Here is a 196842-nt window from a genome sequence, read left to right on the forward strand (position 1 = left end):
CGTTCGCCCGAGGTGCTGTTCACCTGAGAAACCCGAGGAGGGCGCGATGTACAACCTGGTCCTGCTGGCCGCCCGGCCGCCCGAGTGGACGCACGAACGGTTCATCGGCTGGTGGCGCGGCGAACACGCCGAACTCACCCGTACCCTGCCCGGCCTGCGGTCCTGGCGGCACACCGACATCGACACGGCCCTCGAACCGCGCTCCGAAGGCTGGGACGGGGTCTCCGTCCTGGGCTTCGACACCGCCGAGGACCTGCGCAAGGCACTGGACAGCCCCGAATGGGCCGCCGCGGTCGCCCAGGTCGGGGACATGCGGGGCCGGAGGATCGCCGTCATGGGCGGCGAAACGGAGATGTACCCGGCCTGAGCACGCCCGTCGGAGCCGGGCAGCCACCACCACCTTTCGCGCGAAGAGGCGAGGAAGCAGCGGATGCGACAGACAGTGCGGGAGTTCCAGCAACGCGCGGAGAAGGCCGACTTCACAGCCGTCGTCGACGACACGGGCCGGCACGGAGCGCGCGACCTGCTGGCGCGCGCGGCCCAACTGGCCGACGCCATGGCCCCCGACGGCCCGCCAGGCGGAACCGTCCTGCTCCAGGCCGACAACTCCTGGCGCACTGTCGCCGCCACCCTCGCCGTGGGGATGACCGGTGGCGTCCTGGCCCTGGTCAACCGGCACACGACCCGGGCCGAGTTCGCGGCGGCCCTGGAGGACATCCGCCCCGACACCGTCATCTCCGAGCCGTCCGCGGCCGAGGGATGGCAGGCACGGGCGGGTGTGGTGGGTGCGCGGACCGCCGAGGTGCTCGACGGCTGGCAGGCCCTCGTCGGTCACGGCCCGCGTGACGTCTCGCGCTGGTCCGGCGGCGCGCTCATCGGCCTCACGTCCGGCTCCACCGGACGGCCCAAGGGAGTGGTCCAGTCCGAGAGCGCCCTGCGCTACGCGTGCGCCCGCACCGCGGAGATCAACGGGCTGCGCGACGGTGACGCGGTGGCCGCCATCGTGCCCCTCTCCTCGACCGCCGCCTACTGCTTCGGCGTGAGCATGGCGCTGATGCTCGGCGGCCCGCTGGTCCTGAGCGGCCGCTGGGACCGCGAGGAGGCACTGACCCGGATGTCCGCGAACGGCGTCCGGTGGACCATGTGCGTGCCGACCATGGCACTGCAGATGGGCGCGGCGGCCGCCGGATCGCGGGTCCTCGAAGGCGTCCGCTCCCTCACCGTCGGCGGTGGCCCCATGGACCGCGGCGCCCTCGCCCGTGCCGAACGCTCGCTCGGCACCCGGATCCTGCGCGTCTTCGGCATGTCCGAATGCCTGGGGCACACCTCCCCTCGGCCCGACGACCCGGAGGAGATCCGGCTGGGCCGGGACGGACGCCCCTTCCCCGGCACCGAGTTGCGCGCGGTCGCCGCCGACGGCACCGTTCTCGGCCCCGGAACCACCGGCCGGGCCGAGGTCCGCGGACCCTCCCTGTTCCTGGGGTACGCCCGCGACGGCAAGGTGGAGCCGCCCGCCCTCACCCCGGACGGCTTCTTCCCCACCGGGGACCTGATGGTGACCGGCGACGACGGCACGGTCACCATCATGGGCCGGGAGAAGGACGTCATCATCCGGGGCGGCCGCAACCTCGACATCACCGAGATCGAACGTGCCGTCGCCGCCCACCCGGGTGTCGCCCGGGCGTGTGTGGTGCCCGTGCCGGACCCGCTGCTCGGCGAACGCGCCGCCGTGCTCGTGGTCACGGAGGACGGCCATGACGGCCTCGACCTCGGCGACATCACAGCACACCTCGACCACACCGGTCTTTCCAAGGCCAAGTGGCCCGAATTCGCCTTCACCGTGGCCGAGTTGCCGCAGACCACGGTCGGCAAGCTCGACCGCTCCGGAGCCCGCAGGCTCGCACACGAACTGCACACCCGGCTCGCCCCGGAGCCGGCCCCGCACCCCCACCGGCCGTCGCACCGCCCATCGCACCGGCAAGGAGACGCATGACCTCCCCCACGACCCGCACCCCCCGCTTCGACCGCGGCCGGTGGGCGGAGGCGGGCGCCGAGACCGTACGGCCCGGCGTCCACCGCATCCCGCTCCCGCTGCCGGACGACGGACTGCGCGCGGTCAACGTGTACGCGCTGGAAGGCCTGGCGGAGGGGCTGGTCCTGATCGACGGGGGCTGGTCGGTCCCGGAGTCCCACAAGGCGCTGGAGGACGCGCTCGCCGACCTCGGCCACGACCTCGGCGAGATCAGCCACATCCTGGTCACCCACATCCACCGCGACCACTACACCCAGGCCGTCGCGCTGCGCAGGCTGCTCGGTTCCCGGGTCTACCTGGGCTCCGGCGAACGCCCGGGCCTGGAACTGCTCGGAGCACTCCGTACGACGCAGCCGGCCGGTTCGCTGGAGACGCTGACGCGGTCCGGTGCGGGCGAACTCGCCGAGCGGGTGGCCGCGATGGACCACGGCGACTTCGACCCGGGGGCGTGGGAGGCTCCCGACCGCTGGCTGGAGGCGGAGGAACTCCGCTTCGGCGACGCGAGGTTGCAGGTCGTTCCGACCCCGGGCCACACCCGGGGGCACGTCGTCTACCTCGACCACGCCCGAGGCCTGCTGTTCTCCGGGGATCACGTCCTCCCGCACATCACCCCGTCCATCGGCTTCGAACTGGGCCCGGCAGGACTGCCGTTGGCGGACTACCTCGACTCGCTGCGCATGATGACGACGCTGGCGGACGCCCGGCTGCTGCCCGCGCACGGCCCGGTGGGCGACAGCGTGCACGCCCGGGTCGGCGAGTTGCTGGCCCACCACGACGACCGGCTCGCCCAGACCCTGGCGGTCCTCGGCGACCGTACGCTCAACGCCCACGACGTGGCGGGGGAGTTGGGGTGGACGCGACGCAAGGTCGCCTTCGCCGAACTGAACGCCTTCAACCAGATGCTCGCGGTCAACGAGACCGCGGCCCACCTCGACGTACTGGCGGTCCGCGGTCACGTCCGGCGCACTCGGTCGGGCGACGGCGTCGACCACTACACCGCGCACGCCGGTTAGCGTGCCGTCCAGCCTCCGTCGACGTACAGCTCCGAGCCGGTCATGAAGCTCGCGTCGTCGGAGGCCAGGAACGCCACGGCCGCCGCGACCTCCTCGGGCGTCCCGAGCCGGCCGAGCGGTGTGCCGTCGAGCATCGCGGTCAACCGCGGGGTGTCCCGCCACAGTTCGCGGGACCTGGGCGTCTCGATGAATCCGGGATGCAGGGAGTTGACCCGGACGCCTCGCCCCGCCCAGTGCAGCGCGGCGTTCTTCGTCATCAGGCGTACGGCGCCCTTGGCCGCGTGGTAGGAGAACTGGGAGCCGAACCCGCCGACCGTGCCGAAGATCGACGCGACGTTGACGACCGAGCCGCCGCCGGACCGCCCGATGGCCGCGCCGGCGTGCTTCATGCCGAGCCAGACACCGGTCTGGGTGACCGCGATCACCTGGTCCCAGGACTCCCGGGTCTCCGTCTCGACGGTACGCATCGCGGCGATGCCGGCGTTGTTCACCAGCACGGACAGGGAGCCGAGCCGACCGGTCACCCGGTCGACGACCGCCTCCCAGGCCGACTCGTCGGTCACGTCCAGCGCCAGCCCGAGGGCACCGCCCCCGACCTCGTCGGCGAGCTTCTCGCAGCGCTCCGCGTCGACGTCGGTCACCACCACCGTGGCGCCCTCGGCCGCGAGCCGCCGTACGACGGCGTCGCCGATGCCGCCGGTCGCGCCGGTCACCAGGGCCACCCGGCCGCCCAGCCTCGCCTCCAGCACGTCTGTTCCTCCCTCAGTCCTTGACGCCGCGCCAGGCCAGCGCGCCGCCGTCGATCACATAGGCGGCGCCCGTGATGAACGCCGCGTTCTCCGAGGCCAGGAAGCAGGCGAGCCGGGCCACTTCCTCCGGTCGTCCCAGCCGGTCCACCAGCTGCGGAGCCAGCAGCGCCCGTTCCGTCGCCTCGCGGTCCTCGGCCGCGGCGAAGTGGTCCTGTGTCAGCCGGGTGTCGATGACGCCGGGACACAGGCAGTTGCAGCGCACCGGGGCCAGGTCGATCGCCGTGACCTTGGTCAGGTGGATGACCCCGGCCTTGGTGACGCCGTAGGCGGGGCAGTTGGGGAAGCCCACCAGGCCGGAGACGGAGGCGGTGTTGACGATGGCCGGGCCGCGGGTGGAACGCCGCAGATGGGGTGCCGCGAACTTGGTCGTCAGCCAGACGGCCTTGAGATTGACCTCGTAGACGACGTCCCAGACCTCCTCGGGGAGCGAGGCGACACCGTGGTCCTGGCCGGTCGTGAACGCGGTGTCGATCACTCCGGCGTTGTTGACCAGCACGTCGAGGCCGCCGAAGCGCCCAACGCACCGTCCCACCATGGCCTCGATGCCGTCGCGCACCCGCAGATCGCACCCGATCGCCTCGGCCTTCGCCCCCTCGGCCCGCACCATCGCGGCGGTCTCGCCGGCGGCCGTCTCGTCGAGGTCGGCGACGGCCACGGCCGACGCGCCCTGCCGGGCCAGCTCCACCGCGACGGCCCGGCCGATGCCCTGGCCCGCGCCGGTGACGAGGGCGACCCTGTCCAAGAGGGAACCATCCATCGTCCGCTCCCTTCCGCCCGCGGCGGATCCGGAACTGAACCAACTTCAGTTCACTACCGGAGTCTAGGTTCCTGCGGGGAAGAGCGACAAGGGGTGGGACCGCCCTCGAGGTGGCTCAGGGCCGGTAGACCATCCCGGGCTGGGGCTCGGCGGGAGCGAGCAGCTGCGACACCGTGACGATGGTGTAGCCGCGCTGCTCGAGTGCTTTGAGGATCCCGGGGACGGCGGGCACGGTCCCCTTGTGCAGGTCGTGCAGCAGGATGATCCCGTCGCGGTGGGTCTGGTCGAGCACCCGCCGGGTGATCAGGGCCGAGTCGGTCGTCTCGTAGTCCTTGGCGGTGACGCTCCACAGCACCTGCGCAAGGCCCAGCTCCCGGCAGACCTTGGCCACTTTGCGGTTGGTGCGGCCCTCCGGCGGGCGCATCAGGACGGGCCTGGTGCCGGTGATCTTCTCGATGGCGTCCTGAGTCCGGGTCAGCTCCGCACGGGCGTCGGCCTCGTCGAGGTCCGTCAGCCTCGGGTGAGTCCAGGTGTGGTTGCCGATTTCGTCCCCCTCTTCCGCGATGCGGCGCAGGATCTCGGGGTACTTCGAGATGTGCCCCCTGCCCTGCACGAAGAACGTGGCGTGCAGATGCCACTGCTTGAGGATGTCCAGCAGCCTGGGAGTCGTCGGGCTGGGGCCGCCGTCGAAGCTGAGGGCCACGCACTTCGCCTTGCGGCAGTCGACGTCGCCGCTCACCGATCCCGATGCCTTGGCCCGGGCGGCGCGCGGCGAGGTGTGATCGTAGGTCGTCACCGTCAGAGCCAGGGTGACGGCGACGGCCACGACGGCGGCGGCCGCTGTCGCGACGGCGATGAGTATGCGAGACCGTCTGGTACGTGTGTTGAAGAGCATACGAGCCCTTTCTTCGGTGGAGTCGCGGGGTTACCGCGTGCGGGTGAGGGCGGGCTGCGCGGAGAGGTCCCGCGGCCGCATGTCGAGCGTCAGGCGGCGCCTCAGACGGTGTCCGAGCCGACGCTCCACCAGCCTGTGGACCAGCAGAGCGAGTCCCAGCATGCAGATGACGGACAGCGCCGTCGCGGGCAGCGGCCCCAGCCCCGGGTACGCCCGGACCAGGCCCTTGGCCAGCGGGATTCCGAGGCTCTGGTGGACGAGGTAGAAGGGGTAGGTGAGCGCCCCCGCGGTGACCGGCCAACGCCATCCCAGTCCGGCGAGCGGGCCGATGCCGGCGAGGGCCAGCAGCCCGAGGCAGAGAGTGAGCACGACCGCGCAGACGGCCCAGGAGGGCCGGCCCTCGCCAGGGGGTACGGCGGCGTGGTCGGCCACCCGTAGTTCGAGCACGGTGAGCTGGTAGCACCAGGCGAAACCGAGCAGCAGCCAGAGCAGCAGGCTCTGCCCGAACCTGTGCATGAGGTAGAGCACGATCCCGGCGACGAACAGACCGGTGTACCGGGTCAGGACGAATTCGTCGAGCAGGGGTGAGTGGAGTTCACGGGCGATGACACCGGCCAGGAGCCAGGCTCCGCAGCAGGCGACGACCCGCCGGTAGGTCAGGCCGAGGACGAGGAGCGCGGCCATCAGCAGGTAGAAGCGTGCCTCCACCCAGAGGGTCCAGCTGACTCCGTCGACCGGATCGAGTCCCAGGGGCCCCGGGGCCATCGTCAGGTTCCCCAGCACTGTACGCGGGTCGATGCGGGTGGCGGCGGGCCACCGGCCCAGCCGTGAGACCAGGACGAGGAGGACCACCAGGAGCACCGCGCACCAGTAGGCCGGGAAGAGCCGTGAGATCCGGGAGACGGTGAACTGCGCCGGGGTCCGTCCCCAGCAGCTCATGCAGATCACGAAGCCGCTGATGAGGAAGAAGAACTCGACGCCGAGCCAGCCGTAGCCGCTGATCCCGTGCAGGAGCGGGGCGGAGTCCCGGAGCTCGGTTCTGCCCCAGAAGTGCGGGGTGGGCGTGCCCAGGAAGTGGTACGCGGCGACCATCAGCGCGGCCACCAGGCGGAGCCCGTCGATCGCTATGAGGCGCGACGGCCCGCTGTGAGGTTCGGGGGACGGCATGTCGGAACCGGGTCCGGGTCAGCAGACGGTGGGCAGCGAACGGCTGACGCACAGCGCGGTCCGGCCGTACGGCAGCAGTTTCTTCGGCGACTTGGCGTCGGTGGGCATGGCGAAGCGACCTCCGTGCAGGGGGAGTCGGGGGAATCCGGATGAGGGCTGAGTGGTGAGGGAGGCGGTACGGCGACGACTCAGACGCGGCGGCGCAGGAGCAGCACGGTGGCGACCGTGAGCAGGACGGCCAGGCCGCCGAGGACCGCGGTGTCGGTCCACTGGAAGGTCCAGTAGTCACCGGCCGGGTTGGCCTTGTAGAAGCGGGCCACGTATCCGTGTGCCGTCATGCATTCCTTGAGCTGGGAGCCTGACGGGAAGGCGCAGTTGAACACGGAGTCGTGGCGGCCGGAGGCCGTGATCAGGCCGTAGTCGCCGGTCGACCACTTCTCGCCCATCGGCGCCTTGGGGGTGCTGCCGGCGCTGACGTAGGTGTGCGGCGGCACCAGGAGCCGGGTCCAGTGCGTCCACTCCAGCAGGAGTGTCGTCATCCCCGTCACCAGCAGGGTCAGGCCCATCGCCGCCAGGACCCGGCGGGCCAGCAGGCCCAGCAGTGTGCCGGCCGCCAGGCCGAACAGGGCGGCAGCGACGACGCGGGGGCCCGAGCCGCTCAGGGCCGTGGTGTCGTACCAGAACAGGCCGTAGCTGCGGTCGGCGGCCGGTCGCCACCACCAGGCGAACACTCCCGCGAGCAGGCCGGAGAGGGCGGCCGTGGTCACCGCGGCCAGGGCGAACCGGGAGGCCAACCACTGACCTCGGCTCAGACCCTGGGCGAGGACCAGACGATGTGTGCCCAGTTCCCGGTCGCGGCCCAGCAGCGGGGCGCCCCAGAAGACGCCGATGACGACGGGCAGCACGATGTTCAGTGCCCCGAGGTACTTCAGCGGCTCGACGTCAAGCAGCAGTGGCAGGCCGGTGTCGGACCGTGTGCAGTACAGGGGCCCGGTGGCGCAGTGGTCGAACAGCCCGCTGTGCAGGGCGTCCAGCATGCCCGAGCGGTAGTACGCGGCGAGGGCCGCGGCGAGGAGCAGGACGGCCGCGGCGATAGCGGCCGTAACGCGCTGCTGGCGCCAGGCGAGCCAGAGGGAGCCTTTCACGCCGCCGCCTCCGAACGCTCGCCCGCGGCGGGCCGGCCCGGCTCCTCCTCGGCCTGGAGATAGCCGATCAGGATGTCCTCCAGCCGGGGCCGGGCCGCGTGCCAGTCGCCGCGCAGTGGTCCGCGTTGCCGTACCAGGGCGGTCAGCTGTCTGCCGGCGGTACGGCGCTGTACGACGGTGTGCTGTGCGGACAGGGCGTCGGCCCGGTCGGCGGGTCCGGTCAGGACGGCATGGCTCTCGCGCAGTGCCTCGGCGTCCTCGCTCAACTCGGCGCGGCCGTCGCGCAGCACCAGCACCCAGTCGCAGGTCTCCTCCAGTTCGGGCAGGACGTGCGAGGAGAGCACGACGCTCGTGCCGCGCTCGGCGGCCTCGGCCATCAGCTCCGCCATGATCTCGCCTCGTGCCACGGGATCGAGGTCGGCCAACGGCTCGTCGAGCAGCAGGAGTTCGGGCCGCTTGCCGAGGGCCAGGGCGAGCGCGACGCGGGTGCGCCGGCCGGGCGAGAGTTCGCCGACGCGGGCGTGGAGCGGGATGCCACCCGCGTGGACGATCCGCGCGGCGGCCGTCCGGTCCCACGACCGGTTCAGCTTCTCACCCATCAGCAGGGTGTCCGCCACGGTGAAACGGGGGTACAGCGGCTTGTCCTGGGTGAGCAGGGCGACCCGGGTGCGGGCCTCGGGGGTGCCGGGCGCGGTGCCCAGCACCCGCAGGTCCCCGGAGCCGGCTCGCAGGAGTCCGCCGGCCAGGTGCAGCAGGGTGCTCTTGCCGGCGCCGTTGCGTCCGACGAGGGCGGCTATACGACCGCCGGGTACGGTGAACTCGCAGTCCCGCAGGGCCCAGCCGCCCCGCCTTCGGTACCGGAATCCGAGTCCCGTGGCGCGCACCGCGGCCGGCGCGTCAGGCCCGGTCATGCGTCCTCCTTCGTGTGTTCCCGGTCGCCCGGGGCGTGGCTGTCGTGTTCGTTGTCATGGGCGTCCAGGGCCGCTGTGACCATGGCGAGGACATCGGCCCGCTCCAGGCCTTCGACCCGGGCGCGTGCCACCCAGTCGGTGACGTCGCGGCGCAGCGGCGAGTCGTCCTGAGCGCCGGGCCGGGCGAGTGATCGGGTCACGAAGGTTCCGAGGCCGCGGCGGAGTTCGACCAGGCCGGCCTGCTCCAGGTCGCGGTAGGCCCGGAGCACGGTGTTGGGGTTGATGGCGGTCGCCGCCACCACCTCCTTGGCCGTGGGCAGTCTGTCCCCGACCTTGAGGAAGCCCATCCGGAGCGCTCGTTCGGTCTGCTCGACGATCTGCACATAGGCCGGTACGCCGCTGCCGCGGTCGATCCGGTAGTCGATCACGTCGTCTTCCTCGGTTCCACCATGCTTGTACTAATGAATTAATGGAAGCATGATGGATGTCCGGTGGCGCTGTCAAACGCCTGTGAGCGCGGGAGCGGGGACGGGGTGCCCCTGGGCCCTGCCGCCCAGGTGGGACACGAGGGGAATCAGGCGGTGCCGGGTTCCTCGTACGGAATGCGGTTCAGGTGCAGCACCTCGCCGAGAGTGCCCCATTCGTCGCCGCCGAGCTTGGTCAGGGGGCGCAGCAACTCGCTGCTGGGGCGGCCGTCGGCGAGGTAGTTCTCGTCGACCGCGGCATGGAGCACCCGCCCGAAGACCAGGGTGCAGTTGCCCATGCGCAGGGTGGTGTGCGAACGGCACTCCAGAGCCACATGGGCGGCTGCCACCCTGGGCGGACGCACGCTTCGGCTGGCCTCCCGCTCGATTCCCGCGGTGTCGAATTCGCTCACCGCGCGCGGGAAGTCGACGGCCGTGGCGTTGATCAGTTGCAGGAGTGGTTCGGACGAGAAGTTGACGACGAACTCCCCGGTCTCCTCGACGTTCCGCAGTGAGTCCTTCCGGCCGATCGAGGTGAACTGGACGATCGGGGGGTCGGTGCTGGCGATGCTGAAGAAGGAGTGCGGGGCCAGGTTCTCGGTCCGGCCGTCGGGGGTGATCGTGGAGACCCACGCGATCGGCCGGGGAATGACGACCGATGTCAGAAACCTGTAGAAGTCCGTGCTGCTCATCGCCTCAGGGGCGTATTCCACACGCATGGACCGAGTATCGGACCGCCACTCCTGAGCCTTCCGCAGCCCGGTCGGGTGTGTCGTGCCGGCTCAAGCGCCGGGTGTCCCGCCGGGCGGCCCGGCGGCTCCGAGCGCCCGTGGGTTGAGGGTGCCGAGCATGCGCTGGAGGTAGGCGCGCACCTGTTCCTGCTCCTCGGGCAGAAAGGTCTGGAGGGCTTCCCGCTCGCACGGTTCCAGCGCGCCCTCGCCCCGCAGCGCCAGCTCCACCCAGGCGGCGGTGACGGACATCTCCACGATCTTCCCGTGGGTGGGGTGGGCCCGCCGCTGGACCAGTCCACGCTCCACCAGGTCGCGCAGCGCCGTGCCCATCGGCTGGGCGGTGACCCCGCAGCGGCGGGCGAGTTCGGCACTGGACAGGTGGCACCGCGCCTGTCCTTCGGGCAGCGCGTGTCCAGCCTGGCGCTTTTCGCGGTCGTCGGCGGGCTGGCGGCGACACTCATCGCGAGTACGGCCTTCGGCGCCATATCCGGCCCCTTCCTGGGCATCGCGGGACTCGTGACGCTGATGGCGGGGGCCGTCGCGGCAGCCACCGTGCTCCTGATCCGCATCTTCGGTCCGGTCGGAGTTCCGCTGGCGTCGATCTTCATGCTGGTCATGGGGAACGCCACCAGCGGTGGAGTGCTGCCGCCCGAGTTCCTGCCCGGCTGGCTGAAGCCGCTCGCCTCGGTCATGCCCGCAGGCGTCGGCGTCCGCGCGCTGGACGGGATCGCCTGTTTCCACCACGACGGACTGACCAGCGGCGTGGTGGTGCTGGCGACTGGATCGTTTCTCTGCGTGGCAGGGCTGGTCCTGCTGGACCGGATCGCCGCATCGGCCGGGATCGTGCGCGCCGCGAGGTCGTGAGATCGCCGTGTCACACCTTCTGGCCCTGCCTTGTCAAAGGGGTGACGAACAACGAACAGAGGGTCTGATGCGCGAGATTGTGATCGTCGGTGGCGGCTATGCGGGCTTCTACGCCGCCTGGGGCCTGGAGAAGAGGCTCAGTGCGGCAGAGGCGCGGGTCACGGTTGTCGACCCCCGCCCTTACATGACGTACCAACCGTTTCTGCCGGAGGTCACGGCCGGATCGGTCGAGGCCCGGCACGCCGCCGTGTCACTGCGGCGGCACCTGCGCCGCGCCCGGCTGATCGCGGGAACCGTGACCGCGATCCGACACGCGGACCGGACGATCACGGTACGGCCCGCGGACGGAGCGGAATACGAACTGCGTTACGACACCCTCGTCGTGACCGCCGGTGCCGTGACCCGTACCTTCCCCATTCCGGGGCTCGCCCAGCACGCGATCGGTCTCAAGCACGTCGAAGAGGCGGTGGCCATCCGTGACCGGCTGATGACCGCCTTCGACCAGGCGGCGTCCCTGCCTCCCGGCGCCGAGCGGCGACGGCTGCTGACCGTCACGTTCGTGGGTGGCGGGTTCTCCGGAGTCGAGGGCTTCGGGGAACTGCTGTCGCTCGCGACGGCGATGCTCAAGTCGTACCCGGAGCTGAGCGCTGACGAACTCTCCTTCCACCTGGTCGAGGCCCGGGGCCGTATCCTGCCCGAGGTGGGGGACAAGCCGGGCGCCTGGGTGGTGCGCTCCCTGGAGCGCCGTGGCGCGCACGTTCACCTCAACACACAGATCCGCTCCCTCGCCGGCGGCCGTGTGGTGCTCTCCGACGGGGAGGAGTTCGATTCCGAGCTGGTCGTGTGGACCGCCGGCAACGCCTCCAACCCTGTCGTGCACAACCACTCGGATCTCCCGATCGACGAGCGGGGCCTGCTCGTGGTCCGCCCCGACCTGCGCGTGGGCACCGGCAGCGAACCCGTCCCGGACGCATGGGCGGCCGGGGACGACGCGGCCGTGCCCGACCTGGCTTCCACGGTGCCGGGAGCACACACGGTGCCGAACGCCCAGCACGCCGTACGGCAGGGCAGACGCCTCGCGAAGAACATCGTGGCCGACCTGCGCGGGGGACGCATCAAGAACTACCGCCACAGCAGTCTGGGGGTGGTGGCCACGCTCGGGCTGGGACGGGGCATCTTCCAGTACAGGAGGATCGTCATCAAGGGGCTTCCCGCCTGGCTGATGCACCGGGGCTATCACGTCCTGGCCGTGCCCTCGTGGGAACGCAAGATCCGCGTCCTCACGGTCTGGCTCACGGCTGCGGTCTTCGGCCGGGATCTCGTCTCCCTCGCTTCCGTCCAGCATCCACGGGACGCGTTCGTCACGAGCGGCGATCCGCAGCGCCCCGGCGAGAGCCCGACGAGTGGCCGCACGGCCGCATGACCGTGGAGCACACCATGAACACGGGCAAGGAGGCCGCGCGCGGCCTGACCGACATCGAGTCCTTCCTGTACCGGCACGCTCATCTGGAAGCGGCACGGCAGCGCGTCACGGTCTTCACCACACGGGTGCCGGGGCTGACCCGGGAGCAGAAGGTGGACATCGAGAGCTGGTACCTCGAGGAACAGACATATGTCGCCCGCATGGTGACGGAACACATCACGGCGCACGTCAGCGAGGTGCAGCAGCTCCACCGTGCCCGCGTCACGCGCTGGCTGCGCGGCACGCTCACCGCGATGATCCTCATCAGCGTGGCCATGGCCTTGTGTTTCGCCGTGCTCCTGAAGTCGTTGAGCTGAACTGCCCGGCGCGGCAGAGACCTCGCCCGGCCCGCTGGACACGAGAGGCGCCGGCAAGGCGATCGAGAGTGCCGCGAACGGCGTTGATGCTTCCGCAGTGTGCAGCCGGGGCGAATCACCAGATCATGCGATGCGCCCCGGGAGTGCACTGAGCCGCTGCGGCTGCTCGGGCGGGCACTGACGCGGTGCCGGCGCCCTGGCGTGACCGCCGCTCGTGGTGTGTCGCGCACCTGGTCACGTTTTCCGATCCTCGCTGGTCAATGGTTCGACAAGTCGGACGGAAGGCGGTGCCGGCGGGCCGCGCCATCCACCGCCCGTCCCGGTGCCGGCCGAATCACTCGATCTTGCGATGCGTCCGGACATCGTCATGACCCAGTCTGGCCTTGTTGGCGAAGAATGCATTCACTACCTGAACAGAGTCCTGATGTGGGCCGAGGGGCGGGCCGCGAGACCACGATGTCTCTGCCCGGCCGCCGTTGCTCCGGTAACAGCCCACGGCATTCCCCCGGGTCGGTTCTGCCGGCGGAGCGGGGCCGATCCGGATCTCTGGTTCAGCTGCGATTGGACCAGTCGTGACTTTCAGTTGCCGCTTTTCCCGTACCACCCGAACGAGCCAAGGGGACCCTCATGCCCGGCAACACCCCGGCCGTGCCGAGCACGTCGCGGGACGGCTTGTCGAAGCCGTCCGCCTGCCCGCGGTAGCGATGTGATCCCGCCACGCGACTGTCGCATCCGGAGAAACGAGGACCACAGGACCATGTATCTCGAGTCGTCCCCTGCGACGAGTGACCTTGACGAGGCCGTCTCCGCCTTTGTGCAGTACCGGGCCCGACTCTTCGGGATCGCCTACCGTGTGCTCGGCAGTGTGGCCGAGGCCGAGGACGTGGTCCAGGAGGTGTGGCTGCGTTGGCAGAAGACCGACCGCTCCGTGGTGGTGAGCCCCGTGGCCTTCCTGTCCAGCGCGACGACCCGCCTGGCCATCAACGTGGCGCAGTCGGCGCGGGTGCGCCGGGAGACCTACATCGGGCCCTGGTTGCCCGAGCCCGTCGACACCGGTTGTGATCCCGAGGTGGGCGCGCAGCGGGCGGAGGCTCTGGAGCTGGCCCTGTTGCTCGTGCTGGAGAAGCTGAGCCCCACCGAGCGGGCCGCGTACGTTCTGCGCGAGGCGTTCGACTACTCCTACCCGGAGATCGCCGAGATCCTGCAGCTCAGCGTCGTCAACGTCCGCCAGATCGTGAGCCGTTCGCGCAAGCGCCTGGCGGGCGAGCCGCGCGCGAGTGTGGACGCGGTGGAGCACCGACGCCTGCTGGACGCCTTCGTCGCAGCGGCTCGCACCGGCGATGTGGCCTCGCTGGAAGCCGTCCTCGCCCCTGACGTCGTCAGCCTGTCCGACGGCAACGGCCTCCGCGGGGCCGCCCGGGTACCTGTGGTGGGCCGTGCGCGGGTCGCCAACCTGGCCACCGCCACGCGGCGGTTCTGGCAGGGGACGGAGCTGCGACCGGTCCAGGCCAACGGCCGTACGGGCGTGATGATCTGCCGCGACGGTTCCCCCACCACGATCCTGACGATCGCTGCTTCCGGGGAAGGCATCCACCAGGTGATGTGGGTGTTCAGTCCCAGCAAGATCGCCGCGTTTCTGGACTCCGGCGCACGCCACGCACCTGCTCCCGGTCTTGCGCCGGTCGGCGGCTGAGCCGCACTCCCCGGTTGCCTCAGCCGGGCTCGACCGTCGCGGTGCGGTACATCTCGGCCGCGGTGACGGAGGCGGGGACGCCGAGCTCGGCGGCGACCGCCGTGATCGCGCCGGCCGGTGTCGGCGATGTCGCGCAGGAACCGCAACGGGCGGCGACAGGCGGCGGCAAACCCGGTCGGGTCCCGAACCGGCGGCCCCGGCGGTGTCGGACCGGGACCACAGGGGCAGCAGCGCGCCCCAGGCTGTGGTGCCGGTGACGATCGGTGCCGCGGCCGCCGCGCAGTGGTAGGGAAGTGCGATCGCCGTACGCGGACAGCGCCGGGCGAACTCCTCGGGCTCGCTCAGCCAGACCAGCCGTCGCAGGCGCAGCGCCTCCGCCACCGCGACAGGGCTCGACAGGGCCACCCGGGACCAGGGCGTCAGGTACTCCGCCCGCAGCCCCGCGGTCACCTCCGGCCGCAGCGTCCGCCCGTCGCGCCGGCAGGAAGACTGCACGCGCGGACACCCCCGTGTCGTGCATGGCGAACTCCAGCAGCCGGTCCAGCTCCGCCCGGCGAGCCGAGCCGGAGGCGAGCGGTACCCGCGCCGTCTTCCCGCATGGCGCACATACCAGCACCGTACGTCCGTACCGGCCGGCCCCGCGCGGGAGAGCCGGCCGGCTCCGCCGTCGCGGCAGTGGCCCGTGTCACAGAGCAACGCGTCATCCGGTCAATGGCCTGAAAAGGGACAAGCAGGGGCGCAATCGCGCTCCTGTCCGAGACCGGAATCGAGAACGGCGCCGCAGCACGGCGTGCCGCAGGTGCCTGCCTCGCCGCCACCCATCCGAGGACGACGATTCGATGATCAGCACAGACAGAGCGGCACCCCGTAGGCAGCCGAACATCCGCGAGCCCTCGGAGTCGGCGATCGCGATGCTCGACGAGCAGGGGACGGTGGTCGGATGGACGCGGGCCGCCGAGCGGCTGGTCGGGTACTCCGCCGGCGACGTCGTGGGCCGGTCGGCCTCGGCCGTCCTGCCGCACTCCGAGGAAGCGCCGACGACGGCGGAGTTCGTCGACCGGTGCCGTGCCCAGCGAGGCTGGTCGGGCACGACGACGGTACGGCACAGAGACGGGCACGGGCTCGACGTGAGCCTGCGGGTCTCGATGCTGTCGGGGCACGGCCAGACGGTCCGGTGGCTCGTCTCCGTGACCGGCATCGGCGAGGCCTCCGGGGAAGCGACGAACGGACTGGTGCGGGAGTCGCTGCTCGCCCGCGTCCCCATGGGGATCGTCGTGCGGGACCCGCAACTGCGGTGCACCTGGGTGAACGACACGATGGAGAGCCACGACGGCATTTCCCGCGACCGGCGGCTCGGACGGCGATTCACCGACGTACGGCCGGGGGCCGACGCCGAGGCACTCGAGTCGGCGATGCGAGAGGTGATGCGGGGCGGGTCCGCGAAGGTCCAGGACCATCGCACGTGGCTGCCGTCGAGCCCGCACCGGGAGCACACGTACGCCGCCTCGGTCTTCTGCCTCCAGGACGCCGACGGGCAGGTGCTGGGTGTGTGCGTCATCAGCGTCGACCTCACCGAGAGCCGGCGGGCGCGCGATCGCCTGGCCATCCTCAGCGAGGGCAGTACCCGCCTCGGCAGCAGCCTGGACGTGATGCGGACCAGCCAGGAACTGGCCGACCTGGCCGTGCCGCTGCTCGCCGACTACGTCGCCGTCGACCTCGAACAGTCGGTCCCGTTCGGCGAAGGGCCCCCGGTCCACATCGGCTCCACGGGCGAGCGCCCCCCTGTTTTCCGGCGCGCCGGTCTGGCGTCGATCCACCACGGGGTCCCGGAGTCCCCGTGGGCGCACGGCGAGGTCGTCCCGTGGCCGCCCGCCTCACCCTTCACCGACGTCCTGCGCACCGGGATGCCCCACCTGGAGCCGGTCCTGGACACCGCCCCGGGCACCTGGATCGACCAGGACCCGGCGCGGGCGCAGACGATCCACGAGAACGGCATTCACTCCCTGATGCTCATACCCATCCGTGCGCGGCGCGTCCTGCTGGGCATGGTGCTGTTCATCCGCACCTCGGACCCGGGGCCGTTCCAGGAGGTCGACGTGCTCCTCGCCGAGGAACTCGTCAGCCGCGCCGCGCTGGCGCTGGACAACGCGCGCCAGTACGCCCGCGAGCACACCGCCGCCCTTGCCCTCCAGCGGAACCTGCTCCCGCACCGCCTGAAGGGCGGCGCGGCGGTCGAGACGGCGTCCCGTTACCTCCCCGCCGACATGGACCACGGCGTCGGGGGCGACTGGTTCGACGTGATCCCGCTGTCCGGCGCGCGGGTGGCGCTCGTCGTCGGCGATGTGGTCGGACACGGGATCAACGCCGCCGCGACCATGGGCCGGCTCCGCACCGCCGTACGCACCCTCGCCGACATGGAGCTGCCCCCTGACGAACTGCTGACCCACCTCGACGACACGGTCCAGCGGCTGGCCGAGGAGGAAGCCGACGCTCCGGAGCAGTACTCCCCGGCGGTGGGCGCCACCTGCCTGTACGCGGTGTACGACCCGGTCACCCGCCGGTGCGCCATGGCGCGGGCCGGGCACCCGCCACCCGCGATCATCGACCCGCAGGGGCGGGTCGCCTTCCCCGACCTGCCCACCGGAACCCCGCTGGGCATGGGGCTGGGCGTCCCCTTCGAGGCCGCAGAGCTGGAGCTGCCCGAGGGAAGTCTCCTCGGCCTGTACACCGACGGCCTCATCGAGACCCGCGACCACGACATCGACGTGGGGATGCACCGCCTCGGCAGCGCCCTCGCCCAACCGGACCGTCCCCTGGAAGAACTCTGCGGCCACGCGATGGAGACCGTCCCGGGGCAGGCACCCTGCGACGACGCCACGCTGCTCCTCGTCCGGACCCGTACGCTCAGCCCCACCCAGGTGGCCACCTGGATGCTGCCCAGCGACCAGACCGCTGCCCGCAGTGCCCGGCACATGGCGGCCCGTCAGCTGACCGAATGGGGCCTGGGAGGCCTCGCGGACGCCACGAAGCTGATCGTCAGTGAACTGGTCACCAACGCCGTCCGCCACGGCAGCGGCCAGATCACCCTGCGCCTGATCCGGCACCAGGTCCTGACCTGCGAGGTGTTCGACGCGAGCGCCTGCGCCCCACGTCTGCGCAGCGCATGCACCCATGACGAGAACGGCCGCGGCCTCTTCCTGGTCGCCCAGTTGTCGCGCAGATGGGGCTTCCGCACCGTGCCGGGCGGCAAAGTGGTGTGGGCCGAGGAGGATCTGGCCCCCGCATCGTCACACCCACCGGCCCCCGGGGTTCCGCCCGTGCCCGCGGAACGACCCGTCCTCGTCTCCGCGACGGCCGCGGACTCCGGTGTCGTCGCGGGATGCGGGCCCTTGCCCTGGTAGTGGGTTCGGGATGCCGCGCGCTCCTGGTTTGTGGGGGCCGCCGTCCGGATGCAGGGTGGTTCCTGGAGCAGCAGTGCCGGACCATCCGCTCCGGGCAGCCCTACGGAGGTGCAGCAGTGTCGGCAGAGGACCCGGCGGCCGAGACCGCCGGACAGGACAACGGGTCGGCGTTCGGCCCCAGGATGCTGGCGGACGTCAAACCGCCCTTCGTTCCCGAGGGCGCTTCGGGCATGACCGTTCTCGTCGAGTGGCCGCCCGGTGACCCCGGGACCCCTCCGCACCGTCACTCGGGGCCGTGTTTCGGCTACGTCCTGGAAGGTGCGGTCCGGTGGGAGCTCGAAGGCGAGCCGGAACGTGTGATCAAGGCCGGCGAGACGTTCTGGGAGCCGGGCGGTGAGGTGATCCACTACCAGAACGGCAACGCCTCGTCGGAGGTGCCGGCCAAGTACATCGTGTTCATGATGTGCGCGCCGGGCCAGCCGATGCTCACCCTGGTCGACGACGAGGAACTGGAGAAACGGGCCCACTTGCGCGCCCCACGCCCCAGCGAGTGATCCGCCGGCTCGCAAGGAGGGTCCCAGCCGACATGGCAGGGGGACCGGCGTTGAGGGCACATATGGCCTGCGGCATGCTTGCCCCATGCGCAGCACAGACCCCACGGGCCACCTGGACCCCGGGCGCGAAGACCAGGCCGGGACCGGGCTGCGCCTCCGAGGACGGGACCGTGAGATCGCGGCCGTCCGCGAGGCTCTGGTGGCGGTGCGTGGCGGACGAGGCGCCTGCGTCGTCGTGGAAGGCGCGCCCGGCGTCGGCAAGAGCCGGCTCCTCGCGGATCTGGACGGGCGCGCGCGGCGGTGCGGGTTCGACGTGGTCTCCGTACGGGCCGACGAGTTCGATCAATATGCGGCAGGAGCCGCCCTGCAGTCCGTCCTGCACGCCCACGACGGTTCCGCCCGAGCCGCCGCGGGCCTGGACGACCAGCGACTCCGGTTGCTGGACAGCATTGCGGACACGCTGGAGGACCGGGCTCAGCGCGCGCCGGTACTCGTGCTCGTGGACGACGCACAATGGTCGGATCCGGCCACGCTCTTCGCGCTGCGCACGCTGCCCGGACGACTGGCCACCTCGCGGATCCTGTGGGTGCTGGCGGTACGGTCGGAGACCGAGCGCCCGACCGTGGCCAGGGTGCGGGAGGACCTCGAACGCCTCGGCGCCCGCTGGCTGACCCTCGGCCCGCTGCCCCAGCGGGAACTGGAGCACATCGCGGCCGACGTGCTCGGGGCGGAACCCTCACCCGGTCTGGCCAGGATGCTGCGAGGCGTCGCGGGCAACCCGTTCCTGGCGATCGAACTGGTGCGCTCTTTCCCCGGCACGGAGGCCGTCGCAGCAGGGACGGGCGCGGCAGGCCGCCTGTACCGCGACATACCCGTCGGCTTCCGGCAGGGTGTCGCCGCGCGTCTGCACCAGCTCCCGGAGGACGCCGCACGTCTCCTCCAGATCGGCTCCGTCCTCGGCCGCGAATTCGACCTCGGCACGGCGGCCCGCATGCTCGGGAGGCAGGTCGGCAGCCTGCTGTCCGGCGTGGAAGCCGCCCTGAACAGCGATCTGCTCTCGGCGGACGGCCCGCGGCTCGCCTTCCGCCACGACCTCCTGCGCCAGGCCGTCCACGAGAACCTGCCGCCGGCCGTGCGGACCGCGCTGCACCGGGAGGCCGCCGAGAGCCTGCGCGCCGACGGGGCACGGTCGGCGGAGGTGGCCTGGCATGTCGTCATGGCGGGCGGCCCGCTCGACGACGACGCCGTGACCATGCTGCACACCGCCGTACGGGAACTGTCGTCGACGGCCCCCGACGCGGCCGCGGACCTGGCCCAGCGGATCGCCGGCCTGCTGCCCCTGCGTGACCGGCGCCGCGTGGGACTGCTGACCGACGCCGCCGAGTACCTCGGCCGGACCCGCCGGGTTCACGAGGCGCTCGACCTGGTCGACGCGACCCTGTCGGACGGTCTGGAGCCGCCGCAGGAGGCGAACCTGCGCCTGGTGGCCGCCGAGATTCACCAGGCCGCGGGCGACGACGACGCGGCCATGACCCATCTGCAGCAGGCCCTGGACCTCCCTGCGCTGCCGCACGACCTGCGGGTCCTGCTGCTGAAGACCCAGGGGACGGGCCACGTGTACCTCGGGAACATCACCGCCGCCGAGCAGACGGACACCGGCCTGGTCGCGGACGCCTACCGGAGCCACGATCCAGCCGTCGTCGTCAGCGTCATGGTGTTCCAGTCGCAGACGTCCTTCTACCGTGGCCGCCTCGGCCGAGCGCTGGAGCTCGCCGAGGCCGCCACCGCCCGCGCCTACGCCGAGCCCACCGTGCCCTACCTGCGGCCCCCAAGAATTCCGGCGCTGTGGCTGGCCACGGTACTGACCAGCACAGACCGGCTCGGGGACACCGAGCGGGTGCTGCGTGAGGGCCGGCGCGAAGCGGAGGCGCTGGGCCTCGGCTGGTCACTGCCGCACTGGCATGCCCGGCGTGCCTGCGCCCTGCTCGAACAGGGCGCGCTGGACCACGCGGCCGTGGAGGCCGAGGCCGGCCTGGCCGTGGCGGACGAACTCGAGATCACCCAGCCGAATCCGCAGGCCCGCGCCGTGCTGGCACTGGTGGCGACCAGGCGCGGTGACCTCGCCGGGGCGAGGGACCAGCTCCGCGCGGCCGAAGCCGGTTCCGGCACGAACGCGCGGCGGTACGCCCTGTGGGTGTCACTCGCGCGCGCCTGCCTGGCGGACGCGGAGGGCAGGCACCAGGCAGCGGCGGCGGCACTCACGGGCAGCTTCGAGGACAGCGAGCCGACGCGGCTGCTCACCCTTCCGCCGTCCCACTGGCCCTCGATCGTGCGTATCGCGCTGCGCGGCGCCGAGCCGTCGGTCGCGCAGGCCGTGTCCGGCGCACTGGGCACCCTGACCGCGCGGGACGACAGTCAGCGGATCGGCGCGGCCGTCCGTGCCCATGCGGACGGCCTGCTCAACAGCGACCCGCGTGCCCTCATGTCCGCCGTCGCCGGCTACCGGAGCACTGGCAGGCGACTGGCTCTGGCCGCGGCGTGCGAGGACCTCGGCGAGCTCATGGCCGCCTCGGCCGAGACGGCGCAGGCGATCGCGTACTTCGAAGAAGCGGGTGAGCTGGTGTCGGCCTCGGGTGCCCGGGGCGACGGCGAACGGCTGAGGCGGCGGCTACGGCAGCTGGGCGTGCGCGCGGGCGCCCCCCGGCTCGACACGGTCGGCTCCCCGGGGTGGGGGAGTCTGACCGAATCCGAGCGGAAACTGATCCCGCTCGTCGTGGCCGGGCTCACCAACCGGGCGATCGCCGACCGGCTCCACGTGTCCGTGCACACCGTCAACACCCACATGAGACACATCTTCACCAAGCTCGACATCAACATCCGTGTCGAACTGACCCGGCTGGCCGTCGAACGGGGCGATGTCGCCGACGGGACCGGATGAGCGGTGCCCCGGTTCCGGAGGCGCGGGCTGCGGCGCCGAAGGCCGCACCTCAGACGAAGGCGCTCTGCCCGGTTATGGACTTGCCGACGATGAGGGTCTGCATCTGACGGGTGCCCTCGTAGGAGTAGAGGGCCTCGGCGTCGGCGAAGAATCGTGCGACGTCGTAGTCGAGGACGATGCCGTTGCCGCCGAAGATCTCCCGGCCGGCCGCGACGACCTCGCGCATCCGGGACGTGGTGAACCCCTTGGCCAGCGCCGAGTGGTCGTCGCGGAAGATGCCCTGGTCCTGCAGCCGGGCGAGCTGCACCAGCATGCCCCAGGACGCGGTGATGTCGCCCAGGCTCTTCACCAGCAGGTCCTGCACCAACTGGAATCCGGCGATCGGACGCCCGAACTGCCGCCGCTCCTTGGCGTAGCCGAGTGCGAGCTCGTAGGCGCCGATCATGACGCCCAGAGCCTGCCAGGCGACACCGCTGCGGGTGAAGCGCAGGATCTCCGCGACGTCCCTGAAGGAGTTGATGTTCTGGAGGCGGTCGGCCTCCGGGACCCGTACGTCGGTCAGGGTGATCTCGGCGTTCTCCACGATCCGGAGCGCGATCTTGCCCTCGATCTTCACCGGCACGAACCCGGGGGTGCCCTTCTCGACGACGAAGCCCTTGACCTGGTTGTCGTCCACGTCCCGCGCCCACACCACGACGTGGTCGGCGAAGGTGGCGTTGCCGATCCACCTCTTCGTGCCGTTGAGCACCCAAGTGCCGCCCCGGCGCTCGGCGGTGGTGCGCATGCCGCCGGAGACGTCGGAGCCACCCAGCGGTTCGGTCATGGCGAAGGCGCCGATCTTCTCCATCGAGGCCATGGCGGGCAGCCATCTCTCGCGCTGCTCCTGGTCGCCACCGGTGAGGATGGAGTAGAAGCTGAGGCCGTTGTGGACACCGAAGAAGGTGGCGACCGAGGCGTCGACGCGACTCATCTCCATCGCGAGCATGCCGCCGAGCAGATGGCTGGCGGCGGGCTGGTGGTCACCGTAACCCTCGTACGACAGGGCGGTCAGGCCGCTCCCGCGGAACCTCTCGATCAGTTCCACGGGGAACTCGCCCCTGTCCCAGTACCCGTTGACCAACGGCTTCACCTCGTCACGCAGGAAGGCGCGGGCCTTGCGCAGTATCGTGCGTTCCTCGTCCGGGAGAAGCGCCTCGTAGCGGTAGAAGTCGGCGGCGAGCAGGTCGTCCGACAGCGCAGGGGGAGTGGTGGTCATGTCGTTCTCCTGGAAGGTCTTCGTTTCGGTCAATGGGGCATCAGAAGCATGACCAGCGTTCCCATGGCCGTCGCTCCGTCCCAGAAGCGGTGGCACACACCGCTCAGGCTGGTCGAGTCGGCCACCGTGCCGGTGGTTGCGCGCAGCGCGGGCATGTCGCGGGTCAGCGCCTGCAGAGCACAGGTGAGCAGGTACAGCGCCAACACTCCGGTGACGACGCTGCCGGCCCTCGACTCGCCCATGGAGTGGCTGACCTGCATGGCCTGGTATGCCGTCGGAACGCCGTCGGCCATGGTCCGGTGCCCATGCCCCGCCGCGCGGTACGACATCCAGGTCATCGCCGCCATGCCCACCGCGTAGGGCAGTCTCCGCACCGTTGCCGACAGCTGTCCCTCCTGGCCGTTCCTGACGGCGGTCAGCGGGAACCACAGTGCGGCGGCGGCGAAGAAGACCGACTGCGGCAGCGCGGGCAGGGCGCCGCCCCAGCTCCACGGCATCACTGCCATGGTCAGCGCCATGGCGGCGTGCAGCAGATGGTCGACGCGGCTGCGGCAGCCACCGGTCCGGGCCACGACACTCTGCCGGAGCGCTCGGACAGCGGCCGCCGCGAACAAGGCGGTCAGCATGTAGTGGACAACGTCAGTGGCACTCATGCCGAGTCGCACCCTCCCACGGAGCCGTCGGGATCCGTGTCGGAACTGGCTTGTGTGAGCGGGCGGGTGGTCAGCCGGTGGGACGCGGGGCGCGCAGATGGGCCCGTTCGGCCAGTTCCTTCTCACCGACGAGTTCGAGCATCGGCCTGCCCGGCGCGCACATCATGGTCACGACGAACCGGGTCCGCGCATGCGTCAGCGCGTTGCCGTCCTGGTAATGGATCACATCACCACCCGGCTCCCAGAACGTCCCACCGGCTTCGACGACGCGCTCGGGCTTGCCCTCCAGCTCGAAACGGACCGCTCCCTCGATGACGTACCCGAAGGCCGGTCCCGAGTGGCGGTGCGGCGGCGTTCCCGGGTCGCCGGGCTCCCACTCGACCTGAATGGTCATCGCCGACGCACCCTCGGGAATGGCGAGTGGTGCGGCGTCCTGAAGCACCGTCACCGCCGTCTTCCAGCCTTCCGACTTCTCCGGCATCGTGTTGCACCTCCGTAGATCCACTGCGTCCTGGGCCGGATATACCGCGCGACCGGAACATCTCCGGACAGACATGCCGCCGACCGGCCGGGTGTTCCCACGTCCTGGTCCCACGCACGTCCCGCAGTGATGACCGGACGCACGGTGAATCCGTGACACAGCAGGCTGCGCCGCGATGTCACAACACCGGCGCGAACGCCGGACCGGGCTCTGGTGCGAGGGCGACGCCCAGCAGTTCCCCGAGCCGCGTCGTGGAGTGCTCTGCGCTGCGATGCAGAACAGTGGCCATTCCCAGGGCCTCGGCGGGCGGCAGGTTCTCCGCGTTGTCGTCGACGAAGACGCAGTCCCCGCCGGGCACTTCGAGCATCGTGAGGAGCAGCCGATACGCAGCCGGGTCCGGTTTGCGCAGTCCGTGCCGCCCGGAGACGAACGCCGCGTCGAAGGCCGTGTCGATGTCGAAGCCCCGGTACATGTTCCACGGCGCCAAGCCCATGCTGTTGGACAGCAGACCCGTCTTCAGGCCGCAGGCGCGGGCCCGGGCCAGCACCGCCACCATGGAATCGTCGAGACGGGAGTCCGCGAAGATCCGGCCCAGCAGGTCGGTGCTGTCGATGCCCAGCGCCCGGCCCATGCGCAGGTTCCAGTCGGACTGAGTGGCCCTGCCGCGTTCGAGGTCGTGAGTGAGCGCGACCATCGCCGGATTCCGGTACCAGCCGTGCTCCACCGCCCCCTCGGGCAGGCCCTCGCGGGCTTCGAAGCCGCGCACCGCATCGTCGAGCGATGTCGTGAGCACACCGCCGAAGTCCACTATGAGACATGTTCTCGGCACAGTTCTCCGAACCTCTCTCCCGCACCGTCTGCCGGGACCCGGGCCGCACTGTCACGCACGGTGCTTGTCGGTGATCTCCCGGTACTCCGGCAAGGTCGGCTTGGGGATCTGCGAGCCGTCGCCGTAGAGGGCACGGCTGACCCCGATCCGCAGGCGCCGGGCGAGGCGGGCGCCGGCACCCCGGTCGCCCGTGTCGCCGCTCGCGCGGGGGGCGATCGGTGTGTACTGCTCATGCTGTGTCAGGAGGTGGAGCTCCGCCTGGCCGAGAGGCTCGTGCACCTCGACGAACTCGCCGTGCGGCAGGCGCTTGACGACGCCCGTCTCGCGACCGTGCAGCACCTTGTCGCGATCCCTGAGTTGCAGACCGAGGGCCCACCGCTTCGCCACGGCGTAGGCCGCGACGGGCACGACGAACAGGCCGATGCGGACCGCCCACGTGACTGATTCGACCGAGAGGTGGAACCGGGTGGCGATGATGTCGTTCGCGGCGCCGATGAGCGACACCAGATAGAAGCCGATCCAGGCGACACCGAGTGCCGTGCGCACGGGGCGGTTGCGCGGTCTGTCGAGAAGGTGCTGCTCACGATCGTCCCCGGTCACCCAGGACTCGACGAACGGATATGCGCCCATGGCCAGGAAGAAGCCGACGCCCGCCACCAGCGGAATCAGGTTGTCCAAGGCCAGGGTGTGGCCCCACAGGGCGATCTCCCAGCCCGGCATGACGCGCAGCAGTCCGTCCGCCACGCCCATGTACCAGTCGGGCTGCGAGCCGGCCGAGACCTGGTCGACGCGGTAGGGGCCGTACAGCCAGATGGGATTGATCTGCGCGAGGGCCGCGATCGCGAAGATGACACCGCCGACCAGGAAGAAGACACCCACGGACTTCACCGCCCGCACCTTGGGCGGCAGGCCCACCAGGTTCCTGTTGCTCCGGCCCGGGCCCGGATACTGCGTGTGCCGGTGGCGGAGCAGCAGGATCAGATGGGCCACGAGCAGTCCCACCATGAGGGCCGGGATGACCAGGACATGGATCGCGTTGAAGCGCGCCACCAGTTCACCGCCCGGGAACCCGCCTCCGAAGAGAAACATCGAAAGGTAGGTTCCGGCGACGGGTATGGAAAGGATCGTCCCGTTCACGACGGCGAGCCCGGTGCCGGAAAGAAGGTCGTCCGGCAGGTCGTATCCGGTCAGTCCTGCGAACATTCCGAGGACCAGCAGCAGGAAGCCGAACAGCCACTGGAATTCACGGGGTTTGCGGAAGGCCCCGGTGAAGAACACGCGCAGCATGTGGATGAGCATGGCCCCGATGAACACCAGGGCCGCCCAGTGATGCGCCTGCCGGATCAACAGGCCGCCCCGGACGTCGAAGGAGACGTGCAGGGTGGAGTTGTACGCCTCCGACACCGTCTGCCCCCGCAACGGCAGGTAACTGCCGTTGTACTGCACCTCTTTCATCGACGGATGGAAGTACAGGCTCAGATAGACCCCGGTCACGACAATGACGACGAAACTGTAGAGACAGATCTCCCCCAACAAGAAGGACCAGTGGTCGGGGAAAGCCTTGCGTGCTCTGGCCCGCAGCAGGCTGTACGGGCCCAGGCGTCCGTCCGCCCAGCGGGCGATGCGCTCCCCGCCGCCTCCTTCGGCCACTTCTTCCTTCTGGCTCGGATCATCCATGCCCCGGCAACCATTCCTCACCCGGCCCGAAAAGGGGCCCTCTCGATGCCATGAGCCCGTCTTGCAGCCGGACAGGGAACGGATACGGCAGGTCAGTCGCTTGTCGTGGGCAGAACCGAGTCAGCGGGCGCCCGATCTGCACTCCCTGGGCGAGCAGGCTCATGACTGCTTCCACCCATATGACCGAGCAGGACGCGTGGATGTGACACGCCAGGCCCCGAGGTGGCCGTCAGCGTCGTCGCGCAGCCTCATCAGGCGGCGCTCGCCCTCCGTCGTCCCACCCCAGATGCCCTCCACCTGCCCGACCCGCATGGCCCAGCCGAGGCACTGCTCGATGACCGGGCACCGACGGCAGACGGCCTTGGCCTCGGTGACCTGAACCTGCGTCAGGCCGCCGGTGCCTATGGGGAAGAACAGATCGGGGTCGACGCGCAGGCAGGCTCCTCGTTCACGCCAGTGCGCTGTGTGGTCGCGTTGTGCTGTAGCCATGACAGAGAAAACCTCCAGGGGTTGTCATCTGAGACGGGACACCTGGCCGGTGTGTGACAAGGCGGCGCGCACCCGCTCAGACCACGATCTTTCGGGGGTTGAAGTTGCCGCCCGGGTCGGCGGCGCCGAAGAGGCCCGACATGATCGCGACCCCCTGGGGGGAGATGTCCTCCTCCAGCCAGGGCGCGTGCTCCAGGCCCACCCCGTGGTGGTGCGAGATCGTGCCGCCGGCGTCGACGAACGCCTGCTGGATCGCGCGCTTGACGGTGTCGTACTCGCCGAGCGGGTCGTCACCGAAGACGAAGGCGAACGTGAAGTAGAGGCAGGCTCCGGAGTGATAGGAGTGCGACATGTGCGACATGGTCCAGCCGGTGCGGCCGATGTCCTCGTAGGCGAGGTCGGCCGCCTCGTAGACCGCCGCGTGGATGCCGCGGAGCTTCGACCACGGGCCGGCGGTCTCGCTCACGTCGCCGGCGGCACCGCGGTCGAGCAGGAAGTCGCGGATGTAGGGCGTGTCGAACTTCTTCTGGTCGTAGAGCGCACCGGGTCCCCTGCCGACGCCGATGCCGTGATGCCTGCGCACGATCCGGTCGACGATCGACTTCTGGCGTTTCACGTGTGCCTTGTCGCCCTCGAAGCCGATGAAGGAGAGGCACATCTCGTCCAGGTTCCAGCCACGCCGCCTGAGGTACGCCATGAGGCCGGCCTGTGCCGTCTTCCGAATGCCCCTCGACTCCTTGCTCGTCGCCAGGGAGAAGCCCGTCTCGTGCGCGTCCGAGACTCGGGTGACCGAGGGCGACACGTCGCTCTCGGCGATCTCCTGCATCGCCGCGAGGCCGTGGTCGAGATTCCTGAAGAAGTAGGCGTGGATCGCCCGCTTCGCGGGGAGCCGGTGCACCTGCACCGTGACCTCGGTGATGACGCCGAGCCGCCCCTCGGAGCCCAGCACCATCTCCCGGACGCTCGGCCCGGTCGACGCGCTCGGCACGGCACGGATCACGAGGACCCCACCGGCCCGCACGACACGCAGCCCCTTGACGATGTCCGCTATGTCGCCGTACTTGTCCGACTGCATGCCGGACGAGCGCGTGGCGACCCACCCGCCCAGCGTCGAGTGGCTGAACGAGTCGGGGAAGTGCCCCATCGTCCAGCCCTCCTGGTTGAGTCGGGCCTCGAGACCAGGCCCCTGCGCCCCGGCCTGCACCCGTGCCAGGCCGGAGTCGGGGTCGATCTCCAGCACCCGGTCGAGGCGGCCGAGGTCGAGCGAGACGACCACCCGGTCCTCGTCCACGTGCGGCTCCAGGCTGCCCGCGATATTGCTGCCGCCCCCGAAGGGAATGATCACGGCGTCCGCTTCGACGGCCGCGTCGACGACCCTCCGCACCTCCGCCTCGTCGGCCGGGTAGACGACCACATCGGGACTGCGCCCCATCTCGCCGGCCCGGATGCGGACCAGGTCACGCAGGCTCTTGCCGTAGGTGTGGACGACGCGGGACAGGTCGTCCACGACGGCGTTCCCGGCTCCGACGATGTCCGTCAGCAGCGTGACGAATCCCTCCGGCGCCGTCGAGGGCGGCACCTTCGACTGCGCGAAGTCGGGACCTTCGGTGGTGTGTTCGCCCGCCTGGAGATCGAGGCCGATGGCCCGCTGTACGAACGGCGCGAAACCAGGCTTGTCCTCGTGTCGGAAGCCGACACCTTCCACGCCCCAGCCCCACCACTTCATGTGTTTCACATCAGCGGTGCGCGTCGCGTCGGTGCGGCCGACAGGTTCGGTCACGAGCGGTCTCCTTCGGGAATACGACGTGAGGTCGCACTCACGCCGAGGATGCGTTCGGAGTTCTCCTCGGTGAGGGTGAGGATCGCCGAGCGGATACGTTCGGTGAACTCGCTCCTCAACTCCCCGGGGAAAGTGGTGAGCGGTTCGCCGAAGACGACCCCGACCGGCAGTCGGCCGGGCTTCGGCCAGTTCGATCCGCGAGGATGCGCCGCATGCGCGCCGATGACGGCGACGGGGAGCACCGGCACCTCGGCCGACGAGGCGAGTGCCGCCGCCCCCGGCTTGAACGTTCCGAGCGAACCGTCGCGCGATCGGGTCCCCTCCGGAAAGATCAGGAGCGGCACTCCCCGGTTCAGCAGTGCCTTGGCGCTCACGGCGCGGGTGCTCACTCCGCGCGCGTTCGCTCCGGTGCGGTCGACCGGGAAGGCGTTGAAGAAGAGGGCCGTCAGGCCGCGCCGCCGCCACACGTCGAAGAAGTAGTCAGCGGCGGCTCCCACCGCGAGGTAGCGCGCCAGCCGGCGCGGCAGCGCGCCCATGATGAGTGGCGTGTCCAGATGCGAGGTGTGATTGGCGACGACGACATACGAGTCCTCGACGTTCGCCAACCGCTCGCGCCCGAGCACCGTGACGCTGGTCACGCTCCAGACGAGGGGCTTCAGCAGCCCCCGCTGTGCGATGAAACGCGCCGCAGCGTGTGAGCGCGAGGTGAAACGGTCGCGTATCGCCGCAGGCATCCGCTTCCTTCCCGTGCGGGTTCGCCCGCACTGATTCCTTCAGTGAGTGAGGCTGTCGTTGCGGCTGGACGAGATCCGTCGCGAGATCCACCGCACCGTGTGGCGTGGCAGATGACGTGTGAACCAGATGAGCAACCGGTACCGGAAGCTCGGCACGGAGATCACCCGTCCGCGGCGGACGTCGCGCAGAGTCGTCTCGACGACTCGCCGGGCGTCGAGCCAGAGGAAGTCCGGAATGCTCGACGAGCGCATTCCGGCCCGCGTGTGGAATTCGGTGCGGACCCAGCCCGGGCAGAGTGCCGTCACGGTGACGCCCGTTCCGTGGAGCTCGTTAGCCAGTCCCTCCGAGAGCGAGGTCACGAAGGCCTTGACCGCCGAATAACTTCCCATCGTGACGAACCCGGCCGTGCTCGACACATTGACGACCGCACCGTGCCCGCGTTCACGCATGGCCCGCCCGGCGGCGCCGGCGAGCACCAGCACCGCACGCCCCATGACCTCGATCGCCCGGTCGTGCGGAGCGGTGTCGGCCGAGGTCATCGGTGCGTGCACGCCGAAACCGGCGTTGTTCACGAGCATGTCCACCGGACGGGCGGCGTCCGCCAGCCGGGCGGCGACACGTTCGACGTCGGCACGATCGGACAGGTCGGCGGGCAGCACCTCGACGGCACGGCCCCGGGATTCGAGCTCGGCGGCCATCCGGCCCAGCCGCTCCCTGTCGCGCGCCACCAGGACCAGGTCCCAGCCGCGGTCCGCCAGGGCGCGCGCGAACGCCGCCCCGATCCCGGAGGTGGCACCGGTGACAAGGGCGACCCGCGTACGGCTCAGCACGGTCTCACCCGCCCTCTACCCGACATCCGAGATCCCCGCTCGGCCGACGACCGGCTCCGACAGCCGCACCGGGTGACTTGCCTCGTACAACGGCAGATGGCTGAGTCCACGCGCCTGTCACACCTTTCGTTTCCGGGGTCATCGCGATAGACCGGACACGCCTGCGTCTTGTGACACGAGCTTCCGCACACGACGCAGGCGGGCGGTGTCACACATGTGTCGGTTGCCCGGTCTCAGGTGACGGTCCCCGACGGCTTCCCGCAGGCTTCGGGGCTTCCGCAGTGTTTCCCCGCTCCCGCCCAGAAAGCCCGTGCATGAACCCGAACAACGAGACGACCACCGTGCCACCCGAGACAGCGGGCTTCGACGTGCGTGAGTTCGCCCGTACGGCACATGGCAGCCACCGTGGGACGCTCGACCTCGGGTCGCTCGCCGAAGAGCCGCTCGACGCCGAATCCGTCCGGCTCGTGCGCGCGCTGCGCGACATGGAACGTACGACGCTGCACCGCGTGCGCGACCTACTCGTCACGGCGACGCACAAGGACGCCCGGGTGACCGCGTTCCTCACCACGTGGATGTTCGAGAGGTTCTGGACAGCCGACGCCCTCGACGCCGTCCTCGATGCCTCTCCCGCCGCCCGCGACCTGCCTTCGAGCGCCGGTCCGGCACGGCGGGTACCTGCGGAGCGCCGCGCACGCCGTGGCCCGATCCGTCGCTCTCTCGTCGCCGGCATCACCGGTACGCAGATCGTCGCCGAACATGTGACGACGGGCCTCGTGGACGAATGGATCACGCAGGCGGCCTACCGGCGCCTGGCCGGCGTGTCCTCCGCCACGGCGTCGATCATCAACCCCGTGGTGGAGATCAAGAACCGTCACATCCGCTTCCTCGCCGAGGAGGCCGAGCGTCGTCTACGCGACTCCGCCCGCGCCCAGCGCATCACCTGCCGTGCTCTCCGGCACGCCGCCTGGCCGCTCGGCTCGGTCGACCGCTCCGGGCACGAGCGCGCCTTCTTCGAACGTCATGTCTTCGGCGACCGGAGCGGACGGGCCGAGGCACGCCGTATCCGCGGGATGGTCGCCGCGCTCCCCGGCATCCGTCCCGGTGTCGCATCCATCGTGGAATCGAGGCTCCTTCCGTGACACCGCACCACGCGAACACCGAACTCGGCGACGCGCACGTCCTGCTGACCGGCGCCACCGGCTTCGTCGGGCAGGCCGTGCTGGAGCGGCTGCTCAGCGACCACCCCGCCACCCGAATCTCACTCCTCGTGCGCCGCAAGGGCAGTCAGACCGGGCAGGACCGGCTCCGACAGCTGCTGCGCAAACCCGTCTTCCGGCGCTGGCGGGACACCGTGGGCGCCGAAGAGGCCGAGCGCGTCGTCCGGGCTCGGATCACCGTGCTCGACGGCAGCATGACCGGCGTCCCCGAGCTGCCCGCCGACCTCGACGTCGTCATCCACTCGGCGTCGACCGTCTCCTTCGACCCGCCCATCCACGAGGCGTTCGACACGAACGTCAACGGCGCCGTGGGCCTCTACGAGGCCCTGCTCGCCTCCGGATCCGACCCGCACGTCGTCCACGTGTCGACCTGTTACGTCGGAGGGCTCCGCCGTGGTGTGGTGCCCGAGGCCAGGCTCGAACACGATGTCCTCTGGCACACCGAGTGGACCTTGGCGACCCGGACCCATGAGCAGACCGAACTCACCTCGCGGGAACCGGCGATGCTCGAGCGGTTCATGTCCCGCGCCCGTGGCGACCACGGGAAGGAGGGCCCGATCGCGGCCGCCCGCGCGAGCGAGAACGCGCGGCGCGAGTGGGTGCGTTCCCAGCTCGTCGCCGCCGGCCGGCGGCGCGCGCAGAGCCTGGGGTGGACCGACGTCTACACGCTGACGAAGGCACTCGCCGAACGTGCCGCGGAGGACCTCTGGGGTGAGGCCGGACACCGGCTCTCGGTGGTCAGGCCCGCGATCATCGAGAGCGCGCTCCGGCATCCGTTCCCCGGCTGGATCGACGGCTTCAAGGTCGCCGATCCGCTGATCTTCGCCTACGGCCGCGGCCAGCTGCCCGATTTCCCCGGGCTGCCCGACTCGATCCTCGATGTCATCCCCGTCGACTTCGTCGTCAACGCCATCCTGGCCGTGGCGGCCAACCCGGCCCCCGCCGACGAGCCGAGGTACTTCCACATCGCCTCGGGCGCGTCGAATCCGCTGCCCTTCCACCGCATGTACGAGAACGTACGCGACTACTACACGCAACACCCGATTCCGAAGGACGACGGCTTCGTCGAAGTGCCGGCCTGGAAGTTCTCGGGCGAGCGCAGGTTCAACCGCGGCCTCCGGCTGGCGAAGGCGAAGGCAGACCTGTGGGACGCCGCCCTGCGGCTGATGCCGAACGACGAGCGCAAGCGCGCACTCGCGGCCGGCAACGCCAAGCTGCGCGCCGGCATCGCCACCCTCGGCAACTTCATCGACCTCTACCGCGCGTACGCGCAGACCGAGATCGTCTTCGACGACCGCAACGCCCGCGCGCTGAACAACGCTCTCCCGGCCGAGGTGCGTGAGGACCGTGGCTTCGATGTGGAGCGGATCGACTGGGAGGAGTACCTGCAGAAGGTGCACCTTCCCGCCCTCAACGAGCTGACGGCGGCCTACCGTCGCCGGAAGGCCGCGGCCGTCCGGCCGACGGACGCCCGTCCGAAACGCGAACTGCCGCGGCGTACCGACGCACTCGCCGTCTTCGACCTCGAACGGACCGTCGTCGACTCCAACATCGTCGAGCAGTACCTCTGGGTGCGTACCGCGGGCTTCCGGAAGGCGGCCTGGCCGAAGGAGGTGGCGGACCTGCTCGTCTCGCTGCCCGGCTACCTCCGCGCCGAGCGACGCGACCGCGGCGAGTTCATCCGCGCCTTCCTGCGCCGCTACCGCGGCATGCCCGTCGCCCGCCTGGAAGAGGTGGTGCGGCGCGGCTACGCCGACACGATGCTGCGGCACACGAGCGCGGACGCCCTGGCGCGTATCCGCGAGCACCGCGCGGCAGGTCACCGCACCGTCCTGGTCACCGGCTCGGCCGGCCTTCTCGCCGCTCCGCTCGCCGACCTGTTCGACGAGGTCGTCGGGAGCTCCATGCACGTGAGGGACGGGGTGCTCACCGGCTACCTGGCGAAGCCGCCGCTGGTGGACGAGGCGCGGGCCGCGTGGCTTCTGCGGTACGCCGAGGAGGGCGGCTACGACCTCGCCGCCTCCTACGGCTACGGCGACAGCCACTCCGACCTGCCGTGGCTGTCCCTGCTGGGCAAGCCCTCGGCGATCAACCCCGACGCGGAACTGGCGCGCGAGTCGCACCGGAGGAACTGGGACATCCACCGCTGGAAGAGCGGCGGTTCGGGTGTGCGCCGCGAGGTCGTCGCGGCCCGGGCGACGAATCCGACGCGCACCGACGGGAAGAGCGACTGATGGCCTTCGACATGGACAAGTACACGAAGAACTCCAGCGGCGTGCAGTGGGCCGACCTCGACTTCGACGAGTTCGAGCGCAACCCGCTGCCCGAGGAGACGCTGCGCACACTGCGCTACATGTGTGACATCGAGTACCACACGGTGTGCTATCTGCGTGATCTGCTGACGACCCCGTCTCACGACGAGCCGGCGGTGGGCGCTTTCATGACGATGTGGAACCGCGAGGAGTTCTGGCACGGCGAAGCCCTCGCGGCCGTGCTGGAGCGCCACGGCCTCCGAGTCGACTTCGACGAGCTCAAGGCGACCCGCCTGAAGCTCGGCTGGCGGGACCGCCTGGGGACGGTGAAGCAGACGGTGATAGGTCGGCTGGTCGGAAACGACTTCGTCGCCGTGCACATGGCGTGGGGAGCGGCGAACGAGTGGTCGGCGACCGCGGCGTACCACCGACTGGCCGCGCTGGAGAGCCACCCCGTGCTGCTGCCGCTGCTCAAGCGGATCGCACAGCAGGAGACGAAGCATGTCGCGTTCTACGCGTCGCAGGCGCGCGACCGGCTCGCGGCGAGCAAGAAGGCCCGCGTGGTCGCGCGCCTGGCGCTCGAAAGGGCCTGGGGGCCGGTCGGCTCGGGCGTCATGCCCGAGACCGAGGTCACGCATGTCATGACCCACCTCTTCGGGGGCTCCGAGGGCCGCAAACTCATCCGCGACATCGACGCGCACATCGCGAAGCTGCCGGGCCTGGACGGGCTGCGCATAGTCGAGGACGCCATGGACAGCCGCGGCATCGCTGCCTGACACTGCCACGCCCGAGGGTCACCTTCTCGTACGGGACCTATGCGTCGACGAAGGTGACCGTCTGTTCGAGCGGTGCCCGGCCTGTACGGGTGTAGGGCACTGCGGTGTCCTCGAATCCGATCGACATACCGCAGAACAGGATGAGGTCCTCGGGGGGCGAGAGGACCTCCGCGACGGTCTTGCGGTAGACCGACCACGCCATCTGCGGGCAGGTGTGCAGGCCTTCGGCGCGGAGCAGCAGCATCACCGTCTGCAGGTACATGCCCAGGTCGGACCACTGGGGCCGGCCCAGACCGCGGTCGATGTAGCAGAACAGGGCGGCCGGTGCGCCGAAACACTCCCAGTTCGCGGAAGCGGCCCTCTGGCGCGCCTCCCAGTCCTCGCGCCCGATGCCCAGTGAGCTGTAGCGCTCCGCACCGAAGGCGGATCGGCGCTCGCGGTAGGGGGACCTCAGTGTCGGCGGGTACATCTCGTATTCGCGCTCGTCCCAGGGATCGCGCGCGGTCACACGCCAGCCGGCGAGCTCCTTGAGTTCGTCCAGCGGCCGACCGGTCAGCACGTAGACATGCCAGGGCTGGAGGTTCGACCCGGAGGGCGCCCAGGCCGCGGCGGAGAGCACCCGCTCGAGCACCTCCCTCGGGACGGGCCGGTCGATGAATCCACGTACGGCCCGTCGGCTCGTCACCGCCTCGTAGACGTCCAAGATCACCAGGCTCCTCGTCTGCCCTACATGCCACCCTTGCCGGTCGGCAGACTATGAAATGTAACAATATGCATGAAATACCATGGATCGTAGCCCCGCCGACTCGCGCCTTCCATGGCGGTCGCGTCTGGACGGGAAGTTGTCAGGGGCCAGTCGTGGCCGGTCGGTCGGCCGGTGAGCTGTTCGCAGGAAGGTGATCTTCCGCCCACAGGAACAGAACGGCCAGGGGGACGAGGAACGCGTTGCCGTGCGGAGAGAGTGCGTAACGGGGCCGCGACGACAGCCCGGGCCGGACATCCCGGGTGACCAGGTCGATCGCGGTCAGCTCCTGGAGCCGCTGGGTGAGCATGCGGCTGCTGATGCCGGGGACGCGCTCGCGAATCTGCGCGGAATCGGCCGGCCCTTTGGCCAAGGCCATGAGGATCAGGCCGTTCCAGTCGTTGCTGAGCAGGGCGAAGGCCCGGGCGATGGCCGGAGAGGTGTCGGCGGACCGCGGATGCTCGGTTCGGTCTGCCGGGTGAGGGTCTTGTGGGGTGGGCATGGTGCGTGTCCGTTCCGGTACGGCGCGAGCCGTCGCGGTGCGACAACTCGCGCTGTATTCGGTGGTCGTGGGTGTGGTCGTAGCCGTAGCTGTGTCGGGAGTCGGCCGGGCCGCTTCCCCGGTTGGTGGTGCGTCCCCGCCAACGGGGTTGTCGGCTCCTGCGGGCGGCCGTGCGCTCGGGGAGTTGCCGGCGCGCGTCAGCGCCTCATCGGTCTTCGGTATCGGCCTTAAGTTCCCGGCGGCCAAGTCGTGAGCGCGCACATGAAGCGCTCGGTATCAGTCCTCCCCGTCATGGCGACGGGCGTGCGCGTGCGCGTGGCGCCGCACCGTCAGGGCGGTGCCGGACCCGGGCGGTGCCGGGAGCAGCTCTCCGGAAGCCGGCGCACCGCTCTTCGTGCCGCGGCCTTCCCTGATGACCCAGTGGCCGCACATGACCGCCGTGAGCCCGCAGACGGTCCACAGGACGAGGACGGCAAGGTGACCGGCGTCGGCGTTGCCGTCGAAGTACGTGATGTCGCGCAGCAGGCCGGCACCGGCGCCTGGGGGCAGCCACTGTCCGACGTAGTCCACGCCCTTGGGAAGCATCTCCGGAGCGGAGGTGGCGCCGGAGAAGGCGTTTCCGACGAAGACCATGAGCGCGGCGCTGAGCCCGAGGCCTGCCGGCCCCAGGAGCCGGATCACACCGGCGGCGGTGGCGCTGACGGAGAGCAGGTCGAGGGTCAGGATCGCCCACGTGGCCACGTGGTTGTGGGGCAGCGCCCCGAGGAAACCCTGGGCCACGACATAGACGCCGAGGGCCGCGACGGCGCATGCGACGAGAAGCGTCAGCACCCGGTGCCGCGGGCGTGCCAGGCCGCGAGCCATCGTGACGAACGCCCCGATCAGGATGCCGCAGATCGTGAGCGGGAAGACCGATGAGCTGAACACCACACCCCGAGGGTCGTCCGCGGCGACGGGCACCACGTCGACCGACTTCGCGAGGATCCTCACCGGGGCATCAGCGCCGGCGGCTCCCTGCTGGGCGGCTGCCTGCTTGTGGGCCTTCGCCGGCGAACGCGCGCCGCCGGCCTTCTGCTCGGCAGCCTTCTGCCGGGCGGTCGCCTGCTCGGAGGCCTTGTCCGCCAGCTGCTGTCCGACATCGGTCAGGAGCTGGGCCACGGAGGGGCTTGCGGCGGTGGCCGTCAGTACGGTGATGCCGTGGCCGGAGATGGCGAAGGCTCCGTAGACATCCCGGTTCCTGATCGCCGACCGCGCCGCGCGCTGGTCGGGGTAGAGGCGGAAGTCGAAGGCGCCGGGCTTCTGCTGAGTCAGTTTCTCCACCGCGTGCTGACTGGCCGGCCCCGTGCCCACGATCCCGACCGGGACGTCGCGCGGCGAGATCCGCCCCGCCGGCCAGGCGAACGTCATCACCGCCAGAGTGATCACTATGGGCAGCACCACGGCGGCAATGGCTACTTCCCGCCATGTCTGGTGTCCTGACAAGGGGTTCCTCACGGCCCGCCCTCTCATAAAAAGGAATGATCGTTTTTCTTGAGGGTTCAGTCTGGCCTGTGGGGTCGGCAAACGTCAACACGAACGTTCGTTTTCTTTGGTATTCTTGTCTCATGCCCAAGGTCACTCAGCAGCACATGGACGCCCGCCGCAAGCAGATCCTGGACGCGGCGCGCCGTTGCTTCCTGCGTGACGGGTTCCACTCCACGTCCATGCAGGACCTGTTCGCGGAGTCGGGGCTGTCCGCGGGCGCGGTGTATCGGCACTTCACCAGCAAGGACGAGATGATCCTCGCGATCGCCGAGGAGAACATGCGCGATGTCCTGGACATCACGGTCGCCGTCGCCGCGAACCGGCGGGGCCGGTCCATGGGGGAGGTCATGGCGGAACTGCTCGACGTGATCCGGGTCAAGTCCGCCGAGGAGGACGTGGCCGGCCTCGCGGTTCTGGTCTGGGGAGAGGCCATGCGCAACCGCTCGCTGGCGCGCAAGCTCGACGACCTCATGGGCGGCATGCGCGCCAATCTCGTCACTCTGGTCCGCGACCACCAGGAGCGGGGCGGTCTGCCGACGAACGCGACCGCAGAGGGGATCGCCTCGACGATGCTCTCCGTCCTCCCCGGCTACATCCTGCAAGTGGCTCTGCTCGATCCGGCGGTGGTGGCCGAGGTGCCTGACGCGGTGCGGGCGCTGTGGCCGGGACCGGCCGGTGAGCGCTGAGCGGTTTCCGGAACAGCGGGCAGCCTCGACGGTGTCGTCGAGGGTGGTGCTTCTTCCCATCGACCAGTCCCGAGAGCTCTGTCCCGGAAGCCTCGATCGCGAGGGCCGTGTACGGATCAGCTGGTGCGGGCCGCCGTGGTGATGAGGGGGCGGCGCGAAAGGCGGTGGGTTTCACGCGGTCGGGTCCGGCCTGCCCCTGACTGCCGCCAGGGGCCGCTCGCAGGGCTTATCGCTGCTGCCCGAGCCAGTCGGTGAACCGGGTCCCGGCGATGTGCGCGTCAGGACCCGGCACGAGCGTGGTCTCCTCCAGCTCGGCACCGGAGTACGGGGCGCTCGGGTCCGTGACGACCGTGCGCGTGTCGTCCTTGTCGGCGAGCAGCTGACGGATGAGTTCGTCGAGCTGGAAGACGTCCGGGCCGGCGACCTCCACCACGCCGTTGACCGGGGCGCCCACCGCGGTGCGGCCGACGGCCGCGGCCACGTCGTCGGAGTGGACGGGCTGGAACCTGACGGGGGCCAGGCGCACGGTGTCGCCCTCCGTCGAGATGTCCGCGATCCCGCTCACGAACTCGAAGAACTGAGTGGCGTGAACGATGGAGTACGGGATGCCGGAGGCCTTGATCAGCTCTTCCTGCGCCTGCTTGGCACGGAAGTAGCCGCTCTCCTGAAGGCGGTCGGTACCGACCACGGACAACGCGACGTGGTGCGTCACACCGGCGTCCGCCTCGGCACGCAGAAGGTTGGCGGTCGAGGTGCGGAAGAAGTTCATGACGTCTTCGTCGGCCCACGAGGGGGAGTTCGACACATCGACCACGACCGACGCGCCCCGCAGTGCCTCGGGCAGCCCTTCACCGGTCAGGGTGTTGACGCCGGTGTGGGGCGAGGCCGCGAGCGCCTCGTGCCCGTACTCGTCGAGCTTGCCCACCAGCTTCGAGCCGATGAGCCCGGTTCCACCGATCACTGCGACCTTCATGGCGGTGTCCTTTCGTAGGTGTTCTTCGTGGGTATTCATTGCAAGAATCGAGAAAGTGCCGGGACCGGCTCCCGGCGTTATTCGGCGAGCTTTCCGTCGGTCGAGACCTCTGCCATCAGGGAGGAAATCTCGTCGGGGATGGCAGGAATGCTCTCCCGGGTGATACCGGTCGTGGGCGACCACACGAGGTTGACCTGCTGAGCGGGGTCCATGTGGGGGTAGTCGCTGCGGTTGTGGCAGCCGCGGGTCTCCCGGCGCTCAAGTGCCGCTTCGAGGGTGGCCCGGGCCGCCAGCGCCGCGGACCTGAGATCAAAGGCGTGTGCGAGGTCCTGGAAGCCGGCGATGTCCGGGTGGACGCCGACGTCCTCCATCCGCTTCTCGATCGCCGCGAGCTCCGCGAGCCCGGCGCGCAGGCCTTCTTCGTCGCGTACGACTCCGGCGTGCTCGGTCATGGTGTTGCGGATGGCGCGCTGCAGGGCGCGGACGTTCTCCGGTCCGTCGGCCACCAGCAGCTCGTCGATCTCCGCGCGGGCCTGTGCGACAGCCGACGCCGACCGCGGCTGGGCGGTCAGGGACCGAGAGTAGGCGGCGGCCGCCTGGCCCGTGATACGGCCGAAGACCAGCAGTTCGATGAGACTGTTCCCGCCGAGGCGGTTGGCACCGTGCAGGCCGCTCGACGCCTCACCGATGGCGTACAGGCCGCGCACGTCGGTGCTGTGGTCCTCGGGGCGTACCCACACCCCGCCCATGGAGTAGTGCGCGGTGGGCGCGATCTCGATCGGATCGCGGGTGATGTCCAGCATCTGCAGATCGAGCAGGGTCTGGTAGACGCGGGGGAGACGCGTCATGATCGTCTGCCGTGGCAGATGGGAGACGTCGAGCCACACTCCGCCCTTGGGCGTGCCCCGCCCTTCCTTGATCTCCGTGTAGGAGGCCAGGGCCACGCGGTCGCGGGTCGACAGCTCCATGCGGGCGGGGTCGTAGCGGTTCATGAACCGCTCGCCGAGCGCGTTGCGCAGGATGCCGCCCTCACCGCGCGCGGCCTCGCTGACGAGGGTGCCTGCCGCGTTCTCGGGCTCGATGATCCCGGAAGGATGGAACTGCACCAGCTCGGGGTCGCGAAGCCGGGCGCCGGCCTCCACGGCCAGGCGGAACGAGTCGCCTGTGTTCTCGTCGCGCCGGGAGGACGTCCGCCGCCAGATGCGGGTGTGACCACCCGCGGCGAGGATGACCGCGTCGGCGTGGATCAGGTACCGCGTGCCATGGGTGAGATCGAAGCCGTAGGCACCGAAGACGGCGCCGTCGTGGACCAGCAGCCGGGTGATGTAGACACCGTCGAGCACCGGAATGTTCAGCTGGTCCGCGCGCCGGATGAGCGTGCGCTGGATCTCCAGACCGGTGTAGTCGCCGGCGAACGCGGTCCGCCGGAACGTGTGAGCGCCGAAGAAGCGCTGGGAGATCCGTCCGTCCTCCTCACGGGCGAAGGCCATGCCGTAGCGCTCCAGGTCGCCGATGCCCTGGGCGGCGCCCTGGGTGACGATCTCCACGGTGCGGGGATCGGCGAGCAGGTAGCTCTCCTTGAGCGTGTCGGCCGCGTGCTGCTGCCAGCTGTCCTCGGGATCCATGGTGCCGAGCGCGGCATTGATTCCTCCGGCGGCGAGCGCCGTGTGCGCGTCCTCCTTGGGGCGCTTGCCGACCGCAAGGACGTCGACACCGGCCTCGGCCAGTTCGATCGCTGCGCGCAGCCCGGCACCTCCGGTTCCGATCACCAGCACCGTGGCGGAAATACGTTGTTCGGTGAGAGTCACGACCTACTCCGATCGCCGTGGGATTGTCACCCACTAGGACCAGGCCGTCCCGGAATCTGTGACAGCGCCCGGCTCAGGCGTCGGCCGTCACAATCTCGTGGGTTCCACGGTCATACCTCCGGTCGTACTCCCAGGTGTCCTCCGGGCGTGAGGGCGTTCCGGGCGCCCCCACCTGGTCGTGCCGAGGCCATGGGTGGCCGGTGGCGATGGCGTCCTCGGCGAGGGAATGAGGGTGTAAGCACGCATGACCGTTCGATCCGAAGGCCGGGCCTCCCGGCCGCGCTCCGCTTCCGGCGGCACTGACCGCCTCGACCTCCGTGCGCGCCACGAGCGGCTGGTGCTCGCCAGGGTGCGCACGTCGCAGGACCGGTTCGCGGACGCGATCACGGCCTTCGCGGGCACGATGGGCTTCGTCTACGTGCATGCCGTCTGGTTCGCGGTGTGGATCGCGCTCAACCTCAGGCTGTTCGGCGCCGCAGCGGTCTTCGACCCCTACCCGTTCGGGCTGCTCACCATGATCGTGAGCCTTGAGGCCATCTTCCTGTCCACCTTCGTCATGGTGAGCCAGAACCGGCAAGCCGCACGGGAGAACGTCCGGGCCGATCTGGATTTCGAGACCAATCTTCGTGCCGAGATCTGGGCGGTGCACATAGGCAAGGCGCTCGGCCTGAATCCGCAGGAGATCGAGCTGCACGTCCAGGAGATCATCAAGCAGAGCAGGAGCGCGCTGGAATCGGGCTCCGACGTTCCGCCCGTGGCCCCGGATGCGCTGTGAACGTCGCCTTCCGGCGGCCGGTATCGGTGGTGGTGGGGAGTGGTGGGCGGCACTCTTTCGACGGCTGTCGTGTGCAAGCACGAGACACACGACAGCCGTCGAAACGACATACGGCCGGGCAAGCAGCCGACGCCGTCGGCTATGAGGCCAGCCTGATGCTCGTCGGTGTTCCCCGCAGGGCCATCTTCGTGTAGGGGCAGAGCGAATCGGCCTTCTCCACGAGCGGGGCGGCGACGGCAAGGTCGATGTCCGGCCACTTGACCTCAAGGTCGACGTGCAACAGGTAGCCGCCGTCTTCCGGGTCCCGTCCAAAAGCCACGGTCGCTTCCACGGAGATCGCCGCGGGGTCCAGTGCGGCCTGCCGCGCTACCAGACTCAGCGCCCCGTGGAAACAGGCGGCAATACCGGCGGCGAACAACTGCTCGGGATTCGTCCCCTGGCCGTCTCCGCCCAGTTCCGCCGGCATGCGCAGGTCGAGATCCAGGACGCCGTCGCCCGAGCGGGCCCTTCCCGAGGCCCGCCCGTGATGCGCCATCCCCCCGTTCACCGTCACGGTGGTGGTGTAGATCGGCGCGAAAGCCTCTCCGCCGAAGTCCTTGTCGGTGGACAGATCGGGCAACCGGGTCGGCTCGTTCACGGCCTGTCTCCGTCGGCGTCGCAGTGCACGGCCGGGCGCTGGGCCGAAAACGACGCGGTAGGGCTCACGTTGGTCGGCCTGTGTGCACCCCGCGGCCTGTTTGTACCGAGCCGCCGTGCACTGCGGGATTCCGGGCGGCCATGGGCAGAACCCGACGGACCGGTGATGTCGAATGCCATAGGGGGCACCTTCGCGTATGGAGGGTTTCCAGATGCGGACAGTCAGTTGACCGACAGATCCCCGCCGTTGTGACAGTCGCCGTCGAGGCGGGTGCGGGTGGGTCGCCCCGCGGCCGGCGGAGGCTGCTGCGCACCCTGACATGTGTCCGAGCCGAACCCTTGGTGCCCACATATAGTGTCTTACGTAACATTCCGGACACGGTACCGGCGGAAGGGCATGTCATGAAGTTCGCGGTCATCGGCGGTACGGGACTGATCGGGTCGCAGGTCGTCAAGGAGTTGAACGCCGCCGGGCACGAGGCGGTGCCGCACTCGCAGTCCACAGGAGTCGACATCCTCAGCGGTCAGGGCCTGGACGAGGCGGTCATGGGAGCCGACGTCGTCATCAACCTGACGAACTCCCCGACCTTCGACGACGCCTCCCTCGCGTTCTTCCAGACCTCGATGGACAACCTCCTGGCGGCGGCCGACAAGGGCGGCGTCGGCCACTTCGTCATCCTCTCGATCGTCGGCACGGACCAGGTGCCCGAGCTGGACTACTACCGCGCCAAGGCGCTCCAGGAGAAGATCCTCGCGGACGGGCCGATCCCCTATTCGATCGTCCGGGCCACGCAGTTCATGGACTTCATGGATGCGGTGCTGTCCTGGACCGCCGACGCGGACACCGTCCGGCTTCCCGCCACGCCCATTCAGCCCATCGCCTCCAAGGACGTGGCGCACGCGGTGGCGGAGGTGGCCGCCGGCGCCCCGCTGAACGGGATCCGCAACATCGCCGGCCCCGAGATCTTCTCCCTGGACGAACTGGGCCGGATCACTCTGTCCCACAAGGGCGACCCCCGTACCGTCGTCACCGACCCCACCGCCGGTATGTTCGCCGTGGTCAAGGGCGACGTCCTCACCGACAAGAACGCGCACCTCGCGCCCACCCGCTACACCGACTGGCTTTCCTGACCAGGGCGCGGTCGGGGCGTCCGGGGGGGCGCCGTGCGGCCGTCCGGGGCGGCCGTTCATACGACGGCACCGCCATGGCGAGATCCATGGCGGTGCGCAGGGGAGAGGCTGCTCGCTGTCGCCGGCCAAGGTCCCGTGACTCCGTCGGGAACCGGCCTGCGCGCAGACGGGCGCTCAGTCGGTGGGGCGGGGGGCCCGCAGGTGGGCCCGCTTCTCCAGCTCCTCGTCGTCGACCAGCGTGAGCATCGGCTGGTTCGGCGCGCACATCATGAACACGATGTACTTGGCCGGCACCTCCGAGGAGGCGTTGCCGTTCTGGTAGTGGATCACCTCACCGCCCGGCTCCCAGAACGTCTCGCCGGCCTTGATCACGTGCTCCGGCTCGCCCTCGAGCTCCCACCGGACCGCTCCTTCGATGACGTAGCCGAAACACGGCCCCGAGTGGCGGTGCGGAGGAGTCCCGGGGTCACCGGGAGCCCACTCGACGAGGACGGTCATTCCCGAAGCGCCCTCGGGAATGAAAGGCGGCTTGATGTCCGCCAGCATCTTCGGTCCGAATCCGTCCTCTGAGTGCATTTCGTGCATGGTGCTACCTCCGTGTACCGGCCCGGAACGGACGAGCTCGCGTCAGCGGTTCCAGGCTCACAACGACTTGGTCTACAGCGAAGACAGAACGCGGCCCACTTCTGTGACAGGCCGCGAGCCTCCCGCGTCACACGCGGCGGGCCGGTGCTCGCCCGCCACCGTTCGGTCGGCTGCGGTGCCGGGAGCGGCGACGTCGGCGCAGCGGTGCCGGGCTCCGAGGAAACCGGCTCGGCCGACCACCTGCTTGAGCGCAGTCGGCCGGCGCCCGAACGTCGTTCTCCGCGCCGAAGGCATCGATGACGGGACAAGGGTTGTCCCTGCCCGGCTGCCTCCCGGCATCCGGCATCCGGCATCCGGCCGCGGCTTCCAGCTCAGCCGAACATGCCGACCTTGTAGCCGCCGGCCGGCTGCTGGGTGATGATGTTGATGCGGTTGTAGGCGTTGATGACGGCAATCAGGCTGGTCAGCGCGGCGAGTTGGTCCTCGTCGAAGTGCTTCGCGGCGTTCGCCCAGGCCTCGTCGGTGACACCACCGGCCGCGTCCGCGACGCGGGTGCCCTGCTCGGCCAGCTCCAGCGCCGCGCGCTCGGCCTCGGTGAAGACCGTAGCCTCCCGCCAGGCGGCGATCAGGTTGAGCCGCACCGAGGTCTCCCCGGCGTGGGTGGCCTCCTTGGTGTGCATGTCGGTGCAGAAGCCGCAGCCGTTGATCTGGCTGGCGCGCACCTCCACCAGATGCTGGACGGTGGCCGGCAGCGTCGAGTCCGACAGCGCCTTGCTGGCCGAGACGAGGTGCTTGAGCACCTTGCCCGCGAGCGGATTGCCGTAGTAGTTGAGACGCGCGTCCATGGATCCTCCTTGCGGAATTGCTGGTACGCACTACTGACCGGGCAACCCGCCGAGGTGTGACACCGAAGCCTGATGTGACCTGGGTCTCAGTCGTCATGTCGTCACCGCGCCCGGTTCGAGGGCTCGCGAGTTGTGCGCCCACCTTGATCGCGAGACGCCGATCACCGCACGGGGGCCGGCGGACACGTCGTCCATGTGCCGAAGACGGTCACAGGAACGGCACGACTTTCTCCGAGGCGAGCGAACTCGACCAGCTACCCGACAGGGACACCGAGGAGACGGCCGAATGGCAGGCATCCCTCGACGCCGTCGTGCGGCACGCGGGTCCGGATCGGGCGATGTACCTGCTGCGCCGCGTGCACGAGTACGCGGCCAGGTCCGGGATCGCACTGCCGGGACTCCTGTCCTCGGACTACATCAACGCGATCCCGGCGTCCGCACAGCCCGCCTTTCCCGGTGATGTCGCCCTGGAGACCAGGATCACCGCGGTGAACCGCTGGAATGCGGCAGCGATGGTGACACGCGGCTCCCGCCTGGGGCTCGGCGGTCACATAGCCACCTACGCGTCGGCGGCATGGCTCTACGAGATCGGGTTCCATCACTTCTTCAAAGGCAAGGGTGTGGACGGTTCGGGCGACCAGCTGTACGTGCAGGGACATGCGTCGCCCGGCATCTACGCCCGAGTGTTCCTCGAAGGGCGCCTGGACGAGCAGCAGTTGGACGGTTTCCGACGCGAGGCCGGCGGTCACGGCCTGCCGTCCTACCCCCACCCTCGCCGCCTGCCGTGGCTGTGGGAGTTTCCGACCGTCTCCATGGGACTCGGTCCGCTCGCCGCCATCTACCAGGCCCGGTTCAATCGCTACCTGCACGCTCGCGGTGTCAAGGACACCTCCGGGTCCCGTGTCTGGGCATTCCTCGGGGACGGGGAAACGGACGAGCCCGAGGCGATGGCCGCGCTGGCGCTCGCCGCCCGCGAGGGGCTCGACAACCTCACCTTTGTCATCAACTGCAACCTCCAGCGCCTGGACGGCCCGGTACGGTCGAATTCCAAGATCGTCCAGGAACTTGAGGGCCGGTTCCGCGGAGCGGGCTGGAACGTGGTGAAGTCCCTCTGGGGCGAGGCCTGGGACGGTGTGCTGCGACAGGACACCACCGGCGCCCTCGTCCACCGCCTCGGCGCGGTGCCCGACGCCCAGATGCACTCGTACGCCGCGCGGGACGCCGCCTACATCCGCAACCACTTCTTCACCGGCGACGCGCTCCCCGGCATCGCCGCACGGCTCAGCGACGCCCAACTCACCGATCTGTTCGGGAACTCGCGCGGTGGGCACGAACCGCTCAAGGGCCCGTCCTGGCCGTCAGCGACTGGATGCGGCAGGTGCCCGACCAGATCAGCCAGTGGGTCGAGCAGGACTACACGTCGCTGGGCACGGACGGCTTCGGGCTGTCGGACACCCGTGATGCCGTACGCCGCTATTTCCACGTCGACGCCGAGTCGATCGTCATGGCCGCCCTGGACCGGTTGGCGCGCCAGGACGCGATCGCCCCGGAGACGGTTGTCGAGGCTCGTGATCGCTACGACCGCCCGGGGCGCCCTGTCACCGCGTGAGCAGTGACCGGGGGCGCGGCCGCGCGCGCGTGGCGAGCGGCCCGGAACCGGGAGCTGGGCCGAGGTGCGCCGAAGACGGGACCGCTCTCCTTTCGTGTCAATCGCTACCGTATCGGGTGAGTGGACGGCTGATAGCGTGGGGTTGTGACAGCCGACACTCCGCACCCCTCGGCCGCCTCGCGTGCCACCGACCGCCCCGGGGACGCCTCGCCTTTCGCTCTCGGCCTGTTGTTGCGGCGGGCGCACTGGCGGGTGGCCGGGGTGATGACGGAGACGCTGCGCCCGCTGGGTATCGAGTTGCGGCATTTCGCGGTGCTGCTGGTACTGGTCGACCGGGGACCCACGGTGCAGCGGGACCTGGGTCCGGCGACGGGGTCGGACAAGGCGGGTGTCATGAGGGTCGTGGACGATCTGGAACGGATGGGACTGGCCGTCCGCAAGGCGGTTCCGGGAGACCGGCGGGTGCGGGCTGTGGAGATCACACCCCGGGGTGTCGAGCTGTTCGACGCGGCGCATGTGGCGGCGGAGCCGGTGGCCGAGCGCCTGGTGGCCGGTCTGGAGCCGGGCGAACGCGAGCAGCTGACGGGACTGCTGACCCGGTTCGCCCACCCCACCGAGCAGGACAAGGCATGAACACGCCCGGACGGGGACCGGTTCGCACACGGCCGTATGGAAACGGGTGAGGACGGTTTTCTACGGAGCGACGGAGGGGATGTCACCGGGCGCTGAGCAGTCGGACGGGGTCGTCGGCGGACCGTCCTCGCCGTCCGGCTCCTGGACACCGCCCCGCCCGGCGGCCTGGGCCACCAGCAGCGTGTCCGCGGCCGCTATGGCCTCGTCGACGGTCCGGGCTCCCATCGTGATGCACAGCGTGTAACTCACGTCCTCAAGCTCGCGTGCCCTCTCCCGCCCCTCGTTCTCGGCGAGCGCGATCCGCAGGCACGCGTACCGGGTCAGCAGTCCTCTGACGACCTTCGGATCCGGAACAACGAGCACAGCCAGGCCCTCCCTTTCGACGTTCTGGTCACACCGGCGTGAGGGAAGACCGGTTGTCCCCGGCTTGTGTGACGAGATGGGCTCCCGCCCGATGCATTCCTGAGATGCGCGGTCGCGGGAGACGGCCGGTGTCACACGACGCGTGCATGCCCGGTCAGAGGATTGAGCCGAAGAACGTACAGGTCTGTGTTGCGCTGCGCCTGGTGAGGGGGAGAAAGTCAAATGGACGACGCTGACGCCGTGCCGGTCGCGGAGTTGCTCGACGAACGGCGGCACCTGCTGGAAGTCACCTACTGGATGCTGGGCGACTCCCGCGAGGCGGAGAACGTGGTCGGTGAGAGCTACCGTCGGTGGTACGGGCTGTCCGACGTGGAGCGTGGCCGGATCACGGCTCCCCGGCACTGGCTCACGAAGACCGCGGGCGGGATCTGCCTGGGCCTGCTCGCACGCCCCCGTCGTGGGCTGACCGGTCGGCTGGACCGGACGGCGGAGCACCCCACGGAACCGGGAGACGCCGAGGGCGCTCAGGCGGGCCTGGCGGAGGAGGTCAGCCGGGTTCTGCTGAACGCGCTGGACTCCCTGTCGCCGGCCGAGCGGGCGGCGTTCGTGCTCAACGACGTCTTCGGGATGGCCTCCGACACGGTGGCCGACATCGTGGGACGTCCGGAGCCCGAGTGCGCCGAGCTCGCCGACCGGGCCCGCCGCAGCCTTCGGATGCAGCGCTCGCGCTCCACCCCTCCAGACGAACAGGATCTCCTCGCCCGCACCGTCGGCCAGGCCTGCGTGGACGAGGACGCCGAACTGCTCGAGTCGCTGCTGTGTCCGGACGCCACGGCGTTCTTCGACGGCGGCGGCAAGGTCCGCGCACTGAGCAGGCCGGTGCACGGCAGCCGTCAGGTCGCCCACAGCCTGCTGACGCTCCTGGCCCGCCACCCTCGCACCACCCTGACCACCCACTCCGTCAACGGGCGTACCGGGCTCGTCGTCCGTTACGACCGCCAGGTCGCCGCTGTCATCAGCCTCGACATCGCTGAACACCATGTCGCGCAGGTGTGGGTCGTCCTCAATCCCGACAAGCTGCGGTCCTGGAACCAGCCCCCCACCCTCCCGGACTCCGGCTCGCACGGGGGCCCGTCACGGCAGGGCGACGGCTCGCTCTGACCGCCGGCGCCGCCGGGTCAGCAGCCGCCGACGAACGTGACTGTCTCCTCAAGTGGCGCCCGGCCGATACGAGGTTGGCTTGCCGTGACGTCCTCGTGCCCGATCGACATGCCGCAGAAGAGAAGGAGTTCATCCGGCGGCGACAGGACCTCCGCGACGGTCTTGTGGTACTTCGCCCAGGCCATCTGCGTGCAGCTGTGCAGCCCTTCGACGCGGAGCAGCAGCATCACGGACTGCAGATACATCCCCAGGTCCGACCACTGGGGCCGGCCCATGCAGCGGTCGACGTAGCAGAACAGGGCGGCGGGTGCCCCGAAGCAGTCCCAGTTCGCGGCAGCGGCCCTCTGCCGCGCCTCCAGGTCCTCGCGCGGAATGCCGAGCGCGCCGTAGCGCTGCTCGCCGAACCCGGATCGGCGCTCCTGGTAAGGGCTCTTGAGGGCTGGGGGGTACTGCTCGTACTCGGGTTCGTCCCAGGGGTCGCCTGCGGCTATGCGTTCGCCGGCGCGCTTCTTTAGCTCGGCCAGCGGTCGGCCGGTCAGGACGTAGACGCGCCACGGCTGGAGGTTCGATGCGGATGGTGCCCAGGCCGCGGCGGACAGCACGCGCTCCAGCACCTCCCGCGGTACCTGCTGGTCGGTGAATGCCCGCACGGCTCGCCGACTCGCGACGGCCTCGTAGACGTTCATGATCGCCTGCACCCCTTTCTGCTTGACATCTCCACGATCGTCTCACTCGAAATAGTATCGGTCAATACCATCTCGGACGAGTGGGACGGCGGTGGAGAGGGGGTGGGCGTGTTCATGCCTTGTCCTGCTCGGTGGGGTGGGCGAACCGGGTCAGCAGTCCCGTCAGCTGCTCGCGTTCGCCCGGCTCCAGACCGGCCACCAGGCGCTCGGCCACCGGCTCCGCCGCCACATGCGCCGCGTCGAACAGCTCGACACCCCGGGGTGTGATCTCCACAGCCCGCACCCGCCGGTCTCCCGGAACCGCCTTGCGGACGGCCAGTCCCATCCGTTCCAGATCGTCCACGACCCTCATGACACCCGCCTTGTCCGACCCCGTCGCCGGACCCAGGTCCCGCTGCACCGTGGGTCCCCGGTCGACCAGTACCAGCAGCACCGCGAAATGCCGCAACTCGATACCCAGCGGGCGCAGCGCCTCCGTCATCACCCCGGCCACCCGCCAGTGCGCCCGCCGCAACAACAGGGCGAGAGCGAAAGGTGAGGCGTCCCCGGGGCGGTCGGTGGCGCGTGAGGTGGCTGACGGGGCGGCTTCGTGAGGTGCGTGGGTGGTCATGAGGTCACATTACAGCCATAGGTGCATTCGAGACGGTTTCATGTGAGCCGGTCGAGGGTGGGCTGAGGAGCCGCGATCCGGCCTGAGCCGTGCCCTCGTAGTCACTTGACTGATGCATTGCCTCTCAGCCCTCTCCAGGCTCGTAGCAGCGAGCCGGCCCATGCCCTGTGCACGGCTCCGTGGGCGCCGATCCACGGCTGTCGCGACGGGAAGACGAGAGAGGACGAATCATGAGCGGCAAGGTCTTCGACACCGATGACGAGCCAGGGTGTGCTCGCAAAGCCGGGTCGGACGGCCACGCGAGGTGGGGTGTCGAGCCGGAGCCGGTGACATGTCGAACGGTTGTGGCTCTTCTCGAAGAGGGGACGCCGCTGCCGGTCCTGACGGATCTCCGCTACGACAGCGCGGAGCCGTACTCCGTGACCATGGCGTTCAACGCGGGCAGTGATCCGGTCGTCGAGTGGGAGTTCGGCCGCGAGCTCCTGGCCTCCGGCAGGCGGCGGCTCGACGGTTTCGGTGATGTGCAGGTCTGGCCCGACGAAATCCGTGGCCATGGGTTGGTGTACCTGTCGTTCCGGTCGGGCTGGGAAACGTTCGTCGTAGCCGCGTCCGCGGTAGTGATCGATGAATTCCTGACCTCCACCTTCGAAGTCGTGCCCCTCGGGGAGGAGAGGAGCTTTCTGGGGTTGGAAAGTCCTGTCGGTCGGTGGTCGGACGAGACGTGACGTAAAAGAGTCGTTCGACTGATGGTCCACCCTCACCGACAGGCGGGCCGCACCCGACGAGTAGCATGCTGAGCGGACCACCCCCTGGCGGAGAGAAGCTTCACGTGCTGTGCCCCCTGCTTGTCGTGCCGATGAATGGACGTCCGGCGCCTGAGCATCCCGCGGGCGCACGTGTCGGGACGCGGTTGTCGCGAACCCCGCAGAAGGCGGGATCCGCACGCGGGTGATTGGGCGGGACGAGGAACTGCGCACCCTGCGGGGTCTGCTCGCGGACGCTGCGGCCGGGCACGGCGGTGCACTGCTGGTCCACGGCGCCGCCGGTGTCGGCAAGTCGGCACTGCTGCGCACGATCGGGGCCGAGGCCGCCGAAAGCGGCTTCAAGGTGCTCCGCACCTCCGGTGTGGAGCCCGAGCAGTGGCTGCCGTTCGCCGCGCTGCAGATGCTGCTGCAGCCGGTCGCCCGTGGCATGAAGGACCTGTCGGAGCCGCACCGGTTGGCGCTGAGCGCCGCGTTCAGTGCCAGGGACACCGAGCCGGAGATATACCGGGTCGGACTGGCCGTGCTCGAACTGCTCGCCGACGAGGCCAGCCTCCAGCCGCTCCTGCTGCTGGTGGACGACCTGCAGTGGATCGACTCCTCGAGCCGGGACGTGCTCAAGTTCGTCGCCCGGCGTACCCATGACCTCGCCATACAGGTGCTCGCCGGCGCCCGGGTCCAGTACTCCGAGTCGTACGGACACCTGGACCTTCCCCTGTCACCGCTCAGCCGGCCGGCCGCCGCCGAGCTGCTCGACGCCGCCGCGCCCGACCTGCCGCCGCCGTTGCGGGCGCTCATCCTGGAGCGTGCCGCGGGCAATCCGCTGGCCCTGGTGGAGCTGCCCAAGGCCGTCCAGGGCGTGACCGCGCAGCTGGACGACCTGCCGCTGACCCAGCGGCTGGAGGACGCGTTCTCCGCACGTACCGATTCCGTGAGCCGGGAGTGCCGCACGTTGCTCCTGGTCCTGGCCGCCGAGCCGGCCGCGCCCCTGAACCTCCTGCTGGATCTGGCGAGCCGCCTCTCCGGCTCGGCGGTCTCCGTGGACGCGGTGCAGGAGGCGGTCGACGCGGATCTGGTCACCCTGGCCGGTTTCACCGCCGAGTTCCGCCATCCGCTGATGCGCACGGCGATCTACACCCACGCGACACTCGCCGACCGGCTGGCCACCCACCGGGCCCTCGCAGCGGTGATGGAAGACACCCCCGAGCGCCAACTCGCTCACGAGGCAGCGGCCACCATCGGGCCGGACGAGGAGCTGGCCGCTCGGCTCGAGCGTTTCGCCGATGCCTCGCAGGCCGCAGGGAAGGCGGCCGCGGCCGTCCCGGCGCTGCGTCAGGCGGCCGACCTCGTCCTCGATGCACAGCGACGGACCGGCATCCTGGTCCGGGCGGCCGAGCTGTCCAGCGAGATCAACCACCGCATCAGCGTCCGAACACTGCTGGACCGCATGGACATGCGCGTGCTGGACCCGGTCGACCGGGCTCGCCTGATGGTGGTGTCGGACAGTTCTGCTTTCGAACCGGGCGAGCCGGAGCGACGGATCCAGGACATGGTCACCGCGGCGGCCGGAGCCTTCGACGCGGGAGCCGCAGACGTCGCGGAGAACCTGCTGTGGCGAGCCAGCGCGCGGTGCTTCTTCCAGGACGGCGACGCGCAGGTGCGGGCCCGGGCCGCAGCGGAACTCGATCGATGGAATCCCGATCCGAACGCCCCCCACGTGCTCGCGGTGCGGGCGTACACCGAGCCGTACCGGCACGGGGCCGACGTGATCGCGCGGCTCGGCGGCATCGGAACAGACCATCAGGACGGCCGGATCCTGCACTTCCTCGGCAGCGGCGCGATGGTGACGGGCGACGTCAGCCGCGCCGTCCAGTATCTCGCGGCGGCGGCCGCGGCATGGCGTTCGCAGGGCCGGCTCGGGCTGCTCGCCCGTTCACTGGCCGCCGGCTGGCCGCAGGTGTACCTCGGTCAGCTTGAGCGGGCTCGCGAGGAGTCCGCCGAAGGACTGGCCCTGGCCGAGGAGACCGGGGAGTGGATCGTCTGGCTCGGGTTGAAGGCTACGTCCGGCCTGGTGGCGGCGCTGCGCGGGGAAACCGAGCAGGCGACGCGCACGACCGGCGAACTGCGCACGCACAGCCTGTTCCTGGAAATGCCGTTCGTCACCGTGATGGCACAGCAGACCGACGGCCTGCTCGCGCTCTTCGACGGTCGCGCCACGGAGGCGTACGACGTGCTGGCGCGCGCCTTCGATCCCGCGGATCCGCACTACCACTCGGTGAGCCGCTGGCTGCTCGCGCCGGACCTGGCGGATGCCGCGGTCGCCGCGGGCACCGTGCGGCAGGCCCGGGATCTACTGGCCGGTCTTCCGGAGCTGGCCGGGCGGCTGCCCTCGGAAATGATGGTGGTGGCGCATGCCTACACCGACGCGGTGCTGGCTCCGGACGACACCACGGAGGAGCGTTACGCCGCGGCCCTGACCGCACTGCCGGCCGCCTGGACGCTGTCGCGTGCCCGGCTCCGTCTGCACCACGGCCGATGGCTGCGCCGCCAGCGCCGCAACGTCGACGCCCGGCACCCGCTTCGGCTCGCCCGCGCCGAGTTCGACCGGGTCGGCGCGCAGCCCTGGGCCGAGATGGCCCGCGAGCAGCTGCGTGCCACCGGCGAGTCGAGCGGTCGACGGCACGCGAACACGGGCGATCAGCTGTCCGCCCAGGAGATGCAGATAGCCGTGCTGGCGTCGCGGGGGCTGAGCAACCGGGAGATCGGCCAGCGCCTGTTCATCTCGCACCGCACCGTCGGAGCGCACCTCTACCGCATCTACCCACGCCTGGGCATCACCGGCCGCGGCAAGCTGGCGGCCGCACTTGCCGCGCTTCAGGATGAAGAGTCCACGTCCGGCGTCTGACGGCTTGGGCGCCGGGCCGTGCGAGGGGGCGTGGCCAGGGACCAGGTGCTGCATGATCGCTGCAGGCCGTGACTGCGGATCCGAGCCCCGCACCGCCGCGTGGTCCGGGCACCCCGAGTTCGTCTTCCTGGACGACACGGGCGAGCAGCCCGAGGAGGTACGGCTGCGCACCTCGCCGGGCCACTACATCTTCGTCCCCCCGTTCGTGCCGCACCGCGAGGGGACCCGCACCCCGCCGAGGAGGCCGTGCTCCTCATCGCCCGCAGCACCCAGGAGGCGATCGTGGTCAACCTGCCCCGCCTGTACGCACTTCCGGCCCCCGGCGCGTGACGTCCGGGGCTCGCCCGGCTCCTGCCTGGGCAGCCTCGGGGTGCCGGCCGAGCTCGGGCGCGACGAGGTGCCGTACGTCGTGCAGGATCTGCTCGTACTCCTCCCGGTGGAACTCGTACGGCAACTCCAGGCGCAGCTCGGATACTTCGGCGAGCACCGGATCGGTCGTGAGCGCTTCCAGGATCTGCTCCGCGGTCCCGACGACGTCCGGGGCGAACAGGATGCGCCTCGGGCCCTGCGGCGCGAGGGTCCGCTCGTGACGGCTCGCCGCGTAGGCCCGGTAGCGGGCGCGGGTGGCGGCGTCGGCGCTGTCGAGGGGGACGATCACCCGGCCCACGGCCACGCGCGGCGTTCGGTCCGGCGGCAGTGCGCGCCGGTACTCCGACAGCAGGTTCAGCTGGGCCGTGGTGAAGTCGTCGGTGCCCTCGCCGGTGACGATGTTCCCGGACAGCAGGCCAAGGCCCTGCTCGCCGGCCCAGCGGACCGAGCGCAGGCTGCCGCCGCCGTACCAGATGCGGCGTGCCAGGCCGGGGTTGTGCGGTTGCAGCCGGGGGCGCTGGACGTTGCCCGGTGAGTGGATGACGGTGTCCGGGCCGCCGAGGTAGTCGCCGCGCAGGTTCTCCACGAGCCGGGCGATCCTGCCGTACGACAGGTCGAAGCCGCGCCAGTCGCCGTCGTACACGAGGTCGCCGAGCAGGTCCGCGTGCGGCATGCCGGTGCTGAAACCGATCTGGAGCCGGCCCCGGGACAGGACGTCGGCGAGTGCCAGGTCCTCCGCGAGCCGGAACGGGCTCTCGTAGCCGATCGGGATGACGGCCGTACCGAGCTCGATCCGCTCGGTCCGCTGGCCGGCCGCGGCGAGGAACACGGCCGCCGAACCGACGCCGTGTTCGAGGTGGCGCTGCCGGATCCAGGCGCCGTCGTAGCCGAGCCGCTCGCCGTACTCGAACAGCTGGAGGGTCTCCTCCAGGCCGGGGTAGGGGTCGTCGTCCGCGAAGTTGCCGGGCGTCAGGAAGGCCAGGGAGGCGATGGTGGGAGTGCTCATGCTGGTCCTTGGGCGGTGGCGGTCGCCGTGGCGGGGGAGGGGACGCGGCTGCCGGGTATCGCTGCCAGCAGTTCGCGGGTGTAGGCGTGGCGGGGCGCGGAGAACAGGTCCTCGGGCGGACCCGTTTCGACGACCCGCCCGGCCCGCATGACGGCGACCTGGTGCGCGATCTGCCGTACGACGGCCAGGTCGTGGGAGATGAACAGGTACGCCACGCCCGTGTTCGCCTGCAACTCGGCCAGCAGGTCGAGGACCTGGGCCTGGACGGACACGTCGAGCGCGGAGACCGGTTCGTCGCACACCACCAGGTCGGGGGAGAGGGCGAGGGCACGCGCGATGGCCACCCGCTGGCGCTGGCCGCCCGACAGCTCGGCCGGGCGGCGCTCCAGCGTCGCGGCGGGCAGCGCGACCCGGTCGAGCAGTTCGCGGGCGCGGTCGAGCCGGGTGGCGCGGTCGCCGACCTTGAACGCCCGCAGCGGCTCGGTGATCACCTCTCCGATGGAGAAGCGCGGGTCGAGCGAGGCGTACGGGTTCTGGTAGATCAGCTGGGCACGCCGGCGCAGCTCCCTGACCTCGGAGCCCTTGGCGGTGGTGACGTCGGTGCCGTCGAACAGCACCTGTCCGGAGGTCGCCTCGGCCAGGCGCAGCAGCAGCCGGGCGGTGGTGGACTTGCCCGAGCCCGACTCCCCGACCAGGGCGAGGGTCTGCCCGCGCAGCAGGGTGAGGCTGACGTCGTCGACCGCGCGCAGGGTGCGGGCCTCGCCGTCGGCCCGCGGCAGCCTGAACTCCTTGACCAGGTTGCGTGCCTCGACCAGGGGAGGCGCCGTGTCGGTCGGGGTGGTGGAGACCGGGGTACGGGGTCGGGCCGTGGTCAGGCTCGGGGCGGCGGCCAGCAGCCGTCGGGTGTACTCGTGCTGCGGGTCGGCGAGGACGGCCCGGGTCTCGCCCGCCTCGACGACCTTGCCCTGCTCCATGACCACCAGGCGCTGGGCCCGGTCGGCGGCCACCCCGAGGTCGTGGGTGACCAGCAGGATCGCGGTGCCCGACTCCTCGGTGAGGTGCTGGAGATGGTCGAGGATGACCCGCTGCACGGTGACGTCCAGCGCGCTGGTCGGCTCGTCGGCGATGATCAGCCGGGGCTTCGCCGCGATCGCGACCGCGATCAGGGCCCGTTGCCGCATGCCGCCGGACAGCTCGTGCGGGTACTGCCGGGCCCGGACGGCCGCGTCGGGCAGCCCGGCCCGGTCGAGGACGGCGACCGCCTCGGCCGCCGCCCCGCGCCGGGTCGCCAGGCCGTGGATGCGCAGCACCTCGGCGACCTGCTCGCCGATCCGTTTGACGGGGTTGAGCGAGACCGTCGGATCCTGCGGGACCAGTCCGATCTGCGCGCCGCGCACGGTACGCAGCTCCGCCTCGGAGAGGGTGGCCAGGTCGTGCCGGCCGAAGCGGACCGTGCCCGCGTCGATGGTGCCGTTCGCCGCCAGCAGCCGGGTGACGGCGTGTGCGGTGGTGCTCTTGCCGGAGCCGGACTCGCCGACCACGGCGGTCACCTGCCCTGGCCATACGTCCAGGTCCACGCCGCGCACGGCCGGCACCGTGCCGCCCCGGGTCCGGTACGACACGGACAGGCCGCGGATCTCCAGGACTGGTGTGGTCACGTCCTCACCGTTCTCGTGTGCGTCACCGTTTTCGTGCGCGTCATCGTTCTCGTGCGCGTCACCGTTCTCGCGTGCCTCACCGTTCTTGTGTGCCTCGTCGCTCTCGCGTGCGTCATGGGTCATCGCTGCCGTGCCCATTCGCCGTCCAGCGCCCGCGCGACGCGGTTGGCGGCCAGTACGGTCGCGGCGATCGCCAGACCGGGCAGCGCGGTCAGCCACCAGGCGTTGGCCAGGTAGTTGCGGCCGTCGGAGATCAACGTCCCCCACTCCGGGGCGGGCGGCGGTGCGCCGTAGCCGAGGAAGCTCAGCGCCGACACGGCCAGGATCGAGGAGCCGAAGTCCAGAGTGGCCAGCACGATCACCGGTCCTGCGGCGTTGGGCAGGACGTGCCGGCCGAGCACCGAGTACCAGCGGGCGCCGCAGGACCGGGACGCCTCGACAAAGACCGCCTGCCGCACCCGCAGCACCTCCGCCCGCGCCACCCGCGCGAAGGAGGCGACGCTGGCGATACCGACCGCGACGGCCACCTTCACCGTCCCGTACCCGAGCGCGGTGACCAGCGCCAGCGACAGGAACAGCGCGGGGATGGCGAGGAGGACGTCGACGAAGCGCATCAGCACGTCGTCCACCCAGCGGCCCACGAATCCGGCGACCACGCCGAGCAGACCGCCGACGACGAACGCGACCAGGACCGCGATCAGCGTGGCCTTGAGGGAGAGCTGGGCGCCGTGGACCACCCGGGAGAAGACGTCGCGGCCGAGCTCGTCGGTGCCGAACCAGTGACTGCCGCTCGGGCCGCGGAAGTTCTGGGACGGCACCCCCTTCAGGGGGTCCTGCGAGGTGAACAGGTCCGGCCAGAAGGCGGCCAGTACCACCAGCACGAGGACGACGGCGGACAGCAGCAGACCGGGGCGGCGCAGCAGGAAACGGGACACCCGGCGGATCCCGGCGGGGCGGCCGGGCTCCGCGGGGGTTCCGTCCCCGACCGGCCGGGCGAGGCCGAGGGCGGCCTCGGCCCGGTCGTCGACAAGGCTCTGACTCATGCGAAGCTCGCCCTTCTGTCGGAGGCCACCACGATCCGCGGATCCAGCAGCGGATAGACGAGGTCCACGAGCAGGTTCGTCGCCACGAAGATCAGCGCGCCGAACACCACCACCCCCTGGACCAGCGGGATGTCCTGGGTGGTGACCGCTCCCGCGGTCACCCGGCCCAGACCGTCGCGGGAGAACACCGTCTCGACCACCACCGAACCCGCGATCAGCTGCCCGACCAGCAGGCCCACGACCGTCAGCGCCGGCAGTGACGCGTTGCGCAGCGCGTGCCGCAGATGTACCCGCCACCGGCCCGCGCCCTTGGCCCGCGCGGTCTCCACATAGGCCTGGTCCAGTGCGGTCAGCAGGCTCTTCGCCAGCACCTGGGCGACCTGCGCGCCGGTCGGGACCGCCAGCGTGAGCGCCGGCAGTACCAGCCCCTTCAGCCCGTCGTTGCCGAAGGCCGGGAACCAGTGGAGCTTGAAGGAGAACGCCTCGACGAGCAGCAGCCCCACCCAGAACGTCGGGACCGACACCCCCAGCGGGGGCAGCGACAGCAGCAGTTGCCGCAGCCACCGCTGCGAGGTGTACGTCGCCACCACCGCGAGGCCGCCGCCGAGGACCACCGCCAGCAGCAGCGCGGCACCGGTCAGCTGGAGTGTCTGCGGCAGCGCGTCGGCGAGCGTGGAGGTCACCGGGCGGCCGGTGGAGACCGCGTCGCCGAAGTCCCCGCGCACCGCCCGGCCCAGATACTCCGCGTACTGCACCAGCACCGGCTTGTCGAAGCCGTACTCGTGCCGCAGCCTGGCGAGTTGGGCCGGGTCGACCTGCCCCGTGTCCATTCCGGCCCCGGCCATCGCCGAGACCGGGTCACCCGGCAGGAAGTCCAGGACCAGGAACGACACCGTGTAGGCCGCCCACAGCACCCCGACCGCCTGCGCCAGCCGTTTGATCACATAGCGGCGCATCCGCTAGCCGATCCAGGTGTCGTGCAGCTGGACGCGGCTGCCGGAGTCGAATTCCAGGTCGTGCACCTTCTTCGAGACGCCGAGCTGGGTCTGGAGCTCCACCACCGGCACGTTGTACGCGTTCTGCACGATCAGTTTCTGCGCCTCCGACACCAGCTCCTCGCGCTTCGCGGTGTCCGTGGTCGCGGCCTGCGCGGACAGTGCCGTGTCCAGCGAACTGGCGGGCAGGTGGTAGAAGTTGCCCAGCTGGGAGGAGAAGGAGCTGCGCAGGATGTCCGGGTCGGCGCGGGTCACGTTCCCCCACACCACGTCGAAGTCACCCGACTGGAGTGTGGTGGCGAACTGGGTGACCGGGAGCTGCTTGAGCACCACGTCGATCCCGACGGCCTTGAGCTGCTGCTGGACCAGCTCCAGCGCGGGCTGGTTGGTGGCCGCGTTGGGGAACCAGCTGACGGTCAGGGTCAGCTTCTTGCCGTCCTTGGCGCGGATACCGTCGCTGCCCGCTTTCCAACCGGCCGCATCCAGCAGCGACTTGGCCTTGGCCGTGTCGAGCGCGAGGTCCGAGGAGAGATCGGTGTAGTCGGGCGTGGTGTGCGCCAGGACGCTGGTCGCCGGCCGGGTGCCGGTCGGGAAGACCGTGTCGGCGATCTGCTTCCGGTCGATGGCGGCCGAGATCGCCTGACGGACCTTCGCGTCCTTCAGCAGGGGCCGGGAGTTGTTCAGCCCGAGGCCGAACACCACACCGGGGTTGGCCCGGCTCTGCAGGGTGACCTGGCCGCCCTTGAGCGCTGCCTCGTTGGCCTTGCCGACGCTGCTGATCGCGTCCACCTGCCCGGACTGGAGACTGCCGGCCCGCACCCCTGCCTCGGGCACGACCTTGAACACCAGCTTGTCCAGGTAGGCCTCGCCCTTCTTCGACCACAGCGAGGAACCCCAGTCGTACCCGGTGCGCTTGCCCAGGGTGATCGACTGGTTCTGCACGTACTGCTTGAGCACGAACGGCCCGGATCCGATCACCCCGTCGCTGCACTTCTGCTGCGGGCTCTTCTTGACGCTCGCCGAGGACTCGATCCCCAGCGAGTGGGTCGAAGTCGCCTGGAGGAACTGGGCGTTGGGCTGCTTGAAGGACACCTTGACGGTGAGCGGGTCGACCACCGTGGTGCTCTTGGCGCCGCTGAGATAGCCCTCGGCGAGGGTGCCCAGGGCGCCGAGGTTCGGCACCGCGTCGAAGTTGTCCTTGACCACCTGGGCGGTCAGCTTCGAGTCGTCGCTGAAGGTGACGCCCGACCGCAGGTGGAACGTGAACGTCGTCGCGTCGGCGCTGATGTCCCAGCTCTTGGCGAGCCACGGCACGATCTTGCCGGTCTTCGGGTCCTGGTCGGTGAGGGAGTCCACGGTCTGGCGCACCGAGTAGATGGTGTCGTTGCTGCCGACCTGCTGCGGGTCCACGCAGCCGGCGTCGGATCCCACCGCGAAGGTCAGGGTGCCGCCGGACTTCGCCTGGCCGCTTCCGCCGCCGGAGCCGTCGTCGCCCGAGCCGCACGCGGTCAGCAGGACGCTGGTGGTCAGGAGCGCGGCCAGGGGCGCCCATCGGGAAGGTCTGAAATCCGGAAGTGCAGTCACGGAGGGCTTTCTCCTACTCGTGTCACCGGGGCACGACCGCGCACGGATGTGCGCAGGCATGACGGTGTGTGCGGCCCGGGCGGATCGACTCCGGCCGGGGATGCGCTGTGCAGACAGGGGAGTTGGCATGCGGACGACACCGGGAACCGGTGGCGAGGGGGAAGGACGGCGCGCGGGGGCCGGGGCCGGTGACGGATGTCAGCCGGCGGCAGCCGGGCCGGTCAGGCCCGACAGAGGCAGCTGGTCGAGCGCTTCAGATCGATGTGGCGCCGGCGCGAGAGCCGGGAGTACGCCGTGGCGTCGGCGGGGGAGGCAGCAGAGTCATCGCTGTGCCGCATGCCGAACCTCCCCGTCTCCGGCCCCGGTCACGGGGCCACGCGCTTGCGGGAGTCATCGGTGACCCCGCCGGGCTTTCACCTGGAGCACCCCACCGCGCGGGAGGGTTGCCGGTCAGCGAGCCAGGGCTTGACGCTGACACTCAATGCCGTTGGTGATGCTACGGATCGATTTTGTCGTACGTCAATGCCGCGATGTGACGCCCTGTTCGGGAGCACGGGGTTGTCTCACGTGCCGGGACGGATGGTGGACGCACCTTGGATCACCCCCCGCCCACCGCAGGGACAGCTCGTCGTCCTCGCTCCGGACGCGCTGGACATCGACGAGCGCGCCGACGTGGTCCTGGTGGCCCGCCCCACACCCGCCGGCATCGCCGCCCGCGCCGCCACCGCCCGGGAGGCCGGTGCACCCCTGGTCTTCGCGGAGGTGGAGGTGGTGCTCGACACGGCCGTCCCGGGCGCCGACCGGCTGGCCGGACTGAACGGCCTGGCCGCCTGGCCTCGGACCGGCCGGCTGCGCCACGTCGGCTCCCCGGAGGCGCTGACCGGTCTCCTCGCCGAAAGTGGCGAGAACTGGCCACCGAACGCGGACTGTCGATCAGGCAGTTGGTGCTGGAGGTGGCACCGGGTCACCCCGCGTTCGTCGGCACGCCGTCGGCCGTCGCCGACGAGTGGACCCGTTACGTCACCACCCGTGCCGTCGACGGTTCCAACCTCCTGCCGCACCTGCTCCCGTCATCGGTCACCGACGTCGTCGGCAAACTCGTCCCGGAGTTGCAGGCCCGCGGGGTCTACCGCACCGAGTACCGGGGCACGACCCTGCGCGAACACCTGGACCTGCCTCCGCTCACCGGGGCCCAGGCAGACTGGGCGAACGAAGGAGACGGGCCGGAGCCGAGGCGGGAGGGCCGCCGCTGTCCGACCGCGGTGGCCGTGCCCCGTGCCGTCAGCCGCTCTCGGCCGGTGCCGGTGTCGCGCGCAGCCGGAAGCCCACACCTCGTTCCGTCGTCAGCAGAGCCGCGGCACGCGGGCCCAGTTTGCGGCGGATGCGGTGGATGTGCAGGTCGACGGAGCGGCTGCGGCTGCCCGCCCATTCGCCCAGCCCCGAGCGCAGGTCCTCCCGGGTGATGACCCGGCCGTTGCCGCGCAGCAGGGCGGTCAGCAACCGGAACTCCAACGGGGTCAGCGCGACGGGAGCGCCGTCCACCAGCATGCGCTGCCCGCCCGGGTCGAGGCTGATCGGGGACGGGGCGGCGGCCACGTAGGAGCCGGGCAGAGTGCCCCCGGGTACCACCGGCAGGCCCGCGGCGCGCCAGGCCTCGTAGCCGCCGACGATGTCGGTGGCCCGCACCAGGCCCAGATCGTGCAGCCCGGCGGCGGCCATGCTCGACATGTAGCCCTGCGAGCACATGATGATCGCCCGCAGGGAGTGGTCGACGGCCTCCTCGATGCGCCAGTCGCTGCACGGGTCCAGCCGCCACTCCAGCACATTCCGGTCCATGACGAGAGAACCGGGGATCTCGCCCTCCGCGCGCCGCACCAGGTCCGCGCGGACGTCCACCAGCAGCGCGCCGTCGGCGAGTTCACGGGCCGCGTCCGACGGCGCCAGCCGCCGCAGGCGGGTGCGGGCGCGGACCAGCAACTCGTCGATCGACGAGTGGGCGGTGTCAGGTGCGCGGTCCGGAAACCCCTCGGATCGCGTGTGCGCCGGTGACTGCATGGCGGGCAACTCCCGTGTCGTGCCTCGGAGACGGCCGGTGGTCGTCGGAACCGTGGCGGCGACAGCCGGCGGCGGGGCGCGAAGATGCGCGGCGGGAGTCGGTCATGCCGGAAGTCTACGGGCGGAGTTTTGCGGCGGAGTTTCTCGATTCTGAAACAGATCCCGCGTTGTCTGCCGCCGAACTGCGCTGTTATCAATGAGTCGTGACCGCGAACACGCCGCTGACCCGGAGGATCCACGTGGATCTGCTGCGCGTCGGCACGTGTGTCTGTCCGCAGCGCTGAGGCATCCGGCCGAGCGCACCGCGCCGGCCCTCTGACGGCCCTCGGCTGCACGCTTCTCGACCTCTCACCCTCTTCACCTCCACCTTTCTGCCTGCACCGCACACGCCCGCGTACAGCTCCCCCAGGTTGTGCCGTGCCGCCGGTCATTCCCTGGAGAACCCATGCCTGCATCCGACGCCGACGCGCTGCCCCAGCACTGGCAGGACGTCCTGCCCGCCGTCCGCTCCCGACGCCGCTTCCTCACCCTGGCCGGCGGCGGTGCCCTGGCCGCCCTGCTCGCGGCCTGCGCGCCGAGCGCCGAGGACGACGCGTCGGCCGGGACGGCGGCGTCGCCCACCGGCCCGGCCGAGCGGGGCGGCACCCTGCGCGTGGGCGCCCCGCCGCCGCCCACCGCCCTCGACCCGGTCACGGCGTACGACGGCACCGCGATCGCCCTCTACCAGCTGGTGGCCGAGTACCTGGTCTGGCTCGACAAGGACTTCAAGCTGGTGCCGCGGCTGGCCACCAAGTGGGCCTCGGACGCGACCGGCCGCACGTGGACCTTCACCCTGCGCGAGGGTGTCGCCTTCTCCGACGGCACGAAGCTCGACGCCGCCACCGTGAAGGCGTCATTCGACCGGTTGCTCGACCCGAAGAGCAAGTCGGCGGCCCTGTCCGCCTTCGACACCGTCCTCAAGCCGGGCGGTGTGACCACCCAGGGCGACGCGACCGTCGTCTTCACCCTTGAGCGGCCCTTCTCCGACTTCCCGTACCTTGTCTCGGCCGGCAACTACAACGCGGTGATCCTGAAGACGGACTACGCCGGGGACTTCACCAGGCACGGCATCGGCACGGGCCCCTTCACCCTCAAGTCGTACGACGTCTCCACTGGCGCCGCCTTCGTCCGCAACCCGAAGTACTGGGACAGCCCCAAGCCCTACCTCGACGGCGTGGACGTCACGTTCTACGCCGACGACCAGGCCGACCTCGTCGCCCTCCAGTCCGGCGACATCGACGCCCAGTTCCTCAGCAGACCCGCGCTCGTCGAACCCCTGGGGAACAGCGGGGGCATCACCGTCGACAAGGTCAGGGGCACCGGAGTCACCGTGCTCACCCTCCGCGTCGACAAGACGCCCTTCGATCGCAAGGAGGTCCGCCAGGCCGTCGCCTACGGCCTCGACCGGCCCGCCGTGCGCCAGGCCGCGGGCAGCGGACTCGGCGATCTCGGCAACGACCACCTGTTCGCGCCGCTGTTCCCGGCCGCCCCCACCGACATCGCGCAGCGCGCCGAGGACAAGGCCAAGGTCACCGAACTCCTCAAGACGGCCGGCCTCGACAGCCTGCGCTTCACCCTCACCTTCGACCCGCCCAACAAGGACTTCGCGGTCACCGTCCAGAGCCAGTTGAAGGAGGTCGGCATCACCGTCGACCTGGACCAGCGCTCCTCGAAGGAGTTCTACGGCGGCGACCAGGCCAAGGACACCCCCTGGCTGTTCACCACCGCCAACCTGGTCGGCTGGGCGGGCCGGGCCGTGCCGAGCCAGTTCATCATCCCCATGGTGAAGAGCAACGGCGTCTGGAACGGCTCCAAGTACGCCAACAAGGCGCTCGACGCCGCCGCCGAGGCCTACGACGCCGCCACCAGCGACGCCGAGCGGCGCAAGCAGGCGGAGATCATCGCCAAGGTCCTGCACGAGGACGTGCCCATCGTCATCGCGTACTGGAGCGGCGCGGCGCGCGCGTACAACAGCGGCAGGTTCCGCGGCATCCAGGCCCACCCCAGCCAGTACGTCGACTTCACCACCGTCTCCCAGGTCTGAACCATGACCCGTTTTCTGCTCCGCCGCCTCGCCGCCGTCCCCCTGACCCTGCTGGCGGTCTCCCTCCTGGTCTTCCTCGCCACCCAGGTGCTGCCCGGCGACGTCGCCCGCACGGTACTGGGCCGGGAGGCCACGGACAGCTCGGTGCGCGCCCTCGACCACGAACTCGGCCTGGACCGGCCGCTCGTCGTCCAGTACGGGAGCTGGCTCGGGCACTTCGTCACCGGCGACTGGGGGACGTCGTACACCCTGCATGTGCCGGTGCGCGCCCTGCTCCTGGAACGGCTCGGGCACTCGCTGTTCCTGGCGGTGTTCGCCTTCGTGCTGCTGGTGCCAGTCGCGCTCACCCTCGGCGCGATCGCGGGGCTGTACCACGGCCGGGTACTGGACCGAGCGATCACCTCCACGACCCTCGCGCTGGGCGCCACACCGGAGTTCGTGACCGGGGTCGTCCTGCTGGTGGTGTTCTCCGTGGAGTTGCGCTGGCTGCCCGCGTCGGCGCAGACCCGGCCCGGGGCCGACGGCCTGGGACAGACCCTGTGGCACCTGCTGTTGCCGGCCGTCTCGCTGGTACTGGTGTGCACCGGCTATGTGGCCCGGCACGTGCGCGCCAGCACCGTCGCCGTCGTCGAGGGGCCCTACGTCCGCGCCGCCCGGCTGCGTGGCACCGGCCCGGCGCGGATCGTGCTGCGGCACGTGCTGCGCAACGCCACGGTGCCGGCCACCAGCGCCCTCGGCGTGCAGCTCCAGTACATGCTCGGCGGCATCGTCGTGGTCGAGCTGCTCTTCAACTACCCGGGGGCCGGAGCCCTGTTGCTGCAGTCGGCGCAGGACAAGGACCTGCCGACGCTCCAGGCGAGCGCCCTGGTACTGGGCGCCCTCTACATGCTGGTCGTGCTGCTCGCCGACCTCGTCCACCGGTTGCTGGATCCGCGCATACGGCTCGGGGGCGCGTCGTGAGCGTCGTGTCCATCGCCCTGCGGCCGCTGGGACGACCGGGCCGCCTGCCCGTCGCCTCCACCCTCGGAGCCGCCCTGATCCTGCTGTGGACGACGGTCGCCCTGTGCTGGCCGCACCTGGTGCCGCACGCACCCGACGTACAGCGTCCGCAGGACCGCTTCCTGTCGCCGAGCGGCGAACACTGGCTGGGCACCGACCAGTTCGGCCGTGACGTGTTCTCCCGCACCCTCGCGGGGGCCCGCCCCGTGCTGGAGGTGGCACCGGCCGCGACCGCGCTGGCTGTCCTGGCCGGCACCGTGATCGGGCTGGTCACGGGCGGGGTGGGCGGCTGGCTGGACGACGTGGTGATGCGGATCGTCGACGCCGTCGTGGTCTTTCCGGCCGTCATCGCCGCGGTGCTGTTCGTGGCCTTCCTGGGCCGTTCGACGCCGGTGCTCGTGTTCGTCGTCGCCACCGCTCTCACCACGCTGGTCGCGCGCAGCGTACGGGCGGCGACGCTGGTGGAGCGCGGGAAGCCGTACGTCGAGGCCGCCCGGCTCCGCGGCGAGCCGCTCTGGTCGCTGCTGGGGCGCGAGATCCTGCCCAACGTCCGGTCCACGGTGTACGTCGAGGCGACCTCACGGCTCGGCGACGCCGTCTTCGCCGCCGCGACCCTCTCCTTCCTCGGCCTCGGCCAGCCCCCCGGCTCACCGGAGTGGGGCGCGGCCGTCGCCGACAACAGGGTGTGGCTGAACAACGCGCCGTGGACGGTCCTCGCGCCCGCCCTGGCGATCGTCTCCCTCGTGGTCGGCGTGGCGCTGGTCGCGGACACCTCACGGCGGGCGGCGGGAGGTGCGGCCGCATGAGCACGGACGAGCAGGGGCTTGTCGCCGAGGAGTCGAGCACGGACGAACAGGGACTGGTCGTGGCGGGGCTGAGCGTCGCGTACGGCTCCGCCCAGGTCCTGTACGACGTGTCGTTCACCGTCGCCCCCGGCGAGATCTTCGGCCTGGTCGGCGAGTCGGGCTGCGGCAAGTCGACCCTGGCGTACGCGCTGGCCCGGGATTTCGCGCCGGGCGGGCGGGTGCTCGGCGGCGGTGTGCGGCTGGACGGGACCGACGTACTGGCGCTGGACGGGCGGCGGTTGCGGGAGTGGCGGGCTTCCCGGCCGGCCTTCGTGCATCAGGACGCGGCGGGATCCCTCGACCCGACGATGCGGATCGGCAGGCAACTGGCCGAAGTGCTGCGCGGGCGTGGTCTGTCACGCCGGGAGAGCGCCGGGCGGGCCGTCGAACTCCTGCGCACGGTACGGCTGCCCGAACCGGAACGACTCGTGCGCCGCTACCCGCACCAGTTGTCCGGAGGACAGCAGCAACGGGTCGTGATCGCCGCCGCCCTCGCCGTGGAGCCACGGCTGCTGGTCCTCGACGAGCCCACGACGGGGCTCGACGCCTCCGTCGAGCACGAAGTGCTGAGGCTGCTCAAGGAGTTGCGCGGCCGGCTGAACGCCGCGGTGGTCTTCGTCAGCCACGACCTCGGTCTGATCGGCCGCATGTGCGACCGCGTGGGCGTGCTGTACGCGGGACGCCTCGTCGAGAGCGGGCGGGTCGGTGAGGTCCTGGCCGCCCCCGCCCACCCGTACACGGCGGGCCTGCTGGCTGCCGTCCCGGTCCTCGGCGTCACGCGGCAGGAGCGCCCGCTGCTGCCGCTGCCGGGCCGGCTGCCGCTGCCGGGCGAGACCACGGCCGGCTGCTCCTTCGCGCCGCGCTGCGCGCTCGCCGACGACGTCTGCCGCGAGGCCGAGCCCGCGCTGGACGCGGAGGCCGTGCCGGGCCGGTCGGTGCGCTGCCTGCACCCGGGGGAGGCCACGGTGGAGGTCGGCACGGCGGCGGGGAGCGAACGGTCCGGACAGAAGTCTGCCGCCCTCGTCGAAGTGCGGGATCTGGTAAGGAAGTTCGGGCACACCGTCGCGGTCGACCACGTCGATCTGACCATCCGCGAGGGCGAGGTCCTCGGCCTGGTGGGGGAGTCGGGCAGTGGAAAGACCACCCTCGCCCGCGCCGTCGCGGGTCTCGCCCCCGACGGCGAGGGCACCCTGCGGCTGCGCGGCGAACCACTGCCCGCACGCCTTGCCCGGCGCGATGCGAGCCTGCGCCCGCGCATCCAGATGGTCTTCCAGAACCCGGACGCGTCTCTCAACCCCAGCCACACCGTGCGCACGGTCCTCAGGAGATCGCTCGCCACCCTCACAGATCCCTCGGGTCCGTCCCTCGACGCGCTCCTGGACCGCACCCGCATCGACGCCGACCTCCTCGACCGCCGCCCCGCCCAGCTGTCCGGCGGGCAGAAACAGCGCGTGTCGATCGCCCGCGGCTTCGCGGGCCGCCCCGACCTGGTGATCTGCGACGAACCCGTGTCCGCTCTGGACGTCAGTGTGCAGGCGGCGGTGCTGGAGGTGCTGGCGGACCAGCGGGACCGTACGGGGACGTCGTACCTCTTCATCTCGCACGATCTCGCGGTCGTCGGCTACCTCGCCGACCGGATCGCCGTCATGTACCGCGGCGTGATCGTCGAGGAGGGGCCCGCGGCCGACGTACTGCGCGGTCCGTCGCACCCGTACACCGCCCTGCTGGTCGAGGCCGCCGCGCGCCCGGTGGTGACCGGCCCGCCCGAAGAGCCCGACGACGTCCCCGCACGACCGGGTGGCTGTCGTTTCGCCGACCGCTGTACCCGCAGGATCACCGGGCTCTGCGAGGACGTACCGCCGCCGGAACGCGACCTGGGCGCGGGCCACGTCGTGCGCTGCCACCTCGATGCCTCCGACCTGCCGGCCGGGATCCCCGCCACCGCCGCGCTGAGCGTGGCCGACCCGTTGTGACCCTCTTTCCGACCCGGGAGCTCTCATGACCACCAGCACCAGCACCGCCGCCGAGGAGTTCGCCGACCTGCCGAACGCCCCTGTCGTCCAACGCCGTTGGGTGACCGTGGCCACGGGCGGCCATGTCGGCGGTGTCTTCTGGCACCCGCGGAAACCCACCGTCGTCCTGCTCCATGACGCCGGTGCCAGCGCCCGCGCCTGGGACGACGTCCTGCTGGCCCTGGACCGGCCCGCCGTCGCCCTGGACCTGCCCGGCCACGGCCGCTCCAGCAGGCGCGGCCGTGGCGACTACCGTCCCCGGCGGCTGGCCGGCACGCTGGAGGAGGCCGCCCGGTCGTTCGCGCCGGGAGGCGTGCCCGTGGTCGGCGTCGGGTTCGGCGCGCTGGCCGCGATCGCCCTCAAAGCGAGGTTCCCGCACAGCGTCGGCCGCCTCGTCCTCGTCGACGCGCTGCCCGGCACACTGTCGCCGGGCCTGCGGCTGTGGCCCACGCCCAGCCCCGGGTTCGCCACCCGCGACGAGGCGGCGGCCTGGCTGGCGGAACGCGGTGCGACCGACTCCGCCCGCACGGCCGAACTGGAGACCGAGCAGGCCGCGGACGGCACCTGGTCCTGGCGTCACCACCTCGGCAGCCTCCCCGCCGACGCACCCACCGCACTCGACGACGAGACCCTCTGGGAGCAACTCGCCGCCGTGTCCTTCCCGTTGCTCGTCCGCACCGAGGGCGGCCCGCTGGACGCGGTGTCCCTCGACCGCTTCCGCACCCAGGTGCCCGACGGCGACATCGTCACCGTCCACGCGGATCCGCAGGCCCTCGCGGACATCCTGCGCCCCCTCACCCACTGATCCACGCCCGAAGGAGCTCCCGTCATGTCCGACGACATCCCCGTCATCGACCTCGCCGCCGCCCTCGCCCACGACGCCCCCGGGGACCTGCTCGCCACCGTGCGCCACGCCGCCGAGACCATCGGCATCATCCAGGTCGTCAACCACCAAGTCCCCGCGGAGGTGATCGCCGGGTTCAACGACGGCTTCCGCCGGGTCCTCGACCTCCCCCGCCTCGAGAAGGAACACCTGGCCAGTCCCACCGGGCACCCCTACCGCGGCTGGCGGCAGTGGCCCGACGACTTCGGCCGCCTCGAACTCGAACGGTTCAACATCGGCCAGTACGACGACCCGGAGGCCGCCTTGGCCGCCGGGCTCACGCCGGAGCAGGCCACCCTCTACGCACACGCCAACGTGTGGCCGCCGCAGGAGCCCGGCCTGCGCGCCGCGACCCGGCGCTACCAGGACGCGTTCGTGGACGTCGCCCGCCGCGTCCTCGGCCTGTACGCGCGCGTGCTGGACGTGCCCGCGGAGACCTTCCCGCTCGGCGACGACGTCTACACGACGACGGTCGTCAACAACTACCCCAAGTGGCCGTACGACGGCGTGTCCGACGACGAGAAGCTCCTCCTTCTGGAACACGCCGACGGCTCCGTCCTCACCGTGCTCCACCAGGAGGGTGACTACGCGGGCCTGCAGGGCCAGCGTCCCGACGGCACCTGGACCTCCGTACCGATCCGGCCCGACGCCCTCCAGGTGTTCACCGGCACCCTGCTGACCAACTGGACGGACGGCAGGCTGCGCCCCGGGCGGCACCGCGTGGTGGCCGGCGGCACGGTGACGCGCCGTTCCTCCGCGGTGTTCGTCCACCCGAGCCTGGACACGGTCGTGGCACCCCTGCCGGCCTTCGCCGACCCGGACGGCTCCGACTTCGAACCCGTCTCGGTGTGGGAGCGTGCCAGTGGCAACGTCGAGGAGTACCTGCGGGTCTTCGGCCGCCCCGAGCAGCTCGCGGCCTGGCGGGAGAACCGCCCCTACGTCGCCGAAGTCACCGCGTGAACCAGCCGAAGGAGAGCCGCCCATGACCACGTTCCCCACCGCACAGGCCGTGCGGACCACCCCCGAGGGGCTCCTGTGGGAGCCGAGCGAGCGCTGGGTGCGCGGCCGCAAGGGTGACGTCACGGTGGTCGACAGCCGCCACCCCGTCCTCGTCTGGGAGCCGGGTGTTCCCGTACCGCTGTACGCGTTCCCGCGCGCGGAGGTACGCGAGGAGCTCCTCCGGCCCGCCAAGAACCCGCCGACGGGTACGCACACCGGCTCGAGGATCTTCTACGACGTCGAGGTCGACGGCGAGCTGCTGGAGAACGCCGCCTGGACCTTCCCGGCCGCCGACCTGGCCGACCACATCGCCTTCGAGTGGTTCCGGCGTGTCGGGCGGGGCCTGGACCACTGGTACGAGGAGGAGGAAGAGATCTTCGTCCACCCCCGTGACCCGCACAAGCGGGTGGACGCCATCCCCAGCAGCCGTCACCTCGTGGTCGAGATCGACGGCACGGTCGTCGCCGACACCTGCCGGCCGGTCCTGCTCTTCGAGACCGGCCTGCCCACCCGCTACTACATCCCGCGCGAGGACGTCCGCCTCGACCTGCTCGAAGCCACCGACCACCACACGGCCTGCCCGTACAAGGGCACCGCCGAGTACTGGTCGTGGCGCGCAGAGGCCGCCGTCCCGCCCAACGTCGTCTGGAGCTACCCGGACCCGCTGCCCGCGGTCGGCGCCGTCCAGGGGCTCCTCGCCTTCTACAACGAGGCCGTCGACATCACCCTCGACGGCGAACGGGTGGCGCGCCCCGTCACCCACTTCACCAGGGCGCTGTCGGAGCAGCAGCACACCTGACGAGCAACGACCGCCGCGTCCGGCCCGACGGACCGCGCCGGTCCGCGGTCGGCCACACCGCGACGGGGCCTGGCGTGTCACCCGACGGCCAGGCCCCGTCGGCCGTTGCGCGAGGACCTCTCCGGAGCGGCCGATGTTTCCGCAATGTGAGGGCTGTCCGGAACATATTGACCGACGGCGTGGACCTCTGCTCAACTCACCTTCCATGACCCCGCGCGTGGATTTGACCCGGAGGCGCCACATCGACCTGGCGCACGTCTCCAGCGCGTTCTGTTGTCGTTGATCCGGAAGGCGAGTCGCTGATCCGCTGAGCGGATCTCGGCATCGGCCGGTGTGCGCTCCTGGCGTACGTCCGGAAGGGGCGGTGCGCAGCGTCCGCCCCGGCGGTGTCCTGTTCACGGACCGCAGCGACCACCGCGCGCCGGCTTTTCCCTTCCGGCTCCCCGGCCCCCCGGCTCCCTCGGGGGGGCAGCGGGCAGAGCCCGAGCTCGACCTCTGTCCGGCATCCCTCGCGAGGTCGCAGGGCTCTCTCGCCGCGACCCGAGCACCCGCCTCGTCGCCGTCCACCGCCGCTCGTCACCCGTTCACTCCGACTCCCAGCATCCGGCCCCGTGCCCCTTCCTGGAGAGGGACCCCCTCATGCCTCCGACCATCCGCAAGCTCACGGGCCGTATCGGCGCGCTCGTCGACGGCGTCGACCTCGCCGCGCCCACCGATCCCTCGACCGTCACGGCGCTCCGTCATGCACTCAACGAGCACAAGGCGATCGTCTTCGCCGACGTGACCCTCGACAACGCCGGTCAGGAGCGGGTGGCCGGCTGGTTCGGCGACCTGACGACCGCCCACCCGAACGTGCCGGCCGCCGACGGGACGACGAACGTGCTCGCCGTCGACAGCGAGACGTCGAAGGCGAACGAATGGCACACGGACGTCACCTTCGTGCTCAACCCGCCGCAGCTCACGACGCTCCGGTCCGTCGTGACCACGCCCTACGGCGGCGAGACGCTCATCGCGAACGCCGCCGCGGCCTACCGCGACCTGCCCGCACCGCTGCGCGCCCTCGCCGACACGCTGCGGGTCGTGCACACCAACCAGTACGACTACGCGCGCCCCGCCGCGGCGACGCCCGAACAGCGGGAGTACGACCGGGTCTTCGTCTCGACGCCGTACGAGACGGAGCACCCTCTCGTGCGGGTTCATCCGCTGACGGGCGAACGCGGCCTGTTCATCGGCGGGTTCGCCAAGCGCATCGCCGGCCTGTCGAACAGCGACTCGGCCGATCTGCTGCGCGTCTTCCAGTCGTACGTGACCCGCCCCGAGAACGTCCTGCGCTGGTCCTGGGCCCCCGGCCAGCTGCTGATCTTCGACAACAGGATCACCCAGCACTACGGGGTCGACAATTACGACGACCACCCCCGCCGCCTCAACCGTGTGACGGTCGCCGGCGACGTGCCGGTCGGCGTCGACGGCCGGCGCAGCGAGCAACTCGTCGGCGACGCCTCGCACTACAGCAAGGTGCTGGAGGTGGCGGCATGACCGAGGTCAGTCTCAAGAGGCCGGCCGTCGTTCCGGCGGTCGCCGAGACGACGAGCCCGTCCGGACGCGAGGTGTTCCTGCCGCTCGACGCCCGCCGCCGGACCCCGCTGCACACGCTCCGCGAGCGGCTGCGCTGGCCGCTGGGCATCTACACCACGCCGGTCGTGGTCCTCGTCACCTGGGAGATCCTCGCCAGGGCCGGAGTGCTGCAGAAGACCTACGCTCCGGCGCCGACCTCCATCGTCAAGTCCGCCGTCGACCTGTGGCAACAGGGCGTCCTCGGACCCGACCTGGCCATCTCGCTGCAACGCGCCGGCATCGGCCTGGCCGTCGGACTGACGGTGGGCATCGTCAGCGGGGTACTGGGCGGGCTGCTGCGCAGCGGTGAGTACCTGTTCAACGGGGTCGTGCAGATCCTGAACACGATCCCGCTGCTGGCGGTGCTGCCGCTGATGATCGTGTGGTTCGGCATCGACGAGCTCACCAAGGTGCTGCTGATCTCCTTCGGAGCCGGCGTCCCCATGTACGTCAACCTCTTCGCCGCGATCCGCGGTGTGGACCAGCGCCTCATCGAGATGGCCCGGACGACGGGGGCGGGCACCTGGCGGCTGGTGACGCGGGTGCTGGTGCCCGGGGCGCTGCCGGGATTCCTGGTGGGCCTGCGGTTCTCGCTCGCCTACAGCGTCCTGGGCCTCGTCGCGGCCGAGACGGTCAACGCCGACAAGGGCCTCGGCTTCCTCATCACGCAAGGGCAGACGTACCTGCAGACCGACCAGGTCTTCGTGGGGCTGGTGATCTACTCGCTCCTCGGTCTGCTCGCCGACCAGTTCGTCCGGGTTCTCGAGCGGGTGCTGCTGCGGTGGCGTCCCAGTTATGAGGCGTCATGAGCACCACCGTGGAGACAACGCCGCGGCAGCAGACCGGCGCCGTCGTGGAGAAGGTCGTCCGGCGGTTCGGCGACCGGGTCGTCCTGGACCGGCTGGACCTCACCATCGCCGACGAGGAACTGGTGGTCCTGCTGGGCCCCTCCGGCTGCGGCAAGAGCACCCTGCTGCGCCTGCTCGCCGGTCTCGACCGGCCCGACGGCGGACGGGTGGAGGTCCCGGCCAGGCGCGCGATCGTCTTCCAGGCCGACCGGCTGCTGCCGTGGCAGCGCGTGCTGCGCAACGTCACCCTCGGCCTGCACGGACCGGACGCCGACCGACGGGCCCTCGACGTACTCGCCGAGGTCGGGCTCGCGGGCCGTGCGAAGGCATGGCCCAAGGAGCTGTCCGGCGGCGAGGCCCAACGGGTCTCCCTGGCACGGGCGTTGGTCTCGGAGCCCGAACTCGTGCTGCTCGACGAGCCGTTCGCGGCACTCGACGCGATCACCCGGCTGCGCATGCACGACCTGGTGCGAGCGCTGCGCAGCAAACACCACGCGGCCATGCTGCTCGTCACCCACGACGTCGACGAGGCGATCGCGCTGGCCGACCGCGTCGTCGTCATGAGCAACGGACGCATCGGCACCTCCCACCGCGTCGAGCTGTCGGCCCCGGACCGCGAGGCGAGCGTCGCGCGTGAGGAACTGCGCTCCGCACTCCTCGAAGACCTCGGTCTCGCCAACCAGCACTGAATCCAGCCGGCTCCACACGAGTCGTCTCCCCGCTTCCTCCCGTCCCCTGCACAGAAAGCACGTGAGAACCATGTCCACAAGAACCTCCCGAATCGTCGGCGCCCTCGGCCTGCTCGCCCTCGCGGGCCCCCTCGCCGCCTGCGGATCGGAGTCGGAGGCGGCGGCACCGCTGAGCAACGTGAGCGGATCGAGCGCCGACAGCCACCCCGAGTGGAAGAACTACACGTTCACCATCGGTGACAATGGCGGCGACGGCAGCCAGGAGCTGGCGAAGATCACCGGCGTCTTCGACGACGCGCCGTACAAGGTGAAGTTCGCCCGCTTCACCTACGGCCCGCCGCTCGTCCAGGCCGCCGCGTCGGGCGACATCGACCTGGGCAGCGTCGGCGACGTGCCGCCGATCACCGGCGCCGCGAAGGAGTACGGCTTCAAGGTCGTCGCCGTCAACCGCTCCCTGAGGCCCGACCAGGCCAGCGAGAACATCATCGTGCCGAAGGGCTCCACGCTGAAGACGCTCGCGGACCTCAAGGGCAAGAAGCTCGCCGTACCGCAGGGCAGTTCGGCCCACGGTCTCGCCCTGAACGCGCTCAAGAGCGTCGGTCTCGGTCCCAAGGACGTGAAGCTGGTCTTCCTGGATCCGGCGGCCGGCGCCACGGCGTTCAACACCGGCAAGGTGGACGCCTGGTCGATCTGGAACCCGCAGTCGGCCATCGCGGTGAAGAACGGTGCGCGGATCCTGGCGAAGGGCCTCCCGCCCATCGACCAGACGAGCAGCTACTACGTCGCGAGCGAGAAGTCGCTGAACGACAGGACGAAGCGCGCGGCCCTCACGGACGTCCTCAAGCGGCTGGCCCACGAGTTCGCCTGGGCCATCAAGCACGAGGACAAGTACGCGGAGGCGATATCCAAGGAGGAGGGCATCCCCCTGGCCGACGCGAAGGCCTCCCTCGAAACCTTCGAGACCCGCGTGACGCCCGTGGAGAAGTCGGACATCGCGGCCGAGCAGAAGCTCGCCGACGCCTTCCTGGGGGCGGGCCAGATCACCAAGACGGTCGACGTCGCGTCGATCACCGACAACCTCCTCCCGGCCGGTTACGACAGCTCGAAGCTGGAGGTCACCTCATGAGCCTCCTGGGCCTCGGAGGCGAGCGACCCCGCCGGCTCCACCTCAACGCCTTCCTCATGGAGGCCGGCCACCACGAGGCCGCCTGGCGGCTCCCGCACAGCGACCCGCGCGCGGACTTCGACCTGCGGCACTGGATCGAGCTGGCCCGGCTGGCCGAGAGCGCCAAGTTCGACTCGCTGTTCCTCGCGGACGGCCCGGCCCTGAACGGCACCGGCGAGTTCCGGCCGCCGGGCCAGCTCGAACCGCTGACGCTGCTGACCGTCCTGTCCCAGGCGACCAGCAGGATCGGCCTCATCGCGACCGTGTCGTCCACGTACAACGAGCCCTACAACCTCGCCCGCCGCCTCGCCTCGGTCGACCACGTCAGCGGCGGCCGCGCCGGCTGGAACATCGTCACCTCGGCGGGCGCCGACGAGGCGGCCAACTTCGGCCTCGTCGACCGTCCCGACCACGCCCTGCGCTACGCCAGGGCCGACGAGTTCCTCCAGGTCGCCAAGGCGCTCTGGGACAGCTGGGAGTCCGAGGCCGTGGTGGCGGACAAGGCCACGGGGCGGTACGCGGACCCGGCCCGGCTCCACCGGCTCGACCACCGGGGCACCCACTTCTCGGTGGCGGGCCCGCTCAACGTCGAGCGTCCACCGCAGGGTTACCCACTGCTCGTCCAGGCGGGCTCCTCCGAGGACGGCAAGGACTTCGCGGCCCGGCACGCCGAGGCGATCTTCACCGCGCACCGGACCTACGAGCGCGCGGCCGACTTCTACGCCGACATCAAGGCCAGGACCAGAGCCGCAGGGCGTGACCCGGACGGCGTGATCGTGCTGCCGGGGATCGTCCCGTACATCGGGTCGACCGTGGCGGAGGCCCGGGCGCTGGCGAAGGAGTTCGACGACCTCCGGGTACCGGAGTACGGGCTGCGCCAGCTGGCCTCGATCTTCGAGACCGAGCCGTCGGTGTTCGAACTCGACGCCCCGCTGCCGGACTTCGTCCTCGCCCGGCCGAAGCTGGAGGGCTCGCAGAGCCGCTCCGACCTCATCATCGAGCTCGCCGTACGCGAGAAGCTGACGGTCCGCCAGATCATCTCGCGGCTCGGGGGCGGCCGCGGCCACTTCGAGTTCGTCGGCACGCCCGAGCAGGTGGCGGACACGATCATCGCCTGGTTCGAGGGCGGTGCCGCCGACGGCTTCAACATCATGGCACCGGCCCTGCCGTCCGGCCTGGCGGCCTTCGTCGACCACGTGCTGCCGATCCTGCGCGCCAAGGGCCTGTTCCGGGAGGAGTACGAGGGCACGACACTGCGCGAGCACTACGGACTGCCCGTACCGGCCAACCAGTTCCACCAGCCCGGTGACTGACTCCGCACCGCCCGCCCTGCGCGTCCAGGGGCTGAGCAAGACGTACGGTGACGGCTTCACGGCCGTCTCCGGGCTGGACCTGGAGATCCCCGACGGGGCCTTCTTCGGGCTGCTCGGCCCCAACGGCGCCGGCAAGACCACGCTCATCGGCTCGGTGTGCAACATCGTCCGGCCGACGACCGGCACCCTCACGGTCTTCGGTCACGACCACCGCACCCGCGAGGCGAGGCGCCTGCTGGGCCTCGCCGAGCAGGAGATCAACGTCGACCGGTTCCTGTCGATCCGTCAGATGCTGATCTACCACGCCGGATACCACGGTATCGGCCGGAGAGCGGCGGTCCGGCGTGCGGACGAACTGCTCGGGGTGTTCCGCCTCGACGGCAAGGCCGACGCCCGCGCGTACGAACTGTCCGGGGGCATGCAGCGGCGGCTCGTCATCGCGAGGGCGCTCATGCACCGCCCCCGCCTGCTCATCCTCGACGAGCCGACGGCCGGTGTCGACGTCGAGCTGAGATCGGAGATCTGGCGGCTGATCAAGGGGCTCAACGCGGCCGGCACCACCGTCCTGCTCACCACCCACTACCTGGAGGAGGCCGAGACGTTGTGCGACGAGATCGCGCTGCTGCGGGCCGGCCGGATCGTCGACCGCGGCTCCGCGGCCTCCCTGCGCAGCCGGTACGCGGCGCGGGACATCTCGGAGGTCTACGACCGGGTGATCACGGGAGAGGGGGCGGCGTGACGAGCACCCCGGCGGACGCGGCCGCCCTCCCGGCGTACGACGAGCCCTTCAAGCCCGAACGCTCCCCGTTCATCTGGCTGTTGGAGCGGGAGGTCCTCCGCTTCCTGACCATCTGGCGCTACAGCGTCGTCGGCCCGGTGCTGTCGACCGTGCTGTTCGTCGTCGTCTTCGGCTCCGCCCTCGGCGGGCACGTCGACACGATCGACGGTGTCTCCTACGGCCGTTTCATCGTGCCCGGCCTCTTCGCGCAGGCGATCGTCAACGTCGGCTACTTCAACGGGACGACCAGCCTCTTCGAGGCCCGGCGCGACCGCTACATCCACGACGTGTTCGCCAGCCCGCTGCGCTGGTGGGAGATCAACACGGCGCTGGTGAGCGGGGGCATCGCCCGAGGTGCCGTCGTGGGCGGCGGAGTCCTGGCGGTGGCTCTGCCCCTGACCGGAAGCGGCAGCGTCGCCCGGCCCCTCGTGCTGCTGTCCGGCACCCTCGGCGTGCTCCTGGTGGCCGCGCAGGTGGGCGTGATCGCGGGCAGCCTCGCCAAGTCCCTCGATCACGTCTACTCCATGGAGTCGATCATCCTGCTGCCGCTGGGCTTCCTCGGCGGCGTCTTCTACTCGGTCCGCCGGCTCCCGCCCGTCTGGGACGTCCTGAGCCACCTCGACCCGGTCTTCTGGCTGGTCCAGGTCGAGCGGATCGGCTTCCTCGGCCGGGGCGACGTCGGCGCGGGCTGGGCCCTGCTCGTGGTCTGGGCCCTCGCCGCCGCGCTCTCGGCATGGTCCGCCGCCATGTTCGCCACGGGCCGCCTCAAGCCCTGATCCCCGCCGTCCCCGCCCAGGTAAGGAACGCACGCCATGACGAGTCCCGAATCCGAACAGATACTGACCACCGACGTGTTGGTGATCGGCGGCGGTCCCGCCGGCACCTGGGCCGCGATCAAGGCCGCCCAGGCCGGCGCCGACGTCGTCCTGGCCGACAAGGGCTACACGGGCGCGAGCGGAGCGACCGCATCGGTCGGCACCGGCATCTGGTACGTCGACGACGTCCCCGAGCTGCGCGAGGCCGCCATGGCGAGCCGGGAGGGCCTCGGTGGCCACCTCGCCGACCGGGACTGGATGGCCCGGGTGCTCGACGAGACCCACGCCCGCATGGACGAGCTCGCCCGGGTGCAGCGCTACCCCTTCCCCGTCGACGCCCGGGGCCGTCAGCTCCGCGGTGACCTCCAAGGCCCCGAGTACATGCGCCGGCAGCGGATCCGGGTGCAGCGCCTGGGCGTACGCATCCTCGATCACACCCCGGCGCTGGAGCTGCTGGTCGATGCCGACGCGGTCGTATCGGGCGCGCGGGCGGTGGACCGTACGACCGGTGAGAGTGTCCGGATCCAGGCGGGCGCGGTCGTGCTCGCCGCCGGCGGCTGCGCCTTCCAGTCCAAGACCCTCGGCTGTGACGTCAACACCGGCGACGGCGCCCTGCTGGCCGTGGAGGCGGGGGCACAGCTGTCCGGGATGGAGTTCTCCAACGCCTACGCCATCGCCCCCAAGGGCACGTCACTGACCAAGACGGCCTACTACTCCTGGGCGAGCTTCTACCGTGCCGACGGCTCGGTGCTCGAAGGCGCGGCCAGCCAGGGCGGGCGGTCGGCCATCGCGCGGGCGCTGCTCAGCGAACCGGTCTACGCCCGCTTCGACCGGGCCACGCCCGACGACCAGCGCGCCATGCGCAAGGGGCAGCCCAACACCTTCCTGGTCTTCGACCGGCTGGGCATCGACCCGTTCACGGACCTCTTCGAGATCACCCTGCTGGCAGAGGGCACCGTGCGCGGGACCGGCGGGGTGCGCATCGCCGGCGAGGACTGCTCGACCGGCGTCCCGGGTCTCTACGCCGCCGGTGACACCGCGACACGCGAGCTGATCTGCGGCGGCTTCACCGGCGGCGGCAGCCACAACGCCGCGTGGGCCGCCTCCTCGGGCAGCTGGGCGGGCCGGGGCGCCGCCGCGTTCGCCACCCGGCGCGGCCGTCCCGGGCGCGGGCTCCGGGCGGTCGGCACCGCCGGTCTGCGCCCGACCGGCGCCGTGACGGTCGGCCACCGCGAGATCGTCGCCGACGTACAGCGCCAGGTGCTGCCGTACGACCGCAACTACCTGCGGCACGCGGACCGTCTGGGCCCGGCCCTGCGTTCCCTGCACGGGACGTGGACCGCGGTGCGCGAAGGGCTGGGCGGACGCGGCGAGGACCTGTTCCGGGCCCGCGAGGCGGCCGCGATGGTGGCGCACGGTCGCTGGATGTACCACGCGGCCCTGCAGCGGACCGAGTCGCGCGGCATGCACAAGCGCATCGACCGGCCGGGGCAGGACCCGGCCCAGCACTACCGGCTGCTCACGGGTGGACTGGACGAGGTCTGGAGCCGTCCGGAGTCGGCGCCACGGGCGAGGGTCGTCGAAGGAGGCCGAGCCGCATGATCGAGATCGTCGAACCTGACCGCTGCATCGGATGCGACCTGTGCATCGACGTCTGCCCGACGCGCGTCTTCGACCGCGGCCCGGACGGCGTCCCCGTGATCGCCAGGCAGGACAGCTGCCAGACCTGCTTCCAGTGCGAGGCGTACTGCCCCACCGACGCGCTGTTCGTCGCGCCGCTGGTGAGCGCGGCCGCTCCCGGTTCGCGTTTCCGTGATGTGCGGGAGCTGGAGGAGTCCGGCCTGCTCGGTGGGTATCGCCGCGAACTCGGCTGGGGCAAGGGCAGGGCACTTGGCGCGCGTACGGCCGTAGGGCCCCTGTACCCAGACTGAGAACCGGCGCCGACCCCGCCGCCGACGTGACGTCACGGCTGACCGAAGGTGCGCAGGGCCAGCCCTTCGCGCAGTCGGGTCAGCCGGTCTATCTCGGCGTCGAGGGCCGCGAGCCTGCGGGCGATCACCCCGGAGCCGGGTCGGTCGCTGTCGGGGTGCCCGCATCGCCCCGGAGGGAGCTCGCCGAGCAGGGCGAGCCGGTCGGCGAGACTGCGCAGGTCCCCGACGGTGAGACCGAGCGCCAGCAGTTCACGGATGAAACGGACTCTGGCCACATCGCCCGGCCCGTACTCACGTTGCCCGGCGGCCGTGCGCCGCGGTGGTGGCAGCAGTCCCCGTTCCTCGTAGAACCGCAGTGCCCGCGGGGTCGTTCCCGCCGCTGCCGCCGCATCCCCGATCCGCATGTCCACCCCCGAGCCTCAGCCTCCGTCGCCGCGACCGCGCGCCGACGCGTCACCGCGGCGGCAACTCCACGACGACGGTTCCAAAGTGCCGCCCCTCGCACAGTTCCTGCAACGCCCGAGGGGCCCGGTCCATGCCCGGGATCCGTGCCTGAGGGAAGGTGATCTCGCCTGAGCGCAGCCAGCCCCCGAACCGCTTGGTCCACTCGGCCCCGACGTCGGGATGGTCCTGCCCGCTGTAGCCGTGCAGTGAGATCCCCTGGCCGACGAGGCGGAAGGTGTCGATCTCCGCGGGTGAACTGCCACCGCCGCGGCTCGGCGACAGCTGTCCCGACAGCGCGCCCACCAGGGCGAGGCGGGCGCCCCGGCGCGCGGTGCGCACGGCCGCGGTGAGCTGCTCACCGCCGACGTTGTCCAGGAGCACGTCGATGCCGTCCGGTGCCGCCGAGGCCAGTTGCTCGTCGAGGGGCCGGGTCCCGGGCACCACGACCGCGTCGTAGCCCAGTTCGGCCCGCAGCCGCTCGGCCTTGGCCGGCGACCGGGTGCTCCCGATGATCCTCCCGGCGCCCAGCAGCCGGGCGATCTGGCCCGCCAGCGTTCCCACGGCTCCGGCCGCTCCCGTGACGAACACCGTGTCGCCGGGGCGGACTCCGGTGAGCCGGGTCAACGCCCCGTAGGCGGCCGACCCGGACGAGAGGTGGGCCACCGGGTCGGGCAGGAGGTCGCCGAGCGGAGTGCAGTCCGTCGTCGCGACGACCGCGAACTCCCGCCAGCCGAGCAGGTGCGTGACCGTGTCCCCCGGACGCAACGGACCGCCGGGCCCGGCCGCGACGACCTCACCCACCGCGGGACCGTACAGCGTGTCGCCGGGGTGGATGCGGGGGAGCGGCATGCCGTCGGCCTCGTCCCCGATCAGCGTGCGAAGCCCGGGAAAGACGAGGAAGTACTGGTTCCTGACGAGGACCTGTCCCGGCCCGGGGTGGGGGACCGGCCTTGGCGTGATGGTGAGGTGCCCGGGGCCGGGCAGTCCGCCGGGTGTGGCGGTCAGCAGGATCTCGCGGGACGTGGAGGGCAGGTCGGCGGCCATGTCGGGGCTCCTGAACGGTTCGAGGGAGAGCGAAGGGGAGCGGGCCGGCAGCCGGACGGCCCGGCTGCCGGAGCGCGGAACCTAACCCCTGACGCGTGCGTCAAGGGCAAGTCGGTCGTACTGCCTCTCGACGGCGTCACGAAGCAACTCCGGTACGACAGAGGGGCGTTCGACGAGTCGGACACCCTGTCATGTCGACTCGAAGGCCCCGTTGACACCCTGCGCCCCGCGTGCTTCCATCCCGCCATGCCGTCGCCGGAGCCTCTGACTCGCCGCCGCGCCGTGGACCTCGTCCGGGTCGCCGCCGCGCTGTGTCGGACGAGCGGCTGATCGCCCCCTCCGCTCGCTGACAGCTCTGTCAACCGCCGGTCAGGCCAGCCCAGTTGTGTGCGCTGCCGCCGAAGCCCGGACCCTGGTCCGCGACCGCCCCCTGCCGTGCTCCTTCGCCCCCTCATGACGAGGACCCGCCATGTCTGCTGCCACCCCCTCCGGTCACCGCCACGAAACCGCATACGACCGCCGAAGGCTGCGCCAGTGGCTCGCCGGTGAGGCCAGGGCCGACGGGGTCACCCGCCGCCGGCTGCTCACCCTGCTCGCCGCCACCGCCGCCGGGACCGCACTCGGGAGCCCCCGCTCCGCCCGCGCCGCCGTCGCCGGAATCGTCAAGCCGCTGCCGCCCGAGTGGTTCATCGAGCGCGGCACCAACGCCGAGACCCGCTGGGAGGCACTGCGCGGCATCGGCCACCACACCCCCAACGAGCTGTTCTTCGTGCGCAACCACACCGCCACCCCCGTCCTGGAGGCCGACGACTGGCGGCTGAGACTGTGGGGGAGCGGACTGCGCGGCAGCCCGGGCGAGGACCGGCCGGTGGAGTTCGGGTACGACGACCTGCGCGCCCTGCCGTCCGTCACCCGGACCGCCTTCGTCGAGTGCGCCGGCAACGGCCGCTCCTACTACACGACACAGCAGGGCGAGACCGTCACCGGCACCGCGTGGACCCTCGGCGCGATCGGGGTCGCACGCTGGCGCGGGGTGCGCCTCGCCGACGTGCTGCGCAGGGCCGGGCTCTCCCACGACGCCGTGGACGTGCAGCCGCGCGGCCTGGACGCCGAGTACGTCAGCGGCGGCGAGAGCCTCGGCCGGGTCCGCCGTCCACTGCCGTTGGCCAAGGCACTGGACGACGTACTGCTCGCCTACGAGATGAACGGTGAGCGGCTTCCGTACGACCACGGCCATCCGGTGCGGGTGCTGGTGCCCTCCTGGGTGGGGATCGCGTCGATCAAGTGGGTCGGCGACATCGAGGTGTCCGCCGAGCCGCTCTTCTCGCCCTGGAACACCACCTTCTACCGCCTGTTCGGCCCCTCCTACCCGGAGGGCGGCAGCGCACCGCTCACCCGGCAGGCGACGAAGAGCGCCTTCGAGCTCGCCGACGGTGCCACGTTCACGGCGGGGCACCGGCACGTACTGCACGGACGGTCGTGGTCGGGTGCGGGCGCCGTCACCCGGGTCGACATCAGCACCGACGGCGGGACGAGCTGGCGCCGTGCCCACCTGCGCGACCGGCCCCGCGCCGGTACCTGGACCCGCTGGACCCTCGACTGGCAGCCGGAGGAACCCGGCCCCACCCACCTGCTGGCCCGGGCCACCGACACCGCCGGCCGCACTCAGCCGGACACCGCCGTGCCCAACACACAGGGCTACCTGTTCGACGCGGTGGTACGGCATCCGGTGAGCGTGGTGTGACCGTTCGCCGGCCCACCTTCTGACCCGGCGACGTCCTCGGACCGCGACGCTCAGAGGACTTCGGAGAGCCTGCCCGTGGCCACGTCGAAGACGAAACCGCGGACGCGGTCCTTGTGCACGACGAAGGGGTCCGCCTTGATGCGCGCAATGGACTGCCGCACGTCCGTGTCCAGGTCGGCGAAGGCCTCGGCCGCCCAGAGCGGACGGATCCCGGTGTCCTTCTGGATCGCGTCCTTGAACCCGTCGTCGGTGAAGGTCAGCATGCCGCAGTCGGTGTGGTGGATGAGGATGATCTCCTCGGTGCCCAGCAGGCGCTGGCTGATGGCGAGCGAGCGGATCTCGTCCTGGGTGACCACACCGCCCGCGTTGCGGATGACGTGGGCCTCGCCGTCGTTCAGGCCAAGGAGCGCGTAGACGTTCAGCCGGGCGTCCATGCAGGCCACGACGGCGAGCTGCCGGGAGGGCGGCAGTGGGAGCGGGCCGGAGAAGGACTCCGCGTAACGGGCGTTGTTGGCCAGCAGTTCATCGGTCACGGACATGGCGGATCTCGGCTTCCTCTGGTGGGACGGGTGACGTGGGCGGGTGGTGGCACGATGCCCCCCGGATGTCCGGGGGAGCGGAGCACGGTCACGCGGCCCGGCTACAGAACCCGTCGAAGAGGTGGACGCGACGCGAGGGCCAGAAGCCCGTCAGCGTGGCGGCGAAAGTCACCATTTCTCCAGTGAACCGGCCGACGCTCCCTGCGGCAAGAGAATGGATGTTCGGTCACCTCCTGACGGCCGCGAGTATTGCGGCTCCGTGAAATGAAGATGTGCGGGCGGCGGAATCGACCCTTCTACTGCATACAGTTGCATGCACTTGCCCCCGCCGACCGCGTCCGAGAGCCACGGAGACACCCCGCCATGGAAGAACTGACCTGGGAGAGCCCCGAGATCGCCGACGGCATCGCCGCCATCCGGTCGGCGTCGCCCTTCGTCTACGGCCTGACCAACTACGTCGCCGCCAACCTGAGCGCGAACGTGCTCCTGGCCGTCGGCGCCGGACCCGCCATCGGCGCCGCGGCCGACTTCCCCACCGTCTTCCCGGCCGGTGCCGGCGGGGTGTGGATCAACACCGCGGCACTCATCAGCAACCCGGCCGAGCCCCTGGTCGACGCGGCACGCACCGCGCACGCGGCCGGCACGCCCTGGGTGCTGGACCCGGTCGCGGCCGGCGCGGGCGCCACCGAGTACGACGCCTTCGTGCAGGCCCTGCTCGACCACCGGCCCACGGTGATCCGCGGCAACGCCAGCGAACTCGTCGCGCTCGCCGGCGGCGCCAGCACCGGCAAGGGTGTCGAGACCACCCTCTCCTCGGCGGACGCGATAGGTGCCGTCGAGGAACTCGCCCGGCGGACCGGCGCCGTGGTCGCGGTCAGCGGCCCCACGGACTATCTGACCGACGGCACCCGCACCGTCGGCGTACCCGGCGGCGACGTCCGGCTGACCCAGGTCACCGGCGCCGGATGCAGCCTCGGCGCGCTGATCGCCGGTGCCCTGGCCGTCGTACCCGACCCGCTCACCGCCGCCGCCGTCGCCCATGTCGCCTTCGCCACCGCGGCCGAACGCGCGGGCGCCCGTACCACCGGCACCGGGTCCTTCGCCGTCGCGCTCCTGGACGAACTGTCCCTGCTGGGCACGTGACGGCGACGCCCGGCACGCACGCACCGCACGACACCTGGAGCACCCCTTGAGCACCACCCACGACCCGGCCGCCCCGCGCATGCACCTGGCCGCCTTCCTCAACGCCGGCCCGCAGGGCACCGCAGGCTGGCGACACCCCGACGCGGGCGACGGTTTCCTCACCGCCGCCCACTACACGCACATCGCCCGGGTCCTGGAGGACGCCGGATTCGACCTCGCCTTCGTGCCGGACTCCCTCGCGGTGCCCAGAAGCCTCGGCGACTCCTACGCCCCGGCGGTCACCTGGGGCACCGGCACCCCGCGCCTCGACCCGGTCCCGGTCATCACCCTGATGGCCGCCGCCACCCGGCACCTCGGCGTCGCCGCCACCGTCTCGACCGGCTACCAGGAGCCCTTCCACGTCGCCCGCGGCATGGCCACACTCGACCACCTCCTCGGCGGACGCGCCGGCTGGAACGTGGTCACCAGCTTCCAGGACGCCGAGGCCCAGAACTTCGGCCAGGACCGGCTGCCCGAACGGCAGGCCCGGTACGCCCGAGCCGAGGAGTTCCTCGAAGTCACCGCCCGGCTCTGGGACAGCTGGGCCGACGACACGATCGTCGCCGACAAGGAGAGCGGGGTCTTCGGCCGCTCCGACACCGTGCGGGCGCTGGACCACCGGGGCGAACACTTCGCCGTGCGCGGCCCGTTGAGCGTGCCGCGCCCGCCCCAGGGCTATCCGGTGATCATCCAGGCCGGTGCCTCCCCGGCCGGCCGCGACTTCGCCGCCCGCTGGGCCGACGTCGTCTTCTGCAGCCACGAGTCACTGGAGTCGGCCGTCGCCTTCTACGCCGACGTCAAGGCCCGCGCCGCCGCCCGGGGCCGCGACCCGGAGCAGCTCAAGATCCTGCCGGCCGCGACCACCGTGGTGGGCGCCGACCTGCGCGACGCCCTCGCCAAGCACGAGTCGTTCACCGAACTCGTCCACCCCGAGGCGGGGTTGTCCCGGCTCGCCTACCACGTCGACGTCGACCTCACCCGCTACGACCTCGACGGCCCTCTGCCCTCCCTCGACGAGGTCGGCGTCGAGGGCCACTACCGGGAGGTCGTCGAGTTCGCCGAGCGGGAGAAGCTGAGTGTGCGCGAGATCGGCCGCTGGTACGGGGCCCGTACCGAGGGCGACATGATCGGCTCCGCGTCGGACATCGCCGACACGATGGAACTGTGGCTGGACAGCGGCGCGGCGGACGGCTTCATGATCCAGGCCACCCATGTGCCCGCCGCCTTCGAGGAGTTCGCCGCCCACGTGGTACCCGAACTGCGCCGCCGCGGCCTCGTGCGCACCGGCTACGCGGGCGCCACCCTGCGCGAGAACCTGGGACTCGCCCGGCCGGAACGCGGCGAGTGGCGCAACCGCGCCGCGTCCACGGCGGCGGCGGGGGAGCGGCCATGACATCCGGCACGAGCGCCCTCGTCGACGCCGCCTGGCTGCGCGACCGGCTCGGCGAGGTGGTCCTCCTCGACGCCACCGTGGACCGGCACACCGGTCCCGACGGCGGCAAGGTCTTCGTCAGCGGGCTCGGCCTCCACACCGAACGCCGTATCCCCGGCGCCCACTTCGCCGACCTGATGGAGGGTTTGTCCGATCCCGCCGCTCCTTTCCCCTTCACTTGCCCGTCCCCGTCCCGGATCGCCTCCCACGCCCGCGACCTCGGCATCCGCGAGGACTCCACCGTGGTCGTCTACGACCGGCTCACCGGTGCCTGGGCGGCCCGCGTGTGGTGGGTGCTGCGCACCGCCGGGATCACCCGCGTCCGTGTCCTCAACGGCGGCCTCACCGCCTGGGAGGCGGCCGGACTGGCGGTCACCGACGGCCGCGAACCCGCCCCCGCCCCCGGGGACGTCGTCGCGCGCCCGGCCGGTGACGGCTTCGTGGGGCTGGACCGCATGAAGCGGATCGCCGACGGAAGCGACCCCACCCCGGCGGTCTGCGCCCTGCGCCGTACGGAGTACCTGGGCACGCCCGAGCGGCCGCGTTCCGGCCACATACCGCGCACGACCAGCCTGCCGTACGCCGACCTGCTCGGCCCCGACAACACCCTCGCCCACGAGCGGACCGCACGCCTCGCCGGCGCCCACGGGATCCGGGCCGGCAACGGCACCGTGCTCTACTGCGGCGGGGCGATCAACGCGGCAGGGCTCGCCCTGGCCCTGCACGAGATCGGCATCGACGACGTGCTGCTGTACGACGGCTCGCTCTCGGAGTGGCGGGCCGACCCGGCGCTGCCGCTGGTCCTCGGCCCGGAGCCGGACGACGCCGCCGAGGGCCGGGGCTGACCACGGCCCCGGGCATCGGGCATGATCCGGGGCAGCCCGCGAACCGTTTCGCGGGCCGCCCCGCGACGAGGAAACGGATGAAGAGCACAAGGGACACGATCTACGACGAGCTGAGGCACCGGCTCACCGCCGGCCGGTACCCGCAGGACGCCTCCCTGGTCCCGCTGGCGCTGAGCGAGGAGTTCGCGGTGTCGCGCACGCCGGTCCGCGAGGCCCTGGCGCTGCTGGAGCGCGACGGACTCCTGGTGAGCACCCGGCGTGGTTTCGCCGTACGGCAACGCTCCGACGAGGAGATGCTCGAACTCTTCGAGCTGCGCGCCGTGCTGGACGCCCTGCTCGCCTCCTCGGCGGCGGGCCGTCGCAGCCCGGTGGACCTGGCCCGGCTCGACGCCCTGCTGGAGCACGCCGGGACCCTGGACGATCCCGGCCAGATCCGCCGCAGCCTCAACGAGTGGCACGACACGGTACGCGCCGCCGCCCACAACACCACCGTCTCCGCCCTGCTGCACACCGTCGACGCCCAGGTGAAGACCAGCGCACCGTGGCAGACCAGCACGGTCGACGACACCTTCGGCGCGACCCTCGCCGAACACCGGGCGATCACCGAGGCGATCCGGGAAGGGGACGCCGAGACGGCCCGGCTGCGCATGCTGGAGCACCACGAACACGACCGGGACACGCGCATCCGGCAGAAGGTGCGCCGGGACACCGGCGGCGGGCCCCCGTCGGGCTGAGGACGGCCCGGGACCTTCCGAGTCGCCCGTTACGGGGTGCCGCATGCCCAGTCGTCTGGAAAGTGCGCTCTTGTCATGACAGGGCAGGACGGCGGACTCTTGCAGCAGGCACAGCGGTACGCGTACCGGACGTCGGATCCCCGACGACCCTGAGGCGGCTCGGGAGGCTCCCGGATGTCGGTTTCACCGGAGTGCGGCGTTGACGGCCCCGCCGTCACCGAACAACAGGCGGAGGCGCTGGTCGAGGGAGTCTGTTTCAAGACGGGCCCGCCGCGCAGCGTCGGTGTCGAAGTGGAATGGCTCGTCCACCGGGAGCGTGCGCCGCACGAGTCCGTGGGCCGGGAAGAGCTGGCAGCCGCCCACGCCGACCTGCGCACCCTCCCGCTGACGTCCGGGCTGAGTGTCGAGCCCGGCGGTCAGGTGGAACTGAGTTCCCGGCCGACCCCGTCGCTGGCCGCATGTGTCTCGGAGGTCTCCGCCGATCTCGATGCGGTGCGCACCGCACTGCGCGGGCACGGCCTGGCCCTGGCCGGCCTGGGCGTCGATCCCTGGCAGCGGCCGCGCCGTTTCCTGCGGGAGCGGCGGTACGACGCGATGGAGGCCTGCCTCGACCGTACGGGCCCGGCGGGGCGCACCCTGATGTGCACGTCGGCCTCCGTCCAGGTGTGCCTCGACGCCGGACGGGAGGAGCCCGGGGTCATGGGGTTCGCGCGCCGCTGGTGGCTGGCGCACCACCTGGGTGCGGTGCTGGTCGCGGTGTTCGCGAACTCGCCCATGGCCGAGGGCCGTGCCACGGGCTGGCTGTCCACCCGGCAGCTGATGTGGACGGAACTCGATCCGGGACGGGCCGGCGGGCCGTCCCTGGCTCACGATCCGCGGCACGCCTGGGTCCGGCGGGTCCTCGACGCACCGGTGATGTGCGTGCGACGGGACGGCCCCTGGGAGGTGCCGGACGGAGTGAGCTTCCGCGAGTGGACCCGCTCGCGCACCATGCGCCCGCCGACCCACGCGGACCTCGAGTATCACATCAGCACACTGTTTCCGCCGGTCAGGCCACGCGGACACCTGGAACTGCGCATGATCGACGCACAGCCCGGCGACGACGGGTGGATCGTGCCGCTCGCCGTGGTCACGGCCCTGTTCGACGACCCGGGTGCCGCCGCCCTCGCGAACCGGGCCGTGGCGCCCCTGGCCGAGCGGGGCGCCGGGACCCCCGCGCCGCACAATCCGCTGTGGACCGCCGCGGCACGCCACGGGCTCGCCGACCCGGAACTCAGGCGTGCCGCCGTGACCTGTTTCGCCGCGGCGCTGGACGCCCTGCCGCGACTGGGCGCGAGCACCGGCGTCGTGGACGCCGTCGCGGCCTACGCCGACCGCTACGTCGCACGCGGCCGCTGCCCGGCCGACGACGTCCTCGACCGCGAGGCGTCCGCGCGGCTCCGAGCGGAATGGTGAGCTGCGCCCTGCTGTTGCTCCAGGAGAGTGCGGGGACGTCAAGTTCGGCGAGCCCGACGGCCCCGGCGGCGGCGCCCCGGCCGCGAGCGCCATCGGGGTGGACCTGGTGCTGGACCCCGTCGGCGGGCCGGTGCGGCGCGCGAGCCTGGAGGTGCTGGCGCCCTTCGGCGGGTGGTCGTCTACGGGGATCTCGGACGTGACGCCGACTGGACGGCGGACGTCTGGGACCTGTGGAAGAACAACCGGACCCTCGCCGGGTACAACATCGGTGACGTCGCCCGCCGTTCCCCCGCCGCCATCGGCCGGTACCTGTCCACGGCCCTGTCCGCGCTCGCGTCCGGAGAGCTGGCCTCCGTCCCCCCGGCCGTCGTTCCGGCGACGGAGGCCGTCGAGGTCCACCGTCGCCACGAGGCCGGGCGGACCCACGGGAAGACCGTGCTCGCCTTCGCAGGGCCCGAGGCCGGCTGAGCAGGGCGGAGCGTGCCCCCGCCGCGCCGACGGACCGGCACCCGGTGCCGGTCCGTCGGCGGCGCGGTCCAGTCGCCGAAGTGCTCAGCCCGCCTGGCGTCGCTCCCGCGCGGACCGGTGGGTGAGAGGTTCGCGCAGGCCGAGGTGTTCGCGCAGGGTGGTGCCGGTGTACTCGGTGCGGTAGACGCCGCGTTCCTGGAGCTCTGGGACGAGCAGGTCGACGATGTCGTCGAGGCCGTCGGGGATCAGGTACGGCGTGACGTTGAAGCCGTCGAGCGCGCCGTGCCGCACGAAGTGGGCGAACTTGTCGGCCAGGCCGGACGGGGTGCCGACGTGGCCGCGCTGCGGGCCGAGCGCGATGACGGTCTCGCGCAGCGACCAGCCGTGCGCCTGTGCCTTCGCCCGCCATTCGGCGACCACCGCACGCGGGTCGGCGATGCGCCGGGCCCCGAAGGAGCCGTCGTTCTCGGCGACGACCGGGTCTTCCGCGGGTAGCGGCCCGTCGGCGTCGCGGTCGGACAGATCGATGCCCCACACCAGCCCGGCGATCCCCAACGCCGTGGCCGGGGTGACCTGCTGGAGCCGGATCCAGCGCTTCTTCTCCTGGGCCTCCTCCTCGGTGGCGCCGATGATGATCTCGGTGCCGGGCAGGATCCGCAGGTCGTCGTCGGCCCGTCCGACCGCGCGCAGCCGGGTGCGGATGTCCTTGGCGAAGGCCAGTGCGTCGTCGAAGTCGTTGCCGTGTGCGGAGAAGATGACGTCGGCGTTGCGGGCGGCGAAGTCGCGTCCCTCGCCGGAGTCGCCGGCCTGGAAGATGACCGGGTGGCCCTGGGCGCTGCGCGGCAGGGTGGGGGCGAGGTCGACGTCGAACTGCGCGCCCTGGTGGCGCACCCGGCGTACGGCACCGGGTACCGACCAGGCGGGAGCGTCCACGGACGTGGCGACCGCCTGGTCGTCCCAGCCGTCCCACAGGGCGCGGGCCACGGTGAGGAACTCCTCGGCGCGCCGGTAGCGGTCGGCGTGGTCGAGGTAGCCGCCGCGGCGGAAGTTGGCGCCGGTCCAGGCGTTGTCTGTGGTCACCACGTTCCAGCCGGCCCGGCCTTCGGAGAGCAGGTCGAGGCCGGAGAGGCGGCGGGCGAGGTCCGCGGGTTCGTTGAAGGTGGAGTTGGAGGTGGAGACCAGGCCGATCCGGCGGGTGACCGCGGCCAGCGCCGCGAGCTGGGTGATGGCGTCCGGCCGGCCGGCCACGTCGAGGTCGTGGATGCGGCCGTCGACCTCGCGCAGCCGCAGCCCCTCGCCGAGGAAGAACGCGTCGAACAGGCCCCGTTCGGCGGTCTGGGCCACCCGGCGGAAGGAGGCCGGGTCGATCTGCGAGCCGCTGTCGGGGGCGGACCAGATGGTCCAGTGGTTGACGCCCTGGAAGAACACACCGAAGTGCAGCTGGGCGTGCGGCCGGGGGACGTCGAGGGGGTCGGTGCGGGTCATCGGGTCTCCTCCAGGACGGCCGCGGCCGCGAAACGGTTGGCGGGGCGCTCCAGACCGAGGGCCGAGCGCAGCGACGTGCCCGGCAGCGGGCGGGCGACGAGCCGCCGTGCGGACAGCGCCGGCAGGACGAGACGGGAGAGGACGGGCAGGTCCTCGTCCAGTACGAGGGGATGCAGCCGCACCCCGTCCACGTGACGGCTCAACTCCTCGAGAGCAGCGACCAGTCCGTCCGCGGAACCAACGTGCCGCAGCCGTCCCCGGTCGGTCCAGGACGCGTACCGTTCCAGGTCGGCGACGCGCTCGGCGCCGGTCGCGTCCGGTGTGTCCAGCGCGACCTCGACCTCGGCGAAGACCCGAGGCGTACCCGCGGCCGCGGCGGCCGTGGCGATCGCCGCGGGGTCGCGGCCCTCGATCAGGGCGACGTCGAGTTGCGCGGCGGGCACCACCTCCGGCCGTCCCAGGACGACGAGCTGTCCCTGCGGGGGGCGCGGCACGATCGCCGGGCCCTTGACGGCGTAGGTCTCCCCGGTGAAGTCGATGTAGTGCAGGCGGTCGCGGTCGAGGTAGCGGCTGGTGGCCACGGACCGGATGACCGCGTCGTCCTCCCACGAGTCCCACAGGGCGCGGGCCACCTCGATCCCGTCCTGGGACTCCCGGGCCCGGGCGTCGGCGTCGGCGACCAGGGGGCGCCCCCAGACCCGGGCTGCCTCGGGATGGTCCTCCTCCGTCACCACCCACCCGGCGCGGCCGGCGGAGATGTGGTCCAGGGACGCCAACTGGCTGGAGACATGGAAGGGTTCGGCATACGTGACCGGGACGGCGGGCGCGATCCCGATCGTGCTCGTGGACGCCGCGACGAAGGCCGCCCGCTCCACCGCCCCGATCCGGCCGACGGGATCGGGTGCGGCACCGGGCGGCAGCACCCCGTCGTCCAGGGTGATCAGGGTGAACCCGGCGTTCTCGGCCACGGCGGCGAGTCCGGAGGCACGGCGTGGGGTGAGCAACTGGTCGGGGGAGTGGGCGGCGCGGCGCCAGGCCGCGGGGTGGGCGCCGTCACCGTCGAGCTCGACGGCGAGGTGCAGGGCGGGGCCGGACAATGGATGTTCCTTCCGGGAAACACGGGAACTCGGAGCCACGGGCACGGGGCACGGGGCCACGGTGGAAAAAGCCGGGCGAGGCCACGGCGTGAGGGGGACCGACGCGACGGGCCGGCAGGGATCAGCGGCGCGCGGAAGGACAGACGGCGGAGCAGGTGCGGCAGTAGTCGACATACCGACGCACGATCAGTCGCACGCCACAGCGCCCACCTCGCGGTGCCGCGCCGGATACGTGCATCAAGGGCCTCCACCCGTCAGAAACCGATCGGTTCACCGTACGTCGCCCGCGCCCACAGGTGTCAAGAACAAGCGACGAGGCCCACACCGCTGTCACCGTTCCCTCAGCTGGTGACCCGCCTGGTCGTCTTACCGGCGCCACAGCGGTTGGCGGGTCGGCGACGGCCGGAGCGCACGATCAGACAAAGGCCGGCCTCAGCGTCCGGCGAACACCCGGCTGAGCGGCCTGGTTCGAGGAGCACTCCGAATCGTCGATAGCCTGCGTCACCATGATGCGTGCCTGGATCCTGCCGATACTGTTCGTGCTCTGCGGCGCAGCCCTCGCGACCGGGCTGAGCTCCAAGGGGAGCCCCGGCACAGCCGCGGCACTCCTGCTGATGTTCCTGGTCCTCGCCGGAGTGAACTCGCCCCTGGTCTTCCCGAGGTCGATCGGCGCACTGGAGGCGCAACGCCGCAGCGCGGCCGACGGCCGGCCGGTCGTCTTCTGGCGGCCGGGCTGCACGTACTGCATGCGACTGCGTATCCGGCTGGGCCGCAGCGCCCGCCAGGCGCACTGGGTCAACATCTGGCGAGACCCGGCAGGAGCCGCAGCCGTGCGGGCGGCCAACGACGGTAACGAGACCGTGCCGACCGTCGTCGTGGCGGGCCGGACTCACACCAACCCCGATCCCGAATGGGTGCGCGAACAGTTCTCCCCGTCCGCTTGACCAGAAACCGCGCAGTACGGTTCGCGGTCACCGGTTCGCACGGAACCGAACGGCTCCGGCAGGATGAGCGCATGCTCATCGTGATCGGCGGACTGCCCGGCACGGGCAAGACCACCCTGGCGCGGCTACTGGCCGCCCGCATCGACGCGGTTCACCTGCGCATCGACACCATCGAACAGGGCATCGTCCGCTCCGGCCTGGCACAGCACCCCGTCGGACCGGCCGGCTACGTCATCGGATACGCCCTGGCCGAGGAACATCTCCGGCAAGGACTCACCGTGATCGCCGAATCGGTGAATCCCCTGGCTGTCACCCGCGACAGCTGGCAAAGCGTGGGGATCCGGACGGCCGTTGACGTCGTTGAAGTCGAGGTCGTCTGCTCGGACCCGGCCGAACACCGGGACCGCGTGACCACTCGATCGATCGACATACCTGACCTGCCACGGCCCGACTGGCAGCAGGTTCTCCACCGCGACTACGAGCCGTGGAACCGGGATCACATCGTCATCGACACAGCCGGCCAGGCCCCGCAAGAGTCACTCGCCTTGCTCCTCAACCGTCTTGAGCACCCCGGCGGACGCTGAGCAGAGCCGGGACGGTCTGCTTCGTCTTCGTCGGCTGCCGTGCAGGCAGGAGGCGGCCGTCGAGCAGTGCGCGGAAGGAGCGGTGCTCGTCCCGAGTGGTCGTGCGTGGGCCATGGCCAGGTCGGCCAGTTGCTCGGGCTCGTAGACGTTGTGGCGCTGCTGGTAGTACTCCCCCCGCACCTTCCGGAGTCCGGTGTCAGCCGAAGCGCTCGACGCGGATGCGGTGCACGGGCTGGCCCAGCCCGGCGAGCAGCCGGGAGGCGTGCTCGGCGAAGCCGTTGGAGCCGCAGACGTACGCCTCCCAGCCCCCGGCGGGCGGCCGCGCCAGGTACGGCTCCAGGTGGGCGGCCGAGAGACGGCCGGGCCGTACTCCAGGCGGGCCCGCACGGGTGAAGACGGGAGTGGTCTCGGCCCCGTACTCGTCCGCGTAGATCAGGTCCTCTGGGGTGCGTGCCGAGACCAGCAGGCGCACCGGGACGCTCAGCCGGCGCAGGCGGTGGTCGCGGACCATGGACATCAGCGGTACGACGCCGGAGCCGGCGCCGAGCAGCAGGGCCGGCCGGTCGCCGGGCCAGGCGAAGAACCCGCTGAGCGGGCCGCGTACCTCGACGGTGTCGCCGGGGCGCGCCACCGTGTGGAACCAGCCGGACACCTCGCCGCCCTCGACATGGTCGAGGGTCAGCTCGACGTGGCCGCTGTCGCCGGGCGCCGACGCGATGGAGTAGTGGCGCTGCGCGACGTACCCGTCGGCGGCCGTCAGACGCAGCATCAGATGCTGGCCGGGCAGGTGGCCCGCCCAGCCGGGCACGGCGAACCGGAACGTCGAGGCGCGCGGTGTCTCGCGGCGGACCTCGACGAGGCGGGCCGGCCGCCAGGCGGCCGCGGCGCGGTTGCTCACGGCGATCCGTCCCGGCACGGCGAACCGGGTCGGGGGAGCGAAGGTCTCGGGCGCGCTGTCAGTCACCGGCGTACCGCTCCTCGTTCCAGGGGTTTCCGCGGGCGTGGTAGCCGTTCTGCTCCCAGAAGCCCGGCTCGTCGTGGTCGAGGAGGCGCAGCCCCGCGACCCACTTGACGCTCTTCCAGAAGTACAGGTGGGGCACCACGAGCCGTGCCGGGCCCCCGTGTCCGGGGTCCAGCGGCTCGCCGCCGAACTCCCAGACGATCCACGCGCGTCCGCCCGTCAGGTCGGACAGCGGCAGGTTCGTGGTGTATCCGGTGTGCGCGTACGCGACGGCATGCGTGGCCGAGGAGTGCGGGCGGGCGAGGTCCAGGAAGGTGTCCAGGGACACCCCGCCGAACCTCACCCCGAACTTCGACCAGCTGGTGACGCAGTGGATGTCCCCCTCGTACACGGACCGAGGCAGCGTGTGCGCCTCGTCCCACGACCAGGTGCGCTCCTCGGCCACCAGGCCGTCGACGCGGAACGTCCAGTCCGCGGGCGTGAGATCGGGGGTGACCTCGGCGGACAGCACGGGCCAGGAGTCCCCCGCGTCGTACTGGCCGGGCGGCAGCCGTGGATCGCGGTCGGCGGCGCGCGAGCGTCCGGTGAAGCCCCGGGTGACGGTCATGCCAGGACCTCCAGGTCGGACCCTGTGCCCGGGTCCGGGCGTGCCTCTGGACCGGACGGTGCGTCCGTGCCGGATCGTGCGTCCAGGTCTGACAGGGCCTTCAGGGCCGCGGCCTCGTCGAGGGTGGTGAGCGTGCGGTCGCGCATCAGCACCCGTCCGTCGACGACCGTGTCCCGTACGTCGGAGGAGTGGGCGGCGTAGGCGAGCATCGACCACACGTCGTGGCGCGGGGTGAGATGGGGCCTGTCGAGGTCCAGCACGATCAGGTCCGCGCGCTTGCCCGGTTCCAGGGAGCCCAGCTGTCCGTCGAGGCCGAGCGCGCGGGCGCCCTCGATCGTCGCCATGCGTACGGCCTGCTCGGCGCCGACCGCCGTGGGGTCGCCGCCCGCCTTGTGCACGAGCGCGGCCTGCCGCACCGCTCCCAGCAGGTCGAGGGTGTTGGAGCTGACCGCGCCGTCGGTACCGAGCCCGACGGTCACGCCCGCACTGAGCAGCCGCGGTACGGGAGCGATGCCGCAGCCGAGCTTGAGGTTCGACACCGGGCAGTGGGCGACCGAGGTGCCGGTGCGGGCCAGCGCCACGATCTCGGGTCCCGTCAGTTCCACGGCGTGGGCGAGCAGCAGGTCGGGCCCGAGCAGTCCCAGCGAGTCCAGCAGCTCCACGGGGCGCCTGCCGTGGGCCACCTCGACCGTGGCGACCTCGATGGCGTTCTCCGCGGCATGGATGTGCAGCAGCGCGCCGAACTCCCGGGCCAGCGCGGCGATCTCCGTCAGCTGCTCCGGGGAGAGGGTGTAGGTGGAGTGCGCGAAGAGGACGGGCCGGGTGCCGGGCCCGGCGCGGCGCGCCGCCAGATCGCGGCGGGCCCAGTCGAGGCGGTCCTCGTAGGCGATGCCGTCGGCCGGCTCCGGTACGTCCATGAAGGTGGGGCCGGTGTGCAGCCGCCAGCCCGTCTCCCGCGCGGCGTGCTCGGCGGCCTCGTGGAACCAGTACATGTCCAGGGCGGAGGTCACACCCGCCCGCACGCTCTCGGCGACCGCCACGCGGACCGCCGCGGCCACGTTCTCCGGCGACAGCAGCTCGCCCTCCCAGCGGATCACCCGTTCCAGGAAGCCCTGCAGTGTCACGTCGTCGGCGCGGCCGCGCAGCAGGGTCATCGCCAGGTGTGTGTGGGTGTTGACGAGGCCGGGCATGACCAGGCAGCCGGTCGCGTCGAGGGTGTCGGCGGCTGCGTACCGGGCACGCAGTTCCTCCGTGGGGCCGACGGCGAGGATCTCGCCGTCCCGGACGGCTACTGCCCCGTCGCGTACGACGGTGCCGGCGTCGTCGACCGCGAGGACGTCACCGCCGTGCACGAGGAGGTCGGCAGGGACGGTCACGCCTGATCCCCTTCCAGGGCAAACTCCTCCGCCAGGAGCCGCAGGGCCTCCAGAGAGACGACGGCGCCGCGCTCCACGCCCCGCACCACGACCTCGCGGTGGGGGTCGTAGTGGCCCGTCGACAAAGGTGCCCCCTCGTCGACCAGTTCGTCCGCGTTCGCGCCGTCCACCACGAGCACGCCGCCCGCGACGAGCCCGCGCAGCGAGGCGGTCACCAGCAGCGCCGAAAGCTCCATCTCGATCGCGGCGAGCCCGGCCCTGTCGTACGCGTTCAGCGGCAGCAGGCCCGGCTGGAAGGCGGCCCGGGTCCAAACGATGCCCCGGTGGTGCGGGGCGCCCTGCTCGCGTGCGGCGCGCCGGAGCGCGAACACCGCCTCGGGGGCGCACACGGCCGGGTACTCGGGGGGCAGCAGCTGCTGGGTCACGCCGTCGTCGCGCACGGCCGCCTCCGCTATCACGAGGTCTCCGTCCTCGATCCCGGGCTTCATCGCGCCCGCGGTGCCGAACCGCAGGAGCGTGCGGACACCGGCGTCCGCCAGCTCCTGGAAGAGCAGGATCGCGCCCGGCGCGCCCACGCCATGCGAGGCGACGGTGACCGGCAGGCCTTTCCAACTCCCGCCGAACACCCGGTATTCGCGGTGGTACGAGATCTCCTCGGCCCCTTCCAGCAGCGAGGCGACAGCCGCCGCGCGCGCCGGGTCGCCCACCACCAGGGCGCGGGGCGGCAGGCCGGTGCGGGGTATGCGGGTGACGGGCAGCAGGTCGTTGGTCATGAGGCGACTCCGGAAGGGTCGGTGGAACGGGTGGTACGCGGGGTACGGCCACGTCGCCGCGCCGTGGTGAGGAACAGGGCACCGAGAGTCACGACGTAGGGCGCGGCGTCGGTGGCCTGCTGGGGCAGGCCGAGGCCCTGGAGGCGGAAGCCCGCTGCCTCCGCGACGCCGAACAGCAGCGCGGCGAGCAGCACGCCGAGAGGCATGGCACGGCCGAGCATGACGGCCACGACGGCGATCCAGCCACGGCCGGCCGTCATGTTCGCGGAGAACAACGTGACGTTGCCGAGGGCGAGCTGAGCTCCGGCGAGCCCGGACAGCACCCCGGACAGGAGGACCGCCGCGTACTTGTGGCGGGCCGGGCTCACCCCGAGCGTCGCCGCGGCGTCCGGAGCCTCGCCGACACCGCGCAGCCGCAGCCCCCACACGTGCCGGGACAGCAGCACTGCGGCGACCACGACGGCGGCCCACGCCAGATACGTCAGGGGCGAGAAGCCTCCGACGAGCGGGAGCCCGGCGAGGCTCGGGTCGTCGAAGGTGCCCTGCACCCCGAAGACCGTACGGAGCAGGAAGCTGGTCAGGCCCGCGGCGAGGAGGTTCATGGCCACCCCGAGGACCACCGCGTCCCCGCGCAGCGTGACCGCGCCCACGGCGAGGACGAGCGAGTACGCTGCGGAGGCGAGAGCGGCCGCCAGCACGCCGAGCCACGCGCTGCCGGTGAACCAGCTGGTGGAAACGGCGGTGAAGCAGCCCACCAGCATCAGACCTTCCAGGCTGATGTTGAAGACGCCGGCGCGCTCGCACAGCGCGCCGCCGAGCGCGGCCAGCAGGATCGGGGTGAGCGCGCGCAGCACGGACATGACGAAGTCGGAGTCGAAGAACATCAGGCCGGCTCCCCCTGGGCGACAGGCTCCCGGCCGGCTGCTGCCGAGCGTCTGCGCGGGAAGTGCAGCCGGGCCGCGAGGAAGACGATGACGATGGCCTGCAGCACCTGGGTCAGCTCGCGCGGCACCTCCGTGGTGCGCTCCATGGCGAGCCCGCCGACCTGGAGCACGGCGAAGAAGAACGACGCGAGGACCGTGCCCAGCGGGGCGGCCGACGCGAGGAGCGCGGCGGTCAGACCCGTCCAGGTGTAGCCGGGCGAGGTGAGTGAGCCGTCGAGGAACCGGTACGGGAAGCTCAGCACGCCGATCGCGCCCACGAGCCCGGCCAGCGCCCCCGAAGCCGTCAACAGACGCAGCGTAAGGCCCTTGCGGTCCACGCCCGCGTACGCGGAGAAGCGGGAGTTGAGACCGGTCATCCGGATCTCGTAGCCGGTGGCCGTACGGGAGTCGGTGAACCAGTACACGGCGGCGGCCAGCACCACCAGCAGCAGGCCCACCGTCACGGTCGACGAGCCGAAGACCGGCAGCGCCACGCCCCCGGGGAGCCGTCGTGTCTGCGGCAGGCTGGAGCCGGGCTCCTTGAGCGGATAGCGCACCAGATAGGAAGCCAGGCTGACCGCCGGATAGCTGAGCAGCAGGCTGCTCACCAGGAGCGGAACCCCGAGGTGGTTCTCGCACAGCGCCGCGAGGGCGGCGTACGCGCCGCCGGCCGCCATCCCGGCTAGCAGGGCGAGCACCACGGTGAGGGACGGGGGCAGCGGCGAGTACAGCCCGGTGACGGCGGCGGCGATCCCGCCCAGCACCATCTGCCCGTCTCCACCGAGGTTGATGAGCCCGGCGCGCAGCGGGACGGCCAGTGCGAGCGCCATGCCCAGCACGCTGGTGAGGGTGCTCAGCGTCGCGCCGATCCCGTCGGCCCCGAGCGATCCGGTGATGACGGCGCCGTACGCCGCGAACGGATCGGCACCGGTGCCGAGGAGGAACAGCGCGCCGATGACGACTCCGGCGAGGAGGGAGAAGGTGACGGGGGAGCGCAGCGCCTTCGATGCCCACGTCAAGTCCGGTGTGCGAGGCATGTCAGTCTCCGTCTCCGTCCTGCACGGCGCCGGTCCGCTGCGCGGTGCCGCCGGCCATCGCCAGGCCGAGCGTGCGCTCGTCCAGCTCGTCCTTCGGGTACGCGGCCGTGACCCGGCCCTCGTACATCACCAGAACCCGGTCCGAGAGCCCGCGGATCTCGCTGAGCTCGGCCGAGACCAGCAGGACGGCGTGGCCCGCGTCGCGGTAGGCGACGAGCTGGTCGTGGATGTTCTGGATGGCGCCGATGTCGACGCCACGGGTGGGCTGTTCGACCAGCAGCAGCGGCGCGTCGTGGGCGAGTTCGCGTCCGAGCAGCAGCTTCTGCAGGTTGCCGCCGGAGAGCGTCGCCGCGGGCAGTCCGGGCGTGGACACCTTGATGCCGAAGCGCTCGACGAGACGCCGTGCGTGGGCGCCTACGGCCGACGGTGGCAGCAGGCCGTGCCGGGAGGACAGCGCCGTGCGGTGATGGCCCATCGCCAGGTTGTCCGCGACGGACGCGGCGGGTGCGGTGCCCACCGTGTGCCGGTCCTCGGGTACGTAGGCGAGGCCCGCGGCGCGATGGCCGGCCGCCGAGGCGTGGGTGACGTCCTGTCCGCAGAGGGTGACCCGGCCGGCGCTGACCGGCCGCAGTCCGGCCAGGGCCTCGACGAGCTCGCTCTGGCCGTTGCCCGCGACGCCCGCGACACCGACGATCTCGCCCGCCCGGACCGTCAGGTCGACGTCGTGTACGGCGTCGCCCGCGCTCAGCCCGGCGACGTCGAGCACGACATCCCCGAGGGGGCCGGGCGCGTGCACGCGGTCCAGTTCCACCGAGCGGCCGGTCATCGCCGCCGCGATCTCCTCGGCGGTGGTCCCACGGGTACGCAGCCGGGCGGCCACCCGGCCGTCGCGCAGCACCGTGACGTTGTCGCTGACGTCCAGCACCTCGCGCAGCTTGTGCGTCACGAGAATCACCGTGCGGCCCTGTGCGGCGAGGGACTTGAGCACGGCGAACAGGGCGTCGGCCTCGGCCGGCGTGAGCACCGCGGTCGGTTCGTCGAGGATGAGGACGCGGGCGCCGCGGTGGAGCAGTTTGAGAATCTCGACGCGCTGCCGCAGCCCCACCGGCAGGTCGCCGACGCGGGCGTCCGGCTCCACGAAGAGGCCGTGTTCCTCGGCGAGTTCGCGTACGCGGCTGCGCGCGGCGGCCCGGTCCACGAACCCGAACCGGCGCGGCTCGGCCGCGTAGACGACGTTCTCGGCGACGGTCAGCGAGCCGAACAGCTTGAAGCTCTGGTGGACCATGCCGAGCCCGGCGGCCATCGCGTCCCCCGGGTCGTCGAAGGACACCTCGCGCCCGTCGATGCGTACGGAACCGGCGTCGGGCCGTTCCATCCCGTAGAGCACCGACATCAGCGTGGACTTGCCCGCGCCGTTCTCACCCATCAGGGCGTGGATCTCGCCGCGGCCAACGGTCAGGTCGACGGCGTCGTTGGCGAGCGTGCCGGGGTACCGCTTCGTGATGCCCCGGAGTTCGACGGCCGGGGCCTCGACGGCCCCGGCCGGCCGGTCACTTGGCTGCGGGGTCATCGACCGTCAGCTCACCGGAGACTATCTGGTCACGCAGCGCCCTGACCTTCGTCAGGACGTCCTTGTGCTGGGCGATCACGCACTTGGACGAGTCGACGCCGTCCTCCAGCCCCGTCAGGCTGATGCCGCCCTCCTTGAGGCCGTACGACACGGTCGTACCCGTCCTGCCGCCCAGGACCGCCTCGACGCCCTTCTCCACGGCGACGTCCGTGCGCTTGATCACGTTGTCGACGACGGTGCCGGGGGCCGACGGGCACTGGTTGACGTCGACGCCGTACGCGAAGGCGCCCTTGGCCTTCGCGGCCTCGAAGACGCCGTAGTTGCCGGCCGCGGCGGCGGCCATGATCTGGTCGTAGTCCTTGGACAGCAGCGTGTTCGCCTGCTCCTTGGCGCGCGCGGAGTCGTCGAAGGGGGACTGGCCGCCGACGAAGCGGGTGGACGTCCCGGTCTTCGCGGCGACCTTCTTCGCACCGGCCGCGAACGGGTCGCTGTAGCGGCGGAACTGGGGCGTGTCGAGCACGTCCACCGCGCCGACCTTGCCCGACTTGCTGAGCAGACCCGCCTCGGCGCCCGCGAGGTAGACGCCCTCGTGCTCGCGGAAGACCGCGCAACTGACGTTCTCGTACGTCTTGGTGGTGCAGGCGTCGACCATCAGGAACTGCTGCTTCGGGTTCTTCTCGGCCTGCTGCGCGACGATGTCGGCGAACTCGAAGCCGACCAGCACGATGACGTCCGGCTTGGCGTCGACGGCGGCCTGCACGTTCTGCTGCTGGGAGGCGGTGTCCGTGGACTCGTAGACCTTCGAGGTCCCGCCGTGCTGCTTCGCGGCGTCCTTGATGCCGTTGACGGCCAGCTTGAGGAACTCGTTCTCCCCGACGGAGTCCGGTGTGACGAGGGTGAAGGACTTGCCGCTGCTGCCCGCGGAGGCGGACGTGCCGTCCTTCTTGGCGGCCGCGTTGCAGGCGGTGGCGAGGAGGACGGTGCCGGCGGCGAGCGCGGTCAGCTGGAGGGCACGGCGGTGTCTGCGGTGCATCGGGGACCTTCCGGATACGGCAAGGCGCGCTCGGCGGTGGGCGCGTGAGAGTGGGTGATCGGGCGACGATGTGCTGAGGGGGGGAAGGCTCAGCAGGGACAGCAGTCGCCGGTGCAGCGGCCGAAGTCGAGGAACAGACGCCGGGTGAGCAGGGGCATGTGTCCTCCTTCGTCGTCTCGGTCCGCGGAATGGGGGTATCGGCCCGTGGAATGCGGGTGCTGGACTGTAACACCCGGATCCGGCCAACCGCCCATCCGTCTCGAACTGTGGTTCTCCCAGGTCATGTACGGTGGCAAGCGCTGTCAGAACATCAGGAGTGTCCCGATATGTCCAAGGAACTGCGTGCCGTCGACTGGACGGGAATCGGCCTCACGCTCATAGACCAGACCCGGCTGCCGCATCACACCGAGACGGTGGACGTCCGGGATGTGGACACGTTGGTGGACGCGATCCAGCGGCTCGTGGTGCGCGGCGCACCCGCGATCGGAGCGGCGGGCGCCTACGGAGTCGCCCTCGCCCTGCTCGAAGGTGAGCGGAAGGGCTGGAGCGAGGCACAGGTACGCAAGGCCGTGGCCCGCATCCGCGAGGCCCGCCCGACCGCGGTCAACCTGATGGTGTGTGTGGACCGGGTCATGGCCCGCTTCGCCGAGGGCCTCGGTGCCGTGCTGGAAGAAGCCGCCGCCGTCCAGCGCGAGGACGTCGAGGCCAACCGCGCGATGGGCGAGTACGGCGCCGACTGGCTGCTGAAGAAGGTCGGCGGGGACCGGCCGCTGCGGATCCTCACCCACTGCAACACGGGCGCGCTCGCGACGGCCGGCTGGGGCACGGCGCTCGGCGTCATCCGTGAACTCCACGCGCGTGGACGCCTGGAGGTCGTCCACGCCGACGAGACGCGCCCCCTGCTCCAGGGCTCCCGGCTGACCGCCTGGGAACTCGTCCAGGAGGGCATCCCGCACTACGTCCAGGCCGACGCGGCCGCCGCCGGGACCATTCTGCGCGGCGAGGTCGACGCGGCGGTCGTCGGCGCCGACCGGATCGCGGCCAACGGCGACACGGCGAACAAGGTGGGCACGGTGGGAGTGGCCCTCGCGTGCGCGTACGCCGGGATCCCGTTCCTGGTGGCGGCACCGACGACCACGGTCGACCTGTCGACGCCGACCGGCGACGACATCCACATCGAACTCCGCGGCGAGGACGAGGTGCTGGAGTGGGCGGGCGTCCGCACCGCTCCGGCCGAGTCGCGCGGCCACAACCCGGCGTTCGACGTGACGCCGGGCCGGCTGGTGACGGGTCTGGCGACCGAGCGGGGCGTGCTGGAGGTGGCGGCGGGGGAGCTGCCGGGGGACCGCCTGCGCTGAACAGGCCGAAGGCCACGGTCGACCGACCGTGGCCTTCGCTGCTCTCGCCTCTCGGCCCGACGCGGCTCAACGTCGCGTGAGCTCCAACTCCAGCAGCCATTCCACGACTTCGGTGTGGTGCCGGGCCTGGCGCGGATCGGCGCCCCACACGTACAGTCCGTGCCCGGCCACGACCACCGCCGGCATCCGCGGCTCCCGCGCCGCCTCCAGCCGGTCCCCGAGCACCTTCATGTCCTGGCTGTTGCCGATGACCGGCAGCGTCACCTCGACGTCATGGGCCGGCTGTCCGACGCCCTTGAGCATCTCCAGGTCCTTGAAGACGATCCCGCCCGGCTGCCGGTGCCCCATCGCCACCGACGCAACAGTGTGCACGTGCACCACAGCGCCCGCGCCGGTCAGCGCGGCCACGCGCGCATGCAGCTCGGCCTCCGCCGACGGCTTGCCCTCGCCCACGGCGGCGCCCTGTCCGTCGACCAGCACCACGTCGGCGGGCGTCAGTTCGCCCTTGTCGTGGCCGCTCGCGGTGACGACCAGCCGCAGCGGGTCCCGGGAGAGCACCACGGACAGGTTGCCGGACGTACCGCGCATCCAGCCGAAGGAGGCGAACCGGGCGGACTCGGCGGCGAGGACCGCCCCCGCCTCCTCAAGGCCGGATGCGGTGAAGTCGTCGCTCACGTGGTGCTCCTGGTCGTGCTGATGCTGATCTCGTCGAACGTCCCCGTTTCCGCGTGGTCGCCGACGCCTTGCTGGTGGAAGGGCTCTCCGGGGCGCCGGATCCCGACGGTGTGCCAGCCCGCCGCGCGGGCCGCGTCCAGCTCGCCGGGCCGGTCGGAGAGGAACAGGAGCCGTTCGGGCGCGAGGCCCGTCGACTCCGCGATACGGCGGTAGGACGCCGGCTCCTGCTTGGGACCGGCGTTCTCGGTGTCGTAGAGGCCGGAGACCAGCGGGAGCAGGTCGCCCTCGGGGGTCGAGGAGAACCAGGCCCGCTGGGCCGCCACCGAACCGGACGAGTACACGTACAGGCGCAGGCCCGCCGCGTGCCAGGCGCGCAGCGCCGGCAGGACGTCGTCGTAGAAGTGCGAGACGAGGTCGCCGCGGGCGAAGCCCTCCGACCAGATGAGGCCCTGGAGGGTCTTCAGCGGGGTCGCCTTGCGGTCCTCGTCGAGCCACGCGTCCAGGGTCTTCACGACCGCGGCCGTGTCGGCGTGCGGGTCGCCGGTCAGCTCGCGCACCTGCGCGAGGGCCCGTGCCACCTCCGGATCACCGCTCCGCTCGGAGAGCAGTGCCGCGAACCGGGAGCGCGAGTACGGGTACAGCACGTCCACGACGAAGCCCGTGGCGCTCGTGGTGCCCTCGATGTCGAGCACCACGGCGTCCACGTCGAAGCGGAGGGCCGGGTCGGGCAGGCTCACGCGGCGCCCTTGTCCGCCTCGTACCCCGCCGCGATCGTGTCGTAGTCCGGGAAGCGGGCGGAGATGGGCGAACCGGTGAAGTTGCCGACCCAGCCGTCCTCCTCGTGGAAGAAGCGGATCGCGGTGAACGACGGCTTCGTGCCCATGTCGAACCAGTGCGTGGTGCCGCGCGGCACGCCCAGCAGGTCGCCCTTCTCGCAGAAGACCGCGTGCACCTCCCCGTTCACGTGCAGGTAGAAGATGCCGGAGCCGGAGACGAAGAAGCGGACCTCGTCATCGTCGTCGTGGGTGTGCTCCTGGAGGAACTTCTCCCGCGCGGCCTTCGCCTTCGCCGGGTACTCGGGGTCGTCGCCGGGGTGCAGGCCGAGGACGTCGACCGTGGTGAAGCCCTCCTCCGCGGTCAGCTTGTCGATCTCGGGGCCGTACGCGGCGAACACGGTCTCGCTGTCGGCGTCGAACGGCACGTCCTCGCGGATCGGCCACTGCTCGTAGCGCACTCCGAGGGGCTTGAGCGCCTCCGCGATCTCGGCGGGGTCCGAGGTACGGCGGACCGGGGTCTCGGGGCCGGACTCGGCCCACGTCGTCAGCAGCGTCATGGGAGCAACTCCAGTTGAGCGAAGCGAAGTCCGGATACCGAGACGGTCCGGACGGGCGGGAGGGAAATCGGAGACGGCACGCGGCAGCGGGCGAACGACGGATCAGCCACGCCGGCGCGCGCCGGTACAGCGGCACATGCCAAGCATGGGCGACGCGTTCGCGCAGGGTGTCGTCATCGGAGCCTCACTGTGCCGGTTCGGGTGCCGGTCCCGTGATGGTAACTCCAGGCCGGACGATCACCGGCTGTGACGCATCGTCGTCTCAATTGGTGAGAAACCGCTTCCATTTCTTTGACGGGCGGCTGAAAACGTTCCCATGATCTGCTCATGAAGACGCTGCTGCTCGTGCGGCGGCTGTACGTGGACCTGCTCCGGTCGACCACGGCCAGCTGTCGCTGACCCCTCCCGGAGCCCCCCGCATGCCCGCATGCCCCATGCGGTGCAGTGGCGCATTCCTGTTCCCGCTCCGGTCCAAGCCACCGTCTTCTTCCCCGCGTCTTCCCGCGTTCCCTCTCTGCGTACCCCTTGCACCTGGAGCCCGCCATGTCCCTCGTCCGCCTGCCTCTCGCCGCGATCTCGCTGGCGTCCGTCTCCGCCCTGATCCTCTCCGGCTGCTCGCAGTCCTCGGACGCCTCCACCAAGACGGGCAGCGACACCGCCGCCTCGGCCTCGGCCGCCACCGGCAAGAAGCCCGCGCCGTTCAGCAAGGGCACGGTCAAGGTCGCCCTGGTCCGGCAGAGCGGCGCCGGCGACTACTTCGAGCAGTGGGGCAACGGCGCCAAGGCCCAGGCCAAGGCCCTCGGTATCGACCTGACGGTGTACGACGCCCAGGCCGACAACGCCAAGCAGGCCACCGACCTCTCCTCCGCCATCAACTCCGGCGCACAGGCGATCATCATCGACCACGGGTTCCCGGCGACCATCCAGCCGGAGATCGACCAGGCCGTGAAGAAGGGCATCAAGGTCGTCGTGTACGACGTCGACCAGACCAACAAGTCCGTCGTCAGCACCGAGCAGGACGACGCCAGCATGGCGCAGGCCGTCCTCGACGTGATGGCCAAGACGGTCGGCAAGAACACCAAGGTCGGCTACGTCAACGTGGCCGGCTACGCCGCCCTCGACAAGCGCGACACGGTCTGGAAGAAGGCGCTCACCGCCAACGGCTGGACTCAGGAGTTCAAGGTCGGCAAGGTCACCGACTCGACCGCCACCGACAACGTCCCGCTGGTCTCCGCCGCGCTGACCCAGCACTCCGACGTGACGGGCGTCTTCGCGCCCTACGACGAGCTCGCCAAGGGCACCGTCCTCGCCGTGCAGAACAAGAAGCTCCAGGGCAAGGTGAAGGTCTTCGGCGCGGACGTCTCCAACGCCGACATCCAGAACATGACGGCCACCGGCAGCCCCTGGGTCGCCACCGCCGGCACCGACCCGTCCGCCGTGGGCGCGGCCGTGGTCCGCACGGCCGCGCTGGAGCTTGCCGGTCAGCTGAACACGTCCTCGGTCGAGTTCCCGGCCGTCGCCATCACCCGGGACTTCCTGGTCAAGAACAAGATCGAGAACATGGACCAGCTGCGCACCGCCCTGCCCGCACTGAACCTCTCGAAGGTCAGCACCGCGGACTGGATCCCCAATGTCGCCCACTGAGACGGCTCCCGAGGAGCCGCCCGCGGTCGGCCTGACGGACGTCAGCATGGCCTTCGACGGCAAGACGGTGCTCGCCGGCGTCTCGCTCGACATCGCTCCGGGCAGCGTGGTCGCGCTGCTCGGAGCGAACGGAGCCGGAAAGTCCACGCTGATCAAGATCCTGTCGGGCGTGCACCCCGGGCACGGCGGTGAGGTGCGGGTCGCCGGGGAGCCGGTGGCTCTCCCCTCCCCCCTCGCCGCCCGCCAGTTGGGCATCCAGACCGTCCACCAGCGCATCGGCGAGGGCATCGTGCCCGGCCTCAGCGTGGCCGAGAACCTGGTCTTCGAGGAGCTGGCACAGAGGCGCGGCAACCCGTTCCTGAGCAGTGCCCGCACCTTGGCCCGGGCCCGCGAGATCCAGGCGGGCCTCGGCCTGGACTGGAGCGACGCGGTCCTGCGCCAGGACGTCACCGAACTCGGCATCTCCGACCGCCAGTTGCTGATCCTCGCCCGCGCCCTGGCCACCCGCCCCCGCCTCCTCGTCCTCGACGAACCCACCTCCGCGCTCTCGGCGGCCGAGGCCGAACGCCTCTTCGCGCTGGTCGAGAAGATGCGCGACGACGGCATCGCGGTGCTCTACGTCTCCCACCGCCTCGGTGAGATCGACGCCCTCGCCGACCGGCTGGTCGTGCTGCGCGACGGCCGTCTCACCGAGGACCAGACGAGGCCCTTCGACTGGGACGCCGCCCTGCGCGCGATGCTCGCCCAGGCCCAGGAGGCCCGGACGGCCCGCCCGACCCGCGACGGCGACCAGGGCCGGACCGTCCTCTCCCTGAGCGGAGTCCGGCTCTTCGACGGAAGCGCCCCGCTCGACCTGGACCTGCGCACCGGCGAAGTCACCGGTGTCGTCGGGCTGCTGGGCGCGGGCAAGACCGAGCTGGCCCGCGGCCTGTTCGGCGCCGAACCCTTCCGCACCGGGGCCGTCGCACTGGGCGGCAGGGTCTACGCGCCCTGCCGCCCAGCCGACGCCATCCGGGCCGGCGTCCACCTGGTCCCCGAGGACCGGCACGCCGACGCGCTCGTCCCGGGCTGGTCGGTGGCGCAGAACATCTCGCTGCCGTTCCTGAAGTCCCTCTCCCTCGCGGGCCTCGTGAACCGCTCCCGCGAGGACGCCCTCGGCCGCGCCACCATCGACGCCCTCGGGGTCGTCGCCCGCGACGAGCACAGCACCGTGGAGGAACTCTCCGGCGGCAACCAGCAGAAGGTGGTCGTCGGCCGCTGGCTCGCCGAGACCCCCCGTGTCCTCATCCTCGACGAGCCGTTCCGCGGCGTCGACATCGGCGCCCGCCGCGACATCGGCCGCCGTGCCCGCGCGCTGGCCGCCGAGGGCGCCGCCGTGCTCGTCCTGTCCGCCGACGTCGACGAGATCCTGGAGATCGCCGACCGGGTCGTCGTCCTCGCGGCCGGTGAGGTCCACCTCGACGCGTACGGCGAGGACGCGGAGCGCGACCGCGTGATCCAGACCATCGCCGGTTCCGTCTGAGCCCCCCGACACCGGCCGCCGAAGGAAGCAGCACCCATGACCACTACCCAGAGCACCGGGACCCCCGCCAAGACGGTGACCCGGTCCACGGTCTTCACCGCCGCGCGCGTCCAGAACGCCGTGATCAAGTACGGCTTCATCTTCGTCACGGTCGCGCTCTTCCTGTACTTCGCGCTGAGCGAGGGCACCTTCCGCGAGTCCGCGACCCTCCTCGACACGCTCCGGTACGTCTCCGTCGCCGCGATCCTCGGCCTCGGCGTCACCCTCACCATGGCCGTCGGCGGAATGGACATGTCCGTCGGCGCCGTCGCCGGCCTCGGCGTCTCGGTCGCCGCCCAGACGATGGTCGTCCACAACCAGGTCGGCACCGTCGCGATCGTCGCCGTGCTGGCGGCGGGCGCGCTGGCGGGCCTGCTCAACGCACTCCTGATCGTCGTGCTCAAGATTCCCGACATGCTGGCCACCCTCGGCGTCATGTTCGTCATCCAGGGCGGCAAACTCATCCTGGTCGACGGCCAGTCCATCACCCCGGGCATGACGATGTCCGACGGCTCCACGGCGCCGGGGAAGTTCACCGCGGGCTTCCTGCGCATCGACCGCGGCACGGTCCTGGGGATCCCCGTCTCGGTCCTGATCTTCGGCGCGCTGACGGTCGCCGCCTGGGTCTTCCTCGCCCGCACCCGCTGGGGCCGGGTCCTGTACGCCATCGGCGCCAACCCCGAGGCCTCCCGGCTGGCCGGCATTCGCGTCGGCGCCTACCGGGCCCTCGCCTACGTCATCTCCGGCGTGCTCGCCTCGGTCGGCGGCCTGATCCTGGCCTCCCGGATCGGTCAGGGCGACGTGAGCGCCGGCACCTCCCAGCTCCTGGAAGCGGTCGCCGTCGCCCTCGTGGGCACGTCGGTGCTCGGCCGGGGCCGCCCGAACGTCTGGGGCACGGCCCTGGGCGCGGTCCTCATCGGCATCATCACTACCGGCCTGACCATCAAGGGCCTGCCGTACTACACGCAGGACGTGGTCGAGGGCGCCGTCCTCATCCTGGCCCTGGTCTTCAGCTTCACCCTGTCCAAGCGCCGTACCGCATAAGGAAACCGACATCATGGGCTACCGCATCCTGGACGCCGACGACATCCCGGGCTACCTGAACGAGCGCGGCCACTGGGACGACCTCGACGACATCCGTGTCCGCGAGGTCTCCGACGGCAACCTCAACCGCGTGTTCCTGGCCTCGAACGGCGCCGGTACCCGCCGCCTCGCCGTGAAGCAGGCCCTGCCCTGGGTGCGCGTCGCCGGCCCGTCGTGGCCGCTGAGCCCCGACCGTTCCGACGCCGAGGCCCGCGCGTACGAGCAGATCGGCAAGGCCGCCCCGGACAAGATCCCCGCGATCCACGGCTACGACGCCGAGAACCACGCCCTCGTCATGGAGGACCTGTCCGACCTGGAGGTCCTGCGCACCCGTCTCAACGAGGGCGGCTCCTACGGCCCGTCCACCTCGGTCGGCATCGGTGAACTCGTTGCGCAGCTGTCCTTCGCCACCAGCGACTTCGGCATGCCCTCCGCCGAGCGCAAGGACCTGATCGCCGCCTCCGTCAACCCCGAACTCTGCAAGATCACCGAGGATGTGGTGCTGTCGGAGCCGTACGTCGAGCACGAGCACAACCACTGGCACCCCGGACTCGACGACCTGGCCGCCGAGTTCCGCGCCGACACCCGGCTGCGCACCGAGGTCGCCGAACTCCGCCACGTCTTCATGACGAGCGGTCAGGCACTGCTCCACGGCGACCTGCACACCGGCAGCGTCATGGTCGGCCGGCGGGACGGCGCCGAGGTGGTCCGCGTCTTCGACCCCGAGTTCTCCTTCGTCGGCCCGATCGGCTTCGACCTCGGCCTGTACTGGGCGAACGTCCTCGTCTCCGAGGCCCGCGCGCACGCGCTGGGCGGCGAGGGCGACCACGCCGATCAACTGCGTCTGAGCTGGGAGGGGTTCGAGACCGAATTCCGCCGCCTGTGGCCGACGCGCGTCGACACCTTCTTCGACGATGCCTATCTGGAGCGGTTCCTGGGCCGCGTCTGGACGGAGGCGGTCGGCTTCGCGGGCACGGAGATCATCCGCCGCGTCATCGGCTTCGCCCATCTCTCCGACCTGACGACACTGCCCGACGACCTCCAGGTGACCGCCTCCCGCCACTCCCTGCTGCTGGGCCGCGAACTGATCGTCCACCGCGCCGAGTTGAAGGACCCCGAATCCGTCCGCGCCCGTTCCGGCAGTCGCATCGCACGCGGCCGGGCGGACGACAGGCGGGCAGGGGGCTGAGCGAACCTTCGATTCCCGGCTCCCGAGCCCGGTCCACGGCTCCGCCCTGGGCCGGACGGCCCAGGTGAGGTGATGGCGATGTGCTCGCCGTCGGCAGGTCGCCCGGGAGGAGCGGGCCGGGCGGCGGGCCGGCCACGGGCCGCGCCGGGGCCGTGGTGAGGTCTCGCAGGTGACGCGGTCCTTCCTCGGCCAGGTCATGACCTCGCGGCCGGCGCCGGCCCGGTGATCGCGGCCTCGTGGTCCGTCGATTGAAACCGTTCAATCACCCCGGGGTGCGCTGTGCGTGCCGCTCGTCGACATGGCGGCCGCCGACCGGTCGGGTCATCACATTGCCTGCACGACGATTGACCCCCGCCTCGCCCGGCTCTACGTTACCCATGCCCCTCCGTATTGAATCGATTCAAGCAACGCTTCGTTCCATCCGTGTGAGTGAGGAGTCGCAGATGATCAGCAGGAGGAACGTCCTCGCGGGCGCGGGCGCCACGGTCGCGGCGGCCGCCGTCGGCGGTCTGTCGGCATCGACGGCTTCGGCTTCCGGGCAGCCGCAGGTACAGGCGCAGCCGGGCAAGGCGGGTGACGGGCTGAGCGTCGCAGCGCCGACCGTCGAGTACGTCCGGCACCCCTTGGGCCTCGACGTCCAACACCCGCGGCTGAGCTGGCCGTTGGTCTCCGACCGGGTGGATGTGCGGCAGAGCGCCTATCAGGTCCGGGTCGCCACCACGGCCTCGGGACTCGACCGCCCCGACGTCTGGGACAGCGGGAAGGTCACCTCCGCTGAGTCCGTCCTCGTGCCGTACGCCGGCCCCGCGCTGAAGTCCCGGACGCGTTACCACTGGTCCGTACGGGTGTGGGACGCCGAGGGCAGGGTCTCCGGCTGGAGTGCGCCCTCGTGGTGGGAGACGGGGCTGATGGGGGCCGGGCAGTGGACCGCCGACTGGATCTCGGCCCCGGCGAGTCTCACCGACGCTCCCTCCTTCGAAGGCGGTTCATGGATCTGGTTCCCCGAGGGCGCCCCGACGAGCAGCGTGCCGGCGGCCACCCGCTGGTTCCGCCGCACCGCCGAACTGCCCGCCGGGATCATGGCGGCGACGCTCGCCATCACCGCGGACAACGTGTACGCCGTCTCCGTGAACGGGGTCGAGGTGGCGCACACCGACCTCGACACCGACAACGAGGACTGGCGCCGCCCGGCCGTGATCGACGTGCTGGACCGCGTACGGGCCGGTGACAACGTTATCGCCGTCTCGGCCACCAACGCGACCGTCGGCCCGGCGGGACTCGTCGCCGTCCTCGTGGTGCGTACCGCCTCCGGCGGGCAGAAGGTGTTCACCGACGCCTCCTGGAAGGCCACGGACACGGAACCGGCGGACGGGTGGCGGGAGTCGGGGTTCGACGACGGGGGCTGGCCCGCCGCGAAGGTGGCGGCCGCCTGGGGCGGTGGGCCGTGGGGGAGGGTGGTTCCGGTGTCGTACGCCGTCACCCAGTTGCGGCACGAGTTCCGGCTCCCGCGCAAGAAGGTGTCCCGTGCCCGCCTGTACGCCACGGCACTCGGCCTGTACGAGCCCCACCTCAACGGCAGCCGCGTGGGCGACGACCGGCTCGCGCCCGGCTGGACGGACTACCGCACGCGCGTCCAGTACCAGACGTACGACGTCACCGCGCTCCTGCGGCCGGGCGCCAACGCCATCGGGGCGTACCTGGCACCCGGCTGGTACGCGGGCGACGTGGGCATGTTCGGGCCCGGGCAGTACGGCCAACACCCTGTGCTGCGCGCGCAGTTGGAGGTGGAGTACGCGGACGGTACGAGCGCTCGTGTCACGTCGTCCGCCGACTGGCGGGCCGCGGCCGGGCCGATCGTCGCGGCCGACCTGCTGAACGGCGAGACGTACGACGCCCGCAAGGAGACCCCCGGCTGGACCTCACCCGGCTTCGACGACGCGGACTGGCCCGGCGTGCGTGGTGAGGGCGACATCGGCCCCGGGCTGATCGTCGCGCAGGCGGACGGCCCCGTGCGTGTGGAGCGGGAGCTGACCCCGAAGGAGGTGACCCAACCCAAGCCCGGGGTCTACGTGTTCGACCTGGGACAGAACATGGTCGGCTCGGTACGGCTGCGGGTGTCGGGCGCCGCGGGGACGACCGTACGGCTCAGACACGCCGAGGTGCTCAACCCCGACGGCACGGTCTACACCGCGAACCTGCGGAGCGCGGCGGCGACGGACACGTACACCCTCAAGGGCGACGGGGCGGAGGTCTACGAGCCGCGTTTCACCTTCCACGGGTTCCGCTACGTCGAGGTGACCGGGTTTCCCGGTACCCCCACGGCGAAGGCCGTCACCGGGCGCGTCATGCACACGGACGCCCCCTTCACCCTGGACTTCGAGACCGACGTGCCGATGCTGAACCAGCTGCACCACAACATCACGTGGGGTCAGCGCGGCAACTTCCTCTCCGTGCCGACCGACACTCCCGCGCGCGACGAGCGGCTGGGCTGGACCGGCGACATCAACGTCTTCTCGCCCACCGCCGCCTACACCATGGAGTCGGCCCGGTTCCTGTCCAAGTGGCTCGTCGACCTGCGGGACTCGCGGACCTCGGCGGGAGCGTTCACGGACGTGGCGCCGGTGGTCGGCACCCTCGGCAACGGCACCGCGGGCTGGGGCGACGCGGGCGTCACCGTGCCCTGGGCCCTCTACCAGGCCTACGGCGACCGTCAGGTCATCGCGGACGCCCTGCCGTCCGTCCGGGACTGGCTGACGTATCTGGAGCAGCACAGCGACGGACTGCTGCGCCCCGCCGAGGGTTACGGCGACTGGCTGAACGTCGACGACGAGACCCCCAAGGACGTCATCGCCACCGCGTACTTCGCGCACAGCGCCGACCTCGCGGCCCGGATGGCGGCGGAACTCGGCGAGGACGCCGACGCCGCGACCTACCGCGACCTCTTCGGCCGGATACGGGCGGCCTTCCAGGGCGCCTACGTCACCGCCGACGGCAAGGTGAAGGGCGACACGCAGACGGCGTACGTCCTGGCCCTGTCCATGGACCTGCTGCCGGACGCCTCGCGCCAGGCCGCGGCCGACCGTCTCGTCGCCCTGGTCAAGGCCAGGGACTGGCACCTGTCCACCGGCTTCCTCGGCACGCCCCGGCTGCTGCCGGTCCTGACCGGCACCGGGCACACCGACGTCGCCTACCGGCTGCTGCAGCAGCGCACCTTCCCCAGCTGGGGCTACCAGATCGACCGGGGCTCCACCACCATGTGGGAGCGCTGGGACTCCATCCGGCCCGACGGCAGCTTCCAGGACCCGGCCATGAACTCCTTCAACCACTACGCCTACGGCTCGGTGGGGGAGTGGATGTACACGAACATCGCCGGCATCGCGGCAGGCCGGCCCGGCTATCGTGAGATCGTCGTCCGCCCCCGTCCGGGCGGTGCCGTCACCACCGCCGCCGCCCGCTTCACCTCGGTGTACGGCCCCGTCGCCACCCGGTGGCGGCAGCGCTCCGGCCGCTTCACCCTGACCTGCACGGTGCCGCCCAACACGACGGCGGAGGTCTGGATCCCGACGGACACGCCGAAGAAGGTGACCCACACGCACGGGACCTTCCTGCGCCACGAGGACGGCTGCGCGGTCTACCAAGTCGGCTCCGGCACCCACCACTTCACCACCTGACCCCCGCTCCTTCGGCCCCGCGAGGCGGACACCCGCCTCCGCACGTCCGCCTCGCGGCGGTCCCGCCTCCGCACGTCCGCCTCGCGGCGGCCCCCCGCCCCCGCCGAACGGAGCGGGTCGGCCCGCCACCCGCTGGGCTGACGGTCGGTCAGGGGCCAGGCGGCCTTGCGGGGTTGGGTGCCGTCCCTGTCGCCTCGACCGTGTTCTCCCGCCCCATTGTGTTGAGCTGTGTGCCCCCTTAGTGTTCGACTTTGCCTGAGTCTGTTTGGTGTTGATTACTCAGTCGGTCTGGAGGCCGTGGTGCGGAGTGATCGGATCGGTTCAGAGCCCGCGAGACCCGGTGGGCGCCGATGGTGGCGGCCCGTCCTCGCGGCGGCCGCGACCATCGCCCTGGCCGCGGGCGTGACCGCGCCCGCGGCGGCGGCGCAGGACGTCGGCGAACAGGCGCCCGCCGCCGACGCGGGAGCCGCCCCGCAGGCGCACACGGTGAGTCTGGACGGCTACTCGTTCCTCGTCGACGGCAAGCGGACCTACCTGTGGTCCGGCGAGTTCCACTACTTCCGGCTGCCGAGCCCGGACCTGTGGCGGGACATCTTCCAGAAGATGAAGGCCGCCGGCTTCAACTCCACCTCGCTGTACTTCGACTGGGGATACCACTCACCGAAGCCGGGCGTGTACGACTTCAGCGGGGTGCGGGACGTCGACAAGCTCCTCGACATGGCCCAGGAGGCCGGGCTCTACGTCATCGCCCGCCCGGCGCCCTACATCAACGCGGAGGTCGACAGCGGCGGCCTGCCCGGCTGGCTGACCACCAAGGCCGGCAACAACCGCAGCGACGACCCGCGGTTCCTGAAGTACGCGGACGAGTGGCTGACCCAGATCGACCGGATCATCGCCCGCCACCAACTGACCAACGGCACCGGGTCGGTCATCGCCTACCAGGTCGAGAACGAGTACTACAACGGCTCGGCCGCCGGCCGCTCCTACATGCAGCACCTCGAGGACAAGGCCCGCGCCGACGGCATCACCGTGCCGCTGACCGGCAACAACAACGGCACCTTCAACTCCGGTACCGGTGCCCTGGACGTCGACGGCCCGGACTCCTACCCGCAGGGCTTCGACTGCTCCAACCCCGCGAAGTGGAACGGCGTCCCCGACATCAGCTACGACCACCCGGCCGGAAAGCCCCTGTACTCCCCGGAGTTCCAGGGCGGCGCCTTCGACCCCTGGGGCGGACCGGGCTACGACAAGTGCGCCCAGCTGATCAACGACCAGTTCGCCGACGTCTTCTACAAGCAGAACATCGCCGTCGGCACGACCGCGCAGAGTTTCTACATGACCTACGGCGGCACCAACTGGGGCTGGCTGGGCATGCCGGAGAACTACACGTCGTACGACTACGGGGCAGCGATCCGCGAGACCCGCCAGCTCGATCCGAAGTACTACGAGGACAAGCTCATCGGGTACTTCACCCAGTCGGTCGCCCCGCTGACCAAGACCGAGGCGATCAGGGCCACCCCGCCGGACGACTCCGCGGTCGTCGACACCGCCCGGATGAACCCCGACACGAAGACGCAGTTCCACGTCCTGCGGCACGGCAACTCGACGTCCACCGCGGCCGACAAGACCCACATCTCACTGGACTTCAACGCCCAGCCGGCCGCGGACACCAGCTACACCTGGGACGACCCCGACTCCGCGCTCCAGTACGCCGGTTCGTGGTCGCACGTGGCCAACACCAGCTACACCGGCGGCGACTACAAGCACACCGAGTCGTTCTCGAACAAGGCCGGTGACTCGCTCACCGTCCCCTTCGACGGCACCGCGATCCGCTGGATCGGCTCCAAGACGAACAACCACGGCTACGCCGACGTCTACCTCGACGGCACCAAGGCGGCGACGGTCGACGACTCCGGCGGCGAGAACCAGGCGGTGCTCTTCCAGAAGACGGGCCTCACGCCGGGTGCGCACACCCTGAAGATCGTCGTCGACGGCACCCACAGCTCCGGGTCCACCGACAACTACGTGGCCGTCGACGCCATCGACGTACCGACGGGCGACTCCGCCGCGGAACCGACCTATCCGGTCGTGCCCCAGCAGCCCGGCACCGCGATCACGCTCGACGGCCGTGACTCGCACGTGATCGTCGCGAACTACCGGCTCGGTGACTCGCAGGTGCAGTACTCGACGTCGGAGATCATGACCAGCGCGACGATCGGGGACCGCGACGTCGCCGTGCTCTACGGCGACGCGGGCAGCGACGGCGAGACCGTCCTGCGCTACGCCACCGAGCCCACCGTGACCGCCACCGGAGGCACGGTGACGACCACCTGGGACGCGGCCACCGGGGACCTGCGTCTGAACTACACGCACAAGGGCCTGATCCGCGTCAGCATCAGCGGCGGCGGGAAGCGCCCGCTCCTGCTGCTCGTCGGCGACAAGGCCACGGCGGAGACCTTCTGGCGCCAGGACACGGCGAGCGGCCCGGTACTCGTACGCGGCACCCACCTGCTGCGCACGGCGACCAGCCTGGACGACGGCCGCACCGTGGCCCTCACCGGCGACAACGCCGACGACAAGAACTTCGAGGTGTTCACCTCCGCCGACCGCGTCACCTGGAACGGCAGGACAGTACGCACCCAGGCCACCGACACGGCAAGCCGCACCGGGACGATCCCGACGGCCGCCCCGGTCAGCCTGCCGGCACTGACCAATTGGAAGCACGCCGAGGAGTCGCCGGAAGCCGCCCCCGGCTTCGACGACTCCAGCTGGCAGGTGGCCGACAAGGCGACCACCAACAGCGTCTCCGGCAGCGACTCTCAACCGGTGCTCTACGCGGACGACTACGGCTTCCACACCGGCAACACCTGGTACCGCGGCCGCTTCCGCGCCACCGGCAAGGAGACCGGCGTCCACCTGGTCTCGGACTCCGGCGGCGGCGCGCAGGCGTTCTCCGCCTGGCTCAACGGCACGTTCCTGGGCAGTTCCACCACCGGCAGCGCCGACTTCACCTTCCCGTCCGGCTCGTTGAAGTCGTCGGGCGACAACGTCCTCTCCGTCCTCACCGTGAACATGGGACACGAGGAGGACTACAACTCGACCAACGGCAACAAGACCGCCCGCGGCCTGACCAGCGCCTCCCTCGTCGGAGCGCCCCTGACCTCCGTCACCTGGCGGGTGCAGGGCGTACGCGGCGGCGAGGACCTGCAGGACACGGTGCGCGGCCCGCTCTCCACGGGCGGCCTGTACGGCGAACGGGCCGGCTGGTCCCTGCCCGGTTACCCGGACAGGAGCTGGGACCAGGTGTCCCTGCCGACGACCGACACCCGTCCCGGCGTCTCCTGGTACCGCACCGACGCCGACCTGGACCTGCCGCACGGCCAGGACACCTCGATCGGGCTGACCTTCACCGACGACCCGTCCCGCAAGTACCGTGCCACGATCTTCGTGAACGGCTGGCAGGTCGGCAACTACGTCAACTACCTCGGCCCCCAGCACACATTCCCCGTGCCCAACGGCATCCTCAACCCCAACGGGCACAACAGCATCGCCCTCGCCGTCTGGAACCTGGACGGCACCACCGGCGGCCTCGGCAAGGTCTCCCTCACGGACTACGGCAGCTACGCCTCGTCCCTGCGCGTCGCGCAGAACGACAGCCCGCGCTACGACCCCGAGAAGTACGCGATGCCGAAGCGTCCGGGAGCGGACGTCACCCTGGACGTGCCGGACACCGCGCAGTCCGCCCAGGCCTTCACGGCCGAGACGACGGTACGGGTGCCGCAGGACCGGCCGTCCGCCTCCCGGCTGACGGCTTCGCTCTCCGCCCCCGACGGCTGGACGGTGACCGCCACGAGCCCTGGCTCGGTCCAGCGGGTACGGCCGGGTGAATCGGCCACCTTCACCTGGAAGGTCCAGCCGCCGGACGGGACCCTGCCGTCCGCCTCGGCACTCACCACCACGGTGGCCTACGAGCAGAGCGGACGGCAGGCCACCGGCAGCGACGAGCGCATCGTCGGCGGGATCCCGCCGGCCCCGCCGACCGGCCAGAGCGCGGTGAGCGACCTGCCGTTCCTGTCGTCCACCAACGGGTGGGGCCCGGTGGAGCGCGACACCAGCGTCGGCGAACAGGCGGCCGGCGACGGCCGTCCGATCACCGTCGCCGGCGTCGGCTACGCCAAGGGTCTGGGCACCAACTCGGTCAGCGACGTCCAGCTGTACCTCGCCGGAAAGTGCTCCCGGCTCACGGCGCAGGTCGGCGTCGACGACGAGACCGGGGGTGCGGGAACGGTGACCTTCTCCGTGATCGCCGACGGCAAGACCCTGGTGACCACGCCGACGGTCCGCGGAAAACAGGCCGCGGTCCCGATCGACGTCGACGTCAGCGGCGCCCAGGTGCTCGACCTCCAGGTCGGCGACGCCGGCGACGGCAACGGCAACGACCACGGCGACTGGGGGAAGCCGACGTTGACGTGCGGCTAGCCGGACGGCACGCGGGGCGCGGCTTCCAGGGCAACGGAGGTGGTCTCGCGGGCACTTCGCGGTGTCCGTCCTCCTGGCCGACCGGACCGTTTCGGAACGGAATGGTCGGCCGGGAGGCTGCGTGCCGCAAAGGCGGGACCTCGACCGGGTGGTCGAGAGGCGGGCAAGTGGCGGCTTCTGCCCAGGAGTTCCTCCTCACTGGTTCCGTGCGAGGGCGCAGCCACCGTGTCCGGTCGCGGTGGAGGAGGTGCGTGCGGGCAGGTTGACACGCCCGGGGGTACAGGGGTGGTCCGTTCGCGTCGGGGTAATGTGTTCGAGACTCGAACAGTTCTCCGTGGGAACCGTGGTGACGGCTGCGCCGGGAAGGCAGGCTGTCTGATCCACCCGCATGTGACCTCTGAAGATGGAGCCGATGAACGTGTCGACTCGTGGCGGACGGCTGCGGAGCCGAGCCGCCACAGCAGCCTTCGTGTGCGCGATCGTCCTGTTACCCGGCCCGAGTTACGCGACCCCGGACGAGCCCGATCCGCGCACCGACAAGTCGATCGAGGACATCCAGGACGAGCTGAACGGCCTCTACCGCCAGGCGGAGGTGGCAACCGAGGCCTACGACGCCGCCGATGTGAAGGCGGCCGCTCAGGAGAAGCGGCTGGCGTCGCTCCACAGGGACCTGGCCCGTACCGGGGACCGGCTGGCCGATCTGCGCGACCTCGCGGGCGCGGCCGCCCGCACGCAGTACCGCGGGGGCAATCTCGACTCCACGGGCCTTCAGCTGCTGCTCGGCGACCACCCCGACCACGCCCTGGACGACGCGGCCCAGGCCCGCCAGGCCCTGCGGGACGTGGTGACCGTGTCCGAGAGCCAGGCGAACGCCCGCGCGCAGCTGAGCCGGCAGACGGACGCCGCCGCCGAGAAGCTGCGGGAGCTGAAGAACACCCGCGCGGACAAGGCCGAGGCGAAACAGAAGATCGAGAAGAAGATCGCCGAGGCCGAGCAGATCGAAGCGGGGCTCAAGAAGGAACAGACCCGCAAGCTGGCCCAGTTGGAGAAGGAAGAGGCGAAGGAGGCCGAGGCCAAGTGGACGGGGCCCGGTTCCGGTGGCACCACCGGTACCGGTTCGGTCAGCGGCCGGACGACGGCGAGCGGAGCAGCGGGGAAGGCCGTCGCCTTCGCGCTGGCGCAGGTCGGCAAACCCTACGTGTGGGGCGCCGTGGGCCCCTCGTCGTACGACTGCTCGGGACTGACCTCCACCGCGTGGGCGGCGGCCGGGCACCCCATACCCCGCACCTCACAGGCGCAGTGGCAGGGACTGACCCGCGTCAGCCTGTCCTCCGTGCAGCCCGGAGACCTGATCATCTACTACGACGCCACACACGTGGGCATGTACATAGGCGACGGACAGATCGTCCACGCCCCGCGGCCCGGACGCACCGTCACCACCGCCCCGGCCGCCTCCATGCCCATCCTCGGTGTCGTCCGACCCGGAGTCTGAGCGGATGACCTACTCACTGACCCCCCGCAACGAGGGAAACCTGCCCGCGCTCAGCGCGCCGCCGCTGATCCGGCTCGACGCCTATGTGGCCGAGGACGGGTCGACGGTGGTCAACGGCCATCTGCTGGAGATGGGCGGCACGCGGCCCCCCAACGAGGCGATCCTCGACGCGATCGCCATGTTCGCCCGCACCCTGGGCGCCCCGGTGGCGGCCACCGTCATCGACCGCAGCGTGCTGCAGGTGGCGCGCCTGCGGGTCCACCCCGACGGCTCCAGCCGGACCATCGCCGACGAGGAGGACCTGCCGCCCGGGCGCGAGCGCACCGCCGCGGAGGAGGAGGCGTTCCCTCCGCTCGCCCGCGTCGAGCGCATTATCGAGCACGCGCAGCGCGGGGAGCTGCACGCCGCCTCCGTCCTCGCCAGCGCCCTGCGGGAGCACCTCACGCTGCGCAGGGGAGCGGAGGACGAACTCTCGCTGGAGGCACGGGCGATCGAGGCGTACCTCGCGTACCAGCGCGGCGACTACATGCTCTCCACCGTCCTCGCGCTGACCGTCGCGCGCATCCGCTGCCGTACCGACCTGCACCGGGCGGCACCCGAGGTGGCCCGCGCCACCGCGGCGTGGCAGCGGCTGACGGACGACGGCCAGGTGGCCACCCGAGGGCAGGAACTGCTCCACATGTGGGAACACCTGGCCGCGGAGGGCATCCTGCTGGAACCGGCGCACCAGGCCATGGCCCGGGCCGTACGGAGCCGGCTCGCCCGGGGCGACCGCTCAGTACCGGCCCCGGCCACGGCACCTGCGGTGACGGCGGGGACGGGGCCGCTCGCTCCTGAGGACACGCCCCTCAGCCCCACGCGCCGGGGGCTCCGACGTTTCACCCGGCGCGCCGGGCGCTCCGCCGAGCCGCAGTGAGGCAGCGCGCCCCGAAGGGGCGCGGGGAACTGCGCGACCAGCCACGACGGCGCCGCAGTGAGCTGACGGCCTGTCACGGCCCTTTTGGCGGAGCGCTCAGCGGCCCGCGGACGTCACGGTCCCCCGGTGAACGCATCGAGGAGCACGCGGTCCCCGAGCGGCTGGCGGAGCCCCACCTTCAGTAGGCGTGGTGCACCTGCCAGAACGCCCAGGCCTGGCAGGGGCTGCCATAGGTGGTGTTCATGTAGTTGAGGCCCCACTTGATCTGGGTGGCCGGGTTGGTCTGCCAGTCGGCGGCGACGGAGGCCATCTTGTTCCCGGGCAGCGCCTGGACGAGGCCGTAGGCGCCGGAGGAGGGGTTGACCGCGAGGTAGTTCCAGGTGGACTCGTGATCCACGATGTTGCTGAAGCACTGGAACTGGCCGCTGCCCACGATCTGCAGGGCCATCGCCTTGATCTGCGCCACGGTGTAGGAGCTCTGCACGGGGAAGCCGGCGGTGGGGTCGCCGGCCGCGGCCTTGGCCTCTTCGCGCTTCTTGGCCGCGGCCTGCTTGGCCTCCGCGGCCTTGGCCGCCGCCGCCCGCGCGGCGTGCTCGGCGTCCTTCCTGGCACTCGCGTCCGCCTGTACGGCCATGGCATCGGCCTGCTGGGTCAGTGACGCGGTCTGCACCTGCGCCTGCTGACCCGCGGGCAGGTCCGCGAGGAGGGTGGCGTCGGGCGCCGTCGCCTCCGCGTCGTTGTTCTGCGCGCTGCTGCCCGAGGCGACACCGACGACACTTCCGACAGCGGTGACCGCGGTGGCCGACGCCACCGCGATTCCCCGGACCGATATGCGGCTCACGCGCTTCTCTTCCTCTTCGCCCGGGCCACCGTGTGCGGCGGTCGACGGAAGCATCTCGCTCGTTGGGTAGGGCGGTTGGAACACTCTTGCGTGTCGGCCGGGCCGACGCAATGCCGTAGGGCGTGCGGATCCTCACATCTACGCCGCACCGGCGCGCGTCCACGCCGTCCGATCTCGCGCCACGCTCGGCCGAACACGCTTGCATACCAGGGGCGTTGTGGCAGGATGCTCCTGCGTCACCGGTTCGACAGGTGACGCGGGACGGGAAAAGCGAACGCTGGATCAAGGAGGCCTTCACGTGATCAACAGGCGCACCTTCGGCACGGCTCTGGGCACCGGCGCGGCGGCTGTCTCGCTGGGGGGTCTGCAGGGGGTTCCGGCCGCCTCCGCCGCTTCGCGGGACGCCTCGCCGCCGTCCGCGGTTGCCACGTCGTTCGGGCGGCTCAGGCAGATCAGGGCCGGGCTGCTCGACGTCGGCTACGCGGAGGCGGGCCCGGCGCACGGCCCCGTGGTCGTCTGCCTGCACGGGTGGCCGTACGACATCCACAGCTTCGTCGACGTCGCCCCGCTGCTCGCCCGGCAGGGCTACCGGGTGATCGTCCCCTACCTGCGCGGTCACGGCACGACCCGATTCCTCTCCGACCGCACGTTCCGCAACGCCCAGCAGTCGGCCGTCGCCCTGGACATCGTCGCCCTGATGGATGCCCTCAAGATCGAGAAGGCCGTGCTGGCCGGCTTCGACTGGGGATCGCGCACCGCCGACATCATCGCCGCGCTCTGGCCCGAGCGGTGCCGGGCGCTGGTGTCGGTGAGCGGGTACCTCGTCACCAACCTCCGGGCCAACCGGGAGCCCCTTTCGGCGGCGGCAGAGCACACCTGGTGGTACCAGTACTACTTCGCCACCGAGCGGGGCCGCCTGGCCATGGAGGACCGGGACAAGCGCCGCGACCTGACGCGGCTCGTCTGGGAACTGGTCTCCCCGACCTGGGACTTCGACGACGCCACCTTCGACCGTACGGCCGCGGCCTTCGACAACCCAGACCACGCGGCCGTCGTCATCCACAACTACCGCTGGCGGCTCGGTCTCGCCGACGGCGAGCGCCGCTACGACGACCTCGAGAAGCGGCTCGCCGCACGGCCGTTCATCGGCGTGCCCACCATCACCCTGGATCCCGAACGCGACCCGTTCACGGCACCGGGCGACGGCAGCACGTACCGGGACAGGTTCACGGGCCCGTACGAGCACCGCACCCTGGCGGGCATCGGCCACAATCTCCCCCAGGAGGCGCCCGGGACGTTCGCGCAGGCGGTCGTGGACGCGGATCGCCTTGCGATCCCGTCACCTTCTTGACGGGTGACGCTGCCCCCTACGGCGGCGGGCGGTCCGCCGCGTTCAGCACGCATCACCACCATGGACGACCATGAACAGCGATGTGCACCCGAGGCCGGACTGGGTCGTCGGGATCGATGCCGGCGGGACCCGGATCCGTGCCGTCCTCGCGGACGCCGGTGACGGGCGTGCCCTCGGGGAGGGCGTGGCCGGGCCGGGGAACGCGCTGACCGTCCCGGGGCCGGAACTCGCCGATCACCTGGCCGAGGCGGTCGGGTCGGCCGTTCCGGAGGCGGGGCGCGCGAGGGTCGGGGCGGTGGTCGGCGGCTTCGCGGGAGCCGCCCGGGCTCCCGAGGAGGAGCCGGGCCGGGTGCGGGCGCAGGCGGCCCTCGCCGCCGCGCTGATCCGGCTGGGCGTCAGCACCGCGGCGGTGGAGGTCTACAGCGACGTCGAGGCGGCCTTCGCCGGAGCACCCGGCAGGCCGGCCGACGGACTCGCCCTGGTCGCCGGCACCGGTACGGTCGCCGCCCGGATCGAGGGGCGCGTGCTGCACGCCACCTCCGGCGGGGACGGCTGGCTGCTCGGGGACGACGGCGGCGGGTTCTGGATCGGGCGCGAGGCGGCGCGGGCGGCCCTGCGGGCGGCGGACGGAAGGGGCGGACCGACGGCATTGACGGCGGCGGTCGGACGGGCTCTGGGACTTCCGGCGAGCGTGCTGCCCCCGGCCGGGAGCGGGCCGAGGACGCCCCCGGCCGACGCTGGACCATTCATGCCCCCGGCCGACGGCGGACCAGCGACGCCAGCGGCCGACGGCGGATCGGCGACGCCCCCGGCCGACGGCGACCGCTGGGCGCCGGCGCTGCGGGCCGCCTATCGGGCGTACCTCCTGCCGGCCGTGATGGACCGCCCGCCGGTGCGGCTGGCCGACCTCGCGCCCCTGGTCCCGCCCGCGGCGGCGGAGAGGGACACGGTCGCCGCGGCCATCCTCCAGGCGGCGGCCGCTCATCTCGCCGCATCCGTGGCCGCGTTGGGGCCGCGCCCGGGTGAAGCCCTGGTCGTCACGGGTGGACTGGTCGCCCCGGACGGCCCGTTGCTGAGCCCGCTCACCGAACGACTCGCCCCCCTCGGCCTCGTGATCACCCCGGTGACGGACGGCTGCGCGGGCGCCGTGGCGCTGGCGCAGCTCCTCGTCACCGGCCGCTGACCCGCGGAGGCCCGTGACCACCCCCACGTGCCGCATTCCGGGCGCCCCGCCGCTGCGAACTCACCGACGCCCCGCGCGCCGGGACCGACCGCTGGGCACCGCGTGCTGCCCGGCGATGTGGTCGGTCAACGCCAGCGAAGCGCTGGCCCGTTGGTAGGAGAGCTGGGCGACCCGGACGTACAGGCAGTCGATGAGGAGCAGCACCGAGTGGCGGGCGCCGATGATGCCGGTGGGGAAGCTCGTCTCCGGGGTGGCGGAGATGAGCCGGATGTCGGCGCCGCGGGCGAGCGGGGAACGCGGGTCGGCGGTGAGGGCGATCGTCGTCGCGCCGCGCTTCCTGGCCGTCTCGAACGGCTCGGTCGTCTCGCGGGTCGCCCCGGAGTGGGAGATACCGATCGCGACGTCGGCGGGGGTGAGCAGGGCGGCCGAGGTGGCCGCGGCGTGCACCTCGGTCCAGCCGCGCACCGGGCAGCCGATCCGGAACAGCCGGGTCTCGGTCTCCTGTGCCACCGCGCCGCTGCCGCCCACGCCGTAGACGTCGATCCTGCGGGCCCGGGCCATGGCCTGCGCGGCCCGCTCGACCGCGTCCAGGTCGATCCGGTCCAGCGTCTGCTGGACGGCCCGCAGGTCCGCGGTGCCGACCACCTTCACCACTCGCTCCAGGCTGTCGTCCGGGGAGATGTCCGGGCCGATCTCGGCCGTGCCCCAGTCGGAGACCTCGCCGCGACCCCGCTCCTGTGCGAGCGCGATCAGCAGGTGCTGGTAGGAGTCGAGGCCGACGGCCCGGCAGAAACGGGTGACGGTCGCCTGGGAGGTGCCGGTGCGGCGGCCCAGCTCCGCGGCCGAACAGCGCGTGACGGCGGCCGGATCCTCCAGGATCAGCTCACCGACCTTCCGCAGGGAACCGGCCAGGCGCGGCAACTCGGTCCGGATGAGGGTGGTGACGTCGGTCGAGGGCATGGAGGGAAGGTAACAGCCGCTGTTTTCGGCGTCAGTTGAGTACCAGGACCACGTCGGCGCGCCGTTGCGCCGCAGATGAGGTGCGTGATTTATTGATTCATCGACAGAGATGGATCCGGGGTGGTTCAATCCGCCGCCGGCTCACGTCCCGGCAGCGGGGAGGGCGTACGTGTCCGTCGAGTCCGGCAACGAGTCCACGACCGAGCCGGTGAACGCCGAACGCTTCGCCCGCGAGGGCCTCGCCGCCCTCCACCGCCTCACCGGGTCGGCCCGCCCCGACATCACCCGGGCCGCCGGACTGATCGCCGACTGCGTCCGCGCCGACGGGGTCCTCCAGGCCTTCGGCACCGGCCACTCCCAGGCCCTGGTCCTCGAAGTCGCCGGCCGTGCAGGCGGGTTGGTGCCGACCAACCGGATCAGCATCGCCGACCTCGTCCTGTACGGCGGTGAGCACCCGAGCGTCCTCGACGACCCGCTCCTGGAACGTGAGCCCGGCGTCGCCGCCCGCCTCTACGACCTCGCCGCTCCGCGCCCCGAGGACCTCTTCGTCGTCGTCTCCAACTCCGGGGTGAACAACGTGATCGTGGAGATGGCCCTGCACGCGAGGGAACGCGGGCACCGTGTCCTCGCCCTCACCTCCCTCGCCCACACCAGGGCGGTCCCGGCCGGCCACGCCGGCGGCAGGAAGCTCGCCGACCTGGCCGACGTGGTCCTCGACAACGCGGCGCCGCTGGGCGACGCCCTCCTCGAACTGCCGGGCGGCGGCGCGGTCTGCGCACTGTCCACGCTGACCGGGGTGATGCTCGTGCAGATGGCGGTGGCCGAGGCGGCCGGCCTCCTCCTCGCCTCCGGCGACCGCCCGCCGGTCTACGTCTCGGCCAACGTGCCCGGCGGCTTCGAGGGCAACCGGGAGCTGGAGAAGCGGTACGCCGGACGGATCCGGCGCACCGCCGGCTGACAGGACCGCAACTGATCGGAGGGCGGCGCCTGTTCCACGGGAGCGCGAGTTCCAGGGCGGCACCGTCGTCTCCCTCGCCGACCTCTGGGGCCCGGACGCCGTGCGCGTCCAGGAACTGCTGTGCGCCGCCCGGTCCTGGCCGGACCGGTTTGCGATCGCCGAGGACGCCCTCGCCCGCCGGTACCACAGCGGCCGTGCCGTCGACCCCGAAGTCGCCTTTGTCTGGCGGGAGATGGTCGGACACCTTGGCGGGGTCCGGGTCGAGCCGCTGGCGGCGGAGGCCGGATGGAGTCGAAAGCGCCTGTGGTCCCGGTTCCGCTCCCAGACCGGCCTCCCCCCAACGCGCGGCCCAGCTGATCCGCTTCGACCACGCGGCCCGCCGCCTCGCCGCCGGGCACAGCGCCGCGCGGGTGGCGGCGGAGATCGGCTACGTCGACCGGTCCCTCCTGCACCGGGACGTCAGGGCCTTCGCCGGGGTGACGCCGCGGCGGTCTCCACCGCACCGTGGCCGGCGGTCGACGACGTCGTCTGGGCCGCACCGGCCTACCTGTCGTGATCACCGCTTCGAGCAGGCATGTTTCCGCCCGGCGCCGTGCTCAGCCGGCGGGCGCCTTCCGCAGCCTGCGCTGTTGGGTCCTCGCCTGTGCCCGGGCCGCGTCGGACAGAGCGGGCTGGAGGCGGCGGGCGGCGTCGACGTGGTCGTCGGTCCAGATGATCCGGACCGCGGCGGGCGTCGCCCGGCCCTGACCGTCGCTGAGTTCGGTGCGGACGGACTCCACGAGCCGCGCCGCGACCGCGGGCTGGAGCGGGACGGCGTCGGGGACGGACGAACGGCCCCCGAGGCTCGCGGCGAAGTCGTGGTACCAGCCGGTGACCAGGGCCGCCGAACCGAGGACGGCACGATGGGCGTCGGCCCGGACGGCCTGGACCCGCGCCAGGTCCTCGCCCTGCCACAGGGAGACGACGGCGTCGGCGGCCAGCCGCAGCCCCACGACCCCGGTGACGAGAGTGGTCGCGCAGGACAGCGACAGCGGCTTGGCGCCGCGTTCGGCGAGGTAGTTGCGGAACGCGTCGTCGAGGCGGCGGGCGGCGGCCGCCGCAACCCGGCCCTGCGGATCGGGGTCGACAGGGCGGCGGTGGCCGAGGGCGTAGTCCACGGCGTCCCCCAGGTAACGGGCGCTGTCGTCGTACGCCTCGGCGAGTGCCTTGTGGACGGCGCCCCGGGCGCCGCGCGGCCAGAAGAACACCGCAACGACCACGCTGACCAGGCACCCGAGCGCGATGTCCTGGACACGCAGCAGAGCGATGTGCCAGTTGGGGTCCTGGCCGATGTTGAACAGCACCACGAGAGTGACGGTGAAGGCGGCCTGCCCGGCGGCGAAGGAGATGGCCGCGGGCGCGACCCCGGCGCACAGGATGGCCACGGGAAGCACGAACCACAGCGCCGTGCCGTGACGGCCGATCAGGAGCAGCAGTGCGGCGCCGACCACCGACCCGGCGACCGTGCCGAGGACGGCGCGGACCGCGTTCTGCCCGGTGCTGAGCGCGTTGGAGCGCAGCACGGACAGGGTGCCCAGCAGCACCCAGAAGGAGTGCCCCACGCCGGTCACCCCGGCCAGGAACACGGCGATGCCGAGGCCGACGGCACCGCGCAGGCTGTTGTGCAGCCACACCGAGTCGGGCCTGAGATGGGCGACGGCCCGTTCCCGGGCGGAGGCGAGGGGGGCGGCCAGCGCGCCCGGCTCCCGCCCGAGGAGCCGCTCGGGCCAGCTGCGCTGCCAGGCGGTGGCCGCCATGTCGACGTTCTCGGCGATCTGCAGCACGGCGAAGCCGAGCTCCTGGGCGCGGAAGGACACGTCGAGCGTGGCGATGAACCCGTAGACCTCCGCGGTGCTGGTGCCGCCCGGGTGCGCGGCGGGCACGTCGACGGTGGAGCTGTGTTCCATCCCGGCCAGGGCCGCCCGAAGGTCGTCCTCGCGGGTCCGCAGCGGACCGGTGTCCCCGTTGAGGTCCGTGAGCAGGTCGCAGGCCGCGTCCAGGACGCGGGCGGCGGCACGGCGCACGGTGTGCGCGGCCGGATCGCAGGCCGGCGGTTCGTCGGTGTAGTCGGACCGGTCGACGAGGACGGCGCACAGCCAGGTCAGCTCGTCCACCAGCCGGACCAGGGCGCGTGAGGTCGCCGACAGTCCGGTGGGGCGACAGGTCGTGGCGTCGAAGGCTCCGCGCAGGTCCGCGCCGGCCCGGGCGGTGTGCTCCGCCCCCACCCGGCATCGCTCGGCGTCGGACCCCGGCCCGTCCGGACCCGGCAGGGCCGCGCGGATCCGCAGATACCCGGCCGCCGCACGGCAGACGGCTGCCGCCGGGGCGCTGAGCGGGTCGGCGACGGGACGCGGCCACAGCAGGGCGACGGCGGGCAGCGCCACCGCCCCCGCCAGGGCCGCGCCGGCGAGGCGCTCGGGCAGCTGCGACAGCGGTACCGGGGCGCTGACCGGCAGGACGAAGGCCAGCAGCAGCGCCGTCGAGCTGCCGGCCAGGACCGAGCTGACCACGCCGGCGAAGAGGACCACGAACCCGACCACGACCGTGGCCGCCACGGCGAGCCGGATGTCCCGTCCCGCCATCGTCCCGGCGCAGATCAGCACCAGCCACGCCACCGTCAGCGCCGCCTGCGCCCGCAGCCGCTCCACCATCGGTCCGGAGTAGTCCACCAGCAGCAGCATCGAGAACGAGCCGAACGCGGCGTAGCTCGCCATCGCCGGGGAGTGCAGCACCTCGGTGCACAGCGCGAACAGGGCGGGCATCAGCAGCGCCGTACGCGCGGCCCGCCGGGTCGCCGCGAGATCCGGGTCCTTGCCGCGCAACCACGTCACCCACCGCGGTGCCCGCCCCGACATGTCCACCTCCCGCCGACCTCGGCGCAGCCGGCCCGACGCCGCACCGCCCACACCACCCATATGCGGCCACCACCGAGCCGCCCGCAACATTTACCCGGGCCGCCGGCGGACCGCCCGCCGGGGTGCTGTGCGACGCCCTGTCGTCCTCTCGTCCCTTCCGCCGAGGCGGTCCCGCGCTCAGCGCACCGGGAAGCCGAACGCATACCCCTGTTCCTTCAGCCAGGGCAGCACCTCTCGCAGGGCGGCGACCGTCTCGGAGCGGTCGCCGCCGGCGTCGTGGAAGAGGATGGTCGGCCCGTTCGGCAGCTCCTCCTTGACGGTGGTGACGATGGCGGTCGTGCCGGGGCGTTCGAAGTCCTTCGAGTCGATGTTCCAGCCGAGCGGGCGCATGCCGTGGGAGGCGGCGAGCTTGCGGCTGTACGGGGTGAAGGCGCCGCCGGGGGCGCGGTAGTAGAGCGGCCGTACACCCCCGGACGCCTCGGTGATCATGCGCTCGGCGTCGAGGATCTGCTGGGACTGGTAGGCCTCGGACTTGGTGTTCATGGTGACGTCGTGGGAGACGGTGTGGTCGCAGAGCCGGTGCCCGGCCGCCACCACCGCCTTGACCAGGTCGGGGTGCGCCTGCGCCTGCGGTCCGATCATGCAGAACGTGGCCTTCACGCCGTACTCCCGGAGCACCTGGAGCACCTTGGGGGTCCAGACCGGGTCCGGCCCGTCGTCGACGGTGATGTTCACGCCCCTGGCGCCCCGGTCCGAGGCGTGCGCGATCTCCACCGACACCGGGGTCGCCTTCGGGGCGGAGTGGTGCACCGAAGTCCGGGCTTCCGCAGGCCGGTTGACGGGGCCGGCCTGCGCGGTCCACAGCGAGGCGGCCACGGTCACGGCCGTGACCCCGAGCGCCGCCGCGACCACCTGGCCGTACCATCCCCGTCCGCCGCGCCGCGCCATGTCCGCCCCGATCCGTGTCGTTGAGTCGATCCCGTGCACCCGTCAGGACGGAAGGCGGCCGGCACCGGATCCCTCCGTTACCGATCACGGACAATTCCGCCAGAGTTCTGCGACAGGCTCCCTGCGAGACCTTTAACGCCGGGCGGCGCGATCGGTGTTGGCGGTCCGCGGAGAAGGCAGAACGCGGCACGGAGAACCTGGATCCCCGGACCGGGGGAGTGCTGTCGGTCCGGTTAGCGCAACGGTGTTGTGCTATCATTCCGGTCGTGAGTGCGACCCGTCCCCAGCGCGCCCGCAGCGCGGCTGCCAAGCAGCAGCGCGAGCGGGAGATCCTCGACGCGGCTCGATCCCTCGGGACCGAGCGCAGCGTCCGTGAGGTGACGCTGACGGACATCGCCGCCGCCGTCGGCATGCACAAGTCCGCGATGCTGCGGTACTTCGAGACGCGGGAGCAGATCTTCCTGAGTCTCACCGCGGAAGGCTGGCAGGAGTGGTCGGCGGCGCTGCGCGCGCGGCTGGCCGAACTGGCCGGCTCAGGACACGACGAGATCGCGGCCGCCGTGGCGCAGTCGCTCGTGGCGCGGCCGTTCTTCTGCGACCTGCTCGCCCAGGCGCCGCTGAACCTGGAACGCAACGTGTCGCTGGAGTCCGCGTACGCGTTCAAGACGGTCGCTGTCGGCGAAGTGGCCGCACTTGCAGCGGCGTTGTGCGAACTGCTGGGAATCACCGAGGGCGCGGCCGTGGATGTGGTCGCCACGGCCACGAGCATGGCCGGGGCGCTCCTGCAGATGGCCGCGCCCGGAACCCGGCTCCGTGAACTCTACGAGTCGCGCCCCGAGCTGGCGCATGCCGTCGTCGACGTCGAGCCTCGGCTCACGCGCATCCTGACCGCGCTGCTGAACGGCATGACCGCGACGGCGTCGCCGTCCCGTCCGGGATCATCCCCGCGCCCGCAGGAGTGATCGCGGCGGCCCGGTCCGGCGGGAACGCCGTCCGGAAACTCCGAGGGAATTCAGGGAACGCCCCAGCAGGCGGCCGCGGTCATCTCGCGGACACCCGTGCGGCCTGGATGGGCGGCGCCGGTGACGACGACCCCTTCTACCGGCGCGTGCACAGCCCGGTCGTAACGGCAACGACTACGGCAGGGGACTGCTCCGCCGGCACTACCTGACGTCCCCGCACCACCGCTGAGCCACACGATCGACCGGCCCGCTCCGGTTCCGCCGCGAGCGGAGCGGGCCCGGAGCGGGCCCGGAGTCCGAACGGGCCCGCCGTCCTACGCGGCCCAGAGGGGCCAGTACCCGGCGGGCGGCCAGGGCTCGCCGGCCCTCAGACGGGGTGCAGGGCCTCCCTGATGGAGTCGATGGCGAGGTGCCGGGCGACGTTCGTGGCGTTCGTGTCGCGCAGGCTGTCGAGCATCATGAAGTCGTGCACCATGCCCTGGACCCGCACGGCGGTGACCGGGACGTCGGCCTCCCGCAGGTGCGCCGCGTAGGCCTCGCCCTCGTCACGCAGCACGTCGGCCTCATCGGTGATCACCAGGGCCGGCGGCAGCCCCCTGAGGTCGTCGACGGAAGCCTGCAACGGCGCCGCGTAACGCTCCCGGCGCTGGGCGTCGTCGGTCGTGTACTGGTCCCAGAACCAGATCATGCCGTCCCGCGTGAGGTAGTAGCCGTCGGCGAACTGCTGGTAGGACGGCGTGTCGAAGTCGGCGTCCGTCACCGGGTAGAGCAGGATCTGCGCGGCGAGCTCTATGGCGCCGCGGTCCTTGGCCATCTGGGCGAGGACCGCCGACATGTTGCCGCCGACGGAGTCCCCGCACACGACCATCCGGGACGGGTCGAGGCCGTACTCGCCGCCGTGCCGCACGATCCACTGGGCGACGGCGTAGTTCTGCTCGATCTGGGTGGGGTACTTGGCCTCGGGCGCCCGGTCGTAGACGGGGAAGACGGCCGCGGCCTGTGCCCCGGTGGCCAGCTCCCGCACGAGGCGGTCGTGGGTGTTCTCGTCACCGAAGACCCACCCGGCGCCGTGGATGTAGAAGATCACCGGCAACGGCCCGTTGACGCCCTCGGGCTTGATGACGTGGGCGCGTACCGTGCCCCACTCGCCGGCGTCGACGTCGATCCAGTTCTCGTCGACGGCGGGTTTGGCCACCCCCTCGCCGGTCTGCAGACCGGCGAGGATGTCACGCCCCTGCGGGGGCGGTACCTCGTAGATCCGCGGGTGGGGTGCGGTGGCGTCGGCGAGTTCGCGGGCCGCGGGCTCCAGGTACGGGCTGGGCGGCGGGGGCAGATCCTTCATGTCGCACCTCCGGAAAGTACCGATGCCGCGGCGGTGGGGTTCGGCCGGCCGTTCGTCTGCGCAGGCCACCCCCGGGGGCGGCACCGCGGGTGCGTCGGCGGCAGGGCCGGGCAGGCGGCATCGCCTTCCAGCCTGACACCGGACCGTGCGGGCGGCATCACGTGGCCGACGTCGTACGGTGGGCCCGGCGTTACGGGCAGTGGGGGCAACTGGACAAAGGCTCCACGCGCTGGACAGTATGGGCCGCACGAATCCGGTGACTGGACCCGTGCGTGGCAGAGAGCAGCGGAAGCCGCCCCTTTCGAGCATCCCGGGGTTGACCATTGGACGAGCTGTTCGGGCGGGACGAGGAATGCGGCCGGCTGACGGCGGCGCTCGACGACGCCCGGCGCGGGATGAGCGGCGTCCTGGTCCTCAGGGGCGGGCCGGGAAGCGGCAAGAGCGCCCTGCTCGACCACCTCCAGGCAGGCGCGGCCGTCGACTTCGAGATCGTGCGCTTCGACGCCGTGGAGTCCGAGGCCGAACTCGGCTTCGCCGCCCTGCACCAGCTGCTCGGACCGCACCTGTCCCAGCTGCCGAAGCTGCCCGACCCGCAACGTGCCGCCCTCTGCCAGGTCTTCGGACTCCAGGAGCGGACCAGCCCGCCCGACCGGTTCCTGGTCGCCCTCGCCTCCCTGGGGCTGGTGGCCGCCCGCGCCGACGACCGGCCCCTGCTGTGCCTGGTGGACGACGCCCACTGGCTGGACGAGGAGTCCGCCGCGGTACTCGCCTTCGTGGCCCGCCGGCTGCACGCCGACGCGATCGCCATGGTCTTCGCCGCCCGCGACCACCTCGACCGGGTCGACCACCTGGCGGGACTCCCCGAACTCGCCGTGACCGGCCTCGGCACGGACGCGGCCGGACGGCTGCTGGAGTCGGTGGTCTCCGGCGCCCTCGACCCCGGTGTCCGCGACCGGGTCATCGCCTCGACCGGCGGCAACCCCCTCGCCCTCATCGAGGCTGCCCGGGAACTGCGCGCCGACCAGCTCAGCGGTGAGACGTCGCTGCCGGAGCCGATCCCGTTCGGCCGCGCCCTGGAACGGGTCTACCTGCGCGAGGCGCGGGCGCTGCCGCCGCAGACCCGCACCCTCCTGCTCACCTCGGCCGCCGACCCCACCAGCGACCCGAACGTGCTGTGGCGGGCCGGCCCGGAACTCGGCTTCGACGCCGGTGCCGCCGCGGCGGCCGAGGAGCACAACCTCCTCTCCATCCGCGAGACCGTCAGATTCCGCCACCCGCTGATCCGTTCGGCCGTCTACTACGGCGCCCCTCTGGCCGAACGCGCCCGGGTGCACGCCGTCCTCGCCGCGGTCGCGGCGGATCTCGGCGAGCTCGACCTGCGCGCCTGGCACCTCGCGGCGGCAGCCACCGATCCCGACGACGCCGTCGCGGCCGAACTCGCCCACGCCGCCGTCCGCGCCCGCGACCGCGGTGACTGGACCGGCAGTTCGTCGCTGCTGGCCCGCTCGGCCGCCCTGACCTCGGAGCCGGCCGCCCGGGCCCCGCGGCTGCTGGCGGCCGCCGAGGCGAGTGCCGTGGCCGGCTCCCCGGGCCGGGCGCAGGCGCTTCTCGACGAAGCGGCGGTCTACCGCGACGACCAGCGCCGCAACGGCATGGTGCAGCGGGTCCAGGCACGCATCCACCGGCTCACGGGCGCGCCGGCGGCCGCTACGTACGCCCTGCTGACCGCGGCCCGGGAACTGGGCCCCGTCGACATCCGGCCGGCCCGCGACATCCTCGTGGAAGCGCTCGTCCAGGCGCAGATCAGCGGCTCCCTGGCACCACCGGGGGCGACGCGCCGCAACGTCGCCGAGACGGTCCGCTCACTGCCGCTGCCCGCCGGGATGCGGGCCACCACGGGCGACCTGGTGCTGGAGGCCGACACCGCCGTACACCTCGAAGGACTGGCCGGTGCGGGCCCGCGGCTCCAGCGGGCCGTGGCGGCGGTACGACAGGAGGAGTCGACCGCTCCCGAACTGTTCCAGCTGCTGGCCGCCGGCTGCTCGCACGCCACCGTCCTCGGGGACGACGTGACCCTCCACGAACTCGCCTGGCGGCTGCACGCCGAAGCCGGCCGCCAGGGCGCCGCGATCCCGATGGCCCTCGCCCTCAGCCACACCGCCCTCTCGGAGTTGATCGCCGGCCGCCTCGACGAGTCCGAGCGCCTCTTCGACCAGCGGGCGGCGCTGGAGGAGGCCCGCGGCTCCCAGACGCACCTCGGCGGCCTGCTCGTCGCCGCCTGGCGCGGCCGGTTCGAGGAGGCCCGCACGCTGGTCGAGGCGGTGCGCGAGCACGCCGCCCGCACCGGGCAGGGATACCAGCTGGTCTTCCTCGACTACGCCCGGTGCGTGGTCGAACTGAGCCGGAGCCGGTACGAGGAGGCGTACCTGAGCCTGGAGGGACAGATCGGGGACACCTGCCAGGCGAAGTTCGCCCTCGTCGACATGGTCGAGGCGGCGACGCGCAGCGGCCGGGACGACGAGGCACGAGGTCTGCTGGAACTCCTGACCCGGCTCGCGGACCGGACCCCCGTGCCGGGCCTGCTCGGCGACCTCGCCCGCGCCCGGGCCCTGACCACCGCCGACCCGTCGTCGGCCGAGAAACTGTACGTCCGGGCCATCCGGCACCACGAGGACGCCCGCGGCCCCCTGCGCCGGGCCCGCAGCCACCAGCTCTACGGCGAATGGCTGCGCCGGGAGCGCCGCACCAAGGACGCCCGGCACGAACTGCGCACCGCCCACGGGCTCTTCGACGCCATGGGCGCCCAGGGCTTCGCCGCCAGGACGGCTCAGGAACTCTCCGCCGCAGGCGACACCCTCCCGGCCGGCACCCACGCACCGAACGGCGGCGACCGGCTCACCCCGCAGGAAGCCCGGGTCGCCCGGCTCGCCGCGGGCGGCGCCACCAACGGGGAGATCGCGGCCCAGCTGTTCCTCAGCGTGCACACGGTCGACTACCACCTGCGCAAGGTGTTCCGGAAACTCGACGTCCACTCCCGCCGAGACCTGACCACCCACCGCGACCGCCTGACCTCGGCGTAGTCCGGAACGCGAGCTACCGTTCGCGATGATCATATGGAGATATGCCGAAGTCCTCGGGCGGACCTGGCTCCGGGTCGCACGCCCCCTGAAACTGTCAACTGTCAGTAGGCGGCGGCCTGTTCGAGGGAGCAGTCATGAATTCGCGCCTCCAGTGGAGCCACGGACGGGGAGAGCACGCCGTCGTCGCTCGCAAGCGGGCCTACACAGCCGAGGTCCTCGTCAAGTTCCTTGTCCTGGTCGGCCTGCTGTACATGCCCGTTCTCCTCTTCCACTGGGGCCAGTGGATCCCGTTCGCCGTAGCCGGCATCTACCTGTTCTGGGAACTGGGCCGCCTCAACAGCGCACTCGGTGAACTTGCCGACCTCTGGAACGAGTCGCACGCCGAGCGGCAGGAGCCGGCTCCAACCGGCTCCCTCAACTGACCCGGACGGCTCAGCCGACCTCGCGGACCAGCTCGATCGCCCGCCCCAGCGTGCCGAGCCGGTCCTCCAGGGTCTCGCCGGCCGGGTAGAGGCGGACGGTGTCGACTCCGGCGTCGCGCCAGACCGCGAGGCGCTCACGCACCATGGTCTCCGTGCCGATCAGTGTCGTACCGAGCACCATCTCGTCGGTCACCAGGCCGGCCGCGCCGTCCCGGTCGCCGGCCTGCCAGCGCTCGCGCACCTCGGCGGCGACCTCGGCCCAGCCCTGGCGGCTGTAGGCGCTGTTGTAGAAGTTGGTGGACGCCGACCCCATCCCGCCGAGGCTGAAGGCGAGTTCCTTCTTGCGTCCGGCGACCATCGCGCCGAGCGCCTCCTCGTCGGCCGCGAAGGCGACCTCGGCGCCCTGGCAGACGTCCAGGTCCGCACGGGTCCGACCGCTGCGCGCCAGGCCCTCGTCGAGGTGGGCGAAGTAGGCGTCGGCGGCGCCCTCGGGCACGAAGCTGGTGCCCAGCCAGCCGTCGGCGGCCTCGCCGGTCAGCCGCAGCATGGCGGGGGAGAGGGCGGCGAGGTAGAGGGGGATCTCGTGCTCGGCGCGCATGGACAGCCGCATCGGCACGGCCTCGCCGCCGGGCAGCGGCAGCGTGAACTCCGCGCCGGAGTACGAGAGCCGGCCGCCGTCGACCACCCGCCGTACGATCTCCACCGTCTCGCGCATACGGCGCAGCGGCCGGGCGAAGGGGACGCCGTGCAGTCCCTCGATCACCTGCGGGCCGGAGGCCCCGAGCCCGAGCAGGAAACGCCCGCCGGACAGGTTGGAGAGGGTGATGGCCGTCTGCGCCACGGCCGTCGGTGTCCGGGTGCCGAGCTGCATGACGCCGGAGCCGAGCAGCATCCGGTCGGTGAGCGCCGCGTAGTAGCCGAGCGCGGAGGGCGCGTCGGAGCCCCAGGCCTCGGCCACCCAGCAGACGTCCAGGCCCAGCTTCTCCGCCTCGACGACGAAGTCGCTCGTCCGGGACCAGTGTTCGCCGCCCGAGGCCTCGATCGTGGTGGCCGTCCGCATCACGCCTCCGCCCGCTTCTTGATCTGCGCGAGGGTGGCGGTGATGCCACGCTCGAACTCCCGCATCCGCACGAACACGATCTTCTGCTCCTTGTCGGGCATCCGGTCGATGGCGAGGGACAGCCCGGAACGCCCTGGCCCCAGCTGCATCCACTGCGACAGCTCGGTCCCGCCGTCCTTCGGGCGCAGCCGGAACCGCCAGACCGCGGAAGGATCGGACGGATCCTGCACCGCCCAGGCGAACACCGACTCCGGCTCGCACTCGATCACATGAGAGGTGGTCTCCCACTTCCCGAGCGCCTCGTGTTCACTGCGGCCGACGAACCTGGCCCCCACCGCCGGACCGGCGGCCCCGTCCAGCCAGGCGACGGACCGGAGCTCCTCGCTCATGTCCGGCATCAGCCCGATGTCGCTGACCAGGGCCCACACCGTGGCCGGTGGGGCGTCGATCCAGGTTCGCACCTCGACCGTGGGTTTGTCCGCGTAGCGCGCGCCCGTCCACTCCAAGACCGTCGGCCTCCTTGCCGTCCAGCTGTCTGAACCCCAGGGTTGCTAGATAAGACTCAGCCTGTCAAGGGCCGTGAGAGCGGCAGGAGGCCGAACGGCCAAGAGGTCGCACCGTGCTCAGTCGGCGCCGAACCGCCGGCGGATGTCCGGCCGCTGCCGGAGCCGCTCGGGGTATCCGGGCCCCATCCGCATCGACGTCTCCTCGGACCTGAGCGGCGTACGGCACTGGGCGCAGACGACCTCGGGCGTGGTGTCGTGGTCACAGGCCTCGTGGTGGAAGACCACGGGCACGCCCCGCTCCCCGGCCAGCCACCGGTCGCCCCACGCGGACATCGCGGCCAGCACCGCGAACAGGTCCCGTCCCTTCTCCGTGAGGACGTAGTCGTAGCGCGGCGGCTCGGCCTCGTACAGCCGCTTCTCCAGGATCCGCTCGTCCACCAGGTGGCGCAGCCGGTCGGTCAGCGTGTTGCGGGCTATGCCCAGTTCCTGCTGGAACTCGTCGAAGCGACGGATCCCGTAGAAGGCCTCCCGCACCACCAGCGGCGTCCAGTGGTCACCCAGCAGATCGACGGTCCGTGCGATGGAGCACGGCCACTTGGCGAACGACGTCCGTTTCATGACTCCACGATAGCGAGTCTTGTGAAGAAACTCTGCTGACAGCTACGGTTTCGGATGTGAGCGGCCCACGCAGGCCGCAGCATGAAGCGGGGGGCCGGGCCGTCCGTCGGGTGGCCGTGAACCGTGGATCGAGGTGTCCGACCATGAAGATCGAGGGATCGGTCGCGCTGGTGACCGGAGCGAACCGGGGGATCGGGCTGGCGTTCTGCCGCGCCCTGCTGGCCCGGGGCGCGGTGAAGGTGTACGCGGGCGTACGTCGGCCCGAGAACTTCACCGAGCCGGGGCTGGAGCCGCTCCGCCTCGACGTCACCGACTCCGAGCAGATCGCGGCCGCTGCCCGGACGGCGTCCGACGCGACCATCGTGATCAACAACGCGGGCATCCAGGCCGGGCCGGGCCTGCTGGAGGGCTCCCTGGACGGCGCGCGGCAGGAGCTGGAGGTCAACTACCTGGGCACCTGGGCCGTCTCGCGGGCCTTCGCGCCGGTGCTCGCGGCCAACGGCGGCGGCGCCCTCGTGAACATGCTGTCCGTGGCGTCGTGGCGCTCGACCTGGCGGTTCCCCAGCTATGCCGCGTCGAAGGCGGCGCAGTGGTCGGTGACCAACGCACTGCGGGTCGCCCTGCGCGAGCAGGGGACGCTGGTCGTCGGCGTGCACGTCGGCTGGGTGGACACCGACGCCACCGTGGCGGTCGACGAGCCCAAGACGGATGCGGCCGAGGTGGCCGCGCAGACGATGGAGGCGATCGCCCGCGACGAGCCGGAGGTCCTGGTCGACGAGACCGCCCGCCGGGTGCGCGCCGCGCTGTCCGGCCCGCTCGATCTCCTCTACCCGACCGGCTGATCGTACGACCTGATCGTGCGACGGTGGAGTCAGCAGATCGACTCGACACAACGGTGAGGTGGAGCCATGCAGACCGACTTCGACGTCGTCGTCCTGGGAGCCGGGCCGGGCGGCTACGTGGCCGCGATCCGCGCCGCCCAGCTGGGCCTGCGCACGGCCATCGTGGAGGGCCGCTTCTGGGGTGGTGTCTGCCTGAACATCGGCTGCATCCCGGCGAAGGCGCTGCTGCGCAACGCCGAGGTCGCCCAGCTGATCCTGCACGACGCGGAGAAGTTCGGCGTGAAGATCAGCGGGGAGGTGGGCCTGGACTACCGTGCCGCCTACGAGCGCAGCCGGGTGGTGGCGGACGGGCGCGTCAAGGGCGTCGGCTACCTCATGCGCAAGAACAAGATCGAGCAGTTCGAGGGGCAGGGCACCTTCCTCGACCCGCACACCCTTCAGGTACGCATGAAGGACGGCGAGACGACGCTCTCCTTCCGCTCCTGCATCATCGCGACCGGCTCGACCGTGAAGCTCCTGCCCGGTACGACGCTGGGCCGGCGCGTCGTCACCTACGAGGAGCAGATTCTCTCCGACAGCCTTCCGTCGAGCATCGTCATCGCGGGTGCCGGGGCCATCGGCGTCGAGTTCGCCTATCTGCTGCGGTCGTACGGCGTCGACGTCACCCTGGTGGAGTTCCTGGACCGGATCGCCCCGCTGGAGGACGAGGAGGTCTCGGCCGAGCTGACCAGGCGCTTCAAGCGGCAGGGCATCCGGGTCCTGACCTCCACCGCGGTGCAGTCCATCGAGGAGACCGAGGACAACGTCCGCGTGACGGTCCGCTCCGGCGACTCGGAGCAGGTCCTGGAGGCGGAGAAGGTCCTGCAGGCCACCGGCTTCCAGCCGCGGACGGCCGGCTACGGGCTGAACAGCACCGGGGTACGGCTCACCGAGCGCGGTGCCATCGACGTCGACGGGTACTGCCGTACCAGCCAGCCGCACATCTACGCCATCGGTGACGTCACGGCGAAGCTGATGCTCGCGCACACCGCCGAGGCGATGGGCATCGTCGCCGCGGAGAGCATCGCCGGCGCGGAGACCATGGAGCTGGACTACCGCATGATCCCGCGCGCGACGTTCTGCCAGCCTCAGATCGCCAGCTTCGGCTGGACCGAGGCCGAGGCCCGTGCCCAGGGCTTCGATGTGCGGGTGGCGAAGTTCCCCTTCACGGCCAACGCCAAGGCGCACGGCCTCGGTGACACGGTCGGGTTCGTGAAACTCGTGAGCGACGCCCGGTACGGCGAACTGATCGGCGGCCACCTGATCGGACCGGACGTGACGGAGCTCCTGCCCGAGCTGACGCTCGCCCAGAAGTGGGACCTCACCGTCCATGAACTCGCCCGCAACGTGCACGCCCATCCGACGCTGAGCGAGGCCGTCCAGGACGCCCTGCACGGGCTCGCCGGACACATGATCAACCTCTGACGGGCCGTACCGGCAGCCCGCTCCTACGTATCCCACGCGCACGGACTACGCACGGCACGGGATCTCCCACGGTCCCGTGCCGGACACGATCGACCCGAAGAGTCCGACGTGAAGAGTTCGACGCGAGACGGAGCGAGGATCCATCGCATGCCCATGATCGACGTGTACGCCGCCAAGGGGATCATCAAGGACCGCAAGGCTCTCGCCCAGAACCTCGCGCAGGCGATCATGCGCTGGGAGAAGGTTCCGGTCATCCCGTTCTTCTCGGACAACACCGCCGCGTTCGTGCACGAGCTGGACGCGGACGGGTTCTCCACCGCGGGCGGTGGCAGTGACCACGTGCGCGTCACCGTCACCACCAACGCCGGTGCCCTCGACCGGGAGCAGCAGCTCGGCCTGGTCAAGGAGCTGTCGGAACTGGTGGCCGCCGCCGCGGGCGACCCCTCCCTCGCCGAACGCACCTGGGTCGCCCTGACGGAGGCGGTGCCCGGCGGCTGGGGCATCGGGGGGCACGCCTACACCAACGAGGAGATCGTTCAGCACGTACGCGAGTTGCTGGGCAAGGCCTGAAACCCCGCCGAGGGCCGTGGACGGGGAGCCGCACCGCCCGGCGGGGCGCCGGGCGGTGCGGCGGACGATCCCGGGGCCGGAGGCTGTTCCGATGGCGGTCGTAGTATGACTTGACCGCGCAGAAGCCGCCCCTAGGAGTCACCGTGGCCCGCCCCCGTACCGCCGCCCGCACCGTGGAGCACCCCGAGCTGTCCGAGGTCTCGCTCCAGCAGGTGCTGGAGGCGCTGGTGGACCCGGTGCGGCGCATGGTGGTGTCGCAGCTCGCCGGCGCGGGGCAGGACCTGAGCTGCGGGACGTTCGTCGCGCCCGTCTCGCTCTCGACGCTGACGCACCACTTCACCGTGCTGCGCGAGGCCGGCGTGATCCGGCAGTACTACGTCGGGACGACGAAGATGAACACGCTGCGCACCGACGAGATGGAGCTGCGGTTCCCCGGACTGCTCTCCGCGGTGCTGGCCGCCGCGGCGCTGGAGGCGGAAGCGGGTGCGGGCCGAGGCGGCCGGTGACATTATTTCGATCGCTGTCAAAATTTGACGGCCATCGAACCTTGGGGCAGGGTGAGTGGAGACGCCGGTCCGGCCCGGCGCGTCTCCTTCCCGATCCCTGCCCCTAGGACGGACGCACCATGGCAAGACTCGTTCAGTTCGACCGGATTGGCGGACCCGAGGTCCTCACCCTGCGTGAGGTCGAGATCGGCGCGCCCGGCGCGGGGGAGGTGCGGATCCGCGTCGACGCGATCGGCCTGAACCGCGCCGAGATCATGTTCCGCGAGGGCGCCTACTTCTACGACCCGGTCTTCCCCTCCCTGCTCGGCTACGAGGCCGCCGGTGTGGTCGAGGCGGTCGGCGAGGGTGTGGCCGGCCTCTCCGAGGGCGACCCGGTGGCGGTCGTACCGCAGTTCCTGCAGACCGACTACGGCACGTACGGCGACCACGTCATCGTCCCGGCCTCGGCGGTCGTGCCCCGTCCCGCCGAGGTCGACCCGGTCCGGGCGGCGGCCGTGTGGATGGCGTACACCACCGCCTACGGCCCCCTCGCCGAGAGCGGCCGGGTGCGGCCCGGCGACCACGTCCTGATCACGGCGGCCTCCAGCAGCGTCGGGCTCGCCGCCATCCAGATCGCCCGCCATGCCGGCGCCGTTCCGATCGCCACCACGCGCGGACCCGGCAAGAAGCAGCGGCTGCTGGACGCGGGTGCGGCCCATGTGATCGTCACCGACGAGGAGGACCTGCCCGCCCGGATCAAGGAGATCACCGGCGGCGAGGGTGTCCGCCTGGCCTTCGACCCCGTCGCGGGCCCGGGCGTGGAGACCCTCGCGCAGGGGATCGCCCCGGGTGGCTTCCTGGTGGTCTACGGCGCCCTCGACCCGCGCCCCACCCCGCTGCCCAACGCCCAGTCCTTCCCGGCGCTGACCAGCAGCACGTACACCCTCTTCGAGATCACCACGGACCCCGAGCGCCTGCGCCGTGCGGTCGCGTTCGTCAACGCGGGCCTCAGCTCCGGCTCGTTCGATCCCGTCGTCGACCGTACCTTCGACCTCGCGGACATCGCCGAGGCCCACCGCTACATGGCGGCGAACGAGCAGGTCGGCAAGATCGTCGTCACCGTCACCCACGAGGGTGCGACCTCCTGAGCCCCCCGGTCCCTCCGGCCTGCCGCCGAGGGCGGACGCACGTGCGAGGCGTGGGCGCGACGGCCGTCAGCGCCCCGCACGCGCCGCCATCCGGGCGGCGGCGTCGTGGACCAGCCGGGCGTGCAGCTCGAACAGGGCCACCAGGTCGACGGAGTCGCCCTTGACCTCCCGGTGCACGAACAGGCCGTCGGCACCGGCCACCGCATAGGTGGTCAGGGTGTCCACGTCGTCCTCGGCCAGGGCCGGGAAGAGGGCGGCGATGATCTCGGCGATGCGCCGGTGGGCGATGTCGCGGACCTGGAGGAAGACCGCACGGCCGCGAGGCTCGGTGGGGCGGCGCTCCAGGGCCAGCATCAGGCCGAGGCGCAGGAAGTCCGGGGCCGCGAGGAGGGACCTGGCCACGTTCGCGGCCATCAGGACGACCCGCTCCAGTGAGGTGCCGGCGTCCTCGCCGGGCAGTTCGACGGCCTTGAGCCAGGTCTCGAAGCTGCGCTCGATGACGGCGGCGATCAGGTCGTCCTTGTCCTTGAAGTGCCAGTAGATCGAGCTGGCGGGCAGACCGCACTTGGCGCTGACGGCCGCGATGGAGGTGCCGTCGTAGCCGCGCTCGCCGGCGATCTCGACCGTGGCGTCGAGGATGCGCTGGCGCGATTCCACCCCGTTCGCGCGCTTCCTGCGCGTCGTCTGCGGCCCGGTCATCTCTGCGCCTCTCGGGGATCGCGGCGGCCGCGTGGCGGGCCGCCTCCGTAGTCACCACTCTAATTGGAACATCCCCTACAGCAGGAACAGTCCCCCGAGGCCCGGCCGGAAGGCGGGCCGTGCGGGTCGACGGGGGTGCACCCGGTGTCAGCCGTGGCCCGCGCGGGACTCCATCACCGCCAGTTCCTCTTCGGTGCCCTGGCGCACCCCTGGTGGGCGTGTTCGGGGAGGGCAGTTCCCGGCCGATGGCGCTCGTCAGGCTGGGCGCGCCGGTGGTGGGACTGACGCAGGCGGCCCTGGCCCGGCCCACGGGAGGGGCATGGTGAGCCGGTGCCTGCGGCGTAGCGGCGAAGTTCCTCCGGGCGTGTACTGGTCGGCCGTCGCCCTGATCAGCGACGACCTGTTCAACCTGGCCATCGCCGCCGTCGCGGAAGGTAAGGCCGACCGAACACCGACAGGGCGCCGCCGGAACCGCCCGTCCCCTGTGGTCGTCTTGTGCGCTGACTGTGTACGAGGCAGGGGTGTGGGGGACGTAGTGACGCGGAGCGTAACGAAGGCATGTCTGGTGGCGGTGGCCATGGCGACGGTGCTCGGGGCCTCGGCCTGCGGCGGGGTAGCCGGAGCGGCCACCGGGAGCAGCGGCGGAACGCGCCCCGCGCACGGGACGGGGCAGTCCGTGGCGCCCTCCGGGGGCGGGGCGTCGTCCAGCGCGGCGCCGCAGTCTCCCGGCGCCGTGAGGAACCTGTCCGGGACGGCGCAGACCGCGGCGTCGCCCGTCACCCGTCACGTGCCGTGGAACCTGGACATTCTGGATCAGCGGTCACGGCCCCTGAACGGGAAGTTCACCACCTCCGCCACGGGCAAGGGCGTTCACGTCTACGTGATCGACACCGGGATGGACATCGCCCACAAGGAGTTCGGTGGACGCGCCCACCTCGGCGCCGACTTCGTGGGCTCTAAGGACACCGGTGACTGCTTCAGCGAAGCGGGCATCGGACACGGCACGTTCGTCGCGGGCATCATCGGCGGGGCGAAGTACGGGGTGGCGCCCAAGGCGGAGCTCGTGCGGGTCCAGGGCATCCTGTGCGAGAGCGAGGGCGGCGGCTCCCCGGCAGCGGCCGAGGCGGCCTTGGTGAAGTCGGTCAAGTGGGTCACCGCGCACGCACAGCGGCCCGCGGTGGTGAACATGTCGCTCAACCTCGACCACCGGTCGGCGGCCCTGGAGTCGGCCGTGAAGAAGATGGTCGACGCGGGGCTCCCGACCGTGGTGTCGGCCGGTAACTTCCATGACGACGCCTGCAAGCACTCGCCGGCCGGCGTCCCGGGCACGATCGTCGTCGCGGCTTCCACCTCGAACGACCGCGCATGGAGCGACGGCGGCTCCTACGGATCGGGTTACGGACGGTGCGTGGACTTGTACGCACCCGGCCAGAAGGTGACCGCCGCCCTCGCCGGCGGCGGTACGACCACGGAGAACGACGGCGCCACCTCCTGGGCCGCGCCCCACGCGACGGGCGTGATCGCGCTGTACCTGTCGGCACACCCGCACGCCACGGCCGACCAGGTCCACGTCTGGCTCGACCACACCGCCACCCGTGGTGTCCTGCTCGGTGTCCGCTCCGACACCCCCAACCGGCTGCTCAACACCGGCGGCCTCTGACCTGTCCCGCCGGGCGCCGCTCGTCGTACGGGTCCGGCGTCGCGGTCAGTACGGGTGGGGACGCCGGTTGGGGTCGAACTGCTGGACCTTCCTGGCGAGGTTGGAACCGTCGATGGCGACTCCGTACCGGCTGCGGACGTACCTCATCGCGGCGGCGATGCACGCCACGGGGTCGTAGATGTTCACCGAGGTGCCGGGAGCGTGGCGCTGGGCGAACGTCTGCGGGATGCACTGCACGATGCCGCGGGAGCACTGGAAATGTGTGAGCGTGCCGTTCAGCCTGATGATCCGTCCGTCGTGCAGGTAGCCGTCCCCGAAGTCCTTGACCTTACTGAAGCCGGGAGGCGTCTTGGCGTTGGTGTCCCACATGTTGCAGGCGTTGGGATTGCCGGACGACTCGCGGGCGACGGCTGTCCTGAAGCCCTTCACCCAGTGGCTGCTCGCCTGGACTCCGGCCGCCGTACTCGCCTGCGCGATCCAGTCCTCCAGTGTGCCCTCGGACGTATACCGATGGAACGTCACCTGCTTCGGGTCGATCTGCCCCATGGCGTCGACGCCGGTACCGTCCGTCGTCGCGGCCACCGGGAAACCGGTGCGCACCCGGAACAGCCCGGCGCGCTCTCCGAGTTCCGTCAGTGACTGCGCTCCGGGCGTGCCGACGGCGTCACTGCCGGAGAAGTGCAGCACCGTACGACGGAACTCGTCGTAGAGGGCCTGAGTGGCGGTCTCGAAAATCCCGCGTTCATCGGCCACGACCGTGTGCATGACTCGCCCCAGCCCGTCCTGCACCAGGGCCACGTCGGCCTTCGGGCTGGCGTTCCCGTCCGGCTGCGCCTGCTCCTCCTGGGCACCGTGCGTCGAGGCCCAGACCACCTGGTTCAGGCTGACCCAGGGCTGCTCCGCGCCCGGGGACGAACCCGCCCTGACGTTGAACAGCTCCGACCGCCTGCCCAGTTCGACCAGCTCCTGCGTGCTGGGAACACCGTCGCCGTCCGCCTCGGGATGGCCCAGCTTCTCCGCGCGGAATCGCTCGAAGAGCTCCTGTGTCTCCGCCTCGAACACGGAGTGCGGGTCCTCCGGGGCCACGCCCATGACGTTCGCCAACGCATCCTGAACGAGAGCGACATCGTCCGCCGTGGGGCCGCCGCCGTTTCCCGCGGCCTGCTCCTCGGCAGTGGGATGAGAGGCCGCCCAGGTGAGCTGGTTCGAGGACACCCACGGCAGCGCCTCGTCGACCTCTGCCACGGGCAGTGCACCGGACGCACGGGACGAGGCAGTGGCCATGTAGGTGTATCCGGGCTTGTTCTTCAGACCCGGATCAGCCGTGACGATTCCCTCCGAGAATTTCGGCAGCCCGTATCCGTAGAGATAACTGTCCCGGCGGGAACGTTTTTTCAGGTACACCCCGTCGCCCTCGGACGAACCGTTGGCGTTGGTGTTCCCTTCTACGGTGTACGCAAAATCTGCATCGTACTTGTAGACGAGCCCGACGTGTGCGCCTCCCAAGTGGCCGAAGAACACCATCGCCCCGATCGCGGGGTAGTACGAGAACCTGCCGCGGCTCTTGTACCAGTTGACAGCCGTCGGGCAAGAGGCGGTCACTGGTGCCAGACCCTTCACGCCGGCCTGCTGGAAGGCCCAGGACTGAAAGGTCTGACACCACGACTGGTTCTGTGACCACTCCAGTCCGGGAACGGCGGGGGAAAACTTCTGATGGTTGTTGTAGTGGCCGTTCGAGAAACCCTCGTGATATCCCACTTGGTTCTTCTCGACGGCGATGAGGGTGTCCGCCTCGCTCATCGTGTTCCATCTCCTCTCCCGTGATCTGCGGGCCCAGAGAACGAGGGAACACGAACGCGCACCAAGAACCACAGGGAGCGCTGGGGGAGTTCGGCCACCGGTCACTGGGCTCGCGCGGCCGTATTTCCCATGCTATAGCCGGTGGTGGGGTGCCGCATCTCGTCCCTCATGGACACCGCACCGACGCTCTGACAGACCTCCTGGGCGACTCACCCGGCGGGCAGGTCGGCCAGAAAGCGGGCCCCGGAGGTGTACGCGGGATCGTGGGACACCTCGCCCCCGACGGCCCGGGCCAGGCGCCGCGCGAGCGGCAGTCCGAGGCCCGCGCCGTCGTGCCCGTCCCCGGGATCGGCGCGGCGACCGGGCTGGAAGAGGTCGTCCACGAACGTCTCCGGTACGCCCGGACCGTCGTCGGTGACGCTGATCCGCACCCCGCCGGGTACCGGTCGCGCGGACACGGTCACCGTGGAGCGCGCGTACCGGAGCGCGTTCGCCAGCAAGGGGCTGACGATGCGTTCGAGAAGGGCGGGCCGGACGTTCGCCGTCGGCTCCGGATCAGCGGCGTCGACGACGGCTTTCACCCGCTCCGGCGTCCCGAGGCGGTCGACCAGCCGGTGCAGGACCGGCACCACGGCCGTGGCGCCGGGGGCCGTGCCGGCGGTGCGCGCTTCCTCGCGGGCGTCGTCCAGCAGGGTGTCGCAGATGGTGCGCATGGCCTGGGCGGCGTCGGCGATCACCTCGTGCGTGGCGCGGGTCTCGGCGGCCGAGCGCGGCCGGGCCCGCCACCAGTCCAGCTCGATGATGATCCGGGTGAGCGGGGTCCGCAGCTCGTGGGACAACTCCCCGGTCAGCTGGCGCTCGTGCCGCAGCACCGTCCGGATGCGGTCCAGCAGCGCGTCCAGTGAGGCGCCCAGGCGGGCGAGTTCGGCCGGCTGGCCGGCGGCGCCGAAGCGTTCGTCGGAGCCCACCGCGCTCCACTCGGTGGCCTGGTCCGTCATCGTGCGCACCGGGCGCAGCGCCCGCCCGACGGCGAGGCGGGTCAGCGCGTAGGTGCACGCGAGCATGACGGAGTCCAGGACCAGGGACCCCAGCAGCACGGTGTCCGCCGAGTTGCGGTAGGGGGCGAGGTCCAGGGCGGTGACGACCGTCGCCGTGCTGCGACGCCCCGCCACGGCGTGGGCGCAGAGGCGGACGGCTCGGGGATTCCCGGCCGCCACGGTCGTACAGGTGCCGTCTGCGTGTGCGGCGAGCCGCGAGGCCGCCTCGGTCAGGGTGCTGCCGGCGGTGACGGACGGAGGCTTCTCCAGCAGCCGACTTCCGGTGTAGATCCAGACGTTGGCGTCGAGAAGCCGGTCGTTGACGGTCTCCAGGACCCGTACCCGCGAGCCGGTGGTGTCCACGGTGGTGGCGACGGCGGCCGCCCGGTTGCTCAGTGCGGCGTCCGCCTGGTGCTGCAGGTGCCGGTCCATGACGGCGTTGAACGCCACGGTCAGGACGGTCATCAGGAGGGCCGCGGTGGTCACCGCCACGAGGGAGAGCCGGCCGCGCAGCGTGCTCGGGGCCAGGTGCGTCAGGAGGCCGTTCACGACAGCCGGTGGCCCATCCCGCGCACTGTCCCGAGGCTCAGGTCGCTGCCCGCCTCGCGCAGCTTGCGGCGCAGCCGGCTCAGGTACTGGTCCAGGGTGTTGTCGCTGACCTGAGCCCCGTCCGGCCACGCGGCCCGCACCAGGTCCCGGCGGCTGACGATGCCCCCGCCCGCGGCCACGAGGGTGGCCAGCAGCCGGAACTCCGTCGGGGACAGCTCGACCCGGGCCTCGCCGACGCGTGCGCTGTGCCGGGTCGCGTCCAGGGTCAGGTCCCCGGCCGTGGACACCGTCGGCGCGGCGGCCCGCTTGAGCGCGGCCCGCAGCCGGGCGACGAGTTCGGCGAGGTGGAACGGCTTGGGCAGGTAGTCGTCGGCCCCCGCGGAGAACCCGGACAGCCGGTCGGCGAGGTGATGGCGGGCCGTCAGGAAGATGATCGGGGCCGCGAACCCGTTGGCACGCATCGCCTGGCACACGTCCCTCCCGTCGGCGTCCGGCAGTCCGACGTCCAGGACGACCGCGCCGATGCCGATGCCGATGCCGTCGCCGGTCAGCCGCAGGGCGGTGGCGCCGTCGGCGGCGGGCACGGGCTCGAAGCCCTCGTCGGCGAGCCCGCGGCGCAGCACGTCCCGCAGGGCGTGGTCGTCCTCCACGACCAGGATCTTGTGACGCATGGTCCTCCGTCGGAGCTACGGCCGTACCCCGGCCCGGGCCGGGACGGTCACCCGCGTCCCTCCTCGGACCCGGCAGCCCGTCGTCCCCGGTAGACCTCGGAGAGAACGGGGATCAGGGACACGACCACGATCAGTGCCACCAGCGGCAGCAGGTACCGGTCGACATTCGGGATCGACGAGCCCAGCGCGTATCCCGCGAGGGTGAGGCCGACACTCCACGCGAGTCCGCCGACGACCTGCCACTGGGTGAACGTCCGCACCGGCACTTCCAGCGCGCCCGCCATCGGATTGAGCACCGTGCGCACCACCGGTACGAAGCGTGCGAGGACGATGGCCTTCGCGTGGCCGTACCGGTCGAGGAACTCCTCCGCGCGTTGCACACCTTCGTGCAGGCGCTTGGAGCGACTGCGTGCCAGCAGGGCTCCGCCCGCTTTCCGGCCGAGCAGATACCCGACCTGGGCCCCCGCCAGCGCACCCACGGCCGCCGCCACGAGCAGCGGTCCCAGGGACAGGTGCAGGGTCCCCTGCGCCGAGCCCGTGCACAGCAGGCCGGCGGTGAAGAGCAGGGAGTCGCCCGGCAGGAAGAACCCGATCAGCAGCCCCGTCTCGGCGAACATCACCACCCCGACACCGAGCACGCCGAAGGCCGACAGCAGCGAATGCGCGTCGAGCACGTTGACGGCCAGCTGTGACGCCGCGAGGATCGGTGTGGTCATGAACGGGGCCCTTTCCGGCGGACGGACTCACAGGAACACCTGAACGACTACATCTCTGTAGACGCCGTACGGAACTCTAGACGATCGCGGGTGCGCGATGAGCGGCCCCCAGCTGTGGCGCCCACCCGTGCCCGCATCCCCGTACCACCTACCCAACCACCATGACCAGGGAGTTCGCTGTGGCGTTCAGGTAGCGTTCAGGTCCGGCGCGCGAAGCTGAAACTCATGCACCAGAGGCGCCAAAGCATTGGCAAAGACATCTGTGGCATGGGCGGTCCGGCGTGTCATGGTGCCGCCCATGACCACAGAGCACCTCCTCGACGACCGCTCCCGCGTTCCCCTCCGCACCATGGCGAACAAGGTGCCGGAAGTCACCGTCTACTTCTGGATCATCAAGGTGCTCACCACCGGAATGGGCGAGACCGCGTCGGACCTGCTGGCCCGGGTCCTCGGCCCGATACCGGCCGTCGGCCTCGGCGGTCTCGCCCTGGCGGTCTCCCTGGCCGTGCAGTTCGCCGCCCGCCGGTACATCGCCTGGGTGTACTGGACCGCGGTCGTCATGGTCAGTGTGTTCGGCACGATGGCCGCCGACGTCCTGCACGTCGGTCTCGGCGTGCCCTACACGCTGTCCACCCCGTTCTTCCTCGTCGTGCTGGCCGCGGTCTTCGCCCTCTGGTACGCCGTCGAGCGCACCCTGTCCATCCACAGCATCCGCACCCGCCGCCGGGAGACCTTCTACTGGGCGGCCGTCCTCGCCACCTTCGCCCTCGGCACCGCCGCCGGCGACCTGACCGCCACCGCCGGCCTCGGCTACCTCGGTTCGGTGGTCCTCTTCGCCGTCGCGATCTCCCTCCCCGCGATCGCCCACCGCGGCGGTGCCCTGAACGCCGTGGCCGCCTTCTGGACGGCCTACGTCATCACCCGCCCCCTCGGCGCCTCGCTCGCCGACTGGATGGCGGTCGGCCACAGCCGGGGCGGGCTCGCCCTGGGACTGGCACCGGTGACCCTCGCCTGGACGGCCGCCATCGCCTGCTTCGTCGGCTACCTGGCCGTCTCCCGCCGGGACACGTCGGGACCCGATCCGGCCTGAGCGGCACCGGCGCCTCGCAGCGGTACGGCGACGTCGAGGGCCCGGCGACCGGGCCCTCACGCCGTTCCCGGGTGGGACGGAGCCGTGAACGTGTGTTCTGCGTCTTGTTGTCCGAGGAGTTTCCGCCCGCGCGACACCATGTTCCCGGCGAAGCCGGGGCGGTGGGGCGCATGGCTTCGACTTGAGGGGAACGGACGTTGCGTCGTGGGTACAAGTGGGTGGACCGCGAACTCGCCGGGCTGGATCCCGAGACCGAATGGGAGCGGATGATATCGCTCTATGTCGGTTACAAAATCCCGGAGTTCGCCCTGGCGATGACGCTCTACCCGGGCACCATGCGCATGATGCAGCCCGGCGCCACGGCCGCGACCCTCGCGCACACGGCGAAGCTGACGACGAGACCCGAGCGGCGCTACCAGGACGCCAACCACTTCCTGATGGCCTGGATGGTGGACGGCCTGTCCAGCGACGCGGGGCGGGAAGCCGCCGACCGGCTCAACCGCATCCACCTGGCGATCGCCCGGGCCACCCCGCACCTGCCCGGCAACTTCGACGACACCGACGACTTCGTCTACCCGCTCGTCCTGCTGGCGACCTACGGCGACCGCCTGCAGACCTCGCTGGGACTGCCCGGCACGAGTGAACCCATGAAGACCGCCTGGCACCGCTGGGCGCAGACCCTCTTCCGCCTCCTGGAACGCGAGTCCGGCCCCCTGGCCGACGCGTACTTCCCGGAGGACTGGGACGCGATGACCGAGTTCGCCGCGAAGTACGACGCGCGCCCGTACGAGCCGACGGAAGCCGGCCATGCCGTGGCGACCGCGATGATGGACCACTTCGCCGGGCGATGGTTCCGCGCGCCCTTCCGGGCGTTCGGCAGGGATCTGACCCGCTACCTCGCCGGCGAGCGGGTCTGCCGGCTCCACCGGATCGGCCGGCTCAGCCCCCGCCGCGAACGCGTCGTGCGGCTGTTCCTGAGGTCCGCGTTCCGTGCCCTGCGTCTGCTGCCCGACTACCGGACACCGCTGCCCGAACGCATCCGGCGCGCCCGGGCAACCGGTCTCAGCTGCAGGTGAGGCGGCCGGCGGCTGCCTTGGCCGTGAGGATGCGGTGCACGGAGGCGGCGACCTTGGCGCGGAAGGCGGCGTCCTTCGCCATCTGGGCCTGCACCCCCTGGACCATCGCCGGTACGGTCGACGCCTTGACCGTGAGGACCATGTCCCCGCCGGCGCCGATGAACTGCACCGCCCGCTGTGCCGGGGTGTAGGCCCGTACCGCGACCGCCTGGCCGAGGTCGTCGGAGATGACGACTCCCTTGAAGCCGAACTTGGTGCGCAGCAGCGAGTTGATGACGGTCGGTGAGAACGCGGCGATGTGCTTCGAGTCGATCTTCGTGTACTTCGCCGACGAGATCATCACGAACGGCGCACCTGCCTTGATCCCGCTCTGGAACGGCTGCAGGCTCGAACTGGTCGCGGTGGTCACCGAGTCGGTGACGTTCGCGGTGGTGTCGGTGTTGCCGATCACCTTGCCCAGCCCGGGGAAGTGCTTGAACGTGGTCATCACCCCGGCCGCGCGGAAGCCCGCGGCGAAGGCGCCGGTGTGCGAGGTCACGACGGCGGGGGTGTGGCCGTACTCGCGGTAGAAGTGGCCGATGGGCGCGTTACGGGTGCCGAGACTGGCGGGCACGACATCGGCGACCGGGGCCAGATTGAGGTCCAGGCCCGCCGCCTTGAGCTGCCCCGCCCAGGTCGCGGCGCGGCTGCGCAGGGTGGTCGTGCTCCACGTGCCCTGGGTCAGGGCGTTCGGCATGACGGAGAAGCCGGGGCCGCTGAGCACCTGGACCTGACCGCCTTCCTGGTCGGTGGCCACGAGCAGCCCGACCCGGTGCCCGCCGACCGTGTCGGCCTGCGTGCGGATCCCGTCGACCACCTTCCTCGTCGCGGTGGTCCCGGCGGTGCTGCGTCCGGTGAGCATGACGGACCCGACGTGGTACGTGCGCAGCGTCTGCAGGTCCGTGGTGCTCGGACGGGTGGCGGCGACCCCGCCCATGAACAGCTGGCCGACGCGCTGTGCCTGGGTCATCCCCGCGTAGACCGTGTCGGCGCAGCTCGCGGCGGAGACGGCCGACACGGGGTGGCCGGGCGCTCCCGCGGCCGGCACGGTGCACACACCGGCGGCGAGCACGGTGGTGACGAGTCCAACAGTGGTGCGCCGGGCGGCGGAGCCGCCGCACGTGCGCCGACGAACAGGTGTCCCCACGATGCGCTCCTGACTCATACGGGTGCACGCCACGGAGACCAACGGGCCGACGGACAACATCGGACCGCATGGCCCGCGACCGGTTCATTCCCCCCACACGTTACGCCGAACGGGTGCCGACAGCACCCGGGCGGAGCCGTTGCCACGGGCCACGGGGACGTCCCGCGACAACGGCACCGCACGTCCTGACAGGGCCGGGGTCAGGAACCGGCGGGGCTCAGGGGATGAGCCGCCACTGCTCGATGTAGCCGACGTCGATCGCGGCGTGGTCCTGGACCCGGAGTTTCCAGGTGCCGCTCAGGGGCTGCGCCGAGGCGTCCACGGTGAACGTCTGGTCGACGTTGTCGGCGGAGCCGCCACTGCGGTTCAGGAGCGAGTAGACCGTTCCGTTGGGTCCGACCAGGTCGACCGTCAGGTCACCCCGGTAGGTGTGGATGATCTTCACGTAGACCTGGGTGGTCGCCGAGGCGTTCCCGGTCCGGTCGGTGACGGTGACCGGGGACTCGACGGCCGTGCTGTTGTCGGGGATGTCGACGCGGGTGGCGTTGGCGTAGACGTAGGCCACCTCCCAGGAGAAGCTCACGGTGCTGCTCGCGCCGGTGTCGTCGGCGACCGTGACGGTGACGTCGCTGGTGCCGAGGGTGGTCGGGGTGCCCGAGATCAGGCCCGTGTCACTCATCGTCAGACCGTCCGGCAGGCCGGTCGCCGTGTAGGTCAGGCCCGCGCCGGAGTTGGTGGTGTACGCGTCCGTCTGCAGGGACACCGCCTGCCCGATGCCGCTGATCTGGTCCGCGATCGGCGCCACGTTGACGCCCAGTGCGACGCGATGGCCCACGTTGATCGCCGCCCAGGCGTCGGCCACGGCGAGGTAGGAGGGGCTGTAGGCGCCGAACAGGTCCGCCGCGGCCTGAAGCGTGGCCGTACGGGCACCCGCGTAGTTCGTGCTGGACGTCATGTAGGTGGTGAGTGCCCGGTACCAGACGCGTTGGGCGTTGCCGATGCCGATGCCCGTCACCGGTTGGCCGTCGTAGGTGGGGCTGTCGTAGGAGACCCCGTTCACGGTCTTCGCTCCGCTGCCCTCGGAGAGCAGGTAGAAGAAGTGGTTGGCCGGCCCCGAGGAGTAGTGGACGTCGAGGCCGCCCAGTGAGGAGCTCCAGTAGTCGCTGGACGCACCGTCCTTGGAGGGCTTGTCCATGTAACGCAGCGGGGTGCCGTTGCCGTTGATGTCGATCTTCTCGCCGACCAGGTAGTCCGGGACGTCGGCCGGCAGGTTCTCGTAGAACTCGACGGCGGCGGCGAAGATGTCGGAGGTCGCCTCGTTGAGACCGCCCGACTCGCCGGAGTAGGTGAGACCCGCGGTGGCCGCGGTGACGCCGTGGCTCATCTCGTGGGCGGCCACGTCGAGCGCGGTGAGCGGATGGGTGTTGCCCGAACCGTCGCCGTACGTCATGCAGAAGCAGCTGTCCTGCCAGAAGGCGTTGACGTAGTTGTTGCCGTAGTGGGCGCGGCTGTAGGCGGCGACGCCGTCGTTGCGTATGCCGTTGCGGCCGAAGACGTTCTTGTAGTAGTCCCAGGTCGCCGCCGCGCCGAAGGCGACGTCCACGCCCGCGGTCTGCCGGTTGGCCGAAGTGCCGTCGCCCCAGACATCGTTGTCGTCGGTGAAGAGCGTGCCGGTGCCGGAGGTGCCCTGGTTCAGGTCGTAGGTGCGGTGTCCGGCGCGGTCGCCGTCGACGAGCTGGTACGTCGTACCGGAGAGCGTGGTGCTGAGGGGCACGGTCCCGTTGAACTGGCCGGTGCCGGTGCCGGTTTCGACGCCCTGGTACCGGAACAGCTGCTTTCCGGTGTCCGCGTCGGTGATCACGTGGAGTTCGTTGGGGGTGCCGTCGTCCTGGACGCCGCCGACCACGGACTCCCAGGCCAGGGCGGGTTTGCCCGAGGCGGCCCAGACGACGAGACGCGGGCTGCCGTCGAGCGCGGGACGCTCGGCGCCGGCCTTCGCGGCGGTGGTGAGCGCGTGCGCCTTCGCCGTGGCCGAGGAGATCCTCGCCTTGGTGGACGGAAGCGCGAGGGCGGCCTTCGTGGCGCGTGACACCGTGAGGCGGCCGCCGCTGTCGTGGACGATCAGGTCGCCGCCGAGGACCGGCAGGCCCGCGTAGGTGCGTTCGTAGCGGGTGTGCGTCGTACCGTCGGCGTCCTGCGTCACGTCCTTCACGAGCAGCTTCTCGGCGCCGCCGAGGCCGAGGGTCCTCGCGGTGTCCGGGGCGTCGGCGGCGGCGGTCTTGAGCATTGCCGTACGCCTCGCCGGCGAGAGCGGGGCGGGGGCCGCGCCGGCGTCGGGGGTGGCCAGGATCTTGGCGGGGGCGTGGTCGCCGGATGCGGCCACGGCGGTCCCGTTCTGGATCCCGGCCACGAGCATGGCGCTCGCGGCTGTCAGCGCCAGGGCCACGCTGTGTCTGGTGCGACGGTGATGACGGTCCTGCCGGAGCATGCGTTCTCCTTCTGTGGGGTGGTCGGGCCGGATGGGCCCGGGAGAGCGGGTCGGCCTGGTGAGGCCGTCCGGCGGCGCGCGGGTGGCCGGCACGGCACGAAGAGGGGTCGGGTCCTCGCCGCCGTGCGGGTCAAGTCAGGGATCGGACAAGGGAGTTGTGTGAGACACCTGTGAGCAGGCGGTGAACTTTCGGAGAGCAGATTGGCATCCGGGAGTCGCCAATGTCATGAGCGCATCAGAACAAAGGCTTGAACTGGCGGTTGCGAGCGGCGCGTTCGAGCGCCTGAACACCGCTTTTCGGCCGCGGAGTCAGCGCGGCCGAGGGCGAACGCGACCCGTCGACGGCGATCCGTTTGGGCTGCGGGCCGACGACGCGGTCATGTGCGTCCGGGGCGATGCGCAGACGGCGGTGCATCCGGTCCAGGGCGGGACGGTGTTCGCCATCGGTTCGACGTGCGGGACGGCGAGTCCGGCGCTGCCCGGGAAGTGCGGCACGACCCAATGGGGCCCCCGCAAAGCGTCACGCTCCCTCGAGCGCCGCACTCGAGGGACTGCGTCCTGTGTACGAAGACCGCACGCGTCTATCCGCGCGAGTTCTGACTCCCGGTCTCCGCGTCGTAGCGCTCGCGCGCCTCGTGGACCTCCTCGATGTGGGTCTCCGCCCAGTCCTTCACGCCCGCCAGCAGCAGCGAGAGGCTGAGACCGAGCGGGGTGAGTTCGTAGTCCACGCGGACGGGCACGGACGGGGTCACCGTGCGGGCGAGAATGCCGTCGCGTTCCAGGGAGCGCAGGGTCTGGGTGAGCATCTTCGGGCTGACACCGGCGATCTTGCGGGCGAGCTCGCTGTAGCGCATCGGGCCGGGGGACAGCGCGCACACGACCAGGCTCACCCACTTGTCGCTGATCCGGTCGAGGAGCTGGTTGGTCGGGCAGGCCCGGATGAACGCGTCGTACTCCACGCGCGCCTGCTCGCGCCGCTGGGCCGCTGTCGTGGTCGGCATCGCTCACCTCTCGGGGACCTAGGCACCTTCAGGTAACTACTTACCAGAAGATAGTAGCTCTTCCTAGGGTTGCGAACAGCTGAGGAGAGACCGAGGCAAGCAGGTCGTAGAGGGAGCAGGTCGTCATGCGTGCAGCAGTGGTGAACACCTTCGGCGGGCCCGAGGTCGTGGAGGTCGTGGAGACCGAGCGGCCCGAGCCCGGGCCGCGCCAGGTGCGGATCAAGGTCGCGGCGGCCGCACTGAACCCCGCGGTCGAAGGGGTGCGGGGCGGCTTCTTCGGCGGTGCGGGCAAGCGGATCGGGCTCGGCTGGGACGTCGCCGGGACCGTGGACGCGACCGGCGTCGCCACCGCCTGGGCCGTCGGCGACCAGGTGGTGGCGCTGGACCCCGGCATGGTGCGGCCGCTCGGCACGCACGCCGAGTACGTCGTGGTGGAGGCGGACGCGGTGGCCACGGCGCCGGCCACGGTGGACGCCGTGCACGCGGCGACGCTGCCGCTGAACGGGCTGACCGCCGTAGGGGCCCTGGACCTGCTGGAGTTGACCGAGGGGCAGTCCCTCCTGGTGACCGGTGCGGCGGGCGCGGTCGGCGGCTTCGCCGTCCAACTGGCCGCCCACCGGGGGATATCGGTGACCGCACTGGCCCGCGAGGCCGACGAGGAGCTCGTACGGTCGCTGGGGGCAGCGCACTTCACGGCGGGCGCCGTCGAGGCCGGGAGCTTCGACGCGGTACTGGACGCCGCGGTTCTCGGTGAGACGGCCCTGGAGTGGGCGCGTGACGGGGGCGGCTACGTCGGGGTCCGGCCCGGAGGCGAGCCGGCGCCGGTGCGCGGGGTGCGGACGGCCGCCGTCGCCGTGACCGCGGACGGGGCACGCCTGGCGGAGCTGGCGGCACTCGTGGACGAGGGCGTGCTGACGCTCCGGGTGGCCGAGACGTTCTCCCTGGACGATGCCGCCAAGGCTCATGCCCGCCTCGCGGCGGGCGGGGTGCGCGGACGGCTGGTGCTGGTTCCCTAGCCGGTCCCGTCCGGTCCGGGCCGGACGCGTCCGGGCTGAGCGTTCCGCCGGGACTGCCGCGATCTGCCGTCTGCCGGATGCGGCGCCGTCGTGGCATGTCGCGCAGTTCCTCCCCCGGCCTTCGGCCGGGGGTACCCCCAGCGCCACTACGGGGCGCTGCCGTACCCCCGTTCAGTCCGAGGGGCCGGTGGTGGTGAACCGTCTGCGGTAGTGGGTCGGGGTGGTGCCCAGGTGGCGGGCGAAGGCACGGCGCAGGGTCTCGTCGGTGCCCGGGCCGCTGTGCTGTGCGGCCGCGGTCACGCTGTGGCCCTCCAGGAGCAGTTGCTGGGCACGGTCCAGGCGGACCCGCTCGACCCAGCGTGCGGGTGTGGTGCCCAGCTCGGCGGTGAACAGCCGGGTCAGATGCCGGGGGCTGACGGCCGCGGACGCGGCCATGGCGGGCAGGCTGTGGTCGGCGGTCGGATCGGCGAGCACGGACGCGATCAGGGCGCGCAGCAGGTCGCTGCGGGCCGGTGGTGTGTGATGGTCGTGGAGAACTGCGACTGGCCGCCCGGACGTTGCAGAGACTCCGCCTGGCCGGAGTGACCCGTCCGAGCAGGGCTGCTCACGCAGGCGGTGGTCCGAGCAGCCCCTCCACGATGTCGTGGAGGGGGCCCAGGAGGTCTTCGGGTGTCGCGTCGGCCAGGGGCCGCAGGCCCACGGCGGAGCGTACGACGGCGACCCCGACCCCCAGGGCGACCAGGAGGTCCGCCCGCAGCAGGGCGTCGGGGGCCGACGAGGCACCCGACGCTTCGAGCACCTGCCGGCCGAACTCCGCGAGGGCGTTCCGGCGGAGCTCCGCCACCTGCGCGTCCCCGGAGTCCCGCAGCAGCATCAGCACCGGATGCTCGCCGAACTCCGCCCACGCCCCGGCCGCCAGCTGCCGGCTCAGCGCCTCGGCCAGGGCGGCCCGGTCGCGCGGGAACTCCTCGTCATCGCCCAGGAACCGGGGCGCTGACGCCAGCGCCGCCTTGAACAGGCCTTCCTTGGAGCCGAAGTACCGCTTGATGAGCGCCAGATTGACTCCGGCGTCCGCGGCGACGTCCCGCAGCGTCGTACGGTCGTAGCCCAGCTGTGTGAACCGTGCGCGGGCGGCGAGCAGCAGGGCCTGCCGGGTCGCCGCCGCGTCCCGGCGCCGAGGCCCGTCGGCGGCCTGTTCGGTCACGTCGTCCGATGACACAGCGGCTCCTCTCCCTCACGCCACACCGGCCCCTTCGGCGGACCGAGGATCCGCCACCAAGTAATCATGCGTTGACATGATCCCGCAGCCGGTCTACGTTGCCAAGTAATCGCTTGATGACTAACGGGGCCGCGTGGAAGGAACAGAGACGGTGCCTCAGCAAGCCCTCCTCGTCATGGATGTCCAGCAGGTCGTCGTCGACCGCTTTCCCGACGCCGAGTACCTGCCACGTCTGGGCAAGGCGATCGAGGCCGCCCGGGCCGGCGGTGTCCCGGTGATCTACGTGGTCGTCGGCTTCCGTCCCGGATACCCGGAGGTCAGCGCCCGCAACAAGATGTTCCGCGGCCTCGTGGGCGCCGCGCCACGGCCGGCCGGCGACGACCGGTCCACGCAGGTCCACCCGGACGTGGCGCCCGCGCCCGGTGAGCCGGTGGTGACCAAGCGGCGGGTCAGCGCCTTCGCCGGCAGCGACCTCGACATGCTGCTGCGGGCCGGCGGGATCGATCACCTCGTCCTCACCGGCATCGCCACCAGCGGCGTCGTGCTGTCCACCCTGCGCCAGGCCGCCGACCTCGACTTCGAGCTCACCGTGCTCTCCGACGGCTGCCTCGACTCCGACCCGGAGGTGCACCGGGTGCTCACGGAGAAGGTGTTCCCGAAGCAGGCGGAGGTCACGACGGTCGACGCCTGGGCCGCAGCGCTCTGACCGGGCTCTGCCCGGGCCGGTCAGGCGAGCGTCACCTCCACCGGCAGCCTCTTGACGCCGTTCACGAAGTTCGAGCGCACCCGCGGCACCTCGCCGGCCAGCCGGATGCCGGCCAGTCGCGGGATCAGCTCCTCGAACATGATCCGGATCTCGGTGCGCGCGAGCAGGTTCCCCAGGCACAGGTGCGGGCTGCCCTTGCCGAAGGTCACGTGGTCGTTGTCCTGCCGGGCCACGTCGAAGTCGTACGGGTTGCCGAAGACCTCCTCGTCGCGGTTGCCGGAGGCGTACCACATGACCACCTTGTCGCCCTCCCTGATCCGCTTGCCGCCGAGCTCGACGTCCCGGGTCGCGGTACGGCGGAAGTGGTAGACGGGGGAGGCCCAGCGCAGGAACTCCTCCACCGCGGTCGGGATCAGCGACGGGTCGTCCCTGAGCCGGGCCAGCTGCTCGGGATGCTGGAGGAGGGCCAGCATCGAATGGGTGATGGTGTGGCGGGTGGTCTCGTTGCCGGCCACGGTCGAAGGTCTCGAACTCGCCGATGCCCCGGGCTGGTTCACCGCCGTGCAGTGGCATCCCGAGGACACCGCGCACGAGGACCCGGTGCAGCAGCGCCTGTTCGATGCACTGGTACGGGCGGCCGCCTGATCAGGCCTTCGGGCGCCGCCCGCTGCGGCGCGGCGCGGGCTCGGCGCCGCCGAGCAGCTCCCGCCGCCGCTCCTCGCCGTGCTCCTCGACCTGGAGCACGACCCGCCGCAGCAGCTCCGCGAGGGTCCGGCACTCGGCGTCGCTGAGCCCGGAGGTCACGAAGGCCTCCTCCGCGTTGAACTCCGGGAACACCCGCTGCATCAGCTCCTCGCCCTTCTCGGTGAGGCTGAGCAGCACCAGGCGGCCGTCGTCCGGATGCCCGGTACGGCCGAGCAGGCCACGCGACTCCAGGGTCCGGGCCACGCCGGTGAGCGTGCCCTTGGAGATCCCGGCCTCCTCCGCCACGTGCCGGGTCTCCGACTCGCCCCACACCCAGACGACCCACAGCACCACGAACGCCGTCCAGGTGAGGTCCGAGCCGCGCAGCACGGAGTTCTCCAGGTGCTGGCGCACGGCGGAGGCGGCCCGGTGGATGTTCGCGACGGCCGCCATCTGGTCCCGGCGGATCGGGATCCCGCCGAGCTTCGCCGAGGCGAGCTTCTCCGCTTCGGTGATGGAACGATGACCGGGCACGGGTGACTCCTTCGCGACCTTCGCCAGGACCGTGCGGCGGCCGGCGCCGCACGGTCGTTCGGCCTCAAATTGTACGGAACGAAGCGTGCCGTCAGCGCACGGCCGGGTGGGGCAGGTCCTGGGCCTCCAGGCTGATCAGCTGTTCCGCCGTCGGGGCGGTGAGCTCGGCGACGCGCTGGGCCTGGCGCTCGGTCATCTCCTGGAAGATCTGGCGGGCCGAGCGGCCGTTGCCGAAGCCCTCGCCTCGCGGCATGGCCTGGAAGAGGGAGAAGAGCTCGGTCCGGGCCGTGGGAGTCAGCTCGTAGCGGTGCTGCCCCGCCTGGAACTCGACGATCGACACCAGCTCGCCCGGCTCGTAGTCCTCGAAGAGCAGGGTGCGGCCGAACCGGGAGGCGAGGCCGGGGTTGGAGCCGATGAAGCGGTGCATGTCACCGGGGTAGCCGGCGGCGATGACCACCACGTCGTCGCGGTGGTCCTCCATCAGCTTCACCAGGGTCGCCACGGCCTCGGTGCCGAAGTCGTTGCCGGCGAAGGCCGGGGCCAGGGAGTAGGCCTCGTCGATGAAGAGGACACCGCCGAGCGCCCGGTTGAAGGCGGCCGTGGTCTTCGGGCCGGTGTGGCCGACGTACTCGCCCACGAGCGCGGTGCGGTCGACCTCGATCAGATGGCCCCGGCGGAGCAGGCCGAGGGCCTTGAGCAGGCGGCCGTAGAGGCGGGCGACCGTGGTCTTGCCGGTGCCGGGGTTGCCTGCGAACACCAGGTGGCGGCTGAGCGGCGGGGCCGGCAGTCCGGCCTCCTCGCGGCGGCGGACCGTCTGCATGAGCTTGACCAGGGAGCCGACGTCCTGCTTCACGCGGTCCAGGCCGACCAGTTCGTGGAGTTCGCCGAGCAGGTCCTCCAGGTTCTCCTCCTCCGGCTCGCCGGAGTCGTCGGCGGCCTTGGCCGTGGCGGCGGAGGAGGGGGCGGCACCGGGTCTGCCGTTCACGGGGGCCGCGGCCGGGGTGCCGAAGGTCAGCGGGGTGCCGTCGGCCGTACAGTCCTCGAGGACCGGTGTGGCGCCCTCGTCGGTGCCCAGCGCCTCCGCGCAGTCCCGGATGCGGCAGTGCCGGAAGACGGGGTCGGCGCCCTTGGCGACATGCAGGGCCGGGAAACCCGCGCGGGTGACGTCGAGCGAGGTGAACGTGCCGCCCGCGCCCTCGGCCAGGAACACCCCGTTCTTGCCCGGCCGGTCGATGTGCAGCCCGGTCACCTCAGGCCTGGCGCCGGTCCACACGACCGCGCCGGAGCCCGCGCAGTCCTCGACCCGGCCGCCGGTCACCGTCGCCTCGGCGCCTTCGTCGACCACCAGCCCGGCCGCCCCGGCGCCGCTGATCCGGATCCCGGCGAGGGAGACGGCCGCTCCCTTGGCGACTTGCACACCGATTTCCTTCGTCCCGGTCACCGTGGTGTCCGCGACCGTGCTGCCCGCCGGCGAGCCGATGCCGATCCCGGCCGTGGCCCCGGCGACCCGGCAGCCGGTGAGCGTGGCCATCGCCCGCTCCAGGACGCTGACCCCGGTCATGGCGACGTCGGTGATCCCGCAGTCGGTCAGTTCGATCCGGGCCTCGCCCGTGGCGTGCACCCCGTGCTCGGAGCCGCCCCGCACCCGGCAGTCGGCGAGGCGCCCGACGGCCGTGCCGGCCAGGTGGACCGCGCTGAAGGTGCTCCGGTCGATCCGGCAGTCGGCCAGCTCCGCCTCGGCCGAGCCAGTCACCAGGAGCCCGTTGGCCCCCGCGTCGGCCACGGAACAGCCCGACGCGCTGAGCCGCGCGGTCTCCTGCACGACCAGCCCGCTGGCGGCCGCTCCGCGGATCCGGCAGTCGGTCAGCTCGGCCCGCGCCGAACCGGTCAGATGCACCCCCGCCGCCCCCGGCGTCTCGATACGCGACTCCCCGGCCAAGGCCTCCGTGGCGTCCTCGAGCAGCAGCCCCGCACGACCGCTTCCGGCCAGTACCGAGTCGGTCAGCCGCAGCCGGGACCGGCCCCGCAGCCGCACCCCGGACCCGGTGGTGCGCTCGAGCCGCAGCCGTACGGCGTCCAGGCTCGCCGTGCCGGACAGCACCACGCCCGTACCGTCGACACCCGTCACGGCCGTGTCCTCCAGACGGGCGCGCACACCGCCCGCCAGGTGCAGACCGGCCAGCCTGGCCCCCTCCAGACGGCAGCGGCGCAGTACGACGGCCGTCGTACCGCCCTCCTCGTCGTCGGGGCCCTTCACCTGGACGCGGCCGCCTTCCACCGAGCACTCCTCCAGGACCAGCCCGGCGCCCGGCGACACGCTCACGGCGGGCAGGCCCGCGTCGGAGCCCCACACGGTGATGTTGTGCAGGGCGCAGTCCGGCGCGTCCACGGCGACCGCGGGCGCCTCACCGGGCGGCGCCGCGATCACCACGCTGCCCCGGCCGTGCTCCGCCGTGAGCACGACGGCACGGTCCAGGACCAGGTTCTCGGTCCAGGTGCCGGGGGCGATCACCACCAGGTCGCCGGGCGAGGCAGCGCGTATCGCCTCGCCGATGGTGCGGTACGCGCCCCGGCCGCCCTGACCCTTGGGCGCCACGATGTGACGGGTGGTCATCTACGTTCCTCAGTCCTCGGTGATCGCCGCTGCCCGGTCACGGTGCCTGGTAGTACGTCGGGTTGATGCTCGCACGATACGTACTGGTCAGGTACAGCGACTGGATCGTCTTCTCGAAGATCTTGAAGGGTAGCTGGATCCAGAAGTCGGCGAAGCCCTGGCGGTGGAAGAGCCGGCTGCCCGCACTCATCACGAAGACGTTCTTGACGAGTCCGGTGGTGGCCGCCGTGGTGACCGAGGCGGCCGCGTTGATCCCGCCCTCCCAGACCGCGTCCCCGCCGTGCAGTTTCACGGTCTGCCCGTCGGCATTGGTCACCCCCCACACGGCCGCGTTCATGCTGCCGTTGACCCAGCCGGACAGCGCACTGCTCAGCACGCCGAACGAGAAGTCGTACATACCGCCCCGCCAGCGGGTCGGCGTCTCGTTGCCCGCCCACTCGTTGACCCAGGTCTTGTCGTGGTTGAGCGGACGCCGGGTCCACGGCTTGCCGCCGTCGATGTTGGCGATGCCCGCCTTGAACTGGCCCAGCTTCTCGAACCCGAGGGCCCGGTTCTCGTGCACCGCGGTGCTCAGACCGGTCTTGATGGTCGCGCCGACCGCCGCGTTGGCGAACGACTTCAGTGCGTCCTTGCCGGTGAACGGCTTGTTCTGGACGGCGGCCACGATCCCGTTGACGGCGAGGTTCGCACCGAACTCCAGGATGAACTCCTGACCGAACTCCAGCGCCGCCTTCTTGGCCACGGACTGCCAGTACGGCTCGTAACGCGCCTCGCGCAGCGCCGCGTTGCCGTCCGGCACGAGCGTGCCCGACCACGGCATGCGCTGGGCCTCACGGGTGGTACGGCCCCAGCCGCGGATCTCGGTGAGCGCGCCGCGGAAGTCGTACTCGTTGCCGACCAGCCGCCAGGTGTTGAAGGTGTCCCGCTCGAACACCAGGCCGCTGTCGGTGCGCTGCGCGATCAGGTCGCCGTTCCTGTTGTAACGGTTCCACTGGCCGCGCCAGGCGTCGGTCTCCAGGAACCCGCCGCCGTCCGCCTTGCGCTCCCGCACCACGCCGCCGTGGTCGAACTCCTTCCAGACCGAGCCGGCCGGGGTGTTCTGCGTGACGGTCGTGCTGTACGCCCGCACCCGCAGCGGTCCGCCGTTGTGCAGCGGGGTCTCGCGCAGGACGGTGGGCGCGGCCTGGCCGGGCACGCGCAGCTCGTCACGGAAGTGGCGGGCGCCGTCCGTCCATCGGTCCTGCCAGGTACGGCCGTTCCACCAGCGGCGCACCTGCTCGCCGTTGCCCACGGCGATGGGCGTGCCGTTGCGTTCATGGGTGCTGACGCGCCAGGTGCCCTGGTTGTCCCGCCAGGCGTCGACGTACCGGCCCGAGTCCAGCATCCGGCGCTCGCGGACCAGGTTCCCGTTGCCGTCGTAGTCCCGGTAGGAGTCGTCCCAGGGCAGCCGCGAGTCGTTGGAGCCACGGAAGAACTCCCGTCGGCCGCTGCCGAGTTCGGCGCCCTGGGCGTCCAGCTCACGCCAGGTCCAGCGGCCCGAGTCGGCGCGGCCGGAGCCCTGGATCACCCGTCCGGCGGTGCCGTCAGGGTTGGCGTGGCTCTGCCCGACGAGGTTGCCGTGCGGGTCCCGGTCCACCCAGGTGCGGTCACCGGTGAACTCCCGCACGACGCCGCCCGGGCGGCCCTCGCGGGCGGTCCGGGTGACGCCTCCGGCGTCCTGGTAGACATCCTGCCAGAGCCTGCCCTGCGGGTCGTTCGTGAGCGGTTGGCGGTAGCCCCTGAGGTCGCCGGCCTGCCAGGGGAGGTCGGTCGCATGGGCCGGGGCGTGGCCGGGGCGCGCCGCGTGATCGCCGACCTTCAGGGACGTGCCGTCGTGCAGCTTGCCGCTGAACCGCGCGAAGCTGCCGTCGGCCGCCAGGTCGAGAGCGCTGCCGTCCATGCCGACATAACGCACCCCGGAGGTGGCGGTGCCGTCGCGCGCCTCCTTCGTCCACGTGAACAACTGGTAGGTGTCGTCACCCCGGACATGGGCGTACGGCGGCCGGGCGTGCTCGGCGCCGGCCAGCCAGCGGGTGCGGACCCAGGTGGGCGGGCGCTGCTCGCGCCAGCGGTCGGTGGTCAGGAAGCCGTCGCCGAAGGCCTCGTGCTTGCCGACCTCCTTGCCGTGCGGGGAGTGCCGCTCCCAGGTGGCGCGCAAGGTGCCGTCGGCCGGGTTCATGGCGTGTTCCTGGTACTGGCCGGCTCGCTCGGGCCATTCGGCCATGCCCCACTGCTGCTGGGCGATCCGGCCGTCCGCGGTGCGGTCGGTCCAGCCGCTGCCGATGCGCTCCCGGGTCCGCGGACCCGAGGCGATCACCTTGCCGTCGCCGTCGTAACGGTGCCAGGTCCAGGCTCCGTTGCCGTTGTCGACGCCCAGGGTGTGGCCGGTCCGGCCGTCGAACTTCTGCAGCCCGTCGCGGTATTCGCGCACGGTGCGGCCCCAGCCGTCGGTGTCGCGCCAGCCGGTGCCCGCCGTGTCGTAGTGCCGGCTGCCCGTGCCGACCGGAGTGCCGGTGTCGTCCCAGCGCACCCAGTGGGTACGGGGGTTGGTGCGGGCGAAGTCGATCGTGTCGGTACGCCGGAAGGAGTCGACCACGTCACCGGAGGCACCGGGCAGCATCCGGCGCTCGAAGACCGGCACCTCCTTCTTGGTCGAGCTGAGCAGCTTGAGGTGGCCGCCCGCGGCGCCGGACAGGTCGGCGGTGCCGTGGTGGAAGGACCCGGCCGCCACCGGCGCACCGGACCTGGTGGTCCGCTCCCAGGTACCCGTGGCGTGGTCGACGACGTACCGGTAGTCCGTCCGCCGCCCGTTGTCCAGCACGTTGAACCCCTGCCGGACCACGCTGCCGTCGGCGGCCAGGTGCACGAACTCGCCGTGCCGCGGGCTGGTCCGGTCGTTGAACACGATCCGGGTGGTGCCGTCGGGGCGCCGGGCGGCGTCCCAGTGCGCGAGCCTGCCGCCGGCCGCGTCCTCCAGCCAGGAGGCGGGGTGCGCCGCGGTCGGCGGATCCGTGACGAGGAGGCGTCCGCCGTGGCCCGCGGGCAGCGGGGTGCCGGTGGCCGTGACGGCGCCTTGGGCGTCGTACCGGGTGAACGTCCCGTCGGCCAGGGTGGTGCGGTGACCGCCGCCGGGCAGCGGGACCGTCTCCTGGACCAACCGGCCGGTGTGCTGGTCGAAGACCTGCCGGCCGCCGCCGGGGCGCGCGATCTCGATACGGCCGGCCGCGTCGAAGGTGACCGCATGCGCGGGGTCCGCCGCGAAGGCGCCGTCCACCCAGCGGGGAGCCGCGCCGAGCGGCCGGTCGAGATGCCCGGCCGGTACGCGGTCCCGTCCGGTGAGCCGCAGCCCGTCGCCCGCGAAGTCGCCGTTGGGCCCGAAGGTGCGGTGCCCGGTGTCGTGGAGGGTGCGGAAGCCGCCGTTGTTCGGGAGCGCGGTGACGATGTCGGGCAGCCGGCTGCCGTCGGCGTCGGTGAGACGGTGACCGCCGGCGCCGTCCGGCTCGGCGAACCGCGCGCCTCGCTGCCCGCCGGCCGGGTCGGCCAGCGCGGTCGAGGTGCTCACCGGGCGGCCCTCGGCGTCGTACAGCACGGACTCGCCGGTGACGTCGTCGATCGTGCGCGGCCGGTTGCCGCCGACCGCGACCACCCGCTGGTGCAGCGGCTGCCCCGCCGCGTCGGTGAGACGGTGACCGCCCGCGCCGTCCGGTACGACGATCCGGCCGCCGCGTGCGTTCGCCGCCGGGTCGAACAGCGCCAGGCCGGTGTCCCGGTAGCGGCCGTCGGCCGTGAACCTGCTGGTCGCGCCGCCCGTCTCGTCGGTCACCCGGAAGCCGGAGCCGCCGGGCAGCGCGGTGACCGTCTGGGGCTGCCGGGCACCGGACGTGTCGGTCAGCGTGAAGCGGCCCGTGCCGTCGTCGGCCAGGAACCGCTGACCGCGCGTGCCCCGCGGGTCGGTCAGCGCGACACCGGTCTCCTGGAGGCGCCCGCGGCCGTCGTGGCGTACGGACACCCCGGTCGTCTCGTCGGTGACCCTGACGCCGTTCCCGTCACCCAGGTCCTGCACCCGCAGGTCCAGCCGGTTGCCCGCGAGATCTGTGACATGGACGCCGGCGCCGTCGCCGACCAGCACCCGGTCGGTCCCGGCGGGGACACCGTCCCGGCCGGTGAGCTGGACGCCCTCGTCGAGCCGGAGACCCCCGGCGTCCACGCGCTGGGTGACGCCGGTGTCGAGATGGGTGACCCGCGTGGCGTCGCCGGGCAGCGGGAAGGCGGTCAGCCGGTCCGCTCCGGGGCCGTGCACCGTCAGGGTTTGGCGGGCGCCGTGGCCGTTGATGTCGGTGTGCAGGCGCAGTCCTGTCGGTCCGCCGTCGGCACCGCGCAGCGGCATGTCGTAGGCGGTCCGGTCGCCGTTCGCGGTGTAGGTGTCGACGGTGTCCGACGGAGTGTGCCGGACGTCGAAACCGCCGTCCGGCCGGGCGACGACCGTGCGCGTCGGGTCCGGGTGCGACTGCTGGTCGACCACCCGCAGCGTCACCGCGTGGTCCTGGCCCACGCTCCGCTCGATGGTCAGGCCGTTCGGCCCGCTCACGCCCGAGTTGTTCAGATCGATCCGGTTGACCGCGGGCGGGGCGGTGTCGGGCAGCGTGTCGTGCTTGCCCGCGCCGAGCGTCGCGCCGCGCCGGGTGGCCCCGATCTGGATCTCCTGGATCCGGGCCTCGATCTCGGTCGGATGGATACCGAGGTCCTCCAGGTTCGTGTACGCGGTGCGGAACCGGTCCTGAGCGGCGATCAGTTCGTGGTTGAGCTGCACGTCGTACTCGCTGACACCCCGTGAGGTGCTGGCTCCGCCCGGCGCCGCGCGCAGATCCTCGACCCGGTTCAGTTCGGCCCGGGCGGACGACAGCTCGACCCAGGCCTCGCGGAACGGCCGGCCGTCGCCGCCCAGCAGTTCGTCGAACCGCGCCGAATCCTCCGCCCACGGCGTCTCCCCGGGCTGCCGGGAGGGTACGGCCGGGCCCTTGCCGCGATCCGGGCGGGCCGGTGCGGCGGGGGTGGTGTCGCCGTCGGGTCGGGCGGGTGCCGCGGAGATGGTGTCGCCGTCGACGCGGGCCGGTGCCGCCGGGGTCGTGTCGCCGTCCAGCCGGGGCGGTGCGGCGAGGGTGGTGTCACCGGTGTTCCGGAGCGGCGGGGTGCCGTCCAGCAGGCTCAGGGCGTCGTTCTGCCGCTGGGCCTGCGCGGACCTGTCCATGCCGTCGAGCACCGTCTGGAGCCTGGTCTGCGTGTGCGGTGTCGTGCCGCCGTCGGCGAGCGCGGTACGGACGCGGCCGGCCAGTCCGTCCCCGTCGCCGCCGAGCCGCCGGAAGTCGTCGAGCAGCCGGTAGGCGTTGGCCTCGGCCCGCACCTGGTTCAGCAGCCGTTCCACTCCGGCCCGGCGGACCGAGCCCGGGCGGTCCCGCAGGAAGCGCCGGGCGGCGTCCTCCAGGTTGTCGAGGGCCTCGGCACGCTGCGCCAGCTGGTCGGCGGGGACGCGGTGGAAGGCGTCGAGAGCACGGTCGACGTACCGGATCTGCGAGCGGGCGCGGATGCCGTTCTCCCGGTACGTGTCACGGCGGAAGGCGGCCCGGTCGAGGAGGTCGGGCGCGGCCGGGTGAGCGGTGCCGGGCACCGCCGTCGTCCCGGTGGTGTCGCCGGTCCGCCGGGGCGGCCCGAGCATGTCGTCGAGGACGGCGTCGCCGAGCGGCCGTGTGGACCGGCCGCCGCCGAGCCGTGTGTCGTCTCGCGGGGGCATCGAGGCGAAGTCGCCGTCGCCGGTGCGGTGCGGGGCGGCCGGGTGGGCGTCGTCGAGATGCGTTGCGGCCGTGTCGGATTCGGCGGGGTGGGGCGGGGTGGTGTCGGTCTCCTTGGGGTGCGGCGGGGTGGTGTCGGTGTCTGCGAGGTGGGGTGTGCGTGTCTCGGTGTCGGCGAGGTGCGGTGTGGTCGTGTCGGTCTCCGTGAGCCGGGACGGAGACGCGCCGGTGTCGAGCGGGTGCGGCTGGAAGGTCTCCGTCTCGGTCTTAGCGGGACGGTGCGGTGCGGTGGTGTCGGAGAGGTGCTGCGGCACGGTCTCCGCGTCGAGGGGGTGCGTGGCGTCGCCGTGGTTCATGGAAGGCGGAACGATGGTGTCGCCCTCCTTGACCGGCGGCGGGGCCGTCTCGGAGCCGAGGCGGTGCGGTACCGGCGCCTGCGTGTCGGGGTCGTGCGGCGCAGGGGACTTGGTGTCGGGGTCGTGGGGTGCCGGAGACACGGTGTCGGTGTCGGCGTGGTGCGGTGCCGCGGACTTGGTGTCGGGGTCGTGGGGTGCCGGGGACTTGGTGTCGAGGTGGTGTGGTGCCGGTGATCCGGTGCCGAGGTCGTGGGGTGCCGGGGAGGTGGTGTCCAGGCTGCGGGACGTGAGGCCGTCGCCGGTGAGCGCGGGGGCCTTGGTGTCGGGGCCCAACTGGGTCTGCGGGAGCTCGGGTTGGGCGTCGGCCGGGGTCGTGTGGACGTCGGTCGCACCGGGCCCGGACGGCGCCGCCGTCTTGGTGTCGGTGCTCGGCGGCAGGAACAGCCGGCGGCCGTCTTCCGTGAAGTGGAGGCCCGCGCCGTCGCCGTAGACCAGTTTCGCCTTGGACAGGTGCCTGAACGCCTTGTCGAAGGCGGTCCTGCCCAAGTCGACGGCCGCGGTGGTCTGCGCGCCGACCTTGGAGTCCGGCAGGGACCGGAAACCGTCCGAGTTGGCGAGTGCCCGGACCATCTTCTTCATCTGTTCGGAGATGCCCGGCACGGCCTTGAGCGCGTCCTCGGCCGCTTGCGGGAGCGTGTTCAGGTTGGGTCCGTTCGACGCGGCGGCCGACGAGGAGGTCCCGGCGCCCTGGTTCTTGCCCGGCCTCGGCTGCGCCTTCACCGCGTTCGGGTCGGGCTTCTGCTTCAGGGCGTCGATACGTCCGTTGATGTTGTCGAGCAGCTTCGTCCGCTCGTCGAGCAGCCCCTTCGCCATGTCCTTGCGGGCGCCCTGGGCGATGTCGTGGAACTGCTGCGTCAGCTTGACCGCCTGTTCGGCCAGGGGCTGCGCCTTCCTGAGGTTGTAGCGCTGCGCACTCTGGTTGCCGCTGACGACGGCGTTGTCGGCCTGGCGCACCTTGTCGGACGCCTCGTCGAACGCTTTGCCCGCGGCCCGCGCGGCCGGGTCCACCGTGCCGTCGGCGAGGTAGCGTCCGTCGCCCTCCATGTCGTGGACCTTGAGCGGCTTCGGCCACCGGGATTCGACCTGGCTGGAGTACGGGTTGATCGGCAGCCCGGAACCGAACTTGGCCTCGGGCCGGTACAGCTTGGAGACGACCGCGCCCATCTGCTCCACGCCGGCCTCGCCCTGGGCGGCGAGCCTGAGCACGTCGTCCTTGAACCCGCCGCCGATCAGGTGCACCTCGCGCACCACGGACAGGGCGAGGGCCTCCTGGACGTGCGCGCCGTGGAAGACCTCCTGGTCGAAGGAGACCGTGCGGGAGCCACTGCCGCCCGGATACTCGTACGTCCAGCGGGCCCGCTTGCCCATGTCCTCGAAGCCCTTGTCGTACGTGGCGCTGCGGACGGTGTCGTCGCCGAACTTCAGGTCACGCATGGTCTCGCGGTCCAGCGGGTGCAGCTGGTCGTGCAGCGACACCCAACCGCCGCGCTCCTCAAGGACCTTGGCGTCGAAGACGAGTGTGGTCGGCCCGTACCGGGTCGCCATCGGTTTGTCGCCGGCCTCCATCCGGAAGAAGACGAAGTCGTCGTTGCCGAGGTTGGTGGTGTTCTTCCCCGTACTCTTTCCGGACGCGAGGAACCTGATGCCCCGTCGGGTCAGGTCGCCCTGTGAGGACATCACACCGCTGTTGGCGATGGCGTGGTAGGCGGGAGTCGCGTGCTTGATGCGGTAGGGCAGGTTCTGCAGGCTGGTCAGCAGCTTCTCGAACTGTGCGCGCTCCGCCGGCGGCAGGCTGCTCAGCAGCTCGCCGACGTCCCGGCGCAACTGCGTGATGTTGCGTTCGGACAGCTCCTGCACGAAGTGCGTCTTCTGCGCGTCGGAGAGCTTCTCGAAGTCCTCGAACTCGGGGAAGACCTGCTTCCACTGCTCCTGCGAGCCGGGCAGTTCGGCCTTCCACTGGTTTCCGGTGTGCACCTCGGCGTACGCCTTGTTGCTGCGGAGGTGGCGGGCGATCTCCGGCATGTCGCGCTGGAGGCGGGAGATCGAGAACTCCGTGCCGTGGAAGCCCTTCAGGGCGATGGAGTCGCCGGGCCCAGCGGCCTGGACGGCGTCGTCGACCTTCCTGGCGAGCTCGTGGGCCACGGTGGAGACGGGGGCGTGTTCGTTGCGGAGGGTGTAGACCCCGCCCAGCTCGGCGGCGTCCTTGACGAAACCCTTGAGGGAGGCGTCGAGGTTGCCGGCCGCCTTGTCGAGGGTCCGGGCGAGGGCCTGGAGTTCCTGCGGGGACTTCTTGCCCGCCTTGACCAGGTCCTCCAGCCGCTGGGTGAGCCCGCGCAGTTCGAGCGACTGCTCCTCGATCTCCCTGCCGGTCTTGATGAAATGGTCCGCGTCGGCGGCCTCGGGCGCGTGCCGGGCCTGGGCGTCGAGACTCAGGGCGTGTTCCTGGAACCGCAGGGCCCGCTGGATCTCGCCGGCGCCGGCGAACTGGTCGACCAGCAGGTTGAGGTCGCGCTGGGAGAGCCGGCCGTCGGTCAGCGCCTGCGTCATGTCCTCGTCCAGGCGGACCGCGATCCGGGACGCCTCGTCGTTCGCCTTGTCCAGGGCCTCCTGCATGGCCGGGCGCTGGTCGGCGTCGGCGTTGGCGAGCTTGCTTTCGGCCTGCTGCACGCCGCGCTGGGCCTCGCTGTGCTCGCCGAGGGACTTGGCCAGCTGTTGCGGAGGCGTCAGCGCGGCGGCCGCCTCCGTCTCACTGTGGAGGGCCGGAGCGGAGTGGGCGGGCGGGGGAGTCGCACTGTCGGAGGGCAGGGTCGTGCCGCCGAGCGCGCGGGGCCGCTCCTTCAGACTGAGCTGCCGCAGGGCGGAGAGGTCGGCCTCCATCCGCACCGGGTTGACGCCGAGGTCGGTGAGACGGGTGTGGGTGGCGTCGTACTGCTGCCGGGCGGTGTCGAACCTGTCGCGGGCGCGGATCTCGGCGACGGTGGGCCCGTTGGAGTTCCCAGCGGGGCCGGCGTGCGGCAGCAGGCCCTCCTCGGCCCGCCCCAGGTCGTACCGTGCCTGGACGTGGTCCCGCCAGGCGTCGCGGCGGGCCTGCCGCAACGGGTCGTCCGCGTGACCGAACAACGCGTCGACGCGCTGTCCGTCACGGAACCAGGCCTCCTCGATCTGGGCCGGGGTGAGCCGCCTTCCCCGACCCGGCAGCTCCTGGCCACCACCGGCACGCGGGGTGTCCGGCCGCGGCGCGGGCGCCGTGTCGGGGGTCCCGTGCGCCGTGCCCGGTACGGCCGTTTCCGGGTCTGGCGTGGTGTGGGTGGCCCCCGGTAGGGCCGTTTCCGTGCCGGGCGTGGTGTGGGTGGCCCCCGGCAGGGCCGTCTCCGTGTCGGGCGTGCCCCGGGTCGGGCTCGGGACGGTCGTGTCCGTGTGGGTGGTGGGGTGGGCCGGGCTCGGCAGTTCCTTCCCCCACGACGTCGGCGTGGGCAGGGAGCTGAGCAGTTCGTTGTTGTGGAGGACGTGGCCGCGCAGGTCGGCGGCGAGGTCGTTGAAGCCGGTGCCGCTCCACTCCCTGGTGAAGGTGCGGTCGCCGCCGGTGATCGTGACGGAGACCGCGTTGTCGTCCACCTTGTGGGTGACGGTGATGGTCATCTCGTCCGCGTAGCCGGGCCGCCCGACGGTGAACGTCTTCACGTTCGGGCCGTCACCGCCCTCCCGTACGAGTACGTCGCCGAGCCCCTCCCAGCGGCGCATCGCGTCCTGCCCGAAGGCGCGGCCGAAGTCCTCGAACGCCTCGCCCGAGGGCAGCCCGGACCACTTCTCCTTGATGAGCGTGTCGAGCTGTGCCTCGGGGATCTGCTCGGCCCGTACCGGGATGACGGTGATGCCGTCCTCGACACGGGCCGGGCCGGTGCGGTGAAGCCGGGTCGGCGAGAGGGTGACCTCCCACTGGTCCTGGTTGAGCGCGAGGGCGTCGTCGGCGGCCTTCTCGTATCCCGGCGGGTAGGCCATGGCGAGCTTGCCGTGGTCGGCGGGAACGTCGATCTCGAAGACGACGCGGTTGCTGTTGACGCCGTTCTTCGCCCACTCCGCCTGGAAGGCGCGGTTGTTGGAGGACGAGGCCGGCAGCCGCTCCACGAACACGTCGGCCTGGGCGGCCCGCGGGTCCATGGACACGCCCCGCCACACCGTCATGCGCTGGTTGGGGCCCTCGAACATCAGGTCGCCGGCGATCTTGTTGAACTGCTTGACCTTGCCGACCAGACCAGGATTGGCCTCCAGGGCAGTGGGGTTGACGAACCCGCCGTACCCCTTCTTCGAGGTGAAGGCGCCGCCGATGACGCCCTGCATGAAGAGTTTGGTCTCCTTGTCAGTGGCGGCCTTGCCCATGTGCCCGCGGGCCGCGTGGGCGGCGGCGTCCCAGCTGTCGGCGGCCGGGCCGGTGAGTCCGGCCGGGTGCGGGGGCAGGGCGACGTCCGGGGTGGACGTGCGCAGCAGGTCGCCGGTGGAGCGGCTGTAGACGTGGCTGCCGGAGGCGGAGGCGACGACGATCTCGTCCTCGCCGCCCAGCTTCGCCGGCCAGGTGCCGGCGCCGTCGCTCACGGAGTCCACGGACCTGTCCGTGAACCTGACGCTCACCCCGCTGAACGGGCCGTCGCCCAACCGCACGGTCTGCTCGGCGAGGCGGATGCCGCCCAGCCGCTTGAACGTCCAGCTGTGCACGACGGTGCCGCCGACGGCGTCCAGCTGCCGTACGACGAAGCCCGTGCCCTGCTTCTCCACCGTGTACAGGCCCGATTCGACCGCCCCGCCGTGGAGTTCGGGCGTGCCGCGACGCGGTGCCTTGACCGCGAGCTGGTGGTTGCCGGGCACCCTGACGACGTCGGGGTCCTTGAGGAGTTCGTCGAAGCCGTCGGAGTGGGCGGCGGGCGCGGCGTCGAAGGCGTCGCCGCCGTGGCCGGACGGCATGTCGATCGTGAAGCCCTGCTTCTCGGCCGTGTTCACGAAGTCGACGCTCGCCCCGCCCAGGTAGGGGGCGCCCGTCCTGTCGGTGACGACCTTGACCCCGTCGAAGTCGTGCACGGTATGGCCGAGGGCGGACTCGTCGAACTGCAGCTTGTACTTGTCGGCGGAGGCCGAGGACGTGGACGCGGCGCCCTGCTCCGGCAGGTGCTCCGGGGCGTGCCCGGACGTGCCGGTGGCCGAGCCGGCGAGGCCCTTGTCGGCGTCCATGTGGGCCGGGGTGCCGGCGAAGGCGGGGCTGTCGGTGGTGCGGGCGCTGCGGCCCGTGTCGACGAGGTCGAGGGCCGAGCGGCTGTGGTCGCCGCCGGGACCCGGGTGCCCGGAGGTGACGGGCGGGGGAGAAGGCTCGTGCGTGCCGGCGTTGACCGTGAACCGGTCGCCGGTGATGGGGTTCGCCGGGCTCGTCGTCAGCCGGTCCGGGGTGGCCGGGCTGATCGTGAGCCGGTCCGGCGTCCCGGGCGTCGGGGACGGCGAGCCGTGCGGCACCCGCTCCGCCGGGGAGTCGGGCCGCGGCGAGCCCGGCTGGTGGACGAGCTCGTCGAGGTGGAGGCGGGTCTGGTGGGCGTTGAGGGCGCTGGTGGTGCGCTCGGCGAGGGCGTCGCCGGTGCCCGGCGCCACGGGGGAGTGCGGGGTGTTGTGGCGGGTGCCGGCCAGCAGGTCGAAGGCCGAGACCCCGGCGTCGACGCTGCCCGGCCCGCCGTGCCCGATGGCGGTCGGGGAAGGGTGCGCGACGGTCGTGGGGCCGGTGAGCAGGCTGTGCGGCGCGGTCACGTCGTGCGGGGAACCGGGCGCCGGGGCCGAGTCGAGCGCGGTGTGGGCGATGTTCGTGCCCGGAGTGCCGGTCAGCGTGGTGTGGGCGGCGCCGATGCCGGGGGTGCCCGGCGCGTGCACGGTGCCCACGCCCGGGGTGCCGGTGAACGCCGAGTGCAGGGTGCCCGCGGACGGGTTGCCGGTCGACAGGTCGCCGAGCGTGGCCGCGACCGGCGGCGGCGTGGAGTGGGTGCCGGTGAGGACGGTGCTGCCCGGCGCATGGGTGGCGTTGTGCGCGCCGCCCGGCAGCAGCACCTCGGCGTGGGAGGTGAGGTTCGCCGGCGCCGGGGGCAGCCCGGTGAGCGTGGTGTGGGCGCCCCCGGAGACGGCCGCCACCGGCGTTTCGGTGATGCCGTGGGTGGCGCCGGGGACACCGGCCGAGGCGGGCACGTGCAGGCCGGACGCGGTGGTGATGGTCGGCGTGGCGCCGGCGCTCACCCCGAGCTCCGCATGCCCGCCCAGCGCGCCGAAGTTCTCCACGCGCACGGTGCCGAGCTGTACGTGGGGCATGTCGACCAGCGCGTCCACCGTGCGCGCCGCGTGCACGCCGAAGTTGCCGCGGTGGGCGATCGCGCCGACGTCACCCAGGTTCAGCGACGGCGGCCGCAGCGTCGAGGTGACGTCGAGATGTGTGCTCGGGATGTTCAGATCGAGGTTGCGGATGCTGCTCTGCCCCGAACCCGCCCCGAACCGCACCTCGTTCAGCTGGATGCGGGGCATGTCGACCAGGGCGTCGACGGTGCGCGGGTCCACCGGGACCGAGCTGATCGTACGGCCGATACTGCTGGTGATCGGGGCGCCGAAGACGTGCTGCCCGAGCACACCGCGGTCGAAGAGACCGATCCGCAGGGCGCGCGCGAAGCCGTACTCCCCGATCTCCGCCGCGTCCACCGGCAGGAAGATGCGCAGCCACTTGGTGCCGCCGAACTCCTGGCCCACCCAGTCCTTGGTGGCCTGCCAGCCCCGGGAGAGGGTCTCGGGCAGCCCGCGCACGAAGCCGGGGATCGCCTTGAAGCCCTGCACGACCGTCAGGCTGACGGAGTTGACGCCGTGGCTGATGATGTTGGGCAGGTTGTGGATGCCGTCCAGCACCCACAGTCCGCCCTTGTAGACCCAGGTGCTGCCGAGCCGCACCAGGTCCTTGAGCCCGAGCAGCAGGGTGGTGGGGCGGAAGCCGTTGGTGAACAGGTTGCGCAGGGCCTGGAAGGTGCCCCGCGCGATGTTGGCGAAGCCCTTCGCGAAGGCCGTCGTACCGACGCTCTTGATGATCTGGAAGATCGGCAGCGCCTTGGTGGTGGGCGCCAGGATGCCGAGGCCGGCCAGGAAGAGGTCGAGGAAGCTGGCGTTGCCGTTGGCGAAGTCGACGATCGTCTTGATGAACAGGGTCAGGTTGACGCCGAGCGCGAGCAGCGCGATCGGGCCGCCGAAGATCAGCGCCGGCACGATCAGGATGATCGCCAGCCACTGGAACGCCTCCCAGAAGATCTGGCACTTGGAGATCGGCAGCTGGATGTCGGAGACACTCGAGATGCTGTTCGCCGCCGCGGCGGCGCCCTCGCCGTGCTCGGTGCCGGCCTGCCGGGCCGTCGAGGCGTACGTCTCCCGGTTGGGATCGTCCTCGGACAGCCCACGGCCCGAGTTGAGCGCGCCGTCGGCACGGGACTGGAGGTCGACGAGTTTGTCCGCCCAGGTGGTCAGCGCGGTCGCCGCGCTCTCGAAGGACTGCGCAACGTCCTCGATGTGCCCGCGCAGCCTGTCGTTGACCTTGCCGCGCAGGGCGTCGGCGGCCTCGCCGACGAAGACGCTGTCCCCGGCGGTGTTCATGACCGCGTCGATCGCCGTGCTGATGCGGCGGGCCTCGGAACCCAGGTGGTTGAGCTCGGTGGACAGCGTCCGGATCTGGTCGGGATCGCCGGGCGTGGGGTCACTGTCCAGCCCGATCGCGTTCCAGTCGGTCGGGCGCGGCATACGGGTTCCTCCCGGAAGCTGACGGGCTCGGGGCGGTCACTCCCCAACTGACCACGCCACAGCGGCCGCTGCGGTTCACGTGATCTGGGTTACAGCCGCCGTCTGCGGTGAACCGGCGGGGCGCGTGCGGCGTGGTCCAACTGACCGGAGTCGAGACTGGGAGGACCACTCGTGGCCGACAGCCTGAAAATCGAATACAACGTCCTCAACGACGCCAAACGGGACCTGGAGAACCTGGCCGGCGACATCGGTCCGCTCCTGGACAACAGCACCTTCTCGCGGCTGGGCCAGACGGACTACGACGGGTACACCTCCAGCGAGGCCCTGACGGTCCTCGGCGACCAGACCCTGGCCGACGCGCTCTCGGGCTTCTACTCCAACGCCAGCAGCACCATGTCCCACGCGGACAAGGGCCTCAAGGAGCTGGCGGGCGCCTTCGGCTCGGTGGGTGAGGCGTTCCTGTCGTTCGACTCCGAACTGGCCCAGGGCATGGGCATCACGGGCAGCAACCTGGGCCTGCAGAACTACTTCCGGGACAAGGACCTGTGGGACTACAAGCAGTCCCACCTCGACCAGTGCGTGCCCGGCCCGGACGGCACGATGCCGGACTTCTGCTCCGCCACCGACCCCGGCGACCCGCCGCTGGACCAGACGATCACCACCGACCGCGGCAGCGTCCACACGCATCTCACGCTCGACGACCAGCGCCACGTGATCAAGGAGGAGTCCACCGTCACCTACGACGGCAAGACGTACACCTCGGTCACCAACTACTCCAGCGACGGCAACCACTACACCACGGACACCTCCTACCCGGACGGCAGCACCGTGCACTCGGAGACCAACCTCAACTCCGACGGCAGCGGCACGATGGTGACCACCGGCAGCGACGGCGACCGCACCGAGTACACCCGCGGCCCCAAGGACGCCAACGGCAACCAGCCGGACTGGCAGAAGGTGGGTGGCGACCCGGACGACGACGGCGGTTCGGGCGGTGGCGGTTCGGGCGGCGGCGGCTCGGGCCACGGCTCGGGCGGCACCCGGCCCGTTATGTAGCCCGACGCCCCTCTCAGAGAAGTACCCCCTTCGAGAACGACAGGAACGGACAGGAACCCCATGGCCAGCTACAACGGCATCAACCTCGACTACCACAAGATCGAGGAGGTCGTGAGCCTGCTGCACGACGCCCACGAGAACCTGCTGCCGGTGCTCAGCAACCTGCGCAACCGGGTCAACACCCTCGTCGACGACGGCATGGTCTTCCAGCAGTCCAGCGAGGTCATCCGCACGACCTACAACAACTTCGACACCAGCCTGCTGGCCGCCGTGAAGGGCATCAACGACTTCTCCGAGATGTTCAACGGCATCAAGGAGAACGCGATCCAGTTCGACCAGGGCATCAGCAGCAGCCTGCAGAACAACTCGTAACGCCCGTACGCGCGAAGGGGCCCTCCCGGACTGCCCGGGAGGGCCCCCTTCTCGCGTGCCGTGCGGCGGGGGCGGTCAGGCCCGCAGGGGGGTGAGCGGCACCTGGAGGGCGAGCAGCGCACCGCCCGGCCCGGCCGTCCACGCCCGGCCCGGGTGCGTCGACGCCCGGACCACGCTCGGCATCAGGCGTACGCCGACCAGATCGCCCTCGGTGAGGTTCTTCGGTGCGAGCAGCAGGCCGCGCCGCGCCCGGCGGGCCGCGAGCGTCCAGCCGCTCATGCCGCTCTGGAACCCTTCCGCCGAAGCCGCGTAGACCAGCCCCAGGCCCTGGTCGCGGCCCGAGACGGCGATCTCCTTGAGGAGCTTGTCCGCCGCCGAGCTGGTGAGCAGATCGGCGTCGTCGATCACCACCACCTTCGGCCCCGGCAGCGCGTCCAGCGCCGCCCGCACGGTGTCCGCCGACGGGTCGTTCTCGGTGAGCACCGTCGCCGTGGCGTGCCGCTCCAGGGCGCGCAGCGGCGACTCGCGCGGGGTGAGGACGACCAGCGAGGTACCGCCGGCCAGCAGGGAGACCGCGATCGAGGCGAGGGTGTTGCTGCGGCCCGACCCGGCCGGCCCGAACACCCCGAACGCCGAGGCGGAGCCCGCCAGATCCGTACCGACCGGGCCGCCCTCGTCGCCGCCGACACCGAGCAGCCCCCACATCGGCCGCCGGTCCGTCTCCGCGACCTTCTCGTAGGCCTCGGCGAACTCCACCGAGCGCGGCAGCACCGCGACCTGGAACGGCCGCCGGGCGTCCGGCACCTGCGCGTCCCGCTTGCGCGCGGCCTCGCCGATGGTGCGCAGGGCCTCGGCCTGTTCGGTGCCGCCGCCGGCCGCGAGCTGTGCCACCTGGGTCTCGGTGCCGCTGAGGACGTGCCAGCCGCGGCCCGGCGGGATGTCGGCCGGGATCTTGTTCGGCATCATGCCGACCGCCTGGTAGTCACTGCGGTCGCCCTGCCGCAGCAGCAGCTTGTGGTCGTTGTGCGCGGCCATCCGCCCGCCCAGCAGGGAGCGTTCGGAGGTCGCGATGACATGGATGCCGGCCGCGGCGCCCTCACGGATGAGCCGGGTCACCTCCTGCACCAGCTGGCCGTGGTCGTGCTCGTCGATGATGACGGACAGCGAGTCCCAGCCGTCGATGAACAGCAGGATGTGCGCGGGCCGTTCGGCCTTCGGCAGCAGCTTGCGCAGTTCGGCGATGCCGGTCGCGCTGTGCGTCTGCGCCAGGTCCTGGCGCTCGGTGAGCTCCCGGTTCAGGCGGTGCAGCATCCGGCCCAGCCGCTCCAGGTCGTGCCGGGAGACCACGCCACCGCAGTGCGGCAGCGCACCGAGCGCGGTGAGTCCGCCGCCGCCCGCGTCGATGCCGTAGATGTGCACGTCGGCGGTGCTCGCCGCGCGCGCGGCCGACCCGGCGATGGTCCGCAGCACCTGGGTACGGCCCGAGCGCGGGGCCCCGATGACGTACAGGTGCCCGAAGGTGGCCAGGTCGGCCACGGCCACCCGGCGCTGCTGGAGCTGCGGCACGTCCTCCAGGGCGTACGGGATCACCAGCCGGCCCTCGCGGGTGGCGCCGAGCTCGTCCAGGTCGTCCAGGACCAGTTCGCGCTGGAGCGGGGGCAGCCAGGGGCTGGGCTGCGGGGTGAAGTCGTCGAGCAGGTCGGCCGCGGTGCGGATCTCCTCGACGAGTGCCTGGAGGTCGGTCGGGGCCGGGCCCTGCGCGGGCGCCACCGTCACCGTCCGCGCCTCGGCGGGCAGTTCGGCGGGCCGGCCGAGCGCGTCCCAGCCCACGTCCACCGCACGCACCGGCTTGCGGGGACCGGCCTCCGGCTCGGCCGCGGCGGCCGGGGTCTCCCGGGGCCGCTCCGCACCCACCCAGGCGGTCTGGAACGGGTCCGCCTGCTTCGGCCCGCGCCGCACCAGAGCCCGCCCGGGGGTGCCGGAGGAGATGTCGACGGCGTCCTTGACGTCGATGATGTCCTGGCTCTCGGTCATGTCGGTCACCCGCAGCGCGATCCGCAGGTTGGTGTTGGCGCGGATGTCACCGGTGACCACACCGGCCGGGCGCTGGGTGGCCAGGATCAGGTGGATGCCGAGCGAACGGCCGCGCTGCGCGATGCTGATCAATCCGGGTACGAAGTCCGGGACTTCGCGGACCAGGGTGGCGAACTCGTCGATGACCAGCAGCAGCCGGGGCAGCGGGGCCAGCGAGGGATCGGCGGCCCGCTTGGCCCGGTACTCGGGGTGGTCCTTGGCGTCGGCGGCGGCCAGCACCTGTTCCCGGCGCCGCAGTTCGGCGCCGAGCGACTCCAGGGCCCGTTCCACGAGGTGGGCGTCGAGGTCGGTGACCATGCCGAGGGTGTGCGGCAGGCTGGCGCACTCCTTGAACGCGCTGCCGCCCTTGTAGTCGACCAGCACGAAGGTGAGCTCGTCGGGCCGGTTGGCGGCGGCCAGCGAGGCCACGAACGTCTGCAGCAGCTCCGACTTGCCGGAGCCCGTCGTACCGGCGACCAGGCCGTGCGGTCCGTCCTGCACCAGGTCCAGGGAGAGGGGTCCGTCGAAGCCGGTGCCGATGAGGAAGGAGGTGGAGGCGGGATCGGTCTGCCAGCGGCCCAACAGGGCCTGCGCGTTGGGCGGTTCCTGGTCGAGGAGGTCCAGGAGCCGCACCCGCTGCGGCAGTCCGGCGTCGTGTTCGGGGCTGACGTCCCGGATCGGGGCCAGCGCACGGGCCACCTGCTCGCACCACTCGGGGGAGACCCGGTCGGCGCGCACCGCCGGCAGGTCAGGCGCGCCCGGCCGCCGTACGGTCAGCCGTCCGTCGGCGGCGAGCACGACACCCGTGCTCTCCTCGGGCAGCAGCCGCTCCTGCTCGTCGAGACAGACGCTGAAGATCCGCACCCGCGGGCCGTCCGTCAGCACCTGCACCATGCCGGGCACGTCGCGCAACCGCCGTGCCCCGTCCGCGATCACCAGCACGTCGGGCTCGGTGAAGACCACGTCGCGCTCGTTACCGGCCTGCCGGCGGCGCGACTGCACCTGGGAGACCAGTTCGCTGATCCGGGCGGAGGTGGACTCCGGGTCGTTGCCGATCAGCACCACGGGACCTCCGGCCGTACCGGGCTTCAGGTGCGGCAGCCAGCGGGTCCACGCCCAGTCCGCCACCCGGTCGGGCTCGGTCAGGACGACGATCCTCAGGTCGCGCGGACTGTGCAGCACACCGGCCTGCGCCACCAGCCAGCGGGCCAGCGGCTGCACCTCGGCGGCCGGACCCGCGACGCCCACCACACCGTGCGCGGTGATGTCGACACCGATCGGCGTGTCGGGGATGTTCCAGCGGATCGAGCGGTGGTTCTCGTCCCGCGCCGGATCCTCCAGCTCCCGCACCGACGGCTGGTCCACCGTGCCCAGGCGCAGCACCAGATGGTCCGGGTCGCGGCGGCGCCGCTCCCAGAGCCGGCCGCCGGGACCGGTCGCGATCAGGGCCACGGCCGCCGGGTCCGGGCCGGTCTTGTCGCGCACCCGCCGCTCGCCCACCACCGCGTCCCGGACCTGCTCCTCCAGGACGTCACGGCGCCGCTCGTAGGCCGCCTCCGACTCCAGGAACTGCTTGCGGGCCGCACGGCGGCCGGTCGCCCAGTTCGACAGCATCATCATCGGACTGAGGAACAGGAACACCAGGAAGTAGTACGACTTGAAGATGCTGACCATGAACAGGCCGAGGACGATCGGGGAGATCATCATCACGGTCGGGAACGGCCGCTTCTGCGGCGGCGACGGCGGCTGCGGCAGCCGGACCCGCTCGGCGTCCAGGTGCGGGGCGATCCGCGGGGGCCGGTTGTAGTCGACGCCGTAGCCGTCCGCGGACGGCGTGACGGCCGCGTCCGCCTCGACCGGACCGCTCATCCGCAGCAGCACCGGACCCACCGTCAGGTCCTCACCGGCCGGCCACGGCACCGGGCCGGGGCCCGCCGGGCGTTCGCGCGGCGGCTGCGGGCGGGGCCGGCGCAGCTGCGTGATGGCGTCGTCGGGCGGCGGCGAGGCGAGCCGGGCCCGCACGGCGGCCTCGGGATCGCTGTCGATGCGCTGCCAGGCCGCGGTGCCGTCCGCGCCGACCGTCACCCACAGCCCGTGCTCGGGCACCCCGTCGGCGGCGTCGAGGCGCAGCGCGCACAGCGGGTCGGTGCCGATCTCGTGGCTGCCGGGGCCGAGTCGCCAGGTGCGCCCGGCGCCGGGCCCGGAGACGAGGTGCACCTCGGCGAGCACCCCGTCCCGGTCGCCGTCGTCCTGGACCCGGACCAGGTCGGCCGGGCGGGCCGGGCCGCCGAGCCCGACCAGCCCGCCGTCCCGGATCCCGCTGCCGGACACCGGCGTGCCGGGATCCAGCCGGTGGTCGCCGGCGTAGAGGTTCCGGGCCCGCGGCGCGCCGGCCGCCGCCCAGTCCGCGCCGCCGGTGGCGGCGGCCTCGTCCTGGGACAGGGCGGCGGCGAGATCGCCGACGGTGGCGTTCGAGGGAAGCCGGACCTGGTGGTCGCGGCGCTGTCCGTCCGTGGCGTCCACGGTGGTGATGGTGAGGTTCACGGCTCCCAGCCGGGCATTCGTTCGTACGGGATCGGGGGACGGGTACGGCGGTTGAGGCGTCACTGTGCCTGTGGCGAGGACGCGGAGACACCCGCCGCTTCCGAGGTGCTCGGTTCCGCGAAGTCGTCGTCGCTGTCGGCGGCCGCGGCCGGAGCGGGCACCGGTGCGGCGGCCGGCCCGGGCGCGGGGGCCGGCCGGGTCGCGGAGACCCCGGTCGGCTCGGCGACGGGGGCCGTACCGGCGTCGAGGTCCGGCTCGTCCGGCAGCAGGTCGGGGTCGGCCGCCGACACGGTGTCCGCCGGAACCACGGCTTCGTCGTGCGGGAGGTCCGGGCACGGCGGCAGCGCGGCCAGCGTCCGGGCCACGGCCCGCGACAGCGGCAGCACGTCGACCCGGGCGGCGGCGGGCGCGCCGTGCACCGTGAGCACCGCGTCCGGGGCGATCTCCAGCAGCCGGGTGCGGCCCCGGGCCACGCCCAGGCTCAGCAGCCGGACCCCCGACGGCAGCGGCCGCTCCAACGGGTCGGCGCAGACCGCCACCTCGATGCCGGGCTGCCCGACGACCGCCGCGGCCGGCATCCCCGGATGCCGAGGGTGCACTCCGGCGGCGATGACGACCCGGCCCTCCGGCAGCCGGGCGTCCACCTGGGCGGCCAGCGCCTGGAGCACGGCGCGGGCCGAACGGGCGGCGCGCGGCGGGCCGTACACGGACAGTGCGGGCGGACCCGAACGCACGTCGAGCAGTACGGCGTGTCCCATGTCGTGGCCCACGCACACCAGCAGCGGTACGGCGGACTCCACACCGTCGTCGGTCAGATCGGCACGGTCGATCCACCACAGCCGCGGGTCGCTCTCGTCCGCGGCCCAGGGCTCCGGCGGCTCGCGCAGCGCGTCGCCGTCCGCCGCGACCAGCACGGCCATCCACTCCGGGCCGGCCAGCACGCCGTAGGGACGGACCCCGGGCCGGACGGCCGCGGCCAGCGCCGTGGCCCGCTCGGCGTCGGCCCAGACGGCCGGGTCGCGCAGCAGCCGCACCAGCAGGCGCAGACCGCGCCGGTAGCGCAGCTCCGTGCGGACCGGACCCGTGAAGGCCTTCGCGGTCAGGCTGATCTCACGCCCGAGCCGGCGCCACAGGGCCTTCCAGCCGCCGCCGCGCCGGACCAGCCAGTGCGTCACGGCGAGGACCAGCACCAGGACGCCGACGAGGCCGAGCAGAGTGGTGACGGTGTCGGAGGTCATCGCGTCTCTCCCCGGAGATGCTCGGTTCCGGCCGGGCGGCAGCCGTGGGATTCGAGGGTGGTGCGCAGCGCGCGGATGCCGTGGTGGGTACGGGACTTGACCGTGCCCGGCGGCAGCCCGAGCCGGCGGGCCACGTCGTCGCCGGGCTGGCCCAGCAGATGCACGCGGACGACGGCCTCCCGGTGTGCGGGAGCGAGGGTGCGCAGGGCGGACACCAGCACCCGGCGGTCACCGACCTGTTCGGCGTGGTCGGGCACCGGCGTGGGGGCGGCGCTGCCGAAGTCCGCCGCCGTGAGGCCCACCGGGATGCTCCGGTCCCGGCGCCGGCCGTCGACCACGAGGTTGCGGGCCACCCGGAACAGCCACATCCGGATGGGCCGGTCCCGCCAGTCCAGCCGGCCGGCCGACTGCCAGGCCCGCAACAGGGTTTCCTGGACGACGTCCTCCGCGCCGTGGGGGTCGCGCCCCATCATGCTGGTTACGAAGCGGCGCAGGCTGTCGCGCTCCGCGAGAAGGAGGCCGAGCGTCCGGTCCGCGCCGTCGGCGCGGTCATGGTCGATGAGGCTCACGGCCTCCGCCTTCCGGTGTCGGTGGTGCTGTTGTGCTGTCGTGCCGGGTTGCTCTGTGTCACTGTGAAACGTGTCAGGCACGAACGCTAGCGCGAATAGCGCCAGTTCCCGAAGTCGCCCTCGTCCCGGACTTCAACAGGTTCGTCACAGGCAACTCCGCATAGGTGGACGGAAGGTGACGTTCGGCCGGATCTTCGGGGACGGGCGGGCGGATCGGTGCCGCGCCTTGGTTACTGTTCCTGTGCCCCGCATGTTCCGGGTGTTCCGAGACCTTCACGAGAGACCTTCAGGAGACGACGTGCCGCCCCTTCGCAAACCCCGGCCCTCGGCGGAACGGCCCGGTACGACGACGGGACGTTTCAGCGACACCTTCGCCCGGCGGCCCGCCGTGCCCCGCCGCGGGCTGGTGCCGGGCGTGCGGGTGTGGGCGACCGTCGGCGCGGCGGCCGGGCTCACCGTCGTCGCCGCCCTGGCCGTACCGCTGCTGAGCAGGGTGGACCTCTTCCCCGACCCGGACACCACGCCGACATCCGTGGTGGCGGCGGGGGAGCCGACGACGCTGTCGGGCTCCACCGGATCCGTGTCCCCGTCGCCGTCCTCGTCCCCGACGCCCTCGCACACCCCCTCCCACAAGCCCGGGAAGACCACTTCCGGCGGTTCCGGGTCGGCCGGCGGCACGGGCACCGGCTCGACCGGGCAGCAGTCGGGAGGCGGCTCCGTCGGCTCCGGTTCGCACTCGACCTCGAACTCCGGCTCCACGTCCTCCGGTTCCAAGTCCGGCGGCTCCAAGTCCTCCTCGTCCGGCGGTTCCTCGTCGGGCGGTTCGTCGTCGGGAGGCAGCGGTACGAAGACCACCACCGCCCCCGGCGTGAAGCTCATCGGCACCGGGTCCGGCCGGTGCATCGACGTCACCAACGCGGGCGGGGACGGCACCCGGCTGGAGATCCTGGACTGCTCGGGCGCCGCCAAGCAGAAGTGGGTCTTCCAGTCGGACGGCACCATCCGCTCGCTCGGGCTGTGCATGGACCTGGCCTGGGCCAACACCGCGAACGGCACCGCGATCCAGGTCGCCAAGTGCAGCGGCAACCGCGCCCAGCTGTTCTACCTCAGCGCGCAGGGCGACCTGGTCAGCGCCCTGGCCGACAAGTGCGTCGACGTCACCGACAACGGCACGGCCAACGGCACCAAGCTCCAGCTGTGGACCTGCTCCGGCACCCCCAACCAGAAGTGGCGCAAGGGCTGACGGCCGAGGCCGGTCACCTGGTCCAGTAGCGGAGGTTGCGGAAACGCGCCTCCGCACGGCCGGAGCCGTGGTTGTAGACGCCGTTCTTGAAGTAGCGGGTGGCCGGGCCCCGGTCGTCGACGGTCAGGACCAGGGAGTCGTCGAAGTAGACCTTGAGGGTCCCGGTCCCGCTGCGCGCCCGGTGGGCGATCTTCACGTTGAACCAGGCGTCGTACGCGTCCGTCCTGAGCACCGTGCCGTCGTAGCGCCGCACCGTGCCCCCGTCGGTGTCGTAGACGTCGAGCATGATGTCCGTGGCCGGGGTGCCCGAGGGGTGGACGCTGCGCAGGATCTGGACGAAGGTCGCGCCGTCGGTGCCTGACGGCAGATAGACATCGGCGTCCCACATGTGGTCACCCGTGCCGTAGTCGACCTTCCAGCGCATCTCGGTACGCGGGTCGGTGTCGCTGCCCTCCTCGAACGGCTCGTCGGTGGCGTACACCCACATCCGGTCGACGCCACCGCTGGAGCTGTGCCGGTCGCTCAGATCGAGGTTCCAGGGCTTCTGCCAGCTGTAGGTGAACGACGTCCGCGTCCACCCGTCGGTCGGGGCGGCGGCCGCGACGGCCACGGCATCGGTCAGGGGAAGGGCGGCCAGCGCTCCGGTGCCGGCCCGTAAGAAGGATCTCCGGTTCATCGACTGTCCTTTCCGGTGGAGGAGCCGAGAGAGATGACGCGACCGCAGGCAACTCCAATACATCGGATGAGTCAAGGACTTGAGTCAGGGTTATTGATGTGAACGCCGAGCTCAAGCCAATTGGATGACTCAAGTCGGTGTGGTCTTCGCTGTGCTGGGGTTGTTGACAGGTGCAAGTCGGGTCCCTAGGTTCCCCGATACACCCGATGTATCGATGATCCGTCAGGTATGGAGGACGATGATGACCTCGCACCCGGAGCAGCCTTCGCCAGTGCCCCGCAGAGCCGTGCTCGGCACCGCACTCGGCGGCGCGGCGGCCGTGACCCTGTCCGGAACCGCCCACGCGGCACCGGTGGATCGACCGGCCGCCGCAGGAGCCGGACACCCCTGGAAACTCCGCAACACCATGACCACCGACGGCGCCTGGGACCGTTTCCTGCGCGGCCAGGACCTGCTGTGGACCAGGCTGCCGACCCTCTGGTACGAGGGGCCGTTCCTCGGTGACGGGCTGCTCGGGAGCATGATCTACCAGGAGCCGGGCGCCAACCAGATCCGCCTGACCGTCCAGCACGGCCGGGTCCAGGACCACCGTCCGGAGTTCGGCAGCGGCTGGGGCACCGCCCGCCTCCCCGTCGGACACCTCACCCTCGAACCGGTCGGCACCATCACCGCCGTCGACTGGCGCCTCAGCCTGTGGAACGCCGAACTCACCGGCACCGTCACCACCACCGCAGGCACCTTCACCCTCGCCGCCCTCATCCACGACGAGGTCCTCGCGGTCCGCGCCACGGCCGCCGGTGGCGAGCACGTCACCTGGACCTTCCACCCCGAGGAGGCCGTCAGCCCCCGCAAGGTCCAGGAGGCACCGCCCGCCGGTTACACCGCCAACCCGCCCTGGACCACCCGGACCACGGCCGACGGCACCGAGCAGGTCCTCCAACCTCTCACCGGCGGCGGACAGACGGCCACCTCCTACCGCCGCAGCGGCGACGAACTCCTGCTGAGCGTCGGCCACAGCTTCCCCTCGGACAGTGCCGCCGAGGCGGACTCCCGGCGTCAGCTGCGCAGTGCTGTGTCGTACAGCACGCTCAGGCGACGCCATACCCGCTGGTGGCACGCCTTCTACCGGAAGAGCTTCGTGTCGTTCCCCGACCAGCGGCTGCAGAGCTTCCACTGGATCCAGCTCTACAAGGTCGCCTCCGCCAGCCGCGCCGACGGCCCGGTCATGGCCACCCCCGGCCCCTGGCTGGAACCCACCCCCTGGCCCGCCGTCTGGTGGAACCTCAACGTCCAGCTCGAATACTGGCTCATCCACGCCTTCAACCACCCGGAACTGGACTCCCTCGCCACCACCCTGCGCCAGAGCCAGGAACAGCTCACCGCCAACGTGCCCGCCGCCTACCGCTCGGACAGCTCCGGCATCGGCCGCAGCTCCGACATGTTCGCCAACCGCGAGGTGGGACGACCCGGAACCGGCGCCGAGACCGGGGACCTCACCTGGGCGCTGCACAACGTCTGGCTGTCGTACCGCCACTCCATGGACAAGTCCCTCCTGCGCGACACCGTCTACCCGCTGCTGCGCCGCACGATCACCTACTACTGGCACTTCCTCACCCCGGGCAGCGACGGCAGGCTGCACCTGCCGAGCACGCTCTCGCCCGAGTACCCGGTCGTCCCGCCGCAGGACACCAACTACGACCTCGCCCTGATCCGGTGGGGCTGCCAGACCCTCCTCGACTCCGCCGAACTGCTCGGCGTCGACGACGAGTTGAAGCCCCGCTGGCAGGAGATACTGGCCCGGCTCACCCCGTACCCGGTCGACGACAACGGCTTCATGATCGGCGCGGACACCCCCTACGCCCAGTCCCACCGCCACTACTCGCACCTGCTGATGGTGTACCCGCTGTACCTCGTCAACTGGGACCAGCCGGAGAACCGCGACCTGATCACGAAGTCCGTCGTGCGCTGGCACGCGCTGACCGGCGCCCACCGCGGCTACAGCTACACCGGGGCCGCCTCGATGTACGCGATGACCGGCGACGGCGACACCGCCATCGGCTACCTGCGGAAGTTCTTCGACCCCACGACCCGCTACCCCTGCCGGGCCAACACCCACTACACCGAGGCCGGTCCGGTCATCGAGACCCCGCTGTCCGCCTCGCAGTCCCTGCACGACATGTTCTGCCAGAGCTGGGGCGGGATCATCCGCGTCTTCCCGGCCGTCCCGACCGCCTGGGCGGACCTCACCCTGCACGACTTCCGCACCCAGGGCGCCTTCCTGGTCAGCGCGGTACGGAAGGCGGGCAGCACCCGGTTCATCCGCATCCGCAGCATGGCCGGCGAGCCGCTCAAGCTCCGGCACGGCCTGACCGGCCCCCTCACCGTCCTGCTCGACGACGGCACCCCGGCCCGCACCCACGACCTCGGCGACGGCACCCTCGCCATCGACCTGCCCCGCGGCCGCGAGGTCCTCGTGTACTCCGGCTCCCGCCCCGACCTCGTCATCGCCCCCGTCACCGTCAGCGAACCGGGCGCGGCGTGGGGACTGCCGTAAACCACCGACCGGAAGGCAGGGTTCACATGGCCGTTCCACTTCCGAGAACCATGGTCGCCGCGCTCTGTGCCGGGCTGGCGGCCGCCCTCCTCACCACCGCGCCGGCACGGGCCGAGCAGCAGCGGCAGCCGCCGCACACCTGGACCGTGACCGAGGCGGCCCACGCGCCCCGCGCCCGGATAGCCCTCGACGCCACCACCGGCGCCCTCAGCCTCGCGGTCTCGCGTGACGGCCGTACGGTCATCGAGCCGTCGCCCGTCGGGATCGTCACCCAACAGGCCGACTTCTCCCAGGGGTTGCGCCTCCTGCATCGCAAGGACCGTACGGTCGAGGAGCACTACCGGGCGAGGTCCGGCAAGCGCCTGGACCGCCGGGTGCGCATGAACGAGACCCGGCTGTCCTTCGCCACCGCGGCCGGCGCCCGCCTCGACCTCGTCGTCCGCGCCGCCGCCGACGGCATCGCCTACCGCTACGTCCTGCCCGCCGGGTACGGCGACGTCCTCGGCGAGACCTCCGCGTTCAACCTGCCGGCGGACGCGGGCGCCTGGCTCAGCACCTACCGGGTCGACAACGAGGGCCAGTTCAACCAGTACACCGCCGCGACCGCCCCGACCGGCGAGTACTCGGACCAGGCCCTGTTCGCCACCGACGGCGGCTACACCCTGCTCGCCGAGTCCGACCTCACCGGCACCTACTCCGGCGCCCGGCTCGCCCACACCCAGGGCACCGGCACGTACCGCATCAAGCTCGCCGACAGCCAGGTGCACACCGACGGGTCCCTGACCACCCCCTGGCGTGCCATGATCACCGGGGACCTCGCCACCGTCACCGGGTCCACCTTCACCGACGACCTCGCCTCGGCCTCGAAGGTCTCCGACACCTCCTGGATCCGCCCGGGCACCGTCCTGTGGACCTGGCTGGCCGGCGGCCGCACCGCGGGGCAGAGCCTCGACGCGCAGAAGGCGTACGTCGACTACGCGGCCGCACACCACTGGCCCTACGAGGCCGTCGACTCCGGCTGGTACTTCAAGAAGGACGAGTGGGACGTCACCGACCCCGAGTGGCAGACCGACAGCTGGATGCCCCAACTCGTCGACTACGCGCGCGCCAAGGGCGTCGGGATCATCGTCTGGATCCACCAGCGCGACCTCGACACCCCTGAGGAACGCGCCCAGTGGCTGCCCACCCTGGAACGCTGGGGCGTCAAGGGAGTCAAGATCGACTTCATGAACTCCGAGGCCCGGTCCATGTTCCAGTGGTACGACACCGTCCTCGCGGAGACCGCCGCCCACCACCTCATGGTCGACTTCCACGGCGCCACCCTGCCCAAGGGCATCCAGCGCACCTGGCCCCAGGTGATGACCATGGAGGCCGTCGGCGGCGAGGAGAAGCGCACCAACACCGCAGCCCACCTCACCACCCTGCCCTTCACCCGCAACGTGATCGGTTCGATGGACTTCACCCCGGGCGGCTTCCAGCGCGTCGGCCTGCGCCCGAACTCCGACGCGGCCGAGGTCGGGCTCACCGTCGCCTACGAGTCGGGGCTCCAGATGTTCGCGGGCACCCCGGAGTCGTACGACCAACGGCCCCTCGCCCGGGACTTCCTCGACCAGGAGCCCGCCGCCTGGGACGACACCCGGCTGCTGGCCGGCAGCCCCGGACAGGAGGCCGTGCTCGCCCGCCGGAGCGGGGACCGCTGGTTCCTCGGCGGGGTGTACGCCGGTGCCGCCCACACCGCGACCGTGCCCCTGACCATCGGCCGGGGCCGATGGCTGGTGCAGACGATCCGGGACGGCGCCGACGGACTCGTCCAGGACAGCCAAGTCCATCAAGCAGGCGACGAGTTGAGCATCGACGTGGTCGCCAACGGCGGCTTCGCCGGGATCGCCTGCCGCTGGCACCCGGGCGTCACCACCTGCTACCGCTGAGCGCGCACCGCCGCCCGGCGGGCACCGGCCAACAGCTTCAGGGTGCCCGCCGTGGACGGTGACGCCGAACCGTGCAGCACCCCCGTACCACGGGCCAGGACCGCCTCGGCGGTCATCAGCTCGATCTCGATGAGGGCGCTCACCATCGGCCGGTGGGCGGCCGGCATCAGCCCCAGCACCTCCCGCCCCGACCGCAGGTCGGTCCGGGCCGTGTCGACCTCGTGCTCCACGAGGGAGCGCAGCCCGTCGGAGGCCCGGCCCGCCTCCAGGTCCTCCACCGTGACCGAGAAGCGCTTCAGGGTCTCCGCCGGGATGCCCAGATGTCCGTCCCGCAGGTCCTCGGCGAGGTCGTTGACGAAGTCCAGCCGCTGGCTGCCGTCGATGAGCGTGCGGCAACCCGCCCGGAACCGCCCGCCGGGGTCGCTCTCGGGTCCCAGCAGTCCGGCGATCGGCAGGAAGGCGGGCAGCGAGTAGGCGTCCACATAGGCCTGGTAGTCGGCCTCCGTCGCGAAGCCGTCGAACCGCAACTCGGCTGCGGCGGTGGCCAGATAGGCCTCCACGACCGCCCGGTGCCGTGGGTACGCGCTGACGGTGTGCAGCAGGGTGCGGATCAGCGGATCGTCACTGGTCCCGGTCTCCAGCGCGGTGCGCACCCGCTCCTCCCAGACGTCCCAGGCCGCCGCCCGCTCAGGCTTCGGGCCGGAGTCCAGGAGCTTGTCCCCGTGGTGCATCACGGCCGTCGCGGCCACCACATGGGGCAGCACGGCGGGCGGCAGCAGCACCCGGCAGGCCAGGTAGGCGCTGCGCCGGTACTGTCGCACCAGCCGCCGCTGGATGCTGTAGTCCCGGCGCAGTTCCGGGTCCGTGACGCCTGCCGCCGTCAGGGTCTTGTTCCACGTGCTCACGAAATGATCGTAGAGGCTGCCGCGGACCGCCCGGCCGGGGGCGTGAACCGGGCTCTCAGGAGCAGGACTTCAGGAACTCCAGGAGCGCCGCGTTCACCTCGTCCGGCCGCTCCTGCTGGGTCCAGTGTCCGCAGCCCGCCAGCCGCAGCGGTTCGCGCACCAGGTTCGGCATCAACTCGGGCAGACGGGCGATGAGTTCGGGCGTGCCGGGGAACGCCGGTACCAGGTCGCGGTCGCCGTACACGTACAGCGCGGGCGGGGTGACCACGGCGCCCTGCCAGGGAGCGGTCAGTTCCCAGTTGCGATCGAGGTTGCGGTACCAGTTGAGGGCGCCGGTGAAGCCGTGCGAGAAACTCTCGGTGAGCGCGTCCAGGTCCGCCTCGGTGAACCACTGCGGCAGGGTCTGCGGATCCGGCATGTCCGCGAGCCAGCCGCGCCCGGGGTCGACCAGCGGCTGCCGGATCTCACCGGCGCCGGCGCCCTCCCCGGAGGCCATGGTGAAGAACTTCCGCAGCGTGGTGCGCGGGTCGCGGGCGAACTCGGCGTCGGCGACGCCCGGACGGGCGAAGTAGTTCCAGTAGAAGCGGCCGCCGAACCTCCGGTCCATCGTCTCGAGCGGCGGCTGCGCCCCGCGGAACGGCGGCGGCACGCTCAGCCCGGCCACCCCGCGCACCAGGTCGGGGCGGAACAGCGCGGTGTGCCAGGCCACCGGCGCGCCCCAGTCGTGCCCGACGACGAACGCCCGCTCCTCACCCAGCTCCCGGATCAGGCCGACGACGTCACCGACCAGGTGGAAGATGTCGTACGCCTCGACGTCCGCGGGGTGATCGCTGCTGCCGTACCCGCGCTGGTCGGGGGCGACCACGTGGAAGCCGGCGGCGGCCAGCGGTCCGAACTGGTGCTGCCAGGAGTGCCAGGACTCGGGGAAGCCGTGCAGCAGCACGACCAGCGGGCCGGAACCCGCCTCGGCGATGTGCAGCCGGATCCCGTTCACGTCGACCATTCGATGCTGAACCATGTGCACGAGCGTACGCGCGATGATCTTCGGCTACCCGTCCTGGACGGCTTGGGAGGCGGGGGAGACGTCCTGAGCCGGCGGCGGTGCGGTGGGCCGGTTGCCCTTCCCCGCGGCGATGGCGGCGTCGAAGGCGTGGGTGGCCTCGGGCGCGGTCCCGGGCAGCAGGAAGGACCGGGCCTGTTCCTCGAAGCGCCGGTCGGTCACGGTCTGCCGGGTGTGGTGCTGGGCGAGGTGCTCGGCCCACGACCCGACGAGGTAGTTCTCGATGAACCGGCCGGGTTCGGTGCCGTCCTCGTACAGGCCCCAGGTGAGCGCCCCGGTACGGCGCCGTGAGCGGGCGACGTTCTCCATGGCCCTGGCGAAGGCCACCCGGTCGTCCGGGGAGACGTGGTAGACGATCGAGACGAGAACGGGGCCGTCCGCCGGGCCGGGCTCGTAGACCAGGGGCGGGGCCGGCCAGTGGTCGGACGGGGTCGGGTCGATCCGCGCGGCGTCGTACAGCGGCCACAGCGGGACGGTGGCGGCGGTGACCACGAGCAGGCCTGCCGCGACGAGCAGGGCGGTGGCGAGCCCCGCGCCCTGGGCCAGCGCGCCCCACAGCGGGGCGGCGAGGGCTTGGCCGCCCTGGAAGACCAGCAGGTACACGGCGAGTCCACGGGCCCGCACCCAGCCCGGCAGCCGGGTCTGGGTCGCGGCGTTCAGCGTGGACAGGACCGCGATCCAGGCCACCCCGGCCGGCAGCAGCGCGACCGCGACCACCCAGGTGACGTGGACCGTGGCCAGGACGGCCAGGACCACCCCGAAGACGACGGCACCGGCGGCCAGGACGCCGTTGGCGCCGAGCAGCTTCTGCAGCCGGGGCAGCAGGAACGCGCCGCCCACCGCACCGAACCCGACGGCGGCCAGCAGCAGGCCGTAGCCGCCGGACCCCAGGCCGAGCGAGTCACCGGCGACCAGCGGCAGCAGCGACCACACGGCAGCCGCACCGGGGATGAACAGCGCGGTGCGCAGCAGCACCCGCCGTACGCCCGGCGCGTTCCACACGTAACGGCGGGCCGCGTACAGGGCGGTGAAGAACCCCTCGCCCTCGGCGGCCGGGACGGACGCGCCCACGGGACGTTTCCACAGCAGCAGCACGGCCACGATGCCCAGATAGGAGACCGCGTTGAAGGCGAACGTCCACCCTGCGCCCGCCGCCGCGACCAGCACACCGCCGACGGCCGGTCCGATGGCGCGGGCCAGGTTCATGTTGACCGCGCCCAGCGCGGAGGCCTGGCCCAGCTGGGCGCGGCCGACGAGCTCGGGCTGGATCGCCTGCCAGGCCGGGCTCATCAGGGCGGTGCCGCAGCCCAGCAGAAACGTCAGCGCGAGCAGCGCACCCGGGGCGAGCGCGTCGGCGAAGGCGAGCACGGCGAGGACCGCCGCCACCGCGCACATGGCGACCTGGGCGACGACGAGCAGCCCGCGCCGGTCGAACCGGTCGGCGAGCACCCCGGACGGCAGCGCCAGCAGCACGACGGGCAGGCTGGACGCGGTCTGCACGAGCGTGACCAGGGCGGCCCCGTGGCCGAGCAACAGCCACTGCGCGCCGACCGTCTGCATCCAGGTGCCGATGTTGGACACGAACTGCGCGATCCACAGCGCCCGGAACACCGGCAGCGCCAGCGGCGCCCAGGCCGAACCGGGCTTCGGGGAGCCACCTCCGCCGTCGTCCTTCGTGGTGACTGCCATGTCGCCGCCGCTCCGCGAGAGGTGGGGCCGGGCCGGGCGCCCCGGTCCTCGCCGTCCTTGCTTTCCTACGCGGCTTTCTTACGCGCCGAAACCGCGCCCCCGCAAGGAGAGACGCCCTCCCGGCTCGCACTCTGCCCGAACGGGCAGCCACCCGGGGCGCGGCAGGCGTGTCGCACGCCCCGGGATGGATCTCCCAGACGCATTGATTGACTCGAATGCATCGGCAGGAGAGATTGACAGCATGGAGCTGCGGCATCTGAAGTACTTCCTGGCGGTTGCGGACACCCACAACTTCACTCAGGCCGCGGCGCGTTGCTATGTGGCGCAGTCCGCGCTGAGCCAGCAGATCGCCCGGCTGGAGAAGGACGTCGGCGCCCCGCTGTTCCACCGCACGAGCCGGTCGGTACGGCTGACCGCCGCCGGTGAGCTGCTGGAACCGCTGGCCCGGCGCATCCTGGCCGACGTCGACAACGCCCAGGCCGCCCTGGACGCGCTGGCCGGGCTGCGCCGGGGCCGGCTGCGGCTGGGCCTGGTGCAGACGATGGCCGTGTCCTTCGACATGGTGGAGGTGGCGGCCGAGTACCGCGCCCGCCACCCCGGCATCGACCTGCGGGTGTCCAACGCGCCCAGCTCGCGGATGGCCGCCGCGGTCCTCGCCGGCACCCTCGATGTCGCGGTGGTCGGCATGGCCGCCCGGGAGGTGCCGGAGGGCCTGGACCACCGGGTGCTCGGCAGCGCCCCGCTGGTCGCCGTCGTACCCCGCGAGCACGCCCTCGCCGACCGCGACGCCATCGACCTCGCCGATCTGCCGGACAGCCACCCGCTGATCCAGTTCTCCCGCGGGAGCGGCCTGCGCCGGCAGGTCGAGGCGGCCTTCGCCCGCGCCGGCGTCGAGGCGGGCCAGGAATTCGAGGTCGGCCAGGTCCACGACATGATCCGGCTCGCCGTACGCGGGGTGGGCGTCACCGTCGTCCCCCGCTCCTCCGTCGTCGGCCCCGGCTCCCTGCTGGGCCTGGACACCACCGACGAACTGCCTTGCGGCGCCCGGATGCTGCGCCTCGTGGACGACGAGGCCGTGCACCACATCTGCGTGGTCTACGACAGCACCCGGCTGGCACCGGCCGGCGCGGCCTTCCTCGACGTGCTGGACCGGCACAGGGCCGAGGCAGCCGACCGGCACAGGGCCGAGGTGGCTGAGCGGCATCGGGCCGAGGTGGCTGAGCGGCATCGGGCCGAGGTGGCTGAGCGGCATCGGGCCGAGGTGGCTGAGCGGCATCGGGCCGAGGTGGCTGAGCGGCAT

At 71.6% G+C, this 196842-nt stretch carries 160 protein-coding genes, 4 pseudogenes and 1 riboswitch (1 of these 165 only partly in view); of the genes and pseudogenes, 81 read left to right on the forward strand and 83 right to left on the reverse strand.

Annotated elements, in window-relative coordinates; genetic code table 11:
- The 4 genes from ACFY0P_RS07145 to ACFY0P_RS07160 all read left to right on the forward strand — a co-directional run.
- On the forward strand, positions 1-27 hold the 3' end of the coding sequence (locus ACFY0P_RS07145; RefSeq protein WP_388908248.1) for a nuclear transport factor 2 family protein. 357 nt of this gene lie to the left of the window's left edge; the window shows 27 of its 384 coding nt (coding positions 358-384); its start codon lies beyond the left edge, outside the window; its stop codon occupies positions 25-27.
- A gap of 19 nt (positions 28-46) precedes the next feature.
- Positions 47-367: an EthD family reductase gene (locus ACFY0P_RS07150; RefSeq protein ID WP_388908250.1), complete on the forward strand. Its 321-nt coding sequence runs from the start codon at positions 47-49 to the stop codon at positions 365-367.
- A gap of 63 nt (positions 368-430) precedes the next feature.
- Positions 431-1993, forward strand: coding sequence for a class I adenylate-forming enzyme family protein (locus tag ACFY0P_RS07155; RefSeq protein ID WP_388908252.1), 1563 nt, complete (start codon positions 431-433; stop codon positions 1991-1993).
- Positions 1990-3045 (forward strand): MBL fold metallo-hydrolase, encoded by a 1056-nt coding sequence (locus ACFY0P_RS07160; protein ID WP_388908254.1) that lies wholly within the window; start codon positions 1990-1992, stop codon positions 3043-3045. The genes ACFY0P_RS07155 and ACFY0P_RS07160 overlap by 4 nt, the downstream gene beginning before the upstream one ends.
- Here ACFY0P_RS07160 and ACFY0P_RS07165 read toward each other — a convergent pair.
- The 9 genes from ACFY0P_RS07165 to ACFY0P_RS07205 form a co-directional block, all read right to left on the reverse strand.
- Positions 3042-3791 carry an SDR family NAD(P)-dependent oxidoreductase gene (locus ACFY0P_RS07165; RefSeq protein WP_388908844.1) on the reverse strand — a complete coding sequence of 250 codons (750 nt, stop codon included), beginning with the start codon at positions 3789-3791 and terminating at the stop codon, positions 3042-3044. The genes ACFY0P_RS07160 and ACFY0P_RS07165 overlap by 4 nt on opposite strands.
- A gap of 16 nt (positions 3792-3807) precedes the next feature.
- Entirely contained in the window at positions 3808-4611 is an 804-nt protein-coding gene (locus ACFY0P_RS07170; protein WP_388908256.1) for an SDR family NAD(P)-dependent oxidoreductase, read from the reverse strand.
- A gap of 115 nt (positions 4612-4726) precedes the next feature.
- Entirely contained in the window at positions 4727-5506 is a 780-nt protein-coding gene (locus tag ACFY0P_RS07175) for a polysaccharide deacetylase family protein (protein ID WP_388908258.1), read from the reverse strand.
- A 30-nt stretch (positions 5507-5536) separates the two neighbouring features.
- Positions 5537-6673, reverse strand: coding sequence for an acyltransferase family protein (locus tag ACFY0P_RS07180; protein WP_388908260.1), 1137 nt, complete (start codon positions 6671-6673; stop codon positions 5537-5539).
- A gap of 188 nt (positions 6674-6861) precedes the next feature.
- Positions 6862-7818 (reverse strand): transporter, encoded by a 957-nt coding sequence (locus ACFY0P_RS07185; RefSeq protein ID WP_388908262.1) that lies wholly within the window; start codon positions 7816-7818, stop codon positions 6862-6864.
- Positions 7815-8729, reverse strand: coding sequence for an ATP-binding cassette domain-containing protein (locus ACFY0P_RS07190; RefSeq protein ID WP_388908264.1), 915 nt, complete (start codon positions 8727-8729; stop codon positions 7815-7817). Before ACFY0P_RS07190 ends, ACFY0P_RS07185 begins: the two co-directional genes overlap by 4 nt.
- The gene (locus tag ACFY0P_RS07195) at positions 8726-9157 is read right to left on the reverse strand and encodes a GntR family transcriptional regulator (RefSeq protein WP_388908266.1); all 432 of its coding nucleotides are present in this window, start codon (positions 9155-9157) and stop codon (positions 8726-8728) included. The genes ACFY0P_RS07190 and ACFY0P_RS07195 overlap by 4 nt, the downstream gene beginning before the upstream one ends.
- Positions 9158-9303: 146 nt before the next feature.
- Entirely contained in the window at positions 9304-9912 is a 609-nt protein-coding gene (locus tag ACFY0P_RS07200) for a flavin reductase family protein (protein WP_388908267.1), read from the reverse strand.
- 63 nt (positions 9913-9975) lie between these two features.
- Positions 9976-10329 carry a MarR family winged helix-turn-helix transcriptional regulator gene (locus tag ACFY0P_RS07205; RefSeq protein ID WP_388908846.1) on the reverse strand — a complete coding sequence of 118 codons (354 nt, stop codon included), beginning with the start codon at positions 10327-10329 and terminating at the stop codon, positions 9976-9978.
- Between ACFY0P_RS07205 and ACFY0P_RS07210 the strand changes: the two genes are divergently transcribed.
- The 4 genes from ACFY0P_RS07210 to ACFY0P_RS07225 all read left to right on the forward strand — a co-directional run bounded on the left by ACFY0P_RS07210 (position 10303) and on the right by ACFY0P_RS07225 (position 14260).
- Positions 10303-10788: a hypothetical protein gene (locus tag ACFY0P_RS07210; RefSeq protein WP_388908877.1), complete on the forward strand. Its 486-nt coding sequence runs from the start codon at positions 10303-10305 to the stop codon at positions 10786-10788. The genes ACFY0P_RS07205 and ACFY0P_RS07210 overlap by 27 nt on opposite strands.
- A gap of 67 nt (positions 10789-10855) precedes the next feature.
- Complete coding sequence (locus tag ACFY0P_RS07215; protein WP_388908269.1) at positions 10856-12211, forward strand: NAD(P)/FAD-dependent oxidoreductase; 1356 nt, start codon at positions 10856-10858, stop codon at positions 12209-12211.
- 14 nt (positions 12212-12225) lie between these two features.
- On the forward strand, positions 12226-12567 hold the full coding sequence (locus ACFY0P_RS07220; RefSeq protein WP_388908270.1) for a hypothetical protein: 342 nt from the start codon (positions 12226-12228) through the stop codon (positions 12565-12567).
- Positions 12568-13324: 757 nt separating this feature from the next.
- Positions 13325-14260, forward strand: coding sequence for an RNA polymerase sigma-70 factor (locus ACFY0P_RS07225; protein WP_388908271.1), 936 nt, complete (start codon positions 13325-13327; stop codon positions 14258-14260).
- Between the two features lie 19 nt (positions 14261-14279).
- On the opposite strand, the gene ACFY0P_RS07230 is transcribed toward ACFY0P_RS07225, so the two are convergent.
- Entirely contained in the window at positions 14280-14429 is a 150-nt protein-coding gene (locus ACFY0P_RS07230) for a hypothetical protein (RefSeq protein ID WP_388908272.1), read from the reverse strand.
- A 670-nt stretch (positions 14430-15099) separates the two neighbouring features.
- On the opposite strand from ACFY0P_RS07230, the gene ACFY0P_RS07235 reads away from it, so the two are divergent.
- From ACFY0P_RS07235 to ACFY0P_RS07245, 3 genes are all read left to right on the forward strand, one after another.
- Positions 15100-17661 carry a SpoIIE family protein phosphatase gene (locus ACFY0P_RS07235; protein ID WP_388908274.1) on the forward strand — a complete coding sequence of 854 codons (2562 nt, stop codon included), beginning with the start codon at positions 15100-15102 and terminating at the stop codon, positions 17659-17661.
- Positions 17662-17843: 182 nt separating this feature from the next.
- Entirely contained in the window at positions 17844-18215 is a 372-nt protein-coding gene (locus tag ACFY0P_RS07240) for a cupin domain-containing protein (RefSeq protein WP_388908848.1), read from the forward strand.
- An 85-nt stretch (positions 18216-18300) separates the two neighbouring features.
- A complete protein-coding gene (locus ACFY0P_RS07245; protein WP_388908276.1) occupies positions 18301-21153 on the forward strand; it encodes an AAA family ATPase in 2853 nt (950 codons plus the stop codon).
- Positions 21154-21202: 49 nt separating this feature from the next.
- Here the strand turns inward: ACFY0P_RS07245 and ACFY0P_RS07250 are convergent, their stop codons facing one another.
- The 9 genes from ACFY0P_RS07250 to ACFY0P_RS07290 all read right to left on the reverse strand — a co-directional run bounded on the left by ACFY0P_RS07250 (position 21203) and on the right by ACFY0P_RS07290 (position 29882).
- Positions 21203-22408, reverse strand: a complete 1206-nt coding sequence (locus ACFY0P_RS07250; RefSeq protein ID WP_388908278.1) for an acyl-CoA dehydrogenase family protein — start codon at positions 22406-22408, stop codon at positions 21203-21205.
- A gap of 29 nt (positions 22409-22437) precedes the next feature.
- A complete protein-coding gene (locus ACFY0P_RS07255; protein WP_388908280.1) occupies positions 22438-23061 on the reverse strand; it encodes a DUF5134 domain-containing protein in 624 nt (207 codons plus the stop codon).
- 70 nt (positions 23062-23131) lie between these two features.
- Positions 23132-23542 carry a cupin domain-containing protein gene (locus ACFY0P_RS07260; RefSeq protein ID WP_388908282.1) on the reverse strand — a complete coding sequence of 137 codons (411 nt, stop codon included), beginning with the start codon at positions 23540-23542 and terminating at the stop codon, positions 23132-23134.
- A 178-nt stretch (positions 23543-23720) separates the two neighbouring features.
- Entirely contained in the window at positions 23721-24371 is a 651-nt protein-coding gene (locus tag ACFY0P_RS07265) for an HAD family hydrolase (protein WP_388908284.1), read from the reverse strand.
- Between the two features lie 51 nt (positions 24372-24422).
- Positions 24423-26048 carry a cytochrome bc complex cytochrome b subunit gene (locus tag ACFY0P_RS07270; RefSeq protein WP_388908286.1) on the reverse strand — a complete coding sequence of 542 codons (1626 nt, stop codon included), beginning with the start codon at positions 26046-26048 and terminating at the stop codon, positions 24423-24425.
- A 159-nt stretch (positions 26049-26207) separates the two neighbouring features.
- The gene (locus tag ACFY0P_RS07275; protein WP_388908288.1) at positions 26208-26537 is read right to left on the reverse strand and encodes a WhiB family transcriptional regulator; all 330 of its coding nucleotides are present in this window, start codon (positions 26535-26537) and stop codon (positions 26208-26210) included.
- A 76-nt stretch (positions 26538-26613) separates the two neighbouring features.
- Positions 26614-28317 (reverse strand): FAD-binding oxidoreductase, encoded by a 1704-nt coding sequence (locus tag ACFY0P_RS07280; protein WP_388908289.1) that lies wholly within the window; start codon positions 28315-28317, stop codon positions 26614-26616.
- Positions 28314-29051: a lysophospholipid acyltransferase family protein gene (locus tag ACFY0P_RS07285; RefSeq protein WP_388908291.1), complete on the reverse strand. Its 738-nt coding sequence runs from the start codon at positions 29049-29051 to the stop codon at positions 28314-28316. Before ACFY0P_RS07285 ends, ACFY0P_RS07280 begins: the two co-directional genes overlap by 4 nt.
- 39 nt (positions 29052-29090) lie before the next feature.
- Complete coding sequence (locus ACFY0P_RS07290) at positions 29091-29882, reverse strand: SDR family NAD(P)-dependent oxidoreductase (protein ID WP_388908293.1); 792 nt, start codon at positions 29880-29882, stop codon at positions 29091-29093.
- A gap of 314 nt (positions 29883-30196) precedes the next feature.
- Between ACFY0P_RS07290 and ACFY0P_RS07295 the strand changes: the two genes are divergently transcribed.
- From ACFY0P_RS07295 to ACFY0P_RS07305, 3 genes are read left to right on the forward strand one after another with little or no spacing between them, the layout of a single operon-like run.
- Positions 30197-31024, forward strand: coding sequence for a hypothetical protein (locus ACFY0P_RS07295; RefSeq protein WP_388908295.1), 828 nt, complete (start codon positions 30197-30199; stop codon positions 31022-31024).
- A complete protein-coding gene (locus tag ACFY0P_RS07300) occupies positions 31021-33336 on the forward strand; it encodes an HAD-IB family phosphatase (RefSeq protein ID WP_388908297.1) in 2316 nt (771 codons plus the stop codon). Before ACFY0P_RS07295 ends, ACFY0P_RS07300 begins: the two co-directional genes overlap by 4 nt.
- Complete coding sequence (locus ACFY0P_RS07305) at positions 33336-34130, forward strand: ferritin-like domain-containing protein (RefSeq protein ID WP_388908299.1); 795 nt, start codon at positions 33336-33338, stop codon at positions 34128-34130. The genes ACFY0P_RS07300 and ACFY0P_RS07305 overlap by 1 nt, the downstream gene beginning before the upstream one ends.
- A 37-nt stretch (positions 34131-34167) precedes the next feature.
- Here the strand turns inward: ACFY0P_RS07305 and ACFY0P_RS07310 are convergent, their stop codons facing one another.
- The 3 genes from ACFY0P_RS07310 to ACFY0P_RS07320 all read right to left on the reverse strand — a co-directional run bounded on the left by ACFY0P_RS07310 (position 34168) and on the right by ACFY0P_RS07320 (position 36814).
- Positions 34168-34833, reverse strand: coding sequence for a nitroreductase (locus tag ACFY0P_RS07310; RefSeq protein WP_388908850.1), 666 nt, complete (start codon positions 34831-34833; stop codon positions 34168-34170).
- A gap of 142 nt (positions 34834-34975) precedes the next feature.
- Positions 34976-35374, reverse strand: coding sequence for a winged helix-turn-helix transcriptional regulator (locus ACFY0P_RS07315; protein ID WP_388908301.1), 399 nt, complete (start codon positions 35372-35374; stop codon positions 34976-34978).
- A 276-nt stretch (positions 35375-35650) separates the two neighbouring features.
- Positions 35651-36814: an ABC transporter permease gene (locus ACFY0P_RS07320; RefSeq protein WP_388908303.1), complete on the reverse strand. Its 1164-nt coding sequence runs from the start codon at positions 36812-36814 to the stop codon at positions 35651-35653.
- Between the two features lie 164 nt (positions 36815-36978).
- Here ACFY0P_RS07320 and ACFY0P_RS07325 point away from each other — a divergent pair, with 164 nt between their 5' ends.
- Positions 36979-37584, forward strand: a complete 606-nt coding sequence (locus tag ACFY0P_RS07325) for a TetR/AcrR family transcriptional regulator (RefSeq protein ID WP_388908305.1) — start codon at positions 36979-36981, stop codon at positions 37582-37584.
- Between the two features lie 226 nt (positions 37585-37810).
- On the opposite strand, the gene ACFY0P_RS07330 is transcribed toward ACFY0P_RS07325, so the two are convergent.
- Both ACFY0P_RS07330 and ACFY0P_RS07335 read right to left on the reverse strand, forming a co-directional pair.
- On the reverse strand, positions 37811-38557 hold the full coding sequence (locus tag ACFY0P_RS07330; RefSeq protein ID WP_388908307.1) for an SDR family oxidoreductase: 747 nt from the start codon (positions 38555-38557) through the stop codon (positions 37811-37813).
- Between the two features lie 77 nt (positions 38558-38634).
- On the reverse strand, positions 38635-40365 hold the full coding sequence (locus tag ACFY0P_RS07335; RefSeq protein WP_388908309.1) for an L-aspartate oxidase: 1731 nt from the start codon (positions 40363-40365) through the stop codon (positions 38635-38637).
- Positions 40366-40609: 244 nt separating this feature from the next.
- Between ACFY0P_RS07335 and ACFY0P_RS07340 the strand changes: the two genes are divergently transcribed.
- Positions 40610-41140 (forward strand): DUF1003 domain-containing protein, encoded by a 531-nt coding sequence (locus ACFY0P_RS07340; protein ID WP_388908311.1) that lies wholly within the window; start codon positions 40610-40612, stop codon positions 41138-41140.
- A 139-nt stretch (positions 41141-41279) separates the two neighbouring features.
- Here ACFY0P_RS07340 and ACFY0P_RS07345 read toward each other — a convergent pair whose 3' ends face one another.
- Complete coding sequence (locus tag ACFY0P_RS07345; protein WP_388908852.1) at positions 41280-41759, reverse strand: Ohr family peroxiredoxin; 480 nt, start codon at positions 41757-41759, stop codon at positions 41280-41282.
- A 419-nt stretch (positions 41760-42178) separates the two neighbouring features.
- Here ACFY0P_RS07345 and ACFY0P_RS07350 point away from each other — a divergent pair, with 419 nt between their 5' ends.
- Positions 42179-42907 carry an SDR family oxidoreductase gene (locus ACFY0P_RS07350; RefSeq protein ID WP_388908313.1) on the forward strand — a complete coding sequence of 243 codons (729 nt, stop codon included), beginning with the start codon at positions 42179-42181 and terminating at the stop codon, positions 42905-42907.
- A 174-nt stretch (positions 42908-43081) separates the two neighbouring features.
- Here the strand turns inward: ACFY0P_RS07350 and ACFY0P_RS07355 are convergent, their stop codons facing one another.
- Both ACFY0P_RS07355 and ACFY0P_RS07360 read right to left on the reverse strand, forming a co-directional pair.
- Positions 43082-43492 carry a cupin domain-containing protein gene (locus ACFY0P_RS07355; protein ID WP_388908315.1) on the reverse strand — a complete coding sequence of 137 codons (411 nt, stop codon included), beginning with the start codon at positions 43490-43492 and terminating at the stop codon, positions 43082-43084.
- Positions 43493-43863: 371 nt separating this feature from the next.
- Positions 43864-44337 carry a carboxymuconolactone decarboxylase family protein gene (locus ACFY0P_RS07360; RefSeq protein ID WP_132890954.1) on the reverse strand — a complete coding sequence of 158 codons (474 nt, stop codon included), beginning with the start codon at positions 44335-44337 and terminating at the stop codon, positions 43864-43866.
- 239 nt (positions 44338-44576) lie between these two features.
- On the opposite strand from ACFY0P_RS07360, the pseudogene ACFY0P_RS07365 reads away from it, so the two are divergent.
- Both ACFY0P_RS07365 and ACFY0P_RS07370 read left to right on the forward strand, forming a co-directional pair.
- Positions 44577-45680: pseudogene (locus ACFY0P_RS07365) on the forward strand (pyruvate dehydrogenase (acetyl-transferring), homodimeric type); the annotation flags it as partial.
- Between the two features lie 410 nt (positions 45681-46090).
- On the forward strand, positions 46091-46579 hold the full coding sequence (locus ACFY0P_RS07370) for a MarR family winged helix-turn-helix transcriptional regulator (protein WP_388908317.1): 489 nt from the start codon (positions 46091-46093) through the stop codon (positions 46577-46579).
- A 60-nt stretch (positions 46580-46639) separates the two neighbouring features.
- On the opposite strand, the gene ACFY0P_RS07375 is transcribed toward ACFY0P_RS07370, so the two are convergent.
- Positions 46640-46942 (reverse strand): DUF5133 domain-containing protein, encoded by a 303-nt coding sequence (locus ACFY0P_RS07375; RefSeq protein ID WP_388908319.1) that lies wholly within the window; start codon positions 46940-46942, stop codon positions 46640-46642.
- Between the two features lie 222 nt (positions 46943-47164).
- On the opposite strand from ACFY0P_RS07375, the gene ACFY0P_RS07380 reads away from it, so the two are divergent.
- The gene (locus tag ACFY0P_RS07380; RefSeq protein ID WP_388908321.1) at positions 47165-48103 is read left to right on the forward strand and encodes a sigma factor-like helix-turn-helix DNA-binding protein; all 939 of its coding nucleotides are present in this window, start codon (positions 47165-47167) and stop codon (positions 48101-48103) included.
- Positions 48104-48120: 17 nt separating this feature from the next.
- On the opposite strand, the gene ACFY0P_RS07385 is transcribed toward ACFY0P_RS07380, so the two are convergent.
- Positions 48121-48789 carry a nitroreductase gene (locus ACFY0P_RS07385; RefSeq protein ID WP_388908322.1) on the reverse strand — a complete coding sequence of 223 codons (669 nt, stop codon included), beginning with the start codon at positions 48787-48789 and terminating at the stop codon, positions 48121-48123.
- Positions 48790-48901: 112 nt separating this feature from the next.
- Positions 48902-49399 (reverse strand): MarR family winged helix-turn-helix transcriptional regulator, encoded by a 498-nt coding sequence (locus ACFY0P_RS07390; RefSeq protein WP_388908324.1) that lies wholly within the window; start codon positions 49397-49399, stop codon positions 48902-48904.
- Positions 49400-49629: 230 nt separating this feature from the next.
- On the opposite strand from ACFY0P_RS07390, the gene ACFY0P_RS07395 reads away from it, so the two are divergent.
- The 3 genes and pseudogenes from ACFY0P_RS07395 to ACFY0P_RS07405 all read left to right on the forward strand — a co-directional run bounded on the left by ACFY0P_RS07395 (position 49630) and on the right by ACFY0P_RS07405 (position 53395).
- Positions 49630-50124 carry an SsgA family sporulation/cell division regulator gene (locus ACFY0P_RS07395; protein WP_388908326.1) on the forward strand — a complete coding sequence of 165 codons (495 nt, stop codon included), beginning with the start codon at positions 49630-49632 and terminating at the stop codon, positions 50122-50124.
- 223 nt (positions 50125-50347) lie between these two features.
- A complete protein-coding gene (locus ACFY0P_RS07400; RefSeq protein WP_388908328.1) occupies positions 50348-53065 on the forward strand; it encodes an AAA family ATPase in 2718 nt (905 codons plus the stop codon).
- Positions 53040-53395 (forward strand): annotated as a pseudogene (locus ACFY0P_RS07405) (hypothetical protein). Before ACFY0P_RS07400 ends, ACFY0P_RS07405 begins: the two are co-directional and overlap by 26 nt.
- On the opposite strand, the gene ACFY0P_RS07410 reads toward ACFY0P_RS07405, so the two are convergent.
- From ACFY0P_RS07410 to ACFY0P_RS07440, 7 genes are all read right to left on the reverse strand, one after another.
- Positions 53352-54440, reverse strand: coding sequence for an LLM class flavin-dependent oxidoreductase (locus ACFY0P_RS07410; protein WP_388908330.1), 1089 nt, complete (start codon positions 54438-54440; stop codon positions 53352-53354). The pseudogene ACFY0P_RS07405 and the gene ACFY0P_RS07410 overlap by 44 nt on opposite strands.
- Positions 54437-56098, reverse strand: a complete 1662-nt coding sequence (locus ACFY0P_RS07415; RefSeq protein ID WP_388908332.1) for a dipeptide ABC transporter ATP-binding protein — start codon at positions 56096-56098, stop codon at positions 54437-54439. The genes ACFY0P_RS07410 and ACFY0P_RS07415 overlap by 4 nt, the downstream gene beginning before the upstream one ends.
- 119 nt (positions 56099-56217) lie before the next feature.
- On the reverse strand, positions 56218-57141 hold the full coding sequence (locus ACFY0P_RS07420; protein ID WP_388908334.1) for an ABC transporter permease: 924 nt from the start codon (positions 57139-57141) through the stop codon (positions 56218-56220).
- Positions 57138-58097 (reverse strand): ABC transporter permease, encoded by a 960-nt coding sequence (locus ACFY0P_RS07425; protein WP_388908336.1) that lies wholly within the window; start codon positions 58095-58097, stop codon positions 57138-57140. The genes ACFY0P_RS07420 and ACFY0P_RS07425 overlap by 4 nt, the downstream gene beginning before the upstream one ends.
- A 3-nt stretch (positions 58098-58100) precedes the next feature.
- Entirely contained in the window at positions 58101-59720 is a 1620-nt protein-coding gene (locus ACFY0P_RS07430; RefSeq protein WP_388908338.1) for an ABC transporter substrate-binding protein, read from the reverse strand.
- 221 nt (positions 59721-59941) lie between these two features.
- A complete protein-coding gene (locus ACFY0P_RS07435) occupies positions 59942-60058 on the reverse strand; it encodes a putative leader peptide (protein WP_388908340.1) in 117 nt (38 codons plus the stop codon).
- A 34-nt stretch (positions 60059-60092) separates the two neighbouring features.
- Positions 60093-60206, reverse strand: a riboswitch (SAM riboswitch).
- Between the two features lie 795 nt (positions 60207-61001).
- A complete protein-coding gene (locus ACFY0P_RS07440; RefSeq protein WP_388908342.1) occupies positions 61002-61775 on the reverse strand; it encodes a winged helix-turn-helix domain-containing protein in 774 nt (257 codons plus the stop codon).
- Between the two features lie 203 nt (positions 61776-61978).
- Between ACFY0P_RS07440 and ACFY0P_RS07445 the strand changes: the two genes are divergently transcribed.
- From ACFY0P_RS07445 to ACFY0P_RS07525, 17 genes are all read left to right on the forward strand, one after another.
- Positions 61979-62059 (forward strand): putative leader peptide, encoded by an 81-nt coding sequence (locus tag ACFY0P_RS07445; protein ID WP_351960705.1) that lies wholly within the window; start codon positions 61979-61981, stop codon positions 62057-62059.
- 161 nt (positions 62060-62220) lie between these two features.
- On the forward strand, positions 62221-63858 hold the full coding sequence (locus ACFY0P_RS07450) for an ABC transporter substrate-binding protein (RefSeq protein WP_388908344.1): 1638 nt from the start codon (positions 62221-62223) through the stop codon (positions 63856-63858).
- A gap of 3 nt (positions 63859-63861) precedes the next feature.
- A complete protein-coding gene (locus tag ACFY0P_RS07455; protein ID WP_388908346.1) occupies positions 63862-64818 on the forward strand; it encodes an ABC transporter permease in 957 nt (318 codons plus the stop codon).
- Positions 64815-65663 (forward strand): ABC transporter permease, encoded by an 849-nt coding sequence (locus ACFY0P_RS07460; RefSeq protein ID WP_388908348.1) that lies wholly within the window; start codon positions 64815-64817, stop codon positions 65661-65663. Before ACFY0P_RS07455 ends, ACFY0P_RS07460 begins: the two co-directional genes overlap by 4 nt.
- The gene (locus ACFY0P_RS07465; protein WP_388908350.1) at positions 65660-67675 is read left to right on the forward strand and encodes a dipeptide ABC transporter ATP-binding protein; all 2016 of its coding nucleotides are present in this window, start codon (positions 65660-65662) and stop codon (positions 67673-67675) included. Before ACFY0P_RS07460 ends, ACFY0P_RS07465 begins: the two co-directional genes overlap by 4 nt.
- Positions 67676-67700: 25 nt before the next feature.
- The gene (locus ACFY0P_RS07470) at positions 67701-68519 is read left to right on the forward strand and encodes an alpha/beta fold hydrolase (protein ID WP_388908352.1); all 819 of its coding nucleotides are present in this window, start codon (positions 67701-67703) and stop codon (positions 68517-68519) included.
- A 24-nt stretch (positions 68520-68543) separates the two neighbouring features.
- Positions 68544-69557: a 2OG-Fe(II) oxygenase family protein gene (locus tag ACFY0P_RS07475; RefSeq protein ID WP_388908354.1), complete on the forward strand. Its 1014-nt coding sequence runs from the start codon at positions 68544-68546 to the stop codon at positions 69555-69557.
- 22 nt (positions 69558-69579) lie between these two features.
- Entirely contained in the window at positions 69580-70395 is an 816-nt protein-coding gene (locus ACFY0P_RS07480; RefSeq protein ID WP_388908356.1) for a DUF427 domain-containing protein, read from the forward strand.
- Between the two features lie 639 nt (positions 70396-71034).
- Positions 71035-71931, forward strand: a complete 897-nt coding sequence (locus ACFY0P_RS07485; RefSeq protein ID WP_388908358.1) for a TauD/TfdA dioxygenase family protein — start codon at positions 71035-71037, stop codon at positions 71929-71931.
- Positions 71928-72818, forward strand: a complete 891-nt coding sequence (locus ACFY0P_RS07490; protein ID WP_388908360.1) for an ABC transporter permease — start codon at positions 71928-71930, stop codon at positions 72816-72818. The genes ACFY0P_RS07485 and ACFY0P_RS07490 overlap by 4 nt, the downstream gene beginning before the upstream one ends.
- The gene (locus ACFY0P_RS07495) at positions 72815-73546 is read left to right on the forward strand and encodes an ABC transporter ATP-binding protein (protein WP_388908362.1); all 732 of its coding nucleotides are present in this window, start codon (positions 72815-72817) and stop codon (positions 73544-73546) included. The genes ACFY0P_RS07490 and ACFY0P_RS07495 overlap by 4 nt, the downstream gene beginning before the upstream one ends.
- 70 nt (positions 73547-73616) lie before the next feature.
- A complete protein-coding gene (locus ACFY0P_RS07500; RefSeq protein ID WP_388908364.1) occupies positions 73617-74672 on the forward strand; it encodes an aliphatic sulfonate ABC transporter substrate-binding protein in 1056 nt (351 codons plus the stop codon).
- A complete protein-coding gene (locus ACFY0P_RS07505; protein WP_388908366.1) occupies positions 74669-76024 on the forward strand; it encodes an LLM class flavin-dependent oxidoreductase in 1356 nt (451 codons plus the stop codon). Before ACFY0P_RS07500 ends, ACFY0P_RS07505 begins: the two co-directional genes overlap by 4 nt.
- On the forward strand, positions 76017-76763 hold the full coding sequence (locus ACFY0P_RS07510) for an ABC transporter ATP-binding protein (protein WP_388908367.1): 747 nt from the start codon (positions 76017-76019) through the stop codon (positions 76761-76763). The genes ACFY0P_RS07505 and ACFY0P_RS07510 overlap by 8 nt, the downstream gene beginning before the upstream one ends.
- Positions 76760-77578, forward strand: coding sequence for an ABC transporter permease (locus tag ACFY0P_RS07515; protein WP_388908369.1), 819 nt, complete (start codon positions 76760-76762; stop codon positions 77576-77578). The genes ACFY0P_RS07510 and ACFY0P_RS07515 overlap by 4 nt, the downstream gene beginning before the upstream one ends.
- Positions 77579-77614: 36 nt before the next feature.
- Complete coding sequence (locus ACFY0P_RS07520; RefSeq protein WP_388908371.1) at positions 77615-79219, forward strand: FAD-dependent oxidoreductase; 1605 nt, start codon at positions 77615-77617, stop codon at positions 79217-79219.
- The gene (locus tag ACFY0P_RS07525) at positions 79216-79548 is read left to right on the forward strand and encodes a 4Fe-4S binding protein (RefSeq protein WP_388908373.1); all 333 of its coding nucleotides are present in this window, start codon (positions 79216-79218) and stop codon (positions 79546-79548) included. Before ACFY0P_RS07520 ends, ACFY0P_RS07525 begins: the two co-directional genes overlap by 4 nt.
- A gap of 32 nt (positions 79549-79580) precedes the next feature.
- Here ACFY0P_RS07525 and ACFY0P_RS07530 read toward each other — a convergent pair whose 3' ends face one another.
- Together ACFY0P_RS07530 and ACFY0P_RS07535 are read right to left on the reverse strand one after the other, a co-directional pair.
- A complete protein-coding gene (locus tag ACFY0P_RS07530; protein WP_388908375.1) occupies positions 79581-79952 on the reverse strand; it encodes a MerR family transcriptional regulator in 372 nt (123 codons plus the stop codon).
- A gap of 49 nt (positions 79953-80001) precedes the next feature.
- Positions 80002-81036: an MDR family NADP-dependent oxidoreductase gene (locus ACFY0P_RS07535; protein WP_388908377.1), complete on the reverse strand. Its 1035-nt coding sequence runs from the start codon at positions 81034-81036 to the stop codon at positions 80002-80004.
- A 469-nt stretch (positions 81037-81505) separates the two neighbouring features.
- On the opposite strand from ACFY0P_RS07535, the gene ACFY0P_RS07540 reads away from it, so the two are divergent.
- Positions 81506-82780, forward strand: a complete 1275-nt coding sequence (locus ACFY0P_RS07540) for a sulfite oxidase (RefSeq protein WP_388908379.1) — start codon at positions 81506-81508, stop codon at positions 82778-82780.
- Positions 82781-82830: 50 nt separating this feature from the next.
- Here ACFY0P_RS07540 and ACFY0P_RS07545 read toward each other — a convergent pair whose 3' ends face one another.
- A complete protein-coding gene (locus tag ACFY0P_RS07545) occupies positions 82831-83319 on the reverse strand; it encodes a beta-class carbonic anhydrase (protein WP_388908381.1) in 489 nt (162 codons plus the stop codon).
- A 363-nt stretch (positions 83320-83682) separates the two neighbouring features.
- Here ACFY0P_RS07545 and ACFY0P_RS07550 point away from each other — a divergent pair, with 363 nt between their 5' ends.
- From ACFY0P_RS07550 to ACFY0P_RS07575, 6 genes are all read left to right on the forward strand, one after another.
- Positions 83683-84462 (forward strand): hydroxyethylthiazole kinase, encoded by a 780-nt coding sequence (locus ACFY0P_RS07550; RefSeq protein WP_388908383.1) that lies wholly within the window; start codon positions 83683-83685, stop codon positions 84460-84462.
- A gap of 46 nt (positions 84463-84508) precedes the next feature.
- Positions 84509-85894 carry an LLM class flavin-dependent oxidoreductase gene (locus ACFY0P_RS07555; RefSeq protein ID WP_388908384.1) on the forward strand — a complete coding sequence of 462 codons (1386 nt, stop codon included), beginning with the start codon at positions 84509-84511 and terminating at the stop codon, positions 85892-85894.
- Complete coding sequence (locus ACFY0P_RS07560; protein WP_388908385.1) at positions 85891-86778, forward strand: sulfurtransferase; 888 nt, start codon at positions 85891-85893, stop codon at positions 86776-86778. Before ACFY0P_RS07555 ends, ACFY0P_RS07560 begins: the two co-directional genes overlap by 4 nt.
- Positions 86779-86855: 77 nt before the next feature.
- The gene (locus ACFY0P_RS07565) at positions 86856-87512 is read left to right on the forward strand and encodes a GntR family transcriptional regulator (RefSeq protein ID WP_388908386.1); all 657 of its coding nucleotides are present in this window, start codon (positions 86856-86858) and stop codon (positions 87510-87512) included.
- 174 nt (positions 87513-87686) lie between these two features.
- On the forward strand, positions 87687-88967 hold the full coding sequence (gene egtA / locus ACFY0P_RS07570; RefSeq protein WP_388908387.1) for an ergothioneine biosynthesis glutamate--cysteine ligase EgtA: 1281 nt from the start codon (positions 87687-87689) through the stop codon (positions 88965-88967).
- A 171-nt stretch (positions 88968-89138) separates the two neighbouring features.
- Positions 89139-89435: a hypothetical protein gene (locus ACFY0P_RS07575; protein WP_388908388.1), complete on the forward strand. Its 297-nt coding sequence runs from the start codon at positions 89139-89141 to the stop codon at positions 89433-89435.
- 84 nt (positions 89436-89519) lie between these two features.
- On the opposite strand, the gene ACFY0P_RS07580 is transcribed toward ACFY0P_RS07575, so the two are convergent.
- Positions 89520-90920 (reverse strand): NtaA/DmoA family FMN-dependent monooxygenase, encoded by a 1401-nt coding sequence (locus ACFY0P_RS07580; protein ID WP_388908389.1) that lies wholly within the window; start codon positions 90918-90920, stop codon positions 89520-89522.
- Positions 90917-92017 carry an LLM class flavin-dependent oxidoreductase gene (locus ACFY0P_RS07585; RefSeq protein ID WP_388908390.1) on the reverse strand — a complete coding sequence of 367 codons (1101 nt, stop codon included), beginning with the start codon at positions 92015-92017 and terminating at the stop codon, positions 90917-90919. Before ACFY0P_RS07585 ends, ACFY0P_RS07580 begins: the two co-directional genes overlap by 4 nt.
- A 506-nt stretch (positions 92018-92523) precedes the next feature.
- Here ACFY0P_RS07585 and ACFY0P_RS07590 point away from each other — a divergent pair.
- Positions 92524-92961 carry a glutaredoxin domain-containing protein gene (locus ACFY0P_RS07590; protein WP_388908391.1) on the forward strand — a complete coding sequence of 146 codons (438 nt, stop codon included), beginning with the start codon at positions 92524-92526 and terminating at the stop codon, positions 92959-92961.
- A gap of 71 nt (positions 92962-93032) precedes the next feature.
- A complete protein-coding gene (locus ACFY0P_RS07595) occupies positions 93033-93545 on the forward strand; it encodes an AAA family ATPase (protein ID WP_388908392.1) in 513 nt (170 codons plus the stop codon).
- 196 nt (positions 93546-93741) lie between these two features.
- Here the strand turns inward: ACFY0P_RS07595 and ACFY0P_RS07600 are convergent, their stop codons facing one another.
- Genes ACFY0P_RS07600 through ACFY0P_RS07635 form a run of 8 tightly spaced genes read right to left on the reverse strand, consistent with a single transcriptional unit; the run spans position 93742 to position 101825 of the window.
- A complete protein-coding gene (locus ACFY0P_RS07600; RefSeq protein WP_388908393.1) occupies positions 93742-94509 on the reverse strand; it encodes a ferredoxin reductase in 768 nt (255 codons plus the stop codon).
- Complete coding sequence (locus ACFY0P_RS07605) at positions 94502-95113, reverse strand: sulfite oxidase-like oxidoreductase (RefSeq protein ID WP_388908394.1); 612 nt, start codon at positions 95111-95113, stop codon at positions 94502-94504. The genes ACFY0P_RS07600 and ACFY0P_RS07605 overlap by 8 nt, the downstream gene beginning before the upstream one ends.
- On the reverse strand, positions 95110-96489 hold the full coding sequence (locus ACFY0P_RS07610; protein WP_388908395.1) for an amidohydrolase: 1380 nt from the start codon (positions 96487-96489) through the stop codon (positions 95110-95112). Before ACFY0P_RS07610 ends, ACFY0P_RS07605 begins: the two co-directional genes overlap by 4 nt.
- Positions 96486-97262 (reverse strand): nucleoside phosphorylase, encoded by a 777-nt coding sequence (locus tag ACFY0P_RS07615; RefSeq protein WP_388908396.1) that lies wholly within the window; start codon positions 97260-97262, stop codon positions 96486-96488. Before ACFY0P_RS07615 ends, ACFY0P_RS07610 begins: the two co-directional genes overlap by 4 nt.
- Positions 97259-98146, reverse strand: a complete 888-nt coding sequence (locus ACFY0P_RS07620; RefSeq protein WP_388908397.1) for an ABC transporter permease — start codon at positions 98144-98146, stop codon at positions 97259-97261. The genes ACFY0P_RS07615 and ACFY0P_RS07620 overlap by 4 nt, the downstream gene beginning before the upstream one ends.
- Positions 98146-99222 (reverse strand): ABC transporter permease, encoded by a 1077-nt coding sequence (locus ACFY0P_RS07625; RefSeq protein WP_388908398.1) that lies wholly within the window; start codon positions 99220-99222, stop codon positions 98146-98148. The genes ACFY0P_RS07620 and ACFY0P_RS07625 overlap by 1 nt, the downstream gene beginning before the upstream one ends.
- 1 nt (position 99223) lies before the next feature.
- Positions 99224-100792 carry an ABC transporter ATP-binding protein gene (locus ACFY0P_RS07630; RefSeq protein WP_388908399.1) on the reverse strand — a complete coding sequence of 523 codons (1569 nt, stop codon included), beginning with the start codon at positions 100790-100792 and terminating at the stop codon, positions 99224-99226.
- The gene (locus tag ACFY0P_RS07635) at positions 100773-101825 is read right to left on the reverse strand and encodes a BMP family ABC transporter substrate-binding protein (protein ID WP_388908400.1); all 1053 of its coding nucleotides are present in this window, start codon (positions 101823-101825) and stop codon (positions 100773-100775) included. Before ACFY0P_RS07635 ends, ACFY0P_RS07630 begins: the two co-directional genes overlap by 20 nt.
- Positions 101826-102151: 326 nt before the next feature.
- Between ACFY0P_RS07635 and mtnA the strand changes: the two genes are divergently transcribed.
- Complete coding sequence (mtnA, locus tag ACFY0P_RS07640) at positions 102152-103183, forward strand: S-methyl-5-thioribose-1-phosphate isomerase (RefSeq protein WP_388908401.1); 1032 nt, start codon at positions 102152-102154, stop codon at positions 103181-103183.
- A 66-nt stretch (positions 103184-103249) separates the two neighbouring features.
- Here mtnA and mtnB read toward each other — a convergent pair whose 3' ends face one another.
- The 3 genes from mtnB to ACFY0P_RS07655 are packed head-to-tail and all read right to left on the reverse strand — an operon-like array spanning position 103250 to position 105191.
- Positions 103250-103858, reverse strand: a complete 609-nt coding sequence (mtnB, locus tag ACFY0P_RS07645; RefSeq protein WP_388908402.1) for a methylthioribulose 1-phosphate dehydratase — start codon at positions 103856-103858, stop codon at positions 103250-103252.
- Complete coding sequence (gene mtnC / locus ACFY0P_RS07650) at positions 103855-104595, reverse strand: acireductone synthase (protein ID WP_388908403.1); 741 nt, start codon at positions 104593-104595, stop codon at positions 103855-103857. Before mtnC ends, mtnB begins: the two co-directional genes overlap by 4 nt.
- A complete protein-coding gene (locus ACFY0P_RS07655; RefSeq protein WP_388908405.1) occupies positions 104592-105191 on the reverse strand; it encodes an acireductone dioxygenase in 600 nt (199 codons plus the stop codon). The genes mtnC and ACFY0P_RS07655 overlap by 4 nt, the downstream gene beginning before the upstream one ends.
- A gap of 543 nt (positions 105192-105734) precedes the next feature.
- On the opposite strand from ACFY0P_RS07655, the gene ACFY0P_RS07660 reads away from it, so the two are divergent.
- From ACFY0P_RS07660 to ACFY0P_RS07695, 8 genes are all read left to right on the forward strand, one after another.
- Positions 105735-106835 (forward strand): substrate-binding domain-containing protein, encoded by a 1101-nt coding sequence (locus ACFY0P_RS07660; protein ID WP_388908407.1) that lies wholly within the window; start codon positions 105735-105737, stop codon positions 106833-106835.
- Positions 106822-108357 carry a sugar ABC transporter ATP-binding protein gene (locus ACFY0P_RS07665; protein WP_388908409.1) on the forward strand — a complete coding sequence of 512 codons (1536 nt, stop codon included), beginning with the start codon at positions 106822-106824 and terminating at the stop codon, positions 108355-108357. Before ACFY0P_RS07660 ends, ACFY0P_RS07665 begins: the two co-directional genes overlap by 14 nt.
- Positions 108358-108393: 36 nt before the next feature.
- Positions 108394-109440: an ABC transporter permease gene (locus ACFY0P_RS07670; protein WP_388908411.1), complete on the forward strand. Its 1047-nt coding sequence runs from the start codon at positions 108394-108396 to the stop codon at positions 109438-109440.
- Between the two features lie 13 nt (positions 109441-109453).
- The gene (mtnK, locus tag ACFY0P_RS07675) at positions 109454-110668 is read left to right on the forward strand and encodes an S-methyl-5-thioribose kinase (RefSeq protein ID WP_388908413.1); all 1215 of its coding nucleotides are present in this window, start codon (positions 109454-109456) and stop codon (positions 110666-110668) included.
- A 443-nt stretch (positions 110669-111111) separates the two neighbouring features.
- Positions 111112-114339 carry an alpha-L-rhamnosidase gene (locus tag ACFY0P_RS07680; protein WP_388908415.1) on the forward strand — a complete coding sequence of 1076 codons (3228 nt, stop codon included), beginning with the start codon at positions 111112-111114 and terminating at the stop codon, positions 114337-114339.
- 300 nt (positions 114340-114639) lie between these two features.
- Positions 114640-118818 carry a beta-galactosidase gene (locus ACFY0P_RS07685; protein WP_388908417.1) on the forward strand — a complete coding sequence of 1393 codons (4179 nt, stop codon included), beginning with the start codon at positions 114640-114642 and terminating at the stop codon, positions 118816-118818.
- A gap of 412 nt (positions 118819-119230) precedes the next feature.
- The gene (locus ACFY0P_RS07690) at positions 119231-120310 is read left to right on the forward strand and encodes an NlpC/P60 family protein (protein ID WP_388908419.1); all 1080 of its coding nucleotides are present in this window, start codon (positions 119231-119233) and stop codon (positions 120308-120310) included.
- Between the two features lie 4 nt (positions 120311-120314).
- Positions 120315-121226 carry a hypothetical protein gene (locus tag ACFY0P_RS07695; protein WP_388908421.1) on the forward strand — a complete coding sequence of 304 codons (912 nt, stop codon included), beginning with the start codon at positions 120315-120317 and terminating at the stop codon, positions 121224-121226.
- Between the two features lie 178 nt (positions 121227-121404).
- Here ACFY0P_RS07695 and ACFY0P_RS07700 read toward each other — a convergent pair whose 3' ends face one another.
- Complete coding sequence (locus tag ACFY0P_RS07700) at positions 121405-122067, reverse strand: transglycosylase SLT domain-containing protein (protein ID WP_388908423.1); 663 nt, start codon at positions 122065-122067, stop codon at positions 121405-121407.
- Positions 122068-122365: 298 nt separating this feature from the next.
- Between ACFY0P_RS07700 and ACFY0P_RS07705 the strand changes: the two genes are divergently transcribed.
- Positions 122366-123418, forward strand: coding sequence for an alpha/beta fold hydrolase (locus tag ACFY0P_RS07705; protein WP_388908425.1), 1053 nt, complete (start codon positions 122366-122368; stop codon positions 123416-123418).
- 70 nt (positions 123419-123488) lie between these two features.
- On the forward strand, positions 123489-124601 hold the full coding sequence (locus tag ACFY0P_RS07710; protein WP_388908427.1) for a BadF/BadG/BcrA/BcrD ATPase family protein: 1113 nt from the start codon (positions 123489-123491) through the stop codon (positions 124599-124601).
- Between the two features lie 60 nt (positions 124602-124661).
- Here the strand turns inward: ACFY0P_RS07710 and ACFY0P_RS07715 are convergent, their stop codons facing one another.
- On the reverse strand, positions 124662-125561 hold the full coding sequence (locus ACFY0P_RS07715; RefSeq protein WP_388908429.1) for a MurR/RpiR family transcriptional regulator: 900 nt from the start codon (positions 125559-125561) through the stop codon (positions 124662-124664).
- A 169-nt stretch (positions 125562-125730) separates the two neighbouring features.
- On the opposite strand from ACFY0P_RS07715, the gene ACFY0P_RS07720 reads away from it, so the two are divergent.
- Positions 125731-126519, forward strand: coding sequence for a sugar isomerase domain-containing protein (locus tag ACFY0P_RS07720; RefSeq protein WP_388908431.1), 789 nt, complete (start codon positions 125731-125733; stop codon positions 126517-126519).
- Positions 126520-127115: 596 nt separating this feature from the next.
- Here the strand turns inward: ACFY0P_RS07720 and ACFY0P_RS07725 are convergent.
- On the reverse strand, positions 127116-129413 hold the full coding sequence (locus tag ACFY0P_RS07725) for an FUSC family protein (protein ID WP_388908433.1): 2298 nt from the start codon (positions 129411-129413) through the stop codon (positions 127116-127118).
- 177 nt (positions 129414-129590) lie between these two features.
- Positions 129591-130361, reverse strand: a complete 771-nt coding sequence (locus ACFY0P_RS07730) for a polysaccharide deacetylase family protein (protein WP_388908435.1) — start codon at positions 130359-130361, stop codon at positions 129591-129593.
- Between the two features lie 266 nt (positions 130362-130627).
- Between ACFY0P_RS07730 and ACFY0P_RS07735 the strand changes: the two genes are divergently transcribed.
- A complete protein-coding gene (locus tag ACFY0P_RS07735; protein WP_388908437.1) occupies positions 130628-131323 on the forward strand; it encodes a TetR family transcriptional regulator in 696 nt (231 codons plus the stop codon).
- A 367-nt stretch (positions 131324-131690) separates the two neighbouring features.
- Here the strand turns inward: ACFY0P_RS07735 and ACFY0P_RS07740 are convergent, their stop codons facing one another.
- Positions 131691-132665, reverse strand: a complete 975-nt coding sequence (locus ACFY0P_RS07740) for an alpha/beta hydrolase (protein ID WP_388908439.1) — start codon at positions 132663-132665, stop codon at positions 131691-131693.
- 323 nt (positions 132666-132988) lie between these two features.
- Here ACFY0P_RS07740 and ACFY0P_RS07745 point away from each other — a divergent pair, with 323 nt between their 5' ends.
- Positions 132989-135745, forward strand: coding sequence for an AAA family ATPase (locus ACFY0P_RS07745; RefSeq protein ID WP_388908441.1), 2757 nt, complete (start codon positions 132989-132991; stop codon positions 135743-135745).
- 134 nt (positions 135746-135879) lie between these two features.
- A complete protein-coding gene (locus ACFY0P_RS07750; protein ID WP_388908443.1) occupies positions 135880-136167 on the forward strand; it encodes a hypothetical protein in 288 nt (95 codons plus the stop codon).
- A gap of 10 nt (positions 136168-136177) precedes the next feature.
- Here ACFY0P_RS07750 and ACFY0P_RS07755 read toward each other — a convergent pair whose 3' ends face one another.
- The 3 genes from ACFY0P_RS07755 to ACFY0P_RS07765 form a co-directional block, all read right to left on the reverse strand.
- Complete coding sequence (locus ACFY0P_RS07755; RefSeq protein WP_388908445.1) at positions 136178-137227, reverse strand: LLM class flavin-dependent oxidoreductase; 1050 nt, start codon at positions 137225-137227, stop codon at positions 136178-136180.
- Complete coding sequence (locus ACFY0P_RS07760) at positions 137227-137733, reverse strand: SRPBCC family protein (RefSeq protein ID WP_388908447.1); 507 nt, start codon at positions 137731-137733, stop codon at positions 137227-137229. The genes ACFY0P_RS07755 and ACFY0P_RS07760 overlap by 1 nt, the downstream gene beginning before the upstream one ends.
- A 117-nt stretch (positions 137734-137850) precedes the next feature.
- On the reverse strand, positions 137851-138351 hold the full coding sequence (locus tag ACFY0P_RS07765; protein ID WP_388908449.1) for a winged helix-turn-helix transcriptional regulator: 501 nt from the start codon (positions 138349-138351) through the stop codon (positions 137851-137853).
- A 143-nt stretch (positions 138352-138494) separates the two neighbouring features.
- Between ACFY0P_RS07765 and ACFY0P_RS07770 the strand changes: the two genes are divergently transcribed.
- From ACFY0P_RS07770 to ACFY0P_RS07790, 5 genes are all read left to right on the forward strand, one after another.
- Positions 138495-139193, forward strand: coding sequence for an SDR family oxidoreductase (locus ACFY0P_RS07770; protein WP_388908450.1), 699 nt, complete (start codon positions 138495-138497; stop codon positions 139191-139193).
- A 66-nt stretch (positions 139194-139259) separates the two neighbouring features.
- The gene (lpdA, locus tag ACFY0P_RS07775) at positions 139260-140657 is read left to right on the forward strand and encodes a dihydrolipoyl dehydrogenase (RefSeq protein WP_388908452.1); all 1398 of its coding nucleotides are present in this window, start codon (positions 139260-139262) and stop codon (positions 140655-140657) included.
- 147 nt (positions 140658-140804) lie between these two features.
- Entirely contained in the window at positions 140805-141227 is a 423-nt protein-coding gene (locus tag ACFY0P_RS07780; RefSeq protein ID WP_388908454.1) for a 4-oxalocrotonate tautomerase family protein, read from the forward strand.
- Positions 141228-141370: 143 nt separating this feature from the next.
- Entirely contained in the window at positions 141371-141733 is a 363-nt protein-coding gene (locus ACFY0P_RS07785; RefSeq protein WP_388908456.1) for an ArsR/SmtB family transcription factor, read from the forward strand.
- A 119-nt stretch (positions 141734-141852) separates the two neighbouring features.
- The gene (locus ACFY0P_RS07790) at positions 141853-142860 is read left to right on the forward strand and encodes a zinc-dependent alcohol dehydrogenase family protein (RefSeq protein WP_388908458.1); all 1008 of its coding nucleotides are present in this window, start codon (positions 141853-141855) and stop codon (positions 142858-142860) included.
- A 66-nt stretch (positions 142861-142926) separates the two neighbouring features.
- Here ACFY0P_RS07790 and ACFY0P_RS07795 read toward each other — a convergent pair whose 3' ends face one another.
- On the reverse strand, positions 142927-143559 hold the full coding sequence (locus tag ACFY0P_RS07795) for a TetR/AcrR family transcriptional regulator (RefSeq protein ID WP_388908460.1): 633 nt from the start codon (positions 143557-143559) through the stop codon (positions 142927-142929).
- Between the two features lie 733 nt (positions 143560-144292).
- On the opposite strand from ACFY0P_RS07795, the gene ACFY0P_RS07800 reads away from it, so the two are divergent.
- A complete protein-coding gene (locus tag ACFY0P_RS07800; RefSeq protein ID WP_388908462.1) occupies positions 144293-145219 on the forward strand; it encodes a S8 family peptidase in 927 nt (308 codons plus the stop codon).
- A gap of 45 nt (positions 145220-145264) precedes the next feature.
- Here ACFY0P_RS07800 and ACFY0P_RS07805 read toward each other — a convergent pair whose 3' ends face one another.
- The 4 genes from ACFY0P_RS07805 to ACFY0P_RS07820 all read right to left on the reverse strand — a co-directional run bounded on the left by ACFY0P_RS07805 (position 145265) and on the right by ACFY0P_RS07820 (position 149992).
- Complete coding sequence (locus tag ACFY0P_RS07805) at positions 145265-147019, reverse strand: hypothetical protein (RefSeq protein ID WP_388908464.1); 1755 nt, start codon at positions 147017-147019, stop codon at positions 145265-145267.
- Positions 147020-147228: 209 nt separating this feature from the next.
- Positions 147229-148605, reverse strand: coding sequence for a sensor histidine kinase (locus ACFY0P_RS07810; protein WP_388908466.1), 1377 nt, complete (start codon positions 148603-148605; stop codon positions 147229-147231).
- Positions 148602-149276: a response regulator transcription factor gene (locus tag ACFY0P_RS07815; RefSeq protein ID WP_388908468.1), complete on the reverse strand. Its 675-nt coding sequence runs from the start codon at positions 149274-149276 to the stop codon at positions 148602-148604. Before ACFY0P_RS07815 ends, ACFY0P_RS07810 begins: the two co-directional genes overlap by 4 nt.
- A gap of 47 nt (positions 149277-149323) precedes the next feature.
- Positions 149324-149992 (reverse strand): DedA family protein, encoded by a 669-nt coding sequence (locus ACFY0P_RS07820; protein WP_388908470.1) that lies wholly within the window; start codon positions 149990-149992, stop codon positions 149324-149326.
- Positions 149993-150290: 298 nt separating this feature from the next.
- On the opposite strand from ACFY0P_RS07820, the gene ACFY0P_RS07825 reads away from it, so the two are divergent.
- Positions 150291-151082, forward strand: a complete 792-nt coding sequence (locus tag ACFY0P_RS07825; RefSeq protein ID WP_388908472.1) for a hypothetical protein — start codon at positions 150291-150293, stop codon at positions 151080-151082.
- Positions 151083-151279: 197 nt separating this feature from the next.
- Positions 151280-152158, forward strand: a complete 879-nt coding sequence (locus ACFY0P_RS07830; RefSeq protein ID WP_388908474.1) for a DUF2236 domain-containing protein — start codon at positions 151280-151282, stop codon at positions 152156-152158.
- Here the strand turns inward: ACFY0P_RS07830 and ACFY0P_RS07835 are convergent.
- The 4 genes from ACFY0P_RS07835 to ACFY0P_RS07850 form a co-directional block, all read right to left on the reverse strand.
- Positions 152145-153344: a glycoside hydrolase family 3 N-terminal domain-containing protein gene (locus ACFY0P_RS07835; RefSeq protein ID WP_388908476.1), complete on the reverse strand. Its 1200-nt coding sequence runs from the start codon at positions 153342-153344 to the stop codon at positions 152145-152147. The two genes, ACFY0P_RS07830 and ACFY0P_RS07835, sit on opposite strands and share 14 nt — an antisense overlap.
- A 217-nt stretch (positions 153345-153561) precedes the next feature.
- Positions 153562-155832, reverse strand: coding sequence for a M4 family metallopeptidase (locus tag ACFY0P_RS07840; protein WP_388908478.1), 2271 nt, complete (start codon positions 155830-155832; stop codon positions 153562-153564).
- Between the two features lie 235 nt (positions 155833-156067).
- The gene (locus tag ACFY0P_RS07845) at positions 156068-156247 is read right to left on the reverse strand and encodes a hypothetical protein (RefSeq protein WP_388908480.1); all 180 of its coding nucleotides are present in this window, start codon (positions 156245-156247) and stop codon (positions 156068-156070) included.
- A 166-nt stretch (positions 156248-156413) separates the two neighbouring features.
- A complete protein-coding gene (locus ACFY0P_RS07850; RefSeq protein WP_388908482.1) occupies positions 156414-156833 on the reverse strand; it encodes a winged helix-turn-helix transcriptional regulator in 420 nt (139 codons plus the stop codon).
- Between the two features lie 125 nt (positions 156834-156958).
- Between ACFY0P_RS07850 and ACFY0P_RS07855 the strand changes: the two genes are divergently transcribed.
- Positions 156959-157849 carry an NADP-dependent oxidoreductase gene (locus tag ACFY0P_RS07855; RefSeq protein ID WP_388908484.1) on the forward strand — a complete coding sequence of 297 codons (891 nt, stop codon included), beginning with the start codon at positions 156959-156961 and terminating at the stop codon, positions 157847-157849.
- Positions 157850-158020: 171 nt separating this feature from the next.
- On the opposite strand, the gene ACFY0P_RS07860 is transcribed toward ACFY0P_RS07855, so the two are convergent.
- Complete coding sequence (locus ACFY0P_RS07860; protein WP_388908486.1) at positions 158021-158323, reverse strand: helix-turn-helix domain-containing protein; 303 nt, start codon at positions 158321-158323, stop codon at positions 158021-158023.
- Positions 158324-158453: 130 nt separating this feature from the next.
- Positions 158454-159068 (reverse strand): TetR/AcrR family transcriptional regulator, encoded by a 615-nt coding sequence (locus ACFY0P_RS07865; protein ID WP_388908488.1) that lies wholly within the window; start codon positions 159066-159068, stop codon positions 158454-158456.
- A 151-nt stretch (positions 159069-159219) separates the two neighbouring features.
- Between ACFY0P_RS07865 and ACFY0P_RS07870 the strand changes: the two genes are divergently transcribed.
- Complete coding sequence (locus ACFY0P_RS07870) at positions 159220-159774, forward strand: cysteine hydrolase family protein (protein ID WP_388908490.1); 555 nt, start codon at positions 159220-159222, stop codon at positions 159772-159774.
- 20 nt (positions 159775-159794) lie between these two features.
- On the opposite strand, the pseudogene ACFY0P_RS07875 reads toward ACFY0P_RS07870, so the two are convergent.
- Positions 159795-160289 (reverse strand): annotated as a pseudogene (locus tag ACFY0P_RS07875) (cytochrome P450); the annotation flags it as partial.
- Between ACFY0P_RS07875 and ACFY0P_RS07880 the strand changes: the two are divergent.
- A pseudogene (locus tag ACFY0P_RS07880) lies at positions 160288-160419 on the forward strand (gamma-glutamyl-gamma-aminobutyrate hydrolase family protein); the annotation flags it as partial. The pseudogenes ACFY0P_RS07875 and ACFY0P_RS07880 sit on opposite strands and share 2 nt — an antisense overlap.
- Here the strand turns inward: ACFY0P_RS07880 and ACFY0P_RS07885 are convergent.
- From ACFY0P_RS07885 to ACFY0P_RS07895, 3 genes are all read right to left on the reverse strand, one after another.
- The gene (locus ACFY0P_RS07885) at positions 160420-160992 is read right to left on the reverse strand and encodes a MarR family winged helix-turn-helix transcriptional regulator (protein ID WP_388908492.1); all 573 of its coding nucleotides are present in this window, start codon (positions 160990-160992) and stop codon (positions 160420-160422) included.
- 91 nt (positions 160993-161083) lie between these two features.
- Positions 161084-163606, reverse strand: coding sequence for a right-handed parallel beta-helix repeat-containing protein (locus tag ACFY0P_RS07890; RefSeq protein WP_388908494.1), 2523 nt, complete (start codon positions 163604-163606; stop codon positions 161084-161086).
- 37 nt (positions 163607-163643) lie between these two features.
- Positions 163644-177635: a hypothetical protein gene (locus ACFY0P_RS07895; RefSeq protein WP_388908879.1), complete on the reverse strand. Its 13992-nt coding sequence runs from the start codon at positions 177633-177635 to the stop codon at positions 163644-163646.
- Positions 177636-177806: 171 nt separating this feature from the next.
- On the opposite strand from ACFY0P_RS07895, the gene ACFY0P_RS07900 reads away from it, so the two are divergent.
- The gene (locus tag ACFY0P_RS07900; protein WP_388908496.1) at positions 177807-178691 is read left to right on the forward strand and encodes a hypothetical protein; all 885 of its coding nucleotides are present in this window, start codon (positions 177807-177809) and stop codon (positions 178689-178691) included.
- Between the two features lie 60 nt (positions 178692-178751).
- Positions 178752-179063, forward strand: coding sequence for a hypothetical protein (locus ACFY0P_RS07905; protein WP_046730425.1), 312 nt, complete (start codon positions 178752-178754; stop codon positions 179061-179063).
- Between the two features lie 75 nt (positions 179064-179138).
- On the opposite strand, the gene ACFY0P_RS07910 is transcribed toward ACFY0P_RS07905, so the two are convergent.
- The 3 genes from ACFY0P_RS07910 to ACFY0P_RS07920 are packed head-to-tail and all read right to left on the reverse strand — an operon-like array spanning position 179139 to position 185487.
- On the reverse strand, positions 179139-183680 hold the full coding sequence (locus ACFY0P_RS07910; RefSeq protein ID WP_388908498.1) for an FtsK/SpoIIIE domain-containing protein: 4542 nt from the start codon (positions 183678-183680) through the stop codon (positions 179139-179141).
- Between the two features lie 59 nt (positions 183681-183739).
- Complete coding sequence (locus tag ACFY0P_RS07915) at positions 183740-184918, reverse strand: hypothetical protein (protein WP_388908500.1); 1179 nt, start codon at positions 184916-184918, stop codon at positions 183740-183742.
- Positions 184915-185487 carry a sigma-70 family RNA polymerase sigma factor gene (locus ACFY0P_RS07920; RefSeq protein ID WP_388908501.1) on the reverse strand — a complete coding sequence of 191 codons (573 nt, stop codon included), beginning with the start codon at positions 185485-185487 and terminating at the stop codon, positions 184915-184917. Before ACFY0P_RS07920 ends, ACFY0P_RS07915 begins: the two co-directional genes overlap by 4 nt.
- Positions 185488-185785: 298 nt before the next feature.
- Between ACFY0P_RS07920 and ACFY0P_RS07925 the strand changes: the two genes are divergently transcribed.
- Positions 185786-186730, forward strand: a complete 945-nt coding sequence (locus tag ACFY0P_RS07925; protein ID WP_388908503.1) for a ricin-type beta-trefoil lectin domain protein — start codon at positions 185786-185788, stop codon at positions 186728-186730.
- A 13-nt stretch (positions 186731-186743) separates the two neighbouring features.
- Here ACFY0P_RS07925 and ACFY0P_RS07930 read toward each other — a convergent pair whose 3' ends face one another.
- The gene (locus ACFY0P_RS07930) at positions 186744-187406 is read right to left on the reverse strand and encodes a polysaccharide lyase family 7 protein (RefSeq protein ID WP_388908505.1); all 663 of its coding nucleotides are present in this window, start codon (positions 187404-187406) and stop codon (positions 186744-186746) included.
- A gap of 241 nt (positions 187407-187647) precedes the next feature.
- On the opposite strand from ACFY0P_RS07930, the gene ACFY0P_RS07935 reads away from it, so the two are divergent.
- Together ACFY0P_RS07935 and ACFY0P_RS07940 are read left to right on the forward strand one after the other, a co-directional pair.
- Positions 187648-189960: a Tat pathway signal sequence domain protein gene (locus ACFY0P_RS07935; protein ID WP_388908854.1), complete on the forward strand. Its 2313-nt coding sequence runs from the start codon at positions 187648-187650 to the stop codon at positions 189958-189960.
- Positions 189961-189986: 26 nt separating this feature from the next.
- Positions 189987-191888, forward strand: coding sequence for a glycoside hydrolase family 97 catalytic domain-containing protein (locus ACFY0P_RS07940; RefSeq protein WP_388908507.1), 1902 nt, complete (start codon positions 189987-189989; stop codon positions 191886-191888).
- Here ACFY0P_RS07940 and ACFY0P_RS07945 read toward each other — a convergent pair.
- From ACFY0P_RS07945 to ACFY0P_RS07955, 3 genes are read right to left on the reverse strand one after another with little or no spacing between them, the layout of a single operon-like run.
- Positions 191879-192793: a squalene/phytoene synthase family protein gene (locus ACFY0P_RS07945; protein ID WP_388908509.1), complete on the reverse strand. Its 915-nt coding sequence runs from the start codon at positions 192791-192793 to the stop codon at positions 191879-191881. The genes ACFY0P_RS07940 and ACFY0P_RS07945 overlap by 10 nt on opposite strands.
- A 55-nt stretch (positions 192794-192848) precedes the next feature.
- On the reverse strand, positions 192849-193811 hold the full coding sequence (locus ACFY0P_RS07950) for an alpha/beta fold hydrolase (RefSeq protein ID WP_388908511.1): 963 nt from the start codon (positions 193809-193811) through the stop codon (positions 192849-192851).
- Positions 193812-193841: 30 nt separating this feature from the next.
- On the reverse strand, positions 193842-195542 hold the full coding sequence (locus tag ACFY0P_RS07955; protein ID WP_388908513.1) for an MFS transporter: 1701 nt from the start codon (positions 195540-195542) through the stop codon (positions 193842-193844).
- Between the two features lie 241 nt (positions 195543-195783).
- Between ACFY0P_RS07955 and ACFY0P_RS07960 the strand changes: the two genes are divergently transcribed.
- Positions 195784-196842: LysR family transcriptional regulator (locus ACFY0P_RS07960; RefSeq protein ID WP_388908515.1), on the forward strand; the 1059-nt coding region annotated here is incomplete at its 3' end.

Source organism: Streptomyces sp. NPDC001714, from assembly GCF_042892755.1.
Classification (GTDB): domain Bacteria; phylum Actinomycetota; class Actinomycetes; order Streptomycetales; family Streptomycetaceae; genus Streptomyces.

Excerpts from the sequence above, each read along its gene's own strand:
- ACFY0P_RS07150 (WP_388908250.1), top strand. The coding sequence starts at position 47 with ATGTACAACCTGGTCCTGCTGGCCGCCCGGCCGCCCGAGTGGACGCAC.
- ACFY0P_RS07155 (WP_388908252.1), top strand. The coding sequence starts at position 431 with ATGCGACAGACAGTGCGGGAGTTCCAGCAACGCGCGGAGAAGGCCGAC.
- ACFY0P_RS07160 (WP_388908254.1), top strand. The coding sequence starts at position 1,990 with ATGACCTCCCCCACGACCCGCACCCCCCGCTTCGACCGCGGCCGGTGG.
- ACFY0P_RS07170 (WP_388908256.1), bottom strand. The coding sequence starts at position 4,611 with ATGGATGGTTCCCTCTTGGACAGGGTCGCCCTCGTCACCGGCGCGGGC.
- ACFY0P_RS07175 (WP_388908258.1), bottom strand. The coding sequence starts at position 5,506 with ATGCTCTTCAACACACGTACCAGACGGTCTCGCATACTCATCGCCGTC.
- ACFY0P_RS07180 (WP_388908260.1), bottom strand. The coding sequence starts at position 6,673 with ATGCCGTCCCCCGAACCTCACAGCGGGCCGTCGCGCCTCATAGCGATC.
- ACFY0P_RS07190 (WP_388908264.1), bottom strand. The coding sequence starts at position 8,729 with ATGACCGGGCCTGACGCGCCGGCCGCGGTGCGCGCCACGGGACTCGGA.
- ACFY0P_RS07200 (WP_388908267.1), bottom strand. The coding sequence starts at position 9,912 with ATGCGTGTGGAATACGCCCCTGAGGCGATGAGCAGCACGGACTTCTAC.
- ACFY0P_RS07215 (WP_388908269.1), top strand. The coding sequence starts at position 10,856 with ATGCGCGAGATTGTGATCGTCGGTGGCGGCTATGCGGGCTTCTACGCC.
- ACFY0P_RS07220 (WP_388908270.1), top strand. The coding sequence starts at position 12,226 with ATGAACACGGGCAAGGAGGCCGCGCGCGGCCTGACCGACATCGAGTCC.
- ACFY0P_RS07225 (WP_388908271.1), top strand. The coding sequence starts at position 13,325 with ATGTATCTCGAGTCGTCCCCTGCGACGAGTGACCTTGACGAGGCCGTC.
- ACFY0P_RS07235 (WP_388908274.1), top strand. The coding sequence starts at position 15,100 with ATGATCAGCACAGACAGAGCGGCACCCCGTAGGCAGCCGAACATCCGC.
- ACFY0P_RS07240 (WP_388908848.1), top strand. The coding sequence starts at position 17,844 with ATGCTGGCGGACGTCAAACCGCCCTTCGTTCCCGAGGGCGCTTCGGGC.
- ACFY0P_RS07245 (WP_388908276.1), top strand. The coding sequence starts at position 18,301 with ATGCGCAGCACAGACCCCACGGGCCACCTGGACCCCGGGCGCGAAGAC.
- ACFY0P_RS07250 (WP_388908278.1), bottom strand. The coding sequence starts at position 22,408 with ATGACCACCACTCCCCCTGCGCTGTCGGACGACCTGCTCGCCGCCGAC.
- ACFY0P_RS07255 (WP_388908280.1), bottom strand. The coding sequence starts at position 23,061 with ATGAGTGCCACTGACGTTGTCCACTACATGCTGACCGCCTTGTTCGCG.
- ACFY0P_RS07260 (WP_388908282.1), bottom strand. The coding sequence starts at position 23,542 with ATGCCGGAGAAGTCGGAAGGCTGGAAGACGGCGGTGACGGTGCTTCAG.
- ACFY0P_RS07270 (WP_388908286.1), bottom strand. The coding sequence starts at position 26,048 with ATGGATGATCCGAGCCAGAAGGAAGAAGTGGCCGAAGGAGGCGGCGGG.
- ACFY0P_RS07275 (WP_388908288.1), bottom strand. The coding sequence starts at position 26,537 with ATGGCTACAGCACAACGCGACCACACAGCGCACTGGCGTGAACGAGGA.
- ACFY0P_RS07285 (WP_388908291.1), bottom strand. The coding sequence starts at position 29,051 with ATGCCTGCGGCGATACGCGACCGTTTCACCTCGCGCTCACACGCTGCG.
- ACFY0P_RS07295 (WP_388908295.1), top strand. The coding sequence starts at position 30,197 with ATGAACCCGAACAACGAGACGACCACCGTGCCACCCGAGACAGCGGGC.
- ACFY0P_RS07305 (WP_388908299.1), top strand. The coding sequence starts at position 33,336 with ATGGCCTTCGACATGGACAAGTACACGAAGAACTCCAGCGGCGTGCAG.
- ACFY0P_RS07315 (WP_388908301.1), bottom strand. The coding sequence starts at position 35,374 with ATGCCCACCCCACAAGACCCTCACCCGGCAGACCGAACCGAGCATCCG.
- ACFY0P_RS07325 (WP_388908305.1), top strand. The coding sequence starts at position 36,979 with ATGCCCAAGGTCACTCAGCAGCACATGGACGCCCGCCGCAAGCAGATC.
- ACFY0P_RS07330 (WP_388908307.1), bottom strand. The coding sequence starts at position 38,557 with ATGAAGGTCGCAGTGATCGGTGGAACCGGGCTCATCGGCTCGAAGCTG.
- ACFY0P_RS07340 (WP_388908311.1), top strand. The coding sequence starts at position 40,610 with ATGACCGTTCGATCCGAAGGCCGGGCCTCCCGGCCGCGCTCCGCTTCC.
- ACFY0P_RS07350 (WP_388908313.1), top strand. The coding sequence starts at position 42,179 with ATGAAGTTCGCGGTCATCGGCGGTACGGGACTGATCGGGTCGCAGGTC.
- ACFY0P_RS07355 (WP_388908315.1), bottom strand. The coding sequence starts at position 43,492 with ATGCACGAAATGCACTCAGAGGACGGATTCGGACCGAAGATGCTGGCG.
- ACFY0P_RS07360 (WP_132890954.1), bottom strand. The coding sequence starts at position 44,337 with ATGGACGCGCGTCTCAACTACTACGGCAATCCGCTCGCGGGCAAGGTG.
- ACFY0P_RS07380 (WP_388908321.1), top strand. The coding sequence starts at position 47,165 with ATGGACGACGCTGACGCCGTGCCGGTCGCGGAGTTGCTCGACGAACGG.
- ACFY0P_RS07385 (WP_388908322.1), bottom strand. The coding sequence starts at position 48,789 with ATGAACGTCTACGAGGCCGTCGCGAGTCGGCGAGCCGTGCGGGCATTC.
- ACFY0P_RS07390 (WP_388908324.1), bottom strand. The coding sequence starts at position 49,399 with ATGACCACCCACGCACCTCACGAAGCCGCCCCGTCAGCCACCTCACGC.
- ACFY0P_RS07395 (WP_388908326.1), top strand. The coding sequence starts at position 49,630 with ATGAGCGGCAAGGTCTTCGACACCGATGACGAGCCAGGGTGTGCTCGC.
- ACFY0P_RS07410 (WP_388908330.1), bottom strand. The coding sequence starts at position 54,440 with ATGAGCACTCCCACCATCGCCTCCCTGGCCTTCCTGACGCCCGGCAAC.
- ACFY0P_RS07420 (WP_388908334.1), bottom strand. The coding sequence starts at position 57,141 with ATGAGTCAGAGCCTTGTCGACGACCGGGCCGAGGCCGCCCTCGGCCTC.
- ACFY0P_RS07425 (WP_388908336.1), bottom strand. The coding sequence starts at position 58,097 with ATGCGCCGCTATGTGATCAAACGGCTGGCGCAGGCGGTCGGGGTGCTG.
- ACFY0P_RS07435 (WP_388908340.1), bottom strand. The coding sequence starts at position 60,058 with ATGCGGCACAGCGATGACTCTGCTGCCTCCCCCGCCGACGCCACGGCG.
- ACFY0P_RS07440 (WP_388908342.1), bottom strand. The coding sequence starts at position 61,775 with ATGCAGTCACCGGCGCACACGCGATCCGAGGGGTTTCCGGACCGCGCA.
- ACFY0P_RS07450 (WP_388908344.1), top strand. The coding sequence starts at position 62,221 with ATGCCTGCATCCGACGCCGACGCGCTGCCCCAGCACTGGCAGGACGTC.
- ACFY0P_RS07455 (WP_388908346.1), top strand. The coding sequence starts at position 63,862 with ATGACCCGTTTTCTGCTCCGCCGCCTCGCCGCCGTCCCCCTGACCCTG.
- ACFY0P_RS07465 (WP_388908350.1), top strand. The coding sequence starts at position 65,660 with ATGAGCACGGACGAGCAGGGGCTTGTCGCCGAGGAGTCGAGCACGGAC.
- ACFY0P_RS07470 (WP_388908352.1), top strand. The coding sequence starts at position 67,701 with ATGACCACCAGCACCAGCACCGCCGCCGAGGAGTTCGCCGACCTGCCG.
- ACFY0P_RS07475 (WP_388908354.1), top strand. The coding sequence starts at position 68,544 with ATGTCCGACGACATCCCCGTCATCGACCTCGCCGCCGCCCTCGCCCAC.
- ACFY0P_RS07480 (WP_388908356.1), top strand. The coding sequence starts at position 69,580 with ATGACCACGTTCCCCACCGCACAGGCCGTGCGGACCACCCCCGAGGGG.
- ACFY0P_RS07485 (WP_388908358.1), top strand. The coding sequence starts at position 71,035 with ATGCCTCCGACCATCCGCAAGCTCACGGGCCGTATCGGCGCGCTCGTC.
- ACFY0P_RS07490 (WP_388908360.1), top strand. The coding sequence starts at position 71,928 with ATGACCGAGGTCAGTCTCAAGAGGCCGGCCGTCGTTCCGGCGGTCGCC.
- ACFY0P_RS07495 (WP_388908362.1), top strand. The coding sequence starts at position 72,815 with ATGAGCACCACCGTGGAGACAACGCCGCGGCAGCAGACCGGCGCCGTC.
- ACFY0P_RS07500 (WP_388908364.1), top strand. The coding sequence starts at position 73,617 with ATGTCCACAAGAACCTCCCGAATCGTCGGCGCCCTCGGCCTGCTCGCC.
- ACFY0P_RS07505 (WP_388908366.1), top strand. The coding sequence starts at position 74,669 with ATGAGCCTCCTGGGCCTCGGAGGCGAGCGACCCCGCCGGCTCCACCTC.
- ACFY0P_RS07520 (WP_388908371.1), top strand. The coding sequence starts at position 77,615 with ATGACGAGTCCCGAATCCGAACAGATACTGACCACCGACGTGTTGGTG.
- ACFY0P_RS07525 (WP_388908373.1), top strand. The coding sequence starts at position 79,216 with ATGATCGAGATCGTCGAACCTGACCGCTGCATCGGATGCGACCTGTGC.
- ACFY0P_RS07530 (WP_388908375.1), bottom strand. The coding sequence starts at position 79,952 with ATGCGGATCGGGGATGCGGCGGCAGCGGCGGGAACGACCCCGCGGGCA.
- ACFY0P_RS07535 (WP_388908377.1), bottom strand. The coding sequence starts at position 81,036 with ATGGCCGCCGACCTGCCCTCCACGTCCCGCGAGATCCTGCTGACCGCC.
- ACFY0P_RS07540 (WP_388908379.1), top strand. The coding sequence starts at position 81,506 with ATGTCTGCTGCCACCCCCTCCGGTCACCGCCACGAAACCGCATACGAC.
- ACFY0P_RS07545 (WP_388908381.1), bottom strand. The coding sequence starts at position 83,319 with ATGTCCGTGACCGATGAACTGCTGGCCAACAACGCCCGTTACGCGGAG.
- ACFY0P_RS07550 (WP_388908383.1), top strand. The coding sequence starts at position 83,683 with ATGGAAGAACTGACCTGGGAGAGCCCCGAGATCGCCGACGGCATCGCC.
- ACFY0P_RS07560 (WP_388908385.1), top strand. The coding sequence starts at position 85,891 with ATGACATCCGGCACGAGCGCCCTCGTCGACGCCGCCTGGCTGCGCGAC.
- ACFY0P_RS07565 (WP_388908386.1), top strand. The coding sequence starts at position 86,856 with ATGAAGAGCACAAGGGACACGATCTACGACGAGCTGAGGCACCGGCTC.
- egtA (WP_388908387.1), top strand. The coding sequence starts at position 87,687 with ATGTCGGTTTCACCGGAGTGCGGCGTTGACGGCCCCGCCGTCACCGAA.
- ACFY0P_RS07580 (WP_388908389.1), bottom strand. The coding sequence starts at position 90,920 with ATGACCCGCACCGACCCCCTCGACGTCCCCCGGCCGCACGCCCAGCTG.
- ACFY0P_RS07590 (WP_388908391.1), top strand. The coding sequence starts at position 92,524 with ATGATGCGTGCCTGGATCCTGCCGATACTGTTCGTGCTCTGCGGCGCA.
- ACFY0P_RS07595 (WP_388908392.1), top strand. The coding sequence starts at position 93,033 with ATGCTCATCGTGATCGGCGGACTGCCCGGCACGGGCAAGACCACCCTG.
- ACFY0P_RS07605 (WP_388908394.1), bottom strand. The coding sequence starts at position 95,113 with ATGACCGTCACCCGGGGCTTCACCGGACGCTCGCGCGCCGCCGACCGC.
- ACFY0P_RS07615 (WP_388908396.1), bottom strand. The coding sequence starts at position 97,262 with ATGACCAACGACCTGCTGCCCGTCACCCGCATACCCCGCACCGGCCTG.
- ACFY0P_RS07620 (WP_388908397.1), bottom strand. The coding sequence starts at position 98,146 with ATGTTCTTCGACTCCGACTTCGTCATGTCCGTGCTGCGCGCGCTCACC.
- ACFY0P_RS07625 (WP_388908398.1), bottom strand. The coding sequence starts at position 99,222 with ATGCCTCGCACACCGGACTTGACGTGGGCATCGAAGGCGCTGCGCTCC.
- ACFY0P_RS07630 (WP_388908399.1), bottom strand. The coding sequence starts at position 100,792 with ATGACCCCGCAGCCAAGTGACCGGCCGGCCGGGGCCGTCGAGGCCCCG.
- ACFY0P_RS07635 (WP_388908400.1), bottom strand. The coding sequence starts at position 101,825 with ATGCACCGCAGACACCGCCGTGCCCTCCAGCTGACCGCGCTCGCCGCC.
- mtnA (WP_388908401.1), top strand. The coding sequence starts at position 102,152 with ATGTCCAAGGAACTGCGTGCCGTCGACTGGACGGGAATCGGCCTCACG.
- ACFY0P_RS07655 (WP_388908405.1), bottom strand. The coding sequence starts at position 105,191 with ATGACGCTGCTGACGACGTGGGCCGAGTCCGGCCCCGAGACCCCGGTC.
- ACFY0P_RS07660 (WP_388908407.1), top strand. The coding sequence starts at position 105,735 with ATGTCCCTCGTCCGCCTGCCTCTCGCCGCGATCTCGCTGGCGTCCGTC.
- ACFY0P_RS07665 (WP_388908409.1), top strand. The coding sequence starts at position 106,822 with ATGTCGCCCACTGAGACGGCTCCCGAGGAGCCGCCCGCGGTCGGCCTG.
- ACFY0P_RS07670 (WP_388908411.1), top strand. The coding sequence starts at position 108,394 with ATGACCACTACCCAGAGCACCGGGACCCCCGCCAAGACGGTGACCCGG.
- mtnK (WP_388908413.1), top strand. The coding sequence starts at position 109,454 with ATGGGCTACCGCATCCTGGACGCCGACGACATCCCGGGCTACCTGAAC.
- ACFY0P_RS07680 (WP_388908415.1), top strand. The coding sequence starts at position 111,112 with ATGATCAGCAGGAGGAACGTCCTCGCGGGCGCGGGCGCCACGGTCGCG.
- ACFY0P_RS07690 (WP_388908419.1), top strand. The coding sequence starts at position 119,231 with ATGAACGTGTCGACTCGTGGCGGACGGCTGCGGAGCCGAGCCGCCACA.
- ACFY0P_RS07695 (WP_388908421.1), top strand. The coding sequence starts at position 120,315 with ATGACCTACTCACTGACCCCCCGCAACGAGGGAAACCTGCCCGCGCTC.
- ACFY0P_RS07710 (WP_388908427.1), top strand. The coding sequence starts at position 123,489 with ATGAACAGCGATGTGCACCCGAGGCCGGACTGGGTCGTCGGGATCGAT.
- ACFY0P_RS07715 (WP_388908429.1), bottom strand. The coding sequence starts at position 125,561 with ATGCCCTCGACCGACGTCACCACCCTCATCCGGACCGAGTTGCCGCGC.
- ACFY0P_RS07725 (WP_388908433.1), bottom strand. The coding sequence starts at position 129,413 with ATGTCGGGGCGGGCACCGCGGTGGGTGACGTGGTTGCGCGGCAAGGAC.
- ACFY0P_RS07730 (WP_388908435.1), bottom strand. The coding sequence starts at position 130,361 with ATGGCGCGGCGCGGCGGACGGGGATGGTACGGCCAGGTGGTCGCGGCG.
- ACFY0P_RS07740 (WP_388908439.1), bottom strand. The coding sequence starts at position 132,665 with ATGAAGGATCTGCCCCCGCCGCCCAGCCCGTACCTGGAGCCCGCGGCC.
- ACFY0P_RS07750 (WP_388908443.1), top strand. The coding sequence starts at position 135,880 with ATGAATTCGCGCCTCCAGTGGAGCCACGGACGGGGAGAGCACGCCGTC.
- ACFY0P_RS07755 (WP_388908445.1), bottom strand. The coding sequence starts at position 137,227 with ATGCGGACGGCCACCACGATCGAGGCCTCGGGCGGCGAACACTGGTCC.
- ACFY0P_RS07765 (WP_388908449.1), bottom strand. The coding sequence starts at position 138,351 with ATGAAACGGACGTCGTTCGCCAAGTGGCCGTGCTCCATCGCACGGACC.
- ACFY0P_RS07770 (WP_388908450.1), top strand. The coding sequence starts at position 138,495 with ATGAAGATCGAGGGATCGGTCGCGCTGGTGACCGGAGCGAACCGGGGG.
- lpdA (WP_388908452.1), top strand. The coding sequence starts at position 139,260 with ATGCAGACCGACTTCGACGTCGTCGTCCTGGGAGCCGGGCCGGGCGGC.
- ACFY0P_RS07780 (WP_388908454.1), top strand. The coding sequence starts at position 140,805 with ATGCCCATGATCGACGTGTACGCCGCCAAGGGGATCATCAAGGACCGC.
- ACFY0P_RS07790 (WP_388908458.1), top strand. The coding sequence starts at position 141,853 with ATGGCAAGACTCGTTCAGTTCGACCGGATTGGCGGACCCGAGGTCCTC.
- ACFY0P_RS07795 (WP_388908460.1), bottom strand. The coding sequence starts at position 143,559 with ATGACCGGGCCGCAGACGACGCGCAGGAAGCGCGCGAACGGGGTGGAA.
- ACFY0P_RS07805 (WP_388908464.1), bottom strand. The coding sequence starts at position 147,019 with ATGAGCGAGGCGGACACCCTCATCGCCGTCGAGAAGAACCAAGTGGGA.
- ACFY0P_RS07815 (WP_388908468.1), bottom strand. The coding sequence starts at position 149,276 with ATGCGTCACAAGATCCTGGTCGTGGAGGACGACCACGCCCTGCGGGAC.
- ACFY0P_RS07820 (WP_388908470.1), bottom strand. The coding sequence starts at position 149,992 with ATGACCACACCGATCCTCGCGGCGTCACAGCTGGCCGTCAACGTGCTC.
- ACFY0P_RS07825 (WP_388908472.1), top strand. The coding sequence starts at position 150,291 with ATGACCACAGAGCACCTCCTCGACGACCGCTCCCGCGTTCCCCTCCGC.
- ACFY0P_RS07840 (WP_388908478.1), bottom strand. The coding sequence starts at position 155,832 with ATGCTCCGGCAGGACCGTCATCACCGTCGCACCAGACACAGCGTGGCC.
- ACFY0P_RS07845 (WP_388908480.1), bottom strand. The coding sequence starts at position 156,247 with ATGCACCGCCGTCTGCGCATCGCCCCGGACGCACATGACCGCGTCGTC.
- ACFY0P_RS07850 (WP_388908482.1), bottom strand. The coding sequence starts at position 156,833 with ATGCCGACCACGACAGCGGCCCAGCGGCGCGAGCAGGCGCGCGTGGAG.
- ACFY0P_RS07855 (WP_388908484.1), top strand. The coding sequence starts at position 156,959 with ATGCGTGCAGCAGTGGTGAACACCTTCGGCGGGCCCGAGGTCGTGGAG.
- ACFY0P_RS07890 (WP_388908494.1), bottom strand. The coding sequence starts at position 163,606 with ATGACCACCCGTCACATCGTGGCGCCCAAGGGTCAGGGCGGCCGGGGC.
- ACFY0P_RS07895 (WP_388908879.1), bottom strand. The coding sequence starts at position 177,635 with ATGCCGCGCCCGACCGACTGGAACGCGATCGGGCTGGACAGTGACCCC.
- ACFY0P_RS07905 (WP_046730425.1), top strand. The coding sequence starts at position 178,752 with ATGGCCAGCTACAACGGCATCAACCTCGACTACCACAAGATCGAGGAG.
- ACFY0P_RS07915 (WP_388908500.1), bottom strand. The coding sequence starts at position 184,918 with ATGACCTCCGACACCGTCACCACTCTGCTCGGCCTCGTCGGCGTCCTG.
- ACFY0P_RS07930 (WP_388908505.1), bottom strand. The coding sequence starts at position 187,406 with ATGAACCGGAGATCCTTCTTACGGGCCGGCACCGGAGCGCTGGCCGCC.
- ACFY0P_RS07935 (WP_388908854.1), top strand. The coding sequence starts at position 187,648 with ATGACCTCGCACCCGGAGCAGCCTTCGCCAGTGCCCCGCAGAGCCGTG.
- ACFY0P_RS07940 (WP_388908507.1), top strand. The coding sequence starts at position 189,987 with ATGGCCGTTCCACTTCCGAGAACCATGGTCGCCGCGCTCTGTGCCGGG.
- ACFY0P_RS07950 (WP_388908511.1), bottom strand. The coding sequence starts at position 193,811 with ATGGTTCAGCATCGAATGGTCGACGTGAACGGGATCCGGCTGCACATC.
- ACFY0P_RS07955 (WP_388908513.1), bottom strand. The coding sequence starts at position 195,542 with ATGGCAGTCACCACGAAGGACGACGGCGGAGGTGGCTCCCCGAAGCCC.